This is a genomic window from Pannonibacter sp. Q-1, from assembly GCF_054073275.1.
Window position 1 is genome coordinate 569,784 of record NZ_JBSXNB010000003.1, and the last position, 226,148, is coordinate 795,931.

Consider the following 226,148-nt stretch of genomic DNA (forward strand, 5'->3'; position numbering starts at 1 on the left):
CATGTTCTACCGGCGGCTGGAGCGCATGGGCCAGCATGACCGCCCCTGCCTGCGCCACTACCGCTATCAGGGTGCTGCACTTCTGACCGGCGACCGGGTGTTCATGTCCGACTATGAATACAGCGCCGGCATCGAGCTGACCCAGACCATCCTCTACCCGGATTACTCCCTGCGCTGGACGCGCCTGCACGGGGTGAAGCTCGGCGTCTCCGCCGACCAGATCCACATGCCCTGCTGCGTCCGCGTTTATCTGGAGCGCACGCCCGCACGGCTCAATGTCACCGGCGCCCTGCGCAACTGCGGCCTGTTCCAGCCCGAGGACCCTGAGATCCCCCGCCATGTGCTGGAGATGGTCGACAACACCCAGTCCGGCCCCTTCACCTTCGACGCCTACAGCAGGCGGTGAGCCTTGCCAGACCTCGGTTTGCCTCACAGTTCCCGCCAGCCAAGCCCCTCTTCCACGGAACGACCGCGCGGGCGGTATTCGGCGCCGATGGGGGTGGACCAGCCGAGGGCATCGATGCGCGGAAGGAGCCAGCGGTAGTCGAGTTCGCCCCGGTCGGGCTCGCCCCGGTCGGGCACGGCGGCAATCTGGATGTGGCCGACGTGAGGCAGCACTGCCTCAAGCCGGCGCAGCACATCGCCCTGCTGGATCTGGATGTGGTAGCAGTCGAACATCAACTTGAGGTTCGGCGCGCCCACGGCAGCGATGATGACCAGAGCCTGATCGGCATTGCTGAGGAAGTAGCCCGGCGCATCGTGACGGTTCAGCGGCTCGATCAGGATGGTGATACCATGCGGGGCGGCCAGTTCTGCGGCATAGGCGAGATTGGCGCGAAAGGTGGCTTCGGCGGCATCCCTCACCGGGGCCTTGCCCGCCATCACATGCACGGCGCCGCAGCCGATCGCGGCGGCATAGGTGATGGCCTCACTGATGGCGGCGCGGGCCTCCGCCTCACGGTCCGGAAGGGCAGCAAGGCCGTTGTCACCGGCGGCAACATCGCCCCGGCGGGTGTTGAGGCCCAGCATCTTCAGGCCGGTCTCGTGCAGCGCCGCCTTCACCTCGTCAGCGGGCGTATCATAGGGCCAGTGGCACTCCACCGCATCAAAACCGGCGGCCTTTGCGGCCCGGATCGCCTGCGGCAGCGGCAGGGCGGACCATAGAAAGCCGAGATTGGCGGAATAACGCGGCATCAGTCCCACTCCACATTGAATCTCGTCACCAGACCGCGGATCTGCGCGTCCGTGAGCAGCTTCGGATTGAGCCCGCGCGTCAGCAGCGCAAGCTTTGCCGTCTCTTCCAGCTCCTCGATGGCATAGACGGCGGATTCCAGATCCTTGCCCGCGACCACGGGGCCGTGATGGGCCAGCATGACGGCGGAGCGCTTGCCTGCAAGGCCACGGATGGCATCGCCCATGGCCGGGTCACCGGGCATGAAATACGGCAGCATCACCACCTTGCCCAGCTTCATCACGCCATAGGCCGTCAGCGGCGGCAGCATGTTGTCCGGGTCCGTGTCCGGCAGCAGCGAAAGGGCCACCGAATGGCAGGAGTGGAGATGAACCACCGCCCCAGCCGTGCTGCGGGTTTCATAAAAGGCGGCATGCAGCGGCATTTCCTTGGTGGGCTCATCCCCGCCAATGAGGCGCCCGGTTGCGTCAAACCGGCTGAGGCGGGCGGGATCAAGACTGCCCATGGAGCTGCCGGTAGGTGTCACCAGCAAGCCGCCATCTTCCGTGCGCACCGATATGTTGCCCGAGGACCCGCCGGTGAGGCCGCGCTCAAAGATGGAGCGGGCCATGGCGCAGATCTGTTCCCTCAGGCGCGCCTCACTGCTCATGCCTGCCCCTCCAGCCGGCTTGCGGCCTTGGCGAAAAAGTCTTCCGCACCGAAGTTGCCGGATTTGAGCGCAATGACAAGCCCGGGGCCCGCCCGCATGGCCGGAACACCCGGATCAATTTCCGGCCCGATCTCCAGCGTGCCGAGCTTCAGCCCCTCCACCACGGCGCCGGAGGTTTCTCCGCCTGCGCTGATCAGCCGGGTCACGCCGCCTGCCACGAGGCACCGCGCCAGCTCTGCGAAGAAGCCTTCGAGCGCGGCGGCGGCCTTGTCCTTGCCGTGCCGCTCCTGCACGGCGCCCACACGGGCGGGATCTGCAGAGGAATAGGCAAGCGGCAGCCCCTCCTGCGCAAGGCACCAGTCCGCCACCGCCTGCGCGGTCAGCGCCCCGGCGATCACCTTGTCCGCATCAATCTCGAAGGCCGGGCTCGTCTGCCTGTGGGCAGCAACCTGCTTCTGCGTCATCACCGAGCAGGAGCCACAGACGGCTGCCGTCCGGCCCTCACCCTGCCCCTGCCAGCCGGAAGAAGCCCCGCTGATGAGGCCCGCCTTGCGGAAGTTGGCCGGAAGCCCCATGGCGATGCCGGAGCCGCCGGTCACCAGCTTGCGGCTGGCTGCGGCCTCGCCGATGGTCATCAGATCTCCATCGGACAGCGCATCCACCACGATCAGCCCCCGCCCTGCTCCGCTCTCGCGCTGGAGTGCAGCCGCGACAGCAGCCGCACCTTTGGCCACCTCCGCGTAGGACACGTGACCGACATTGCCTTTCACCTGACGGGCGAGCACGCGGCGGATGTCCGGATCGGTCATGGGGGTGAGCGGATGGTGCTGCATGCCGCTTTCGCTGAGCAGCCGGTCACCGACGAAGAGATGACCATGCACCAGCGTGCGGCCCGTGGCCGGGAACACCGGGCAGAAGATCACCGCATCCTCCCCCAGCGCCGCAGCCAGCGCCTCGGCCACCGGGCCGATGTTGCCCTCATCCGTGCTGTCGAAGGTGGAGCAATATTTGAACAGGAACTGGCGGCAGCCCTGCGCCTTCAGCCAGTCCAACGCCTTCAGTGACAGAGCCACAGCCTCGGCGGCAGGGATGGAGCGGGACTTGAGTGCCACAACACCGGCTTCCACATCCAGCGCGGCAGGGGCATCCGGCACGCCGGTATACTGCACTGTGCGCATGCCTTGCTTCGCCAGCGTGTTGGCCAGATCGCTGGAGCCGGTAAAATCGTCGCCAATACAGCCCAGCAGCATCATGCGCCTCCCGGCAGGGTGAGCCCGGCGTTACGGGCATAGACCTTGGCCACCGCCGCATCATCCTCGCCGCCAAGGCCGGAACCTGCGGCGGCCATGAACTGTTGCAGGGCAGCAGCCGTCAGCGGCGCGCCAAACCGCGCTTCCGCTGCAATGCCCAGCACGATGCCCAGATCCTTCGGCCAGATATTGATGGCCGAGCGGGGCGTATAGTCGCCATCAACCACATGCGGCGCGCGGTTCTCGAACATCCAGGAGGTGCCTGCGCATCTGGAGATGACCTCGACGATCCGGCCCGGTTCCAGCCCCTGCGTCATGCCGAAGGTCAGCGCCTCGCCCATGGCAGCGATATGCACCCCGGCGAGAAGCTGGTTCACCGCCTTCATGGCCGAGCCTGCCCCCGGCTCGCTGCCGAGCTCAAAGACGGTTTCGGCCATGGCATCGAGCGCAGGCCTTGCGCCTTCGAAAGCTGCAGGCGAGCCCGAGGCCATGATCGACAGCTTGCCCGCCGCCGCCTTGGCCGCACCGCCGGAAATCGGCGCATCGAGATAATGCAGCCCGAAGCCTGCGCAACGCGCTGCCATGTCCCTGGCAAAGGACGGGGCCACGGTGGCGCAGGAGATGATGGTGGCGCCCTGGCGCATGCGGGGCGCCCAGCCCTCGGCACCGAAGAGCACCGTCTCCGTCTGCGCGGCATTCAGCACCACGACGACCAGCACATCGGCCAGCGGAGCCGTGTCAGCGGCGCTGGCCGCCTGCCCGCCTTCTGCCACCAGACGGGAGACGGCGGCGGCATTCACATCCGCCCCGTGCACCTTGTGCCCGGCCCGCAGCAGCGACTGCGCCATGCCATAGCCCATCGAGCCAAGCCCCACGACCGCAACATTCAGAACCATGATCAGGACCCCATGAAGATTTCGACCGGCCACAGCGTGATCGCCGGAATGTAGGTGATCAGCATCAGGCAGCAGAACACCACCAGCACGAACCAGATGAGCTGCGGAATGATCTTTTCCAGCGGGATCTTCGCCACGGCACAGGCCGCGAAGAGATTGACCCCGAGTGGCGGCGTGATCATGCCGAGCGCCAGATTGACGACGACAACCAGGCCGAAATGCACCGGATTGATGCCGAAGCTGACCGCCACCGGCGTCAGGATCGGCGCCAGCACCAGAATGGCGGCGGACGTCTCGATAAACATGCCGACAATCAGCAGCAGCACATTGACCGCCAGCAGGAAGGACCAGGGCTCGGAGAACACGGTCTTGATCCAGTTCGCCACCTCGCCCGGCAGGCCGGAGCGGGCGATGAGGAAGGAGAACAGCGCCGCCGCCGAGATGATCAGCATGATGGTGGTGGTGGAGATCACTGTCTGGCGCAGGATGCCCGGCAGCGCCTTCAGCGGCAGTTCCCGGTAACAGATCATGCCGACAACAACAGCACAGGCCACGGCGGCAACGGAGGCTTCCGTCGGCGTGAACACGCCCGCATAGATACCGCCGATGATGACGAAGGGCACCAGCAGCGCCGGCACCGCATTGACAAAGGCGGGCCACAGCGCCTGCCGGTCATCGCCATCATGGGTGCCGATGCCGCGCAGGCGGCAGATCACCAGCACCGTCACCATCAGCGCGCTGGCCACCAGCAGGCCGGGGCCGAAACCGGCGATGAAGAGCTGGCCCACCGAGGTTTCCGTGGACACGCCATAGAGGATGAGAGGGATCGACGGCGGGATCAGAACGCCGAGTTCGGCAGAGCTGGCCTGAATGGAAGCGGCCAGCGGCTTGCCATAGCCGTGCTTCACCATCGCCGGGATGAGGATGGAGCCGATGGCAAAGGTGGTGGCGACGGAAGAGCCGGAGACGGAGGCGAACATCATGCAGGTGAGCACGCAGGAGCAGGCCAGCCCGCCCTGAATGCCGCCGACCAGCGCCTTGGCCAGTTCCACCAGCCGCCGCGAAATGCCGCCCGCGGACATGAGATTGCCCGCGAGGATGAAGAGCGGGATGGCCATCAGCGGGAAACTGTCCAGCCCGACAAACATGCGCTGCGCCACCAGCAGCAGCGGCAGATTGCTGCCAAACTGAATGCCGGCAATGGAGGCAAGGCCGATGGCAATGGCGATCGGCACGCCCATGAAGAAGAAGATCAGCAGCGAGACGGCAATGACGGCGTTCATCCCTGCGCTCCTTCCACCGGCGCTTCACCCGGCAAACCATCGCGTGCGGCGCGCAACATGGCGCCCAGGATGGCAATGCAGGCAAACACGGCCCCCACCGGCAGCGCCGCATAAACCCAGGCGATGGAAATCTCGAGGGCCGCAAGCGTCTGGCGCATCACGCGCCCGGTCATGTTCCAGCCCTGCCAGAACAGGATGACGAAGAAGACGAAGGAGAGCAGCATCGCCAGTTGATAGAGCGCAAAGCCAAGGCGGCGCGGCAGCGACCGCTGGACAATCTCCATCGAGATCATCGAGCCGCTGCGGATGGCCCCGGCGGCGCCCAGGAAGACGCACCAGATGATCGCGGAACGGGCGGCAACTTCCGACCAGGTTGAGGGCGTGCCGAAGACGAAGCGGGTCGTCACCTGATACAGCGCCATGACCGTGGCGATGACCAAAAACGCCATCGCCAGCCGCAAGGCCGTTTCCGACAGGATTTCATCGATTTTGAGAAGGAAGGACATGATGACGCCTCACCCGGACGGAAGGGAACGGGCTGCCGGCGCATAACGGCCGGCAGCCCGCCGGGGTGTCTTGAGAGCGGCCCGGGCACACCCGGACCGCTGGGAAAGCCTTACTGCACGGCGCGGATGCGCTCGATCATCTCCGGGCCATACTGGCTGGTGTAGATCTCGTAGGAGGGCTCGGCGATCTTGGCGAAGGCTTCCTTGTCGACGGTCATGGTCACTTCCATGCCGTTGTCCTTCATCAGCTGCACGCCCTCCCGCTCCTGCTTGTCCACTTCGGCGCGGGTGGCCGCGACGGAGGCCTTCGCCGCTTCCATGAACCAGCCGCGCTCTTCCTCGCTCAGGCCATCCATGCGGATGGGCGAAGCCAGCACGATGGCCGGGGAGTAGACGTGGCCGGTGAGCGAGATGTGTTTCTGCACTTCCCAGAACTTGGAGGCGGTGATCACCGGGATCGGGTTTTCCTGCCCGTCCACCACGCCCTGCTGCAGGGCGGCGAAGACTTCCGGGAAGGCCATCGGCGTCGGCGCGGCACCCATGTCGGTGAAGGCCTTCATGTGCACCTTGTTTTCCATGGTGCGCACCTTCAGGCCCTTCAGGTCATCGGGACCGGCGATGGCGTTCTTGGAATTGGTGATGTGGCGGAAGCCGTTTTCCGACCAGGCGAGGCCAACGAGATTGTTCTCGCCGATCTTGGCCAGCAGCTCCTGCCCGACTTCGCCGTCCAGCGTCTTGCGGGCATGATCATAGTCGCGGAAGAGGAACGGCAGGTCGAGGGCATAGACCTGCGGCACGAAGTTGCCGAGCGGGCCGCTGGAGGTGATCACCACGTCGATGGAGCCGATCTGCAGGCCCTCAATCATGTCACGCTCGCCGCCGAGCGTGCCGGCCGGCGCTTCCTTGCCGGTGTATTTGCCGCCGGACAGCTCTTCGAGCTTCGCGATGAAGGCGCGCGCGCCCGCGCCGTAATGCGACTGGGCGGAAATGGCATGGGCGACGGTGATGACTTCCTGAGCCTGGGCAGCACCTGCGGTGAGCGCCAGCGCGCTGGCAGCGATCATCAGATTTCTGAAATGAAACACGGCGGTTTTCCTCCCTGATTGCCTGCCCGGACCACCGGACAGACGCGCCCCGCCTTTCCGGCCGGGCAGACCTGATCTGGCAAGCCCGGATGACATCACGGGCCTGCGCGCCGGACCTCCCAGACCGGCATGAATAAAACGGTAGTTCAGGACTGACAGCGCTGTCAATCCATCAAAGCCGATCAAATGCACACTATGCTTTCAGCGGATAACCGCCAGTTTCCGCAAACTCTCCGCATGACAGCGCTGATCATTTCTGCCACTCTCCGCCCATCAGCCAATCCAGCGCGGATGATGCAGCATGAAGCGTGTGAAGCTCAGTGAGGTGGCAGAACTGGCCGGCGTCAGCGAGATCACCGCCTCGCGGGCGCTGCGCAATGGCGCCAATGTCGCCCCGCAGACGCAGAAGAAGGTAGCGGAAGCGGCCCAGCAGCTCGGCTATCTGCCCAACCGGATCGCCGGATCGCTGGCGGGAGCTGCCTCCAACCAGATCGGCGTCATCGTCCCGTCCCTCACCAACAACGTGTTTCCGCAGGTTCTGCAGGGCCTCGAAAGCCGTCTGACCGCCGCCGGATACCACACGATTCTCGGCGTCTCCGACTATCTGCCGGAGCGCGAGGAGGTGATGATCCGCACCATTCTCGCCTGGCGCCCGGCCGCCCTTGTCATCGGCACGGCGGGCCTGACGGACACCAGCCGCAAGATGCTGGAGCAGGCGGACGTGCCCATTGTCGAGATCATGGATTGCGACATCGAGCCCATCGACATGGCCGCCGGCATCTCGCAGGTGCAGGCTGGCAAGGCGCTTGGCTATTATCTGACGGGCCGGGGCTATGAGCGCCTCGCCTATATCGGCCACGACCTTGAGGCCGACCAGCGCGCCGGAAAGCGGCGGGAAGGCTTCCTTGCCGCAGCAAGAGAAACAGGCGCCAGCATCACCGCCGAACTCACCGCCCACGCCCCCTCTTCCGTGGCGCTTGGCCGGGAACTCACCGCCCGGCTTCTGGCTGAGGCTCCGGAGCGGCCGCAAGCCATATGCTATTCCAACGACGACATGGCCGTCGGCGGCATCTTCCACTGCATGGCGGCGGGGCTCGACGTTCCGGGCGATCTTGCCATCTGCGGCTTCAACGGCCTCGACATCGGCCAGCAGCTGCCCTGCCCGCTCACCACCATCGAATCCGGCCGCACCGGCATCGGCGAACAAGCCGCCGCCATGATCCTCTCCCGCTTCCAAGGCACCCCCACCCCCACCCGCCTCGACACAGGCTTCCGGTTGTTGAGAGGGGCTTCAGCGTGAGGGGGCTATGAGTATACATGCGACAACCAAGGGAGCGGAGGCGATGAGCCGCAGGCATTTCGAAGATTTGAGATTGGGCGCCTACTGCTGCGGACATGTGTTCCGGAGAGAGCGGCCTGTGCTATTGGTATCCAGAGAAGGCGGAGACTGGCAATTTTTATGTGGAGGTGTCGACCACAACGATGTTTATGAGCCATATCATGTAAGTGTCGCAGTTTTGCTCGACGCAGATCCGTCACTCAATCAGATTGCAGACCTTTCAGTTGACTGGGAAGCTGAGCGAACTGAGGTAGGAGCCGATTGGATCAGAGCCTTTGGAGCTCAATAACTTCATCGTCCTGAGCCTTGCAGCAGACGCCTACCGTCCCCATGCAAGACAGTCTCACCGCTCTGGAAACGAGTGGTTCCCGGATCTCCGCTGCGCTTCGTCCGGGACGACTCCGTACCTTGAACTGGAGCGGTGGCAGCATGACGCGGGCCGGGAGCAGGAGGGCAGCATCGTACGGCTTCCCCTCTCCGCCCCGCCCCGGCCTTGTGCCCATGAGCGCTAACTTATGAATTTTATTGATTGGTATTTTCGCTTTTTTCTTGTCGGCTCGCGCAGGTGGCGATCGATCTTTTGGATGTTTGCACGGATCTGAGCGGGGGTTGGCTGCACGATGATGGTGTTTCGCAGCCACGCGGTCAGTTTCTTGAGGCGCCGCCACACTGTGGGGCTTGTCAGGCGCCCCTGGCTGAGTGTGGAGAGACCTCGAACTCGCTGGTGAGCGGTTCGAGCAGCAAAGCCATGATCAGGTGGGCCAGAACCCAGGGTCTGGCGGACGTTTCACTTGTTCCGGGCGGGGTTTTGAGGCCGATCAGGCTTTTCAGGCGCTTGAAGGCCAGTTCGATGCGCCAGCGCAGGCGGTAAAGGACCAGCACGTCCTGCGCACTGAACTCGTTCGGATCAAGCGATGTCACGAGGATGACCCATCCGGCGGCAATCAGGTCTGCTCCATGATCTTGTGCCCCCCTTGCGAGCTGCCTTGCAAGCCTGTTCGCGGGCTCTGGCGGCAGCTTCCGGCGGCTTCCTGCAGGCCACCAGACGCAGGCTGAGCGGATCAGCCTTCTTGCGTCCGATCCGGACCGGCTGGTCAAGCGGGCCTTCCTCCGCATGGCCCTGCAGGGCCGCGATCAGATCGAAGGGCTGGCCAGCCTCATCAAGCCACCGCGCTCCCTTCCACACCGCCCGCACGATGAAGTCCGCACCGGCCTCCAGCTTGCCCTCCTGAGGCTGTCATAGCGAAAACTCACAAGACATGCCTGATCAATCAAGGGCGACCAGTGTTTCTGCCCCTGCTGTAGAGGAGTTTGCCTTATGGACCGCAATCAACATTGCGCAGCCTTCATCAACCAAAGCCGATAGAACCGACCAAACGACAGGGTGCAGTGCTTCATCCAGCGCGGAGAAGGGCTCGTCGAGTAATGTTAGTGCCGGCTTGCGAAGGGCTGCGAGCGCTATATTCAGGCGCTGTTTCTCGCCGCCAGACCATGAAGACACCGGCAGGTTCCAGAGTCGTTGCGGCAAGGCCAATCGATCCAACAGCTCGGTGATATCGGCCGAACCTGTTTTTGCGCAAGCAGCTTCATTTGCGAGGTCTGCCGCCAATTTTCCGGGGATCACTGGCAAAAATTGGGTACAGTAACCAATGGCCACGCTTCGAATTGAAACGAGTTCCGCGACCGATATGTCTAAGAGATCTCGCTGCCCGGCACCAACACGCAAGAAGGCACTTCCACCGCTCGCCCTTCTTGTCCCGTACAGCACATCGAGCACCGTCGACTTTCCCGACCCTGAACCACCGACGATTAATCCTATTTCACCGGCCCTCAATCTAAAGCTCACCGGACCGACGGCTCGTGCTTCGTAGTCCTTTTCCAGGTTCTCGACACGCAAGATGTCCATAGCCGTCCTCAAATCATTGCCGAGACGAGGTCGCGGGCCGCAGGATGACAAGGATCAGCGATGAGCCGATCTGGTGGAGCCTCCTCGACGATGCTGCCTTCGTCGAGCACGATCACGCGGTGGGCGATCAGCCGGGCAATCCGGAGATCATGTGTCACAAGTAACATGGCGACGCCCGTCTGGCGCTGAAGCCCCGAAAGCAATGAAAGAAGACGGACCTGCACCGAGGTATCCAAACCAGTCGTCGGTTCGTCCAGACAGAGAACCTTCGGTCCGTGGACCAGCGCTCGCGCAATCTGCAAGCGCTGCTGCATGCCACCGGAAAACAAACTCGGCAGGTCGCCCATTCTTGCGACATCGAGACCGAGTGCAGAGAACCAGTGCTGCGCTGACGCCATCGCTCGGCCAAAATTGCGCTCGCCGTTGTCGAACAGAGGCTGAACGATGTTCGCAGCGGCACTTTGCGCCATATCGAGGGTGTCACGAGCATTCTGAGCAACTATCCCGACGTTCCGACGTCGCCGTGAAACCAAAGCCTGCTCGGCAAGCTCATAGATCGAGATCGGGCCATCGGCGGATTGGTGTAGCACCCTCCCCTCGTGCGGGCGCAAAAGCCCGCCCGCCATACGCAGCAGCGTCGACTTTCCCGCTCCGGATTTCCCGACGAGACAAAGCACCTCTCCAGGATAGAGGACGAGCGACGTGTCTGGCGCAATCCGCCTATCATATGAAACGCGATCAAGCGTCAGGACGGGAGAAGGTAGCCTAAGCACCGGCAACCTCCTTTGATCTTTGTTCGCAACATTCGGTATCGGAGCAAACCCATTCGCTTGACCCGTCATCCTTCTGGAGAAGGTGGTCGAGATGACTGGTTGCGCATCCGCAAATGACACACTGCCGTCCGTCATCAGGATAGCCGGGGTCAAAAGGTATATCGTCGAATGCAAGGCTTTCGACATGGGTATAGGGCGGCAATGCATAGAGCCGCCGCTCTCGCGCCGCGCCGAATATCTGAATAGCCGGCGAACGGTCGAGACTTGCGTTATCTCGCTTCGGTATCGGTGACGGAGACATCAAATATCGCCCTTCGACCATAACCGGGTAGTCATACCCTGGCTGGACCGCTCCACTACTACCGGTTCGTTCCTCGAACAGCCGTGCGTACACACGGCCGTAATCCGCGTGTGCGTGCATGCGAGAGGCCTCCTTGGCCGAGTTGACGAAGGCGCGCAAAGGGTCTGGTCTCGGCACCTGATAAACGACGATCTGCCCCTCCTGGAGCTTTGCCTCGGGGACACGCTGGCGGACCTGTATGAGTGTTGCCTCAGGCGTGCGGGTCGTGGTGGTTACGAAAGCCGTCCTCGTGAAGAAGGACCGAATGTTGACCGCATTCACCGTGTCGTCTGAGCCATGGTCGGTAACCTTCAGCAAGTCCTCCTCATTGATCAGGCTTGCCGTAACCACCATGCCCCCTACCCCCCAACCGTAGGCTATAGGCATTTCCGGTGCGATGAATGGCACCTGATAGCCTGGGATGGCCAAGGCCTTCAGGATCGTTCGTCGCACAGATCTCTTGCTGTCCTCATCGAGGTAACCGAACGTTTCATTCATGTGCGGACCTCGCACGCCGGACCAACTCCAGATCGGATTGAAAATCGGAATAGTGAGGCAATTTGAGGTGCGATACATAGCCGGCTGCTTCGACGCCGTCGCTGTGGGACAGTACAAGCTCAGGATCAAGCCCTGCTTTCAGCGCCTGATCCACGGTGGCCATAGCGACAGCTTTCCTCTCGTTTGTTCCGAACGCAACACCGAAGCCTGGCGAAAGATGGGATTGCTTGCCGTCAAGAACCGGCGCCACCATATGGCAGGTGGTGATGTCGATATCACCTATCGAGACGGTAAGGCCCAGATCCTCAAGCTCAACTACGATCTCAACCTGGCCTGCCGACAGCTCCTCCACATACGGATGGGACGCGCCGGCAGTGCGCAGCCGCGTGTAGGCAAGACCAGTCAGAAACCCCTCTTCTCCGCGAACCAGATGGCCGAGCGTTTCGGATGGTCCGTAAGGCGGGCGAATGGGGACCCGCGTGATGTCGACTGGTTCATGATCCCGGTTCCTGCTCGGCTCGCAGTCTGGGGAAACAAGCAAATCCTGATAGGGTGATGAATGCAGTTCGAGCGCGGCAGAATCTTGGACGAAACCTCTTTCATCCTGCAACTCATCGTCAACCACCGAGCGATCAGCGCAGGAGCGCTCCTCCACCAAGGAAAAATCGAGAAGTCTATGGGTGTAGTCGTAGGTCGCTCCAAGGATCTGGCCGCCGGCGAGTTCTTTCGTGGTCGCGGATATATGCCGATCGAGGCAAATATCCGTGAATTCTATGGGCTCGCAATGGCCCATGCGCCGAAGCGTGGCGCGGTGAGCCCGCAATAGGAAGGTTGCCTCTGCCAGATCGCCTTGCGACTGCTTCAGAGCGAGAGCCGCGAGGTCTCGATCGTAAAGGGCGCCTTCCGTCATCACCCGGTCCACTGCACCCCGCATTTGCTCCCTTATCTGGGCGACGGTCAATTCCGGCACATCGGGATCGCCACGCCGGGCACGCGCCAAGGCTTCGAGGCTCCTGGCAATGGCAACTTCTCCCCCCTTAACCGGCACATACATCGGCGATCTCCAATCTGACGCTTCGGGGGAGACATGCGCACAGTTCACCGGCCGTAAAGATCACATCAATTCCGAGCGGGTAGAGCGCGTTATTCTGCGCCCATGCGGCAGGAAACATTTTCGGCAATCCGATTGGTGCTAGGCTAGCGCCGTTTGGCCCTACTCCCGGGCCGGCGAGCCGCCATGGCTCACCATCGGTGAGTGAAACGACTTCTATGAGCATGGTCGTGGAAAGGTGCGGGTCGACAAGCGTTCCGACGGAAAAGCCACCGAACCCGTTAAAGCGTTCTCCGCGACAGAGTGCGAAAACACAGTTTTCCCGATCCACAATCGGCCACTGTGCCTTTGTCGCACTCGCCTTTATTTCGGCGAAGCCTTCATCAATCCAGACCGGCGTCGTCGTATCCGCGAGTGTCATGAGGATAGCGGCATGGGCGAGGTGTCCTCCGCCCACACTCATCATCTTGCCCGGATAGGCGAATGCCTGAAGGAGGTTTCGATAGGCCTTTCGGTCCTCGTAAGCGTTCTGGGGTCCACGCTGATCGATCGCAATTTTCACGGCGTTTTCCCCCCTCACGCGGCGGTGAAAAAATGTGCCGCTGTCGCTTGAGCCGTATTTGCCCGGCGCTGGCGGCTCACCGAGATGGCGGACTCGGCCGACTGCAGCAATTTCGGCCTGAGTTCGCCATGCATCTGAGGATCCTGGAGCAGCGCATCGAAAACCGCCACAAGCTCCGCCCTTTCAAGATCGCTGCCCAGGACCACGCCATAACCACGCCGACCGGCAAGCTCTACAACGCAGCGCGACACGGTCGCTTCGCCGAGATGAAATGCGGTTTCCGTCACGGGTGCTTTCGCACGCAGCTGGATCAGGCCAGTCTCCGGCCCCACAAGCCGGCATGCATCAGCGCACTGCGGACAGTCTTCAAAAGATGCCCGCAGCAAATCAATTGGCGCGCGAGCGAGCACAGCCATCCAATGGCGACGCTCGCTCTGGACGCAATTGGGATCAGGCGCGGCTGACTTTGGCGTCATAGACATCTTCCGGAGCGAGCGGAACGAGGCGATCGCCCATTTCGCGCTTCAATGCGGCAAGGCGCACTTCATCGTCGGCAGTGCGATTTTCCTTGCGAGCAAGCTCAAGGAATTCGGGCCGCACATGACCTGGGCGGATCGTAACCTCAACGACCGTACCGCGGTATGTAAAACGGAAATAATACCTTCCCTTCGGGCTTTCCTCGATGCCGTCCCAACCCAGCGAACGGTCGACCACGTACCGACCATCGGTCAGTCCTCTGGTAACAAATTCGAAGGCGTCACGTCCGCCAGGACCGGGAAATGCCGTATCGATACGGATTTCACGCCGTTCGACGGGACGTCCTTCATCCAGTAGCGGAAAAGCCCGCTGCATGACCTTGAGGCCGTGCGCAACGCCACCGGGAAAACCGGGACCATGGTATTTGAGGAGTTCGGCAAAGCTCACGGTGAAGGCTTCGCCATTCTCAAGATAGGTGATCGTATCCAATGTAGGCTCCTGTTCTTGGTTTAGGATGAAGAGACGGTTGCCCCAAAGATCGGGGAAACGATATCAGGGCGGCCAACAGCGGCGGTGTGCCGCACGAAAGGCACACCGTAGAGGCGGGCGAGCTCACCATCCGTCATCATGTCGGCCGTGGGGCCATAGAGAACCTCGTCTCCGGCATGCATCATCAAAGCCCGATCAGCGAGGATCAAACCATGCTGTGGATGATGGGTGGTGAAGACGATCGTGTGGCTGCGAGCCTGCCTCAGCCGCATCAGGACACCGAGCAGCAGGTTTTGATTGGCCAGATCGAGGGAAGCTGCAGGTTCATCGAGCACGAGAACTTTGGCCTCTGTCGCCAATGCCCGCGCAAGCAGGACGATCTGCCGCTCGCCGCCGGAAAGTTGACCGAAAGAGCGTTCTGCGAATTGAGAGGCCCCTACGGTGGCCAACGCGGACAAGGCAGCGATCTCGTCAGCCTTTCCCGGCAGCCCGAAGAGCCCCAGGCGCCCGGCTCGCCCCATCATCACGATGTCAAGGCAACGATGCTGATCTCCGCCACCTTGTGACTGCGGTACATAACCGACAACGGCAGGCATCGTTCGAGTGCCTTCACTCAGCTCCAGGGATCCTAGCAAGGTGCGCAGAAGCGTGGTTTTACCGCGGCCATTACAGCCCAGGATCGCCAACACCTCACCATGCGGCAGATCAAAGCTGACATTGCGAAAAATCCAGCGCTGACCCCGCCTCATTCCTGCATTTGAGAGTGCGATCATTGGGTCGCCCCAATCCGCGCCTGTCTTGTGCAGAGGAGGTAGATGAAGACCGGTGCACCAATGACAGCCGTAAGAATGCCAAGCGGCAGCTCGGCGCTGATAATTGCTCGTGCAAGCGTGTCGATCACCACCATAAAACTCGCCCCAAGCAATGCGGCCGTGCCATGAAAGCGCCGATGCCCTTCCCCGACAAGGAGGCGCGCCGCGTGCGGAATGACGAGCCCTACCCAACCGATGACACCGGACACGGCTACAGAACCGCCAATGATCACCGAGATTACGGAAAAGACGAGCCAACGCGAAAAGCCGACATTCACACCGAATGAACGCGCTTCTTCGTCACCCATCGACAGGACCGCAATCCGAAAGCGCAAACGATAAAGAATGATGATGGCAAGCAGGATCACCGGGCCATGTTCGCCGACCTTCCTCCAGCTTGCCGATGAGAAACTGCCCATCAGCCAGAAGACGATCGCAGGAAGCGAAGTTTCCGGATCTGCCACGTATTGCGTCAGCGAGATCATCGCTGAAAACAACGCATCAATGACGATACCTGCCAGCACGATCGAAAGGATCGTGCGCCCTGCTACACGTGAGATGACCGCAACCAGCACAAGCGCGAGAAGAGCCGAGCTGAAGGTAGCGGCAAACAACACGGTAGCGCCACCGCCGACCAGCAGCGTCAGCGCCCCACCGAGCGCCGCCCCTGATGAAACACCTAGCACACGCGGCGACACGAGTGGATTGCGGAACAGAGCCTGAAGTGCTGCACCGCATAGAGCAAGTCCTGCACCAACGATCGCCGCCAGCAAGATGCGTGGCACACGAACGTTGATGAGAATGCGCTCCTCCATAGTTTCTGGCGCAAGCGCGCCAGAAAGCCAACGAGCCGCGATGTTCAGGACATCAGCAAGCGGTATGCTGAACCGGCCAACTGATGCCGAGACAACGATCGCCACTACAAGAAGCAAGAGCAATGCCGACCAATGTATGACTGCGCGTGCGGTCGACTGATCCGGATGATCGGTTCCGGCAGGGGCCAGTGTCATTTGCGAGCGAACTGTTGATAGTTCGAAGCGCTGGCGTTGAGATCGAGCTTCAAGACAGCGTCGATTTCGTCTTCCGTAGGAGAATAGTTGTAGAGCCGTTCAAATCCCTTTTTCACCTCGGCGCGCAGATCGAAATGGAAGAGGTTCGGATGAGCAAGGTTTGCAAGCCACATCCAGGTAAACGGGCTTTCGTGGCTGGCGCTATCCCATACATATCCCCCATTCGGTGTCTTATAGACGCGCCCGGTCTTGGCGGCAGTAGTCTGCGACAAAACTTCGTTCTCGAGTATCGTCTCGCGTCCGGCGTCAGTTTCCGCAGCTGTCAGCATTATAAGGTCGGGATTCCACGCCGCAATTTGCTCTGCGTTGACTTCTGCCTGGACGCCCAGGCCCTTACCAACATTGTCGCCGCCAACCAGCGTGATGAAGAAGTTCTGGTAGCTCTTTTCCCCCGTCGCAGTGAATTTGCCTTTAGAAGAGCGCAGGTGAAGGATCTTCGGCTTGTGTTCCGCCGGGTGTGCCGCAAGCGTAGATTTGACGTCTGCAATGACTTCGTCACGCCACTCAAACAGAGCCTTCGCCTTTTCCGGTTTGCCAAGAATGTTTGCCACGAGGCTGATGTTTTCGCGCGCGAGCTCTTCCGTACCGCCATTGCCGCCTCCGACCATCAGCGCGACCGGAATACCGGCGTTCCGCAGAGGCGCCACGAGTTCGTCGCCTCGACCGCCCCATTGGATGACGAGATCGGGCCTGAGCGCTGCGATTGCTTCGACATTCGGCATCCAGCCATTGCCGCCCTCCGCGACAATATCGCTTTCAATGGACGCGGCATCTGGAAACATCTTCTTGAGTAGGCCGGTTTCGAATGCTTTGCGTGAGCCGGGGTTCATGCCGACGAGATGTTCCGACGTCCCATCAACCGCGATCACTGTCGCAGCACCCGGCTGCGGCAACGTTACGATACGCGTCGCAGGCTTCGGAAGAGTGACTTCAGCGCCAGTCACATCCTTGAATGTGATGGGGTCCGCAAGCAAAGGCGCCGGCGCCAAAGCTAGGATAATTGCTGCTGAGGAGAGAAGAAACTTCGAAAACATCAGGCACCTCAGAATATGAGTGTTTCAGTCATGTTTTTGGTATATAGGGAGAAGCGTCTTATCAAGTCGAACAAATCGGACAATGCGAGAAGAAATATCGAACAGGCTTGCCTCCCTTTCCATTCGTGATCTGATGTTGGTTTTGGCCGTGCATCGGTGCGGAGGTTTTCGCGCGGCTGCCGAGGAGATGGGTATCAGCGCCTCAGGGCTGTCGCATCAAGTTCGCAAAGCCGAAACAGTGTTGGGCACAACTGTATTCGAGCGCGGCGCCCGCAACGTCACTCCGACTGACGCCGGTGGCGACATCCTTAGGCGTATCGGCATGCTCCTCCAGCAAGTTGCAGCGCTGGGCCATGAGACCAGCCGAAGGACGGGGGCATTCGGCGGGCGCCTCCGCGTCGGGATGATCTCTACGGTCGGCCCATTCCTCATTCCTCAAACAGTCGGGTTCGTTCACAAACGCTATCCGCGTCTTGAACTCGCGTTCATGGAAGGGAAGCACGAAGGCCTCAGCCGGCGGCTTAAAGAAGGCGAGATCGATCTCGTGATCACGGCGTGCCCTGTACTCGGTGAGGCGTTCCAACAGGTCGAGCTTCTCAACGAGCCGTTTCACCTCCTCACAAGCGTGGAAAATCCGGTCATCCAACGTGATCAGATCGAACCAGCTGATCTCGCCAAACTCGATCTATTGCCCTTGAGCGAAGACGACTTTCCCATGAGCATGGAGGATTCCACTCTACGGTTTGCCGACCGCTCTAATGGACCGATCTTGCGCTCCTACGGGCTTAGCATCGAAACCCGAGTACGCCTTGTCAGGGAGCAGGGATACTCGTGCCTAGTTCCGTCTATCGCCTGTGGGCAATCCATCAACGGCACGCAATTTGCGTTGGCAGAAATCAAGGGAAATCCCGTTCGTAGGCAAATCTTCGCTCTTTGGCGGCGTAGTTCACCATATCCGGTAGATCTTGAGAACTTTGCTAAGGAGCTTGCCATCCTTCTAAAGGAAGGCCAGCGATCCGTAAGCTCTTGAGGGGAGTTGAACCAACGACCCGTCTTTGCTTTCAGGGCATCGAGCTCATAGACTAAATGCATCAATGCATTAAGCGAGAAGGGATTGATGGTGCTGTCAACGTTTTGGTCCACAAATCGCAGTGCCTTTTCATCGCATCCAATGCCTGCGTTACGATGAATGGAATACAGGAGTCAGAACAAAAGCTGAACCTTCATCGACTTGTTCCGGTCGCCGGCAGTTTCGAAAGCGATGATCGCATCGTCAAACAGGAATGTGCCGGTCATCAACGGCTTCAGGTCTACGCGGCGCTTGTTGATCAGCGTGACGGCCAGGCCGAATTCCTCATGGAAACGAAATGTGCCCTTCATCTCAATCTCCTTGGAAACGACCATGTTCTGAGGAATGGAGACATCGCCGCCAAGGCCGAGTTGCACCAAAGTCGAACGCGGGCGCAGCACTTCGAGACCGGATCGCACGACACGTTCATTGCCCGGAGCCTCGAACTGGACGTCGAAATACCCCTTATTGGCGGAATAGGCTGACAGTTCTTCCGGGCTGTTGACCACATTGATGACCCGATCGGCGCCGACCTCCAGCGCCTTGTTCAAGACCCTGTCCATCTCGTCGGTGGCAACGATCTCGCGGGCGCCATGGGCACGCGCTGCGATGATGGCAAGCGCCCCGATCGGGCCGTAGCCGGTGACCAGCAGAGAGATGCCTGCGTCCTGAGGCGGCACAGCTGGCTCCCGGCGGACGTCTGCCGTCCCCATGCAAGACAGTCTCACCGCTCTGGAAACGAGTGGTTCCCGGATCTCCGCTGCGCTTCGTCCGGGACGACGCCGTGCCTGGGACTGGAGCGGTGGCAGCATGACGCGGGCCGGGAGCAGGAGGGCGGCATCGTACGGCTTCCCCTCTCCGCGCCGCCCCGGCCTCCGAGCCGGGGCCTGTGAGGCTGGCTGTGCCCATCAGGAAACTGACGCTCTGCATCCGAAGCAAGGCTCCATCGCCTCGCGCCCCTGACAGGTCCCGGCTCGGAGGCCGGGACGGCGCGGTGGATGGGACGGCGCGGTGGGTGGGGCAGGAGCGGTGCCGAACTGACTGCGACTGCTATCGCCAGCCTCTCCCTGCACATGTGAGAGGCGCACCATCTGTCAGCCCGCTCACGCAGTCACCCCGGGCGAAGCGAAGCGCAGACCCGGGGACTACTCGCTTGCAGAGAGGCGCCTGTGTCCTGAGCCTTGCGGCGAACGTCCGCCGTCCCACGCAAGACGGTCTCACTGCTCTGGAAACGAGTGGTTCCCGGATCTGCGCTGCGCTTCGTCCGGGACGACTCCGTGCCTTGAACTGGAGCGGTGGCAGCAAGACGCAGGCCGCGAGCAGGAGGGCGGCATCGTACGGCTTCCCCTCTCCGCGCCGCCCCGGCCTTGGCCGGGGCCTGTGAGGCGGGCAGGGTCTTTCTACAACGGATGCTCTGCATCCGAAGCAAAGATCAACCGCATTGCGCCCCTGACAGGTCCCGGCACAAGGCCGGGACGGCGCGGTGCAGTTGGCAGGCCTTGGGGATGCGGCCAGCGCGGCGCTCAGTCGCACTCGCCGTTTACCGCCCTCTCCCCCCACCAAAAACAAAGGGCGGAGAGGTTGCCCGCTCCGCCCTGGGTGTCTGGTTGAGGGATCTTACTTGATCATCGGCAGCAGTTCGCTGACGGATTTCTTGGCGTCGCCGTAGAACATGCGCGTGTTCTCCTTGTAGAACAGCGGGTTCTCGATGCCTGAATAGCCCGTGCCCTGGCCGCGCTTGGAGACGAAGACCTGCTTGGCCTTCCACACTTCCAGAACCGGCATGCCGGCGATGGGCGAGTTCGGGTCTTCCTGGGCGGCCGGGTTGACGATGTCATTGGAGCCAATGACGATCACCACGTCGGTGTTCGGGAAGTCCTCGTTGATCTCGTCCATTTCCAGCACGATGTCGTAGGGCACCTTGGCTTCGGCGAGGAGCACGTTCATGTGGCCCGGCAGACGGCCTGCCACCGGGTGGATGGCGAAGCGCACTTCCTTGCCCGCCGCCCGCAGCTTGCGGGTCAGTTCCGACACCGACTGCTGGGCCTGCGCCACGGCCATGCCGTAGCCCGGGACGATGATGACGCTGTCCGCATCGTTGAGGGCCGAGGCCACGCCTTCCGCATCGATGGCGATCTGCTCGCCCGCGATTTCCATGGCCGGACCCGTGGTGCCGCCGAAGCCGCCCAGAATGACCGACACGAAGGAGCGGTTCATCGCCTTGCACATGATGTAGGACAGGATCGCGCCCGAGGAGCCCACCAGCGCGCCGACGACGATCAGCAGATCGTTCGACAGCGAGAAGCCGATGGCAGCCGCCGCCCAGCCCGAGTAGCTGTTCAGCATCGACACGACCACCGGCATGTCGGCGCCGCCGATGCCCATGATCAGGTGGTAGCCGATGAAGAAGGCCAGCAGCGACATCAGGATCAGCGTCCAGATGCCCGCGCCGTTCACATACATGAACAGCAGGATCAGCGACAGGGCCGCAGCGCTGGCGTTCAGCGCATGGCCGCCCGGCAGCTTCGTTGCCTTGCTGTCCACCTTGCCCGCCAGCTTGCCGAAGGCAATGACGGAGCCGGTGAAGGTGACCGCACCGATGAAGACGCCGAGGAAGACCTCGACCCGCAGGATGACCTGCTCGACACCATTCTTGTGGGCCAGCACGGCGGCAAAGCCTTCAAGCGAGGCGCGGGCGGCCTCGTCCATGGCCAGCACGCGCACCAGCTCGATGTGGGCGTTGTAGCCAATGAAGACCGCCGCAAGGCCGACCAGCGAGTGCATGGCCGCCACGAGCTGCGGCATCTCGGTCATCTGGACGCGCTGCGCGACCACCCAGCCGATGGCACCGCCCGCCGCGATCAGCAGCACGGAGAGGAGCCACAGGCCCGAACCCGGCCCCACAAGCGTTGCGGCAACCGCAAGACCCATGCCGGCGATGCCGTACCAGACGGCGCGCTTGGCGCTTTCCTGCCCCGAGAGGCCGCCGAGCGAGAGAATGAAAAGTACTGCCGCAACAACGTAAGCGGCTGTGGTGAAACCATATTCCATCGTGTCTCTCCCGCCCTCTTACGACTTCTGGAACATGGCAAGCATGCGCCGGGTCACCAGGAACCCGCCGAAGATGTTGATACCGGCCATGAACACCGACAGCGCACCCAGCAGGATCACGAGGAAGCTGCCGGAGCCGACCTGCATCAGGGCGCCCAGAATGATGATCGAGGAGATGGCATTGGTGATGGCCATCAGCGGTGTGTGCAGCGAGTGCGAGACATTCCAGATGACCTGGAAGCCAACGAAACAGGCAAGCACGAAGACGATGAAGTGGCTCATGAAACTTGCCGGAGCGAAAAGGCCGGCCAGCAGGATGAGGGCACCGCTGCCAGCGAGCAGCGCCACCTGATTGCGCGTCTGCGCCTTGAAGGCGGCCGCTTCCTGCGCCCGCTTTTCTTCCGGCGTCAGTTCCCTGGCCTTTTCCTTCGGCTTCTGTGCGGCGATGGCCTGCACTTTCGGCGGCGGAGGCGGGAAGGTGATGTCGCCCTTGAAGGTGACGGTCGCACCGCGGATCACGTCATCTTCCATGTTGTGCACAACCTGCCCGTCCTTGGCGGGGGTCAGGTCGGTCATCATGTGACGGATGTTGGTGGCATAAAGCGTCGAGGACTGAGCGGCCATGCGGCTCGGGAAATCCGTGTAGCCGATGACGATGACGCCATTGTCCGAGACGACGCGCTGGTCGGCGACGGTCAGGTCGCAGTTGCCGCCGCGCTCGGCCGCAAGGTCGACGATGACCGAGCCCGGCTTCATCGCCGCAACCATGTCGGCCAGCCACAGCTTGGGCGCATCGCGGCCCGGGATGAGCGCCGTCGTGATGACGATGTCCATGTCCGGCGCCAGCTCGCGGAATTTCTCCAGCTGCTTCTCGCGGAATTCCGGCGAGGAGGGAGCCGCATAGCCACCGGTGGCCGCGCCATCCTGCACCTGATCGGCAAAGTCGAGATAGACGAACTCGGCGCCCATGGATTCGATCTGCTCGGCCACTTCCGGGCGAACGTCGAAGGCATAGGTGACCGCACCCAGCGAGGTGGCGGTGCCGATGGCGGCAAGGCCGGCAACGCCGGCGCCGATGATCAGCACCTTGGCGGGCGGGATCTTGCCTGCCGCCGTCACCTGGCCGGTGAAGAAGCGGCCGAAGTTGTTGCCAGCCTCGATGACGGCGCGGTAGCCGGCGATGTTGGCCATGGAGGACAGGGCGTCCATCTTCTGGGCGCGCGAGATGCGCGGCACCATGTCCATGGCGATCACGTTGGCGCCGGTAGCCTTCGCCTTTTCCAGCAGCTCCTTGTTCTGCGCCGGATAGAAGAAGGAAATCAGCGTCTTGCCTTCGCCGAGCAGCGCCACTTCGCTGTCCAGCGGCGGGCGCACCTTGGCGATGATATCCGCAGCGGCGAAAAGGTCGGCAGCCGAGGCTGCGACGTCCACACCGGCCTTGCGGTAGGCTTCGTCAGAAAAACCGGCGGCTTTGCCCGCGCCGCTTTCGATGACACAGCTGTAGCCGAGCTTCTGCAGTTGCGCGGCACTGTCCGGGGTCATCGCGACGCGCGCTTCCCCGTCAATGATCTCGCGCGGTGATCCAATCTTCATCCCGTACCTCGATATAGAAAATGGCTTTTCCGTCCCCCAGCCCCGAGGCTTCATCACCCTTCCGCTGAGGACGGATTCCATGAACCACGGGAGCTTGATGAAACACACTAGCGCACTGCGCAAGAAAATACGCGCCCTGTTTATCAAGATTTTTTCTCAACAATGAATTCCGCGCAACAATCTTGCGCAACCTTGTCCGAACAGGCCGGAAAGGCTGGAAAGCTTGGCGATTTTCGCAGCACCCCGCGCAGTATGAGGGCACAATCCGGGCAATACTCAGCAATGAAATTACTTTGGAAGCTAAATTAAATTGCAGGAAACTCAACAATAAGCCCAAAGGGCCCGGCTGCGGAGCGGCGTCAGGCCGCCGGACAGCCGAATCTCATATGCTAGTATGCCGGATTTCTTCCGCAGTGCAGCGTTCCGGTCACGGACAAGGCGGAGACAGCCGCTGCGGCCAGGCCGGTATCGCGTCAAACCCGTGAGGTATTGGACAGCGTCCCACCGGGGATTGATGCTCTGGCCCATGCACAACGACCACAGGCCCATCATGACCGCAGCAGCCCTTTCCCATCCCGCCCGGATAGAGATGATCGAGACCATCATCATCGACGTGCCGACGATCCGCGGGCATGTGCTGTCCATGACGACCATGCAGTCGCAGTCGGTGGTGCTGGTGCGCATCCGCTTTTCCGATGGGTCGGAAGGCCTTGGCGAGGGCGCGTCCATCGGCGGGCTGTCCTACGGGCCGGAGAGCGTGGAAAGCATCAAGCTGGCCATCGACAGCTACATCACCCCTGCCCTGACGGGCGAAGACGGCAACCGCATTGCGGCGTTGCGGGCGCTGATGGACAAGACCGTGCGCGGCAATCCGATCGCCCGTGCGGGCGTCGAGACGGCGCTGTGGGATGGCCTTGCCCGGCGGCTGGGCGTGCCGGTCTCGGCCCTGTTTGGCGGCGCCATTCATGAGCGCCTGCCCGTCGCCTGGACGCTTGCCTCCGGCAACAGCGCCACGGACATTGCCGAGGCGGAGCGGATGCTGGACGAGCGGCGGCACCGGGATTTCAAGCTGAAGATCGGCAAGCGCGCGGTGCGCGACGACATTGCCCATGTGGCCGCCATCGCCAGGGCGGTCGGCGGGCGCGGCACGGTGCGGGTGGATGTCAATCAGGCCTGGAGCCTGCAGGATGCCCGCTGGGGCCTGAAGGGCCTGCAGGACGCCGGCTGCATTCTGGTGGAACAGCCGGTGGGCCGGGATGAGCTTTCCGCCCTGCGCAAGCTGACGGATGGCTACGAGATCGCCGTCATGGCGGATGAGGCGCTGCAAGGGCCGGGCGATGCCATGCGGGTGGCCATGGCCGGTCCGGCGGCGGATGTCTATGCGGTGAAGGTGTGCCAGTCCGGCGGGCTGGCCCCGGCGCGGGATGTCATTTCCATTGCCAGCGCTGCCGGGATCGAACTCTACGGCGGCACCATGCTGGAAAGCGGGCTCGGCACGGCGGCGGCGCTCCAGCTTTTCGCCACCGTTCCCGTGCTGCACTGGGGCACCGAGTTCTTCGGGCCGCTGCTGCTGACCGAAGATATTCTGGCCGAACCGCTGCACTATCAGGATTTCACCGTTGCCATTCCGCAAGGTCCCGGCATCGGCGTCGCGCTGGACGCGGACAAGGTTGCCTTCTACCGCCGCGACCGCACGCGGCATCAGACAGCGGTTGCCGGGCAATGAATCTCATATCAGCTTGCGCGCCACCTTCTGGGCGGTGACAACGAAATTGTGCACGTGGATGCCCTGTTCATCCAGCCGGTGATTGACGGAGATGGGCGTGCGGGCCGCAAAGCCTTCAAGCGCGTGAAAGCGGATGCCGTTGCGCTGCACCGCGCCGACGGATTTCGGCACGATCGTCACCCCCTCCCCCACGGAGACAAGCGCCAGCGCGGTCTGCAGATCCATGGTGAAGACGCGGCGCGTCACCTCCGTCCCCGCATCGCGGCAGGCTTTCAGCACGAAATCGGCGAAGGAAGGCCGCGGGGTTTCCGGATAGAGAATGAAGGTCTCTTCCTGCAATTGCGGCAGGCGGATGGGCCGGGGCGCAAGATCCAGCGCTTCGGGCACGGCCGCCACCAGTTCCTCATCCACCAGCTTGCGGCTGATGACCTCCGCATCCTCGATGGCCGGGCGGGCGATGGCAATGTCGATCTCCCGGCGCACGAGAGCGCGGTGCAGGTCGCCGTTGTTCATCGGGTAGAGGCTGAGGCTGACCTGCGGGCAGGCTGCGCGGAAGCTTTTCAGCACCGCAGGCAACAGGCCGTAAGTGGCTGAGCCGACAAAGCCGATGCGCAGCCGCCCTTCCGCCCCCTGGCCAATGCGGCGGATCTCCAGCTTGATGTCGGCAAACTCGGACAGGAGCGCCGTGCCGCGCGCATAAAGCCGCTCGCCGGCCTGCGTCAGCGTGATGGCGTTGCGCCCGCGGTTGAACAGCAGCGCGCCAAGGTCTTCCTCGATCTGCTTGATCTGGCGGGACAGCGGCGGCTGCGCCATGCCGAGCCGCTCCGCCGCCCGGCCGAAATGCAGCTCCTCCGCCAGCGCGATGAAATACTCCAGCTGCTTGATGTTCATGTCCGGCAGCCTCCCCTCTGCACGTGAAAGAGCATGATGCAGAAAACGTGAATTGTGAAGTAATTTACATGCTGCGATGCACAAGCAGCAGCAAGCGGAACGCTCCCCAAACCGCGTGCCTCAACTCCAATGCGCCCCAGAGGAAGCGGTTTGCCAATTGGCATCCCCTGTTGGGTGCCACACCAGCCTCTCACCCCACGCTGTCCCGGCCTCCGTGCCGGGACCCGTCAGGGGCGCAGGGCGGCAACTTCCAGCATCCGGCAAGGAACGCAAATTCAGCCTGAGTATCGACAGGCCTTGCCTCCCTTACAGGCCCCGGCACGAGGCCGGGGCGGCGCGGAGAGAGACACCTGACGCCACGCCCGGAACCGCGCAAAAGGCCGCCCCGCGAATAACGGGGCGGCCCTTGTTTTCACTCAGTTCCTGCCGGTTATTCGGCAGCGATCTGCTGTTCGGCGGCGGCGTCCTTCAATACGAAGTCGAAGCGCAGGTAGAGGTCGGTGCCGTGTTCGGCGCGGCCCGGCTCGAAGGTGCCGATCAGGCTGTCCTTGACGGCGAAGACGGAGTCCTCGTCCAGCCAGCGGGACTCGGAATCGTAGATCTGCGTGACAAGCGTGCGGTAGCCATCCTTGGCCAGCAGCATGTGCAGGTGGCCTGGGCGGTTGGGGTGGTGCCCCATCATGCGCAGCAGTTCGCCGGCCGTCTCGTTGTCAGGGATCGGATAGGGCACCGGACGCAGAGCGCGCATGGCGTAGTGGCCGTTCTCGTCGGTCTCGAAGCGGCCGCGCAGGTTGAAGTCCGGTTGGGCCGGGTCGTGGTTTTCATAAAGGCCGTTGGGCGCGTCTTCCCAGATGTCGATGGTGACACCTGCCACCGGCTTGCCTTCCGCATCGCGCACGTAACCTTCCACATAGACGGTCTCCTCACCGTCGAAGTGGGTCTGTGCGGTGGTTGCGCCCTTGGGCAGGACCGGCGGATGCTCGCGGTAGAAGGGCCCGAGCACGGTGGACTCGCTTTCCGCACCCTCGACCGAATTGGTCAGCATGTCGCAGAGCACTTCCACACCGAGAATATCGCCCAGCAGGATGAACTCCTGGCGCTTGTCGTCGCAGACCTGACCGGCACGGGCCAGATACTGGCAGGCGGCGATGAATTCGTGATGCTGCAACTTCACGTCCCGGCAAAAGTCATGCAGGTGACGGACGAGGGAGGTCATGATCTCCCTGTTGCGGTCTGTAATCGGGCCATGCTTGCCCAGGGACTCGATCACCACACCGGTGACATTCTCAATCGTGACACTGCTCATGCGAACCTCCCTCGCGGCGGCGGGTGCAGAAGGTGTTGCGCCGCGCCTCCCGTGGCAGAACTATCCGCCCCGGTCCGGGCTGCGCCAATGACGGCGCGGGTATGGGCCGATACTCAAGACTGAGACGCCGCCCGGCAAGCCTTAAGCTTGGGCAGCTGCTGCCCGGTATCAGCACATACCGGCAGGATCATTGCCGCACGGCCCGGCAGCGGCGAGCCTCTGCCTCCAGCAGCGCAGGAGGGCGGAACGCGGACATGAGCATGATCACGGTATTTGAAGGACTGGCGCAGGCGATCGCCGCAAGGCCGGATCTGTTGCGGCTGGGACGGCTGTTCTGCGAAACGGTTCTCATCGAGATTGACGGCGAGGAGATCTACCTCACCTTCCGCGACGGGCAGCTGGTGAAGGTGGAGCCCGGCCCCAGCCGCAAGACGCCCTGGCGCTTTGCCTTCCGCACGGACCGGGAGGCGCTGGACGAGTTCTGGCAGGCGCATCCCAAGCCCGGCTTTCACGACATTTTCGCGCTGGTGAAGACAGGCCGTGGCCGCATCGACGGCGACATGCTGAGCCTCGTCAAGAACCTCCGCTTCATCAAGGAAGTCCTCGCCCTGCCGCGCAAGGGGATTGCAGCATGAGCTTTGAACCCATCACGGGCCGCTATCTCAACCTCACCATCGAAGGCCGGGCCCAGCGCATCTATGTGGAAACGGCCGGCGAAGGCCGACCGGTCCTGTGCCTGCACACGGCCGGCGCCGACACCCGCCAGTGGCGCCATGTGCTCAATGACGCCGGGCTGACGGCGGAGAACTGCTTCCACGCCTTCGACATGCCCTGGCACGGCAAGTCCCTGCCGCCGGAAGGCTTCGAACGGGAAGAATACCTGCTGACGACGGAAGCCTATATCGAGACGGTTCTGGCTGTCTGCGCCGCGCTGAAGCTGGAGCGGCCCATTCTCGTCGGCTGCTCCATGGGCGGACGCATCGCCTTGCAGATCGCGGCGAGGCATCCGGGTGTTTTTGCAGGCTTCATCGCCATCGAAGCCTCGGACTTCCAGCCCGCATGGTATGACATCGACTGGTTCGACCGGCCCGACGCCCATGGCGGCGAGATGGGGGCGGCGCTCGTCTCCACCAACATTTCCCCTTACGCGCCTGCAAAGGAGCGCAACTGGACGCTCTGGATGTTCCGCCAGTCGGGGCCGGGCGTGTTCCGGGGGGATCTGTCCTTCTACACCCGCGACGACAGCCTGATCCCGCTTCTGGGCAGGATCGACACGGCCAGGGCCCCCGTGCATGTGATGGCCGGTGCCTATGACATGACCTGCACGCCGGAAGATGCCAAGCGGACCGCCGATGCCATTCCCGGCGCGACGCTGACCATCATGCCGGAGCTGGGACACTTCCCCATGTCCGAGCATCCGGAGGCCTTCCGGCCCTATTTCGCCGAGGCGTTGGCTCGGATGCCCAAATAATACCAAGGCTTTCGATGCTGACGCATCACGCCTTGAAAATGCTCAAGCGCCGCACGGGCTTAACCAATGCTCGATGAGCCAAGCTCATCGAGCATTGGTGTGAACGTCAGCGAATGACGCGGCGCAGCCCCTCCTGAACCTTCAGCAGGGGCTGCAGATAAAGGCCCGGAAGTTCCTCCGCGCTGGCCTGCACGGCCGCAAGCCCCACGTTGAGCGCCGCCACCACCAGCCCGCGCGAGGAATAGACCGGCACGGCGATGGAACGCAGACCCAGTTCCACCTCCTGATCAATGATGGCATAGCCCAGCCGCCGCGCCTCGGCGACACGGGCCATGATCTCCTGCGGTGCCGTCAGGCTGCGCGGGGTGCGCGGGGTCAGGTCGCAGCGCTCGATCAGGGCAGCGGCCTCCGCTTCCGGCATCGCCGCCAGCAGCACACGGCCCATGGAGGTGCAATGCACCGGCAGGCGGGAGCCCGGCATCAGGCCGATGGACATCACCCGGCGCTGCGCGGCCCGGGCGAGATAGACGATTTCCAATTCATCCCGGATGGCGACGGAGGCAGACTGGCCGATCTGTTCGGAGAGCTGATCCAGCCAGGGCTGCACCACCTGCGCCAGAGGCAGGGCGGCCAGCGCCCCCATGCCAAGGCGCAGCACCTTGGGCGTCAGGGTGAAAAACTTGCCGTCATAATCGGCGTAGCCCGTCTCGTGCAGGGTCAGAAGGCAGCGGCGGGCCGTGGCCCGGTCCAGCCCCGTGGCTTCGGCCACATCGGAGATGGAGAGCCGCGAGCGATCGGCCCGGAAGGCTTCCAGAACGCTGAGCCCCTTGGCGAGGGAGGCGATGAAGTCGGTCTTGTTCAACATGCGCACATGAAATTACGCAAATTGAACAAGAGTCAACATCCGCACAAATCCGTTTCCTCAGCATGCAAGGCGGCGTAGCTTCCTGCCCGGAAGTCTCCCTGGGAGGAAATTCATGGACAAGAGAATTGCCACGCTTGCGGAAGCCGTCGCCGGCATTCCAGACGGCGCGTCGGTGATGATCGGCGGCTTCGGCGGCGCTGGTGCGCCGATTGAGCTCATTCACGCCCTCATCGACCGCTACCTCGCCACCGGCAGCCCGAAGAACCTGACGGTCATCAACAACAACGCCGGAAACGGCCATGTGGGCATAGCCGCGCTCATCGAGCAGGGCATGGTGGCCAAGATGGTCTGTTCCTTCCCGCGCTCCTCCGATCCGCGGGTTTTCACCGAGCTGTATCAGGCCGGCAAGATCGAGCTGGAGCTGGTGCCGCAGGGCACGCTGGCCGAGCGCATCCGTGCAGGCGGCGCAGGCATCCCCGCCTTCTACACCCCGACCGCCTATGGCACGGATCTGGCCAACGGCAAGCCGGTCGCCGAGTTTGACGGCCGCCACTATGTGCAGGAGCGCTGGCTGAAGGCAGACTTCGCACTGATCAAGGCCGAGGCCGGGGATCCTTACGGCAATCTCACCTACCGGATGGCCGCGCGCAACTTCGGCCCGGTCATGGCCATGGCCGCCACCTGCACGATTGCGCAGGTGAGCCAGGCCGTCGAGGCGGGCAGCATCGATCCGGAGGCGGTCATCACCCCCGGCATTTTCGTCGACATGATCGTGGAGGTGCCCTCCCCGCAGCAGGAGGAAGTCCTCAACCGCGCAGGAGCCCATCACCCATGACCAGCAAGCTCTCCAACGCCCAGATTGCCTGGCGCGCGGCGCAGGACATCAACGATGGCGCCTATGTGAACCTCGGCATCGGCTTTCCCGAAATGGTGGCCAAGTTCCAGCCGCCGGGCCGCGAGGCCATCTTCCACACCGAAAACGGCATCCTCGGCTTCGGCGAGGCTCCGGCGGAAGGCGAAGAGGACTGGGACCTGATCAACGCGGGCAAGAAGGCGGTGACGCTGAAGCCCGGCGCAGCCTTCTTCCACCACGCCGACAGCTTCGCCATGGTGCGCGGCGGCCATCTGGATGTGGCCATCCTCGGCGCCTATGAAGTGGCGGAAAACGGCGACCTTGCCAACTGGTCCACGGGCCCGAAGGGCGTGCCGGCCGTTGGCGGGGCGATGGATCTGGTGCATGGCGCCAAGCGCGTTGCCGTCATCACCGATCACGTCACCAAGGACGGCAAGCCGAAGCTGGTGGAGCGCTGCTCACTGCCGCTCACCGGCGTTGGCTGCGTCACCCGTGTCTATACATCGCTCGCCGTCATAGATATCGAAAAGGGGCATTTCGTCCTGCGCGAAAAACTGCCAGCCTTGACGCTCGAAGCGCTGCAGGCCCAGACCGGTGCAAAGCTGCATCTGGATGGCCCCGTGGCAGACCTGATCGTTCCGGAGCTTTGATGATGACCGACGCATATATCTGTGACTACATCCGCACGCCCATCGGCCGTTATGCCGGTGCTCTGGCAAGCGTCCGGGCCGATGATCTGGGTGCCATTCCCCTCAAGGCGCTGATGGACCGCAACCGCAGCGTCGACTGGGGCGCGGTGGACGAGGTGATCTACGGCTGCGCCAACCAGGCGGGCGAGGACAACCGCAACGTCGCGCGCATGAGCCTGCTGCTGGCGGGCCTGCCGGTCGAAGTGCCGGGCACCACCATGAACCGGCTTTGCGGCTCGGGCATGGATGCGGTGATCGCCGCCGCCCGCGCCATCAAGGCCGGGGAAGCGGAACTGATCATCGCAGGCGGCGTGGAAAGCATGTCGCGCGCCCCCTTCGTCATGCCAAAGGCCGATGCGGCCTTTACGCGTGAGAATGCCGTCTATGACACCACCATCGGCTGGCGCTTCGTCAACCCTCTGATGAAGGCGCAGTATGGCATCGACTCCATGCCGGAAACGGCGGAGAACGTCGCCGAAGACTATGGCATCTCCCGTGCCGATCAGGACGCTTTCGCCCTGCGCAGCCAGCAGAAGGCCGCCGCAGCCCAGGCCAACGGCCGCCTTGCGGAGGAAATCACGCCCGTCATGATCCCGCAGCGCAAGGGCGAGCCGAAGGTGGTGGACAAGGACGAGCATCCCCGCGAAACGACGATCGAGGCGCTGTCTGCCCTCAAGGCACCGTTCCGCGCTGGTGGTTCGGTAACGGCGGGCAACGCGTCAGGCGTGAATGATGGTGCCGCCGCGCTCATCATCGCCTCGGCGGAAGCGGCCAGGCGCTATGGCCTGACCCCGATCGCCCGCATTCTGGGCGGTGCCTCCGCCGGTGTGCCGCCGCGCATCATGGGCATCGGACCGGCCCCGGCTTCCAAGAAGTTGCTCGCCCGCCTCGGCCTCACCCAGGACAAGCTGTCGGTGATCGAACTGAACGAGGCCTTCGCCTCGCAGGGCCTTGCCACGCTGCGCGACCTCGGCATTGCCGATGATGATGCCCGCGTCAACCCGAACGGCGGCGCCATCGCCCTCGGCCACCCGCTCGGCATGTCCGGCGCCCGGATCACCGGCACCGCCGCCCTGCAGCTCGCCAAGACCGGCGGCTCGCTGGCACTGGCCACCATGTGCATCGGCGTCGGCCAGGGCATCGCCGTGGCCATCGAACGCGTCTGATCTGATAACGCGGGCACAGCGTTTCAGGCCCCCTCCCCCTCGTGGGCTACCGGATTCACACATCAGGTACAGATACCGCCCGCAGTGAAGCATCTTTTCTGTGGTAGGGCCTGTCCGCCCCCCTCCCCCTCGTGGGGAGGGGTAAGGGGTGGGGGGTATGAGCCTGCAAGAATTTGAAAAATAGATCTTTTTCTGATGAGTCATCAGGAAGCGAAACCGCCCATGATCAATGGACACTCTGCCAGACGGAGAGGCTTTCCCCCCCCACCCCTCACCCCTCCCCACGAGGGGGAGGGGGGCTGAAACGCCGTGCCAGAATGATCAAACTTCAGGCTTTCCCTGATCTGTATTCTGTTTCGGGCATGATGTGTGCATGCAGTAGCCCTCGTGGGGAGGGGAGCGGAGAGGCCCTGCCACAAATCAGGCGCATCGCCGCGGGCGGTGTCCGAACCTGATGTGAGTCCGATAGCCCATTGAGGGGGCAGACGGGGTAACTGACTATCCGTTTATGAGAGAGATGGTACTGTGCTGAGGTGCTGCTCCCCCCCTCTGTCTGCTGACGCAGACATCTCCCCCTCAAGTGGGGAGAGGGACGCTGCGGCAAAACGAAGGCCCGATCTTCTTCCTTTCGACTGATGTAAACACTCTCCCCGGTGAAAGGACCGCCGCATGGAACTTGCCCTCTTCATCGCGCTGTTCGTCACCTGTTTCGCTCTGTTCTTCGGCGTCTTCTATCTGATGATCAAAAGCCGTCTCGACCGGGCCAAGGCTGCAAGGATCACGCAGGAGAACGGCAGCACCATCATTCCGCTGGTGGCCGGGTTCTCGGGGCGCAAATATGTGCCGTGGCTGGCGCATTCGACCAATTCGATCAATCCCAGGCTGGTGTTTCACCCCAGTCACGTGGAATGCAAGGTCATCCGTACCCGCACCGAGCCCTACGGCAATATCTCCCGGGTGGACTACCGGCACAGCATCGGCACGCAGAACATCTGCATCGAGTTTGCCAACTCCTCCACCACGTTCGCCGGCAACACCGCCAACAAGGCGCTGACGCGGGAGGCCATTGCCCTGCTGAAAGATCGCGGCTGCCCGCTTTCCCCGCGCGCCGAAGCGTTGTTAAGTGAGCCGCTCGACCGGGCACGTGGCGAGAACTGAAGTTTTCTCACTTGGCCGCCCCCGCCAAAGCTGCAATATGACGGCCTGCCCTTCCGGCATGCGGAGACATTCATGGACCCGGTTTCAGCCATCATCGCCTTTTCGATTGCAGCCGCCCTCGTCACCCTGACACCGGGACTGGACACGGCGCTGGTGCTGCGCACGGCGACCGTAGAAGGCCCGAAACAGGCCTTTGCTGCGGGGCTTGGCATTTCCGCCGGCGTCATCACCTGGGGCTTTGCCGCCTCCGTGGGACTGGGGGCGCTGCTGGCTGTTTCCGAGGCGGCCTACCGGGTGATGCAGTTTGCCGGCGCGGCCTATCTGATCTGGCTGGGGTTCAGAATGGTCCGCGCCGCTCTGCGCCCTGCCGATCCGGCGCAGCTGGAACAGGCCGCCGCTGAAGTTGCCGCAGATCAGAGCGCCAGCCGGAGCTGGTTCTGGCGCGGGCTGATGACCAATCTGCTCAATCCCAAGGTCGGCGTCTTCTATGTCAGCTTCCTGCCGCAGTTCATTCCGGCAGATGTGCCCGTCACGGCCTTCAGCACCGGACTTGCCGCCATCCATGGGCTGATGGGCACGCTCTGGTTTGCCGTGATCATTCTGGCGACCCGGCCCATTGCCGGACTGCTGCGCCGCCCGTCCTTCACGCGCGGCATCGACGGGCTCACCGGCTCCGTCCTGGTCGCCTTCGGCCTCAAGCTGGCTCTTGAACGGCGCAGTTGAACGCCAAAGACGAGGAACGGGATCAGGAACAGGCGGGATAGGCCGCTGGAGTTGATGCGCATCAACTACAGCGCCGGTTGCGCTGCCTATGGTGCCGGGCAACGCGACAGACGGAGCCCCTGCATGATGTCCTCAGGCCCCAATACCAGCCCAGGTACCAGCCCTGACACCCCCTCTGGCGCCGGCCAGCCCCCGTCCATTCCTGAAATGCCGCCGTTTCTGGCTCTCGGCCTGCGCCTTGCACCTGCCGCGCCTGCAGCCTTTGTGCTGACGGGCGCGGCGCGGCAGATCGTGGCGCGCCATCCCGGCCTGATGACCCGGCTCGGCGCCTACCGCCACAGCCGCTTTGCGCTGACGGCCAGCGACGTGCCGCTGACCTTCCTGATGGACCTGTCTCAGGAGCCGCTGACCATCACCCTGCATGCCACCCCGCCCGCCGCCGATGCGCGCATCACCGGAAAGCTGGCGGCGCTTGTCGGACTGGTGCATGGGGTCTGGGACGGGGATGCGCTGTTCTTCTCCCGCGATCTCACCATCGAGGGCGACACCTCGGCGGCCCTTGCCCTGCGCAATGCCATTGACGATGCGGAGCTGGATCTGGGCGCGGAAATCGCCCGCCTCACCGGTCCGCTCGCAGGAGCCGCCAACCGGGTGATTGCCCTGCTGCAGTCCATGACCGGCGTGCCGCTGAGCCGCCCGGCACCCATGGAGGCTTTCCGGTGATGGAACTCGTCTGCCCTGCCGGAACGCCTGCGGCCCTGAGAGCTGCCACCGACGCCGGTGCCCATGCCATCTATTGCGGCTTTGCCGATGACACCAACGCCCGCAACTTCCCCGGTCTCAATTTCTCCCGCGAGGAGCTGGCGGCGGGCGTCGCCTATGCTCATGCGCGCGGGGCAAAGGTGCTGGTGGCCATCAACACCTTTCCCCGCGCCGGAAACGAGGATCTGTGGCACCGCGCCGTCGCCGATGCGGAACAGGCGGGCGCCGATGCGGTGATCCTGGCCGATCTCGGCCTCATCGCCTATGCGGCGGAGCGGCATCCGGGCCTGCGGCGGCATCTGTCGGTGCAGGCGGCTGCGGCAAACCCCGATGTCATCAACTTCTATGCAGAAACCTTCGATGTGAAGCGCGTGGTGCTGCCGCGTGTGCTGAGCGTCGAGGAGATCGCTGCCATCAACCGGGAGATCAGCGTCGAGACGGAGGTGTTCATCTTCGGCGGGCTCTGCGTCATGGCGGAGGGGCGCTGCTCCCTGTCGTCCTACATCACAGGCCGCTCGCCCAACATGAACGGCGTGTGCTCGCCCGCAAGCCACGTGGAATATGCCGAAGAGGGCAAGGATCTGGCGGCACGGCTGGGCGGTTACACCATCCACCGCTCGGCCAAGGGGGAAGCTGCCCCCTACCCCACCCTGTGCAAGGGCTGCTTCAAGGTGGGCGAGCGCACGGGTTACGTCTTCGAGGACCCGGCAAGCCTTGATGCCTCCGAACTGCTGCCCGCGCTGGCGCGGGCCGGGGTTTCAGCGCTGAAGATCGAGGGCCGCCAGCGGTCGCGGGCCTATGTGTCGCAGGTGGTGCGCAACTTCCGCGCCGCCGTGGAGGCGCTGGAAGCAGGCCGCCCGGTGCCGGCCGGCATGCTGGCGCAGCTGACCGAGGGCCAGAGCTCCACCGCCGGGGCCTATAACAAGATCTGGAGATGACAGGATGGAGCTGACGGTTGGCCCGGTGATGGGCTTCTGGGACGCTGCGGCGTGGAGCGATTTCTATGCAAGACTGGCCGAAACACCGGGCGTGAAGCGCGCCGTCATCGGTGAGCTGGTCTGTTCCAAGCGCCTGCCCTTCTATCAGACGCGCCTGCCGGAAGCCATCGAACGGCTGCAGGCGGGCGGCAAGGAGGTGTCGGTGACAAGCCTTGCGCTGGTCACCCTGAAGCGCGAGCGCAAGCAGACGGCAGAACTGGCGGACATGGGCCTTGAGGTGGAGGTGAATGACATCACCGCCCTCGCCCACCTGCCGCAAGGCGCCGCCTTTTCGGCAGGACCGCTGATCAACGTCTATAACGAGGGGACGGTGGCCTTCCTGAAGGCGCGCGGCGCGGTGCGTTTCTGCCTGCCGCCGGAACTGCCCATGGCATCGGTGGAGCGGCTGGCGGCGGCAGCGGGCCCCGTGCCGGTGGAGGTCTGGGGCTGGGGCCGCCTGCCGCTGGCGATTTCCGGCCGCTGCTATCATGCGCGCTATCACGACCGGGCCAAGGACCAGTGCCAATTCGTCTGCGCCGATGATCCGGACGGGCTGGCGGTGGATACGCTGGACGGGCAGGAATTTCTGGCCATCAACGGCGTGCAGACGCTCTCGGCCCAATGCGCCAACATGGCCCACACCCTGCCGCGCCTGAAGAGCGCCGGCGTCAGCGGCCTCAGGCTCTCGCCGCAGACGCAAGGCTTCTTCGAGGTGATCAGCCTGTTCGATGATCTGGTGCAAGGCCGCATCGGCGCAGAGGAGATGAGCGCCAAAGCCCTCCCCCATGCGCCGGGCGGCGCCTTCTGCGACGGCTTTCTGGAAGGGGCCGCCGGTGTTTCATGGTCCGGCAATCCCCTTCACGCACGGGTTTGAGTCAAAAATCTCAGGCCCGGCGGAGCAATTGCAGCAGACAGAACATGACGGCGGCACAGACCGTCAGCATGTAGCCTTCGACCATCACCGGCAGCTCGGCAAACACATTGAGGAGCTTGGAACCGGCGAAAATGAAGACCTGCACCGCGAACACCGGAACGGCAAGCATGGCAGGGTGGAGCGCAGGCTTGCCCTCTGCACCCGTGCCCTTGCCGTAAATGCGGCAATAGCCAAAGACGAAGGCTGCCATGAGCGGCACCAGTAGGGCCACCTCAATAAGCGTCCACGCCGCAGGGTCGTACTGGTGCGTCTCAGGCAGGAACACCATCACCAACGGCCCCAGATATACCAGAAGACCATTGGCGAGAACCGGCGGCCAGAGCAGCATCCTGAGGGCATCGGGCCGCCTCGAACCGGCGGACAGCAGCAAGCAGGCACCGGCCGCGAGGACAATCACGGCCACCACATAGGCTGCGACCACAGTATATGTGCCGAGGGGCAGCCCGTGCCGCGAGAAGGCGAGGGCCTGAGGCAGCCAGCTGAACAGGCTTGCAAAGGCGGGAATGGCCAGCAGAACCCAGATGCCGCTGTCCAGCCCCGGCAGCCGGATCCTCCCTTCAAACCAGAACAGGAGCATCGAAACGCCGGCAAAACTGGCGAGGCCCACCATGATCATCACCTGCCTGCCGTCCTGGTACCCCATGGCCATGAACGCCTGAAGAATGCCGTCCCCCTGCAGCAGCGTCATCCCGATCACCAGAATGCCGATGACCGGGCCGTAGAACCGAGACTTTTCGCCAGCGGCCATGAAGGAGGGAAAGAGGACTTTCAGAATCTCTGCATAGATGAGAACCGTCATAATCGAGATGACACCGAGAACGATCAGCGACATGCGCTGCACATCGTTATCCCCCATCAGCACCCGGTCCCGCACAAAAGGCGGCAGGCCGGGCAATGGGATACGGGAAAACAGGACGTAAACAGCATAGGCAAGGAGGATGTAAACGATCATCCTGACCTGCGTGCCAGGACGATCATCTGAAACAAAGCGGCTCACGTCGGGAACTCCAGAATCTGCCCACTCAAAACCCGTCAGGCGAACACGGCGCCTGATGACGGACACTGGTCCCTGCAGTGACACAAACAATCCGGATCAGATCTGCAGAGTGCCAGAGGCCCGTCATTTATACGAAGGGATCAACCGCCACAATGCAGAATGGCAAAACCACAGCGCAGCAGCACATGCAGTTGTGCACGCTCTTTCATGCGCGAACCTTGCGGGCCTGAACCTGAGCCGCAACCACCGGCAACCCGGCCTCCTCCTCCCCCACCTTCGCGGCCGCAAAGACTTGTCCTATGCCGATCAGCACCGGAGCCTCGCCGAAGGCGGCCATGGCGGTGCTGGTGAGGTCTGCGAGGCGGCCGGTCCAGATCTTTTCCTCCGGGCGGCTGGCGGAGCCGTGGGCCACAACGGGCAGATCCGGGGAGACGCCTTCCGACAGGAGCCGCTGGCGCAGGCTGCCGGCCATACGGCGGCCCATGTAGAACACGGTGGTGGAGGCAGAGGTGGCGCGGCCTGACAGGTCCAGCGTGTCCGGCAGGCCGCCATGGCGGGAGTGGGCGGTCATCAGGCGCAGGCTCTGGGCATGATCGCGGTGGGTGAGTGACACCTTGAGACGCGCTGCCATGGCTGAGGCCGCCGTGATGCCCGGCACCACGGAAACGGGGATGCCTTCGGCTTCCAGGCGGGCAATTTCCTCCCCCGCCCGGCCAAACACCATCGGATCACCGGACTTCAGCCGCACCACCTTGCGCCCCTGCCGGGCGAGCGAAACCATCATGTCATTGATGTCTTCCTGCGCGCAGCTTTCCCGCCCGCCGCGCTTGCCGACGAGCATGCGTTTCGCCTCGCGGCGGGCAAGCTCCAGCACTTCGGCGCTGACGAGATCGTCAAACAGGATCACATCCGCCGACTGCAGCGCCCGCATGGCGCCAAGCGTCAGATGCGCGGCATCGCCCGGACCCGCCCCCACCAGCACCACCTCGCCGGTGGCGGGAGCCTCCTCCGCCAAGTGATCGATGAGGGCGCCGAAATCCTCCTCAAGTTCCGGCGCCCCGCGCGCAAAGGCGGCTTCGCTGAACTGCCGCCAGAAGCGCCGCCGCAAGGCCACGCTTTCCAGCCGTTCACTCACCGCCGCGCGAATACGGGCAGCAAGCTGCGCCCAGCGGGAGAGGCCGGGCGGCAGCAGGGTTTCGATCTTCTGGCGCACCGTCTGGCCCAGCACGGGGGCCGCGCCATCGGTGGAGATGCCGACGACCAGCGGCGAGCGGTTGACGATGCCGCCGAACTGGAACTGGCAGAAGGCCGGCCGGTCGATGACATTCACCGGCACACCCGCCGCACGGGCCGCCGCGAAGAAGGCTGCAGCATCCTCGTCATCTTCGGCATCAGCAATGGCAAGGGCAGCGCCGGTGAGATCTTCAGGCTGCCACCGCCGGAAGGCATGATGGATGCGCGGGCTCAGCGCCGGATCCGCCAGCAGCGCCGCCAGATCCTCGCAAGGGTTGTCCGTGAAGAGGTACAATTCCACCCCTGCGGCCAGCAGCAGCTCGGCTTTCCAGGCGGCAGGCGCCCCGCCTCCGGCCAGCACCGCCTTGCGGCCTGTGAGCGGCAGGAACACCGGCAGCACGGCCAGAGGCTCCATCCGGGCAGGACGCTGCGGGCGGGCGGAACGAGGCGAAAGGCCAGAGGTTTCAGGCTGAACGTGCAGCATGGTCATGCGCCTCCTCATGGGGTTTGCACTCCGCCAGCAGGCGGGCGATTTCCGGGCGGCAGGAGCCGCAGTTGCTGCCAGCGCCCAGGCAGGCGCCAATGGCAGCCACCGTGTCAGAGCCTTCAGCGGCGGCGCGGCGGATTTCGTTGGCCCCAATCTGGAAGCAGGTGCAGACCACCGGCCCCTTGTCCGGCACATCCGCCGCCGGGCGCCCGGCGAGCAGCCGCCAGCGGCTGGCGGGGCCATCGTCCCGCGTGCCGGGCAGGCTGCTGGCCCAGCTGCGGGAAACGGCAACCGGCGTGCGGGCGAGGAATACGGCCCCAGCCAGCACCCCGTCCTGCCAGACCATGCAGCGGTAAAGCCCGTCAGACGCCGCATGGAAGGACATCTGCTCCGGCTTGCCAGCCCCGCCAAGGGTGCAGCGGCGCAGGAGGCTTGCCGCGATCTCTTCCGGCGTGTCGTCCTCCAGCGTGGCAAACTCGATCTTCACCGCCTCGCTGGTTCCCACATCGGTCAACGGCGCAAGCGCCCAATAGGCGAAGGGCAAATGCTCCGGTGCGCGGGAGAGCACGGCAAAGCCGTGCCAGCGGGCAGCAACCGGAGCAAGGCGCACAGCATTGCGCTTCAGACCCGGCTGGCCGGAGAACGGATCGCGCTGGCGCCCAGCCAGAACATCGATGCGGGCGCGGGCGGAAAATTGCCCGGTCCAGTGCATCGGCACGAAAACCTCGCCCCGGCGCACCCGGTCCGTCACCACGGCCCGCACGAGAACGCTGCCGCGAACATTGGAGATCTCCACCAGATCCGCCGCCGCAATACCGTGCAGCGCGGCGTCTTCGGGGTGAATTTCGGCGAAGGGCTCGGCGATATGGGTCAACAGCCGCGCTGCCCGGCCGGTGCGCGTCATGGTGTGCCACTGGTCGCGGATGCGGCCGGTGTTGAGCGTCAGCAGACCATCCTCTTCCGGTCCCGTCACGGCGGGCGATACCGGCACCATCCGCGCCTTGCGGTCGGGCGTGAAGAAACCGCCTTGCGCAAAGAAACGGCCATCTTCCGGGCCTTTTCCTTCTGCGGGCGCGGGCCAGAGGAAAGGCTCCAGCGCGTCATAATCCAGCTGGCCGATGCCGGCATGGACACTGATGTCGAAATCGCGGCTGCCGTTGTTGGCAATGCCGGACAGGGCGGCATGTTCGGCGAAGATGTCAGCCGGGCTGGTGTAGCCGAAAGCCTGCCCATGCCCCATGCGCCGCGCCACGGCGGAGATGATGGCCCAGTCGGGCAGAACTTCGCCCGGCAGCGGCAGGAAGGCGCGCTGGCGGGAAATGCGCCGCTCCGAATTGGTCACCGTGCCGTCCTTCTCGCCCCAGGCGGCGGCGGGCAGCAGCACATGGGCGTGGCGGGTGGTGTCCGTATCACGCAGCACATCAGATACCACGACGAAGGGGCTGCGGCCCAAGGCTTCGCGCACCCTGTCCGCATCCGGCAAGCTGTCCACCGGGTTGGTGGCCATGATCCAGACCGCCTTGATGCGGCCCTCGTGCATGGCATCGAACAGTTCCACCGCCTTCAGGCCGGGCCTCGCCGCCAGCTTCGGTGCGTTCCAGAAGCCCTGCACGATGTCCCGGTGCGCCGGATTGTCGAGGTCCATATGGGCGGCAAGCATGTTGGCAAGGCCGCCCACCTCGCGCCCGCCCATGGCATTGGGCTGGCCGGTGACGGAAAACGGCCCCATGCCGGGCTTGCCGATGCGGCCCGTGGCAAGATGCACATTGACGATGGCATTGACCTTGTCCGTACCGGAGACGGACTGGTTGACGCCCTGGCTATAGACCGTCACCACCTTCTGCGTGCGGGCGAAAAGCTCGAAGAAGGCGCCGGTTTCGGCCGGAGAAAGCCCCGTTGCCGCAGCCACGGCGCTCACCGGCCACTGGCGGGCGATGGCCAGCGCTTCATCCAGTCCATTCACATGCTGGCGCACATAAGCCCGGTCGATGCGCCCGCCCTCATCGAGATAGGCGAGCAGCCCGGCAAAGAGCGCCGTGTCGCCATCCGGGCGGATGGAGAGATGCAGATCCGCCAGTTCGCTGGTGGCCGTGCGGCGCGGGTCGATGGTGACAACCCGCATGGAAGGCCGCGCCGCCTTGGCAGCCTCCAGCCGCTGGAACAGCACCGGATGGCACCAGGCGAGATTGGAGCCCACCAGCACCACGAGATCCGCCTCTTCCAGATCCTCATAGCTGCCCGGCACGGTATCCGAGCCGAAGGCCCGCCGGTGACCGGCGACGGAAGAGGCCATGCACAGGCGCGAGTTGGTGTCGATGTTGGCCGAACCGATGAAGCCCTTCATCAGCTTGTTGGCGGCGTAATAATCTTCCGTCAACAGCTGGCCGGAGCCGTAGATGGCCACGCTGTCCGGCCCATGCTCGCGGATGGCCTCGCTGAACCGGCGGGCGACGAGATCAAGCGCCATATCCCAGGAGGCGCGGCGTCCGCCGATTTCCGGATGGAGCAGCCGGCCCTCCAGCGCCAGCGTGTCCGCCAGCGCCGAGCCCTTGGAGCAGAGCCGCCCGAAGTTGGAAGGGTGCTCCGGATCGCCCTTCACGGTGACGGAGCCATCGTCATGCCGGGTGGCCAGCACGCCGCAGCCGACACCGCAATAGGGGCAGGCGGTGCGGGTGGTCTCAGCCATCCAGCTTCTCCCCTTGCGCGGTCCGGCCATGCAGGGTCAGTGCGGCGCGGGTGAGGAACACTCGCCCGTCCTCGACACGGGCAGGCGTGGTGGCAACCGCCCCCTCATCCGCCCCCTGCGCCAGACCCGTTGCAAGGTCAAACACCCAGTTGTGCAGCGGACAGGTGACATGCCGCCCATGCACGATGCCCTCGCTCAACGGCCCGCCCTTGTGAGGGCAGCGGTCATCCAGCGCATAGACCTCGTCAGCCTCGGTGCGGAACAGGGCGATGCAGCCGGCCGGTGTCTTGACGACACGGGCGCCCGAGCGGGGAATGTCGGAGAGGCTGCCGATCTCGATCCAGTCTGGTGTCATCGCGTTCATTCCGCCGCCTCCAGTCCCAGCACGGCCATGGGCCGGAATTCATGCTTGTCCTTGCCCGAGACACGCTCGGACCAGGGGTCGGTCTGCGCGAATTTCTGCGAATAGACGAAACGCTCGAAATAGGCGCGGCGGCGGTCGCCATCTTCCATGATCTGGCGGCGCACCTCGTCGTGGCCAATGCGCTTGGCCCACTTGTAGATGCGCTCCAGATAATGACCCTGCTCGCGGTACATCTGGATCAAGGCCGTGATGTGCTCCAGCGCCTCATCCTCGGTATGGACAAGGCCCAGTACGTCGGTGCCCTTGATGTCGAGCCCGGCCGCGCCCGCGAAATGGATCTCGTAGCCGCTGTCCACACAGATGACGCCCACGTCCTTGCAGGTGGCCTCGGCGCAGTTGCGCGGACAGCCGGAGACGGCGAGCTTCACCTTGGCCGGCGTCCAGGAGCCCCAGAGGAATTTCTCCAGCCGCACACCAAGGCCGGTGGAATCCTGCGTGCCGAAGCGGCACCAGTCCGAGCCGACACAGGTCTTCACCGTGCGCAGGCCCTTGGCATAGGCGTGGCCGGAGACGAAGCCGGCCTTGCCGAGATCTTCCCAGACGGCGGGCAAGTCTTCCTTCTTCACCCCCAGCATGTCGATGCGCTGGCCGCCGGTGACCTTGACGGCGGGAATGGCGAATTTGTCCACCACATCGGCGATGGCTCTCAGTTCCGAGGCCGAAGTCATGCCACCCCACATGCGCGGCACGACGGAATAGGTACCGTCCTTCTGGATGTTGGCGTGGACGCGCTCGTTGATGAAGCGCGACTGGCTGTCATCCTCGTATTCGCCCGGCCAGTCAGCCATCAGGTAGTAGTTGAGCGCCGGCCGGCACTTGGCGCAGCCGCCGGAGGTGGACCAGTTCAGCTCCTGCATCACCGCCGGAATGGACTTCAGCTTCTTCGCCTTGATCAGGCGGCGCACCTCGTCGTGGCTGTGGGTGGTGCAGCCGCACATGGGCTTCACCGCCTGCGCCTCAAACCTGTCGCCCAGCGTCAGCTGCATCACCTTTTCCACCAGCCCCGTGCAATTGCCGCAGGAGGCGGAGGCCTTGGTGTGGGCGCGGACCTCCTCAAGGCTGGTCAGGCCCTTGGCCGTGATGGCCGAGACGATGGTTCCCTTGCACACGCCGTTGCAGCCGCAGATTTCCGCATCATCCGCCAACGCCGCAACGGCCGCCGTAGGGTCCAGTGCGCCCCCTCCCTGGAAGGCCTGCCCGAAGATCAGCGTTTCGCGCAGATCCGAGATATCCGTGCCCTTCTTCTTCAGATCCGCAAACCATGCGGCATCGCCGGTCTCGCCGAAGAGGACCGAGCCGATGATGCGGTTGTCCTTGAGGATCAGCCGCTTATAGACGCCGGCGCTGGCATCGCGCAGGACGATTTCCTCCCGGTCCTCGCTTTCGGCAAAATCGCCCAGCGAGAACAGGTCAATGCCGGTCACCTTGAGCTTGGTGGGCGTGTCCTGATGGACGAAGCCCTTCACGTCGGCGCCCGTCACCGGCTTTGCCAGCCCGCCCGCCAGCACCCGTGCCATCTCATAAAGCGGCGCGACAAGACCATAGACCTGCCCGCCCACTTCCGCGCATTCGCCGAGGGAGAAGATATCCGGATCGCTGGTGCGCATGTGGTCATCGACGAGGATGCCCCGGTTCACCTCAAGCCCTGCCTCGCGGGCAAGGCCTGCGTTGGGGCGGATGCCCGCCGCCATGACGACGAGCGTCGCGGGCACTTCCGTGCCATCCTGCAGCGCGACCGCACGGACCTTGCCGGTGTCATCGGCCAGCAGCGCCTGCGTGTTGGCGCGGGTCATCACCTTGATGCCGCGCTCTTCCAGCGAGCGCTGCAGCAGATAGCCTGCCGCCGGATCAAGCTGGCGCTCCATCAGCGTCGGCATCACATGCAGCACGGTGACATCCATGCCGCGCGCCTTCAACCCGGCAGCCGCTTCCAGCCCCAGCAGACCGCCGCCGATGACCACCGCCGTCTCGCGGGCCTGCGCGGCCAGCAGCATGGCGTCCACGTCATCCAGATCGCGGTAGGTGATGACGCCTCTCAGGTCCTTGCCCGGCACGGGCAGGATGAAGGGCACCGAGCCGGTGGCGATCACCAGCTTGTCGTAGGCTGCAATCTCACCCTGATCGGAGGTGACTGTCTTTGCCTCACGGTCGATGGTGGTGATGCGGTGGCCCTTGTAGAGGGTGATGCCGTTGCGGATGTACCAGCCATCGCCATGGATGATGATGTCCTCAAAGGCTTTTTCGCCCGAGAGAACCGGCGACAGCATGATGCGGTCGTAGTTCACGCGCGGTTCGGCATTGAAGATGGTGATGTCGTAAAGGTCCGGTGCCTGCTCCAGCAGATGCTCCAGCATCCGCCCCGGGGCCATGCCATTGCCGGCGATAACGAGTTTCTGGCGCATGGGTCTCACTCCGCCGCTTCCACGAAGCGGTGACGCTCGTAGAGGAATTTCAGGACAGCCTCGCGGCACTTCAGATAGGTGCGGTCGGAGGCCAGCTCGATGCGGTTGCGCGGACGCTCGATCGGCACCTCCAGCACCTCGCCGATGCAGGCCGCCGGGCCGTTGGTCATCATCACGATGCGGTCCGACAGGAGCACGGCCTCGTCCACATCATGGGTGATCATGATCATGGTGTTGCCGAGCCTTGCGTGGATCTCCATCACCGCATCCTGCAGATGGGCGCGGGTCAGCGCGTCCAGCGCGCCGAAGGGTTCGTCCAGCAGCAGCACCTTGGGTTCCATGGACAGCGCCCGGGCGATGCCGACGCGCTGCTTCATGCCGCCGGAAATTTCCGCCGGGCGCTTGCTGCCGGCATGGGCCATCTGCACCAGATCGAGATTGTGCATCACCCAGTCGTGCCGCTCGGCCTTGCTCTTGCGGCCGCGGAACACCTTGGAGACAGCCAGATCGACATTCTCGTAGACGGTCAGCCAGGGCAGAAGGCTGTGGTTCTGGAAGACGACCGCCCGCTCCGGGCCGGGGGCATCCACCACCTGCCCTTCCAGAAACACCACACCCGTCGTCGCCGGGGTCAGCCCGGCGATGATGTTGAGCACCGTGGACTTGCCGCAGCCGGAGTGGCCGATGATGGAGATGAACTCGCCCTTGTCCGCATTGAGGGAAACCTCACGCAGCACCTCGGACTTGAGGCCCGCACGCTCGTAGGTCTTGGAGACGAGCTGCAGGGAAAGATAGGACTGTGCCATGCCGGTTCTCCTGTTCAGGCGTTCGCGGTGCCGCGGGTGACAAGGCGGCCAGCAAAGGCGATGAGACGGTCAAGGAAGAAGCCGACGACCCCGACATAGACGAGGGCGACGATGATGTCGCTGATCAGCGACGAGTTCCATGCGTCCCAGATGAAGAAGCCGATGCCGACGCCGCCAATGAGCATTTCCGCCGCCACAATGGCGAGCCAGGACAGGCCGATGCCGATGCGCAGGCCCGTGAAGATGTAGGGCGCGGCAGCCGGCAGCATGATCTTGGCGAAATACTCGAAGCCGTTCAGCCGCAGCACCCTGGCAACGTTCTGATAGTCCTGCGGAATGTTGCGGATGCCGACCGCCGTGTTGATGATGATCGGCCAGACGGCGGTGATGAAGATGACGAAGATGGCCGAGGGGCTGCCATCCTGAAAGGCGGCCAGCGACAGGGGCAGCCAGGCCAGCGGCGGCACGGTGCGCAGCACCTGGAAGATCGGATCGAGACCCCGCATCGCCCACTGGCTGGAGCCGACGAGCACGCCAAGGCCGATGCCGACCACCACGGAGAAGGCATAGCCGACAGCCACACGCTGCAGGCTGGCAAGGATCTGCCAGAACATGCCCTGATCGATGCCCTGCCCTTCATAGAACGGATGGGCAATGATCTCCCAGCTTTCCGACAGCACCTTGGAAGGGGCCGACAGGCTGGAGGTTGGCGAGGAGCACAGCACCTGCCAGATGGCCAGAAGCACGGCGAGGGTGATCACGGGCGGCAGCAGCGTTTCAGACGCACTGCGGGCAAGCGCCTGGGCGCGGGTGAAATGGCTGCTTGTCTTCATGGGGCGGGTAAAGGCGATGACGCTGGCCGTTGCCTTGCGTATCGCGGCGTCCTTCATCTTCAGCTGGGTCTGGGGCATCTGGGTCTCCCTCGGGTCTTCTTCAGTCCCGGAGCGGTGCATCCCCGCTCCGGAACATCTCATGCTGCCTTCAGGCGATCCGCGTAATCGCAAGGCTCTTCAGGTAGGCTTCGGGGTTTTCCGGATCGAAGACCTTGCCGTCGAAGAAGGTTTCCACCCCGCGTGAGGTGGAAGCCGGGATATCGGTGACGCCCAGCGTCTTGGCCGCCTCGCGCCACAGGTCCTCGCGGTTCACCTGCGCAATCAGCGCCTTGATGTCCGTCTCCGGCTCGAACTTGCCCCAGCGGATGTCTTCGGTGAGGAACCAGGCATCGTGGCTCTGGAACGGATAGGAGGCGTGGTCGCGCCAGAACTTCATGAAATGCGGGCTGTCCTCGACGACCTTGCCGTTACCGTAGTCATATTCGCCCTTCAGGCGGTCAACGATGTCCTTGGCCGGAACATTGAACCAGGCACGCTTGCCGACGATCTCGGCCAGTTCTTCCTTGTTGGCCATGTCATCGCACCACTGGGCCGCTTCCATGGTGGCCATCAGCAGAGCCTGCGCGGCGCGCGGGTTCTTCTCCACCCAGTCCGCACGCATGCCCAGCGACTTCTCGGGGTGCTTGTTCCACAGCTCCGCCGTGTTGACGGCGGTAAAGCCGATGCCCTGATTGACCAGCTGCTCGTTCCAGGGCTCGCCCACGCAGAAGCAGTCCATGGTGCCGACCTTCATGTTGGCCACCATCTGCGGCGGCGGCACGACGATAGTCTCCACGTCCGTGTCCGGATCGATGCCACCGGCCGCCAGCCAGTAGCGGATCCAAAGATCATGGGTGCCACCGGGGAAGGTCATCGCCGCCTTCGCCGGGTTGCCGGCCGCCTTGCGGGCGGCGAAGGCCTCGCGCAGCACGCCGGAATCAAGCCCGACCTGCAGGTCCTTGTAGGCGGAGCCAACCGAAATGCCCTGCGCATCCAGATTGAGGCGGGCGAGAATGACCATGGGCAGCGGCACGTTGTTCTGCGTCACCTTGCCGGCGGAGATGAGGTAAGGCATCGGCGTCAGGATATGCGCGCCATCGATGCCGTTGCCTTGCGAGCCCAGCACCAGATTGTCACGCGTGGTGCCCCAGGAGGCTTGCTTCACCACTTCCACATCCGGCATGCCGTATTTGGCGAAGAGCCCCTTCTCCTTGGCCACGATCAGCGGCGCGGAATCGGTGAGCGCGATGAAGCCGAGAACGGCGCGGGTTGTCTCTGGCCCTGCCCCTTGTGCAAAGGCGCCGGAGGGAAAGGCCGACTTCACAGCCCCGGCAAGGGCGGCGGCGGCGGTGGACTTCAACAAGGTGCGGCGGCTGAGGCCGGCTGTGGTGATGCTCATCGTGTCTGTCCCCTTCTTTGCCCGGGCCCTTCTGTTTTTCCTGGAGCCCAAAACAAAAAACGCCGCCCGGTGACTGCACGCGGGAAGGGAGGTTCCCGGCTGCAAACCAAGCGACGTCGATGTCTCTCGTGAACGCTGATATGTGCGTTCGATGGTTCCGGTCGCCGTTGACCGGACTGCAATCTTAAAAGCAAGCGCCGTGCCAGATGCTTGCCGCTGCGGTAGAATATTGATTTACAAGGGCTTTTGGAGAAGCCAGGCTTTGAACCTCCGGCAGGCGCTTATCAGAACCGCCACCTTTTTATGCACCATCATGCAGTGCAGCAACTTATCTGCACAAATTGAATCCACTCACACTTCAGACAGCGGCACCGGCTCACCGGGTCTGCGGCGCACCGGAAATCCTTCCACATGGGCCATGATGTCCTGGGGATCGAAGTGTGCGCCATCCATGAAGGCGGCTGCGGCCAGAGCGGCATCCTCCAGATCCGCATCCGCCTCTGCTCCCAGCGCCATGCGGTAGAGATCCGGACGGCAGGAGCCTGCGGCCTTCTCTGCCAGCGTCTGTGAAAACTCAGCCTGTCCCCAGCGGATCATCTGGCTGTAGATCCACAGGGCCAGCGTGCGGCTCGGCACATTCGAGCTCTGCCCGTGAAAGCGGAAATAGCTGTCGATCCGGCGGGTGCGGCCATGGGCATCAAGGCTGAATTCGCCCGCCAGAACGCGGCGCAGAATGTCCTTTGGCGCGCCCAGATAGCGCGGATCGGCAAGGATCGCGGCCAGGTCATCATGGTTTTCCGGCGCCTGACACCAGCGCGCCGCCCGGTCGAGCGCCACGATCAGCCGCATGACCGTGTCCTGATTGGCATCGGCCCATTCCGGCCGCATGGCCAGCACCTTTTCCGGCGCCAGCGGCCAGATGTCCTGCTTGACCGCAACGATGCGCCCGACACCGCGTTCGCAGGCAATCATGTTCCACGGCGCACCGACGCAGAAACCGTCAATGGCGCCTGCTTCCAGCGCATCGGAGGTCATGGGCGGCGGCACGACCACCAGCCGCACATCCGCATCCGGATCAATGCCGCCAGCCGCCAGCCAGTAGCGGAACTCATAGTTATGCGAGGAAAACGGATAGGTGACGCCCAGCGTCAGCGGCGCCATGCCGCCTTCCCGCCGGGCCCGCACCACCAGCGCCAAAGCCCTGGCGCAGCCCAGCGCATCAGCCCGCTCCACCCCTTCGGCAAGTTCCGCCATTTCCTCGAACAGCCGCAGCGCCAGCGTGATGGCATTGCCGCCCTGCCCCAGAAAGAAGGGCGTGACCGCAGGCGACGGGTTGGAGCCAAGCCCGAGCTGCGCTGCCACCGGCATGGGCGAGAGCATGTGGGCGATATCAAACTGACGGAAGGCGAGCCGGTCGCGCACATTGGCCCAGGAGACATCGCGCACCAGTTCCAGCCGCAGGCCCTCGCGTTCGGCAAAGCCCGCCTCGGCGGCGGCCAGCAGGATCGAGGCATCAACGAGCGGAATGAAGCCGGCCCTGAGCACGCGCGGCTCCCGGCCCGGCCCCTTGCCGGGCAGGGGAAGATCGGGGGCATGTGCCGGGTGTGCGTTCATCCTGTCCTGCTCCTTCTGCGCGTCCCCCGCGCGGGCCAGCCGCTCACAGCAGCAGCCCGGCTGCGGTCACCACGCTCTGGGCGATGTCCGCAATCTTCTTCTTCTCGTTCATCGCCGTCTGCCGCAGCAGCGTGAAGGCTTCTTCCTCGCTAAGCCCGCGGGATTTCATCAAAATGCCCTTGGCCCGCTCCACCACCTTGCGCTCTTCCAGCGCGTTGCGTGCCTCGGCCAGTTCCTGCTGCAGCCGGGTGAAGGCGTTGAACCGGGCAATGGCCATGTCGAGGATCGGCTTCACCCGCTCCTGCCGCAGCCCATCGACCACATAGGCCGACACGCCAGCCTCCACCGCCGCCGCGACCATGCCGCTTTCCGAGCGGTCCACGAACATGGCAATCGGCCGCTGGGCCGCGCGCGACACCTGAAACAGATGCTCCAGTTGGTCACGGTTGGGGTTTTCCAGGTCGATGACGATCACATCCGGGTCGATCTCGACGATGCGGCGCACCAGCCCGTCCATGCTGGACAGGAGGATCACCCGCTCATGCCCAGCCTCCCGCAATCCGCGCTCGATGATCGAGGCGCGAATGTCGTTCTCATCGATCACGAGTACGGTCAGGGCTGCGTCCATGGCGCGATTATGCCGGGGCTTTTCCGCAGCGCAATATCACCCCCTGCCCGTTTTATAGGCATGCCGCGCAAGAGGACCCGAAAGGCCCGTTGCCCCGCCCTCCCCCTTGTCCGGATTTCCGGACGGGAGCACTGCTCTCTTGTTCGGAAATCCGGACAGGGCACTTACCTGCGACGCTACATGCATTGATATAAAAAGGTAAATTGGCCTGGCACGCCTCTTGCCAATACAGGGCAAACAGCAAGAGGGATGCAAGCCGTGAGCTTTGAGTGGAGCATAGTTGCCGCACTGGCGGGCGCGTTGATTGCGCGGCCAGCCGCATCATTTCTGGGGCGCAATACCGGTTGGGTGATGTGCCTCATCCCCCTGGCCATCTTTGCCTCACTGCTGATGCAGGCCGGACAGGTGGCATCCGGCGGGGCGCTGACGGCGCAACTGGCCTGGGTGCCGTCGCTGGGCGTGGAGCTGTCGTTCCGCCTGGACGGCTTCTCGCTGCTCTTCGGCCTGCTGATCAGCGGCATCGGCACGCTGGTGGTGATCTATGCCGGCGCCTATTTCGCCGAAAAGCCCAGTTCCGAGATTGGCCGCTTCCTCGGCCTCATCCTGCTGTTCATGGCCGCGATGCTCGGCACGGTGCTCTCCGACAACCTGATCGTCATGTTCGTCTTCTGGGAGCTGACGAGCCTTGCCTCGTTCCTGCTCATCGGCTTTGACGGCCACAAGGAAGCGGCGCGCAAGTCTGCCCTGCAGTCGCTGGTCGTCACCGGCGGCGGCGGCCTGGTGCTGTTTGCGGGTATTCTGGTCATCGGCATGACCATGGGCACCTTCTCCTTCACCGAGGTTCTGGCCCGCTCCGGCGAACTTGTTGCCAGCCCCTGGGCCGGAACGATCGCAGTGCTGATCATGATCGGCGCCTTCACCAAGAGCGCGCAGTTCCCCTTCCACTTCTGGCTGCCGAATGCGATGGCCGCGCCGACGCCGGCCTCCGCCTATCTGCATTCGGCCACCATGGTGAAGCTGGGCGTGTTCCTGCTGGCGCGATTTGACGGCGTCTTTGCCGGGATGCCCGCCTTCGGCCACACGCTTGTCATCGTCGGCTCGCTGACCATGATCGTTGCAGCCCTGCAGGCCCTGCGCGCCGAAGGCTTCAAGGCCGTGCTGGCCCAGTCCACCGTCGCCTCGCTCGGCATCCTGGTGATGCTGATCGGCCTGACCGGTGAAGTGGCGGCCGTCGCAACAGCCGGGTTCATCCTCGCCCACGCCCTTTACAAGGCGGCGCTGTTCTTCTGTGCAGGCACCGCCATTCATGCCACGGGCGAAGCGAACCTGAACAGGCTCGGCGGCCTTGCCCGCTTCCTGCCGGTCACTGCGGTTGCGGCCGTGCTGGCCAGCCTGTCGATGGCCGGCCTGCCGCCCTTCGTCGGCTTCATCTCCAAGGAGTACCTGTTCGAGGCACAGCTTGCCAGCGACTGGAACTTCCTGCCCGTCGCCGCTGCCGTTCTCGTCAATGCGGTCATGGTGGGCGTGGCCGGTGTGGTGTCGATCCGCCCGTTCTACTTCAAGGCCGAGCGTGTCAGCGAAGTGCATCATGGCGAGACGCCCGGCCTGCTCGTGGGTCCGCTGCTGCTGGCCGCCGGCGGCATCCTGATCGGCCTCGTGCCGGGTCCGGTGGCCCAGTGGCTCATCGCCCCTGCCGCTTCGGCCCTCTACGGCCAGCCGGTGGATGTGTCCTTCAAGCTCTGGCACGGCCTGACGCCGATGCTGATGCTGTCGGCGCTGGTCATCACCATCGGTGCCGTGATCGTGCTGCAGTGGACCCGCATCCACAACACGCTGCGCCACTATGACCGGTTCTATGCCTGGCTGGGTGACCGCTTCTATCACAAGGCGCTCAACGGCCTTCTGGACACGGCGCGCCTGTCGACCCGCGTGCTGCAGAACGGCGACCAGCACCGCTACACCACCATCGTGCTACTGACGGTGATTGCAGGCCTTGCCTTCGCCTTCTTCGCCGCGCCGTCCTGGGACTTCCTGGCCGGTGAAGGCCGCATCCGCATCTCCGTGGTGCTGGTGCTGCTGCTCACGGCTGCAGGCGCCATTGCAACGGTCTTCGTGCGCTCGCTGATCGCCGGGCTCGTGGCAGCGGGCGTCACCGGCTTCGGTTCTGCCGTGGTGTTCATGCTCAACGGTGCCCCGGACCTCGCCCTGACGCAGACGGCTGTTGAAACGCTGATCGTCATCCTGATGACGGCGGTGCTGCTGCGCCTGCCCTCGCGGCGCCGTCATTCGCGCAGCGTCAACGAGCGCCGCCGCGACGGCCTGATCGCCACCGGCTTTGCCGTGATCATGTTCGTCGCGCTTGCCTCCATCGGCGTCACCCCGGTTGATCTGCGCCTGTCCGAATATTTCGGCGAGACCAGCTACCTGGAGGCCTATGGCCGCAACGTCGTCAACGTGATCCTCGTGGATTACCGCGCCATCGACACGCTGGGTGAGATCGCCGTGGTCGCCCTCGCAACCATTGCCGCCTGGGGCCTGCTGCGCGGTGCCCGCAAACCTGCAGGCAAGCCCGCAAGCACGCCCATAAGCGCACCAGCCACCACGAAGGAGTGACAGCCATGTCCATTATCTTCTCAACCATGTCCCGCCTCGTCTTCGTGCTGCTGCTCGTGGTGTCCGTCTACATGCTGTTCCGCGGCCACAACGAACCGGGCGGCGGCTTCATCGGCGGACTGTTCGCAGCCCTCGGCTTCGCGCTGCTGGCACTGGCCGGCAGCGTGGAGACGGCCCGCCGGGCACTGATGGTTCACCCCATCGTGCTGATGGGCTGCGGCTTGTTCCTGTCCTTCATCAGCGGCCTGCCGGGGCTCTTCTCGGATGGCTCGTTCCTGACCCACTGGTGGGCGGAACTCGGCTCTGCCCATGTGGGCACCGCCACGATCTTCGATATCGGCGTCTTCATGGTCGTCATTGGCGGCGTGCTGTCGCTGGTCTTCCGGTTCTATGAGGGAGTGGAACAGTGAGCCTCATCTACGCCTTTGCCATTTCCGCCCAGATGGGCGCAGGCATCTATCTGCTGCTGTCGCGGCACGTGGTGCGCATCCTCTTCGGCGTCGTGCTGCTGTCGGCGGCTGTGAACCTCCTGATCTTCGTCGCGGGCGGGCTGCAATTCACCGCCCCGCCGATCATCGAAAAGGGTGCGCAGGTGCTTGGCGCAGAATCGGCAAATCCCCTGCCCCAGGCGCTGATCCTGACCGCCATCGTCATCGGCTTTGCGCTGGTGGCCTTTGCTGCCGCCCTCGTGCTCAAGGCCTACTCGGCCCTCGGCTCCGTCTTCACCGACGAGCAGAATGCGGCCGAAGAACTCGGCTCGCCCTTTGACAAGGAGGCCACCCGCAATGGCTGACACGCTTCTCCTCTGGCCCGTCATCCTGCCGCTGGCAGCCGCCGCGCTGGCCGCCGCCTTCCATGTCTGGCCGGCCGTGCAGCGCGCCGTGGCCCTTACCGGCATGACCCTCACGCTGGCCGCCTCAGTGCTGGTGCTGCGGGAGGTCATGACCGGCACGATCCTGACCAAGGCCTTCGGAGGCTGGGCGCCGCCCTTCGGCATCGTCTTTGCCGCGGACCGCTTCAGCGCGGCCATGGTGGTGATTTCCAGCCTGCTGGCCCTGTGTGCGCTGGTCTTTGCCCTCGCGGACCTGCGCCAGCGCCAGATCCGTTCGGGCTTCTACCCGCTGTTCCTCGGCCTGATGACCGGCGTCAACGGCGCCTTCCTGACCGGCGACATCTTCAACCTCTATGTCTGGTTTGAAGTGATGCTGATCGCAACGCTCGGCCTCATCACGCTGGACCGCACCCGTGCGCAGATCGACGGGGCGATCAAATATGCGGTGCTGAACCTGTTCTCGACCATCCTGTTCCTGATGGCGATCGGGCTGCTCTATGGCGCCACCGGCACGCTGAACATGGCGGATCTCGCCACGGTTCTGCCGCGCACGGAGTCCTCGGCGGCACTCAGCCTGGCGGCGATGATGTTCCTGCTGGCCTTTGGCATCAAGGCGGGCTTCTTCCCGATGTTCTTCTGGCTGCCGGCCTCCTATCACACGGCCTCGATCATCGTTTCGGCGGTGTTTGCGGGCCTGCTGACGAAGGTGGGCGTCTATGCGCTGTTTCGCGTCTTCACCCTGCTCTTCGAGGTGGACAACGGCGGGCTGAAGCCGCTGATGGCCCTGTTCGCGGCCGGAACCATGCTGTTCGGCGTCTTTGGCGCGGCGGTGCAGTGGGACGTGCGGCGCATCCTGTCGTTCCACATCATCAGTCAGATCGGCTACATCATGCTGGGCCTTGCCATCGCAACGCCGCTGGCTCTGGCAGGCGCGGTCTTCTACATCATCCACCACATCGTGGTGAAAGCGAACCTGTTCTTCATCGCAGGCGCCATCCACCGGGCGACCGGGTCTTTCGACCTGCGCAAGTCCGGCGGGCTGATGAAGTCCTCGCCGCTGCTCGCGGTGCTTTTCGCGATTCCCGCCCTGTCGCTGGCCGGTATCCCGCCGATGTCGGGCTTCTGGGCCAAGTTCATGGTGGTGGATGCCTCCTTCCAGAATGATGCCGCCTGGCTTGCCGCCGTCGCGCTTTTCGTCGGCCTCCTGACGATCTTCTCCATGAGCAAGATCTGGATCGAGGCCTTCTGGAAGGAGCCGGTGCGCAAGCTCAAGGCCCGTCCCGTGCCGCTGGCCATGGTGGCCCCCATCGTGGTGCTGGGCGTCATCACCGTCGCCATCGGGTTCAATCCGGAGCCGCTGATCGCCTTCTCCAACCTCGCCGGCGAGAGCCTCGGCAATCCGTCGGAGTTCATCAGCGCCTTCGATACCGAACTCAAGACCGCAGGAGTGACGCCATGACCCTCGCCATTCGCATCGGCCAGTCCGCAATTCTCGGGCTCGTGTTCCTGAGAGAACTGGTGGCCTCGTCCATCACGGTGGCCCGGCAGGTTCTGGGCAACCGCACGGCACTGCGCCCGGCCATTGTTGCCGTGCCGGTCAACCTGCGCAGCCGCGCCGGGGTCACAGCCCTTGCCAACTGCGTCAGCCTGACACCGGGCACCACTTCGCTGCATGTGAGCGAGGACCTCAGCACCCTCTATGTGCATGTCCTCAATGCCCCGGACCCGGATGTGGTCGCAGCCAACATCAAGGGCACGTTCGAAAAGCGCATCAAGGAGATTGAAGGATGATCGAGTTTCTGGACAGCTACCTGACCCTCTTCGCCGCCATCCTGATCGCAATCCTGATGGTGCCCCTGACGCTTGCCGCCATCCGCATGGTCACCGGCCCCGGCTATGCCGACCGTTTCGTCGCGCTGGACATGCTGACCGGCATCGCCGTCGCCATCGCCGCGCTGACCATGATCGGCACCGGGCGCCGCGAGTTTCTGGACATCGCCTTCGGCATCGCGCTGATCGGCTTCCTGGCCACCTGCTCGCTGTCGGCGCTGCTTGAGAAGAAGAAGGAGGACAAGTGATGCTTCTGCTGCTTTCCGTCCTGTTGAAACTGGCCGGTACCGGCTTCCTGTGCATCGCGGCCCTCGGGGTCATGAAGCTGCCCGACCCGTTCCAGCGCATGCATGCCGCCACCAAGGCGGGCACCCTTGGCGCAGGCCTCGTGCTCCTCGGCAGCATCATCGCCCATGGTGACATGGAAGCGGTGGTGCTGGGCCTGCTGACCCTGCTGTTCCTGCTGCTGACCGTGCCTGTCGCCGGTCATCTTCTGGGCCGGGCCGCCTATGTTTCCGGTGCCCGTCTGGCGCTCGCCGGAGGGGACGCGCTGGAGGGCGTGCTGCGCCGGGCACCGCAGCCGCTGGACGAGCGCACCCAATGGCCGACCGGCTGGCCGGCCGGGGAGGCTGCGCTTGAGCCGGACGAGCGCCCTGCCGAAGCCCCGTTCCGCCATCTCGTGGAGCCGCGCGGTGCCCTGAAGCCGTTTCCGGCGCTGGAAGCTGTCCGCTTCGCGGTGATCGACGGCGAAGTGCAGCCGCCGGCAGACCGGGCCTGTGCCATCGCCAAAGGCAATGGTGCCAGTCTGACGGCCTATGTGCTGATCGACACCCACGCCATTGCCGCATCCAGTGATCACGCACAGATGCGCCGGCGGATCCGCGACAAGGCCAGCGCCGCGCTGCGGGCCCTGAAGACCTGCACATCCCGGGCCTCGTCCGAGCCGGTCCTCGTTTATGACGAAGGCGATCCGGAGCAGCTTCTCCTGTGTGCGGACGCGCCGGGCCGGACCCTGCTGGTGCTGCCCTGCAAGGGCTGGTTCCACCATCAGGCCGAAGGCCGGCGGGACCTGACCACCTGGGATCCGGACGGGTTGCTGCGGCTGCCGTCGAGCCACCGCGGCCCGGTCCTGTTCACCTCCGGCAAAACACTGCCGGAAAGCGCCCGCACGCTCGTGGTGCGCGATTGCGGCGAAGAGCACCTGCCCGCCCTGACCGAATGGGCCCTGCTCAGCGGCTTGTGGGACGTGACGAAGCTTGTCCATGTCACCAACCAGCCGGACAGCCCCTCGCATCTTGCTGGCGTTGCCCGCCGCTTCGGCTGTGACTATGTGCAGCTGGCCGCAGAAGGTGACGACAGTTCCATCCCGGCAGGGGCGGAAGGCGTGCGCGCCGTCATACTCGGCCACACACCCCGGCCGCTGCGCACCAGCTGGTACGGCACGCCCTGGCGGGAGCGCATCGCACCGGGACTGGAAAGCGACGTGCTGATCATGGAGCCGCAGACCGGCAATCCGGCATAAAGCTCTGGCACGCCGGCTTGTGGTTGGGCTATTGCAATTGGACATGACGACACCTTTGCGATCAAAGCTGCCTCTGTCCGTAACCCTGCCCCTGTTTGTGGCCATCGCCATGTTCGTCGTGGCGGTGGGCACGACCCAGATTGGCGTCATGGTGCTGCGCTCCAGCAATGAAACCGGCCTCAGGGATCAGGCCCTGGTGTTTCTGGATGCGGTGGCCGGACATATCGCCGCTGAAATCAAGGAAAAGGATGCGGAGGAAACTGTCGGCGCCCAGCTAGCGGCGTCCCTCACCTTTCGCACCGCACTGCTTGAACAGGGCATGGCAGCCCGGTGGACCGACAGGACCGGCACCATCCGCACGGCGGTGTTGACGGAAACAGACGCTGAGCTCCTGAACCAGGCGCTCAGCGAGGCGCAAACGCTCGGGCCGGAAGGTGTCAGCCTCACCAGCGTGCCGGACCGGCCGGTGCTGCTGATTGCCCGCAGCTACCCCCTCGAGGACCGGCGCCTTTATCTTGCCGCCACCTTTGACACCACGCCCCTTGAAGACGCAGCCAGCATGGTCACAAGCGTGGCGCTGGGGATAGACATCCTTGTCGCCATCATCGCAGCGCTTGCCACCTATGCGGTGACGCACCGGGCCCTCATGCCGCTCGACCGGTTCATCGAACGCCTTGCCGATCAGGAAACCGACGCTGCCGGGGCTGCCAGATGGCGGCGCGGCGATGAACTGCGCCAGCTGGAAGCCGCCCTCGCCCTGCGGGAACAGTCCGAGGCCCAGCGGGTGAGCATGCTGGAGCAGATGGCCCAGCAGGAGCGGGACGGGCTGCTGGCGCGCATGGCCGCCAGCATCGCCCATGAGGTGCGCAATCCCCTCGCCGGGCTGAAGAACGGCATTTCCACCCTGCGCCGGTTTGGCGAGCGCGAAGAGGTGCGCAAGGAAACCCTCGACTTTCTGGAGAACGGGCTCGACAGCATCGGCCGCGTCGTCGATGTCACCCTGTCCACTTACCGGCGGCGTTCAGGCGCCAAGCTCCTCAGTGCCCGGGACATTCAGGATCTTGAACTGCTGATTGCACCGGAGGCCCGGCGCGCCGGAGCCATCCTCGCCTGGGAGCTGGATGAAACGGCTGAGGTGATGACCGATGCGGACGCCCTGCGCCAGATCCTCATCAACCTGATGCTCAACGCCGTGCGCGCCTCCCCGCCCGGCGGCACCGTTACCGTCGGCCTGTCGCAGGATGAAGCCGCGCATACGGTTGTACTAAGGGTCAGCGACGAAGGCCCCGGCATGCCGCCGGAACTGGTGGCAGCCATCATCTCCGGCCAGGTCGATGATGTGCCGGTGGAACGCAGCATCGGCATCTGGGTGGTGTCCAATCTGGTGGCGCGGATCGGCGCGGACCTGTCGATCCGCAGCAAGGAAGGCGCAGGCACCACCGTGCAGCTGACCCTCACCAGTGAACCTGAAAACGGGAGCGCAGCCAAATGACGGCAAGCCGCATCCTCGTGGTCGAGGACGACGCGACCCTCGGCGCCTCCCTGCGCCAGCGGCTGGAGCTGGAAGGCTTCAAGGTCCGCTGGGCCCGCTCGGCCAGCGAGGCCCGCGCCGCGCTGGACGGGGATGCGCCGGACATCATCCTCTCCGACATCCGACTGCCGGACGGGGATGGCGAAAGCGTCATGCGGCAGCATTTCGCGCGGTCCGGCATGGTGCCCGTGATCTTCATGACCGCCTATGGCGACATCGACCAGGCCGTGCGGCTGGTGCGCGACGGGGCGCTTGACTACGTCAGCAAGCCCTTCGATCTCGATGCCCTTGTCGACACGCTGCAGGTGATCGCCAGCCGCCGCCGCAGTCCGGCAGGCAGCACCGCAGATCCCTTCTCAGACAGCCCTGCCATGGAAAAGACCGGCAGCACCTTGCGCCGCGCGGCGGCCATCGATCTGCCCGTCCTGCTGCTTGGGGAAACCGGCACGGGCAAGGAAGTGGCCGCCCGCTATGTGCATGAGGCAGGACCGCGCAAGGGCAGACCCTTCGTGCCGGTCAACTGCGGCGCGCTGCCGGCGGACCTTGCCGATTCCCTGCTCTTCGGCCACGAGCGCGGGGCTTTCACCGGCGCAGGCGCCGCCCATCGCGGCTTCTTCGAGGAAGCAGAAGACGGCACGCTGTTTCTCGACGAAATCGGCGATCTGCCCCCTGCCTTGCAGGTGAAGCTGCTGCGCGTGCTGGAAACGCGCGAATTCCGGCGCCTCGGCGCCAGCCAGAGCCGGCGTTTCGAAGCACGGGTCGTCTGCGCCACCAACAAGGATCTGGAAGCGATGGCCACGAGCGGCGCCTTCCGCGAAGACCTGTGGTTCCGCATCAATGTCATCACCTGCAAGCTGCCGCCCCTGCGCGACCGACAGGACGAAATCCCGGCCCTGCTGGAACGGCTTGCCGCGGAAGCGGCCGCCCGCATGGGCCTTGGCGCGCCGCCGCTGAGCGAGACCGCGAAAGAGGCGGCAAAGCAGCACCCATGGCCGGGCAACTTCCGTGAACTGATCAACCGCGTGGAACGGGCCGTCGCGCTTGGCAGCGGCAGCGCATTGACGGAGGCCGATCTCTTTCCCGAAGGCGCCGGCAAGACGGAAGAGACAGCGGCACCTCAAGTCTCAGCGGCCGAACCGGGGACGCCGCTGGCCGATGTGCGTGATGCGGCTGAAAAGGCCCATATCACCGCCGCGCTCACCCGGTTTCAGGGCTCCACCAGCGCCGCCGCCGCCAGCCTCGGCATCTCCCGCAGCACCTTGTGGGAAAAAATGCGCCGCCTCGGCATCAGCCGGGGAGAGGACGAACATTGAACCTTCCGGCGGACGGCTCATCAGCTCAGCGGAACCAGCCCCGCAGCATGCAAGGCTCAGTCTTCGTCATAAATCTCGTCTTCTTCCTCAAGATGGTCCCTCTCCTCAGCCTTGCCTGTAATCTGGGTCCGTATCCAGGAGAGAAAGTTGAGAAGCGGCTTGGACGGGGTGCGGCCCTTCGGCCAGGTCAGATAATAGCTTTCGCCGGTACGGCACCCATGCTCAAACGGCGCCACCAATGTGCCCGCGTTCAACTGGCGCTGGACAAAATGCCGGTTCGCGATGGCAATGCCGAGATCCATCAGCGCCCCCTCGCAAGCCAGGGAGCTATTTTCAAAAACCATCTTGTTTTTGGGCTCAAAAGAGGCATTCGCGGACTTGAGCCAGCTTGGCCAGTCATGGGGCCGGGCTGCCGAACACAGCAGCTTCATTTTCTCAAGCTGATCAACTTGCGTCAGCGGATGATCCTGGAAGAAGGCCGGCGAACACACTGGGATGAGTTCCATGTCGGCCAGCTTCTCGGCATGCAGGTCAGGCCAGGAGCCATCCCCGCCGCGAATGGCTGCGTCCAGATTGCCGGTCTCGAAATCGGCCGGTTCCGGTGACGACGACAAGCGGACCTCGATCCGGGGATATCTGTGATGGAAATCATGCAGGCGCGGCATCAGCCAGCGGTGTGAAAAAGTCACATAGGACTGGATCGCCAGAATATTCCTCTGCCCCCTGCGGGACACGCGCCGGGTGGCTGCTTCGATATCCTGAAAGCCCCTCTCGATGCCTTCGAACAGCAAGGCGCCTTCACGCGTCAGCTCGATCCCCCGGTTCTGACGGCGGAACAGGATCACGCCCAGATAGTCCTCCAGAACCCGGACCTGCCGGCTGACGGCGACCTGACTGACATTCAGTTCATCAGCTGCAACCGTCAAGCTTTTGTGCCGCGCCGCAGCCTCGAATGCCTTCAGCGGGTTCAACGGAGGAAGCGTGCGGGTGGGCGTGGCAATCATTCATCATTCCTGAGTGCAGGCCCAGGTGCAGGGCTGAGTGCAGGTGCCGGACCGGCATGAAACAGGACATGTCAGCGTCAGCCGGGCAGCGCAATCATGATACACAGACCGGTGCTGGCAGCACATCATTTGTATATGCCGGCACTGGCATGCCCCTGTAGCGCATGTGCCAGGCCTTTCCCCATGGCATCAGGCAGACCGCACGCCGGATCCACGGGACTTTGTCCAAGGAACGGAATGCCGCCGCACAAAGCCTCGACGAGCGCCACCTGCATCGGCAGAACCGGGCTGTAGGCATTGATGTAGGTGGGGCAATCCGGCATGTGATACAGCAGGAATGGAGAGCCCAGCGAGACATAAAGCGACGGCAGTTCCTGCCACATGCGCTGCATGGTCAGCGGAAACGGGCCATGCAGCCGCTCCCAGTTCGGACCCAGAAACTCTTTTCCGGACAGCCCCTCCTCCGCCGAAAGATAGAGGCCGATATCCTGTCCCCGTGTGTTGAGAGGCTCTCCTGGAACCACTCTTGTGATTTCAAAACCCCTCGCCTCGAGCAACTGCGCAATCTGCAGATCCGGCAGGGCCGACGACGGGCTGCGCCGCTCGCGCACCTCGGCCAGAAGAATGTGGCGATGCCTGTCGGGAGACAAGGGAAGCAGGGACTGGCTGTCCTTGACCAGCGTGACCGCCTGCCGGCAGGTTGCCTCCGCCCAAAGCCTGTGCTCATCCGTTGCCAGCATCTGGCTGCGGCAGCTTTCCGGCACCAGCACGGGGGCAACGTGCAGACCCATCGAAGCCTTGAGGGCCAGAATGCGGAGCACCGCCTCATCCAGCCGCCGGCGGCTGAGAGCGCCACGGGCCAGCCCCCTGCGCAGATGCTCCAGATCCGCCTCAATCCCTTGAGGGAACAGGAGAATGTCGCAGCCGCTTTCGATGCATTGGGGCACGATATCGGCCCGGCTTCCGCAGGATGTGAAACCGGCCATGCCGGTTGCGTCCGAAACAATCACTCCGTTGTAGCCGAGCTCTGTGCGCAGCAATCCCTGCAACAGATCCCGGCTCAGCGAGGCAGGAGCATAGGGAGTGCTCAAGGCCTCCCCGCCCCGCTCCCCGGCATAATGCGGCAAGGAAATGTGACCGGCCATAATCAGGCGCACGCCCTTGCCGATGGCTGTCTGATAGATCCGGCCGAAGCTTTCTCGCCACACCTCCATGGGCATGGAATTGCAGCTCGTCACAAAATGCTGGTCGCGCTCATCCACCCCATCACCGGGGAAGTGCTTGACGCAACTGACGAGGCCATTGTCATGCATCCCGTCCATGTAGGATGACATGAGGCTGACCGTTTGCTCCAGCCCGGCAGAAAACGCCCGGGTGTTGACCGCATTGGCCCGGAAATTCAACGCAAGATCAGCCACCGGCGTCCAGCTGACGCCAAAGCCCAGATACCGGGCCTCCCGCGCGGCAATTACACCCATCCGGTAGGCATTGCGGCTCGATCCGGTCGCCGCGACGGCCATCTGATTGGGATGGCTGGTACCGGACTTCACGCTCGCCTTCTCCGACATTTCAATATCGGCGGTCAGCAGCGGGGGAATGGGGGATGCCGACAGGACACGCTCCGCAGAGCTGCGCAGTTCGGCCTCCGGATAGCTGGGGAAACGGTGAATGCCGCCCACGCCTTGCTCCGCAAGGGCGTCCATCGCCTGATCCGAAAGGTCCCGGCTCATGGGAAGAAGCAATTGCGTAAGCTTCTCCTCGTCCCCCATTTTGCGGAACGTTGCCTTCACCCATTCAAGCCCTGCGGCATCAACATTGAACGGGGCCCCACAGATCTGCTCGTCGGTCATTGCCATGCTGGCCGTCATTGGCGGCGCTCCTCACCATCTCAGAAGGCAAATGTGACAGACAGGCTACATAAGCATGGCGGGATGGTCTGCACATAATCACTCAGTTCAGCCCTAACTTCTTGGGGCCGCCCGCCGCGTTGATTGTTTGGATGACCTGACCTGAAATGGAGCGAACCAGGTTGCCCGCAGCTTGCAAGACCCGTCCGGGCCAGGCCAACACTCCACTCGATCAGCGGAACAGGAAATGAAAAAGGCGTTTGAAGGCTACAGGATAATCGACACGACACATGTCCTGGCCGGACCGTTTGCAGCGTTTCAGCTCGCGACCCTCGGCGCAGAAGTCATCAAGGTTGAGGACCCCAACGAGCCCGATCAAGCCCGCGCCCAAGGCCCGGACAGGCAGATGAACAGCCGGGGCATGGGAACCGCCTATCTGGCCCAAGGCTCCAACAAATCCTGCATTGCTCTCGACCTGAAAACACCCGAAGGCCGTGAGGCCATGATGCGCCTTCTGGCCACCGCCGACGTGTTCATCGAAAATTACAGGCCCGGAGCATTTGAGGCACTGGGCCTGGGATATGACGATCTGAAAAAGCACAATCCCGGCCTGATCTACTGCTCCCTCTCCGCCTTTGGCGCAACCGGCCCGCGCCGCGAGCTGCGCGGCTATGACAACATCATTCAGGCGTTTTCGGGCTTCATGGCGATGACGGGTGACGACCCTGCCAAACCCTTCAAGTGCGGCGCGCCCATCATGGACTATGCCGCCGGGACGACGACCGCATATGCAATCGCCGCGGCCCTTCTGGCGCGCGAACGCAACGCAGGAGCCGGTGTCGCCATCGACGTCTCGATGCTCGACGTCGCCATGATGTTCGCGACCTCCCATGCGGCAGCCTATTTCTGGAGCGGCAAAGCGCCGGGGATGAAGGGCAACACCTATCCGTTTGCAACGATCGGAATGTATCACGCCAGCGATGCTCCCATGATGGTCTCAGCCTCCAATCTGCGGCAGCAGAAGCGCCTCTGGGCCTTTCTGGGACGGCCGGACATGATCAAGCCCGGCAACAACGAACGGCTTGACGGCTATGAGGAGGAGGCGGCGGTGCTGCGCACGGCATTCCTTGGCAAACCGGCCGATTACTGGGAAAAAGCCTTGCAGGATCAAGGCATTCCCTGCGCCCGGATCCGCAGGTTCGATGAGGCGGTCAATGACCCGCATCTGGCGAGCCGGGGCGTCTTTCACCGCTTTGACGGAGAGCCGGGAACCGTCGCCGGCATGGCTACGACACTGGCAGGTTTCACGATGTCACAAGCCGGGCCTTCGCTGCACACGCCGCCGCAGCCGGTTGGTGCCCAGACGGACCAGATCCTGACAAGCCTCGGCTATCAGGCGAGCGAAATCACCGGCCTGCGCGCCAGAGGCATCATCGCCTGAAAGCCGGAAGCGGCAGCCACCCGGTACAAAATGTTAGACGGGACCCAATTTGGGCGCCGTTGACGCAGCGGCGGCCATTCCTGAGGATCAATACGTAAATTCGGTTCTGGCGCTGGGAGGCAAAAGGACTGTGAACAGCGCCGCTCCGGCGCGCAGTCATCCAGAGACGGGGGATCTCCGACATGAAAATGAAGCTTACGGTACTCGGCGCCACACTGGCCGGTCTTTGTCAGCCGGCATATTCCGCAAGCCTGGAAGTAACGCATTGGTGGACCTCCGGTGCCGAAGCCGCAGCCATCAAGGTCATCGCGGATGCGTTCTCGAAGAGCGGCCACACCTGGGTGGACGGCGCCATTGCCGGCGCCGGCGGTGTTGCGCGCCCGCTGATCACCAGCCGTATCACCGGCGGTGATCCCATGGGCGCAACCCAGTTCACGCACAGCGCCGCCATGGGCGAATTGATCGAAGCCGGCTTCATGCGCGACGTGACGGAGCTTGCGGAGACCAGCGGCTGGAAAGACAAGATCTTTCCCCCGTCCATGCTCAAGAGCTGCACGTTTGACGGCCGCCTCTATTGCGTGCCCTCCAACATCCACTCTCAGCAGTGGCTGTGGCTGAACAATTCGGTCTTCACCAAGAATGGTCTCGCCGTTCCGCAGAACTGGGAGGAATTCGTCGCCGCCGCTCCGGAACTGCGCAAGCACGGCATTACTCCTCTCGTTCAGGGGCGGCAGGCCTGGCAGCTGCAGCTGACCTTCAATGTTCTCATGGTGTCCATCGGCGGCCCGGACCTGTTCCTGCGCGTCTATCAGGACCGGGATGAAGACTTCGCCGCCGGACCGGAAGTCGCCAGGGTTTTCGCAGCCGCTGCCGAAGCACGTGCAATGATGGAAGGCATCAACGTCCAGGAATGGAACATGGCGGCACGGACGGTCATCGACGGCAGCGCCGCAGGCCAGATCATGGGCGATTGGGTACAGGGTGAGTTTACCCAGGCCGGCATGACCGAGCAGGACTACACGTGTCTGCCCGGGCTTGGCGAGCATCAGTACATCACTGCCGCCGGTGATGCATTCTACTTCCCCAAGGTCACGAACCCGGAGATCATCGCCGCCCAGGACGTTCTGGCCAACGTGATTGTGTCACCTGAAGTCCAGGTGGCCTTTACAGCCGCCAAGGGAGCCCTGCCTGTGCGCGGCGACATCGAACTGACCGATGCGACCGCATGCATGAAGAAGGGCATGGAGATCCTGCAAAAGGGACATGTCATCGAAAGCGTCAACACGCTGGTTTCCCCGGACACTGTGGCGCGCGTCACCGATCTGGTGGTGGAGTTCTTTGCAGATCCCAACTTTGACCCGGCCCGTGCCCAGGCTGAGTTTGCCGCGATCATCGCGACCGCCGATTGATGGCCGCATCGGGCGCAGCGCCCGGGCATTTCAAAGACCTGGAACATGCGATCCGGTTGATGCGCGGAGCCTGGAGTTCCGCGCAGACCAGACCTATCAACAACAGAGGGGCCGCAAACATGTCACCGCATGGCAAGCCGGCAGGATTGCTCAAAAACCTCAGCGCCAAGATAGCTGCGATCCCGATGGTCGTGACTGCTCTGGTCGTGTTCATCGGCTTCTCGGCCTGGACCATCACCTATTCGTTCACGAACTCACGGTTGCTGCCAAGGGCCGACTGGGTGGGCCTTGCACAATATGAAAGACTGTGGAGCACCCGCAGGTGGGTCATCTCCATCGAGAACCTGGCCGTCTATGGCAGCCTGATGCTCATTATGTCCCTGGTGCTCGGCTTTCTCCTCGCCGTCCTCATCGATCAGAAGATCCGCTTTGAAGACAGCTTCCGGACCATTTTCCTCTATCCCTACGCGCTCAGCTTCATCGTCACCGGCCTTGTCTGGCAATGGCTGCTGGATGCCGAGTTCGGCATCCAGGCCGCCGTGCGCAGCATGGGCTTCGAGAGCTTCACCTTTGATCCGCTCTACAACGCTGACCTTGTGCTTTACGGCGTACTGATTGCTGGGCTCTGGCATGGCAGCGGGCTTGTCATGTGCCTGATGCTCGCAGGTCTGCGCGGCATCGACGAGGACATCTGGAAAGCCACGAAGATCGACGGCATCCCCACGTGGAAGACCTATCTGTTCGTGGTGATCCCGATGATGCGTCCCGTCTTCATCACCACGCTGGTCCTCGTCACCTCCGGCATCATCAAGCTCTATGACCTGATCATTGCCCAGACGGGCGGCGGCCCCGGCCTGGCATCCGAAGTGCCGGCCAAGTTCGTCTTTGACGCCATGTTCGTCTCACAGAACCTCGCACAAGGGTTTGCGGCATCCACCATGATGCTGGTCGCGGTGATTTTCGTGATCATTCCCTGGGCCTATCTCGAATTCGGAGGCAAGAAGCATGGCTGACGCAAAGCTGGCCCATCTGCCCGCAGGTATTGCCGGCGCCCGTGGCCCGAGGCCCCGCCCGGCGCTCACCCGCCGCAACATCGTCCTGTACGGAACGCTCCTGTTGCTGGCGTTCTACTACCTGCTGCCCATCTACGTCATGGTCATGACCTCGCTGAAGGGCATGCCGGAGGTGCGGCTGGGCAGCATTTTTGCCCCGCCGCTGGAGATCACCTTCGAGCCCTGGGTCAAGGCATGGGCGAGCGTTTGCACCGGCCTGAACTGTGACGGCCTGTCGCGTGGCTTCTTCAATTCGGTGAAGATCACCGTTCCCTCGGTCATCCTGTCCATCGCGGTGGCCTCGGTGAACGGCTATGCCCTGGTGATGTGGCGTTTCAAGGGAGCGAACGTCTTCTTCACGATCCTGATCATCGGCGCCTTCATTCCCTATCAGGTGATGATCTATCCGATGGTGATCCTGCTGCGCGAGATCGGCCTTTATGGCAGCATCTGGGGCCTGGTTCTGGTTCACACCATCTTCGGCATGCCGATCCTGACCCTCCTCTTCCGCAACTATTTCTCATCCGTGCCGGAAGAACTTTTCAAGGCCGCCCGAGTGGACGGGGCCGGCTTCTGGAAGATCTATCTCAAGATCATGATGCCAATGGCACTGCCAATGTTCGTCGTTGCGGTCATCCTGCAAACAACCGCCATCTGGAACGACTTTCTTTTCGGCGTCATCTTCACGCGGCCGGAGAGCTACCCCATGACGGTCCAGCTGAACAACATCGTCAACTCGGTAACCGGCGTCAAAGAGTACAACGTCAACATGGCGGCCACGCTTCTATCCGGCATTGTACCCCTCACCATCTACCTCATTTCGGGCAAACTCTTTGTGCGCGGCATTGCGGCCGGCGCGGTGAAAGGATGACCATGCAACCGAGTGTTTCCATCAAGGATCTCAAGCTCGACTTTGGCTCAGTCTCAGTCTTGCGCAACCTTAACCTCGACATCGGCAATGGCGAGTTCCTCGTGCTGCTTGGCTCCTCCGGCTGCGGCAAGTCCACATTGCTCAACTGCATCGCCGGACTGCTCGAACCAACGGACGGCAGCATCTTCATCAACGGGCAGAACGTCACCTGGACCGAGCCGTCCAAGCGCGGCATCGGCATGGTGTTTCAGTCCTATGCGCTCTATCCGCAGATGACCGTGGAAGGAAACCTGAGCTTCGGACTGACGAATGCCAAGATTCCCAAAGACGAGATCAAGCGCCGCATCGCCCGCGCAGCAGGCATCCTGCAGATCGAACCGCTGCTGAAGCGCAAGCCATCCGCCCTGTCGGGTGGCCAGCGCCAGCGCGTCGCCATCGGCCGGGCCCTGGTGCGCGATGTCGATGTTTTTCTGTTCGACGAGCCGCTTTCCAACCTCGACGCCAAGCTGCGCGCAGACCTGAGAGTGGAGATCAAGCGGCTGCACCAGTCGCTGAAGAACACCATGATCTATGTGACGCATGATCAGGTCGAGGCGATGACACTTGCCGACCGGATCGCCATCATGAAGGGCGGCGTCATCATGCAGCTTTCGAGCCCCGATGAAATCTACAACCGTCCAATCAACAAGTACGTGGCGGACTTCATCGGCTCTCCGTCCATGAACTTCCTGCAAGGGGTGCTGAAGCGGGATCCGGCTCCACGCCTCCGCCTGGGTGCAATGAACATTCCGCTGGACGGCTACGGCTTCACACGTCCCGAGGCAGAGGGCGAGGTCTGGTTCGGCATCCGCCCCGAACATGTGCTGTTTGCCGAAGCGGCCCGCAACGCGCCGGTTTCGGCTGAGGTCAAGGCGGAACTGGTGGAGCCGATGGGCGGGTTGACGCTGGTCTGGACCTCGCTGGAGGGCATGCCCTTCCGCCTGCTGATCGATGGGCAGGCCAAGGTCGCCGTCGGGGACAGCATGCTCATTGGCTTTGACCCTGCCCGCGCGTCGATCTTCGACACCCAGGAAGAACTGCGCATCTGACGCAGTCAGGGGAAACGGAAAAGGGGGCTCAGGGCCCCCTTTAAAACGTCTGCAGTCCCTTGAATTCAGGAAAGAAGCCTGCGGCGGTCCAGCCATCCGGAAATGGCATCCGTCACTTTCTGCGGCTGCTCAAAAGGCAGCAGGTGGCCGGCGCCCTCAATGACAATGGACTCGGCATCCTGAAGCAGCGCAGCGATCTGCCCATGCGTCTCTTCCGTCGACAGATGATCCTCGCTGCCGGTCATGAGCAGAACCGGAAAGTCAAAATCAGCCAGATACAGAGAAGCGTCAGGCCGGGCGAGCAAGGCGCGGTTCTGGCGCTCGTGAACTTCGGCCGGGCATTCCTCAACCATCTGGACAATCTGCTGCAGCAGGGCCGGGTTCTGGGCGTTCCCGGTGGAGAGGACTTTCGGTGCCCAGTTCCGGGCATAGGCGCCCATGCCCGCATTGCCTTCCGCGATACGGGCCAGCCGCTTGGGCTCCTCATCTTCCGAAGGGCCGTCATGGCCGGTGCTGGACAGCACCATGGCGATGATCCGTTCGGGCGCGAGCCGGCCCATTTCCATGGCAACGCGGCCGCCCATGGAATGGGCGAAAATCACCAGTCCGCCGGTCGTGGCCTCAAGCGCCCTGCTGGCCATGCCGGTCAGCATGTTGTCCTGCGTGGTATCAGCCACGTGGACAGCGTTGAAGCGGTGGCTGACGGCCTTGGCAATGGGCGCCCAGGTGCGGTCGTCCGACATGATGCCAGGAATTGTCACGAGTGTCGTCATACGGCGGTCTCCTTAATCGCGGCGGCGCGTCCGCAAAACATACCGCAAACACCGGGTCAAAAATGGACCGAAAAGTTTCGTCCAGCCTAACAGCCAGGCAGGGTCACAAGCCGATTTTCACGCATCACCCGGCACATTCTAAGACGAAGCCGCAGCGGGATTGAGCGTCCGCGTGGCATAATCTGCTGCCCGCAAGGACAACGGCCAGAATGCGGGAAGCATCCTGGCCGTCAGGGCCGTCAGACCGGTCTGGGTCCGGTCACTTGAGCCAGCTCTTCACCAGCTCGTCGTAGTTGACGGTGATGGGCTGCTCCTTCTCGTTTTCGATGGGCAGCTGTGGAGCGAGATTGCCGTTCTTCACCGCATCCTCATGCCAGTACTGAAGGTCATGCTCGTCGGCCAGTTTCGGGCCGAGATCGCCCTGCACCCCGGCGCGCTCCAGACGGGAGAGCACCTTTTCCTGTTCGGCGCAAAGCGCGTCCATTGCTTCCTGCGGGGTCTTGGTTCCCGCTGCCGCATCACCGACGGCCTGCCACCAGAGCTGGGCAAGCTTGGGATAGTCCGGCACGTTGGTGCCCGTTGGCGACCACTGCAGGCGGGCCGGGGAACGGTAGAACTCGACAAGGCCGCCCAGTTCCGGCGCACGCTCGGTGAAGCTCGGATGGTCGAGGGTGGACTGGCGCACGAAGCTGATCGCCGTGTGGCTCTTCTTCAGATCCACCGTCTTGGACGTGACGAACTGGGCATAGAGCCAGGCCGCCTTGGCACGGTCATCCGGGGTGGATTTCAGGATCGTCCAGGCCCCCACATCCTGATAGCCGAGCTTCATGCCCTCCTTCCAGTAGACGCCATGCGGGGACGGTGCCATGCGCCACTTCGGCGTGCCGTCCTCGTTCACCACCGCAAGGCCCGGCTTGACCATGTCGGCCGTAAACACGGTGTACCAGAAGATCTGCTGGGCCACGTCACCCTGCGCCGGGATGGGACCGGCTTCCGAGAAGGTCATGGACTGCGCCTGCGGTGGAGCGTATTTCTTCAGCCAATCCAGATATTTGGCAACAGAATAGACAGCTGCCGGGCCGTTGGTATCGCCGCCACGGGCAACGCAGGAGCCGACCGGGCGGGAGTTCTCGTCAACCTTGATGCCCCACTCATCCACCGGCTTGCCATTGGGAATGCCCCTGTCACCGTTTCCGGCCATGGAGAGCCAGGCATCGGTGAAACGCCAGCCGAGTGACGGGTCCTTCTTGCCATAATCCATATGGCCGAAGACCTTCTTGCCGTTGATCTCGCGCCCGGTGAAGAACTCGGCGATATCCTCATAGGCCGACCAGTTCACCGGCACGCCGAGGTCATAGCCATACTTGTCCCTGAAATCGGCCTTGTTCTTCTCGTCGCTGAACCAGTCGTACCGGAACCAGTAGAGGTTCGCGAACTGCTGGTCCGGCAGCTGGTAGAGATCGCCATCCGGAGCGGTGGTGAAGGAGGTGCCGATGAAGTCCGCGAGGTCGAGCCCGGGGTTCGTCACGTCCTTGGCATCGCCCGCCATCCACTTGGTCAGGTTGCGGGCCTGCTGGTAGCGCCAATGGGTGCCGATCAGGTCGGAGTCATTGACATAGGCGTCGTAGATGTTGTCACCCGACTGCATCTGCGTCTGCAGCTTCTCGATCACGTCCCCCTCGCCGATCAGATCATGGCTGACCTTGATGCCCGTGATCCGCTCGAACGCCGGTGCCAACACCTTGGATTCATAGTCATGGGCGGTGATCGTTTCGGAGACGACGCGCAGCGACAGGCCCTGGAACGGCTTGGCGGCATCCACGAACCATTGCATTTCCGCTTCCTGCGCTGCCCGGTCGAGAACGGACATGTCCTTGATTTCGCTGTCAAGGAATGCCTTCGCCTCGTCCATGCCCGCCTGGGCCTGACTGACCCCCAGCACGAGCGCAAGCAGGCTTGCCGATGTCATCATGTGCTTCCGCATGTTTTCCTCCCATAGCGTATGCACCATCACTCCCCCCGGCAGAGAGCTCCGCCGGGTCCCTACTCGCTAAACGAAGCGGAATACGCCGATGGCGTAGACGGCCGAGAGTGCGAGAGCCCACCACAGATCCGGGCCGCCGAAGCCAAGCCAGGCTATGTTGATGAAAGCGCTGCCAAGCAGCGAAATGAACAGCCGGTCTCCGCGCGTCGTTGTCATGCGCAGGATGCCGTAGCGCGGGTTGCCGCCGGGCGAGACATATTCCCAGATGCCCATGCCGGCGAGCAGCAGCCCGATCAGGACGAAGAACGCGGCCGTCTGCCAGGTCCAGGCCATCCAGCTGAGATCGATCATGATTACACCCTCCCCAGTGCAAAGCCCTTGGCGATATGTTTGCGGACGAACCAGATCACCAGCGCGCCCGGAATGATTGTCAGCACCCCGGCCGCCGCCAGCACTCCGTAGTCGAAGCCCGTGGCTGAGCTGGTGCGGGTCATTGCTGCGGCAATCGGCTTGGCATCGGTTGTCGTGAGGGTCCGGGCAATCAGCAGCTCGACCCAGGAGAACATGAAGCAGAAGAAGGCCGTGACACCGATGCCGGACGCGATCAGCGGCATGAAGATCTTCCCGAAGAAGCGCGGGAAGGAGTAGCCGTCGACATAGGCCGTCTCATCAATCTCCTTCGGCACGCCGGACATGAAGCCTTCCAGGATCCAGACGGCCAGCGGCACGTTGAACAGGCAGTGCGCCAGCGCCACGGCAATGTGCGTGTCGATGAGACCGAAGGCCGAATAGAGCTGGAAGAAGGGCAGGATGAACACCGCAGGCGGCGCCATGCGGTTGGTCAGCAGCCAGAAGAACAGATGCTTGTCGCCCAGGAACCGGTAGCGCGAGAAGGCATAGGCGGCAGGCAGGGCAACGGCGATGCAGATCACCGTGTTCATGACCACATAGGTCATGGAGTTGAAGTAGGTTTCGTACCAGGCCGGGTCCGTGAAGATGACCGTGTAGTTGCGCAAGGTCGGCTGCTGCGGCCACAGCGAGAGCCCGCTCAGGATCTCGTTGGTCGTCTTGAAGGACAGGTTGACCAGCCAGTAGATCGGGATGATCAGAAACAATATGTAGAAGGCCGGGATCAGCCAGCGCAGCGAGCGCGGGCGGCGGCTTGCACCGATGCTGTGTGCCTTGATCATGGCATCGACCGGATAGTCCGGAGCCGTCCGGGTTTCCCGTGTCGTCTGGGTGTCCTGTGTCATGGGGGGCTCCTCAGGTCCGGTCTTCATCGGGCTGGGTGGTGACGGTGTAGAACACCCAGGACACCAGCAGCACGATCAGGAAGTAGATGATCGACATGGCCGAGGCCGGACCGAGATCGAACTGGCCGACAGCAATCTTCACGAGGTCGATGGACAGGAATGTCGTGACGCTGCCCGGTCCGCCGCCGGTGACGACGAAGGGCTCGGTGTAGATCATGAAGCTGTCCATGAAGCGCAGCAGGATGGCGATCTGGAGCACCCGGTTGAGCTTCGGCAGCTGGATGAAACGGAACACGCTCCAGCGCGAGGCTCCGTCGATTTTCGCGGCCTGATAATAGGCATCGGGGATCGACATGAGCCCGGCGTAGCACAGCAGCACCACGAGGCTGGTCCAGTGCCACACATCCATGATGACGATGGTGAACCAGGCATCCAGCGTGTCGCGGCCATAGTTGTAGTCGAAGCCGAGCGAGGTCATCACGGAGCCGAACAGGCCGATATCCGTGCGGGCAAACAGCTGCCAGATCGTCCCCACCACATTCCACGGGATGAGCAGCGGCAGGGACATGAACACCAGGCAGATGGGCACACCTGTGCCCCGCTTGGGCATGTTGAGGGCGATGAGGATGCCGAGCGGGATCTCGACCAGGAGAACAATGGCCGAGAACAGCAGGTTGCGGGCCATGGATTGCCAGAAGCGGTTCGAGGCCAGCACCTCCTTGAACCATTCCGTTCCGGCCCAGAAGAACTCGTTGTTGCCGAACGTGTCCTGAACCGAATAATTGACCACAGTCATCAGCGGGATGACCGCCGAGAAGGCGACGAGAAGAAGCACAGGCAGCACGAGGAACCAGGCCTTGTTGTTCCAGTTTTTTTCCATGGGTCAGGCTCCCAGCTCGACACGCCAGGAATTGGCGTAGAGATTGATGCCGCCCGGGGCGAATTGCACATGGGGCGAGGCAGGCAGGGGTTCATGCTCATGCGCAACGGCTGCAATCTCGCGGCCATCCAGCACCGCGCGCACGATGCGGCGGCGGCCCACGTCCTCCACCTTGCGGATTTGCACCGGAATGCCCTGATCCGAAATGCGGGTGCATTCCGGCCGCACGCCGAGGTCGGTCCTGCCCGGCGGCAGTCCTTGCGCGCCGTGGGGAAGCTCGATCTGATGCGCGCCGATGCGGGCGGTGCGCCCTTCCACGGCCACAGGCAGGAGGTTCATGCCCGGCGAGCCGATGAAATAACCGACGAAGGTGTGCATGGGCCGCTCGAACAGCTCCGCCGGCGTGCCGATCTGCACCACCTGCCCTTCGTACATGACCACCACTTCATCCGCGAAGGTCAGCGCCTCGGTCTGGTCATGGGTGACATAGACCATGGTGTAGCCGAAGCGGCGGTGGAGCTTCTTGAGCTGCGAGCGCAGCTCCCATTTCATGTGCGGGTCGATGACCGTCAGCGGCTCGTCGAAGAGGATCGCATTCACGTCCGCCCGCACGAGCCCGCGCCCGAGCGAGATCTTCTGCTTTTCGTCCGCCGTCAGCCGCCGCGCCTTGCGGTGCGCCCGGCCGGACAGGCCGACCATTTCCAGCGTCTCGCGCACCTTGGCATCGATCAGCCCCGGTTCGACCCTGCGGTTGCGCAGGGGGAAAGCGAGGTTGTCGTAAACGCTCATGGTGTCGTAGACGACGGGAAACTGGAACACCTGCGCAATGTTGCGGTCCTGGGTGGACAGGTCCGTCACGTCACGCCCGCCGAACCTGAGCCGCCCATGCGAGGGATGCAGCAGGCCGGAGATGATGTTGAGCAATGTCGTCTTGCCACAGCCGGACGGCCCCAGCAGGGCATAGGCCCCGCCATCGCGGAAGGCATGATTGATTTCGCGCAAGGCGAAGTCTTCAGGCTTTTCCGGGTTCGGGCGGTAGGCGTGGCGGATGCGGTCGAAGCTGATTTCTGCCATGTCCCGTCCTCCATTATGCGGCCCTTGCGGCCCTGTGCTCGACGGCAAGGCCATCGGTATCGAAGATCATCAGGTCGGAAGCCTTGAACCCGACCTGGATGATTTCCTCCGGATCGTGCTCCTGGACGCCCTCCGTCAGGATCACCCAGTCCTGACCGGCAAAGGTCACGTGGATGAAGCTTTCCGAGCCGGTGATTTCCGTCACCAGAACCTGCGCCTCGATGAGATGGCAGGCGGGCGTCTTGCGCCCCAGGCTGAGATGATGCGGCTGCAGGCCGGCGGTGTAGGCGCCATCGGGAATGTGCGAAAGCGAGCCCGGCACAGGCACCGACAGCCCGCAGGGATGGGTCAGATGCCCCCCATGCTTTTCCATCACCAGCGTGTTGAGTGGCGGGTCCGCGAAGGTGCGTGCCGAGCGCAGGTTGACGGGAGAGCGGAAGACATCGATCGTCCGTCCGAACTGGGCGACACGGCCTTCATGCAGCACCGCCGTGTTGCCTCCCAGCAGCAGCGCCTCCTGCGGTTCGGTCGTCGCATAGACGAAGATCGTGCCCGTTTCAGCGAAGATGCGGGGCAGTTCCTCGCGCAGCTCCTCGCGCAGCTTGTAGTCGAGGTTGGCCAGCGGCTCGTCCAGCAGCACCAGGCTCGCGTTCTTGACGATGGCGCGGGCGAGCGCCGTGCGCTGCTGCTGTCCGCCGGACAGGTTCAGCGGCGTGCGGTCCAGATAGGGCGTCAGCCGCATCAGCTCCGCCGCCCAGCGCACGGAGCGGTCAATCTCCGCCTTGACCCTCTTCTGCACCCGGAGGGGCGAGGCAATGTTCTCGTAAACCGTCAGGGACGGGTAGTTGATGAATTGCTGATAGACCATCGCCACATTGCGGCGCTGCACCGGCACACCGGTCACATCCTTCCCGCCCATGTGGATGGAGCCGGATGTGGGCACATCAAGCCCGGCCATCAGCCGCATCAGGGATGTCTTCCCCGCCAGCGTCGGCCCCAGCAGCACATTCAGCGAGCCGCTTTCGAGTGTCAGCGATACATCGGTGATATATTCGGTCGCACCGGCGCTCCTGCAGACATTGCGCAGTTCAAGCATGCCGTCCTCCTCCCAAAGGTGCTGGTGATGCCAGCGGCAGGCATGGGGTCCCTCTCCCTCCAGAAAGGGACCCGCATCCATCAAAGCTCCGGTGAAATCTTCCAGTCTCTCAGCTTGTAGACGGTGCCCGGACGCGGGCGGACCTGGCCGCCTTCCTTCAGCCGCCGCTTGAAGCTGTGTATCGGCGTGGCCAGATCGTTGATGCGGAACTCCACGACCGAGGGGCCGTCATAGGCAAAGGCCTGATCCAGGGCGGCCTCGATCTGATCGGGTGTCTCGACATAGATCCCAAGCAGCCCCAGACCCGCGCTGGCCGCCGCAAAGCCCGGCCGGGCACTCTGCGTTTCCAGCATGGCCGACTGGACATTGCCGAAGTAGAGCTGCTGCCAGAGCTGGATCCAGCCAAGGCGGCCGTTGTTGAGCACGATGTTGACCACGCGCTGGTTCTGCTGCAGCTGCGTTGCAAGCTCGCCGATGGTGTAGGAGAAGGCGCCGTCGCCGGACACCGTGACCACCCGGGCCTCAGGCCGTGTCGCGGCAGCGCCAATGGCCCCCGGCACGGAATAGCCAAGCCCGCCCTGACCACGGGCATAGAGGAAGTTGCGCCCCGGCTTGCGCGCCGGAATGTATCCGCCGATCCAGCCGGCGGAGAAGCTGGCGTCGGAGACGACGATATCATCCTCGCCGAGACGCCGGCCGACAGCCTCCATGATGCGCGGCGGCGACAGCGGGATCTCCTCGGAGGCGATTTCCAGCTGCTTGGCGGCCTCGCCTTCGGCCTTCACAGCGGCAATCCGCGCCTTCCACTCCGCGTTCTCACCCGGACGAAGGCCGGCTGCGAGAAGCTTGATGGTTTCGCGCACGTCGCCGAAGAGGGAGACGGTCGGGCGGAAGGTGCGGCCATGCTCCAGAGGATCGGAATCGATGACGATCGTGGCCTGTTCCGGCAGCGGCAGCGTCCAGTTCATCGCCGTGTTCTGGCTGGCCTTGGAGCCGCACCAGATGACGAGATCGGCTTCCTTGATCAGCTCGATGGCCGCCCAGGACCCGAGCGGATTGAGGATGCCGGCCGCATAGTCCTTCGTCTCCGGCACCGAGCCCTTGCCGGACAGGGAGGTCACGACAAGACCGTTGAACCGGTCGGCGAAGGCCGTCACGTCTTCTGCGGCATCAGACCCATGCACGCCGCCGCCGCAGACCAGCGCCGGGCGTTTGGCCCTGGCGATCAGATCCAGCGCCCGGTCGATCTCGGAGGCCACCGGCACGGAGCGCAGGTAGGGAATGTGGATGGAGCGCTCGTCCACCACAGGCTTCAGCACGTCCTCGTCCCATTCGGCATCGAAAATGTCATGCGGGATGATGATGGCGACCGGCCCCGGCCGGGGCGCGACGGCGGTGCGGAATGCCGTGCGGATGATCTCCGGGAGGGCCGTGATTGAGGGCACCAGCCAGGCATTCTTGGAGATGGACTGGAAGAACTTGAGCTGGTCAAAGCCCTGACTGGCAATGCCTTTTTCCTTCAGCGTCAGCCAGTCGAGCGGCAGCTCGCCGATGATGCCAACCATGGGGATTGACGCATTCAGCGCCTCCAGAAACCCCGCCGAGAGCAGGTTGGCGCCGGGGCCGACAGTTACGTCACAGACGCCGGGCTTGCCGGTCAGCCGGGCATAGGCATCCGCCGCATAGGCGGCATTACGCTCATCACGCATCAGCACGTGGCGGATGCGGTCCGTCCGGCGGGAGATGCCGTCATGCAGTGCCGTTGTCTGGCCGCCGGGCATGCCGAACACCAGTTCAACCCCGTATTGTGCCAGCATTTCAGATATCAAGTCGCCAATATGCGCCATTGTCCGGTCCATTCATCAGAGAAGACGGGTGGGATGAGGCGGCGTCAGTGAAGCGCCGCAAGATTTTCGACGACGGACCTGTAGACCGTCAGTTTCCGGGCCAGCGCCAGGCAGCGCTCCGGCTGCGGATCGTAGCTGCGCGAGACGCGCACCATCCTTTGCGCTGCCGTGCCAAGATCCGCATGGTGCCCAAGGGCCACAGCGGCACAGATGGCGCCTGCCTTGGCCCCGAACTCGGAGCCATCGGCCACCTCGACGCGCATGTTCAGCGCGTCGGCAAACATCTGGCACCACTGCGCCGACTTCGACGCGCCCCCTGCCATGCGGGCAACCTTCGGCCGCAGCGCTGCGTCCTGCGGCAGCAGGCGGTCGATGTCCGTCTTGTGGGCAAAAACCACGCCCTCGAAGGCCGCGCGCAGCACGTCGCCCAGAGTGTGGCGGGCGCAAAGCCCGATGATGCCGCCCGGCACATGCGAGGGGCCGCCATAAAGGAAGGGCAGAAACAGAATGTCATTGTCCCGCTCCATCGCCTCGGCGACGAGCTTGTTGCCGACCTCATAGATGGACGAGCCCATGGCCTTGGCTCGCGCGCCTTCCGCTTCCAGCAGAGTGGAGAAGATCCACTCCACATTGCTGGCGGAGGTCGCTGCCCCTTCCGTGGCAATGAAGCGGCTGCCGACGGGGAAGGACGACTGAATGAACGGTGGCGGCGTCAGCAGCGGCTGATCCAGAATGATGGAATTGATGCTGAAGGTGCCCGCCACAACGGAGATGAGATCCGGGCTGGTGACACCGGAGGCAAGCGCCGAGCCTGTCACATCGACCACACCCCGGATCACCGGCGTGCCTTCCCTGAGACCTGTCTGGCGCGCGGCTTCCGCCGTCACATGGCCCGCCACATCAATGGACGGGCCGACATCGGGCAGCTTGTCCAGCCAGCGCGGCACGCCACCGGCGGCAAAGGCATCCGTGGCATAGCGGTTGGCGGCGAGATCGAAGATCCCGGCAATGCCGCCATCGGTCGGATCCGTCGAGACCTGCCCGGTCAGGCGGGCACGGATGAAGTCCTTGCAGAAGACCAGCTTCCAGGTCCGGTCATAGAGGTCCGGCTCATGCCGGTCGAACCAGCGCAGCAGCGGGATGGCATGGGTGGCAAACATCCTTGCGCCCACCAGCCGGTCAACCTCGGCCATCTCGCCCGTGCCGCGCATTTCCTCAATCATGGGAAGCGTGCGCGTGTCGGTGGAGACCAGTCCTGGACGAACCGGCTTCAGGTCCCGGTCAATGAAATAGGCTCCCGCGCCATAGCCCGAGGGCGTCACGCCAACCACATCCTCAGGGGGTGTGCCGGTGATGTCCAGCAAGTCACGAATGGCGGTGCAGGCGGCCTGCCACATGGCATCGGGGTCCCGTTCTGTCCAGCCCGGCTTGGGGAACTGCATCCTGTTGGGGCTGCTGCGGCAGGCAATCTCGTTTCCGTCCAGGTCGAACATGGCCGCTTTGGTCATAGTTCCACCGGCGTCGATGCCGATCAGGCGCTCGCGCATGGTAGTCTCCTCCCGTGCGCCGGGGAGGCTCCTCTTCCGCCCCCGGCAATCCCTCCGAACGGCCATTTGAGGCCGTTTGCGCCCTTGCTCGAAGCAAGGTTGTTATAATAAGTTGAGGCTAGGCGAGTTGATCAGACCTGTCAATACGCCTTTGCGTCACTTGTTCCGGGAGGACGGGCAAGGGACAGCGCAGCGGCAAACCGGGAGGACAGAGCATGAGGCAAAGGGAAGAGGCGCTGCAGGCGCTGGAGCGTGGGGAGAGCGGCGATATCCTCATTATCGGCGGAGGCATCAACGGCGTTGGCGTGTTCCGCGATCTCGCCGCACAGGGCATTGGCGCAACGCTTGTCGAGATGGGCGATTTCTGCAGCGGCACATCCGCCGCGCCCTCGCGGCTGATCCACGGCGGGCTGCGCTATCTGGAACAGGGCGAATTCAAGCTGGTGCGCGAGTCCGTGGAAGAGCGCGACAGCCTGCTGCTGAATGCCCCGCATCAGGTCAGCCCGATCCGCGTCTGGGTGCCTGCCCTGTCCTGGGCGGGGGGAACCGTGCAGGCGGGCCTGCGCTTCCTGCGCCTCATGAAGGACCCCGGGCCCAAGGGCGCGCTGATCCTGAAGCTCGGCCTCACCATCTTTGACAGTTTCAGCAACCGCAACCGCTCCATGCCAAAGCACAGGCTGGTCAAGCGGAAGAACGCGCTGGAAACCGTTCCGGACCTTGCCGGCAACATCAAGATCGTCGCCGAATATTTCGACGCGCGGATCACCAGCCCCGAGCGGCTGACGCTGGAGCTGGCGGCAGATGCGGAGAAAGACTGCGCGGGCAGCCTCGCGCTTCCCTATGTCCGGCTGGCGGGGATCGAGGGGGAAACGGCCCTGCTGGAGGACGTGCTCACGGGCCGGATCTACCGCAAGACCTGCCGCTTCATCATCAACTGCGCCGGGGCCTGGATCGATAAGGTGGATGCAAACCTTGGCGTTGCCGAACGGCTGACCGGCGGGACGCGCGGCTCGCATCTGGTGCTGAAGCGTCCGGATCTGGCGGTGGGTCTTGGCGACGTGATGCTCTATTTCGAGACGCCGGATCACCGGGCCTGCCTGATCTACCGGCTGGACAGCGAGCATGTGCTTCTGGGCACCACCGACATCCGCACCGAAGACCCCGGCGACAAGGACACCTCGGAGGCGGAGATCGACTACCTGTTCGAGGTTCTGGCCACCGTGCTGCCCAAGGCGCGCGCCCGGCGGCAGGACATCGCCTTCGCCTATTCCGGGGTGCGCCCCCTGCCCCGGCAGACTGGCGGTGCGGCAGGCTCGATCAGCCGCGACCACACCTTCCGCATCTTCGAGCCTGCGGGCGGGCGCAAGGTGCCGCTGCTGACCCTGATCGGCGGCAAATGGACAACCTACCGGGCCTGCGCCGAACAGATCGCCGATCTGGTTCTGCCCCGCATTGGCGGGACGCGCCGCGTCTCCACAGCAGACCTGCCGATTGGCGGCGGCAAGGAGTTTCCGAAGACCGCGCAGGGCCTGAAGGCACTGGCGGCCGGGATATCAGCATCCGCCGGTCTCAGCCAGGCACGGGCAATGCTGCTGATCAAGCGTTACGGCACGGCGGCAAAGCAGATTGCGCAGGAACTACAGCCGGATACGCCGCTTGAGAGTGCACCTTGCTATTCAAGGGAAGAAATTCTATGGATCACTCGTAATGAGCGCGTCACACGTCTGGAAGACATGATCCTCCGGCGCACGCTGATGGCATTCGAGGGAGTGGCCAGCGACGCCTGTATTGGCGAAGTTGCCGGCATCATGGCCTCCGCCCTGTCCTGGACAGGCGAACGGATGAACCAGGAAGCTGAGGCCACACTCCGGCTGCTGAAAACAAGGCACCGGGTGCAGCTGCAGCAGGGAAAAGCGGCGGGCCCGGCAGGATGAAGGAAATGCACCCGTGTCCGATCAGCCCCTGGATATGCCGGCCCTGCAAGGCCGCTCTTCCAGAATTCCGCTCTGGCTGCAGCTGAAGACTGCCATTGCGGACATGATCGTGCAGCGGGGCCTTCAGCCCGACGACAAGCTGCCCAGCGAGACCGACCTGTGCAACCAGTTTGGCGTGTCGCGCATCGTCGTGCGCCAGGCCATGAGCCAGCTGGTGACAGAAGGGCTCGTCTACCGTCAGCAGGGCCGCGGCGCCTTCGTGGCCCAGCAGACGGAAGACAGCGATTTCGTCGGCCGGATCATCGGCTTCTCGGGCGATATCCGCAGCCGCAATCATCAGGTTTCACGCACCATTCTTGCCGCCGACATCCGCGAGCCGGACGCCAAGGCCGCCAAGGCATTGGGTCTGGGGCCGGACGACAAGGTGGTGTACCTGCGGCGCATCATGAGCGTCGACGGTGTGCCGCGCATTCTGGTGCACAGCGTCCTGCCCGAGGCGCTGGTGCCGGGCCTGCTGGATCATCCGCTGGAAGACCGTTCGCTCTATGCCCTGCTGCTGGAGCTTTACGGCATCGCGTTCGAAGGTGCGGAACGCTGGGTCGAGGCGGTGAATGCCAGTGCCGAGGAAGCCGCGCATCTGCAGATCAAAAAGGGCACGGCGCTGGTCAAGATCGAATCCCGCTCGACGATCCGGCACGGCCGGTATGCCGAGTATTTCTCCGCCCTCTACCGCACGGATGCAGCCCGCCTGCACTTCACCATCCGGCCAGACCACACCGCCTGAGCAGGCGCCGCTTACTCGTCACCCGGCACACCGTAGGACGGGGCCGCGGCGGGATTGAGCGCCCGCGTGACGTAGTCGGCCGCCTGCGGCTTGTAGATGTCCCAGGCCTTCGCAACGGCGGCCACCGGGCAGCCGTCGTCCAGCCAGTCGATCCGCAGTTCCGCAAAGGGCCAGGACTGTTTGTCCACAATCAGCAGCCCCGCCGAATGCACAGGACCTGCCTCGCCGCCTGCCGCAACAGCAGCGCTCAAAGCCGCGATCAGTCTGTCACCGAGTTCCCCTGATGCGGCCTCGAAAGCCGCCACCATTGCTGCCGGCACCCCGTCATGGGCCAGAAGATTGCCCGCCGCCACACATTGGCGTCCCTCGGCTGAAGTCCAGATGCCCAACGCCTTGGGACCGGAATGGATGGCTGTCCGCCCCTCCCCATCCACCGCCAGAAGCTGGCGGTAGTCCGGAAAGCCGTCGCTGTCCCGTGCCGCCGCAACCGCTTCCGATGCGCTGGCGCCTTTCGCCAGTTCCTCCAGCATCCTCGGGCCCAGCGCGGGGTTGGTGACATTCTGCGTCGCCACCGCGCCGGTTCCTGCCTGCGCCCAGGCACAGCGGGCGGCGACGGCAGGCGAGGAGGACGAGATGGCAACACCGAACTGGCCGGTCTTTTCGCAGCGGGCGACGATGGAGAAGGTCATGGATGTTCCTTTCCGGAGGTTTCAGGCGTTCTGGCTCAATCTGGAATGACGGCGGTGGCGTCGATCTCGACCAGCCACTCGGGCCGGGCCAGCGCCACGACGACAAGGCCGGTGCAGACAGGGAACACGCCCTTGATATATTCCCCCATCGTCCGGTAGACCGCCTCGCGGTGGCGCACGTCGGTGAGATAAACCACCAGCTTGGTGACATGCTCCATGCGCCCGCCCGCTTCCTCCACCAGCTGGCGGATGTTCTGCATCACCTTGTGGGTCTGCTCCACCGGGTCGTGGCTCTCGATATTCTTCGCCGTGTCGAGATCCTGCGGGCACTGGCCGCGCAGGAAGATCATCGTGCCCCGTGCCACCACCGCCTGACAGAGATCATTGTCGAGCTTCTGCTCCGGATAGGTGTCCCGCGTGTTGAACTTGCGGATGCGCGTATGTGCCATTGCCGTTTCCCCTCGTGTGTCAGATGCCGCAAATCCGCTCAGGGCTGCGGCCTGTAGGCAAGGTAGTTGTCCTGAATGCGGATGTGGTCCGCCACATAGCCCGCGTCATGCCAGACGCCCCAGATGAAGCTGGAGCCGCGCCCCGACAGCCAGGGTAGCCCGAGAAAATAGATGCCCTTTTCCGCCGAGACGCCGCGCTGATGCTTCGGCCGGCCGGCCTCGTCAAAGGCGTTGACCTCAAGCCAGCTGTAGTCTGACACGAAGCCCGTGGCCCAGATGATGGAGGACACGCCCGCCGCCTCCAGATCCAGCTCCCGCAGGGGAGTGCTGACGCAGTCCACCTGCGGCCCGAGGATGCGCGCCTCCGGCTCTTCCGGCAGGTCAAGGCCGTTGCGGGCGACGAAGGCATCTGCCTCGTCCAGCACGGCCAGATAGTTCCGGTCGCCCCGCTCGATGTTGCGGGCAAGGTCATCGGCGAAGGTCAGGGTGCCATCGCGGTAAGTGCCGGTCATGCCGGTCAGCACCATGCCCTGAGCGGCAAGACGGCGGAAATCGATGGTCTTGCCGCCATGGGCGCCACTGACGGCAATGGTCACATGCTCCGCGCCGGGGGCCTGCGCCTGCGCATCCCATTTGCCCAGCACGCCCAGCCACCAGACGAAATCCCGGCCCCGGTAGGAGCGCGGCGGACGGTCATGCGGGCCGACGGAAAGATAGACCTTGCGGCCCGACAGCATCAGCTCCTCGGCGATCTGCACGCCGGAAGAGCCGGAGCCGACCACAAGCACGGCGCCCTCCGCCAGTTGGCCGGGATTGCGGTATTCGCTGGAATGGATCTGCGCCACAGCTGCATCTGCGGGCACGATCGGCGGAATGCTGGGCTTCTGGAACGGCCCGGTGGCGGCCACCACATTCAGCGCCTCGATGACGCCCTCGGATGTTTCAACCCGGAAGCCGGGGCGGCCCTCCAGCCGTGCAACCCGGTTGACCTCGACGCCGCAGCGGATGGGAGCCTTCACCATATCCGCATAGGCCACAAAGTAATCCGCCACACCTTCCTTGCCCACGAAGGCATCCGGGCTGCCGGAAAACTCCAGCCCCGGAAAGCGGTCATGCCAGGCAGGGCCATTGGCAACAAGGGAATCCCAGCGCACCGACCGCCACCGTTCGGCAATGCGGCCACGCTCCAGCACGATGTGGGCAATGCCGTTGCGGCTGAGGTGCTCGCTCATGGCCACACCTGCCTGCCCTGCCCCAACCACCAGCGTGTGGATCGTCTCGACTGCCATGCGCCCGCCCCTCTGCAGCTTGTCCCGGCTGCCCCTCTGCGCCGGTCACCTCAGGTCTAGCGGGTCGATTGCATCTGGAAAAATACGAAATCTTGCAGCATTGATTAGGAAAAGCCGAAGCAAGCAGTCAGAGCGCGGACGGGGAGACAGGAATGCGGATCACGCTGCGCCAGCTTGAGTATTTCATCGCAGCAGCGGAGGCTGGCAGCATCGCGCTGGCGTCTGCCCGTATCCGCGTCTCGCCACCTTCGATCTCCACCGCCATCTCGCAGCTGGAAACCGAACTTGGCGCCCAGCTTTTCCTGCGCCGCCATGCGCAGGGGCTGTCGCTGACACCGGCGGGGCAGAAGCTGCTGGTCGAGGCCAAGGCCGTGATCGGGCAGGCCCAGACCCTCTACACCGCCGCCTCGGAAGCCACAGGCCAGGTCAGCGGCGCGCTGTCGCTCGGCTGCCTGCTCACCTTCGCGCCCATGGTGCTGCCGGAAGTCAGCCAGAGCTTTCAGGCCGCCTATCCGGGTGTCACCATCCGCCCCACGGTCAGCGATCATCAGACGCTGCTGGCACGGCTGGAGCGGGCGGAGCTGGACATCGCCCTGTCCTATGACCTGCTGGTGCCGGAGGGGTTTGAGTTCACCCCGCTCGCCGAACTGCCGCCGCATGTGCAGGTGGCCGAAACCGATCCGCTGGCGCAGCTCACGGCCATCTCGCTAGCGGAACTGACAGATCAGCCGTTCATCCTGCTCGATCTGCCACTGTCACGGGACTATTTCCTCGCCCTTTTTGCAGCCGCCGGTGTCACCCCGAACATCATTGCGCAGATCCAGCATCTCGACGTCATCCGCACCATGGTCGCCAGCCGCTATGGCTATACGCTGGCCAACGTGCGCCCGCGCAACAAGGCCGCACTCGACGGGCGCCGCCTTGTCAGCCTGCGCCTTGCCGGAGACCACAGACCGATGCGGCTCGGCCTTCTGAGCGCCGGACAGCGTGTGCCCACCCGGCTGGTGCAGGCCTTCGAGGCCCATTGCCGCCAGCTGATTTCCAGCAGCTACGTACCCGGCATGGATGCCCCGGTGCTCATGCCGAGGCGGAGGGACGTGACAAACTGAGCACGGCCGCGCTCACAGCCTTGCAGCACTGGGCACGCCGGCCACCAGATCCTCGATGAACTGGAGGGTCTGCGGGTTGAGATCGGCCGATTTGCGCGTAATCACCTCGTACGGCTCGCTCTTGGAGCGCAGATGCATGGGCAGGACGCTGGCCATGCCAAAGTTCACGAAAAACGCTGCAACATCGCTGGAGAGCAGCGCCACCGTGTTCGGCTCCGCCTGCATCAGCGACATAGTGGTCAGCGCCGAGCGGGTTTCCAGCAAGGCACGCGGCATCTCAAGCCCCGCCTGCCGGAACTCCTGCTCCAGCGACAGCCGCATGGGCATGGAGGCGGTGTAGACGATCCAGCGCGCATCCACGAGGTCCTTGAGCCCCACCTTCTTGCGGCCGATCAGCGGATGGGCCGGGTTGGCCACCACGGCCAAGAGCTCATCATGGAAGGCCGTGACATTGTACAGCTGCGGCGTGGTGCTCATGGAACTGCGGCCGATGACGAGGTCCAGCAGCCCTCGGTCCAGCTGGCGCAGCAGTTCCACGCTGGTGTCTTCCAGAATTTCCACCGAGGTGCGGGGAAAGCGCCGCAGGAAGGCGCTGATGGTTTCCGTCACATAGGGCACGGCACCCATGATGGTGCCGATGCGCAAGCGGCCCCACTCCCCGTCAGACGCACTGTGGATTTCCTGTGCCATGGCCGACAGCTGCGACAGCATGGTCTTGGCATGGCGGATCATGCATTCCCCGGCGGGCGTTGCGATGAGCCCCCGGTTGGTGCGGTTGAACAGCTTCGTCCCCGTCAGATCCTCCGCCTCCTGCAGCGCCTTGGTGGCGCGCGGCTGGCTCATGCCGATCAGTTCGGACGCCCGTTTCAGGGAGCCGTTGTCATCGATGGCGGAAATCAGCAGCATCTGCCGCATGGAAAGGCGGATCAGCGGCATGGAATGGGTGCGCGGCATCGGCTTTTGAGTTTCCATTTCGTTATATCAGTATCCGAGAATAGCGTATTTACAGCTCCGGCGCTGCCTTTATCCTGCCAACCCAACAGGAATGCCCGGGGGAGGGACGATGTTCCACACCCTTGGGTTACCAAATGGGAATAGCCAAGCAGGGGGACGTATGAGCCTGATCAATTACGTAACGCGGGTCCAGTTCGGATACGGCGAAATCGCAACGCTGAAGGCGGAGCTGGCGCTGGCCGGGATCACCCGTCCGGTCATCGTCACCGACAAGGGCGTGCGCGCACTGGGCATGCTGGAGCGCATCGAAGCGGCAACCGGCGTCACCCCCGCCGCCGTTTTCGACGAAACCCCCGGCAACCCCACGGAAGCTGCCGCCGTCAAGGCCACTGCCCTTTTCCGTGAAGCTGGCGGCGACGGCATCATCGCCATCGGCGGCGGCTCGGCGCTGGATCTGGCCAAGGCCGTTGCCATCATGGCCGCGCATGAAGGCCCGCTGAAGACCTATGCCGTCGTTGAAGGCGGGCTGGAAAAGATCACCTCCCGCACCTTCCCGACCATCGCCGTGCCCACCACCGCCGGAACGGGCAGTGAAGTCGGCCGCGCCGCCATCATCATTCTGGAAGATGGCCGCAAGGCCGGGCTGCTGTCGCCCTATCTCATCCCGAAAGCCGCCATCGTCGATCCGGAGCTGACGCTCAGCCTGCCGCCCATGCTCACCGCCGCCACAGGCATGGACGCCATCTCCCACTGCATCGAAACCTATCTCGCCCCGTCCTTCAACCCGCCGGCCGATGGCATCGCGCTGGAAGGCCTGCGCCGGGGCTGGGCCAACATCCGCCTTGCCGTGGAAGAGCCGAACAACCGCGACGCCCGCACCAACATGGCCATCGTGGCGACCATGGGCGCCATGGCGTTCCAGAAGGGCCTCGGCTGCGTGCACAGCCTCAGCCACTCGCTGGGCGGCATCAATCCGAAGCTGCATCACGGCACGCTGAATGCCATCTTCATGCCGCCGGTGCTGGCCTTCAACCGCGACGCCAAGACCTCGGTGGAGGAGAACAAATACGCCCGCCTTGCCGGTGCCATGGGCCTTGCCGCTGACGCGGACATTGGCGCTGCCATCGAAGACATGACCCGCGCCATCGGCCTGCCCACCCGCCTTTCGGAACTGGGCGTAACCGCAGACCTGTTCGACAAGGTGGTGAAGGGCGCGCTGGCCGACCACAGCCACCGCACCAACCCGCGTGACGCCACCGCCGAAGACTACCACGCCATGCTGCAGGCTGCGCTCTGAGCGCAAGCCTCCCCGGGGAGTGACAAGATGACTTACACGCCGCACGGCAATCACCTGATTGCCGGCGAATGGGTGGCGACGCCCGATCGCTTTTACAACGAGCCCGTTTCCGGTGAGCCCGCCGCCTTCTCGGTGGGCACCGTAGATCTGGTGAACCGCGCTGCGGAAGCCGCCGAAAACGCCTTCTGGTCCTACGGCTATTCCTCTGCCGCAGAGCGCGCCGCCCTGCTGCGCGCCATCGCCGATGAGATCGAGGCACGCGGGGCAGCCATCACCGAGGTTGGCTGCCAGGAAACCGGCCTGCCCGCGGCCCGTCTTGAGGGCGAGCGGGGCCGCACCACCGGCCAGCTCAGGCTTTTCGCCGCTCACATCGAGAAGGGCGATTATCTTGACCGCCGCTTCGATCCGGCCCTGCCGGACCGCCAGCCCGCACCGCGCCCGGAAATCCGCCTGATGCAACGCCCGGTGGGACCGGTCGCCGTGTTCGGCGCCTCCAACTTCCCCCTCGCCTTCTCCACGGCGGGCGGTGATACGGCTGCAGCCCTTGCCGCCGGATGCCCGGTGGTGGTGAAGGGCCATTCCGCCCATCCCGGCACGAGTGAGATTGTTGCAGAAGCCATCCATGCCGCCATCAGCAAGCTCGGGATTGATCCGGGCGTCTTCAGCCTGGTGCAGGGCGGCAACCGGGACGTGGGCAGTGCCCTCGTCACCCACCCGCTGATCAAGGCCGTCGGCTTCACCGGTTCGCTGGCGGGCGGGCGTGCGCTGTTTGACCTGTGCGCCAGCCGCCCGGAACCCATCCCCTTCTTCGGGGAACTGGGCAGCGTCAACCCGATGTTCGTCCTGCCGGAAGCCGTGAAGACCCGCGCCGCCGCGCTTGGCGCAGGCTGGGCCGCCTCGCTGACGATGGGCGCAGGCCAGTTCTGCACCAATCCGGGCATTGCCGTTGTGGTGGCAGGTAGCGATGCGGACAGCTTCGTGGCCGCCGCCAAGGAAGCCCTCGCCAAGACCGGTCCGCAGATGATGCTGACCGCGGGTATCGCCCTAGCCTATCAGTCCGGGCAGGCCCGCCTGCAGAACCGCGAGACGGTGCAGCCGGTGCATGAAACCGCGTCGGAGGGGCGCAGCGCCAACCCGAACCTCTATGAAACCACGGCAAGCCAGTTCCTTGCCGATCACGCGCTGTCGGAAGAAGTGTTCGGCCCGCTTGGCCTCGTCGTCCGGGTGGAAACGGCGGAAGAGATGCACCGCATTGCCCTGAGCTTCCAGGGCCAGCTGACGGCCACCCTGCACATGGATGACGGTGACCTGCCGCTGGCAAAGACGCTGCTGCCCGTGCTGGAGCGCAAGGCCGGACGCGTGCTCGTCAATGGCTTCCCGACCGGTGTGGAGGTGGTCGATGCCATGGTGCATGGCGGCCCCTACCCGGCCTCAACCAACTTCGGCGCCACCAGCGTCGGCACCATGGCGATCCGGCGCTTCCTGCGCCCGGTCAGCTACCAGAATTTCCCGGCAGGCCTGCTGCCGGAAGGCGTGCTCTAGCACCCGAACACGGCGTGCCCCGCCGGGGCATGCCTTCTACCTGGAGGAGGAAACACATGAAACTCGCACATACCACGAAAACAGCCGTTCTCGCCGGCATGGTTCTGGCCGGAGGCATCCTGACCGCTTCGGCCCAGACAACCCTGACCGTTACCCATTCTTCGCCCGCAGACAGCCATTTCGGCCTCGCCGCTGCCGCCTTCAAGAAGGTGGCGGAAGAGAAGTCCGGCGGCACGCTGAATGTCGTGATCCAGCGCATGGACAACGAGCGCGAGGCGCTGGAAAGCGTGCAGTTCGGCTCGCAGGAATGCGCCATGGGCTCGGCCGGTCCGCTTGGCAACTTCGTGGCCGAGACACGCGTCCTGGACGTGCCGTTCCTGTTCGACAGCTATGACCATGCCCGCGGCGTGCTGGACTCGGATGTCGGCAGCGAGCTTCTGGCCCTGTTCCCGGCACGCGGCCTTTATGGCGTTGCCTGGATGGAAAACGGCTTCCGCAACCTGACCACAGGCAGCAAGGCCGTCAACTCGCCGGAAGATCTGCGCGGCCTGAAGATCCGCACCATGGAAAACCAGGTGCACATGCAGGCCTGGCAGGCAGCCGGTGTTCTGCCGACGCCGATGGCCTTCTCCGAACTGCCTTCGGCCCTGCAGCAGGGCACGGTTGATGGCCAGGAGAACCCGATCCCGGTGATCCTGTCGAACAACCTCGACATGATGCAGAAGCACCTCTACCTGACCCGCCACGTCTATTCGCCGGGCATCTTCGTCTGCAATCCGGACTTCATCGCCGGCCTGACGGACGAACAGAAGGCCGCGGTGGAAGAAGGCGGCAAGGCTGCATCGGCTGCCAACCGCGCAAGGGTGGAGCAGGATGAAAGCGCCGGTATCGAGACCCTGCGCACGCGCGGTATCGAAGTGGTCGAAATCACAGATCGCGACGCTTACCGCGAGGCTATGGCTTCTGCCAATGCCGGGTTTGAGACCCAGTTTGGCGCAGAGCTTCTCCAGCGTATCCGGGACTGGAAAGCTCAATGAGCTCAGTGGCCACACTGATCCGTCGCATTGACGGAATTGTTGCTGGGGGGGTGGCAGCTGCCGCCTCCCTTGCACTGGCCATCGCCGTGGCCTCCAGCTTCTGGCAGGTTCTGGGCCGGTTTCTGTTCCACACACCGGCCAGCTGGTCGGAAGCGCTCACACGGCTTGCTCTCGTGTGGATGGTGCTGCTCGGCATCTCCGTTGCCCTGCGCAAGGGCGCATTGGTTGCCATCGATCTGGCGCGGGAGGCCACAACGGGCGGGCTGCGGCGCAGCATCGAGGCCATCACCCTCGTCTCCTGCCTGATCATGTTCGCCACCCTCTTCTGGTTCGGCATCGCCACCGCCCAGCGCGTGCAGATGCAGGAAATGGCCGGTCTGGAAATTTCCATGGCCTGGGGCTATGCCGCCATTCCGGTTGGATCGCTCTTCGCCGCCCTTGGCGCCATCGTGCATTTCATCCAGTCCGGCAAGGAGACAGCGCAATGACCGGTGCAATCGTCTCCGCGATGCTGGTGCTCTTCGCCATTTCGGTGCCCATCGCCATCTCCATCGGCCTCGCCTCCATGATCGGGCTCTTCGGCTTCACCACGCTGCCTGCCATCGTCGTGCCGCAACAGATCTACATCGCCCTCGACAAGTTTCCGCTGGCCGCAATCCCCTTCTTCATCCTCGCCGGCAACCTGATGGAAGTCGGCGGCCTGTCGCGCCGTCTTGTGGAATTTGCCCGCGCCTTCGTCGGCCAGATCCAGGGCGGCCTTGCTGCCACCTGCGTGCTGACCTGCATGCTGTTCTCCGCCATTTCCGGCTCCAGCGTCGCCACCACATTTGCCGTCGGTGTCGTGCTCATTCCGGCCATGCGCCAGTATGGCTATCCGGTCGGCTTCGTCGCCGCCCTCATGGCCACCTCCGCCGAACTGGGCGTCATCATCCCGCCGTCGATCCCGATGATCCTTTACGGCGTTGCCACCCAGACCTCGATCCCGCAGCTGTTCCTCGCAGGCATCCTGCCCGGCCTGATGATCGCGGGCGCCCTGCTGCTGACGGCTCTCGTCTGGTGCCGGATCAGGGGCTGGGGCGAGCGCGACGGCGAAGGCAGCTTGCCGCGCCTCACCGCAGTCCGCCGCGCCATCTGGGCCCTGCTGATGCCCGTGCTGATCATGGGCGGCATCTATGGCGGCGTCACCACGCCGACCGAGGCCAGTGTCATCGCCGTCATCTACGCCATGGTGGTGGGCCTGTTCCTTCACCGGGAGATGACGTGGACGGACCTGATCAACGCCTTCCGCAAGTCGGTCGTCACCTCTGCGGTCATCATGTTCATCATCGGCACCGCCAGCCTGATGGGCTACCTGCTCAACCGGCAGGGCGTGCCCGATGCTGCCGCGCTGTGGCTGACGAACACCTTTGACGGCCCGGTGTCGCTGATGCTGGCCATCAACGCGATGCTCTTCGTCATCGGCATGTTCATCGAGACGGGTGCAAGCATCATCGTTCTCGCTCCGATCCTGCAGGATGCCGCCGCCCGCGTCGGCATTGCGCCAGTGCATTTCGGGACCGTGATGGTGGTGAACCTTGCCCTCGGCATGATCACGCCGCCGCTCGGGGTCAATCTCTTCGCCGCCGCGCAGATCGCCGGGTGTTCGGTGACGCAGATGCTGAAGCCGCTGATGGTGTTCGTCGGTGTCGTCGTGCTGTGCCTGCTGGTGATCTCCTTCGTCCCTGCGGTCAGCATGACGCTGCCGTCCCTGATCGGGCGCTGAACACCCCCAAACACGCCTGCCCCGCTCACGGGGCAGGCAGGATTGCTCACATCTGGAAGAGTTTGCCCACATGACCGGCTCCCTGATCCAACAGCTGCAGGATATCGTTGGCCGCCGCTATGTTCACACCGGTGCACCGGGCACCCGGCGCTTCCGCCGGGGCTACCGCTATGGCGACGGCGAGGTTCTGGCCGCTGTCGAGCCCGGCACGCTGGTGGAACAGTGGCGCGTGCTGGAAGCCTGTGTCGCGGCAGACGTTGCCATCATCTTCCAGGCGGCAAACACGGGGCTGACCGGCGGCTCCACGCCTTTCGGGGATGGCTATGACCGCCCCATCGTCATCGTCTCCACCCTGCGCAACAGGCGTATTGACCTTCTCGACCACGGGCGGCAGGTGCTGTGCATGCCCGGCGCCACCCTCGACCAGCTGGAACGGCAGCTGAAGCCGCTGGGCCGCGAGCCCCATTCCGTCATCGGTTCCAGCTGCATCGGCGCATCGGTGACAGGCGGCATCTGCAACAATTCCGGCGGCTCTCTGGTGCAGCGCGGCCCGGCCTACACCCAGCTGTCGCTGTTTGCGCAGGTGGATGCGGAAGGCCGCCTGCATCTCGTCAATCACCTCGGCATCCGCCTTGGCGGCCAGCCGCTGGACATCCTCTCCCGGCTGGATGCTGGCAATTACACCGAGGCGGACGTGGACTTCCCGCAAGGGGCGCAGGCGTCCGACATCGAGTACAAGGACCATGTGCGCGACATTGCCGCCCGCACCCCGGCCCGCTTCAACGCCGACCCGCGCCGGCACTATGAGGCATCAGGCTCGGCCGGCAAGATCGGCGTCTTTGCCGTGCGGCTTGATACCTTCGCGGTGGCTGAAGAGGAAAAGGTCTTCTACATCGGCACCCGCGACCCGGCCGAGCTTCAGGCCATCCGGCGGCATATTCTGGCAAACTTCAAGAACCTGCCCATTGCCGGGGAATACATGCATGCTGACGCCTTTCGCGCAGCGCAGGTCTGGGGCAAGGATCTCTACCTCTTCATCCGCACCTTCGGCACCGTCAATGTTCCCCGCGCCTTTGCGGCCAAGAGCTGGTTCGACGGCCTGACGGAGCGCTTCGGCCTCGGCAAGGCCGTGTCCGATCACCTGCTGCAATTCGCCAGCCGCTTCCTGCCCGAGCAGATGCCAAAGCGGCTGATCGAATACCGCGACACCTATCCGCATCATCTGATGATCCGGGCAGGCGATGCCTGCATCGCCGAGACGCGGGACTATCTCACCTCCATCTTCCCGAGCACGGCCGGCAACTTCATCGAATGCACGGAAGCCGAAGGCAAGACCGCCTTCCTCAACCGCTTCACCGTGGGCAGCGCCGTGGTGCGCTACCGGGCGGTGCATGGCCGCACAGTGGAGGATATCGTCGCCCTCGACGTTGCCTTGCCGCGCGACACCATCGACTGGTTCGAGACCTTGCCGGATGATATTTCGGACAAGATGGCGCTGAAGATTTATGTCGGCCACTTCCTCTGCCACGTCATGCATCAGGAGTATCTGGTGAAGAAGGGCGTGGACTGCGAGGCGCTGGAGCACGAGATCTGCGCCCTGCTGGACGCACGCGGCGCGGAATATCCGGCCGAGCACAATGTCGGCCATCTCTATGAGGCAAAGCCCGCGCTGCGGGACTTCTACCGCAGCCTCGACCCAACCAACACCTTCAACCCCGGCATCGGCAAAACCTCAAAATGCCGCCACTGGCACTAGGGTCCGGATGAGTGCGGCTGGGCGGCCACCCGCCCGCCGGATATTCGGCTGAACGGCCTCAATCAGCATTTTCTGCCTCCTCTGCGATGCAACACTGCGCCCCAACAGGCCAGACCGCCTTCTGCTGCAGGGGCGCGGTCTTCGGCAAGGCTGATTGCTCCGGGCAGGACCGCGTGATGAAGACACTGCTGCTTACGAAGGAAGACGTCAAAAGCCTGATCTCCATGGCTGAGGTCATCGGCACGGTGGAGGATGCCTACAAGGCCTTCAACAGCGGCCTGGTACAGCAGCCTGGCTACATGGGTCTGCACCTGCCTGCCCCGCGCGGAGAGATCGACTTCAAGGCAGGATACAATCAGGCCAATGAAACCATCACGCTGAAAGCCTCCTCTGGCGGCTTCCCGCACAACCCGGCGGAGCACGGCGTGCCCAGCGGCATGGGAACCGTTCTCCTGTTTGATGCCAGAAGCTGCGCGCTGGCCTGCGTCATGGATGGAAGCCTTCTCACAGGCCTCAGGACGGGCGCATCGGGCGCCGTCTCCGTGAAGGCACTGGCGCGCAAAGATGCCCGGACGGTGGCGGTGATCGGCACCGGCAATCAGGCCCGGATGCAGATCCGCGCCATCCGCGAAGTGATGACGATTGGCGAAATCCACGCCTGGTGCCGGACACCGGAGAAGCTCGCCGCCTTCAAGGACGAGATCGAGCAGGCGTTCGGCATCCCCGTCACCGCGGCCTCCTGCGCCAGGGACGCCGTGGCAGCGGCCGACATCCTGATCACGGCGACCCGGGGCACGGGGCCGGTGGTGGAAGCGGGCTGGGTGAAGCCCGGAACCCACATCATCGCCATCGGCACGGATCAGCACGGCAAGCAGGAATTCGAGCCTGAGATTTTCCGCGGCGCCCGCATCGTCGTGGACTCCCTCTCCCAGTGCATCAGCAAGGGCGAAACCTGGCATCCGCTGAATGCGGGCATCATCACGCAGGAGCAGATCCACGGCGAGATCGGCGAAATCCTGCTGGGGCACAAGCCGGGCCGCGAGAGCGACGACGAAATCACCATTTTCGATTCCACCGGCATGGCCATTCAGGACAATACCGCCGCCCGGAAGATCTATGACAATGCCGTCGCGCACAACGCCGGCACCTGGTTCAGCTTCTTCAAGTAATCCATATTCCCCGCCATCCGGACTGTCAGAAGGCCCACACCAGCATGCGCAAATACCCGAAGCTCCAGGATATTCACGACGCAAGAGAGCGGGTGAAGCCGCATATCCGCCACACCCCGCTGCTGCGGGCGGACAAGATCGAGAAGAAGCTGGGCTGCGAGCTTTACCTCAAGCCGGAAACCCTGCAGGTCACAGGCGCCTTCAAGATCCGCGGCGCCCTGAACAAGGTGCTGTCGCTGCCACGGGAGGAAACCGCGAAGGGCCTCATCTCCAGTTCGTCGGGCAACCATGCCCAGGCGCTGGCCTATGTGGCAAAGATGCTGGGCGTGAAGGTGGTGCTGGTCCTGCCGGTGACCACTCCCAAGCTGAAGATCACCAACACTGAGGCTCTGGGCGCTGAAGTCATCCTGTTTGACGGGGACAACGCCTCCCGCTGGAAGCAGGTCTACGACATCGCGGAGCGCAACAATTACACTGTCGTGCACGGCTTCGAGGATCCGCTGGTGATGGCCGGCCAGGGGACGATGGCCTGCGAGATCCTTGAGGATCTGCCTGATGTCAGCACGGTCATCGTGCCGGTGGGCGGCGGCGGTCTCATCTCGGGCGTGGCGACCGCATTGAAGGAACTCAAGCCTTCGGTGCGCGTCATCGGCGCCGAGCCCGCCCTGACCCCGAAATATTACCACAGCCGTCTGAACGGTGAGCCCACCTCCCTGCCGCTTCTGGACACCATCGCAGACGGCCTGCGGCTCAGTGTTCCCGGCCGCAACCCCTATCCCATCATCGAGAAATACGTCGACGAGATCGTCCTCGTCGACGACGCGCACATCGTCGAGGGCATGCAGGTGCTGGCAAGGGATGCAAAACTGATTGCCGAACCCGCCGCCTCCATCGGCATCGGCGCCCTGCTCGCCGGATCTATCAGCCTGGCGCCGGGTGAAAAGGTCTGCGCCATTCTCACCGGCGGCAACTGGGATCTGAGCAGCCTCGCGGAGGTCTACAACAGGCTCTGAACCCAGAGCATGATGCGCCAGACCTGCTGAAATCAGATCCCGCTGAGACCATCTCAGCGGGATCTGCCTATGGCCTCACATCCCGCAGGTCGCCCCTTCACGCCGGCAGCGCAACGGGCCCCATGGCGGCCCATCGGAGTGCAGTCCATCCGGCCACGGAGACAACTGCCCGCTCTTTTCCACTGATAGACCCATGTTCAAACCAGGCCTATGATCTGCCACAGGTCCAGACAGACTCGGCAAGACCCGCGTGGCGCGAGAGCAAATTCAAGGCATGCTGCGTCAGCGCCGAAAGGCCCGGTATTGTAAAGTCCTTCCAGAGGAAGCTCTGAATGACGAAAACAACAAGCGCCAGAATTATCGAAGCCGCCGAAGTGCTGTTCTATGAGCACGGCCTGCGCAGCGTGAGCGTTGACGCGATCGCAGAAGCCGCCGGCGTCACGAAGCGTACACTATACTACCACTTTGAAAGCAAGGACGCGCTGATCGCCGCCTATCTGGAAGCACGTGATACCCCGACGGTGGAACGGTACCGCGGCTGGATGGGAAACCCTGCTCTGCCGGTGGCCGAACGGGTGTCCCGGATCTTTACCTGTCTGGCCGAACACGCCCGGAAGCCCAAATGGCGCGGCTGCGGATTTACCCGCGCGGCCGTGGAACTGGCCGGGCTGCCGGGGCATCCCGCCGTGCTGATGGCCGCAAAACACAAACGGCGTTTCGAGGCCTGGCTGGAACAGGAATTGCGGGACGGGGGCGTAAACTCCCCGCAAAAACTGGCCCGGCAGATCGTGCTGCTGATCGAAGGGACGATTTCTCAGATCCTCATTCATGGCGATGTTTCCTGCGCCCTGACCGCCGGGGAGGCGGCGGCAGCCCTTGTCTTGCTGGACCTCAAGGACCAGCCGGGACAGGAGCGGAAACAGCCGGCACTGGCAGAAACCGGCATGTATACCGGCTAGTGAGTTTCCTATTTCCGGCCCGGCCTTACCGTCAGCGTTCTCTCAAAGGGGAGCGCCAGAATGCAGAAGACCGCCAGCGGGCCATGGACACCGGCCCTTGTGATTTCACTCGTTGCCGCAGGGCTGATCCTGTCATTGTCCATGGGGCTGCGCCAAAGCCTGGGCCTGTTCATGGAGCCCATGGTACGCACCACCGGCATCACGGCCGCCGCCTTCGGCTTCGCGATGGCCGCCCAAAACCTTGCCTGGGGCATCGGCCAGCCATTCATGGGCGCAATCTGCGACCGGTTCGGCGGGCGTCTGGTCGTGGCGCTTGCCGCCGTTCTCTATTGTGCCGGCCTTTACATGACCGCCACCGGAGGTCCGGCCGGCCTTTATCTTGGCGGCGGCCTGCTGGTCGGACTGGCGGTTGCGGCAACTTCGCATGGTGTCCTCGTCGGCATCATCTCGCGCCTCGCCACGCCTGCCATCCGGGCAACGGCCGTTTCCATCCTTGCAGCGGCCGGTTCACTCGGCACCTTTATTGTTGCCCCGGCGGCTCAGGCGATGATCAGCCAGTGGAACTGGCAGGCCGCGCTCGGCGGCCTTGCCCTGCTGGCCGCCACCATGGCGGGCCTTGCCCTGCTGTTCCGGCGCGGCGCGGCGCAAACACAGAGGCATCAGACACAGGGGCATCAGGATCCGCAAAAGCCCAATGCGCGCCGGGCCATTGCCGATGCTCTGGCCAACCGCAGCTTCGTCATCACCACGGCCGCCTTCTTTGCCTGCGGTTTCCAGCTGATCTTCATTGCGACCCATCTGCCGAATTTCATCGCGATCTGCGGGCTGCCGCCGTCCGTGAGTGCCACGGCGATCGCCCTGATCGGGATCTGCAATGCCATAGGCACACTTGCCGCCGGCTATCTTTGCCAGCGCTGGGGAAATGTTCTTGTGCTGGCGCTGATATACCTGCTGCGCACCCTGGCCATTGCGGCGTTCTTCGCCTTCCCGGTCAGTGTGGAAACCGCGTTGATCTTTGCTGCGGCGATGGGGTTCCTCTGGCTGAGCGTCGTTCCGCCCGTCAGCGGGCTCATCAACGGCCTGTTCGGCCCGGCGAATTTCGGCACTCTTTTTGGCGTGATGTTCCTCAGCCACCAGGTGGGTGCATTTCTCGGCGCCTGGCTCGGAGGACTAAGCTACCAACTCAGCGGCAGCTACTCGATCAGCTGGCTGTCCCTGATCATTGTCGGCCTGCTGGCCGCCCTCCTGCAGTTCACCGCCCGCGGAGAAAGAGCCACTCCTCTGCAGGCACAGTAAGCTTCGTGGCCGGGGCACGAACGCCCTCCCCGGCCGCCCCCACTCATGACAGAACAAGACCTGCGCCGCCTGCCGCCCTCTCCCCGGCCGGGCGGATATGCCGTAGTTACAAATGGATATGCGAATGGTGTTGAAGTAATCTTGGTATCCCTGCGATGTTATTCTCCATCGCGGCGCCTGCAGCCCAAGGGGGCCCGGACAACACCTGCGATTGGCAACATGACGCAACAACTTCCACCTCTGAACCCACTCAAGGCTTTTGAGGCTGCAGCGCGCCTCAGCAGCCTCACACTTGCGGCAGAAGAACTGAACGTCAGCCAGGTGGCGGTGAGCCGCCAGGTACGCGTGCTGGAAGAATATCTGGACGTGGCGCTGTTCCGCCGCCTGCACCGCGGCATCGAAATCACCCGCGAGGGCCAGCAATTGTATGAAGGGGTGACCCAGGCCTTTCAGGATATCGCGGGGGCAGCAAGGCTCGTATCCCGGCGCGGACGGCGCGACCTGCTGTCCATCCAGTCCTACACAACCTTCTCCCAGCGCTGGCTGATCCCCCGCCTTGGCCATTTTCATGACACCCACCCGCGGATTGAGGTGCGCCTGTCCTCTTCCACCGCCCCTGTCGATTTCAACGCCCAGAATCTGGACGCGGCCATTCGCTCCGGACGGGGGGATTGGCCGCACCTGCATTCGGAAAAGCTCGTCGATATCGAGCTCATTCCGGTCTGCTCGCCGGTGCTTTATGCCAACGTGAAACTGGCAGCTCCCAAGGATCTGTCAAAGGTGCGGCTGCTGCATTCAATGGCCCGCCCGAATGACTGGGCCTCATGGCTCGCCGCAGCCTCTGCAACAGGCGTCGCCTCCTCCTCCGGTCTGCGGTTCGAAAACTCGGCCCTGGCCTATGAGGCCGCCCTTCTCGACATTGGTGCAGCCATTGCCATCAAGCCGTTTGTGCAGAGACAGTTGCAGAGCGGGGCCCTGATTGCGCCCTTTGACGTAACCTGCAAGACAGGAGAAGCCTATTACTTCACCTGGCCCAAGAACGTGTCCCCCTCAGCTCCCCTGATCAAGTTCCTGGACTGGATCAAGGAGCAGATGGCCTCGGCGGGGCAGACATGACCGCCGTCCCGGCACGCTGATACATCTCGCGTTGCCTACCGGACAGCCATCCGGCGGACGGGCAAAACAGAAGACCCCGGTGTGCCAGGCACACCGGGGTCTGGTTTGAGCCCATAAGGGCTTGTGCATTTCAAGGCTCGAGGAGTCCGCACCTCAAAGCCTTGCGGCGGAGCCATCCGGCCTGAAGGTCACGACAGGACCACCAGACCATCCGCGGCGCGAACCCCCTGACCGGCCGGCAGCACGAAGACGGGATTGATCTCGGCTTCCGCCAGCCGGCCATCCAGCGCTCCAGCCATGCTGGCAAAGGCGAGGACGGTATCGGTCAGGGCTTCGATATCACCGGCAGGCTTGCCGCGGAATCCGGTCAGCAGCGCCGAGCACTTCAGGCTGTCGATCATCTCGCGGGCCGTGGTCCGGTCCAGCGGCAGCAGCCTGAGAGCAACATCCTGATAAAGTTCGGTGGTCACGCCCCCGGCTCCCAGAAGCACGTAAGCACCAAGCTGCGGATCCCGGTTGTAGCCCAGGATCATCTCGACACCGCCGGAGATCAGCTCCTGGATCAGGAAGCCATCGATCCTGGCCCCGGTCCTGGAACGCACCCGCTCCAGCATCTGCGAGCAGGCCGTTTCCACATCCTCCGGCATCACGCCCACGGCGACGCCGCCAACCTCGGTCTTGTGCAGGATCTCGTTCGACAGGATCTTGATCACGACCGGTCCGTCGAAGTCCGCCGCAACTTTGGCAGCGTCAGCGGGCGAGGCCGCTGTGGCCTCCCGCGTCACCGGCACGCCGAAACGCTGGAAGAGCATCTTCGCATCCGCTTCGTTGAGCGCTCCGGTGGGCAGATCCTGTGCGTCCTGTACCGGCGGCTGAACCGCTACCGGAACCTTGGCCTTCACGGGCAGCAGCGCCAGCAGGGCCGAGGCACAGCTCTCCGGCGCCTGATAAGCTGCAATGCCGTTGCGGTTCAGGTGGCGCACGATCCCCGGCGCTTCGGGCGAAACATAGGAAATCAGCGGCTTGCCGGTCAGCGCCATCGCCTCCAGCACAGGTCCGGCGACCAGTTCAGGCTGTCCGATCGAAGACGAGCCCACCACCACCACGATGGCATCATAGCTGGGGCTTTCGGCAAGGATCTTCAGGATCGACCGGAACAGATCCGGGCGCAGGCCCGCCAGCGTCACATCAATCGGGTTCCGGTCAAGCACCGCCTCCTGAAGATCCAGCGCCAGCAGTTTGGCCGCCGTCTCCGCGTCGGGAGCCGGCATCTCCAGCCCCGAAAGACCGAGATTGTCCGCCACAACAGTTGCCGCGCCGCCTGTCGACGTGACGATGGCGACCCGCCTGCCTGTCATACTCCGTCCAGCGGCCAGCGCGGCAGGGATGTCCAGAAGATCGGCGAAGGTCTGGGCCCGGATGATCCCGAGCTGCGCAAAGAGGGCGTCATAGACCTCATCGGCACCGGCAAGGGCCCCCGTGTGGGAAACCGCCGACTGGGCACCGGATTCCGACCGGCCAACCTTATAGGCAACGATGCGCTTGCCAGCTGCCCGCACCTTCTCGGCCGCCTTGCGGAAGGCGCTGACATTGCGGATCGTCTCCAGATACATCGCGATGACCGTTGTTGCCGGATCATCAGCCAAGGCCTCGAGAAAGTCGGAGACCTCCAGATCGCACTCGTTGCCCGTGGCCACCAGCTTCGAGAAGCCGATCCCGCGCCCGGCGGCCCGGGACAGAAGCGAGCCCATGATGCCGCCGCTCTGCGACAGAAGCGCAATCGGGCCGTCCGTGAACTCTTCGCTTTCCATTGCGCCGGATGCGGTGAGCATGATCCGGTCCGTCAGGTTGACCAGGCCGATGGTGTTCGGCCCGAGGATCCGCATGCTGCCGGCGGCAGCTCTCAGTTCTGCCTGACGGGCACGGCCTTCTTCACCCGCCTCACCGAAGCCCGAGGCCAGAATGACCGCTGCCTTGGTGCCTGCTTCGGCCAACTGGCGGACCGCTTCGATCACCCGGTTGGCTCCCAGCAGGATCAGCGCCAGATCCGGAGCTTCCGGCAGGTCGCGCGGGTGAGCATAGGCCTTCAGTCCGGCGACCATGTCCGACTTCGGATTGATCGGATAGATCCTGCCGGAAAAGCCATGGCGCTGCAGATAAGCAATCGGACGGCCTGTCAGCTTGGCCGGATCGTTCGAAGCGCCGACGACAGCAACGCTCTTCGGGTTCAGAATGTCATTGATGACGGACATGACGGGCCTCACTTGCCGGACTTGTTGAGGAAGTCTTCAACCGACTTGCGGTGCTCGGCGGTGGTGTAGCAGATCGCCTGCGCCTCACGGCCCAGGGCGAAGACCTGCTCATCCGTGCTTTCAAATGTCTTGTCGATAATCGCCTTGGTCAGCGCGACGGCAGCCGGCGAACCGATGGTCAGCTCTTCGGCCCAGGCCTGCGCCTCATCCAGCAGCGCATCGGGAGCGGCCACACGGTCGATCATGCCGATGCGCAGCGCCTCATCGGTTTCAAGCACCCGCGCAGTCAGGATCAGTTCCTTGGCCTTGGACAGGCCGACACGGCGCGGCAGGAAATACATGCCGCCGCCATCGGAGACGAGCCCGCGCTTGACGAAGCTCATCGACAACTTCGCCCCTTCCGCCGCGATGATGAAGTCGCAAGCCAGCGCCATGTCGAGCCCGAGGCCGAATGCCGCCCCATTCAATGCCGCAATGACCGGTTTGGACAGGCCATGGATTGCCGCCACACCCCGGTGAGTGCTCTGCTGGCGCTTCCAGCCGTTAAACGCGACTTCGCCGGCCGGCGCATCCAGACGCGCCCGCATGCCGCCAATGTCTCCGCCCGAGCAGAAGCCTTTGCCTGCTCCCGTGAGAATGACCCCGCGCACGGACTTGTCCGCGCCGGCCGCGTCAAAGGCAGCGATCAGTTCGGCGCGCATCTGGTCATTGATGGCATTGCGCACGTCGGGCCGGTTCAGAGTGATCCGGGCGATACCATTCTGATGGGAAACAGTGATGAATTCTGCTGCGCTCATGGCGGCTCCTCTCCTGAAATATTTAGCTGGCCGCAGATGCGCTTCGGCGGCGGTCCCGGCTGTGACACTCAGATGAAGAATGCCGTTCCTCGCCGCAACCGATCATCAGGCGACCTATGACTAACAAAATGTCAGCCTCGCTTTAGCCTCGCCTGACCCGGCAGGACGTCCCCCTGCAGGATCGCAGTGCGAAGGGCTGCGGCCTCCTCCGGCAGCATCACAGCCGCCGTCAGTTCATCGAACTTGGCAACGAGCTCTGCCTGGGTAAGCGGATCTTCCGGGTCGCCTTTCCGGGTCTGCTGGAAATGCTCCAGCACCCGCCCGTCCGTCAGCGTCACGCGCAACCGCGCCATGCGCTGGCGGGGATAGGCCGCGGCCAGTTCCGCGTCGATTTCGACCGAGATCTTCGGCATCAGGCGGTGCAGGCGCGTATCGGCAAGCGCCTCTGGCGAGAAGGCCGCCAGCCGCACGCCGCCCAGGACCATGTCGGCGGCAAGGCAGTGCTGCAGACTGAAGCGCGCCTGCTGCGCCGTCGTCGGATCAGGGTTGTCGCACAGGGTTTTGGTGCCGCCGTAGCCGCGCACGTCAATCGCTGCAATATCGTCCGGACCAAAGCCATACTGAGCGCGCATTGCACGCATGCCGTCGAGCGAAGGAAAGATATGCCCGCAGCATCCGTGGTTCTTCACGGTCATCCGGGTGATGGGCGTCCAGTCTCCGACGCCCTCGAGTGCGGCATCCCAGTTGCCTGTGCCATCACTTGTGGCCGCCGCGTAGCCCACGGCTCCGGACAGCGCCTCCGGTGAGGCAGTGGCCCCGCCCGCCGCCGCATAGGCCGCCAGCATGCCCGCCTCGGCGGCATGGCCCGGATGCATGGCCTTGACCATGCCTTCCCCCTGCATGTTCTGCTGATGCCCGCCAGCAAAACTGGACGCAATGGCAACGGCCGCCGCGATCTTCGCCTCGTCACATCCCAGCAGCATCGCAGCCGCGGCAGCCGATCCCATCGTGCCTATGGTCGCGGTCGTGTGCCAATAACGGTAATGGCTGGGCTGAACGGCCAGCGACAGGCGGCAGCCAAGCTCATACCCTCCGATGACTGCGCGCAGGAACGGCTCCATCCCAACGTTGCGATGCTGGGCGAGTGCCAGCGCCGCAGCAATCGTCGGACTGCCGGGGTGGTACCCGCCATCGCGGAAGATATCGTCAAACTCGACGATATGACTGGCCGTGCCATTGATCAGCGCAGCCGTCCTCGGGGCCATTGTCCCGCCCGTCACATAGCAAAGCGCCCGGCCATGCCCCCCTTCGGCTTCAAACGCTTTGGCGAGGATCGTTGCAGGTGGATGGACGCAGCCGGCCAGCATCGTCGCAAACCAGTCCAGCACCGCATTGCGCGCTGCCTGCTGCAGGTCAGGCGTCAGCGGGCGCTCATGCCATTGAGCTGCGGAATAGGCGAGATGTTTCAGCGGAGAAACAGCAGTCATAAGCGGTTCCTTTCAGTGCCCGGCCCGGCCGGACCTGACATCGTCATGCTTGGGGCAAACCGTCAGCCGGCCGGAGGCTGCATCACAAGGGGTGAACGGCAGGCCAGACACAGATCAGACACAGATCAGACACTGGCCGTTCACGAGCTTTGAAGCGCTTGCAGGCGATCACATTGCTTCCCGTCTCCAGCGGCGGCGCAGAGCTCCAAATGCCGGCAGAACAAAGGTCAGAACGGCAATGGACAGCAGGATCACGGTCAGCGGATGGGTGTAGAAGATGTCGTAGCTGCCACGGGAGATCACCAGGGCACGGCGGAAGTTGGTCTCGATCATCTCACCGAGGACCAGGCCGAGGATGATGGGCGCCAATGGAATGCCAACCTTGCGCAGCCCGTACCCCACGATGCCGAATGCCGTCATCACATAGACCGGGTACATGGAGTTCTGGGACGCATAAGCGCCGATCAACGAAATCGAAGCAACGATGGCGGCGATGGCCGGACGGGGAATATTGGCAACCTGTGCCCAGAGCTTGGCCCCGGCAAGACCGATCAGAACCATCAGCGGCACGCCGATGAACAGGGAGGCAAAGATCGAATAAGGGATCTCCGGGTTCTTGGTGAAAAGCAGCGGCCCGGGCTGGATGCCCTGGATCATGAGCGCGCCGATGAGAACTGCGGTGGTCGCCGAACCAGGGATGCCCAGAGCCAGCAGCGGGGCCATCGCACCCGATACAGCGGCATTGTTTGCCGTCTCGGAGGCCGCCACGCCTTCGATGCTGCCCTTGCCGAATTTCTCCGGCGTCTTTGAGGTCTTCTTTGCGACGGCATAGGAGACAAAGGAGGCGATCGAAGCCCCGGCTCCCGGGATGACACCGATGATGTAGCCGAGAACCGAGCTGCGCAGGATGTGCCACTTCAATGTGTAATAGGTGCTCAGCGGAACGGCCATGATGCCATTGATCTTGCTGTTCTTCACCTTTTGCGCCGCTCCCTGCTCTATCATGAACAGAACTTCGGAGAGGGCATAGAGTCCGAGCAGCACCGGCACGAGCGGCAGGCCTTCAAAAAACTCCGGGCTGTAGGTGAAGCGCGGCACCCCGGTCTGCGTGTCCAGCCCCACCGTTGCAAAGGCAAGCCCCAGGCCCATGGCGATGAGCCCCTTCAACGGAGAGCCGTCAGACAGGCCGGAAACGAGGCTGAGACCAACCAGAGCCAGCGCGAAATACTCGCCCGGCCCGAAACGCAGGGCCAGTTCCGACAAGGGGATTGCGGTCAGCACCAGCAAGGTGGCCGACACCAGGATGCCGATACCCGACCCGATGATCGAAACATTCAAGGCAACGCCCGCCTTGCCCTGCTGCGTCAGCGGATAGCCGTCCCAGGCAGTCGCTACGGCAGCAGCCGTGCCCGGGGTGTTGATCAGAACCGCCGTGATCGCTCCGCCGTACTCGGCAGCAACATACAGGCCGACCAGCATGACGATCGCCACAACCGGGTCCATGCCATAGGTGAACGGGATCATCAGGGCCACACCCAGGCTGGGCCCAAGGCCGGGAATGGCGCCGATGAGATATCCAGCAAGGGCCCCGAAGATCAGCCCCAGCCAGACATATGGATCCGAGAAGGTGCTAAAACCGAACAAAAGTGCATCAATCATGTCTGGCCTCAGGGAAGCTGGATGCCAAGGGCATAGGTGAAGAGGCTGTAGATCACGGCCGTCAGAGCCACCGGCGTGAGGATCAGGTGAAGGGGCCGGCGCTCACCGCATGTCAGCATGATGAGGCACGAGAAGATCAGGATGACCGGGATCGAACCCGCGGCTTCAAACAGCTTGGCCTGCGCGATCAACAGGATAAGGCAGACGAGAACCCAGAGAGGCCTGCCGATGACGACCGGCGCACGCACCTCGCCGCGAATGTGCCGGATCACTCCGGCCAGCAGCATCACCGCCGTGGCTACGAAAACAAGCCCTCCGGCGATCGACGGAAAACGCCCCGCTCCGACGTCAGCGCGGTTGAGCGATGCCGGCAGTGACAGAGCTTCAGACCAGTAGAAGCCTGCAGCAGCCAGCAGGATCAAACCGGCAGCGATTTCCGCCCACAGAATGGGAAACTGAGTATTGTTTGCAAGCGCCGGACCGGCCTTCGCCGCGTTTCCTGCGTGGCTCATGATCATCCTCCTCGAGGGCAACACCGTGTGGAGGGTACCGCCAGCCCGATGAGCTTGCGGTACCCTTGCGCCTTACTGCACCAGTCCGGCGTCCTTCAGCGTTTCAGCGGCAACCTCGTTCATCTGCTTGATGTATTCGCGGTACTCGGCAGGCCCTGCAGTCGAAGAGACGACGCCGCTTTGCGTTTCAAAGTTGCGGAACTCCTCCGTCGCCTGCGCCTTGTGGAACGCAGCCGCAATCTTCTCCTGCAGGTCCTCCGGGATACCCGGAGGGCCGAAAAGACCGCGCAGCTGCTGCCAGTCGGGGCTCACGGCAAAGCCCTGTTCGGCAAAGGTCTGCACCTCGGGCAGCGATTCCAGACGGCCGTGCCCCAGAATGCCGAGACCAACCACCCGGTCTGCCTCGAAGAACGGCAGCGCAGGCCCGGGATTTGCGATAGCTGCATCCACATAGCCACCCAGCAAACCGGTGATGACCTCAGGCGTGCTGTTGAAGCCAACCCAGTTCACGCTGAACCCGGCCTCCTTCGCCAGCATCGACACGGCGAGGTGCTGCACTGAGCCAGCCGAACCGAAACCGCCAATTGTCACCTGCCCGTCCGGCGAAGCCTTTGCTTTTTCCACCAGGTCCGAAAGCGAGGTCATGCCCGACTGCGGATTGGCCATCAGCACGTGCGGATCAAACTGAAAGATCGCAATCCAGCTGAAATCCTCCGGCGAAAAGGTGCCTTTCAGATTGGTCTGCATCGCCGTGAAGTGGCTCATCGTGTTGACGCCGAGGGTCAGGCCATCGGCTGCCGCCGCACGGATGACAGCCATTTGCTTGGCGCCTGCCGCGCCTTGTGCATTGTGAATGACGAGCGGCTGGCCGATGACAGGCTCCAGAGACCGCGCCAGCGTGCGGGCGAAGATATCGGAAGCTCCCCCTGGGCCGGTGTGAAGAACCAGTGTGACCGGACCCGCAGGCTTCCACTCTCCCCCGTCCTGCGCCAGGGCAGGCGTTGACAGGGCCAGTGCGGCCAGCCCGCATGCGAACGCAGAATATCTTATCCATGCCGAAGACATGTGCTTTCCTCCCGAAACAAGTCTGTTTGGATATGCGCCCCTCAGGCGGGGCCACCGGCAGGCCGGGCCGTCAAAACGGCCGCTGGCCTTACTGGGACAGCGCGCCGGTTGCTTCCAGTCCCTTGCGGGCCAGCTCAATCATGGAGTTGACGCGTTCGGCGTATTCCTGCGGGCCAAAGCGCGTGCCCGTAATGGCCGACTGTTCCTGATACCGCTGGAACTCTTCGCTCTGCATCGCCTCGATCAGCCCGTCGGCAAGCTTCTGCTTGATCCCGTCCGGAATGCCGGCCGGGCCATAGATGCCGCGGATCTGCTGCCATTCAGGATCTGCGTCATAGCCCTGTTCGGCGAAGGTCTGCACTTCGGGGAAGGTCGGCGACCGCTCTTCTGCCAGCACCCCAAGGATACGCACGCGCCCGGCCTCCGCGAATTCAGCCACCACACCCGGATTGGCAACGGCCAGCTCGATATGCCCGCCGAGAAGACCGGTGATTGCTTCGGTGGAAGCGTCGTAGCTGACCCAGTCCATTTCCACACCGGCTGAATCGATGACCAGCTTCGTGGCGATATTGGCAATGGACCCGACGGCACCATAGCCGCCAGCCGTCACGGGCTTGCCGCCGGTCTTGGTGGCCTCGATGAACTGGGCGAATGTCTCATGAGGGCTATCGGCACGCACGAACAGCACATGCGCATCCTGCTGAACCATCGCAATCCAGCTGAAATCCTCCGGCGAGAACACGCCCTTCAGATTGGTCTGCATCGCCGTGAAGTGGCTTAAGGTATTGACCCCGATCGTGTAACCGTCCGGCGCCGAGGCCTTGACGGCGGCCATTTGCGCGGCTCCCCCGCCGCCTGCCCGGTTGACCACAACGAGTGGCTGTCCGAAGACCTTTTCGGCAGAGCGGGCCAGCGTGCGGGCGAAAATGTCGGATGCGCCGCCGGGGGCATTCTGCACCACGATTTCGATCGGCTTCGCCGGAAAATTAGCCGCGTCCTGCGCCGATGCCGGCAAAGCCAGCAGCATGGCAGACACAAGTGCCCCGGTAACTCTCTTCATTGAAAATCCTCCCAGTCCTGCGCCAGTTCCCCTCCCGGGACCGGCGTCTGAACAAAGTAAGGATTATGCGGCGGCGTTGACCTGACGAAATGTTGGGCAAGCTAAAACATTGCAGGCGGGCAGGCTTGTAATTCAACCTGTTTTCACGATCCGCCCGGATTTGTGGGGCGTGCCCCAACAAATCATCAGGCAGCACGGAACCACTCCCGGCGTCAGGTAAACCGCCGCATTCTTCATGGAAGGCTCAAGCCGGCTTGCGCAGAGTTGAAAACTCCGGCGGCTCATTCACCTGTTCGAGCAGCCAGTCGATGAAGGCCCGCGTCTTGGGCGCAACGGAAAGGGTGGTCGGCCAGACGATGTGAAAGGCCGCGCCCGTAGGGACCGGACTGCGAAGCGGCTGGATCAGCCTTCCTGCAGCGAGTTCCTTCTCCAGCAGTCCCATCTGGCCGATGGCAAACCCCAGCCCCCTTTGAGCCGCGCTGTAGGTCAGCAATGAGCTGTCGAACTCCACACCTTCCCGGAACGGCAGATCGACCCCTGTTGCTTCCGCCCAGTCCTGCCAGGCGCGGCGGCGGTAACGCGAGTGCAGGAGTTCGGCTCCGATCAGATCCGCCGGCCTGGAGACCGGATGCTGCACCAAGTGCTCAGGGCTGCAGACCACGTCGATTTCCTCATCGAACAGGCGGCGGCTGCGCGCTTCACGCCAGGTTCCGGTGCCGAGCTGGATGGCGGCATCAAGATAGGTGCCACGGAAGTCCAGCGGCTCGACAACCGTATCCATGCGCACCCGCAGGCCGGGATGGCGGGCCTGAAAATCGGGAAGGCGCGGCATCAGCCAGAAATGCGCAATGCTGGGATAGAGCCGCAAATGGATCGTGCGCTCCGTCTCATGGCTCAGCATCCGCTGGGTGCAGCGCTCAAGCTCATCGAAAATCGTTGCGATCTCCGCCCCGAAAGCCCGGCCGACTTCGGTCAGCCGGGCCGAGCGTGAGCCCCGTTCAAACAGCCGGACATTGAGATAGTCCTCAAGGATCGCAATCTGGCGGCTGATCGCGACCTGACTGACGCCCATTTCCTGAGCCGCGGCGGTGAAGGTCTTGTGGCGCGCTGCGACAGAGAAGGCCCGCAATGGATTGAGCGGAAGATTCAGACGGCGATTATCCATAACTTCTAGTTTTCCTTATGTGAGAAAACCTCAGTTTTTCAGAGTCAAGAGCAGCATAAACTAAGTCAACCGCGAACCCAAGAATTGAAAAATGGACTTCACCCTTAGCAGCGAACAGCATCTGTTCCAGGAAACCGTGAGGCGCTTTGCGGCGAACGAACTGGCCGCAGGCGCGGCGGCGCGGGCCCGCAGCCCGGCCTATCCCTGGGATGTGGCCCGCAGGATGGCTGAGATGGGACTGATGGGCATTGCCCTGCCGGAGGAAGATGGCGGCATGGGCGGCACGCTGCTGGACTCCATCCTGGCCATCCAGGCGGTTGCGGAAATATGCCCCCGCAGTGCCGATACGATCCAGGCCGGGAACTTCGGCCCCGTCCGCACCTTCGCTGAATTCGCCACACGGGAACAGAAGGCAAGGTATCTCGGCCCGATCCTGCGCGGCGAGGCGGTGATTTCCCTTGGTATGACCGAGCCCGAAGCCGGCTCGGCTGTGACGGACTTGCAGACCTCCGCGACACCCGACGGCGAAGGCTTTCGCGTCAATGGCACCAAAGTCTTCGGAACCCACAGTACCGAGGCTCAGGTGTTTCTGGTCTACGTGCGGTTTGGCCCGGGTCTGGATGGCATCGGTTCGGTGCTGATCGAAAAAGGCGCACCCGGTTTCACCATCGGCCAGCCCTCCGCCTTCATGAACGGCGAGACATGGGCACAGCTCTATTTCGACGATGTCCATGTTGCCCCGCAGGACGTGCTGATCGGGCCCGGAGGTTTCCGCAAGCAGATCTCAGGCTTCAATGTGGAACGGCTCGGAAATGCGGCACGCGCCGTGGCTGCGGGGCGCCATGCGTTCAACATTGCCCGTGACCACGCCCTGCACCGCAGGCAATTCGGCCGGCCGCTCTGCGAGTTTCAAGGCATTCAGTGGAAATTCGCCGAGATGGCCATGAAGCTGGAAGCGGCACAGCTTCTGCTGATGCGGGCAGCGGTCAACGCGGGGCCGGGGCTGCCAAACGCCAATGAAACGGCACTTGCCAAACTCGCCTGCAACGAGGCTGGCTTTTTCGCCGCAAACGAGGCCTTGCAGGTGATGGGCGCAATGGGCTTCAGCGAAGACAGCACCGTGCAATATTGTCTGCGCCGCACCCGCGGCTGGATGATCGCCGGCGGATCGGTCGAGATCCTGAAGAACCGTGTGGCCGAAGACGTCTTCGGGCGCAGCTTCCCGCAGCGCCCGCCCCGTTCCTGAAAAGGCTCCGCGACCGGCGGCGCAGCCACGGCCATCATGCGAAAGACGGGCAAGACCACACCGGTCAGGCGCGGGCGAGGAACATCGGCCCGCCCTTGTGCCTTGGAAAGCCGTAGCCGGCGGTCATCACCACGTCGATGTCCGCCTCGCTTTCGGCAATCCCCTCATCCAGGATTGCCTGACCTTCGGCCTGCATGACGCGCAAAATACGGCCCATGATTTCGGCTTCACTGAAAGTCCGGCGCTCAAACCCTGCCCTGGCGCTTTCTTCTTCAATGATTTTCGTCACTTCGGCATCGGTCTGCGGCGTGTCACCGGTGTAGTCATACCAGCCCTTGCCAGTCTTGCGCCCCAGACGGCCTGCCTCGCACAATCTATCTGCAATGCGTGAATAACGCTCGCCAACAGGACGGTGCCCGGCTCTGGCCTTCCGCTGGGCCCAGGCGATGTCCAGCCCGCTCATGTCCTGCACCTTGTAAAGGCCCATGGCAAAACCGAAGGCCTCCATGGCGGCATCGATCTGATGGGGCAGCGCCCCCTCTTCCAGCATGAACTCACAATCCCGCCGGTAGGCACTCATGATGCGGTTTCCGATGAAGCCGTCACAGACGCCCGAAACGACGGCAATCTTCTTGAGATGCCGGGCCAATGCTCCGGCCGTTGCCAGGGCCGTCGAACCGGTGTTCCGGCCGCGCACCACTTCCAGAAGTTTCATCACATGGGCCGGAGAGAAGAAATGCAGGCCCAGCACACGGGCAGGATGGGCGGTCGCATCTGCCAGGACATTCACGTCCAGGTATGAGGTGTTGGTGGCCAGAACAGCCCCGGCGGGCATCACCCTGTCCAGTTCCGCAAACACTTCGCGCTTCACGGCCATGTCCTCAAACACCGCTTCAATCACGAGGGGGCAGTCCGCCAGAACAGCATAGTCAGATGCCGTGGCCAGCCGTGCCAGCGCTACGGTCTGCTCCCCGGCCGGAATTGCCCCCCGGGCGGCAGTGGCCGCCAGCGTGCTGGCAATGCGTTCCCGCGCCTTTTCCGCCGCCTCTGCGTCCCGCTCGATCAGCCGGACGCTTGAGCCCGCCAGCAGCAGCGCCGTGGCAATGCCGGCCCCCATTGTGCCGCCACCAATCACACCGGCCTGGTCAAGGCTGACGGGAGTGGCCTCCGTATCGCGCAGACTGCGGCCTGCATTCCGTTCGGCGAAGAAGACATGGCGCAGTGCTCTGGACTGATCGCTGAGGGACAGGCGCAGGAAACGCTCGCGCTCAGCCGCCAGAGCCTCAGCCGCCGGCAGCTGCGCGGCAGCACGCAGCGCCGCCAGCGCCTCCAGCGGCGCTTCGGCTCCCCGGCTCTTGCGGGCCAGAGCCCGTTCTTCTGCGTCCCAGTCAATCGCTTCTGCGCCGCGCACCGGCCTCTCCAGCAAGGGCAGGCCCGGGACGAAGGTCCGTGCCATGGCTTCGGCCGCTTCGATCAGATCGCCCTCCGCCAGTTGGTCCACAAGCCCGGCCTGCAGCGCCTCAGCCACATCGACAGGCTTGCCGCCGGTGATCATCCGGATCGCAAGATCCATCGGGACAAGACGGGGCAAGCGCACCGTGCCGCCGGACCCAGGCAGGATGCCCAGGTTTACTTCGGGCAGGCCCAGGCGGGTTTGCGGTTGGGCAATCCGGCCGTGACAGGCCATGGCCAGTTCCAGGCCGCCGCCCAGCACGGTTCCCTTCAACGCAGCGATCCAGGGCACGCGCGAGGTTGCAATGGCCCTCAGCACCTCCGGCAGAAAAGGCTCAAGCGGATTGCCAAGCTCGTTGATATCGGCGCCGGACACGAAGGTCTGGCCCACGCAGGAAAGCACCACGCCGGTGATGACAGCATCGCGCTCGACCTGCTCTGCCGCAGCCGCCAGCTCTTGGCGCACAGCCTGATTGAGTGCATTCACCGGCGGATTGCCGATGACGATGTGGGCAATGCTGCCGTGAACGGTCAAGGTGACGGGGTGCATGTATCCTCCGGTGACAGGTCTGGACGGGCGCAGGGACAGGCCGGCGTGAAGGCCGGGCAAATGGCACATGCTGAAAGACCGCAAGCATGCTTTCTTGCTCTGCTGCACGGCAGCACGCCCCGGCTGAACGCCCCCGTCCACAAAAGAAAGAATGCTGCGCGGGACCCTGCCCCACGCTGCCGGACTGTATATAAAAGGCGGGCTCGAAAGCTGTAACATAACCATTCGTCAGGCTAAGCCATACCTAAAGACAGTTGATCATGCCGGGGGAACGGCCGAACCTCGGCAGCAGGGAGAGGCTCAATGACTGACCTTCATTTCGAAGCGGACCCTGCAGGGCATCCGCCTTTGCTGCTGGTGCATGGCTTCCTGTCCAGCAGAAACCACTGGCTTGCGAATGCAAATCTCTCCAGACACTTCCGTCTGATCCGGGTTGATCTGCCCGCCCATGGCAAGAGCCCGGCACCGTCCGATGACCTGGCCTATACACCTGAGGCAATGACCTTCGCACTGGACCGGCTGCGCCAGCACCTCGGCATTGAGCGATGGTTCATGTGCGGCCAGAGTTTCGGTGCTGGACTGACGCTGCGCTACGCCCTGGACTATCCTGAAAGAGTGATCGCCCAGGCCTTTACCAATGCAAATGCGGCCCTGCGCGGCGCGTGGGATGACGCGCGTCTGGCCGCACATCAGGCGAGAATTGACGATCTGCGCGAAAACGGACGGCCCGCACTGCGCCGTTTCGCCTTCCATCCCTGTCATGCCCGCCGGTTTCCGGAGGAGATCCGCAAACAGCTCGCCTCGGATGCGGACAACTGCGATGTTGAAGGGATCATCCGGATCATGCGCATGGGCACGCCCCGTCTGTCCGTCATCGGCCGTCTTTCGGAGACGCAGGTTCCCTCGCTTCTGATCAACGGCCTGCGCGAGCGGGCCTTTCAGCCGGCCCGGGATCTGGCGCTGGCCACCTTGCCCGGCCTTCAGATCGCCGATCTGGACGGCGGACACTCCATCAACATCGAACAGTCCGAAGGCTTTGACAGCGCGGTAACCCGCTTTTTCACCGCCTGTCTGGCTGGAGTTGACCCATTCCATGCCCGTTAGATCGCTTGCAACCTTGCCGCTCATATATATTGCAGCGGCCTGTGGCGGCTGGGTGATGACACGCATCGGCGCGCCGCTGCCCTGGATGATCGGGCCGCTGATTGTCACCGCTCTCCTTTATGTCAGCGGCCTTGCCACACTGGTCATCCCGGTGAAGACGCGCCCGGCCGGACAGATCATTGTCGCGGCACAAGTGGGCCTCTTCTTCTCACCAGCCGCCTTCGGCAAGCTGATCGAGTTGTCGCCCCTTCTGGTCGGCATGGCCCTGGCCACCGCGGTTTGCGCCTGCCTGACGGCCTATGTTCTGGCCCGGCTGTCGGGCATGGGCATGGTTCCGGCCTTCCTCTCCACCATTCCCACCAGTCCGGTCGAAGCTGCCGTCATTGCCGAGAAGCTCGGCCTGCCGCATGGACCGGTGATCTTTGCCCAGACCCTGCGCATCGCCTCTATTGTCGTGCTGGTGCCGGTAGCACTCTACGCCGTGGACGGCTGGCCCGACCGGAGCAGCGCAGGCGCAGCCGCACCTGTCAGGCCGTTTGAGACGCTTGCTCTTTTTGCCGCGGCGGCTGCAACCGCTCTGGTTTTCCGCACGCTGCGGATCTCCAATCCCTTTTTCCTCGGGGCGCTTGCCGCATCTGCGGCAATCACCGCAGCTGGCGTGACGCTGGCCCCTTTTCCGCCCGTGGTCCTGTCCATGGCCCAGATCCTGCTCGGCACCTGGCTGGGTTCGACATTCCGCCGGTCGCTCTTCACTTCGGCGGGACGCCTGGTCGGATCGATTGCGCTGTCAACGCTGCTGTTTGTCCTGCTCAGCACCGCATGCGGCCTGATTTCTGCCAGCCTGCTGGGAATGGGATGGGAGAACCTGGTCCTTGGTGCGGCTCCCGGCGGCGTAACGGAGATGGCTTTGACGGCCAAATTCCTCGAACTGGACGTCGCCCTGATAACCGCATTTCACCTTGTCCGCATATTCCTGATCGTGCCCTTCATCCCTGCGCTCAGCAGGCTGATGCACCGTCTGGAGCAGCGGGCTCCGGACCGCTGACCGCCAACGAGGGCACAGATATGACAGACTGGCCACCGCAGCGCCTGAACGCCCCGGATCCATCAACCTACACAGCGCGGCAGCAGGAGATTCACCACGCGATCGCCTCCGGCCCGCGCGGCGGGGTTCGCGGACCGCTTGCCGTGTGGCTGCACCGCCCCGAACTTGCCGCTCTCGCCCAGGATCTCGGGCGCTACTGCCGCTACGACAGCACGCTGGACCCGTGCCTGTCGGAACTGGCGATCCTGGTCACAGGCCGCATCTTCGGATCGGAGTATGAATGGCAGGTCCACAAGGAACACGCTCTCAAGGCCGGTCTTTCCCCGGACCTCATTGAGGCGGTCCGGCTGAACCAGCGCCCTGCCTTCGCCAATGAAGAGCAGGAGGTGGTTCACGACGTGGCCCGTGCGGCACATGAGACACGGACCGTGGATGATGCGCTTTATGCAAGAGCTGTCGCTGTTCTGGGCGCGCAGCGCATGGTCGATCTGACCGGGCTGCTTGGCTACTACACCCTGATTTCCCTGACGATCAACATTTTCCGGATCCCGCCTTTGGGCAACACGCCCCCGGATCTGCCGGGCACCTGACCACAAGGAAACAAGGGAGGAGACTGACATGGCAAGACGTCTGGAGAACAAGGTCGCGATCATCACGGGCGCAGGCTGCGTTGGCCCAGGCTGGGGCAATGGGCGAGCGGCATGTGTGCGCTTTGCCGAAGAAGGTGCGAAGATCTTCGCCGTCGATCTGAAGCCGGAAACGATGGAGGAAACGCTCGCCCGCACCCGTGAGGCTGGCGGCGAGATCGAGCCCTATCTTTGCGATGTTACCAGCCAGAGCGCAGTGCTCGACATGGTCGAAGCCTGCATCGCCCGTTTCGGCCGGGTGGACATTCTGGTGAACAATGTCGGCGGCTCCGCCAAGGGAGGAGCGGTAGAACTGGACGAAGCCACCTGGCACCGTCAGCTGGATGTGAACCTGAAATCGGTCTTCCTCACCTGCAAGGCCGTTCTGCCGCATATGGTGGCGCAAGGGTCCGGCTCGATCATCAACACATCCTCCACCTCAGGGATACGTTACACGGGCTCCCCGCAGGCCGCTTACGCCGCTGCCAAGGCTGCGATCATCCAGTTTTCACGCGTCACCGCCGTCGAATTCGCGCCAAAGGGTATCCGTGTCAACACGGTCGTGCCCGGACAGTTGCACACGCCGATGGTCGAGACACGGCTGGCAGGACAGCGCATGGGGGGCGATGTCGATGCGCTGCTGCAATCGCGCCTCAAAAGGATCCCCATGGGCTGGATGGGCGATGGGCGCGACACCGCAAATGCGGCGCTCTTCCTCGCCTCGGACGAAGCGCGCTTTATCACCGGCACAGAGATCATCGTCGACGGCGGCATGAGTGTCCGCTGCGACTGAATACCAAGACGTGATGCAACGGCCCCGAAAACCCTGATAGAATTGTGGCTGGCCCGGGCTTCGAGCGCCGCATTTTTTGAAGGATCTTCATGGCATTGGCTGGCAAGGAGACAGAGGCAGCCAGGAGCGGCTGGACGAAGCCGAAGCGGTTCGACCGCAACCTGATCGTGATTGGCGCAGGGGCCGCCGGGCTGGTGTCTTCCTATATTGCGGCAGCGGCAAAGGCGAAGGTCACGCTTGTCGAGGCGCACAAGATGGGGGGCGATTGCCTCAATTTCGGCTGCGTGCCCTCGAAGGCGCTGATCCGGAGCGCAAAAGCCGCGCATCAGATGCGCCACGCAGACCGTTACGGCCTTGAAGCGGTGGAGCCCAAGGTCCCCTTTGCCCGTGTGATGGAACGCGTGCATCAGGTGATTGCCGCGATTGAGCCCCATGACAGCATCGAGCGCTACACCAGCCTTGGCGTCGAGGTGCTGCAAGGCTATGCAAGGCTTGTGGACCCTTGGACGGTAGAGATCGCCCTGAACGGCGGCGGAACACAGCGCCTGACGGCGCGCGCCATCATCCTTGCCACCGGCGCACAGCCCTTCGTGCCGCCCATCCCCGGGCTCGACACAACCGGCTATCTCACCTCCGACACCCTGTGGGAGAAGCTGCGTGGCAGGGCTGAGGCACCAAAGCGCCTTGCCGTGCTTGGCGGCGGGCCCATCGGCTGCGAGCTGGCCCAAAGCTTTGCCCGGCTCGGCTCTGCCGTAACGCAGATCGAAATGGCGCCCCGCCTGATGATGCGCGAGGACGAGGATGCAAGCGCCCTCGTCACGGCATCGCTGCAAGCCGATGGCGTAACGGTTCTGACCGGCCACAGGGCAGCAGCCTGCGGCGTGGCGGACAACGGGGAAAAATGGATCGAGGTGGAGAACGCAGGCGGCACAAGGCGCGTCATCTTTGACGAGCTGATCGTCGCCGTGGGCCGCGCCCCGCGTCTCAAGGGTTTCGGGCTGGAGGAGCTCGGCATCCGGGCGGACCGGGTGGTGGAGACCAATGACTATCTCCAGACGCTCCACCCCAGCATTCTGGCGGCGGGAGACGTGGCAGGCCCTTATCAATTCACCCATGTGGCCGGACATCAGGCCTGGTTTGCGGCCATCAATGCCCTGTTCGGGGACTTCAAGCGCCTCAAGGCCGATTACGGCATCATTCCCCGGGCAACCTTCACCGACCCGGAAGTGGCCCGCGTGGGTCTGTCCGAGGCCGAGGCAAAGGCGCAGAACATTCCCTATGAGGTGACGCGCTACGGGCTGGATGATCTCGACCGCGCCATTGCCGACGGTTCGGCCCATGGCTTCGTCAAGGTGCTGACGGCGCCCGGCAAGGACAGGATCCTCGGCGTCACCATTGCCGGGGAACATGCCGGTGATCTGCTGGCGGAATTCGTCTTTGCGATGAAGCACGGGCATGGCCTCGGCAAGATCCTCGGCACGATCCATATCTATCCAACGCTGGCAGAGGCCGGAAAGATGGCGGCGGGCCAGTGGCGGCGCAACCATATCAACGGCTTCCTGCTGTCCGTTCTGGAACGCTTCCACCGCTGGAGACGCGGATGATCGACGCCCGGCTTCTGCCCCTGCAACGCGCTGCCCTGCAGCCTCTGGCCGGATTTCTCGCCCGCCGGGGCGTCAGTGCAGACAGGCTCAGCATCACCGGCTTCCTCGCCGGGCTAGGCGCCTTTGCCGCACTTTGCTTCGGACAATGGCTGCCGGCTCTGCTGTTCATCCTGCTGAACCGCCTGCTCGACGGGCTGGACGGGGCCGTGGCGCGCATTCACGGCCCCACGGACCGGGGCGCCTATCTCGATATTGCGCTGGATATGGTCTTCTATGCGCTGATCCCGCTCGGCTTTGCCATTCAGGCACCGCAGGACCATGCCCTGCCCGCTGCCGTGCTGATTGTGTCCTTCGTCGGCACCGGCTCGTCCTTTCTGGCCTTCTCGGCTGTTGCGGCAAAGCGCGGGCGCAAGGCGCCGGAATTCCCCACCAAAGGCATCTACTATGCCGGGGGCCTTGCCGAGGGCTTCGAGACAATCGCCGTCTTTGCCGCCATGTGCCTGTTTCCCGGCCATTTTGCCGTGATCGCCTATGGCTTTGCCGCCCTCTGCGGCCTCACCACGCTCATCCGCTGGCGGCAGGGCTGGGTTGCCTTCTCTCAACCCGGACAGTGATGCAAAGAGCTTCCGCCGGGGGCTCGTGGGTGGCATTGATCAAGCCATAGTGACCACACGGACGGATGGCTTTGCGCAATATGGCAGGGCAAAGATATACCCGCACAGACAGGGAACCATGAGCGAACCCCGCACAGACACGCAGCAGCCGCCCGCGCAGCGCAGCCCATGGCGCTTCGGACCTGCCGTGCTGGTTGTGGCGGGCCTCGTGACCGGCTATGCGCTCGGACTGCAGGACTATCTGAGCCTTGACTATCTTGCCGGGCAGCGGGCGGCGCTCAGAGCCTATGTGGAGGCCCATATGCTGTGGTCTGCCGCCCTGTTCCTGACGGTCTATATTCTCGCCGTCGCCTTTTCCTTTCCAGCAGCATCGATCCTGACCGTGTTCGGCGGTTTTCTTTTTGGCTGGCTGGCGGGGGGCGCGCTGGTCGCCGCCGGTGCAACGATTGGCGCCTCGCTTCTCTTCCTCGCAACACGGTCGGCCTTCGGCGGCTTCCTGCGCCACAGGGTCAAAGGCGTCATGAAGACGCTGGCGGACGGCTTTCGGGAAAATGCCTTCGGCTATCTCTTCGCCATCCGCCTTGCCCCGGTCTTCCCGTTCTTCATGGTCAACATAGCCGCCGCCCTTTTTGACATCAGCCTTGGCCGGTTCGTAGCGGCGACGTTCTTCGGGATTTTGCCCGGCACCTTCGCCTATGCCTATTTGGGTCAGGGCGTGGACAGCGTGCTTGTGGCCGCAAAGGCATCCGGCCGTGAGGCGCAACTCTCCGATCTGGTGACGCGCGAGATCACCCTCGCCTTTTTCCTGCTGGCCGCATTTGCCCTTCTTCCCACACTGGTGAAGCTGATCCGCAAGCACAGCGCAGGCCGAGGCTGAGGCGGAAATGAATGGTCTGACCGCCTTGGCCAAACGGGAGCCCTGGATGCCTGACGCAGCACCCGAACCCGCCCCGATTGTGCTTCTCGGCGGCGGCCACGCCCATGTGGAGGTCATCCGCCATCTGGGCGGCATGCGCCTGCCCCGCAAGGTCACGCTCGTGTCTCCGGCCCGCCACACGCCCTATTCCGGCATGCTGCCCGGCTATGCCGCCGGAGAGTACCGCTTCGAGGATTTCCATATCGATCTGGCGGACCTGTGCGGGCGCTGCGGTGTGACGTTCCTTGAAACCGCCGCCACCGGCATCGATCCCGCAGCAAGGACGGTGACGCTTGCGGACGGAGGCACCCTTGAGTACAGCCTCCTGTCCATCGACACAGGCTCAACGCCCCAGCTCCCGCAAGGCCTGTCCGGCGGCATACCGGTGAAGCCGATTTCCCGCTTCACGCAGGCACTGGCGCAGCTGGACGCACTGGCCGCGAGCGCTGAAGCGCCGCTGCGGATCGCGGTGGTTGGCCAAGGGGTGGCAGGTGTTGAACTGGCCTTTTCCCTGCAGCAGCGCTTCGCCCATCGCGGGGTGCAGATCGCACTGGCCGGACGCTCGCACCGCCCTTTGCCGGAGCGCAGCAAACTTGCACAGCGGATGGTGGAACGAGAGCTGCACAGGGCCGGGATCAGCCATCATCCGGATTTTGATGCCATTGCCTTTTCAGATGGCCGGCTGACGGCGGGCGACGGCAGGCAGCTTGCGGCCGATGAGGTGGTCTGGGCCACCTCCAGCGGAGCACCTGGCTGGCTGCAAGGCAGCGGACTTGCCCTCGATGCGGCCGGCTTCATCCGGGTGGACGCCACGCTGCGGTCTGTCTCGCATCCCGATGTCTTCGCCGCCGGAGATGCCGCCTCCCTGCCCGAACCGAGGCCAAAGGCCGGGGTCTTTGCCGTCCGGCAGGGCCCTGTACTGGCGCAGAACATCCACCGCAGCCTCACGGGCACACCGCTGAAGCCCTACCGCCCTCAGCGCGCCTGGCTCGCACTCATCTCCCTTCCGGACGGGCGGGCGATTGCCGACAAATGGGGCCTTGCCGTATCCGGCCGCTGGGTGCGGCTCTGGAAGCATCACACCGACACGCGCTTCCTCCGGCGCTATCAAACGCCCCGGACTGAATAGACGCTTGCAAGCCAGCGGACCGGCGCAAGCGTCAGAAACACGAACATTCAGAAACATGAAAGAATCAACTCGATTGATTTTTTCAAATCTGATTGACGAGAATCAAAGAACTCTCGAGCCCGGTTGACCTAACTCGGGCTATGAACACCCGTGTCCCCCGGCCCGTCTTTTCCGTCCTGCTCGCCTGCCTGCTGGTGGCCGTGGCAGTGCTGACGGGCTTTGGCATGGGCGCAAAGGCCGGGGTGCCCCATACGGGCCAAAGTGCCGAGGTCATCGAATTCGTCATCTGCACCGACGATGGCATGCGCATCGTCAGGATGGATGAGCACGGGCAGGTGCTGGACGAAGACGCGAAAACCAGCCACCCGGCACCCTGCTGCGACGGCCAATGCCTCGGCTGCACCCAGTGTTCTTCTTCGGCAGGAAACCCGCCTGCGGTCTTTTCCCTTCCCGCCCCCGCCTCCAGCCAGCCCGCGCCCGCATGGGCCGCCGCGTTTGCACCCGGTTCGGTGCTGACGCGCGCCTCCCAGCGCGCACCGCCAAGGACAGGCCGATGACAGACTTGCGCTTCCGCACCTCCCCTGCGGCCCCTCCCTCATTCGTCCGCACCCTGCTCGCCGGACTGCTGACCGCCTTCCTGCTCCTGATCACACCGGCCGGGCCGGTGACGGCCCAACAGATCAAGGACAGCTCACAGCTTTCCCATTTCCTGCCGCAGGTCACCCCGGCCTCGCTGGTGGAAGGGGCAGATGCCTTTGGCCCTGTCCGGCCGGATCTTGCCGCCGCGCCCGTGCTGCGCAGTGGACAGACGATCGCCTATGCTTTCGTCACCTCCGACTTTGCCGGCACCACAGGCTATTCCGGCAAGCCCATCCACGTGATGGTGGCTATCGGCACCGATGGGCTGCTGAAGGGCGTGAAGCTTCTCAAGCATTCCGAGCCCATCGTCCTGGTCGGCATTCCCGAAGCGCGGATGGTGGAGCTGATCGAGGGCTACAAGGGCCTCGATATCGCAAAGGAAGCTGCATCCGGCGGCTCCAGCCACGACCTCAAGATCATTTCCGGCGCCACAGTCACGGTGATGGTGATCGACGATTCCGTCGTGCGCGCCAGCATCAAGGTGGCCCGCAGCCTCGGCCTCGGCGGGCTTTCCACCGAAGCCCCCGCCGCAGGCCCGCTGCGTGTCATCGATCCGGAAGTGAAAGCGGCTGACGACTGGCTGACGCAAACAGGAGACGGCACCCTCCGCCGCCTGTCGCTGGACGTGGGACAGGTCAATGCCGCCTTTGCCGCCCTGCCGGATCAGCGCGCCGCGGAGCGCCCGGAGGAGGGCCCGGCGGATGCCACCTTTATCGACCTCTATGCCACGCTCGTCAGCATTCCCGGCATTGGCGAAAGCCTGCTGGAGCCCGGCGAGAAGGCCGCCATCGATGCCTGGCTGAAGCCGGGGGACAGCGCGCTGCTGCTGACCGCCAGAGGCCGCTATTCCTTCAAGGGCTCGGGCTATGTGCGCGGCGGCATCTTCGACCGGGTGCATCTGATCCAGGGCGACATGTCCGTCCGCTTCCGCGACAGGGACCACAAGCGTGCAGGCCCGCTGGCTCTTGCCGGGGCGCCGGAGCTGAGCGAGCGCGACATCTTCCGCATTCCGGCGGACTCCGGCTTCAATCCGGCCGAGCCCTTCCGCATCCAGCTTCTGGTCCAGCGCAATGTGGGGCCGATCGAAAAGCTGTTCACCACCTTTGATCTCGGCTGGCAGCCCCCGGCGGCCTTCATCAAGACGCTGAGCCCCGCACCTGCGGAAGCCCCGGAAGCGTCAACGCCCGTAGCCGCAGATACGCCGCTGGCAGGCCTTGATGACGAAGCCAGCGCCAAGGCGCAGCTGTGGCAGCGCATCTGGCGCGGCAAGACGCTGGAAATCGCCGGTGTCACCATCATGCTGGCGGTACTGACCTTTGCCTTCTTCTTCCAGACCTTCCTCACCCGGTCGGCGCGGGTGACGCACTGGTTCCGGATGAGCTTCCTCACCGTGACGCTGGTGTTCCTCGGCTGGTACGCCAATGCGCAGCTGTCGGTGGTCAACATCTTCGCGCTGGCCGCCTCGGTGAAGTCCGGTTTCACCTGGGAAGCGTTCCTGCTCGATCCGCTGACCTTCATCCTGTGGTTCTCGGTGGCCGCCGCGCTGATCTTCTGGGGCCGGGGCGCCTATTGCGGCTGGCTGTGCCCCTTCGGCGCGCTGCAGGAGCTGACCAACCGCATTGCCCGTGCCTTCCGCGTGCCGCAGATCACCCTGCCCTGTGGCCTGCACGAGCGGCTGTGGGCGGTGAAATACATCGTCTTCCTCGGCCTGTTCGGCGTCTCCCTCGCCTCGCTGGAACAGGCCGAGCATCTGGCGGAGATCGAGCCGTTCAAGACCGCCATCGTGCTGAAATTCGCGCGCGGCTGGCCCTTTGTCCTTTATGCCGGCACGCTGCTGGTGGCCGGGCTGTTCGTCGAGCGTTTCTACTGCCGCTACCTGTGCCCGCTGGGCGCCGCCCTCGCCATTCCGGCCCGTGTCCGGATGTTCGACTGGCTGAAGCGCTACCACGAGTGCGGCAACCCCTGCCAAACCTGCGCCAACACCTGCCCGGTGCAGGCCATTCATCCGACCGGTGAGATCAACCCCAATGAATGCGTCAACTGCATGAATTGCCAGGTGCTCTACCAGTCCGAAACGAGATGCCCCGTCGTCATGCGCAAGCTGAAGCGGCGGGCAGCGGCCGGCACGGGCGAACGCCCGGCCCCGTCCGAGGGCCACAAGCCCGTGATCAACACGCCAAGCCAGCAAAAAGGACAAGCACATGTCTGATACGAATGAAACCGGCGGCCTCACACGCCGCCAGCTGATGGGCGCCACCGCCGCGGGCGGCGCGGCCCTGGGATCCGTGGCGGTAGGGGGCATTGCCCTGACGGCCGGCGGCACCGGCGCGCTGCTGACCAGCACCGGCGAAGCGGCAGCCGCCTCCGGAAGCAGCAGCGGCGCTGCCTCCGGCCATGTCGCGCCGGGTGAACTCGACGAATATTACGGCTTCTGGTCCTCCGGCCAGACGGGCGAGCTGCGCATCCTGGGCATTCCGTCCATGCGCGAGCTGATCCGCGTGCCGGTGTTCAACCGCTGCTCGGCCACCGGCTGGGGCCAGACGAACGAGTCGCTCAAGGTCCTGACCGAGAACATGACCGAGAAGACGAAGAAGTTCCTCGCCGCCAACGGCAAGAAGATCCACGACAACGGCGACCTGCACCACGTCCACATGTCCTTCACCGAGGGCAAGTATGACGGCCGCTTCCTGTTCATGAACGACAAGGCCAACACCCGCGTTGCCCGCGTGCGCTGCGACGTGATGCGGGCCGACAAGATCATCGAGATCCCCAATGCCAAGGCCATCCACGGCCTGCGCCCGCAGAAGTGGCCGCGCACCAACTATGTCTTCTGCAATGGCGAAGACGAGGGCCCGATGGTCAACGATGGCAAGATCCTCGATGATCCGTCCCAGTACGTGAACTTCTATACCGCCATCAATGCGGACGACATGACCATCGCCTGGCAGGTGATGGTGACCGGCAACCTCGACAACACCGATGCCGATTATGACGGCAAATACGCCTTCTCGACCTCCTACAACTCCGAAATGGGCACCACTCTGGCGGAAATGACCGCCTCCGACCGCGACCATGTGGTGGTGTTCAATCTGGCCGAGATCGAAAAGGGCATCGCTGCCGGCGACTATACCGAGCTGAACGGCGTCAAGGTCATCGACGGCCGCAAGGGCAAGAACAAGAAGTACACCCGCTACATCCCGATCCCGAACAATCCGCATGGCTGCAACATGGCCCCGGACAAGATCCACCTGTGCATCGGCGGCAAGCTGTCTCCGACCGTCTCGGTGATCGATGTGCGCAAGCTGGACGCCCTGTTCGAGACGGACGCCGATCCGCGCTCGGCGGTGGTGGCCGAACCGGAACTGGGCCTCGGGCCGCTCCACACCGCCTTCGACGGCAAGGGCAACGCCTATACGACGCTCTTCCTCGACAGCCAGGTGGTCTACTGGAACATCGAAAAGGCCGTGCGTGCCTTTGCCGGCGAGAAGGTTGACCCGATCATCTCCAAGACGGATGTGCACTACCAGCCGGGCCACAACTCCACCACCATGGGCGAGACCCTTGAGGCGGACGGCAAGTACTTCATGTCGATGAACAAGTTCTCCAAGGACCGCTACATCAATGTGGGGCCGCTGAAGCCGGAGAACGAGCAGCTCTTTGCCATCGATGGCGACAAGCTGACGCTGCTTCATGACGGGCCGACCTTCGCCGAGCCGCATGACTCCATCGTCGTGCACCGCTCCGTGGTGAACCCGGTGCATGTGTGGGACCGCAACGACCCCTTCTGGGAAGATGCCCGCAAGCAGGCCGAGGCCGATGGCGTGGACATCGACTACGCCGCCGACGTGATCCGCGACGGCAACAAGGTGCGCGTCTACATGCACTCGGTCGCCCCGGCCTTCAGCCTGGAAAGCTTCACCGTGAAGGAAGGTGACGAGGTGACCGTCTATGTGACCAACATGGACGACATCGAGGATCTGACCCACGGCTTCTGCCTGGGGGACCACGGTATCGCCATGGAAGTGGCGCCGCAGGCGACCGCATCGGTGACCTTCACCGCCGCCAAGCCGGGTGTCTACTGGTACTACTGCCAGTGGTTCTGTCATGCGCTGCACATGGAAATGCGCGGCCGCATGTTCGTCGAACCGAAGGAAGCCTGAGATGCAGCGCGTCCCGGCACTCCTCCTGCTGGCGTTCTGTCTCGCTGCCGCCCTTCCGGCGGCAGCGGAAACGCGGCAGGTTGCGCCCGTGCCGGGCGCGCTGGCGCAGGCAATCGCCGGGGCCAGCCCCGGCGATATCCTCGTGCTGGAGCCGGGAGACCATCCCGGCCCAGTCACGCTGGACTTCCCCCTGACGCTGCAAGGCAAGCCAGGCGCCCGCCTCACCGGCGACGGCACCGGCAACACGGTCACCATCACAGGCCCGGATGTGACGGTCACAGGCCTTGCCATCAGCGGCTCGGGCGATGATGCCACGGCAATCAGCAGCGGCATTTTCGTGGCCAGAACCGCCAGCAACGCCCGGATCGCGAACAATCATCTGATGGGCAATCTGCACGGCATCACCCTGCATGGCGCGGCGGACAGCCTTGTCACCGGCAACCGGATCGACGGACGGCAGAGCGGGCGCGTCAATGACCGGGGTAACGGCATCTATGTCTGGAATGCACCGGGCACCGTCGTGGAAGGCAATGACATCCGCTGGGGGCGGGACGGCATCTTCGCCAATGCCTCGAAGCAGAACATCTTCCGCAACAACCGCATGCGGGACCTGCGCTTTGCGGTCCATTACATGTACACCAACAACAGCGAGATCTCGGGCAATGTCTCCATCGGCAACACGCTCGGCTTTGCGCTGATGTTCTCCAACAGGATCACCGTGACGGACAACCAGTCGCTGGCCGACCGGCGCCACGGGCTGATGCTGAACTATGCCAACAATGCGGTTGTCTCCGGCAATCTGGTGCGCGGCGGACGGGCCGAGAAATGCACCTTCATCTACAACGCCCACAAGAACCGCATTTCCGGCAACCGCTTTGAAGGCTGCGAGACAGGCATCCACTTCACCGCCGGATCGGAGCGCAACGTCATCACCGGCAATGCCTTCATCGGCAACCGCAATCAGGTGAAATATGTCGGCACGCGGTATGTGGAATGGAGCGAAGCGGGACGGGGCAACTACTGGTCCGACCACACTGCCTTTGACCTCAACGGCGACGGCATCGCCGACAGCGTGTTCCGCCCCAATGACCTGATGGATCACATCCTCTGGTCCCAGCCGGCCGCCAAGCTGCTGCTCGGCTCCCCGGCTGTGCAGCTGGTGCGCTGGAGCCAGGAATCCTTCCCCGCCATTCTGCCCGGCGGTGTCACCGACAGTGCGCCGCTGACCCGGCCCTTTTCCATTCCCGTGAGCGCAGAAAACGCCGCGCTCGAACAGCGCGCGCTTGAAGCCGCAAGCCAGAGACAGCAAGCCGATGACGATCCTGAAGATCTCGCAGCTCACTAAGACCTTCGGGTCCTTGACCGCCCTTGCCGCCGCCGGTCTCGGCGTGGCGCGGGGCGAGCGGGTGGCCCTGATCGGCCACAATGGCGCGGGCAAATCGACCCTGATGAAGATCGTGCTCGGGCTGCTGCCTGCAGACAGCGGCACGGTGACGGTCAATGGCCACCGCCCCGGCAGCCAGGAGGCGCGGGAGGTGACGGCCTATCTGCCGGAGAACGCCGCCTTTCATCCGGCACTGACCGGGCGCGAGCAGATCAGCCTCTATCTGCGCCTGCGCGGCGAGCCGGCCGCCAAGGCCCCTGCCCTGCTGGAGCGGGTGGGGCTGGCGCATGCAATGAACCGGCGCATCGGCACCTATTCCAAGGGTATGCGCCAGCGTGTCGGCCTGGCGCAGGCGCTGATCGGGTGGCCGCAGCTGATGGTGCTGGACGAACCGACCAGCGGACTTGACCCGCTGTCACGGCAGGAGTTCTACGCCATCCTGGACGAGCTGGCACGGGAAGGCACGGCCATCCTCCATTCCTCCCACGCCCTGACCGAAGTCGAAGCGCGGACGGACCGGATCGCCATCCTGTCGCAAGGGCGGCTGATGGCCCATGACACGCTGGCGGCCCTGCGGCTCTCCGCCCGCCTGCCGGTGCGCTTCCACCTCACCCTTGCGCCCGGCCAGCGGGACGCGGTCACGGCTGCGCTGGCTGAAAGGCTGGCGGATGGGGAGATGAGCGCCGCAGCAGCGACCGGCGGCGCACGGCTCGATCTGGCCTGCGCGCCGGAGCGCAAGCTCGCGGTGCTGCGGGCGGTGTCGGAACTGGGCGCGCTTGTCGAGGATGTCGAGATCATCCCGCCCAGCCTTGAGGACATCTACACCCATTTCAGCAAGAGGGGCGAAGGATGAGCCGCCTTCTCGCCGCCGCTTCGGCGGAATTCCGCATAGCCCTGCGCAACCGCTGGGTCGCGGTCGCCATGGCCATCATGGTGCTCTTTGCCGCCGTTCTCTCGGCGGCAGGCTCCGCCCCGATGGGGGAGCTGGGCGCGGACAGGCTCAGCGTCACCGTCGCCAGCCTCACCTCGCTCGGCGTCTATCTGGTGCCGCTGATCGCCCTGCTCATGTCCTTTGACGCGATTGCCGGAGAGGTGGAGCGCGGCACGCTAGCCCTGGTGCTCGCCTATCCGGTCAAGCGCTGGCAGCTGGTGGCAGGCAAGTTCGCCGCCCATCTCGTCATCCTAGCGCTTGCCGTTGTTGCGGGCTACGGCATCGCCGCCGCCATGGCCTTTTCCGGCGGAGCGGACGCCGTGCGAGGCCTTCCCGCCCTGTGGCGGCTGACATGGACATCGCTGCTGCTGGGCGCAGTGTTCCTCGGCGCCGGTTACACGGTGTCCGCACTGGCCCGGCGGCCCGGCACGGCGGCCTCGCTGGTCATCGCCCTGTGGCTCGTCATGATCGTGCTCTACGATCTGGCACTGCTGGCCGGTGTTGCCGCAGACGGCGGCGGCTATTTCACCACCCGCATCTTCCCGCTGGCGCTGCTGGCAAACCCCGCCGACGCCTTCCGGCTGTTCAATCTCGCAGCATCCGAGGCCACCGCCGCCGCCTCCGGCATCAGCGGGGCTGCGGACGCCATTCCCCCGGCCCAGCCGCTTCTCTCCCTCGTGCTCTGGGCCTTGGCCGCCTTTGCCGCGGCCATCGCCGCCTTCCGGAGGATCACCCCATGACCCGCCAGACATGTTCCCGCCAGACATGTTCCCGCCCGCGCCTGCAATTTGCCCTTCTGCCGCTCGCCCTGCTTCTGGCGGCCTGCCAGCCGGAAGCCGCCACCCAGCGGCCGGAGCCGGTGGCGATGACGGCTGCCTCGCTCGGCCATTATTGCCAGATGAACCTGCTGGAGCACCCGGGCCCCAAGGCGCAGGTGCATCTGGCGGGCATGGACGGCAAGCCGCTGTTCTTCAGTCAGGTGCGCGATGCCATCGCCTATCAGCGCATGCCAGAGCAGAGCGGCGTCATCACCGCCATCTATGTGAGCGACATGGGCAAGGCCGAAAGCTGGGACGAGCCGGGCGCGGACAACTGGATCGCCGCTGATGCCGCCATCTATGTCACCGGCGCCACGGTGCAGGGCGGCATGGGCGCGCCGGAACTGGTGCCCTTTGCCAGCCGCGAGAAGGCGCAAGCCTTTGCGGCCGGGCATGGCGGTCAGCTGGTGACGCTCAAGGATATCCCGGACGAAGAAATTCTGGCGCCGGTGGAATTTGCGACGGACGCGGACGGCAATTTCCTGCCGCCGGAAAATGCAACGCTGAACTGAAGGAAACGGGATCATGACCGCCCTGTCACGCCGCCGCTTTCTCACCATCTCCGCCAGCGCTGTGTCCGCTGCCACCCTTGCGGCACATCCGGCGCTGGCTGCAGCCTCGCCCATGCCGGTCAGCACCTGGCGCGGCACGGCGCTTGGCAGCGCCGCCCGCATCACGCTGGCCCATCCGCAGGCAGACAGCCTGTTCGCGGGCATCGAGGCGGAACTGAACCGGCTGGAGAACATCTTCAGCCTCTACCGGTCCGGCAGCGCCCTTTCCCGCCTCAACCGTGACAGCATCCTGAGGGACCCGGCGCCGGAGCTGCTGGAATGCCTGAGCATCACAGGTGCGGTTTGGCGGGCGACGGAGGGCGCCTTCGACCCCACGGTGCAGCCGCTCTGGGCCGCCTATGCGCAGGCCTCGGTTGAAGGCAAGACACCAGATGCAGACGAACTGGCAGAGCGCCTTGCCCTCACCGGCTGGCCGCTGGTGGAGCTGGAGGCAGATGCCATACGCCTGACCCGCAAGGGCGCCGGCCTCACCCTCAACGGCATCGCCCAGGGCTATATCGCCGACCGGATCGCGGCATGGCTGAGCGCTGCAGGCCTCACGGGCATTCTGATCGACACCGGCGAAATCCGCGCACTCGGCGGACAACCCGGCGGCGGGGACTGGGACGTGACGCTGGCAGGCGGGCGGGGATCGCACAGGCTGCGGGACCGGGCGCTCGCCACATCCGCACCGCTGGGCACCACCTTTGATCAGGCAGGCACCACGGGACATATTCTTGACCCGCGCAGCGGCCTGCCCGCCCGGCAGGGCTGGACGCAGGTCAGCGTCACCGCCCCGGCAGCGGCCCTTGCCGATGCGCTCTCCACCGCCTTCTGCCTGATGACACGGCAGGAGATTGATACCGCGCTGGCGGCCATGCCGCAGGCGAGCCTCGTCAATCTGAGCTGACGCAGCTCAGCCCGGCGACGCCACCCGGTCTTCACACGCGCATCGGCGGGCTAACCGGATCAGTCCTGATTGCCTCCGGCCTCAGGCCGGCTCCAGGGCGGCGCCGCTAAGCTGCGCCTCGCCAGAGACGGAGAGAACCCAGCTCACCACCGCCTCAACCTCGCAGGGCAGCCGCGTGGCAAGGCCTTCGGCGAAGGCCTCAAAGGCTGGCAGGTTGAGCCCATTGATGCCGGTGACGACCGGCCGGCCTGCCGCCAGGTGCTCGGCGATAAGATCGCGGAAGCCCCTGCCCTCCCCTTCCTGCCTGCCGAACTTGTTGAGCAGGAAGACCCCGGCTGGCCCTTCGGCACAGGAGAGCTGCACCTGCATCACCGCCTCTTCCAGCGCCGCCGGGTCCAGCCGGCAGCCACGCGAATGGCGGCCCAATTGCTGCGAGATGCAGATCTGCGGCCCATCGGGCAGCACCAGCAGGTCCGTTTCGCACGGATGGCCAGCCTCCGCAGCGGACGGCAGGGCCACCGTTCCGGCAAGCCTCACCCCTGCCGCTTTGAGGCGGACAGAGGCTTCCAGCAGAACCGGGTCAACGGACCCGGCTTCTTCTGCGAGGATATAGGCGAGCGGAAAATCCATTACGGCCTCCTTCATGGCGATATCTCATGTGCGGCGGCCTGCAAGGCAACCTGCTGCGGGCGGGCCATGGAGCAGTGAAGATCGCGCAAGAGCCCGTCCGACAGATCATAGATCAGGCCATGGATGGCGATATCCTCGCCCCGGGCCCAGGCCCGCTGCAGGATCGGAGTTTCGGCAACGCGGCGCACGCCCTCGATGACGTTATATTCCGCCAGCCGGTCGCGCCGGGCGGCCAAGTCAGGCTCGCAGGCAAGATCCAGCGCATGCAGCCGCTCCAGCCGCCGGACTGGCTCCAGCCAGTGATCGGCAAGTCCATGCGGCAAGTCCTCCGTCGCCGCCCGCACGCCGCCGCAGCCATAGTGGCCGCAGATGATGATCTGGCGGATCGACAGGGCTTCCACGGCAAATTCCAGCGTGCTCAGGAGGTTCATGTCGGAGGAATGAACCACATTGGCAACGTTGCGGTGGACGAAAACCTCGCCCGGATCAAGTCCCGCCACCACATTGGCCGGAACGCGGCTGTCGGAACAGCCGATCCAGAAGAACTCGGGCGCCTGATGGCTGGCGAGGCGGGCAAAGTAGCCCGGCTCCGCCGCCTGCCGCTGGGCCGACCAGACCCGGTTGCGCGCCATCAGCGCCTCCAGCGCCACGGCCGGAGGGTGAGCTGACCCGCCGCAGCAACCGCAGCCATTCCCGTGACTGCCGGCAGGCGGGAGAGGTTCGGACTGGCCCATCAGCTTTCCTCCATGGCAATGCCTTCGATCCGCGCCGCGCCGACAAGCTGCGCAACGAGATCGCGCGAGGCCCGTGCCCAGGCCGCCCGCTCCAGCGCTTCTGCGATGACAGGCCGGACCGTGGCAAAGGGCAGAGGCTGGCCCGGTGCATGGGCATGGACCTTGATGATGTGAAAGCCGAAACGGCTCGCCACCGGCTCCCGCGACAGACCGCCCTCGGGCACAGCAGCAAGCGCTGCCTCGAACTCCGGCACCATCTGGCCGGTGAAGATCTGACCCAGGGCGCCGCCCGCCTCACGCGAACCGCAGTCGCTTTCGCTCCGCGCCAGCACAGCGAAGGCCTCCGGTTCGCGCTCCAGCCGGGCGAGGATCTGCCCGGCCCGGTCTTCCGCCGCCGCCCGCGCCTTGGCATCGGAGGGAGCAGCAGCACACAGGATATGGGAGGCATCCCAGAGATCCGGCGAGCGGTAACGCTCCGGATGCGCCTGCCATTCGGCCATCACTTCGGCTTCGGATGGCGGGGTTACCTCCAGCGCCACGTCGAGAAGGGCACGGATGCGGGCCTCTTCCTCCGTTTCGCGGCGGGCACCGCCAAGATCTTCCGGCTCGGCGGCGACACCGCGCCGCAGGGCTTCGTCCAGCAGCAGCTGGCGGATGGCGAGCGCCCTTGCGGCGGCGCGCCAGGCATCTCCCGGACGCCCTGAGGCGGCCGGATGGTTCTGCGCTTCAGCCGCAATGCGGCTGGCGGGAATGACGGTTCCGTTGACCGTGATGACGGGGGTGGCAACGCTGGCCATGGTCACTCTCCCGGCACATGGGCGGACTGGCGGCGCGAGCGCACCACCTGATAGCCCGGCCGCCACAGATAGCGCACCGGCGCGGACAGCATGTGCACCAGGCGGGTGAAGGGGAAGAGCAGGAAGATGGTCAGCCCCAGCGCCAGATGCAGCTTGAAGATCCAGTTCACATCCGAAATGTGAGCCGCAGCATTCGCCTCGAAGGTGAAGATGCCCTGCGCCCAGGCCATGAACTTCGTCATTTCGTGCCCGTCCAGATGCTGCAGCGAGACGAAGATGGTGCCAAGCCCCAGCAGCAGCTGGGCCATGAGCAGGATCAGGATGCCCGTGTCGGCAAAGCTGGAATTGGCGGCGATGCGCGGGTCCATCAGCCGCCGGTGCAGCAGCATCAGGCCGCCTGCAAGCGCCATGACACCAGCCACACCACCGGCCACCACGGCCAGGATCTGCTTGGCGCCGTGGCTGATGCCGAGCGCATCAAAGATCCAGATCGGCGTCAGCAGGCCGAAGAGATGGCCGAAGAAGATGACCAGCACGCCCACATGGAACAGCACCGAACCGATGACCAGCTGCCTGCGGCGCAGAAGCTGGCTGGACGAGCTTTTCCAGGTGAAGGGATCGCGCTCATAGCGGGCGATAGAGCCAATGACGAGCACCGACAGGGCGATATAGGGAAAGATGCCGAAGACAAAATTGTGCATGTGAGCCTCCATCATCCGGCAGCACCAGCCGCTGCGGGCCGGGCCGGTTGATCCATACGGGAGAGCATGTCGCGGACCTGCGGACAGCCTGCATTGGGGTCCGGGCCGAAGGTGACCTGCGTTTCCTCCCAGACCGCATCAAGGGCTGCGAGATCCTGCGGGTCATCCTCGGGCGCCGCCATCAGCGCCTCGACGGCGCCTTCCGCTGCGGCCGTGCCGGAGAGGGCCTCAAGCGCGGCAAAGACGGCTGCATAGGGGCTTTCGCGGCCCGACAGGCGGCGCTGCAGCACCGCCAGGATCGGAGCGGCATCAGCTAGGATAGCGCGTGCTTCCGCAGCAGGCTGGGCCGCCAGGAACTCCAGCAGAACCGGCAGGTGATCGGGCAGTTCGCCCGTCACCGGCTCGAAGCCGCCAGCCCGGTAGGTCTCCAGCAGATCCACCATGGCGCTGCCCCGGTCCCGGCTTTCGCCGTGCACATGCTCGAACAGGTTCAGCGACAGGCTGCGGCTGCGGTCGAAGAGCCCGACATAGGTCTCCTGCAGATCGTAGATGTCACCCTCTGCCAGTCCGCCGCACAGGGCGGCGAGCTGGCGCCGGGCAAGGGCGGTGAGGCGGCTGTCTGCCACCAGAACCGCTGTGATCTCGGGCATTGCTGCCTGAAGCTCCGTGGAGGGATAGGTCAGGAGCAGCGAGAGGGCTTTCAGGGAACGGTCCATCATTGCACCTCCTCCGGCATGCGCAAGGGGCGCTTGGACGCGCCGAAGAGCGAGGTCTTCGAGATGCCCGTGGAGCAGCCGTTGCCATCGGTGAAGCCGCAGCCGCCCTTGAGGTCATAGGCCTCTTCCACCTGTTCGCGGTGGGTGGTGGGGATGACGAAACGGTCCTCGTAATCGGCGATGGCCATGATCTTGTACATGTCCTCGATCATGGCGGCGGAGAGGCCCACCTTTTCCGCGATGCCCTCATCGATGATGCCGTCGATGGTCTTGGCCCGCATGTAGGCGCGCATGGCCAGCATCCGCTCCAGTGCCTGCACCACCGGCGCCTCGTCACCTGCCGTCAGCATGTTGGCGAGGTAGCGCACGGGGATACGCAGGGAGCGCACGTCCGGCATTTCGCCATCCGTGCCGATCTTGCCGGCCTGAGCGGCGTTCTGGATCGGCGAGAGCGGCGGGATGTACCAGACCATCGGCAGGGTGCGGTATTCTGGGTGGAGCGGGAAGGCCACCTTCCAGTCCATCGCCATCTTCCAAACCGGACTTTCCTGCGCAGCCTTGATCCAGTCCTCCGGAATGCCCGCCTTGCGCGCTTCGGCGATCACCGCCGGGTCATTGGGATCAAGGAAGACGCCCAGCTGGGCGTCGTAGAGATCCTGCTCGTTCTCCACGGAAGCTGCTTCAAGGATGCGGTCCGCGTCATAGAGCATCACACCGATGTAGCGGATGCGGCCGACGCAGGTTTCCGAGCAGATGGTCGGATTGCCGCTTTCGATGCGCGGATAGCACAGGGTGCACTTCTCCGACTTGCCGGTGGACCAGTTGTAATAGACCTTCTTGTAGGGGCAGCCGGAGACGCACATGCGCCAGCCCCGGCACTTTTCCTGATCGATCAGGACGATGCCGTCTTCCTCGCGCTTGTAGATCGCGCCCGAGGGGCACGAAGCTGCACAGGCCGGATTGAGGCAATGCTCGCACAGGCGCGGCAGATACATCATGAAGGTGTTCTCGTACTCGCCGTAGATCTCCTTCTGCACGCCCTCGAAATTGTAGTCCTTGCTGCGCTTGGAGAATTCGCCGCCGAGGATTTCCTCCCAGTTCGGCCCCTTCTCGATCTTCTCCATCCGCTCGCCGGTGATCTTCGAACGCGGGCGGGCGGTGGGGAAGGCCTTCATTTCCGGCGCGGACTTCAGGTGGTCGTAGTCGAAGTCGAAGGGCTCGTAATAGTCATCGATCTCCGGCAGGTCCGGATTGGCGAAGATATTGGCGAGGATGCGCCACTTCGCCCCCTGCTTCGGCTGCAGCTTGCCGGAGCGGCTGCGGGTCCAGCCGCCGTTCCAGCGCTTCTGGTTTTCCCAGTCGGTCGGATAACCGGTGCCGGGCTTGGTTTCCACGTTGTTGAACCAGGCGTATTCGACGCCATCGCGGGTGGTCCAGACGTTCTTGCAGGTGACGGAACAGGTGTGGCACCCGATGCACTTGTCGAGGTTCAGCACCATGCCGATTTGAGCGCGAATTTTCATTCCGCAGCCTCCTTGTGGATGGCGGTTGCGCTGGCGGGTTCGTCAAGCCAGTCGACCTTGTTCATCTTGCGGACGATGACGAACTCGTCCCGGTTCGAGCCGACGGTGCCGTAGTAGTTGAAGCCGTAGCTCTGCTGGGCGTAGCCGCCGATCATGTGGGTGGGCTTGAGCGTGGCGCGGGTGACCGAGTTATGGATGCCGCCGCGCAGGCCGGTCTTCTCCGAGCCCGGCGTGTTCACGATCTTCTCCTGGGCGTGATACATGAAGAGCGTGCCGTCCTTCATGCGCTGGGAGACGACCGCACGGGCCGTCAGCGCCCCGTTCGAGTTGTAGACCTCGACCCAGTCATTGTCGGCGATGCCCGCCTTCTTCGCATCGCGCTCCGACAGCCAGACCACCGGGCCGCCGCGGTTCAGCGTCAGCATCAGCAGGTTGTCGGAATAGGTGGAGTGGATGCCCCACTTCTGATGCGGCGTGATGAAGTTCAGCACGATATGCGGCCGGCCATCGCGGGCGCTGTCATTCACCTCCGGGGTGATGGTCTTCAGGTCCACCGGCGGCCGGTACTGGCAGAAGCCCTCACCGAAGGCGCGCATCCACAGGTGATCCTGATAGAGCTGCTGACGGCCGGTCAGCGTGCGCCAGGGGATCAGCTCATGCACGTTGGTATAGCCGGCGTTGTAGCAGACCTCCTCGCTCTCGATGCCCGACCAGGTGGGCGAGGAGATGATCTTGCGCGGCTGGGCGGCGATGTCGCGGAAGCGGATCTTCTCGTCTTCCTTCTTCGCCGCCAGATGCGCATGCTCGCGGCCAGTGGCCTTGGACAGGGCGTCCCAGGCCTTCACGGCCACTTCGCCATTGGTCTCCGGCGCCAGCATCAGGATCACCTCGCAGGCGTCGATGGCGGTGTCGATGCGGGCAAGGCCCTTGGCCGTGCCGTCCCGGTGCTCGCCGTTCAGCGCCTTGAGGTGATGCACCTCGTGCTTGGTATCCCAGGCAATGCCCTTGCCGCCGTTGCCCACCTTTTCCATGAGGGGGCCAAGGGCGGTGAAGCGGTCGTGGATGGCGGTATAGTCACGTTCCACAGCGATATAGGCCGGAGCCGTCCTGCCGGGGATGAGATCACATTCGCCTTTCTTCCAGTCCCGCACATCGGTCTGGGCAAGTTCCGCCGCCGTGTCATGCAGCAGCGGCAGGGCCACCACATCGGTTTCCTTGCCGAGAACCTCCGGCGCGACCTCCTGGAATTGCTTCGCGATGGACTTGAAGATTTCCCAGTCGGAGCGGCTTTCATAGGCCGGGTCCACCGCTGCCTGCAGCGGATGGATGAAGGGGTGCATGTCCGAGGTGTTCAGATCGTCCTTCTCGTACCAGGAGGCCGTCGGCAGCACGATGTCGGAATAGACCGCCGTCGTCGACATGCGGAAGTCGATGCAGACGAGGAGGTCGAGTTTGCCCTTTGGCGCCTCGCCGTGCCAGACGGCTTCCACCGGCTTGACGCCGCCTTCCTCGCCCAGATCCTTGCCGAGCACGCCGTGATCGGTGCCCAGAAGGTGCTTGAGGAAATACTCGTGCCCCTTGCCGCTGGAACCCAGCAGGTTGGAGCGCCAGACGAAGAGGTTGCGCGGCCAGTTCTCCGGGGCATCCGGGTCCTCGCAGGACATCTGCAGCGAGCCATCCTTGAGGCCGCGCGCCACATAGTCCTTTGCCTCCATGCCTTCCGCCCTGGCAGCACGGCCCACCTCCAGCGGGTTCTGCTTCAGCTGCGGGGCGGATGGCAGCCAGCCCATCCGCTCGGCGCGGATGTTGTAGTCGATGAGGCTGACATTCCAGTCACCCTCAGGTGCCGTGGGCGAGAGGATTTCGGAGGCCGTCACCGTCTCGTAGCGCCACTGGTCCGTATGGGCATACCAGGCGGAGGTGGAGTTCATGTGGCGCGGCGGGCGGGCCCAGTCGAGCGCGAAGGCAAGCGGTGCCCAGCCGGTCTGCGGACGCAGCTTCTCCTGCCCCACATAATGCGACCAGCCGCCGCCGGACTGGCCGACGCAACCGCACATCACCAGCATGTTGATGATGCCGCGGTAGTTCATGTCCATGTGGTACCAGTGATTGAGACCGGCCCCGAGAATGACCATGGACTTGCCACGGGTCTTCTCCGCATTGCGGGCAAACTCCCGCGCCACATGGATGATCTTGTCGCGCGGCACACCGGTGATGCGCTCGGCCCAGGCCGGGGTGCAGGGCATGTCCTCGTCATAGGAGGAGGTTGCCCAGCTGCCGCCAAGGCCACGGTCAAGGCTGTAATTGGCGCAGAACAGGTCGAACACCGTCGCCACCAGCGCCTCGCCATCCGCCAGCTTCAGCCGCTTCACCGGAATCGCGCGGGTCAGCACATCCGGATGCTGGCAGACCTCGAAAGGCCCGCTGGCCTTGCCGCCGAAATAGGGGAAGTCGACGCTGACCACATCATCCTGGTCCTCTTCCAGCACGAAGGACAGGCGCAGGTCCGTGTCTTCGCCCTGGGCCCGTTCCTCGAGGTTCCAGACGCCCGTTTCGCCCCAGCGGAAGCCGATGGAGCCATTCGGCACGACCATCCGGCCGGACTTGCGGTCATAGGCGACCGTCTTCCAGTCCGGATTGTTGGTCTCGCCCAGCTTGCCGTCGAAGTCATCGGCGCGCAGGAACCGGCCGGGGATCAGCCGCCCGTCCTTTTCCTCCAGCCGCACCAGCATCGGCATGTCGGTGTATTTGCGGGCATAATCCTCGAAATACTCCGCCTGCCGGTCCAGATGGAACTCGCGCAGGATGACGTGGCCCATGGCCATGGCGAGCGCAGAATCCGTGCCCTGCTTGGGCGCAAGCCACACGTCACCGAACTTGGCCGCTTCCGAGTAATCCGGGCAGATAACCGCAGACTTCGCACCGCGGTAGCGGGCCTCCGTGTAGAAGTGCGCATCCGGCGTGCGGGTCTGCGGCACGTTGGAGCCCCACAGCAGCAGGAAGCCGGCATTGTACCAGTCGGCCGATTCCGGCACGTCCGTCTGCTCGCCCCAGGTCATGGGGCTGGCGGGCGGCAGGTCGCAGTACCAGTCGTAGAAGGACATGCAGGTGCCACCCAAAAGGCTCAGATAGCGCGAGCCGGCGGCATAGCTGACCATGGACATGGCCGGGATCGGCGAGAAGCCGAAGATCCGGTCCGGGCCCCAGGTCTTTGCGGTATAGGCATTGGCGGCGGCGATGATCTCCGTCGCCTCGTCCCAGGAGGCCCGCACGAAGCCGCCCTTGCCGCGCGTGGTGACATAGCTTACCCGCAGCACCGGGTCCTGCTGCAGCTTCGTCCAGGCTGCAACGGGGCTCATGGTCTTGCGCAGATCCCGCCAGGCGCGCATCAGGCGGCCCCGGATCAGCGGGTTCTTCACCCGGTTGGCCGAGTAGAGATACCAGCTGTAGGAAGCACCGCGCGCACAGCCGCGCGGCTCATGGTTCGGCAGATCCGGCCGGGTGCGGGGATAGTCGGTCTGCTGGGTTTCCCAGGTGACGATCCCGGACTTGACGTAGATCTTCCACGAGCAGGAGCCCGTGCAGTTGACCCCGTGGGTGGAGCGCACGACCTTGTCGTGGCGCCAGCGGTTCCGGTAGGTCTCTTCCCAGCCGCGGTCTTCGCGCGTCGTCTGGCCGTGGCCTTCCGAGAAGGTGTCCAGCTGTCTGGACTGGAAGAAGTTCAATCGGTCGAGCAGATGGCTCATCTGGCTTTCCTTTCAGGACCGGTCATGCAGGGTGGGCGGCACGGGGCGCCGCACGGCGGGTTTCGATGGCGTGCAGCAGCCCGCCGGGCCGGGTGTAGGCGGCCCAGGTGATGACGAGGCAGATCACGTAGAAGGCGAGGAAGCCCCAGAGCGCGGCCACCGGGCCGCCGGTCATCTCGATGGAGGTGCCGTAGGCCTTGGGGATGAAGAAGGCGCCATAGGCCGCAACCGCACTGGTGAAGGCGATGATGGCAGCGCTTTCCCGCTCCACCTGACGGCGGCGGCTCGCCTCATCCAGTTCCGGCATCAGCCGGGGGATTTCCGAGGCCATGATGGCCGGGATCATCTGGAAGGTGGAGGCATTGCCGACACCGGTGAGGAAGAACAGCGCCATGAAGCAGGCGAAGAAGCCTGTGAAGCTGCCGCCTTCACCACCCTGCGGCAGGAAGCTGATCACCCCGAAGACGGCAATGATCATGCCCGCGAAGGTCCACAGCGTCACCCGCCCGCCGCCGAAGCGGTCGCTGATCCAGCCCGTACCGGCGCGGCTGAGCGCACCGACGAGCGGCCCCAGGAAGACGAACTGCAGCGCATTCACATCCGGGAACTGCAGCTTGGTCAGCAGCGGGAAGCCCGCCGAATAGCCGATGAAGCTGCCGAAGGTGCCGGTATAGAGGATGCACATCAGCCAGTTGTGCTTGCGCGAGAAGATGATGGCCTGTTCGCGGAAGCTCGCCTTGGCATCGGCGATGTCGTTCATGCCAAGCCAGGCCAGGGCGGTGGCTGCCAGAATGAACGGCACCCAGATGAAACCGGCGTTCTGCATGAACAGCTGCGTGCCGTCGCTCAGGGTCTGCGGCGCCCCGCCAAGGACACCGAAGACACCTGTGGTGATGACGGCCGGCACCAGGAACTGCATGACCGAGACACCGAGGTTACCGAGCCCGGCATTCAGGGCCAGCGCGTTGCCCTTCTCCGCCTTGGGGAAGAAGAAGGCGATGTTGGCCATGGAGGAGGCGAAGTTGCCGCCGCCGAAGCCGCACAGCAGCGCCAGCACCAGGAAGATCAGGTAAGGCGTCGAGGGGTCCTGCACCGCATAACCGATGCCCATGGCCGGAAGCAGCAGCGAGGCCGTCGACAGCGCCGTCCAAAGCCGCCCGCCGAAGATCGGCACCATGAAGCTGTAGAAGATGCGCAGCGTTGCCCCCGAGAGGCCCGGCAGGGCTGCCAGCCAGAACAGCTGCGAGGGCGTGAAGTTGAAGCCGATGGCCGGAAGCCGGGCGACCACGACGGACCACACCATCCAGACCGAGAAGGCCAGCAGCAGCGCGGGGATCGAGATCCACAGGTTGCGGCGGGCAACCGCCCTGCCCTTTTCCTGCCAGAACTGCGGATCTTCCGGCCGCCAGTCGTCCAGCACCTTCTTCATGACGGTGCGGTCCGGCTGGTGGATTTCCTGCATTTCCGGCAGGGCGGGCAGCTTGTCGAGTTCCGCGCCATGAGCGGCACGCTCCATCCGGCGGATCGACATGTGCATCCAGCCGAGCGACACGGCCACAAGCAGGAAGAGGAGCGCGAAGCAGCTGGTGTAGATGCCCGTGACATCCAGCAGCGCGCCGAAGGTGATCGGCAGGATGAAGCCGCCGAGACCACCGATCATGCCGACCAGACCGCCGACCGCGCCCACATGCTGCGGGTAATAGACCGGGATGTGCTTGAACACCGCCGCCTTGCCGAGGCTCATGAAGAAGCCGAGGACGAACATGGTGATGACGAAGGGCCACAGGTCCATCTGGGTGGAGAAGGTGATCAGCCCGTCCTTGCCGCGAATGACGTAGTCCGTTGGCGGATAGGACAGCATGAACAGAAGGACCAGCGAGAAGCCGAAGGTCCAGTACATGACCGACCGTGCGCCGAAGCGGTCCGACAGGTGTCCGCCATAGGCGCGGAACAGGGAGGCGGACAGGGAGAAAGCCGCAGCCGCCATGCCGGCCGTCTTCACATCCACGCCGTAGACGGAGATGAGATAATGCGGCATCCACAGGGCCAGCGCGACAAAGGCGCCGAAGACGAAGAAGTAATAGAGCGAGAAGCGCCAGACCTGCAGGTTCTTCAGAGGCGCAAACTGCTCGGCAAGGGACGGTGCCTTCACACCGGACTTGCGGCGCGCCACCAGCTGCGGGTCATCTTCCGCCAGCAGATAGAAGGCGATGCCCATGAGCGCCAGACCTGCCGCCCACACATGGGCAACACCCTGCCAGCCATAGGCCACCATGACGAAGGGCGCGATGAACTTGGTGACCGCCGCCCCGACATTGCCCGCGCCGAAAATGCCGAGCGCCGTGCCCTGATGGCCCGCATCATACCAGCGCGAGACATAGGCAACGCCGATGATGAAGGAGCCGCCGGCAAGGCCGATGCCGAGCGCGGCCAGCAGATACATCGGATAGGTGCTGGCGAAGGTCAGGATCCAGGTGGCCGCTGCCGTCAGCAGCATCTGGGCGGAGAACACCAGCCGCCCGCCGAATCTCTCGGTCCAGACGCCGAGGAACAGGCGCGTCACCGAGCCGGTGAGGATCGGCGTCGCCACGAGCAGGCCGAACTGGAACTCGGAGAGACCCAGCTCGGTCTTGATGGCCACACCAATGATGGAAAAGATCGTCCAGACCGCAAAGCAGGCCGTGAAGGCGATGGTACTGAGTGCAAGCGCACGATTCTGCGCCCCACCCGTTACGGAGGGGGATGTAATCACAGGAAACTCTCCCGGTTCCGGCATCTATTCGCGTCGTGATGCCGAGGGGAGACTGCCAATGACTGCAGATCATAAACTTGACCTGCATCAAAACACTTCACAAGAAGGCCAAAATAAACGAGAAACAAAAACTATTAATACATGTAATTGACGATTTAATACAGACCAATAATTTTAGTTTGACATTGTGATTGACAATTATCAATCAACGAGACACTATTTGCGAAGAAAATTGAGGCGCGACATGAAAACAGCCTATCTGGACGAAATCCGGCAACTCGACCTGTTCCACAGCATGCAGGACGAAAATTTCGAAGCCGTCATGCGTGGCGCCTATGTGCAGTCCTTCCCGCCTCTGGTGGATCTGATCCATGAAGGCGACAGCAGCGATTTTCTGCATGTCATCATTGACGGCAGCGTCGAGCTTTACGCCACATGGTCAGGCAAGGAGACGACAATCAGCATCGTGCGGCCGGTCTCAACCTTCATCATGGCAGCCACCATCCGCAACGCGCCTTATCTGATGTCGGCGAAAACCCTTGAGCGCTCACGCATCGTCATGCTGCCTTCCGAGGACGTGCGCCGCATATTTGATGCCGACAGCGGTTTCGCCCGTGCGGTCGTGCGTGAGCTTGCAACCTGCTACCGGGCCTCGATCAAGCACACCAAGACGCTGAAACTGCGAACCTCGCTGGAGCGGCTTGCCAATTACATTCTGCAGGAAAGTGCCGCCCGCAACGGTGCCGATGCCTATGTGCTTGACCTGGAAAAGCGGAAGCTTGCGTCTCTCCTCGGCATGACGCCGGAGAACATGTCCCGCGCCATCAAGGCCCTGTCACCCTATGGCGTGCATATCGACGGCAGCCGCGTGGTGATCGAAAAGCGCGCAGAGCTGGAGCGCTTTGCAAGGCCCGCGCCCCTTATCGACGATCCATCGTCCTGAGGCAGCCGGGGACTGCAGCCTCTTTCACCCCAGAAAATAGGCATGCAGCGGATCAACGCCGAACAGGACCGGATGCAGCAGCAGCATCAGGTAAAGCAGCGCGACGGCCACACAGCCTCTCAGCACCGTTTCCCGCAGCGGCAGAAGGCAAGCCAGCAAAGGCCTTGCGGCAACGGCTGAATCAAGATCCTGCCAGCGCCCGCCCATCTGCCGCTGTTTGCGCCGGTTCAGCATGCGCATGCCCAGAAACGAGAACGCAAGGAAACTGCCGAACATCAGCACATGCGCGGCATTGCCCTTGACCACGAGATGCGCAAGCGACCAGAGCGCCAGCGCCATCAGCAGCGGATGGCGCGTCAAACGCACAATGCCCGGCCGGGCGGGATCAAACTGCCCGTTGTTCATGCCCCCGAAGGAAAACGGATTTGGGCGCCCGAGCGCAAGCGACGCAATCAGGAACGCGGCCAGCATCAGGGCGAGCGCGAAATAGGCGAGAGCTGGAACCGTGTCCCAGAGATGCACGTAAGGCGCACGCCCGGCCGCACCAATCACCCAGGCCAGCAGCAGCAGGGAGAGTGCCGAATAAGCCAGGGTGAAGCCGCGCGGCCCCAGTGTTGCGACACATGTTGAGCGGACCACCGGAATGGTTGGTATCCGGTGTGCGAGCAGGAACACCATGAAGGCAAGAATGAACTCGCCGGCGCCAAGAACAGCACTCATTCCTCAGTCCTCCGCAGACCGCCAGCGCCAGCGGTCCTGACCTCGTCATGTGCAGGCCGCGTCTCTCCCCCCGTCCACGCCGCCGCACGCGGCGGGCCGAGGCGCAGGAGATCGATGGCGCGGGCGGCAATCTGGGCGGTCACCTCGTCAAGGCTTGCCGGGCGCAGATAGAAGGCCGGAACCGGCGGCAGGATGATGCCGCCCATTTCGGTGACCAGCGTCATGTTGCGCAGATGGGCAAGCGTGAGCGGGGCTTCGCGCGCCAGCAGCACCAGCGGGCGGCGCTCCTTCAGCTGCACCGAGGCCGCCCGCACCAGCAGATTGTCATCCAGCCCATGGGCAATGGCCGCAAGGCTGCGCATGGAACAGGGCGCCACGATCATGCCGTCCACGGGGAAGGAACCGGAGGCAATGCGCACGCCCACGTCATCAGCCGGATGCCGGCGGGCAGCCAGAGCGGAGAGGCTTTCCAATGCGCCTGCCCCGCATTCCAGCGCCAGCGTGCGCTCCGCTGCCGGGCTCGTCACCAGATCGAAGCCGATGGACCGGGCCGCAAGCTCCCGCGCCGCTGCCAGAGCCAATGCCGCGCCCGATGCCCCCGAGACGCCCAGAACCACGTGGCTCATGACAGGCCCTCCGCCGCCAGAATGCGCTGAGCGGCAGCCTCGGCCGCAGCGCTCAGCTTCATCACCGTGCCGAAGAGGCGCTGGGTTTCAGAGCCAATCTTCACCGTAGCATCAAGCCCGATCTTGCCAGCCAGTCCATCGAGGGGCGAGGCAAAGTCGAGGTAATCCATCGGCGTGCGGTCGAAGATCATGCTGTCGCGGGCCGGGTCATAGCGGGTGGCGAGCGCCCAGGCGATGTCATCCCAATTGCGCGGATCGATATCCTCATCCACCACCACGACCATCTTGGTGTAGCTGAACTGCGGCAGCATGCCCCACAGGGCCATCATCACCCGCCGCGCCTGCCCCGGATAGCGCTTGGCGATGCTGACCACGGCCATGCGGTAGGAGCAGGCAGCCGGCGGCAGCCACAGATCGCGCACCTCCGGGATTTGCTGGCGGATGACCGGCAGGGCCAGATCATTGAAGACCTCGCCGATAACCGAGGGCTCATCCGGCGGACGGCCGGTCCAGGTGGAGAGGTACAGCGGATCGCGCCGGTGGGTGATGGCGCTGACGGTCAGGACGGGAAAAGGCTCGACCGAATTATAGTAGCCCGTGTGATCGCCGAAGGGGCCTTCGGGCGCCGTATCGCCCGGCTGCACCCAGCCTTCGATGATGATTTCCGCATCCGCGGGAACCAGCATGGGAATGCTGCGGGCAGGCACGAGACGGGTGCGCGCCCCGCGCAGCACACCGGAAAAGGCAAGTTCCGAAACGGTTTCCGGCAGGGGCAAGGCAGCCCCCAGCAAGAGCGCGGGATCGGCGCCCAGCACGACCGCCACCGGCATCGGCTTGCCGCGCCCGGCATCAGCGTTCATGTAGCTGCGGTGATGGGCGGCCCCGCCGCGATGGGCGAGCCAGCGCAGGATCATCCTGCCGCTGTCCAGCACCTGCGCCCGGTAGACCCCTGCGTTATAGGCGGCCGTATCCGTCAGCGCCGAACCTTCCGGCCGGGTCAGAACCACCGGCCAGGTCACCAGCGGCCCGCCGTCTTCCGGCCAGCAGGTCTGCACGGGAAGAAGCGCAAGATCGGGCTCTTTCATCACCTCGTCCTGCACCGGCGCCCGGCTGGTCAGCCTCGGCCGGTTGCGCAGGGCAGCGGCCAGGTGCGGCCAGCGCGAGAGCGCATCCCGCACCCCGTCCGGCGGCACCGGATTGCGCAGGGCCGCCAGAAACTGGCCCAGCGCCGGAATATCCGTAAGCCCCACGCCCAGCCCCGCCGCCACCCGCTCCCGCGTGCCGAAGAGATTGGCGACGACCGGCACCGGGCTGATCCGCCCGTCTGCATGCACCGGCGCATCGAATTGCAGCACCGGCCCGCCCTTCAGCAGCACCTGCCGGTGCACCGCCGTCATTTCCTCGGCCAGAGCGACAGGCGAGGCAATGCGCCGGAACGTGCCTTCCCCGGCACACCAGCCAAGGAAGGAGCGGAGATCGGGAAAGGCAGGAAGCGTGCGCATGAGGGCCCGGGTAAAAGATTGCAAAAGACTGCAAAAGACTGGCAAGGCTTAGCAGCCCTCCTGCCCCCGAAGGTTGATGCGCATCAATCTGGCGGAAGGGAAGTTCACGCCCCCTTCGGACGGAAGGCCGCGACCACATCCGGGTTGGTTTCGATGCGGGCCGCACCGATGAGGTCGAGGCAATAGGGAACGGCGGCAAAGATGGCATTGAGCGACGTTGCGATGGCCGCAGGCTTGCCCGGCAGCGTGATGATGAGGCTGGCGCCGCGCGTCACGGCCTCCTGACGGGAGAGAATCGCGGTCGGCACTTCGGCAAGATTGGCCCGGCGCATGGTCTCGCCGAAGCCCGGCAGATGCCGCTCGGCAATGAGGCTGACGCCTTCCGGCGTCTGGTCGCGCGGTGCTGGGCCTGTTCCGCCCGTCACGAGAATGAGACTGCAGCGCTCCACATCGCACAGCGCCTGCAGCGTTGCCGCAACGCTGTCCGCACCATCCGGAATGAGCCGGCACACCACTTCAAACGGCGGCAGCACCGCTTCCTTCAGCCAATCGAAGATGGCCGGTCCGCTGAGGTCCTGATAGGTGCCCGCACTCGCCCGGTCGGAGACGGTGACAATGGCAATCTTGGGCAGGGGCATGGGGTCTGTCCCTCTTGAAAATCATCTGCGGGATAAGGCTTAGCATTGCGGGCGAGTGGCCAGTTTGCGTCCGCGCAAAGTGATATGCAACCTGCAAGGACGCTGAAGTTTGTTCCGCAACAACGTCCCCCGCCCCCGAAGACCTTAGCTGTGAGCCCACCGCTGGCAATCGCCAATAACGGGAGACCACAGCATGTCATCACCTCATGAACCGCACCGGCCGCCTGCCGGGCGTTTCACGAAATCGGCCGCACGCAACATCTTCTACGGCGGGTCGATCTTCTTCTTCCTTGTCTTCGTCGGGCTCACCGCCCAGAGCCACTGGCACATCGTCACCAAGTCCACGGACGAGGCAACACTGACCGAGGGCGTCATCCGCGGCAAGCACGTGTGGGAAAAGCACGCCTGCGTCAACTGCCACTCGATCCTCGGTGAGGGCGCCTATTTCGCGCCTGAAGTCGGCAACGTCTGGGTCCGCTATGGCGGCAAGGACGATCCGCAGGCGGCCCGCGAGGGGCTGATTGCCTGGATGCAGGCCCAGCCTTCCGGCATCGAGGGCCGCCGCCAGATGCCGCAGTTTCACCTGACCGATCAGGAACTGAACGACCTCGTCGATTTCCTCGAATGGACCAGCCGCATCGACACCCAGGGCTGGCCGCCCAATGACGCGGGCTGAGGAGGGACAATCATGAAATACGCTTCCCAAAGAGTGGCCTACTGGTACTTCGTCTGTGCCATGATCCTGTTCGGCGTGCAGATCGCCGCGGGCGCTCTCGCCGGCACGGTCTATGTGCTGCCGAACACCCTGTCCGAACTGATGCCCTTCAACATCATCCGCATGATCCACACCAACGCGCTGATCGTGTGGCTGCTGATGGGCTTCTTCGGCTGCGCCTATTATCTGGTGCCGGAAGAGGCGGAACGGGACATCGAAAGCCCGCTGCTGGCCTATGTCCAGCTTGGCCTGCTGATGTTCGGCGCGCTTGCCGCCGTCATCGGCTATACGCAGGGCATCCATGAGGGGCGCGAGTTCCTGGAGCAGCCGCTCTGGATCAAGATCGCCATCGTCGTGGTGGCGCTGATCTTCCTCTACAACGTCTCCATGACCGTACTGAAGGGCCGCCGCACCGCCGTCACCAGCGTGCTGCTGCTGGGCCTTTGGGGCATCGCCGTCTTCTGGCTCTTTGCCTTCTATGCGCCGGACAATCTGTCGCTGGACAAGGTCTACTGGTGGTACATCGTCCATCTGTGGGTGGAAGGCGTGTGGGAACTGGTGATGGCTTCGGTCCTTGCCTTCCTGCTGATCAAGATGACCGGCGTCGACCGGGAAGTGATCGAGAAGTGGCTCTATTCCATCGTCGGCCTTGCCCTCTTCTCGGGGCTTCTGGGCACCGGCCACCACTACTACTGGATCGGCGCGCCGGGCTACTGGCAGTGGGTGGGATCGATCTTCTCCGCCCTTGAGATTGCCCCCTTCTTCGCCATGGTCATCTTCGCCTTCTCCATGGTGTTCAAGGGCCGCAAGGACCATCCGAACCGGGCGGCCATGCTGTGGTCGCTGGGCTGCACGGTGGGGGCCTTCTTCGGGGCGGGCGTCTGGGGCTTCCTGCACACCCTGTCTTTCGTGAACTACTACACCCACGGCACGCAGGTGACGGCCGCACACGGGCACCTCGCCTTCTATGGCGCCTATGTGATGCTGAACCTCGCGCTCATCAGCTATGCCATGCCCTATCTGCGTGGCAAGGCGCCCTATCACCAGACGCTGAACATCATCTCCTTCTGGATCATGAGCGGCGCCATGATGGTGATGACCTTTGCCCTCACCTTCGCCGGTGCGGTGCAGGTGCATCTGCAGCGGGTGATGGGCATGTCCTACATGGACGTGCAGGACGAGATCGCCCCGTTCTACTGGGTGCGCCTCGGCTCCGGCGTGCTGGTGCTGATTGCAGCGCTGATGTTCCTCTGGTCCGTCTTCGGCCCCGTCCGTGACCGGCGGGTGGCCGCCCAGCGAAAGGCTCAGACAGCAGTCCAGCCTGCGGAATGAGCCTTGCTCCGGGCGCGGTGGTGGGCCGCGCCCGGAGCCCCCTTCACGCCAGAGCCGTGATCCCAAAGCCGTGAGCCCAGAGACGCGAGCCCAGAGACGCAAGCAAGGAGATCTTCATGACCGTCCCGCACTCCATGCCAGCAGCATCCGCTGCGCCCTTCTACGCCGCTTCGGGCAACGAATGCCTGCTGTTCGAGCAGGCCTACCGCAACCGCCTGCCGGTGCTGCTGAAAGGGCCGACCGGCTGCGGCAAGACCCGTTTCGTCGCTCATATGGCCGAACGCCTTGGCCGCCCGCTCTATACGGTTGCCTGTCACGACGACCTGACCGCCGCCGACCTGACCGGCCGCTATCTGCTGAAAGGCGGGGAAACCGTCTGGGCCGATGGCCCGCTGACCCGTGCCATCCGCGAGGGCGCGATCCTTTATCTCGACGAGGTGGTGGAGGCGCGCAAGGATGTGACCGTAGTGCTGCATCCCGTCACCGACGACCGCCGCATCCTGCCGCTGGAGCGCACCGGCGAAATGCTGAGCGCCCCTCCGGAGTTCATGCTCGTGATCTCCTACAATCCCGGCTACCAGAATGTGCTGAAGGCCCTGAAACCCTCCACCCGCCAGCGCTTCATCGCGCTGGAGTTCGGCTATCCCGATCCGGACACGGAAGCGGCCATCGTCTCGGCCGAAAGCGGTCTGCCGAAGGACCGCTGCGTACCGCTGGTGCGCGTCGCCAATGCCCTGCGCGACCTCAAGGGCCAGGACGTGGAGGAAGGCGCTTCCACCCGGCTTCTCGTCTATGCCGCGACACTGATCCGCGCCGGAGTAAAACCCGCCGCCGCGCTGGAAGCTGCCCTGCTGCAGCCGCTCAGCGATGATGCCGATGTGCAGGCGGCGCTGGCACGGGTGGCGGAACTCGCACTGGGGTGAGACATGTCGATCTTCGAACCGGAGGAATTCGTCGGCTCCCATTGGCACGCGCTGGTGGGCAGCCTCACCACCCTGCCCCACTATCCTGAGGCAGGCGTGCCGCTCGCAGACATGCGCCTGCGGCTCGGCGTGCTGTTCCGGGCGCTGGGCGGCAGCGGCGCCATCCGCATTGCAGAAGCAGCCCCCGCCGTGTCCGGCCACCGGCTCAGCCTGCTGCGCCGCGTGGGGCTGGGGCAGGAAAAGCTGGAGCGCGCCGTTCTGGACACCGCAGCGCTGCGTCTGCCGCCGGTGATCGACTGTTTTCCGCAGAAGGAAGACAATGCCGCGCTCTACGAGTGGCTCGCCGCCTGGTTTGCCCATGCGGAGCCGGTGGCCGCCCATGAGGATCTCTTCGTCAGCGACCTTCTCTCCCTGCGCGCTGCCGTTGCCGCCACGCGGGAAGCGCTGAACACATGGCCGGGCTTGAGGGCCCTGTTTCACCGGCTGCGCGCCGCTGCACTTTCCGTCCGGCCCGAACGCCGCCTGCCGCCGGTGGAAGCAAGGCTGGAAGAGGCCATCTGCGCCCTTCTCGGCGGCCGCCGCCCGCCGGACACCTGCCTTCTTGCCGCCATCGAGGAGCCGGATGCTGACCTTCGCCAGTTCCATGCCCCGCGCGGCTACCGGCCTTTCCTGCCGGTGCCCCTGTTCGGCGAAATCCGCCTGACCGCAGGCGCGCCCCAGCCGGACGAGCGGGACGAGGCAAACGGGCGATCCGTTTCCGCCGACGCGCGCCGGCGGCAGGCCGAGCGGCGGCAAACGGATCAGAGCGACCGGGGCGATCCGCTTTGCTTCCACCGTTTCGAGACGATTTTCTCGCTGGCCGAGATGGTCAACGTGAACCGCCGCGTCGATGAGGACGACGAGGACGGCGCCAGACAGGCCGCCGAAGACATGAGCGACCTGACCATCGGCAGCAACCGCCAGCGCACGGCCGCAAGGCTGAAGCTGGACCTCGACCTTGCCCCGGCAGAGGCTGAAGAAACCAGCCTCACATCTGGCCTGACCTATCCCGAATGGGACTGGAAGAAGCAGATGCTGCGCCCGGATCACTGCCGGGTCATCGCCGGACGGGCACGGGAAGACAGCGAAGGCTGGCAGCCCACGGCGGAAATGCAGCGCCAGATCCGGGCCGTGCGGCGCCACTTCGAGGCCCTGCGCCCGCGCCGCGTGGTGCTGCATGGCCAGCCGGACGGCGAAGACCTTGATCTCTCGGCTCTGGTGCGCGCCGCAGCCGACCGCAAGGCCGGGGGCGCGGGCTCGGAAAACCTCTTTCTCGCCGGGCGCGCCATCGAGCGGGACCTGTCCATGGCCGTGCTGATGGATGTATCCCTGTCGACGGATGCCTCACTCGGCACCCACCGGGTGATCGACGTGGAGAAGGCCGCGCTTCTGGCGCTGACGCAAGGGCTGGATGCCTGCGGGGACGAGCATGCGATCTTCACCTTCACCTCCCGGCGCCGCAGCGCCGTGCAGGTGGATACGGTGAAGGACTTCGGCGATGCCGTCGACAATCGGGTACTGCGGCGGATCGAGGGGCTGAAGCCGGGACAGTACACCCGCATGGGCGCCGCCATCCGGCACGTGAGCGCACAACTGGCCCAGCGCCCGCAGCGCCACCGGCTGCTCCTGCTGCTGACCGACGGCAAGCCGAATGACATCGACTATTACGAAGGCCGCTATGGCATCGAGGACACGCGCGCGGCCATCCGGGAAGCGCGCAAGCAAGGCCTCAAGGTCTTCGGCGTGACGGTGGACGAGGAGGCACGGGACTATTTCCCCTGGCTGTTCGGACGGGGCGCCTATGCCATCATCACCCATCCGGACCGTCTGCCCTCGGCGCTTCCGGCCATTTACCGGCAGCTGGTGGGATAGCTTGCAACAAGCTGAAACTTTGCGCCCGCGCAACGTTGTCCGCCGCCCGCAGGCGCAGCATGAAGGCTGCAGGCATCCACCCGAAGGAGGCCTCGCATCAGCCAGGGAGGCAGAAACATGGTCACGATCCTGAGCGGCCCGGTCTGCGCGGAAACCATCCTTGACGGGATGATGGAGACCTACAAGGAGACCATTCCCGTCTTCATCCGCCGCAAGATGCGGTGCATCGGCTGCCCCATTGCCCATCTGCATGATGTGCGGGAGGCCTGCGAGGAGCATCATGTGCCGCTTGAGGAGTTTCTGAGCGACGTGAACCGGGCTATCCTCGGCGCCAGAGGAAAGACGCCATGACACGCGAAGCACCGGAAATCGACCTGAAGGATATCGCCGCCGGCTTGCAGATGCCGCCGGAAGAGGCCTTGCGCCTGATGCGGGCGGGGGGCATCACCTGCCGTCTGCATGAGGGGCGCGATGAAGACGAAGGCCGGTTCGCCTGCCTGTTCTTCTACGGCAACAAGCGCCTGACGCTGATCGCCGATGCCGCCGGAACCATTCTGCGCCGCAGCCTCGTCGACTTCGGCCAGCATCCATTGCCCCCGGCCATGCGCCAGGGCCCGCAGCTGCGCTGAACCCGGCCCGCACTAACGGACCGGGCCAATGGTATTCCTGTCTCAGCCGCAGCCGCCCCGGCCAGACGAGCCGCAGCCGCAGCTGTCGGAATGGCTGTGATCCACCTCGGCAACTTCACCCTCATGCGGACGGCCGACGATGACGTGCCAGTCGGCAGGCCCTTCCACCCGGTAGGTCCAGGTGAACTGGCCCGGCAGGTAATGCTCGAACTGATGCAGCAGGCCGAGCGGATTGTGGTCGTTGATCAGCTCGAAGCTTTCACCCGGCATCAGCGCCTCGAACTGGCGGAAGACCAGCATGTGGCGCTGCGGGCGCGGCAGGGGGCGCAGGTCGACGGTAACCGGGGGAATGGATTGGGACTGGACAGCAGAAAGGGTCATCAGAGGCTCCATGACAGAGGTTGAGGCCTCAACAGCTAGAACCTTCGCATACCGCCTTCGTTGCCGGAGAACAAACTCCGGAGCCCTCTGCCCTGCCGGGCTCAGTCGCCGCTGCTTTCCGCCAGAAGATAAAGCCGGTGCGGATCGACCACAACCACACGCTTGCGGCTGGACTGGACAAGCCCCTTGGCTTCCCAGGCGGTCATCACCCGGCTGACCGTGTGCAGCGTCGTGCCGGTCATTTCCGCAATGTCCTGCCGGGTCACCGGGAAGTCGATGAGAATGCCCTCTTCCGTCTTCTTGCCGGCCTGACGCACCAGCCGCAGCACCGCATGGGCAACGCGCCGCTCCACCTCTTCCGTCGAAAGTTCCAGAATGCGCGTATGCGCATCCTGCAGGCGCTGGCCCACGGTCTGCAGCGCATTGAGCGCCAGCGTCGGGCTGCGGGCGATGAAGGCTTCCCACTGGTTCGAGGGCCAGGCCAGCGCCAGACTGTCGACGATGGCGGTGGCCGTTGCCGGATAATCTGGACGCCGCATGGCCCGCGCGATGCCGAAGATATCGCCCGGATTGACGTGCCGCACCACCACCTGCTGGCCATCCGGCGTGGTCTGGATCACCTTCAGCCGGCCGCTGAGCAGGCAGAAGAACTCCGTCGCCTCGATGCCCTGCATGAAAGCCGTGGCTCCATCCGGCAGCTGCCGCACGCTGGCCATGGCAAGGACATTATCAAGATCCGCATCACTCATGTACTGGAAAATACTTAGATTGCGAATGAGCGAGCGATCCAGTCGATGCACGGCCATTGAATTTCTCCAGATCACTTTTCAAAGCCGCAGCAATGACTTGTTTCATCGACTGCGACCAAATGGCATCCCCGGCAACCACCGCTGCACTGTTTGCCTTTTCGCAAACATCTCTACTGCCCTTTGTTCTGTAATCCAGTCAACACCCAAGGCAACCTGAGTGAAAGGAAATGCCATGTTGACCCGCCGTGAAGCCCTGTGTGGTGCAGCCGCCATCGCCCTTCTGATCGCAGCACCGCTCCATGCGGAAGAAGGACCCAACCCCACGCTGAAGGCCGCAACCGGACAAACGGACCTGACCGTAGGCCTCGAGCGCGTGAAGGCCAAACTCGTCGCCCCGCCTTTCGTCATGGAACATGATCAGGTGGCCAAGGGCGGACCGAAGGTCGTCCAGTTCACCATGACCATCGAGGAAAAGAAGATCGTCATCGACGGCGAAGGCACCACCTTCCAGGCCATGACCTTCGACGGCTCGATGCCCGGCCCGACCATGGTGGTGCATGAAGGGGATTATGTCGAGCTGACGCTGATCAACCCCGAAACCAACTCGATGCCGCACAACATCGACTTCCATTCGGCCACCGGTGCCCTCGGCGGCGCGCAGCTGACCTTCGTCAACCCCGGCGAACAGGCCACCTTGCGCTTCAAGGCCACGAAGAACGGCGCCTTCGTCTATCACTGCGCCCCCACGGGCATGGTCGCCTGGCACGTGGTCAGCGGCATGTCGGGCACCATTCTGGTGCTGCCGCGTGACGGGCTGAAGGATGAGGCAGGCAACCCGATCCACTATGACCGGGCCTATACCATCGGCGAGTTCGACCTCTACGTGCCGAAGGACGAGAACGGAAAATACGTGGACTACGACAGCCCCGGCGAGGCCTATGCCGATACGGTCGAGGTGATGAAGGGGCTGGTACCCACCCATGTCGTGTTCAACGGCGCCGTTGGCGCGCTGACGGGCGAGAAGGCCATGAAGGCCAATGTCGGCGAGACCGTGCTGATGATCCACAGCTCGGCCAACCGGGACACCCGCCCGCATCTCATCGGCGGCCACGGCGACCATGTCTGGGAGCGCGGCAAGTTCGACAACCCGCCGGAAAAGGGGCTGGAGACGTGGTTCGTGGCAGGCGGCAGCGCCGCCGTGGCGACCTACAAGTTCCTGCAGCCGGGCATCTACGCCTATGTGAACCACAACCTCATCGAGGCCATGGAACTGGGGGCAGCGGCCCACTTCAAGGTGGAAGGCGACTGGGACAATGACCTGATGATGCAGGTCTCGGCCCCCGGCCCGATCCCCAGCAACTGACAGCCTGCTGCGGCAGCCCGCCTCTCCGGGCTGCCGCAGCTTCCCTCTTCTCTCCCTCTCTGGCGATCAGGAGGTCATCCATGACCTTGATCAGATACACCAGCGCCGCCGTTGCAGGCCTTGCCCTCCTCACTCTGCTGCAGGGCTTTGCCGCCGCACCAAAGGCCCCGCATCCCGCACCGGAGACGGTCAGGCTGGAAGAGGCCGCCCTCGCCTACCGGGAGCCCGGCGAGTTTCTGGACCGGGGCACGCCGGTCAACGGCCCGCGTGTGCCGCTGACGCTGGAAGCCCCGCTCACCATCATGCGGGCGCAGGTGACGCGCGGCGCCTATGATGCCTGCGTGGCCGACGGAGCCTGCCTTGCACTTGGCACAAAGGGCGCGCCGGATCTGCCGGTCACCGGCGTCAATTTCATCGATGCGGAAGCCTATGCCGCCTGGCTGTCGGCCCAGACTGGAGAGACGTGGCGCCTGCCGACCGACCGGGAATGGGCGCTCGCCGCCGGATCGCGCTTCAAAGACGATGCCTATACGGAGATCAGCGACCCGGCCAACCCGTCGAGGCGCTGGATTGCGGTCTACGATATTGAATCGAAACTGCAGGAAGAAATCGACCCCAAACCCATGCCCGCCGGACACTTCGGCACCAATGAGCATGGCCTATTGGATCTTGCCGGCAATGTCTGGGAATGGACCTCCACCTGCTACCGCCGCCACCATGTGCTGCCCGGCGGAGAGGTGCGGGAGACGGAGAACTGCGGCATCCGGGTGGCCGAAGGCCGCCACCGGGCGCTGATGACAACCTTCTTCCGCGACCCCAAGGCCGGGGCCTGCTCGGTGGGCGTGCCGCCCGCCAACCTCGGCATCCGGCTGGTGCGCGAGGAAACGGGAGTGCGGCAATGGCTGGGATTCTAGAGCCGGACCTCAAGCCCCAGGCCGCTGCAGCAGACACCGCCCTGCTGCAGCGGCTTGCGCATGTTCTGCAGGACATGGGCCTGCCCTGCGCCTGTCAGGAGGAGGTGGAGCGGACGGTCGCCGTCTTCACCGAATTCGAAATCCGCCGCACCCGCCGCCGCCTGCTGGAAAGCGCAAGAGAGCGCACGCGTCAGCTGGCCAGTTTCCTGCCCTATCTGCAGGATCTTGAATCCCCCGGTGCCGCCGAACTGGATGCCGCCGACCTTGCCGTTCTCGCCGATGCCTTCCGCCAGATTGCCGCTGCCGCCGCGCAAGGGGTGGCAAGCCTTGAGCTTCTGGCCGCAATGCAGCCGGGCACTCCACGGCAGGACGGCTGACAAGCTGCGTCAAAGCTTGTGCCTGCACAAAGAGGCGGAGCGGCAACTGCCGCACACTTCCTGCAACAGCCATCCGCAGGAGCAATTGTCCCATGACCGGCGAAGCCTCCATCCTCGCAGCCCTCACCACCGTCGATGATCCGGAACTGGGCGTCAGCATTGTGGATCTCGGGCTTGTCCGGGAGATCGCCTGCACGCCCGGACGCATCCGCATCACCCTTGGCATGACGACGCCCACCTGTCCGCTGGGCGGGCTGATCGCCGAAACCGCCTCCATCGCCGTGGAGGAGATTGCCGCGCCGCAGACGGAAGTGGAAGTCACGCTCGACCGCGCCTTCCGCTGGACGCCGGACCTCGCCGCCCCGCATGTGCGCCAGCGCTTCGGCGGCGAAAACCCTGTGCCCGCCTCTGATACCGGGGCCGGCCTGTGGCAGCAGCTGCGGACAAGGCTGTGGAGCTGACCATGCCCCGCTCCATGGTGCAAGCAATCCGTCTTCTCACCGCCGTGCTGGCGCTGGCGAGCCTTGTCACCGGCCTTGGCGCCGGACTGGCGCGGCTGGGGCTTTTCGATCTTGCCCTTTCAGTTTCGGACCGGCATTCGGTCTTCATGCTCTGCGGCTTCTTCGGCACCCTGATTGCGCTGGAGCGGGCGGTGGCGCAGGGCTCGGCTGCAGCCCTCGCCGTTCCCGCTGTGTCTGGGTTCGGGGCCGTCCTGATCTGGTTCGAGCCGCAGTCAGCCGCCCTCGCCTTCGTCGCTGCCGGGGCAGGCCTTGCCGTGCTGAGCGCGCAGGCGGCGCTGGCGCTGCGCACCCTGTTCAGCGCCGTCTTGCTGGTGGCTGCAGTGCTATGGCCCATCGGCACGGGCGTGTGGCTTATCACCGGTGACCCGGCCCTTGCCGCCTATATCTGGCTGGGCTTCCTCATCCTCACCATCACGGCCGAACGGATCGAACTGTCGCGCCTGCGCCAGCGCGGGCCTCTGCAAGCCGGATTGCTGGTCCTGCTGGTCGCCGTCTTCTGCCTCGGGCTGCTGACGGGCGAGCCCTTTGCCGGAACGCCCTGGCTGACAGGCACGGCACTCGCCGGGCTTGCCCTGTGGCTGACGGTCAATGACGTGGCGCTGATCACCATAAGGGGCGAAGGCCTTGCCCGCTATTCCGCCGCCGCCCTTCTGTGCGGCTATGGCTGGCTGCTTGTGGCCGCAGCGGCACTCTTGATGCTGCCGCCGGGAACGTCCGCGGCAGGGCATGACATTGCGCTCCATGCCATAGGCCTCGGCTTCGTACTGTCCATGGTCTTTGCCCATGCCCCCATCATCCTGCCCGCCGTCGCAGGCCTGCGCATCCGCTATTCGGCCGCGCTCTACCTGCCGCTTGCGCTTCTGCAAGGCGCAACGGCGCTGCGGGTGGCGGGCAACCTGCTGGAACAGGACAGCCTGCGCAATGCATCCGGCTGGCTCACCATGGGTGCACTCGGCCTCTACGCAGCGGCACTTATTCTCTCCAGCCGGCACCGCCCGCGCAAAGCCTGTGCAGCGCACAACAACCGTCATCCAGTTTGACCTGGCTCAACGTCGCCCGCCGTGCCGGAGGCTATTTCTTCCACATACCTGAATTTAAAACTCAACTTTGGAGAATATCATGTCCATGAAGTCCCTCATCCTCGCCACGGCCACGGTCCTCAGCCTCACCGGCATGGCCGCAGCGGCCGATCATGAAGTCAAGATGCTGAACAAGGGCGAGGCCGGCGTCATGGTCTTCGAGCCGGAACTGATCACCATCGCTCCCGGCGACACCGTCACTTTCAAGGCGACGGATGCCGGCCACAACGCTGAAACCATCCCCGGCATGCTGCCGGAGGGCGCCGAACCCTTCGTCGGCAAGATGGGCAAGGATATCACCGTCACCTTCACTGAGGAAGGCGTCTACGGCATCAAGTGCAAGCCGCATCTGGGCATGGGCATGGTCGCCGCCGTCGTCGTCGGCGCCCCGGTCAATCTGGAAACCGCCAAGACCGTCAAGACACCCGGCAAGGCCGGCAAGAAGTTCGAAGCCCTGCTCGGCGGGCTTTGATGGCATTGGGACGAGGCGGCAATCTGGCCACCACCGCACGGCTTTTCAGCCCCCTCCCTCCCCCTTGAGGACAATGTTTACTTTGGACGCACGGAGGAAGATTGGGCCTTCGTTTTGCCGCAGCGCCCCTCTCCCCCCTTGAGGGGGAGATGTCAGCGCAAGCTGACAGAGGGGGGTAGCAGCGCCTCAATACGGCAGGCCCTCTCTTACAACCGGACAGGCTGCATACCCCCCTCTGCCCCCTGCCGGGGGCATCTCCCCCTCAAGGGGGGAGAGGAGTTGGAGCCTGACTGGAAGTCCGTTGTAAACATTGCCCCCTTGAGAGGAGGGGAAATCACCAGCCTCGGCCCAAGCAGGCAGAAAAATGAGTGCCTGACCGGCTGTCCCCACAGAACGCAGCTGCTGAGACGCATTCAAAATCCCGCAAGGCACCGCCAGGGAGATCATCACATGACCAGTCCGCACTGGCTTTCCGGCGGCTTCAGGCCGTTCTTCTTTCTTGGTGCCCTTGCCATGGCAGCTTCCGTGCTGATGTGGGTGCCGGTCTATTCGGGCCTCTTCTCCCTGCCCACCTTGTTCGTGCCAAGGGACTGGCATGTGCACACGCTGATCTTCGGCGGCGTGATGGCCATCATTGCAGGCTTCGGCTTGACGGCGGTGGCCAACTGGACCGGCCGTCCGCCTGTCTCGGGCGCGCTGCTGCTGGCGCTGGTGCTGCTGTGGCTGGCCGGGCGGGTGGCAGTAACTTTCGGAGCGCCTCTTGGCTCCGTTCCGGTGGCCGTGCTGGATGTGCTTTTCCCCCTCGCCCTCGCTGCCGTGATGGCGCGGGAGGTGATCGCCGCCCGCAATTTGCGCAATCTGAAGATCGTCGCCGTGATCGGCCTGTTGGCCTTGGCGGACCTCGGCTTTCATCTGGAAGCCGCACAGACCGGCGTGGCAGATGTCTCGCTCAGGGCGAGCCTGTCGCTGGTGATCCTGCTCATCCTCATGATCGGCGGGCGCATCATCCCGGCCTTCACCCGCAACTGGCTCAACGCCCGCAAGGCGGCAAAACTGCCCGTCATCTTCAACAAGGCAGACGCTGCGGTGATGGTGCTGAGTGGCGCCGCACTTGTGCTCTGGACAAACCTGCCGGACGCACTGGCAACGGCCGTCCTCATGCTGCTGGCGGGAGCGGGGCAGATCTGGCGGCTGACACGCTGGTGCGGGTTTGCGGCAAGGCGTGAGCCGCTGCTGCTGATCCTCCATATCGGCCACCTCATTCTTGCCCTCGGCTTTCTGGCTGTGCCTTGCGCCGTGCTGCTGCCGCAGATTGGCGATGCAACGGCATCCGTGCATCTGTGGACGGCGGGCGCCATCGGCATCATGACGCTGGCCGTCATGACCCGCGCCAGCCGAGGCCACTCGGGCCATCCGCTGACGGCAGACAGGCTGGATCTGGCCATCTTTGCGCTGGTCATCCTGGGCACGATCGCCCGCGTCGCCTCACCGCACGCCGGAGACGCGGCACGCGCGCTGCTGGACACGGCGGCTCTCGCCTGGGCCGGGGCCTATCTCGCCTTTGCCGCCGGTTATGCCCGCCGCCTGCTGCTGCCCCCGGCCAAGGCGGGATGAAGGGAGAACTGCCCGATGGACCGGCTGGCGCCGAACACGACCGGGGATGGCCTGCAGGCCGCTCTTGCCTATGGCCTGCCACTGTCCGCCGCTTACATCGCCACCGGCCTCACCCGCGCCCTCTGGCTTGATGCCCATGCGGGTCCGCTGCCCGGCGCCTTGCTGGAGGCGGCGGTCTTTCTCGCTCTCTGCCTTGCAATGCTCGCCAGCGGCTGGCAGGACCGGGCGATCCGGCGGCATCCCATAGCAGCCGGGGCGGGCATGCTGCTTCTGTTTCTGCTTCTGGACGCTGCCATTGCGGCCGGGCTGTGCGGTGTTCCGCTCGCCCGCCATTTCGGCCGGTTTTCACAAACCCACGGACTGGTCCAGCTAACCGCCCTCTCATTCTGCGCCCTGCTGCCCCGGTTCTGGTACAGCGAAACGTGAGAAATGCAGGCCGCCAGCTGAGAACCCGTCACTTTGCCGCGTGAAGCACAAGCTTATGCTCGGTGTTCCGGTCTCATGCGGAGAGCACTGCGCAATGGCAACCCTGAACACTCTTCCCAAACTCATCCTTCCCGGCATCGGCGGCTCCGGCGAAGCCCATTGGCAAAGCCATTGGGAGGCTTCGGACACATCCTTCCGCCGCTTCCGGCCCTCAAGCTGGGACGCGCCAGAGCTGGAGGACTGGACAATGGCTCTGGATGCGGCCGTCTCGCAGGCGCCAGCCCGGCCCGTGCTTGTTGCCCACAGCCTCGCCTGCCTGCTGGTGGCCCATGCCGCTCCCATGCTGGGAAGCAGGGTGCGCGGCGCCTTTCTTGTGGCCGTGCCGGATCCGGACGGGCCTGCTTTCCCGGCAAGGGAAGCGGCAAGCTTTGCCAACCCGCCAGCCCTGCCCCTGCCCTTTCCGGCGCTGATCATCGCAAGCGCCAATGATCCCTATGGCACACCGGACCATGCCTGGCGCCGGGCGAGGGAATGGGGGGCCGTTCTGATCGAAGCAGGTGCTCTTGGCCACATCAATGGTGCCAGCGGCCTTGAAGACTGGCCGCAGGGGCGGATGCTGCTGGAGGCCTTTTGTGCGGGGCTGCCGGACTAGAGCCGGATCTCATGCCTGAAAGGCCAGCGGCCCGGCAATGGCTCCGCGCAGATTGGCGAGAAGCCCGGCAATGGCCTTGAGCGCGCTTTCGAGCTCCGCCTGCGCCGGGGCGCCGATGCACAGCCGCACGCCTGCCGCCCCGTTCTCCGGAGCGGCGGCGGTTGCCAGCGGATCGGTGACGAGAATGCCGAGCGCCCGGGCAGCCGCCGCCAGCGCCTGCGCCTCCTGATCTGCCATCGGCAGCCACACGTGATAGCCAAGGTTCGGATGCGGCGGCAGCGCATCGCCCAGAATGCTGGCCGCCAGCGCCCGGCGGCGCGCCGCCTCTTCGCCGATGGCATCGCAAATGGTCTGAGCCGTGCCATCCATGATCCAGTGCTCCATCACCAGACAGCTCAGCGGCGAGATCATCAGCCCGTGAGCGTAGAGGCAGGCTTCCGCCCGCTCCTGCCAGGCGGCAGGCACCACCAGCCCGCCAATGCGCAGCGAAGGATTGAGCGTCTTCGACAGGCTGTTGATGTAGAACACCCGCTCCGGATCAAGGCTGGTGAGCGACGGCAATGCGGGATCGGCACCCAGCGCATAGACGTCATCCTCAATGATCAGCGCCCCGTGGCGGCGGCAGACTGCCAGGATATCTTCGCGCCGGGCGCGGCTCATGCAGGTGGCCACCGGGTTCTGCATCGTCGGCATCAGATAGACCGAGGCCCGCACATCCGGCCCCGCCGCCTGCAAGGCACGGTCCAGCGCTTCCGGCTCCATGCCCTCATGATCCATGGCAACGGCCGCCAGCCGCACTCCGGAGTACCGGGCGAGTGTCAGCAGACAGGGATAGGTCTGCGCCTCCACCAGCAGCAGGGAGCCCGGACCGGACAGCATCGACAGGCACACGGTGAGCGCATGCTGCGCGCCACCAGTCAGCAGCAGGCGGCCGGGACCGGTCTCCGTGCCCAGCCGCCCGAACCAGCGGGCAAGGCCGGTGCGGAAGCGCACATGCCCCGGCACCGGCGGATAGGAATTGAACAGGGCCGGCTCAGCCTGCCGGGCCAAAGCGGTCAGTGTACGGGCCAGAAGCCGCTCGCTCATGACGGCGGGCGGAGCATTCTGCGACAGGTCGATCACCGCCCCCTTGCGCCCGCCGGTATCCGCCACGAAAGTGCCGCTGCCCTTGAGCGCATGAACAAGGCCGCGCCGCTCCAGAATGCCATAGGCCTTGGTCACGGAGCCAAGCCCGATGCCCAGCTGCCAGGCAAGATCCCGGTGCGGCGGCAAGCGCTCGCCTGCGGCCAGCTTTCCATCGAGAATGTCTTCCGCCAGCGCCGCCGCCAGCCTGTCGCAGGGCAGTTGCGCTTCACCGGACAGGCGCGGCTTCCAGGGCGACTTGAGGCGCATCGGCACCCTCCAATTGCGTCACGTGACGCTTTTGCATTTTACCACGAGTGTCACGAACTCTACGATCCTCCTTCCGGGACAGCAAACAGAACCGGAGACAGGATCAGAGCCATGCAGCAGGATAACAAGGCCTTGCACGGCGGCCCCGTGCGCCTGCCCGTTCCGCTCAATGCCCTGAGGGCTTTCGAGGCAGCGGCGCGGCATCTTTCGGTCAAAGGTGCCGCTGCAGAAATCGGCGTCACGCCCTCCGCCGTCAGCCACCAGATCCGCCTGCTGGAAGACAGCCTGGGCGTGGAGCTGCTGCGCCGGACGGGCGCAAGGCTGGAGCTGACTCAGGCCGGGCGGATGCTGACCCCGGGGCTTTCCGCAGGCTTCCGCCAGATCGCAGAGAGCGTCGGCAGCTTGCAGACCGGGCGCAAACTCGGCCCCTTGCGCCTGTCGCTGCCGCCCGGCTTTGCCGCCCACTGGCTGCTGCCCCGCCTTGCCGCCTATCCGGCGGCCCGGCCGGGGTTTGAACTGGAGCTGCAGACAACGCAGGAGGTGGCCGATCTGGCCGCAGGCAGCGCCGACGCCGCCGTGCGCCATGGCAAGGGGCACTGGACCGGCACGGTGAGCGAGCACCTCTTCGACGAAACCCTGACCCTGCTGGGCCGGGCAACAGCCGGAGAGGATGCCCGCGCGCTTGTCGGCCGCAGCACGCTCTTCATCTCCGGCCACCGGCATGAGGGCTTTGCCCGCTGGAATGCCTCCCTGCCCGGCGGCCCGGTGCAGCCCGCCGCCATCATCACCGTCGATTCCACCAGCCTCAGCCTCAAGGCGGCGCTGGATGGCACGGGCATCACCTTTGCCGGGCCGGAACTGGCGGCTGAGGACATTGCCGCCGGGCGGCTGTCCCTGATTTTCGCCCACCGGGTGGCGGCAGAGGCCGGCTATTACCTGTGCTATCCGCCTGCGCTGGAGCGCGACCGGCGAATCCGCAACCTCAGAACATGGCTGCTGGCGGAAACCGGCGATCTGCGCCGCGCCGGCTGAAGCCCGGTCCCTGCGAGATGGACACGCCGGCAACCAGGCAAGCATGCTCAGTCCTCGCCATCCCAGTATCCGGCTGCGGCAGGGCGCAGGAAGGTGAGCGCAAGGCGGCGCGCCCTGGCATCCCCGCCCGGCGCGGCCCCGGCATAAACCGCCATCTTGCCGCTGTCGGGATATTCGACGATGTCCGGATCATGCATGCTGCTCACGGCCAGATAGCGCAGCGCTTCATCCGGCCCCGCAATCAGCTGATGCGCGGTTTCCGGCCCGCCGGCAGGGCAGACGGCTACATCCCCCGCCGCCAACGGAAATTCCTCTTCGCCGTAGCGCAAGATGCCGCTGCCGGAGAGGATGACGAACATCTCGTCATTGGCCAGATGGCAGTGATAGGGCCAGCCCTTCTTGCCGGGAGGGATCTCGACATAGCGCGCGCCGAGCCGCGTGGCGCCCAGCGGCGCGGCCACCGCCGCCTTGCGCGCCTCAAAGCTCTCCCCATGGGCCTGTGTTTCCATCGGAAGGGTGGCAAGTGTCACAACCGGTTTCATAGTGCATCGTCCTGACAGGTTTCCTCGCCATGCAGAGGAACCCGCAATGCAGCCCAGCGCAAGTGAATGCTCTTCAGTCCTCCCGCAGCTATGGTCAATCGACAGGCAGAAGCTTCAGGCGGAGACTTGCGGTTGACCGCAATTTCAAACCGGAGACCCGGCCTTGCACAATTGCCAAGCGCAGCATCAGGAGATCACACGCCCGGCACCTGCCGCCAAAGAGGGTTCACGTATTCGCCTGCGTGCCCCCGATGGGGTGCCGCTCGGCGGGCTTGTCTGGCGCCATCCGGCCCCGGATCCGCGCCGTCCCGTTGCCGTCATCGCCCCCGCCACCTCCGTACGCTGCAGCTACTATGGGCGCTTTGCCGGCTATCTGCATGAGCATGGCTTCGAGGTGCTGACGCTCGACTATCGCGGCATCGGCTTTTCCCGGCCCGCGAGCTTGCGCGGCTTTCAGGCGGATTGGGCCGACTGGGGCGATCTGGACGTGGAAGCAGGGCTGCAGCTGGTGGAACAGCAATGGCCGGGCCAGCCGCTGCATCTCATCGGCCATTCCATCGGCGGGCTGGCGATCGGCCTTGCCCCCTCCGCCCGCAGGGCCGCACGTTTGCTGACCGTTGGCGCACAGCATGCCTACTGGCGGGATTACGATCCGCAGCAGCGCCGCCGCATGTATCTGAAATGGCACGTGTTCATGCCGCTGGTGACGCGGCTCTTCGGCTATTTTCCAGGCAAGCGCCTTGGCTGGCTGGAGGATACGCCCGCAGGCGTGGTACGCGACTGGAGCCGCATGGGGCCGCAGCTTGCCGAGCACCTGCGGCAGGACATGTTCACCGGCGGCGAGCGGGAGGGCGAGATCCTGACCCGCCGTCTTGCAAGGATCACCGCGCCGCTGCTCGCCATCGGCCTTGATGACGACCCTTTCGGCACGCCACAGGCACTGGAGCGGCTGCTAGCCTGCTACAGCGCCAGCCCCCGGCAGCATCTGCGCCTGGGCCCGGAGCACAGCGGCGGCGAACCCATCGGCCACTTCAACTTTTTCCACACCCGCTTCCGCCCCACCCTCTGGCCCATTGCCCTCAGGTGGCTACAGGAGGGCGATGTGAATACGGCTGGCATCAACCAGTGACGCCAGCCGCCATATCAAAGCTCATCCGCGGCGGCGCTTGCGCCAGGGCGCGTCCTTCTGCCAGTCCCCCGCCATGATGCAGCCGAACGGGATCACCTCGTCCACCACCTCGGCAAGACCGTATTCGGCAATCTGCGCCCGCACGCTGGCCGCAGACTTGTAGGCACCCGGCAGTTCCGACACGTCCGGCTTTCCGCAGAAGAACCGGGCATCAAGCCCCTTCGTCTCGCGGGCCATGATGTCCGCGATGTTGTTAGGGCTGAGCCCCCTTGCATCGGCACCACATTCCTCCGCCAGCTGGCGCATATGCGCCGTGCGTGACAGGTTGCGCCCCGCACCATGCGGCGAGAAGCCGAGGCCATTGGCCGCATTCGAGCCGCGCACGATCAGCACCGGTTCCGACATGTTGAGGGGAATGATCGTCAGACCGCCCGCATCCGCCGCCCAGCCATCAAAGGCGGGCGTAGCGCCCTTGCCGTGATAGAACAGGCCATCGGACTTGCGGAACACGAAGTTATGCTCGTTCCAGAACCGGTCAGACACCTTGGCCGAAAGCTTCTCTGCCGCCATGTCATGCAGCACGAAGTGGTTTTCCTTCGTCCAGGTGCGGATAATCTGGAGCGCTGCCCAATAGGTCTCGCCTTCCTCGCTATCAGCCGGAATCCAGGCATTCTGCTGCAGGGTTTCCGGCGACAGCAGCTGACGGAACCGGTTCGCCACCGACATGCCGCGCTCGTAGAGCCGGGCACCCGGCCCGCGCGAGCCATGATGGGTGACGAGTGCGGTTTCGCCCGTGGACTTCATCGTGCCCACATAGGCGAAGTGGTTGCCATCACCCTGCGTTCCGAAATGACCGACGCCGATGCCCAGCGTCTGCCCTTCGAGATAGGGGTTGTTCTGGAAGGCCGCGAGCGTTGCCTGCGAAGGCTTCAGCCGCTGATCCTCAGGACGTCCGCCGGGACCGAAATGGGTCACCGAATGGATGGCATCCAGCAAGGCCTTCGGGTCCGTTCCCGGGAAGATCGAAATCGCCATGGAGCAGCAGATATCGGCCGAATGCATGCCCGGATGAATGGCCTCGGACGCCACGATCCCGCCAACCGGAATGGTCCCGGAGGGACCGGACGGACAGGCATCGGGCATCACCGCCGCAGCCTTCACCACGGGCGTGCGCGCAAGCACCTGCATGGTCGCCTGCACCTTGGCGATATTGTCCTCTTCAAGATCATTCTCCGCCCGGATGTTCATGTGGAGCGGAACGCTGCCCGCCAGTTGCAACGGCAGAACGGGCCCGGGCTGGAAGGCGCGGGCAGCCTCGAGCGCCGCATCCATCGTTCCACCATTGCGCAGAACCTGATTGGCGGCGTCCAGCGCCGGGCGGAACCATTTGCCCTGCGGCATGCCTGCGTTGATGAGGTCCTGTCCACTCACGATAACGGTCATGATCTTTCCTGCCTTTGCAGTCCTTCTGTTTGTCATGTTCGCGTGTTCTGGGCTGCTGCCCTGCCGCCGGAGAACCGGCAGCAGGGCGTAGCGGCGACAAGGGAGAACGAAACGCGGATGGTCCCGCCCATGCCAGAGAGCGATGCCAGAATGGGAGTCGAACCCATTGAACCATCCTAGGGTGGAGGCTGTAGTTCCGTTCGGCATTCGCCGCTGCAGTCCGCACATGGCGGCAAGATTGGAGAAACTCTGACAGCCAGCCTTGCGGCCGGATGACATGAGGGATTTGAACCCACCGCCCCGAAGGGCTCCCGATGTGTTTCTTCCGGCATCCGCCATGCAGTTCAAATAAAGCCCGTGACGGCTAGGGGTGGAGGAACGCCTGCTCTACCGCTGAGCTACAGGACCACAAGGTTGCGGCCCCGGCGGGATTCGAACCCGCGACCTGGAGATAAGGAGTCTGTAGTTCCATCCGGCATCCGTCACGGCACCCTGCGCCGTTACCAGCGGCGCAGGGCATTCTCAAAGATCGATGGCCTCGATCTGGCGAAGCCATGCCTCCGGACCGGAGTTTCCGGCCGCAAAACGGCTGATGGCTCCATAAACGGCATCCGAGAAGCCGCCGATATTCAGCACATCCGCACCAGACGCAGGCGTCTGGACATAGGGCTGGATATCAAGGCACACGAGCCGCGCAGCCGGGTTATGGCGCTGGATACGGGTCCATTGCGCCATCATGCCCGTTGTCTGGCCGCCGCCGCCCGCATCCATCCAGGACTGGTTGTCCGAGACGAACACGACCAGGTCCACCCGCGCCCTTTCCTTCACCAGCTGCCGCAGCGGTGCGGAACAGTCCGTCCCGCCGCCACCGATGGCCGCCAGCTTCGATGCGTTGGCCATCACGCTGTCCCTGGAGTTCAGGTGAAGCGGAACAACCTCTTCGGCAAAGGGCAGCACGCGGGTCCTCCGGTTCTTCCGCAGGAAGGAGGCAGCCACGAGGGCCGCCACATCGATGCAGCGAACGACGGAGGTGGCGCCCGGACGGTAACCGGTCACGGGCGAACCCATGGACCCGGACACGTCCGGACAGATCACCACATTGCCCGGCACCTCGGGCACGCTGGAGATGGCAACCTCCATCGCATCCTGCAGCGCATCGGCAACAACCTCAGGCACGTCCTTGCTCACCATCTTCCACGCCACCAGCAGCTGGTAGGGGAAGACGCGTGCCCTGCGGACGGCAGCCGGATCAGCGAGCCTTGCAGCAATCCGCTCTGCCACGCCCGGCACCTCGAACACACCCTTGCGGGCAAACATGTTGAGGTTCTGGCGCACCATCTGCCAGGAGCCGTTGAGTGCAACCTCCGCCCACTGCTCCTTCGTCAGAGGGAGAGAGGTGAGCATCTGGAACGGCACCGGCGGCAGCGGCAGGCTGGTATCGCGCTTGAAGGCCTCGAAAGCCGCCACGGGCGCCGGCAGCGCCGACACGTCATAGGGCTTGCCGATGGCCCAGGCATAGAATGCCGCACGCGCTGCATCCTGAGGCTTGGGGTGAACCATGCGGATCACATCGGCCAGCGACGGATCGTTGCCGGTCATCGCCTGCAGCAGCTGCTCATCCGTACGGCTTTCCAGCCATGCACGCACCATCCGCTTCGGGCGGCTTCCGAGCGACTTGCGCCCGGCAGCACCGGACCGCATGACCTGCACGAAACCGCGCAGCATCTTGCCGCTCTTCACCACACGCGGGAATGCCTTCGAAAAGGCATCGCTCTCAAGGCCCGACAGGATCGCCAGCAGCATCACCGGCATATCCTTCATGTGGCCCTGTTCCGCCGCATAGATGGCAAGCCTTGCCAGAAATTCCGGATCAGCTTCGGCAGCGTGCTTGAGCAGATCCTCCAGCTGGTCCTGCGCTTGTGCGTAGAAAGTATCGCTGAAGGTACCGGTCACTGCGTACTGGGCCAGCGCTTCACGTGCACTCAAGGCATGGGCCGGAGCGCCTGCGTGATTGACCGTATCAGTCTTGCGCAGAAGCTGACCGAAATAGGTCTTGAAGATTGCCTTGTTCACCATGGCAGCACCTCATCAATTCGTAACTGCCCTCTCTATTTCAAGCATCGTGCCAATTCGTGTCACCGGATGAAAAGCAGCACAAAAAATCAATTAAATCATTGAAATTATTATCTTTAAAAAATCATCCTTCGATCCCTACCGATTTTGGACTGGAATCAGCCAGCCAAGAAATATTATATAGCTTTATAAGATTTATAATTTTGGATATCTGCATGAAACGCCGCGTTGCCATCAGCATCCTCGGAACCACTCTCGACATGGGCGGCCGCAGTGATCGCTGGAAGCGGTGGCGGCCGAATGTCGCCCTGACGCAGCAGCCGGGCCTCTTCTTCGACAGGGTGGAGCTTGTTCACGACAGCCATTTCGACCGGCTGGCCCAGACGGTGATCCGGGACATCGACACCGTGTCTCCCGCCACCGAAGTGCGGCAGAACATCATCAACCTGTCAGACCCATGGGATTTCTCTGAGGTCTATACAAAGCTGCGCGACTTTGCCCGCGCCTATCCGTTCGATCCGGACGCGGAGGACTATCTCGTCAACATCACCACGGGCACCCATGTGGCGCAGATCTGCTGGTTCCTGCTGACGGAAGCGCGCATCATTCCCGCAAGGCTGCTGCAGCTCTCCCCGCCGCGCGACAGGGAGCCGGATCAGGACTACTCCGGCTCACACACGATCATCGACCTCGACCTTTCGCGCTATGACGAGATCGCCACCCGCTTTGCTTCGGAACAGGCGGAAGCCGCCTCCTTCCTCAAGTCCGGCATCTCGACCCGCAACACCGCTTTCAACCGGATGATCGACGAGATCGAGCGTGTCGCCATGCGCTCCAGCGCGCCGCTGCTTCTCACCGGGCCAACGGGCGCGGGCAAGTCCCAGCTGGCCAGGCGGCTCTATGAACTGAAGAAGGCCCAGCGCAAGGTCAGCGGTCCGTTTGTCGAGGTGAACTGCGCCACGCTGCGGGGTGATCAGGCCATGTCCGCCCTCTTCGGCCACGTGAAAGGCGCTTTCACCGGCGCCTCGTCCGAGCGGGCGGGCCTGCTCATGTCGGCGGACAAGGGTGTGCTGTTTCTGGATGAGATTGGCGAACTGGGACTGGACGAACAGGCCATGTGCCTGCGCGCCATCGAGGAGAAGCGCTTCCTGCCGGTAGGCGCGGACAAGGAAGTGTCGGCCGATTTCCAGCTTCTCGCCGGCACCAACCGGGATCTGCGCGAGGAGGTGCGCAAGGGGCGCTTCCGGGAAGACCTGCTGGCCCGGCTCAACCTGTGGACCTTCCAGCTGCCCGCCCTGCGTGACCGGACAGAGGACATCGAGCCCAACCTCGACTTCGAGCTGCGCCGCTTTCTGGAGCGCGAGGGGCAGAACGTCACCTTCAACAAGGAAGCCCGCGAGCGCTATCTCGCCTTCGCCTCCTCTCCGGCTGCGGCATGGAGCGCCAATTTCCGTGACCTTTCCGCCTCGGTGACACGCATGGCCACCCTCGCCCCGCAAGGACGCATCACCGTGGAGGAGGTTGCCGCGGAAGTGGCACGCCTGAAGGCGGCATGGGCGGGGGCAGCACAGGAAGACGCAGCCGGTGATATTCTCACTGCCGCACTGGGAGCAGAAGCTGCAGCAGAGCTGGATCTCTTCGATCAGGCCCAGCTTGCCGCCGTTCTGAAAGTCTGCCGCGAGCACCCCAGCGCCAGCAGTGCGGGACGGGCACTGTTCGCCCGCTCCCGGCTCGGCAAGAAAAGCAGCAACGACGCGGACCGGCTGACCAAATACCTCGCACGTTTCGGCCTGAAGTTTGACGAAATCCAGCGCCGGACAGGAGACGCCTGAGCTTCCTCCCTCACAAACGCACACCAGTCTGCGCGTCGAAGACGTGCAGGCAGTCGCGGCGGAAGCGCAAGGGCAGGCGGGTGCGGGCGGCGGGGCCCAGACTTGAGCCAAGACTTGAGCCCTGACTTGAGCCAGCACCTGAGCCCAGACCTGAACCGGGACCGGCGGGAAGGCGGACGGTGAGCTCGCGCCCGGCCCAGAGACAGATGGCAAGGGTATCGGAGCCAAGCTCCTCCAGCACATCCACGTCCACCACGAGATCAGCCTCGGCTTCACTGCAGGCGTCGATATGCTCGGGCCGGATGCCCACGTCCACCTTGTGTCCGGGCTCAGCCGCAAGACCGGGCATCCGGACCATTGCCCCGCCGTCCAGTTCCACGGCCGGGCTGCCATCGGAACTGATGACCACACCGGGCAGGATGTTCATCTGCGGTGAGCCGATGAATTCGGCGACGAAGCGGCAGTTGGGGCGCTCGTAAAGCTCCAGCGGGCGGCCATGCTGGATGAGATTGCCGCCGCGCAGCACCACCACACGGTCGGCCAGCGTCATGGCCTCCACCTGATCATGGGTGACGTAGATGGTGGTGGTGCGCAGCATGCGGTGCAGACGCTTGATCTGGGTGCGCATTTCCACCCGGAGCTTGGCATCGAGGTTCGACAGCGGCTCGTCAAACAGGAAGACCTTGGGCTTGCGCACGATAGCCCGGCCCATGGCAACGCGCTGGCGCTGGCCACCGGAGAGCTGGCCGGGCTTGCGCTCCAGATAGTCTTCAAGCTGCAGGATGCGGGCGGCTTCCTCCACTTTCTGGCGGATCACCTCCGGCGCCTCGCCGCGCATCTTCAGGCCGAAGCCGATGTTCTGCGCCACGCTCATATGCGGATAGAGGGCATAGTCCTGAAACACCATGGCCACGTCGCGGCCCTTGGGCTCCACATCATTGACCACGGCCTCGCCAATGCGCAGCGTGCCGCCGCTGATCTCCTCAAGCCCCGCGATCATGCGCAGCATGGTGGACTTGCCGCAGCCGGAAGGGCCGACAAAGGCGACGAATTCCCCGTCCCCGATCTCCAGATCGACGCCATGAATGGCCTCCACCGCGCCATAGCGTTTGACGACCTTCGCCAGCTCAATCCGCGCCATCGTTTCCTCCTCAAGCTCGTTTGCATTCATACCGCATTCCGGCCTCCCAGCCGGAAATTTCAAAACCATATTATCAATAGGGTTGACATTATCAATAAGAATGCGATTATCAATACGACTGAAATACCCGTGGCGAACGGAAGATCCTGCATGAGCGCCGTTGAAAACCTCAGATCCCGAACACAGCCCAGCCGCAGCGAACTGGTTGAAGAGGCTTTGCGCCGCGAGATCGTTCTCGGCAAGCTGGCGGCAGGCGAGGTGCTGCGCGAGCTGGAGCTGGCCCAGCGTTTCGAGGTGGCGCAGGGCACCATCCGCGAGGCCCTGATGCGCCTATCCGAGGAAGGGCTGATCATCCGCCGCGCCCGCCGCGACACCCATGTTTCCCCGGCGAATTCCGAAGACGTGCGCGAGCTGCTGCACATCCGCCACGACATCGAATGCCGGGCCGCCATCCGCGTGGCGGAAGCAACCGATGGCACGCTGATGAAGACGCTGGAAGGCCACTTGCAGATGATGCGCCTTGCCGCTTTGCAGGAGGACGAATATTCCCTGCTGCAGCACGACTGCCACTTCCACCTGAGCCTTTTCGCCGCCGCGCATATGCCTGTGGTCGAGCCGGTGCTGGCCCGCTGCCTCGTGCACAGCCAGCGCTTCAAGATCCTCAACAGCCGCGCCGAAGATCGCGACCTGATGGCAACGGCCAACCGGCATGTGGTCATCATCGAGGCCGTCGAGGCCCGCGATGCCAAGGCGCTGCATCAGGCCCTCTCCCATCACATCTCCACCATCGTCGATCTGGGGCCGGCGGTGATGACGGTGGGGGGCATGCCATCATGAAGGCGGACCGCGACACCCTGCCCCTGCCCCTGCCGCCGCTTGCCCCGGAGATGCAGGCCGTGCTGGACCGGTTGATGGCCGAAGACGGCATGCAGCCGGACCCGACACAGCTGCTGCCCGCCGAAGGACGCGCGAAGGCCGAAGCTGCCAACCGGCGCTGGAACGGCCCCGCCCCGGCCATGGCACGGGAGCTGATCGTGGAAACGCCGGCCGGACGGCGGGCATTCGTCTTCATCCCCCCGTCCGATACGGGCCGCGAGGCCATCCTCTATATCCACGGCGGCGGCTGGGCCTTCTGCTCGGCGGCAACCCATGAAGGCGCGGCCCGGCGGCTGGCTCAGGCAACGGGCGCGCCCGTCATCACCTTCGATTACCGGCTGGCGCCGGAGCATCCCTATCCGGCCGGGCTGGAGGATTGCCTGTCCCTCTGGGCGGAGCGCGAACATGTCCTTACCGGCCGGCGCTGGTCGGTGTCTGGCGACAGCGCCGGGGCAAATCTGGCGCTGGCGCTGATGGTCCGCCTCAAGGGTCGCGATCTGCCGCATTGCGGACTGCTGTTCTATGGCGTGTTCGACGCGGACTTTGAAAGCCCCAGCTACCGGCAGGTGGCCGATGGCCCCGGCCTGACGCGCGGCAAGATGCAGCGTTACTGGGACTTCTATGCGCCGGAGGACCAGCGCCTGTCCGATCCCTGCCTGACCCCGGCGCGCGCATCCGATGAGATCCTCGCCGCCCTGCCGCCGCTTTATCTCAATGCCGCGGAGGTCGATCCGCTGCGCTCCGACAGCGAGGCGCTGGCCGCAAGACTGCATGCGCTTGGCCGCAAGGACCCTTTCGACACCGTGCCCGGTGTGGTGCACGGCTTCATGCAGATGAGCATCTGGCTGCCTCAGGCGGAGGCTGCCTTTGACCGTGCGGGCGAGGCGTTCCGCACGATGACCTGAACCCGCCGTAAATTACCCGCGAGTTCTTTGGGAGGAGAATAGCACATGAAGACCATGATCAGCACGCTGGCCCTCGTGGCCGGCCTCGGCACCGCTTTGCTTGCCGGTCAGGCGGATGCCGCCAGCACCGTGCGCTTCTGGTACCACTTCGACAACCCGGAAAACCCGATGTCGGATCTGGTAAAGAAGTTCGAGGAAGCAAACCCGGATATCAAGATCGATGCCCGCAATATTCCCTGGAACAGCTATTACGACAATCTCTACACCGCGATAGCCGGCGGCAATGCCCCGGACGCGGCGATGCTGAAGATGTTCGCCCTGCCGCGCCTTCTGGAAATGGAAGCGCTGGAGCCGCTGGATGAGCGGATCAACAGCTGGGACGGCAAGGACAACATCCTCGACAACCTGTTCGAGCTGACCAAGGCGCAGGACGGCAAGCATTATTATCTGCCTGTCCAGTATGTGGCGCTCTATCTCTATTACCGCGCCGACATGTTCGCCGAGCTGGGCCTGACCCCGCCCAAAACCTGCGAGGAGCTGCGCGATGCCGCCATCAAGCTGACGCGCGACATCAACGGCGACGGCAGGATCGACACCTACGGCTTCGGCTTCCGGGGCGGCAAGTCCGGTCACGAGCATTGGGGCACCTTCACCCTTGGCCGCACCGGTGTGGCGCTGGATGCAAGCCTCAACTCCGAGGCTGGCGTTGCCGGCACCCAGTTCGTCGTCGACCTGTTCCAGAAGGACAAGGTGTTCCCGCCCTCAGCCCCGAATGACGGCTTCCAGGAAATCATCGGCGCCTTCAAGACCGGCGTGACCGCCATGACGATCCACCACGTGGGCTCTTCCCGCGATCTGGTGGCCGCTCTTGGCGACAAGGTCAGCGCCGTTCCGGTGCCCGAATGCGGCGGCGGCCGCTGGACCACCTTCGGCGATGAATCCAGCGGCGTCCTCTCCTCCGCCTCCGACAAGGAGGCCGCATGGAAGTGGATCTCGTTCCTCTCCACTGAAGGCAACAACGCGCTCTTCAACACTGCGACAGGCCAGCTGCCGGTGACCAAGACCGACACAGCCAGCTGGAACGGCCATGAGGCACGCTTCGTTGAAGCTACGAAGGACTCGCTGCCCTTCGCCCACCTGCTGCCGGCCTCGTCCAACACGCCGGAGTTCGTCAACACGGTGTGGCCGGCCAACATGCAGCGCGCGCTGCTCGGCCAGATCACCGCAGCCGACATGAACGCAGCCATCGCCAAGCTGTTCGAAAAGCAGTGACGAGGCGGGAGGCGGAGGGCTTCTTCGCCTTGGAACCCGGCCTCCCCGGCCCCCTCCCCCTGGTGGGGAGGGGTAAGGGGTGGGGGGCTCTGAGCCTGCAACAAACTGAAAAATCAAAAGTTTCTTGGACGGGTTATCGATAGGGAATGCCATTTACGACCATTTATCTCCCTGCCCACCGGAGAGGCTCTTCCCCCCACCCCTACCCCCTCCCCACGAGGGGGAGGGGTGCGGAGGCGCCCCAAATCCATCTGCTGACACCAACACTGAACACGCGCGCAAGCCCGGCCCGCAAACCCTGAAGAGCCAGACCATGTCCAGCATTACGCGGCCCCACGGCGGGGACATTCAGACATCACGGCGGGCGGCCCTGTCGCGGCAGGTTCTGCCGCTGGCCCTGCTGTCCCCGGCTGTTCTGGTCACCCTCGCCATCGTCTTCTTTCCGATGGTGCAGACCGCCTGGATGAGCCTGCATCACTATGTTCTGTTCCGGCCCCGAAGCTTCGAATGGGCCGGGCTTACACACTATCTGGCGATCCTGCAGGACGAGATATTCTGGATCTCGCTGCGCCACACGGTGCTGTGGATTGCGCTCACCGTTCCGGCACAGGCGCTGCTGGGGCTGGCCACGGCGCTGCTGCTGAACCAGAGCTTTCCCTGGCGGCCGCTCGCCCGCGCCCTCATCATCATTCCCTGGGCGCTGCCCTCGGTGGTCATCGCGCTGATGTGGTCGTGGATCTACGATTCCAACTACGGCATCCTCAATGACCTTCTGCTGCGCATCGGCATTCTGGAAACCTCGATCCCCTGGCTCGCCAATCCGGATACGGCGCTTTACGCGATCATCCTGACGCTCACCTGGCAGGGCTTTCCCTTCTTCGCGGTGATGATCCTCGCCGGTCTCCAGTCGATCCCCAAAAGCTACTATGAAGCGGCCGCCATCGACGGCGCGTCTACCTTGCGCCAGTTCTGGCACATCACCCTGCCGGGCATTTCGGGCGTACTGTTCACCGCCATCCTGCTGCGCACCATCTGGGTGGCCAATTCGATGGACGTGATCTTCGTCATGACCGGCGGCGGGCCGGGCTATTCCACCTACACCCTGCCGCTCTACGCCTTCCTCGAAGCGCGGACCAATCTCAACTTCGGCTATGGCTCGGCCTTGGCCATGACTTTCACCCTGCTGCTTCTGGGCGTGGTGGTGCTTTATCTGAAACGTTCGGCAAAGGCGGTGCAGTGATGGCCCTCGGACGCAAGACAACCCTCACCCGCATCCTGACGGTCGACCTGCCGATGCTGGCGATCCTCGCCTTCACGCTGGGGCCTTACCTCTGGATGGCGCTGACCTCGCTGACGGCGGAAGACAAGCTCTTCACCCGGGGGCCCTCGCTCGCCGATCTGGTGATGAACAACTATGAGCGGCTCTTTGCCAATGTGGGCTTTGCCCGCAACATGCTCGACAGTTTCATCATCGCCTCGGGTACGGTGGTGGTGGGCCTCGCCCTGTCGGTCTCCGCCGCCTACAGCTTTTCGCGCTTCGACTTCCGCTTCAAGCGGGTGCTGCTGCTGCAGTTCCTGCTGATCAACATGTTCCCGCTGGTGCTGCTGATCCTGCCGCTCTTCGTGCTGATGCGCCAGCTCGGACTGCTCGACACCCACTTTGCCCTGATCATCGCCAACTCGACCATCGCCATCCCCTTCTCGGTCTGGATGATGACGAGCTACATCAACGGCATTCCCCGCTCGCTGGATGAAGCCGCGATGACCGACGGCTGCTCGCGCCTGCAGGCCATGACGAGGGTGGTGCTGCCACTGTGCACCCCCGGCATCATTGCCACGGGCATCTACATCTTCATCACCGCATGGAACGAATATCTCTACGCCCTCACCCTCGGCGGCCAGAGCGTGCGCCCCATCACCGTCGCCGTGCAGAGCATGATCGGCGAATACCAGGTGCAATGGGGCCTGCTGACTGCCGGCGGCATCGTCGGCGCCATGCCCGCAACCCTCCTTTTCCTGATCATGCAGCGGCGGCTGGTGGGCGGCCTGACGCAAGGCGCCGTGAAGGGCTGATCCCATCCAAGACGAGGACCTATTCCGTGAAAAACCCCATCGGCATCATCTCGATGCAATACACCCGGCCCTTCACCAATGCCGCACTGCCGTTCCTGAAGAAGACCCGCGCACTCGGCTTCGATTTCATCGAGCTGCTGGTGCCGGAGCCGGAGGATGATCTCGACCCGGACGAAGTGCGCCGCATCTGCGCGGGCGAAGGCCTCGGCATCGTGCTCGCCGCCCGCGTCAACCTGCAGCGCTCCATCGCCAGCGAGGATGCGGGCGCACGCAAGGGCGGACAGGATTACCTCTCCTATTGCATCACGGCGGCAGAACGCATCGGCGCCACCATCATTGGCGGGCCTCTCTATGGCGAGCCGCTGGTCTTTGCCGGACGCCCGCCCTTTCCCTGGAGCGCAGACCAGATCGCCGCACGCGCCGCCCGCACCATCGAGGGCCTGTCCATTGCAGCAAGGCAGGCGGCGGACGCTGGCAAGGTGTTCGGCCTGGAGCCGCTGAACCGCTTCGAGACCGACATCATCTGCACCACCGCGCAGGCCATCGAGGTTTGCGATGCGGTGGCGAGCCCCGGCCTCGGCGTGATGCTGGACACGTTCCACATGAACATGGAAGAGCGCTCCATTCCGGACGCCATCCGCGCCGCCGGACACCGGCTGGTGCATTTCCAGGCCAATGAGAACCACCGCGGTTTCCCCGGCACCGGCAACATGGACTGGACGGCCATCGCCCGCGCCCTCCATGCGGTCAGCTACGAGGGCCCGGTGTCGCTGGAGCCCTTCCGCCGCGAGGATGACCGGGTGGCCCTGCCCATCGCCCACTGGCGCGCACCCCACGAAGACGAAGATGAAAAGCTGCGGGCGGGCCTTGGCCTGATCCGCTCTGCCCTGACATTTGCTGAGGTCAATCACTAATGACGATCAAGATCGGCTGGATCGGCTGCGGCCGCCACGCAACCTGGATGCTGCTGCCGCAACTCGCCCGCAGCGGCTTTGAAATCACCGCCGTCTGCGACCGGGACGCGGCCGCCGCCCGCAATGCCGCCCGGCAATTCGGTGCAACATCCGTCCATACGGACTTTGAAGAGATGATCGCGGCTGGCGGCATTGATGCCATCGGCATGGCGGTGGGGCCGGATATCCACTATCGGGCAACCCTTGCCGCCCTGAAGCGTGGGCTGCCGGTGTTCATGGAAAAGCCGCCCGCAGCCACGGCGGCGCAGGCGCTGGAACTGGTCAGGGCCTCGGAAGCCGCCCGCGTGCCCGTCACCGTCGGCTTCATGAAGCGCTACTCGGCCGGCAACAAGGTTGCGAAGAACATTCTTGATGGCGGCGCCTTCGGGCAGGTGCTCGGCATTCACGGCAGTTACATGACCGCGCCAACCTATTTCGCCGGAGAGGTGGATTATACCGGCTTCTACCTGCATCACTGCGTCCACTACATGGACCTGATCACCTGGTTTGCCGGATCCGAATTTGCCGACGTGCGCCTGCGCAAGAATGTGTCGGACAAGGGCAAGATGCTGCTGCACATGAATTTCGAATGCGAAAACGGCGTCATCGGCAACATCATCATGGGCACGGTCCAGTCGCGCGGCACGCCGATGGAATTCGTCCAGATCATGGGCGACCACAACCGTATCGAGGTGGAGAACGTCATCAACGTCACCTGGCACCGCAACCCGCCCTTCAAGGTGGATGACCCGCAGGCGAGCCTTGATCCGGGCTGCGACAGCCTCACCTGGTCACCCAACTTCACCGCCGCCGCCAACGAGGACTACAAAGGCTACCACGCCCTCCTCCTCGACGTGGCCGCCACCATGCGCGGCGAGAGCAACAATGCTCCGCAGATCCATGACGGCTGGCTGGCGATGAAGCGGCTGGAGACAATGATTGCGCTGATCGAGGGATAATCCCAATTCTCGATGAGCTTGACTCATCAAGAATTGGTCAAGCCCGTGCAGCGCCTGAGCAATTTCAAGGCGTGATCCGTCAGCATCGAAAGCCTTGGTCTAAGGACAGGCGGGGAACTGGCAGCGGCACGATGAACGGCCGTGAAGATGTTGGTGCTTGGGGCCGCCCCATGAAGCCTGCCTGCCCCGCCTGCGATCAGGAACAGAACCATACGACGCAGATCCTGCCCGTGTTGATGCCACGAACACGGGCCACGCTGTCCCTGTGCGCGGCGGCAATCGCCGGCACAATGACGGCGAAAAACTACGGACAGCCCTGCTTGCCTGCAAGAAAAACAGCGACAGAGGCCCTGCACAACAAGACCCCAGAGCAGCCGGCTTGCTGACCAAAAGCTGAAGACAGCAAGACTTGGGCGCAACACTTCAACTTCAACCAAAAGTTGATATAGTTTTATTAAAAACTATTGCGCGATATTTTGATTGCCAGATGTATACCCCTGCGGTAGCTTAACTTGCGGTTGCGCAAATGACAGCCGCTCCGGAAAGTTCAATCTATCCAGGCACAGCTCCAAACAGCTCGGGAGGCAGTCGATGACCCAGTACGACGGCATTCTCTTGCGCCAGAATCTTCAGGACCAGGGCCTCATGCCCCGGACTGGCGGCTGGACGGCAAGCCCAGACATCATCATGGCCGGCACACAGCCGACCCAGGATCCGCAGGCCGTGTTCAGCACCGCTGCGAGTTACGGGACAGACCCCACGCAGCCGGTCGTGCAGAACGCCACCAACTACGTCTATCTGCGCGGCAAGAACCTCAATGCGGCAGCCCAGACCGGCACAGCCCGCGTCTTCTATGCGCCGCAGTCGCTGTTTCTCTACCCCGTGCAGTGGCTCAACAACTCCATCCTGACGTCGCGCGGCTCCGCCACAAGCGATCTTGGTTCCCTCGCGCCGAATGCGATTGGTGTCACGACCGACCCATTCGTCTGGGTGCCCACCAACATCAGCGAGCACACCTGCCTTGTCGGCTTCATCTCGACGCCCGAGTATCCGTTCGAGAGCCAGAAGCCGCCCAACGCGGTCACCTCGATGAATGACCTGGCGGCCTGGATCGGCAAGACAGGCGGCACCGGATGGCACAACGTGCAATTTACATCGGCCGGTGCGCCGACCTTCACCAACTCGACGGTCTATCCGCCATCGACCACGGCCGCGACCGTCCAGTTCGCAGTCACCTGCGTCAGCTGCCCTGTGGGTTCGCAGGTCTCGTTCTCTTGCGGCACCCCGCTGCCGGACGGCACCTACATCAACCTGCCGCCCACCACCATCACCAAGCCGACACAGATCGGTTTCACGGTGACATATCAGGTACCGGCAGGCTGGACGTCACCGATCAGCTATTCCTACTACGCCAATGGCAACCCACCCGTTGACGGAAACTTCTCGGTGTCGATGAGCGCGTCCATCCTGACGAGCACCCCGGGAAGCCAGGTCTTTGCCGCCTATGCCCGCCCGGCAGTCGAGGTGTTCCCCAACCACGTCCATGTCGCAGACAACGGACGGCAGCTGACCGCATTGAACGACATGCCGGTCAACTATCTGATCCCCGTCGGAAGCGACATGACGAAGCTTCCGCAGGGCGGCTGACGCAGGTCTTTCAATCTGCGGCCGGAGGCTTTCCGGCCGCAGGGCTCCGGTGCCGGGTCTTGCCGGCCGGAAAGCCGCCCGGCCAGCCCCGTCCAGCCGGCAGCGGCTGAAGCCGTGCCTGCCATGGCAGGCCCGCAGCCCTTTTGAACCGGAATAAGGAACGGCCCTTCCGGCAGGGCGGCACTGAACAGAGCATCCTCCTTCTGCAATCCCCGGCCCTCCGGGCGCGAACCTCAGGGAGAGAGTCTTGGCAGTTTCAGCGATCCCGGCACCGCTTCTGGCAACGATGGATGACGTGCGCAAGCAGGGCACCGAGTTCAACGGCGACGATTCCCCGAGCGAAACCTATTACGGCTATCTGACAGAGATCGAACAGGTCCAATACAAGGAGGGCGGCCCCATCCTCCAGTCGGTTCAGCTTGAACTCGTGCCCTTCGAGTGGATCGAGGCGGCCGTGATGAACCTCGGGGACAGCGTTCGTGACCTGCCGCCGCCCGCACCCGTCACACTGCTCGTCTTCGATGACGCTCCCCTTGAGGAGGTGGCCGAAGCGCTCGGCACGACAGCGGGTGATATCGCCGAAGGTGACTGGTACATCCTGACGGTTCCCAGCCATAGCGGCAGACCGGCAAAGCGGGCCCGCCCGGCATTTGATACGACCGTGATCCCGCTGAAAGCAGCGGGGCGCAAACTGACTGGTCCGAAGCTCACCCGGCTGCGGCGGCGCTACAAACCCATCGCCCGGATCGACCTTGCAAAAATCATCAAGATGCTGCTGGCCATGCAGCCGCGTGAAGTTGGCGTGATGGACACCGGGCAGGCGTCCTGCAACCTGATCTACGATGCCAACGGCACACCGCAGATCTATGTGGATGCGGGCCTGCCGATGTTCCCGAACTTTGCCAGCATGCCGCCGGTCAATGCACTCGGCAATGTGGAGATCATCAATCCCGGCCCGTGCCTCGCCAACAATCCTCCCGGTGTCCTGACGCATTTCCATTGGGACCACTATTCGATGCTCGGCATGTCGGCCAATGCAGCCGCCTTGCGCAACCGGGACTGGATCTTCCCGCCGCAAGTGGCCGGACCGTTTCTGGCGGGCGTGATCCTGGGGATCAACGGCTCGCCGAATGGTCAGGTGCACATATTCCCTGCCGGTCTCGGCGTGCTGCCCGGCGGCTATGTCAACATCATCCAGTGTGTGCCGGGTGCGGGCGTTGCCCCTGGCGACCTGAACAACACCGGGCTTGCCGTGATCGTGCATCTCGACATTCCCAACAATCGCGACATGCTGCTGCCGGGTGATGCCGCCTTCCAGTCGATACCGGGCCTCGGCGGCTTTGGCGGATTGCGCTGGATGACGGCAACCCACCATGGTTCCGCGACAAACCTGGTCCCGCCGCCGGCTCCGCTGGCCGCCCCGCCGATTCCGGCCCCCTACGCCGCAAACCAGGGCCGCCTTGCCTATTCATACGGGGTCAATGGCGGTGTTCCGGGCGGCGTGCATTGCTATGGCCATCCAAACCCTGCTGCCGTCGCAGCCTATCCGGTCGCAGGCTGGGGCAATTTCCTCAATGTCGCCTCGACGGCCGAAACGGGACCGAACTCGGGCGTGGCTGGGCGCGGCAACATCATGATGGCGAACAACGTAGTGCCTCCGGCCTGCGGCGTCGCAAACTGTCCCTTCCACGTCTTTCCAAAGACACTCCAGTAGACAGAGGTGCGCAAGGACATGGCAGCGATCACCACCTATGACGCTCTTGCCACCCTGGCACAGGGTCTCAAGCCCGGCGACAGCCTGACCATCGGCCCCTCCGATGTATCGCCGGCCATGATCGCAAGCTATGAAGCGCTGGCCCTTGCCACCACTGTCACGGTGGAGACAAGCACGTCCGGCCCCCAGTCCATCACAGTGACCGGCACAGCGTCCCTTTTCGGCCTGACCGGTCTGGCCACGCAACTGGTGTTCCAGCCCGTGGACGCGGCCACCCCGAACGGCCCCTTCTCGCTCGCCATCACAACCACAACGGCTGCCGGGACACAGTGGGAACTGCTGACAGGCTTCGTTCTCTCCACCCCCTCCATGTCCTTCCAGCCGGCGGAGGACGTGGCAGTCCTGACTGCGGGAATGGCCTGCGACATCGTGATCGGCACAGGCAACACGCTGACGCTGCCGATTGCCGTTGCGGTGCCGCCTTATCCAGATCTCGACTGGGTCGTGAGCGGAACCTTCACGGCGCAGCCTCTTTCAGTTGACGCCTTCTCCGCTCTGGCCGGCGGCCTCGTCCTGTCCGACTACCTGCCCAGCCCGCTCGACACGCTTGCCGAATTCGGGATGACCGAGCTGGAGATATCCTTCAACCCGGCGGGCGCGAAACTGTCCTATGTCTACATGGACATCGCCTATACGGATGCCTGGTCGGCGCTCGGCATCATCGATGTTCCCGCAGGCGGGGTCACGCTCAAGTTCATGGTCGATTTTCTCGACAGCGCCCGCAGCTATGTCGAGCTTCAGGCCAAATTTGACCTTGCGGGTGTGCCCTTCGACATCGGCGCGCATTTTGCGCCAAGCAATTTCTTTGTCTGGGGACGCCTGCAACAGGACAAGACCGTCTCGATTGCGGATGTTTTCGCCCATTTCAACGTCACGCTTCCGGCGGGGTTTCCAGAAGTCGAAATCGACACGCTGTCGCTGCTCGCCAATCTGTCGCAGAGCCAGTACTCGTTCGATCTTGTCGCCCAGATCGACGCAGGCAGCGATCTCAAGCTGCAGGATCTCACCGCGAGTGTCGGCGTATCGACCACGCCTGCAACAACCGTATCAGGTGATTTCCATGGCACCATCGTCATCGACGAAGCCACCGCTCTGTTCCTGGGGGCCGTTTATGACGGCAAGGGCGGAGGACTGACGCTCTCCGGCAGCGCCACCGAAGTCCCGATCGGCAAGATCATCACCTACTGGGGCCGCGAGTTCGGCCTGTCGCCCGACCAGATCCCGGAGCCGATCCGCACCCTGGTGCTTAAGACACTTTCCACCAGCTACAACACGCAGACCGGCGACTTCCATTTTCTCTGCATTGGCGATTTCACGGTTTACGACACGCCCGTCGAGGTCACCTTCAGTGTCGATATCGTGCATCCCAACTCGCCCGAGGCGCTTCGCATGGGCCCCGAAGCCGTGGCGACAGCACGCGGGTACAGCGCCACCTTCGGCGGCTCCGTCGTCTTTGCCGGCAACACATTCGAGATCCGCTTCAACACCACCGACACCGGCCAAAGCATCTTCATCGCCGATTACCAGCGCAGCAACGGCTCCGTGCGCCTGCATGACCTCGTGGCTGACGTATCGCAGCAGCTTGCCGGACTTGTCCCGGAAGACATCGAGATCACCCTGGATGCGGTCAAATTCGCCTATCTCAAGGCGAAGGACGCAGGCCAGTCCCAGCCCACCAACCACTTCCTCTTCGGTCTGGAGCTTGGCGCGAGCATCAGTCTCACCGACATCCCGCTCATCGGCGGCAAGCTTCCGGCCGATCTGACGGTCGAGTTTGACCAACTCCAGTTCGCCTATGCCAAGCCCGGCTTCGACAAGACCCAAGCGGCTGTCGTCAATGCGCTGCTGCCGAAAGGCATCATACCGCTTCCCGGAGACGGTCTTTCCGAGGGCATTCTTGTGTCCTCGAACCTGCAGCTCGGCGACACGGTGAAAAGCCTTGAGCTGCAGATCCCGACCGGAGGCTCCAGCAAGGAGAGCCTGGCGGATGATCAGGCGGACCGGGCCTTGGGAACGGCTGCAGATGCCGCGACCCCACCAGCCAGCCTGTCGGTCAACATCCAGAAGCAGTTCGGCCCGCTCGGCATCCGCAAGCTCGGGCTGAGCTATCAGAACCAGCGCCTGTTCGTGACGGGTGACATCTCGCTCAATGCGGAGGTTCTCAGCATCGGGCTGCTCGGCCTCGGCATCGGCTCCAAGGTGGATTCCTTCGATCCGGCCGTGACGCTCTCCGGCCTCACCATCACCGTGGCGCAAGGCCCGGTCAATGTCAGCGGCGGCCTCTACGGCACGATCGATCCGCTGAATTTCAACGGTGCCCTGCAGGTGTCGGTGCCGTCGCTGACCCTCGGCGCCCTCGGCGGCTATGCGCAGCTTGGTTCTGATCCGTCGTTCTTCATGTATGTTTCGGTCAACCGGCCGCTGTTCGGTTACCCGTTCTTCTTCCTCGACGGGATTGCCGGAGGCCTTGGCTTCAACCGCGACCTGCTGCTGCCGGACATCGACGGCGTTGCAGGATTTCCGCTGGTCGCCTGGGCCACCGGGAAGAACCCGCCGGGCGCCAATCCGGCCGGCGACATCGGATCCCAGGTTCAGCAAGTCATCGGGGCCCTCGCCAGTGACATCCCCCCGAGGGTCGGGCAGTACTGGATTGCCGCCGGCATCAAATTCTCCTCGTTCAAGATTCTGGATTCCTTCGCACTGGTCACGGTCGCATTCGGCACCGACTTCAAGTTCGCCCTGCTCGGCCTGACGACCGCAAGCCTGCCCCCGAAAGCCGGAACGGGAATCCAGCCGATCGGCTATGTGGAGATGGCGCTGCGCGCAAGCTTCTCCCCGGCAACCGGCATTCTGGAGATCGAGGCGAAGCTGACCCCGGCTTCGTTCATCCTCGACAAAAGCTGCGTGCTGACGGGCGGGTTCGCCTATTACATGTGGTTCAAGGACAATCCCGCCGGAGACCCGAACGGATACCACGCCGGCGATTTTGTCGTCACACTGGGCGGATACAATCCCGCCTTCACCAGACCCGCTTATTTTCCGCAAGTCCCCCGCCTCGGCTTCAACTGGAAGGTCGATGGCAACACGACGATCCAGGGCGGCATCTATTTTGCGCTCACGCCCTCGGCGCTCATGGCTGGCGGCGCGCTGGAAGCGGTCTGGCAGAGCGGCGACCTCAAGGCCTGGTTCACAGCCCATGCCGACTTCCTGCTGTCCTGGAAGCCGTTCCACTATGAGGCCAGCATCGGCCTCAGCATCGGCGCCTCCTACAAGCTGGATCTCCTGTTCACCTCGGTCACGATCTCCGTGCATATCGGCGTGGAACTCAACCTTTGGGGGCCTCCCTTTGGCGGCTCGATCTATGTCGACCTGTCGGTGATCACCTTCACCGTCTCGATCGGCAACCGGAACAAGCCGGTGCCGCAGCCGATCAGCTGGACGGATTTCAAGACCTCGTTCCTGCCGCAGGGCGATGCTCCCCATGCCCAAGGTCTGGCGCTGCGCAGCACTGTGACGACAGACGCCTATTGCCTCGCCTCCGTTGCGTCAGGGCTCATCAAGGATCTGACGGACCACAAGTCTGACCCCTCCGCTCCCGACTGGATCGTCTCGGGCGAGGCGCTTGAAATCGTCACCATGACGGCCCTGCCCAGCAAATCGGCCAGCCTGACCACCGCCGCCACCAGGACGGTGCCGCTGCCCGTGGGACAGTCCGGCTTCGGCGTCGGCCCGGTGGGCGTTGCGATTGACAACTTCAGCTCATCCCATGCGATCACGGTCAACCGGATCGTCAACGGCACCGCAGATCCGCACTTCGACATCGAAACGACGGCGGTGGTGACGCTTTCAACGTCCAACCTTCCCTCTGCCACCTGGGGCGGCAAGACCATCGTCAATCCGTCGATCAGCCAGATCAACTCGACACCGGCCAACATCTCCGGCCTCAGCGTCGGTTACAGCATCAAGGCCAATCCGGCTGTCCCGGACCACACGCCGCTGCCGATCGATATCACCATCCTGCAGCAGGACAACGAGGGCACGGTCACTTTTGCCTGGCTGACACCGGACATCCCGCAGACCGATCCGTTCGACCAGAGCCAGGCCATGGAGACCTTCCAGACCACGCTGCTGTCCGCTGCGGCAAAGCGCACCGCGATCCTCTCGGTCCTGAACGGGCCGGGGCTAGATCTGGGTGTCTACGATCAGGTCGATGTCAGCGTGCTGGCGGCCGAGGCAGACATCGTGCTGCTGAGCCCGCCGGTTCTCTCCTACCTCGGCGAGGAGCGTGCGGCATGACAATGGCAGAGCCAGCTTACAGGGACGGGCACCAAACATGAGCACGAAACCGAAGGCAGCCAAGGATCCCGAGCCGGTCACGGGCACAATCACGTTCATCCAGAGCCACCGGCCCGCACTGGAGGATGGACTTTATGAGATCACCGTCGCCCAGCGCGTGCAGAACACGGATGCCAATGCGCGGCCGGATGCGCAGTTCGACGAGACCTATACACATACGCGCCGGTTCCAGGTCGCGGGGCCACGCTTCTCCATAGACAGCACGGCAATTGACAGCTCGTTTCCTCCCGCTGGCAGCCAGGGGGAATATGCGACGGTGCTGCCGCATGCCGTCTTCAACCTGCAAAGCCTGCCCTGGCAGCGCTCCCTCGGAGACGCACAGGACTCAAGCTGGCTTGCCCTGCTTGTCTTTGACGAAAATGATCCCCCGCCAAGGGTGAGCGAGGTCATGACGGGAGACCTCACGCCTGCCTCTTTCCCGCATGCGCAGGGCGCGGCTCCGGCCGCAAGTGCGCTTCCTGCTGACGCGGTATCCTATCCGGGACTGACGCTGGAATACGGCCAGTTTCCCTGGGACCCGTGCCGGGTAATCGACGTGCCGGTAGACCTGTTCAACGCCGTTGCTCCGGGGCTTGTTGACATGCCCTGGCTTGCCCACAGCCGCACGGTGAGCAGCACGGCACCGCTGCGCGCGGCTGGCCTTGCCAGCGGACAAACCAGCATCGAGACCTCCGTTGTCACCGGCAACCGGCTGCCAGATCCAAACAGCCGCGTGACCGTGCATCTGGTTTCGCTCGAAGGCATGGCAAGCCTGCTCCCGCAAGGCGACAGCTACACGCCCGCAAACATCCTGCTGCCGGATGGAACACCAGCCAAAACCATCCGCCTCGTGAGCCTTTTCAGCTGGAGCTACCGCTCGGTCGATCCGCAGCAGACCTTCACAGGCCTGCTGATGAACCTCGATGCCGAGGATGGACTGCGCGTCTTTGCCATCAAGAACGGCGCCGAAGACACCTCGGAAGCCGGCCGCTATGCCGCAAATGCGCTCAATCTCGGCTACACGCCAGCCAACCATCACACCCGTCAGGGCAGCCGCACGGTGTCGTGGTACCGCGGCCCGTTCGTCCCCTTCGAAGTCTCTGGCACGATCACTGTGCCGGTTCCAGGCGGTGCGGACAATGCCGCTCCGATCCGCACGGCGGACGAGGCCGTGCGGTACGATCCGGACACAGGGATGATGGACGTGAGCTACGCGGCCGCCTGGGAAATCGGCCGTCTTCTCGCCCTGCAGGACAAGGGCTTCTCGGATGCTCTCGTGCGGTGGAAGACCGCCAACACCCGGAAGGTGTTCGAGACTTTCGAGCGGCAGGTCCTGGAGGAAGCCTTCGGCGGAACTCTTGCCCTCACGCAGATGCGGGCGACCCGGGCTGACGGCAACGAGCTCCACCATGCCGCCGCCGATTTCATCCGCACCCGGCTCAAGCAGTTTCTCGCCCCGGGCCTTGGCAGCGGTGGCGGCCGTGACGGGCCGGCAGACAGGGAGGATTAAGCCATGGTTCGACTGAGCGCACGTGGCGGCGGACGCCTGCGGATGACATCCTTTCTTGAGGACCCTTCAAGCCTGAAGGCGGCCCTCGACGGCAATGATCCGGCCGCAACCGTGACGGCCTGGCTCGGGCGGTTGAAGCAACTGCAGGGGGTTCCGTTCCGCTATCTCGTGGCGAACGGGCGGATGCTTCCCAACGAGTCCATCCGCTTCTTCAATGTCGATTTCAACTGGCTCTTCGCGCTGGTCGAGGGTGCCTGCAGCATCGGGCAATCAAGCGCGCTGGATGAAACCCTGCACAAGGTTACCATGCCCAGACTTCACGCAGCTGCAGACGAAGCCGCGGCGGCAGGTGAAACGGCGGCTGATACAGCATCGGGCTTCCTCCTGCGCAGTCAGGTTGTCGCCGGGTGGCCGAAGCTCGAGATCGTGGCCTTTGATGCCAGCAATCAGGAACTGACGAACGTGATCCGCATGGAGCGGGTCACGGACTCGATCCTGCTTTATGTGGTTGAAGGCCGGCTGGACAAGGTGATCCTGCGTGAGCCTGCGATTGGCCTGCATTTCGGCATCGGCATTCAGCGCGGCAAGCCCTTGCGCTATGTCACCGTTCCAAAGACTGCGCCTGAGGGCACGCGCCCGGGTGACCAGATTGACGGCGCCAGCGTGACCCCCGTCTACAGGGACGCAACCCATCGCACCATCCGGATTGCCAGGCTCGCGTCGGATCTTTCCGCCGCTCTTTACGCCCGCGATGCCGACAACTCCGCCGACGGCAGCAAACTTCCCTTCACCTCCGCCGAGTTCGCACTGCAACTCGTCGAGGGAACCCAGGAAGTCACGTTCCAGACGGCACCGAAGGAGGACGAGTGAGCCAATGGCAGCCCTTTCCGACACGCTCGTTGTCCCGGTTGATCTTGCCGCGCTGTGCGTCGGCGAGACGGATGTCAACGGATCAGCAACACAGCCCTATGGCACGAAGGACTTCTCGCGGCTGGCCCCGGATTTCTCGCTGCTGCCTTATGCTGCGGACGGCACCGCCCGCAACTCCGGCCCCTATCTCAGCACCCAGGTCCTGCCCGGCGCGTTCCAGAAGGCCTCCGATCCGCTCGACACTGGCATCCACCTGCACTGGGCACTGCCGGAGACCCTCACGCACGGGACGCAGAACACGGCAGGGTCGATCAGTTTCCAGGCAGCACCAAACCGCTGGCTCGTGCTTCGCATCGCGACAAACACGGCCGTGCCGCAGTCTCCCGAAACAAGCCTGAAGGCCTGGATCCTCGAAAGCGACCGGCTGTGGGACGGAGAAACCCCGCTGCAGCCTACCGATCCAGTACAGAATGCGGCAAGCCTGGCCGTTCCGATCGAGCCCAATCCGAATGTGCAGCCCAACAAATCCTGGAAGACACTGGGCCGGGTGTTTGCGCTCGACGGCTGGGCAGAAGACCCGTCCGCCCAGCGCGCGGACCTGACGGCGCTCGGCTATGGCGAGGCGACCTATGCCGCAACCTACCAGCTTTGCCCGAATGTCTTCGGCTTCTGGGACACGCTGGCGGATCTTGACCCCGCCGCCTACCCGCCTGCGAGCACGCGCGTATCCTATCTTCTGGCTGGCTGGCATGCGGATGCCAAGGACGACCCGCTCACCCGCATTGCCTATCCTGCCGGGGCCACGCTGGCCGAAAAGATCGCCGCAATCGCAGCCGCTTATGGCTGGAGTTTTCCGGCAGATGGCCTTGCAGCGGTGCCAGGGCGGACCGTTTATACCTCTCTGCTGACCAACATCGCCTGGGACAAGACCACCCACTACATCACGCCGCGCCAGCCCGGACCGGACGGCATCAAGGTTGCAATCGGCAACACCACCCCCGAAGCCCTGTCGGCACTGATTGCGGCGCAGCCCGACTTCGAAGGGCTGCAGAATGTCGAACTGATCCTCAACGCACTTCAGCTTGGCCTTCTGACACGGATCGAACTGCCGGGAGGGCTACGCGATGTCGAGGATGCCCTGCACAAGAACGGCTTTGCCTCGGCCAGTCAGGGCACGGTCTGGACCATCGAGGCAGCAACGGGCGCAGATCTCGGTTCCGCCGAGGGCGCTCCCAGTCTGGCCGAATTGCCGCCGGAAACGGGCGATGCACTCAACGCTCTCAATCTTGCACAGGCGCAGGCCGATGAGCTTGAGCGCAACTGCGACAGTCTGCGGGCCCGCATCTTCGCCGACTGGGTGCGTTACATGCAGATCCAGTATTCCCCGCCCCCGCCCGGCGGCTATCCGGTCACGGCAGATCAGGCGCGCCAGTTCATCACAGCCGAAACCGGCAGTCTGAACACCCTGCTGTCGGATCTGCAGACCGCCAGACAGTCTGTGGCGACAGCTCAGGCCGCCCTTTTGGACATTCTCGACCCGCGTTACAGCCTGACAACGACGGACGGCGCAAGGTTCTATGCCCCGACGGATCCGGCCCTGCTTTTCTCAGGCGAAGAAGTCCGGCCGGCATACAGGGCAGCGCCCGCCGAAGCCCGCGATCCGGCGGGCAACATGGTCTGCCGTGTGGCCACCACGGTCCTGAGTTCCCTCACCGCCACCAGCGGCCAGTCACAGTTCAAAATCGACGCCGCATCGCTGCCTTCCCTTGCTCTTCCAGCCGGGTTGCCGGTTGCGGAGGCCATGACAGCCCTGACCGCTGAAGCCTTCCTCGCCGATCCCGTGCAGGCCCCTGTTGCCGCAGCTGCATTCGCGAGGCTCGGAGGGGCGGGCAATCCGGCGCTTGCCGATTTCGCCGGTTTCACCGCGCAGATTGAGGCCGCGCAGGCCGCTCTCTACGGAACGGCGCCAGAGCCCTCGCTGCATTTCACCGGCACCCCGCCGAGCCCGCTCGCCTTCAAACCCTGGTCGCGGCCATGGCTGCCAATCATCCTGCAGTGGGAGGTGGAGCATTTTCCAAATGCCCTTCCCCCATACCCGCCCGGCTTTCTGACCGCGAACTACACCTTCGGGCCGGACGAGCTGGATCTGCAGTTCAACGGCAGCATTCCGGCTGACAGGAGCAACAGCCGGACCTATGAGGGCACGATCGTTCTCACCGGCAACACGGAAATCAACATTCGCCAGCAGATCGAGGCCTATCTCACCAATTTCCCCGATTCAGACATCGACGCCGAGTTGCGCGAGATTCTCGACAACCTGCATCCGGCGATGCAGGCGCAGGCGCTCAGCGGTTTCAACCAGTCCCTCCTCATGCTGGCCCGCATCCTGCAGATGGGCGTTTCCGATCCGCTGGGGATTCTCAAGGGCGTGTTCTTTGCCAACTTCACCAATGTCACGGTGAAAGAGGCTGTCGCTGCGTTCAACACCGACAGCCCGCTTGGCAACAACACCTTCTCGCCACTGCGCAATGGCGGCTTCCGTGTGACCCGGGTGCGCATCATCGACACATTCGGGCAGCCGCTGGACCTCCCTGCCCCAGCCATTGTGCGGGCTGAAAACCTGATCCCTCCCGCCGAAAGCGAAGAACTGATCAACCTGCCGCTCCGGATCACGCAGCCCTCGCGGCTCCTCTTCAACTGGCTGTCGGCGGACAATGATGCGGTGGAGATGAACAGCCATCCGGCGACAACTCCGGTCTTTGGCTGGGTGCTGTTCAACCGGCTCGACCAGGCGCTGATGATCTATGACGAAAGCGGCACGGCCCTCGGCTCGTTCAACCTGCTCGGCCCCTTCTGGCAAGGGGCACCGGGCAATCAGGCGACATTCGCAAAGCCCATCGAGGAAGTCTTCGCCGGCGCAAATCCGCATCTGCGCGCCTTTGCCCTGGGCATGTCCTCCGCCGCCGATCCGGTTGCCTATCTGGGAGAAATGCTGAAGGCCATCGACAAGAGCCTGGGCTTCATCGCCCCCGGCCAGAACCAGCCCTTCGACAGCCTTTCGATCCTGATCGGCCGGCCTCTCGCCCTGACGCGCGCCTCGCTGGACCTTCAGCTGCTCGGCCTGCCGGCCATGAACCAGAGCCTTGCAAGCTTCGCCGCCGCAACCGGGGCATCTGATCCGCTGCAGCGGGACGATGGCGGCGCAACGGCCGTCGAGATCCCTGTCGTGCTCGGTGCATTCGACGACATCGACGACGGGCTGACCGGCTACTTCATCGATGACGGCAGCGGGACGGCCTACCAGACCTTCTACACCGAAGCGGCAGATCCTGGGGACAGCCACGGCGTCAAGCCGCCTGCACCGGACCAGATCACACTTGTCACGTCGGCTGCGAGCACACCCGTGACCGTCGCGATGCTGATTGATCCGAATGCACCGGTCCATGCACGCACGGGCCTGCTGCCGCTCACCGAACTGGCCATCCCGTCCTCGATGATCTCCAACGATCTGGCCCGGATCGCAGTCACCTTCCTCACCACACCGGTGCTTCTGGCCGACGAGCCGCAAGTGCCGGTGCCGCCCGAGAGCGGATACGTGTGGAACTGGGTTACGCAGATCGCAGGTGCGGGCCAGTGGAGCGTGACGCCGGTCGCCGGCGGTGACGACGTCTCATTGCTGCCGCAGCAGATCCAGGAAGGCTGGCTCAAACTCGAACACGCGCCGGACACGCGCAGCGGCGCAAGCCCCCGGCGTTTCCGCAAGAAGTGAGGACCGCATGAGCGCACAGGCATCAATCGGACTGGCCATCGCCAATGCCACCACCGGTGAAGCGGTCATCTACGTGACCCAAGACACGGCGATGAACGATCTCGTCTTCACCGTAACCTACTCCGGCAGTTCACCGGTCACCTTCAAGGGGGGAACTCCGGTCCCGGAAGGCCAGATCACGCCGCAAAGCCCGACGTCCTTCTACTTCACCATCACCCCATTCCTGACGCCGGCAGAATTCCAGGCAATCAAGGTAGCCCCACCCGCTGGCTGGCAGGCGGCCCAGCTGACAAGTTTTGCACTCACCCCGGTTTCCGACATCACGGTCCAGCCGGGCGACAGTTTCGTCTTCCGCCTGACCAATCTTGCCGCCGATGGCCAGACGGGCCCCGGTTCATTCAACGTCACGAATTACAATGTGCCGGGCGTTGCCGACAACGGAACGCAGCTCGCCCTCGCCCTCGAACTGCCCCCATCGACCCACAAGCGTCTTGCGGACGTGCTGACAATCTCCTTCGCCGAGGGCAACACGGTCTTCATCGACGTGAACAGCAGCGGCTCGATCCCGCCGAATGCGCTGATCCTGCGGCTCGACAACACCGCATTGCAGCCAATCGTCCCGCCCGAAACGCCATGGCCCGGCACCCCGGTTTTCTATCTCAGCTTCGTCACCGCAACCAGCGGACCCGGCTATGGCGCGCTGACCACCATCGACAGGCTGAAGAACGTCACCGTGTCACTCGCCGGTGACTACGGGACGACCTGGACCATCCAGGACCGCACCCAGGAAACCCCTCCCCACTGGGCCATCTATCCGAAAAGTCAGGAGATCCTTGGGATTGGAGCAAGCGCGATCGTCGAGTTCAGGATTGACGGCATCATCACCAGTTTCGAACCGTCGGGCACCAACCTCTACCTTCAGTCCTCCGGCATTCCCGGTTTCGATGACGGCGTTCAGGCGCTGGTTATCGACAAGCGCCCGCCTCAGCTTGCGATCCAGGATTTCAGTTCCAGCAAGAACAATGTCACCGCCGGAACGCAGGTTCTGCTGAACTGGCGGACCTTCGATGCAAACCGCTGCGAATTGAGCCCGGTGAACGGCCAGAGCGTGCCGGTGCCGGTGCAGTCGCCGGGCACCTATACGGTCACGCCCACGATGACGACAACCTACACGCTGACGGCCTTCAACGACACGCAAGGGACCCGCACAAGCCTTCCCCTGACCATCGATGTCCTGCCGGTCCGCTTCACACAGCAACTGAGTGCTTCCCCCGCCACCGGGATCCACTACGGTGATCCGGTCTCCCTGTCCTGGGCGACCTCCTCCGCCACAGCCTGCACGATCAGCCCGCCGGTCAACGGCTCAAGCACGGTACCGCTTTCGGCCTCAGGCCTCATCATCAACCCTGCGGCCACGGTTCAGTACACCGTCACGGCACAGGGGCAGAACGGGCCGGTGCAAAGCAGCCTGACGATCGTTCCCATTCCCAACGGCTGGCGCAGCGCCGCCAATGCGGGATTGTGGACCACGTTTTCCCGGCCGGTTCTGATCCCTGATTTTGCCGGGCGGCTGTGGTTTCTGGCCGGTGGTTCAGAAGATCTGAAAAGTGCGATTTTTCGCAGCATCGATGGCTTCACCTGGGACTATGCGACCGACAATGCTGCCTATTCCCCGCGCGGGGATGCCGCAGGCTGTGTCTTTAACGGGCGCATGTGGCTGACGGGCGGCAAGACCCGGGCAGGCAGCGTGAATGAGATCTGGAGTTCAGCAGACGGCGTCACCTGGACACAGGTTGCCGCCAGCGGCCACTGGTCCCCGCGCAGCCGCCATGCCTGCCTCGCCTTTGCCGGCAAGCTCTGGATCTTCGGTGGCGCAGATGCAAACGGGCAGCCGCTGGGCGACGTCTGGAACTCTCTGGATGGGGTGAACTGGACACAGGTCACGGCCAAGGTGGTTTGGCCGGCCCGGTCTGCGCTTGGTGCGGTGGTCTTCGCAGGAGCCATGTGCCTCATAGCCGGCAGCGGGGCCAGCGGGCCGCTTGCCGATGCCTGGCAAAGCACGGACGGGCTCTACTGGGACGGCCTTGCGAGCACGCCCAACTGGCTGGCCCGTTCGAGCCCCAACGTCAACGTGGTCAACGGCTCGCTCTACGTGATCGGCGGAACGGGCCGTGACGGAAAGGCCATCTCGGACAACAACATCCTTGTTCCCGGAAAGCCCTGGAGCTTCGGCGCCGGGCCGGGCTGGAGCGGAGACACACTCAATATTGCGTCAGCCGCATTTCTGGGCGCACAGTGGTTCACCGGTGGCATGGCCGGCGCTCAGGCAAACCGCACCGTGTGGGGACTTGGATAATACCAGCCCTCAATGAGCCCGGCATGGTGAGAGCAGATCAAGCCTGTGCAGCGCCCGCGCAATTTCGGGGCGCGATGCCCCCGGCATCTCTGAGCCTTCGCATGACGGGCAAGGCTTGAGCCGTCCCGCAGCCCGGAAGCTGGCAACGGGAACAAAAAGCAGCTGAAACAGTTGGCAATTCAGAAATGAAAGCCCGCAGCGGCGGAACCGGCCAAAGCGATCCAGAGCGATCCGGCAGGTTCCGCCACATGCGCAGCTTTCCTTTGTCCATCTGAAACGGGTCAGAACCCGGCCGGTTCAGTGTCTGCTGCAGCCCTTCCGTTCGACGGCGCGCCTGCGCCGGGCGGGCATGAGCAACGGGCCGGAACACCGGAGAAGGAGAACACCATGCCGGTGGCTACACGTCTTTTTGAAGATCAGGCAGCGGCCGCCAGGGCAGCCTGGCAGCTGGACGCTCTGGGCCTTTCCTCTGTGAAAACATCCATCATCGGCAAGAATGACCTGCCGGACTACCGCGACATGCGGGTAGAACAGGACCCTGTGACCGGGGAACGCACACAGGTTCCCGAACCTGCCCCCGGCGCGGCGAAAGGCACAGCCGCCGGCGCGGTGGTTGGAGGCGGGGCCGGACTGCTTGCAGGCCTTAGTGCAGCAGCCGTCCCGGGAGCCGGGCCCGTTGCGGCTGCCGGGCTTCTGGCTCCGGCACTGGCAGGCGTGGCGGGCGGGGCCCTCGCGGGCTGCGCCATCGGAGCACTCACGGATCTCGGCATTCCGGCCAAGGAGGAAGGGGCTTTCCGCGAAGCCATCCTGCACGGCGGCGCTGCGGTCAGCGTCCGGTTTGCCGAGGAGCACCGAGAACAGGTGGAACGGGTGCTGGCAGGCGCCGGATCCCGCCCGGCAAGCAGCGCCAGCCGCCAGTGACTTCCGACAGAGACATCCGTCAGTAACACCCGCCGCAAATCCCAGCCCAAGAGACACCCCGAACCGCCCGGCACAGCCCCATGAGGAGAGACATGGACACAGCAGCAACCGGCCCCTCAATCCCCTACTGCGGCGAAGCACCGTCTCCGGCAACGTTTCTGAGCAGCTGGAACCTTGATCCGGTGCTGATCGCCGCCCTCCTTGCCGCGCTGGTTGCGGGAGGCAAGGCGGCGGTAAACCGGCCCGCCTTTCTGCTGGCCTGGAGTGTTCTCGTTCTCGCCTTCGTCTCACCGCTCTGCGCCCTGACCAGCGCCCTGTTCAGCGCGCGGGCGCTGCATCACCTGCTTCTGGTCAGCGTCGCGGCACCTCTCCTGGGCCTTGCCTTGCCACTGCGCGGCATAGCCGTGCCCGCAGCCCTCGGGATGACCGGGGCCGCACTGGTGCTGTGGCATGTGCCGGTGGTCTACACGGCGGCATGGGACAGTCCTGCAGTGTACTGGCTGATGCAGGCAGCCCTGGTGATCCCTGCGGCAGCCTTCTGGTCGGGCGTGTTCGACTGGCGGGAACAGGATGCCGGAGCGCTCCTGTCCAATGCCCTGATGACGGGGGCGCTCGCGGGCATCATGGGGCTGACCGGCGCCGTGCTCACCTTCGCGGCAGAGCCGCTCTACCTGGAGCATCTGCCCGTCACCCTGATGTGGGGACTGGAACCGCTGGCGGACCAGCAGGCAGCTGGCCTGATCATGTGGGTGCCGGGGCTGCTGCCGCTGGCCGTGATCGCTGCCTTCATGGCCCGGCGCGCCTGGGCGCGGGGGCTCGCGGCATGATCGCTGCGCTGAAGTTCCTGCATATTGCGGGCCTTGCCTCGTGGAGCGCTGCCCTTATCGCCCTGCCCTTGCTGATGCGGGCGCATGGCGGTGCGGGCAACCAGCGCCAATATGCAAGGTTCCGCCTGATCACCCACATTGGCTACATCGGCTTTGCCACGCCTGCGGCTCTTGCCACCATCATCGCCGGCACCGGCCTGATCTTTGCGGCAAGGGTGTTCGAGCCCTGGCTGCTGCTGAAGCTGTCCTTCGTTGCGGCCATGGTGCTGGTGCATGCCTGGATCGGTCATCTGATCCAGCGGTCCGGCGAAGAGCGGCGCAGCCACTGGCGGGCCGCTCCCCTTGCGGCCCTGCTGATGGTTCTGCCGCTGATCGCGGCCATCGTCGCTTTGGCGCTGGTCAAGCCGGATCTGGGCGGGGTCTTCACCGCCCTCATCCCCGATCAGCTGCTGTCACCGCGCAAGGGGGCATCATGATCATTCTGCGTCCCCAACCCGTAATCAAAGACCAGCTTGCCGCCGTGCCAGCCGGTCATTCCGGTCATGCCCGTGGCCAGCAGGGAGGTCAGGAAGCCCCAGGGCAGCACCGCCTGGACCGGATCGCCAAAGCGAATGCCCCAGTTTGCGCCGAGTATCGAAAGCAGCATCACGGCCAGGATGAAATGGGTCCAGCTGGCCGCCCGGATGCGGATGCCGGGCACCAGCAGCAGCTCGGCGGTGCCTGCAATCCCGGCCAGTATCCCCATGAGGAAGCCGGTGCCGGACGCCCAGAAGGCAACGCGCGGCCAGAACAGGTCTCCGGTCCACCAGTAGAGCGCGTCGGCTCCAAGCGTGCTGACGCACATGGCAATGGGAAAGGTCACCAGCATGGCGTGGATCGGGTGGCCGGCGATGGCAATCTTCGAGTCCGTGCGGTGAAAACTGCGGTGCTCGTGGATCGGGTCATGGAGACGGCGGCGGAACGCTCTGGTCCGGGGCATGTCTTTTCCTCCTTAAGGCTGTCTCTCAGGCAACTGGCAGCGGCGCTTATGGTTCCCGCCCTTGCCGCCTGCGAGGGGCCGCTGTCCACGCTCTCCCCGCAAGGACCGGCCGCCGCAGACATCGCCACCCTGTGGTGGGCAATGCTGGCCGGGGCGGCGCTGATCACCTGTCTTGTGCTGGCGCTCGTCTGGCGCGCCTTCGTCCGCACGCCCGGCAAAGCCCCAAGAGAAGCCCTCGGAGAAGCCTTCTGGATCAAGGGCATGGGCCTTGGTTTCAGCTTCACCGTGCTGTTTGCTGTGGTTGGTGCCGGAATCTGGACCGGCGAGCGGCACCTGCCCCGTCCCGGCACGGAGGCAATGCGCGTCGAGGCCACGGCCCGGCAATGGGCATGGCGCTTCCGCCAGCCCGGCCCGGACGGCACCATGGTCGAGACGGAGGGCCGCCTGCACATTCCAGCCGGGCAGCCGGTGGATGTGGTCATCCGCTCGCAGGACGTGATCCATTCCTTCTGGGTTCCACAGCTTGCAGGCAAGATGGACGCCCTGCCGGGACGCGACACCCTGTTGCGCATCGAAGCCTTCAGACCGGGCCTTTACCAAGGCCGCTCGGCGGAGTTCTCGGGCACCGGCTATGCCGGAATGCTGTTCGAGGTGCTCGCCTATGACCCGGCCTCGCCACCAGATTTCACCAGCACAGACGGGAGAGGCGCAGAATGAGCGGGCCAAACCCCAACCCGCCGCAGAATGCCTTGCGGCTGCACCGTGACCTTGACCGGATCTGGGGCCGTCCCGAAGGGCTCCGGGGATGGATCATGACGGTGAACCACAGCGATCTCGGGCTGCGGTTCATGATCACGGCATTCGTGTTCTTTGCCATAGCAGGATGCCTGGCCATGCTGATCCGGGCGCAGCTGGCCACGCCGGACGGCGCCTTTCTCGATACCGCGCATTACAATCAGATTTTCACGATGCACGGCAGCCTGATGATGTTCCTCTTTGCCATTCCGATGCTGGAGGGGCTGGGGATGTATCTGCTGCCGAAGATGCTGGGATCGCGGGATCTGGCCTTCCCCCGCCTCTCCGCCCTTGGCTGGTGGTGCTATCTCTTCGGCGGCCTGATCATTCTTGCCGCGCTCGTGGCCGGTGTGGCGCCGGATGGCGGCTGGTTCATGTACACGCCGCTGTCGTCCAAGACCTACAGCCCCGGCATCAATGCCGATGTCTGGCTGCTGGGGGTCACCTTCGTGGAAATCTCGGCGCTTGCGGCCGCCATCGAGATCACCGTCACCATTCTGCGGATGCGTGCCCCGGGCATGAAACTGACGCAGATGCCCCTCTTCGCCTGGTACATGCTCGGCACCACCGCCATGATGCTTGTCGGCTTCCCGCCCCTGATCCTTGCCTCGGTGCTTCTGGAAATCGAAAGAGCCTTCGGCTGGCCCTTCTTCGACGTCACCCGCGGCGGTGATCCCCTGCTGTGGCAGCATCTGTTCTGGCTGTTCGGCCATCCGGAGGTCTACATCATCTTCCTGCCGGCGGCCGGCGCCATCTCCACCATCCTGCCGGTGATGTGCCGCACGCAGATCATGGGCTACAGCGCCATCGTTGCGGCGGTGCTCGGGCTGGTGTTCCTGTCCTTCGGCCTGTGGGTGCACCACATGTTCACCACCGGCATCCCGCATATGGCGCTGGCCTTCTTCTCGGCCGCCTCGGCGCTGGTCGCCGTGCCCACGGCCGTGCAGATCTTTGCCTGGATCGGCACCATGTGGAAGGGCCGCCCGCAGATGCACCTGCCGATGCTGCATCTGATGGGTTTCTTCTCGACCTTCGTCATGGGCGGGCTGACCGGGGTGATGCTCGCCATCGTGCCCTTCAACTGGCAGGCCCATGACACGGCCTTCGTCACGGCGCATCTGCACTATGTGCTGATCGGTGGCTTCGTCTTCCCGATGATGGCGGCCGCGGTCTACTGGATGCCGCTGTTCAGCGGCAGGCAGGCCATTCGCGGCCTTGGCACAATGGCCTTCTGGCTGATCCTCACCGGCTTCCACGGCACCTTCTTCATCATGCATCTGACCGGCCTGCTGGGCATGCCGCGCCGGATCGATGTCTATCCGGACAATCCGGAATGGCTGTGGCCCAATCTCGTCAGCTCGTTCTTCTCCTTCGTCATGGCGGCAGGCTTTGCGCTGTTCGTGCTCGATCTTCTGCTGCAGATGCTGTTCGGCCCCAAGGCAAGGCGCGATCCCTGGCAGGCGGGAACGCTGGAATGGGGCATGGCAACCCCGGCCCCGACCTACAACATCGCCTCCCTGCCTCTGCCAGACCAGAGCGCCGTGGAGATTGCACGCGGTGAAGGCCTGCTGCCCGGAGCGCCCCGCCACCGGCGGGAAACCCTGGTGGTGGACGTGATCAGCGGCACGCCACGGCATGTGGCGGTCCTTCCGGGCAATTCGGTCCTGCCGATTGTGACGGCCGCCGCCATCGGCGTCTTCGTGCTGCTGATGCTTGCCGGGCTTTACTGGCTGGCGGCAGCAGCGCTGATGGCCGTCGCTGCCACCGCCTGGAGCTGGCAGCGCTTCATGGGGAGCACACATGACGAGGGACCGCTGAACGTGGCACCCGGGCTCAGCCTGCCGGTCAATCATGCGGTGCCGGACGGGCTTGCCCGCACCGGATTGACCTGTCTTCTGATCGCCAACGGCACGCTTTACGCCTGTTTCCTCTTCGCCATCGGCTTTCTCTCGGTGATTGCCCCGAACTGGCCTGCCCCGGACAGCGGCATTGCCACCCTGCCTGCGGGCGTGCTGACGGCCATTCTGTGCCTGGCGCTGGCAGGAGCCTGCGGCCTTGCGCGCATTCCACAGGCGCAAGGGGCAAAACTCTCTCTCTTTCCGATGCTGGCAGCTCTCGGTGTCATCGCAGCGCTTGTGCCCCTGCTGGATGACCCCACCCGGCATGCGCGCGATGCGCTGCGGGCGGCAGGTCTCGGCTATGTGGCGCTGCATTGCGTGATCGGGCTGCTCCTTTCGCTCGTCTGCGTGGTGCAGCGGAAGGACGGGCGGATCGGAGAGGGGCGGGAATCGGCCTGGCCGGTCTGGCGCATCTGGCAGGACTACACGCTCGCCACCACCCTCATTCTGGTTCTGCTTGTCACACTACAGGAGGCACTCCAGTGAAATGGCCTTTACGTACCCTGCTTGGCCCTCTGTTCTGGGCCGCCGCCTTTTCGCTCATCTATGCGGCGCACGGCCTTGGCTGCGCCTGGGGATGGCCCGCCCAGCCGGCTCCCATTGCCGACCTGCAGCGTTTCACGCTGTTTGCCCTGTGGCTCGTGGCTCTGGCCGGGGCCGGGACCATCCTCCTGCTGTCCCCCGACGGGGACAGCAGGGAAGAAACGCTGGTCAGGGCCGGCGCCTGGATCGGTTTTGTCTCCGTCACCCTGACGCTGTTCCCGGTCGTGGGGCTGACCACCTGCGATGCGGGCAGCTAGTCCCGTTTGTGTTCGTCTTCCAGCTTCTCCGGAAGATCCTTGCGCGGCGTGGAGGCAAGCTCCTCCAGCTCCGCTTCCGTCATGCTGTCGAACATCTCCCGCGAGGCGCCGAACAAGTCCTTGCGGTCCGTTTCGCCGCGCTTGGCGGACAGGGCGGCACCTGCCGCCTTCTGCTGTGCTTGTGATCTTGCAGGCATGGGTCTCTCCTTTCAGTGGTTGGGGTTTCATGTGTCCTCATCCGGCCCGCCCTTGTGGCCGATACGCCGCGACATGCGCCTGAGCAGCCAGAGCACGGCGATGGCCAGCACCGCCGCCAGAATGGCAAGCGGCAGAAGGCCGCTGCCGCAGGCAAGGCCGATGGCGCCTGCCATCCACATCCCCGCTCCGGTGGTCAGACCGGTAATCCGGCCGCCGGAGGTGATGATCGAGCCCGCCGCGAGGAAGGCGACACCAGCCGTCACCGCCTCGATCAGACGCAAGGGATCAGTCTGCAGATGCGTTGCACCCTTGAACTCGTTGGCCATGATCTCGGCGGCGATGATCGTGAAGAGGCAGGCCGCCATGGACACAATCATATGGGTGCGCAGCCCCGCAGCACTGGAGTGGATCTCCCGCTCAAAACCGATCGCCGCGCCCAGCACCGCCGCAAAGACCAGCCGCAGCAGGGCCACCTCGAAGCGGACGGCAACGAAGGGATCGCGGAATTCCCCGGCAATCAGCGCCACTGTGCTGTCGATCATGAGCTTTCTCCCGGCCAGACGCAGGATCAACCCTGCAGCCGGCCTCTGTGTTCCAGAACATGCCCCCTTGGTCAGCCTTGCATGCCTGCCGGCAGGCCCTTCCGGAAACTCAGGAACAAACGGCAGCGGCAGAGGTTGACGGCACGAAAATGCCGCTGCGCCTGACAGCCTGCCCTGGTGAAGCGAAGAATCTGGTGGTCTTCCGAGCTTCCCCTTTTGGCCGCTGACACAGGCAGCCCCGCTTCTGCCCCTCCCAGCGCAGCGGCATTTTCGCCCCCTTCCCCTTTGCGGGAAAAACACGAGCAACACCAAAGGAGAAACTCATGGATCACAGCAAGCACACCCCGCTGCCCCGGCAGGACCTGAATGAAGCTGTTCTGGCCGACGCCCCGATTTACGACACAGCTGACCGCAAGGTCGGCACCATTTCCCATGTGCACCGGACCGGTGACTTGACCGAGGTCGTCGTCGATGTCGGCGGTTTCCTCGGCATCGGCGCCAAGCCGGTGCTGGTGCGTGCAGATCAGCTCAACCTGATGCGGGATGAGAAAGGCAACGTGCACGGCGTTACCAGCTGGACCAAGGATCAGCTGAAAGACCTGCCCGAGCACAAGCACTGACACCAGCCGGTGCGGCGCTTGAGCCGTTTCAAGTCAGAATGGCACGTGAAATTTGCAGGCGGCGCGGACCTTCCGGGCCGCCTTTTCCGCATTCTCCGGACCCCGCACAAAAAAAGCGGCGCCCACCGGAGCGGGCGCCTGGAGTTCCAGTGAGAGACTGGGTAGGCGTGAGATCCGGCCCTGAGGCAGGGACCTCGGATGTGGCAACCTGTCCGGCCGCCTGATGTTCCCGCCCTTTTTTTCAATTGCTGCATGACGATGATGCGGCCGGACCTGTCAGAGCATGGTTTCGCCGACCCAGTGGACCATCAAGCCCAGTCCGGCAAGGCACAGGCCAGCCAGCAGCAGCAAGAGCCCGTCGCGGGTGAGGATGGCGGCCGCGACCAGGGCAATGAAGCCGGAGGCGACCGTGCCGCTGCCGGGCACCAGCTCCATGAAGGGCATGAAGAGGGTCAGCGCCATGATCATCATCAGCCAGACATAGAGGCAGGGCTTTTCCGTCAATGTGCTGAAACGCGGCTGCAGGATGTGATCAACGAAGGCAACCGGCTTTCGCAGCCAGGAGACCGCCACACGCAGCCGCGCCCCTGCGATCTCCCGCCGTTCCAGAATGCCGGGAAGCCAGATGTGCCGGCGCCCGAGGATCATCTGCGCGGCCAGAATGAACTCAAGCAGGGCAACAAGGGTCGTCACCCCCGGCAGGATGCTGGCCGGGGACACGGAGATCAGGGCAAAGACCAGCATCAGCGTTGCGAAGGAACGGGCGCCGATGGCTTCCACCATCGTGCCGATACTGACCGCTTCCGCCTTGCCTGCCTCCTCCAGGTGGTCCAGCACCGCCCCCAGCACAAGGTTGTTGTCCTGCATCTCCAGCGCCGTCCTCTTCATCTGTTGCAGACAGGAAACCCGGCTGGGGCCGGACTGTTCCACGCGGGACTGGAACATTTCGGCGGCCCGCCGGTTCCTCGCCCCCAGAACATGCAGCAAGAGCATCCCCGATGCCGCTTCCAGCCAGTTCCAAGCCAGGGAGACGACATGACCACCCCGCCGCATCACCCCGCTTCCTTCCGCACCGGCCGCAGGCAGTTCCTGCAATTGTCCGCAGGCAGCCTTGCCGCAGCCGGATTTTGGCCCGCCACCGCCCTGGCGCAGGAGCCGCTTCCGCCGCTGGAAGACTATCCAAGGGCGTTTTTCACCGATGCGGAATGGGCCTTCGTGCTGGCCGCCGTGGCACGGCTGATCCCCTCCGAAGGCGATGGTCCGGGAGCGCTGGAGGCGCGGGTGCCGGTCTTCATCGACCGGGAACTGTCCGGTGATTTCGGATCGGCGGCCGACTGGTACATGGCAGGACCGCACCAGCCCGATGCCGAACCGGAATTCGGCTGGCAGTCTCCGCTGGCTCCCGCCGATGTCTACCGGCAGGCCATCCCCCTGTTTGACGCATGGTGCGAGACCAGCTTCGGCGCGGCCTTCACTGCCCTGCCCGCCTCAGCCCAGGATGAGGCCCTGACCGCACTGGAAGAGGGCACCGTGCCCTTGCCGCCGGAGTTGCGGGACTTCTTTGACCTGCTGCTCGCCAACACCAAGGAAGGATATCTGTCCGACCCGATCCACGGCGGCAATCACCAGATGGCGGCATGGGTGCATATCGGTTTTCCCGGTGCCCGCGCCCATTACCGCGAATGGGTGGAGCAGCACAACGTCCCCTATCCGCTGGGTCCGGTTTCCATCTCCGGCGAGAGGGCCTGAGCGATGGCCCGGCAGGAGACGAAAAAGGACGCCGTGATCGTTGGCCTCGGCTGGACCGGAGCCATCCTCGGAATGGAGCTTGCCAGTGAGGGTCTTGAGGTCCTGGCGCTGGAACGCGGCCCGGACCGCCGGACAGTGCCGGAAATGCGCTATCCGCAGATGATCGACGAGTTGAGCCAGGGCGAGCGTCACAAGATGATGCTGCGGCCGGCACAATCCACCGTGACCTTCCGCCGGGACCTGTCAGAAACGGCCTTGCCGGTCCGAAAATGGGGCTCCTTCCTGCTCGGCAACGGCGTGGGCGGATCCGGCGTGCACTGGAACGGCCAGAACTGGCGCCCGCAGCCGGAGGAACTGCGGCTGCGGAGCTACATCACCGAGCGCTGGGATGCGGGCATCATCCCCGAAGACATGACGATTGCCGACTATCCCGTCACCTATGACGAGCTGGAGCCCTTCTTCGACCGGTTTGAGCGGGTGGCGGGGATCAGCGGCATCGCCGGCAACATCCGCGGGGAAATCCGGGACGGCGGCAACCCGTATGAGGGCTGGCGCTCACGCGACTATCCGATGCCGCCTCTGCCGATGACATGGAACGGTGTCAAATTCGCCGAAGCCGCAAAGGCCATGGGCTATCACCCCTTCCCCCGTCCCGGCGGCAATGCCTCCACATCCTATGTCAACGAGTACGGCATGCAGATGGGCGCCTGCAATTTCTGCGGCTTCTGCGAACGCTACGGCTGCTACCAGTATTCCAAATCCTCACCGCAGACGACCATCCTCGCCGCCCTGTTCCGCAAGCCCAACTTCAGCTACCGGACCGGAGCGGAGGTGCTGCGCGTGGAGATGGCAGCGGATGGGCGCACGGCCACCGGCGTGACCTATTACGACGAAGCGGCGGGCGAGGAGGTGTTCCAGCCCGCAGATCTGGTGATCCTGGCGGCCTATCAGATCGAGAATGTGCGCCTGATGCTGTTGTCCGGCATCGGTCAGCCCTATGACCCGGCGACGGGCGAAGGAGTGACGGGCAAGAACTACGGCTATCAGATCACCGGCTCCACCTCGCTGTTCTTCCGCAACGAGCATTTCAATCCCTTTGTCGGCTCCGGCATCAACGGCATGTGCATCGACGATTTCGGCATGAACGCCATCGACTTCGGTGCGGAGGGCTTCATTGGCGGGGCCTATATTTCCTCGGCGCAGACCAATGGCCAGCCGATCCGCAACATGCCCCTGCCGGAAGGCACGCCCGAATGGGGTGCGCGCTGGAAGGCCGCCATTGCGGAATGGTATGGCCACGAGATGAACATCTCGCATCATGGCTCGGTCATGTCCTACCGGGACCACTATTGCGATCTCGACCCCACTTACCGCGACCGGCACGGCAGGCCGCTGATGCGGATCACCTTCAACTGGCACGCCAACGAGCTGCGGCTGAACGCCTTTCTGCAGGAGAAGATCGAGGCGCTTGCCCGGTCCATGCAGCCGGACCTGATGCATGGCGACTACAAGGACGAGGAGTCCCTTTACGACATACGGCCCTATCAGACCACGCATAACACCGGCGGTTCGATCATGAGCGCAACTCCGGACGGCGGGCCGCTGAACCGGTATCTGCAGGCCTGGGACAAGCACAATGTCTTCGTCATGGGCGCCTGCGCTTTCGTCCAGAACACCCAGTACAATCCCACAGGGCTGGTTGGCGGGCTCGCCTACTGGGCCGCAGATGCGATCCGGAAGCAGTACCTGCCCAATCCGGGCCCGCTGGTCTGAGGGGGCAAGAGATGAGGATCTTTCTTCAAATTCTGCTGGCTCTCGCTGTCACCGGCGGGCTTGTCATGGCCGCCATCATCCTGATCCCGGTGAGCCGCACCCCCATGTCGCAGCTGCCGCCGGAAGGCTGGGAGCCGGAAGCCGGCGCGGGCGAATATGTGATGCGTGCCGGTGACTGCATCGCCTGCCATACGGCCGATGGCGGCGCGGACCTCGCGGGCGGACGGCCGATCGAAAGCCCGCTTGGCACAATCTATACGGCCAATATCACGCCGGACCCGGAAACAGGCATCGGCGGCTGGACGCTGGACCAGTTCCGGGCAGCACTGGTGGATGGACTGCGCGCCGATGGCAGCCATCTCTACCCGGCCATGCCCTATGAGAACTTCCGCTTTATGACCGAAACGGACATCCGCGCGCTGTACCGCTTCTTCATGGAAGAGGTGCCGCCCGTGCGCAACGCGGTGAAAGAGCCGGAATTGCCCTTCCCCTTCAATCAGCGCTGGGGCCTCAGGGCCCTGAACTGGCTGACCCTGCGCCATGACAGCGGCTTCACCGGAACCATGGGTGATCCCGTTCTGGATCGCGGGCAATATCTGGTGGAAGGCCCCGGCCACTGCGCTGCCTGTCACAGCCCCCGGACGGTCTACATGGGGCAGGACGGCCTCAAGGCGGATGAGCCTGCCTTCCTGACCGGGGGATATATCGAGGGACAGGAAGCACCGCCTCTGCGCGGGCCGCAAAGCGTCATCCGCAAATGGCCCATCGGTGAACTGACAGCCTTTCTCGCCACGGGCCGCAACTTTGCCTCCACCGCCAATGGCGAGATGGGCCTCGTGGTGGAGCATTCTCTGCAATACCTCAGTGATGAGGACATCATTGCCATGGCACGGTTTCTCAAGGCGCAGGATGGCCAGCCGCATGATCCGCCGGAAATGGCTGTGCCCGAAGGCCCGCTCGCCCTGCCGCCTGCCGGCATGGATCAGGCAGGGGAGGCAACAACGCGCATGCTGAGCATGGCCCCACCCTATATGCCGCTGGGTGCAAGGCTTTATCTGGACAATTGCGCCCAGTGCCATTTCGTCACCGGACGGGGATCTCCGGATATCTTCCCCGCGCTTCAGGGCAACAGCCTCGTCGTGTCGGAGGAAGTCACGCCGCTGATCTCCATCATCCTGCATGGCGCGAAGGTGGAGGGGACGGAAAAGCGGCCGATGCCGCTGGTGATGCAGGGCTATGCGGACCGGCTGACCGACAGCGAAATTGCTGAACTTGCCAGTTTCGTGCGTCAGGCCTGGGGCAATGACGGCACACCGGTCTCGGCGGAGGACGTGAAGGAGATCCGCGCACAGGAACCAGCGCTTGCGCAGCAGAAAGACGGCAGCGGCAGGCCTTAGGAAAGCGGGAACAACGCAGGCAGGAGACGGTTCCCCAGTCCTCAACAGGAGGACAGACCGATGAGACACCTGACCCGCATCCTGCTTGGCACGCTTCTGGTGCTGCCCCTTCCTGCCGCTGCGCAGGAAGCAAGAACCACTTTCGTCAATGGGGAGGGCACCGAAACCGGTACCGCCACCCTGACTGAAACTCCAAGCGGCGTGCTGATCAAGCTCGACCTCGGCGCCCTGCCGCCCAACCAATGGCTCGGCTTCCACATTCACGAGACGGGCAGCTGCGATCCCCATGGCGGCCATGAATCCGCCGGGGACCACTTCAATCCGGAAGGTGTGGAGCATGGATACCTGTCAGAGACAGGGCCGCATGCCGGAGACATGCCCAATATCCGGACCGACGCGGAGGGCATGGCGCGTGTCGAGGTGCACAATCCGCTTGTGACCCTCAACGAAGGCGGAAACTCGATCCGCGGCCGGGCACTGATGGTCCATGCGCAGGCCGATGACTATCGCAGTCAGCCCTCTGGAAATGCCGGAGACCGCCTCGCCTGCGCAGTCATCGAGTAAGGCCGTAATCCAGGAACATTCCCCATCCCGCATGGTTGACGCACAACGCAGAGGCCCTCTGCGGCAACACCCCGCCAGCCAGTCCGGAGGGCGGGCAGCACAGGAGGAAAAGCAATGGCAGACCGCCGTTATGAAGAGCGTTACTACGACGAGCGCAATGATCAGAGCCGTGGCAGACCCCGCTATGGCCGCGAAGGCCGCTCCATGGAAGACGAGCGCTCGCTTTACTGGCCCACGCGGGAATATGATCGTCCGCAGGCCCGTGACGATGATGACGACCGGTACGGCAGCAGCTACCGCCGCGACCAGGATCCTTACGAGAACGGCAGCATGTACGGGCGGATGTATGGACGTGAGCCGGGCCGCGCGCCGGGGCGTCTGCCGCAGTCCTATGGCCGTCAGGATTACGGCCGTCCGGACTATGGCGTGCAGGACGACGGCAACGCCTTCGGATTTGCCCGTCACGACCAGCGCCACGATGAACAGAGGCGCGGCTGGGACGACGAGCGCCGCTGGGGCCGCAACAGCGAGAGCGGCATGTATGGTGGCCCCGGCTACGAAAACGGCCCGGGTTTCCCCCCGCGCGTCTATGACCCCGGCATGCTCTCGGCCCTGCAGGGGCAGGGCCGCCGGGAAACGGGGGCACGCGGCTTTCGCGGCCATGGGCCGAAGGATTACAAGCGCAGCGACGACCGCATCCGGGAAGATGTATGTGACCGGCTCGTGGACGCCGATACGGTGGATGCCAGCGGCATTACCGTGGAGGTTTCCAACGGGGAAGTGACACTCAACGGCCACGTCTCGTCCCGCCAGGCCAAGCGAGCCGCAGAAGACTGCATCGAGGACTGTTCAGGCGTGCAGCACGTCCAGAACAATCTGCGGGTCCAGGAGGCGTCCGGGGACAGCGATGAATCGTCCGGCACCGGCACAGCGGGCACCAGAACCGCCGCACGGACGCGGCCCAAGGAAAGCTGAGTGACTGAGTGAAAGCATGAAACGATCAACCGGCGGCGTGCACTTCTGCACGCCGCCGGTTGCTTAATGTAAACCATTTATTTCAGAAACGCTCAACAATGTGACCGTGCCGGGCTCGCCGACCTGCGGGAAAAGGGTATATAATACTTCAAGATACCCGAGAGAGCCGGAACCCCGCGATGTTCAGCGAAGACAAGACCCAGCAGCCGGACGGACCGGCCGGTTCCCCTCACGAGGGACATGAAGAGCGCGAGGCCTTTCAGGAGGAAGCGCGCGAAATCGTTGATGCCGCAGAGGCAGAACCGGTGCCGGAAAGGCTCCAGGATCTGGCCCTTGCACTGGGCGAGGCGCTTGAAAGTGCCCATGACGGTGCAGCGCTCCTGCCGAGAAGCTTGCGCGACACGCACTGAAGTCCCGCGCACACGTGCAAAAGCGCCAGTACGCAGCCCCTGGAAGACCGCGTCTGCAAAAATGGCTGAAACCGTCTGGGCTGAAAGGCCTATGGCCGGTTAGATTTCATCAAGCTTGTCCCGCAAGGCAGCTCGCGCCCTGTTTACCCGGCTTTTGATCGTGCCGATGTCGCAGCCGAGGATCTGCGAGGCGTGAATGTAGCTTTCGCCGAGCACCGCCACGAGAATGATGGTCTCCCGGTAATGGATCGGCAGCTGATGAAGGGCTTCCTCCATCTCCTGCATGCGCAGATGCCAGATCTGGGTGTCGGCCACCGCCACCGGCTCTCCGGAGACGCAATCCTGATCACCGGTGCGCTCGCGCGACCGCTTGGCCCAGTTGGAATAGAACCGGTTGCGCATGATGGTGAAAAGCCACGCCCTCAGATTGGTGCCGGGCTCGAACTGATTTACCCTTTCGATGGCCCGTAACAAGGTTTCCTGCACCAGATCATCAGCCTCAACCGGATTGCGGCATAAAGACCGCGCGAAAATACGCAGTGCCGGAATGTAGCTGACGATCTCCTCCCCGCAGCGCTTTCCTGCCGCTGTCGATCTGGGTCTGCGCCCGTCCGGCTTCAGCCGGATGATCTCCTGCTTGCACGTTTGCCCCGATGCCCTGCCTCCCCAGGAAGGCGCACGTGTGCTTTCAGCCCCCGCGATTGTCATCCAGTCGGTCATGAATTTCTCCCTGGTCGTGTTCTTGCCAGCGGCTGCGGGTGTGAGGAATAGGTGTGCGGCCTGCGGCTTGTGGTCACGTCGATTGCAATCCACGGACGGGCAGATTGTTCCCAGCAATCTGAATGTAGGTGTCATACAAGTTGATTTTGTGGCCGGGTCCGCCTGCATCCGAAAAAGCAATCCGGGCAGACCGGGAACAATCCTTGAGGGCAGAGGTTCATGGGCCGGAAAGCAGCCGGCGGGACTGTCTGGACCAGCGGACACCGCGGGCAGGAGCCGCGGCCGCACGTCCTGACAGACCGAAAGGAGACTTTCCTCATGGCCCGGTTCCTGACCGCCATTCTCTTCGTTCTTGTTGGCCTTGCCCTCGCCCTTCCGGGCGTGCAACTCGTCTGGCTGGGTGGAAGTCCCGCCTATCTGCTCATCGGGCTGGGCCTTGCCCTTACGGCTCATTGCCTGCTCCACCGGCCGCAACATGCGCTGACCGTCTACGCCGCCATCCTCGCAGGCACGATGATATGGGCACTGTGGGAAGTAGGGCCCGACTGGTATCAGCTCGCGCCGCGCGGCTGGCTGCTGGTGCTGATGGGCCTGTGGCTGATCGGCCTGGACAGGTTCCGTCCGGTCGCCGGCGGTGAAGCAGAGGCAGCCGGACGGTCTCCGGGTGCGGCTTGTCTTGCGGTTGTCCTGCTGGCCTGCGGTGCCGTGGCGCTCGGCTCCGTCCTGCGTGACCCCAAGAATATTTCGGGCACTCTGAGAGCGGACACGGTCAATCCCTCCCCTGCCGGAGGCGCGGATTTTGCCGATGAGGACTGGCGGCTTTATGGGCGCGGCAGCTACGGCCAGCGCTACTCACCGCTCGATCAGATCACGCCGGAGACTATTGGCTCCCTGACCGAAGTCTGGCGCTACCAGACCGGAGATGTGCGCCTGCCCGAGGATGTGACCGAAACCACCTATCAGGTGACGCCGCTGAAGGTCGGGAACAACCTGTATCTGTGCACGCCGCATAACATTGCCATCGCCATCAGCGCGGCCACGGGACGGGAAATCTGGCGTCATGACGCAAAGTCCGGGATGGAGCCGGACCGTCAGCATCAGACCTGCCGGGGTGTGACCTACTGGGAAAATCCGGCAGCAGCACCCGGTGAAGCCTGTGCAGCAAGGGTCTACATGCCCACCGCCGATGCCCGTGTGGTCGCGCTCGATGCCGCCAGCGGAGAGCCCTGCGCCAGCTTTGGCGAGGGCGGAGAAATCTCGCTGCTCCCGGGCATGCCTTACCAGCCGCCGGGCTATTACTACTCCACCTCGCCCCCGGTCGCAGTGGACGGCAAGCTGATCATCGGTGGCGCAGTGAATGACAATTTCTCCGTAAACTCGCCTTCCGGCGTGATCCGCGCCTATGACCTGCTGACAGGCCAGCTGATCTGGAACTGGGACAGCGGCAACCCGGACAATACCGCCCCGATCGACATTGCCGGCGGCGAGACCTATACCGCCAACTCTCCCAACAGTTGGTCCATCTTCTCCTATGACGAGGCGCTGGGGCTGGTCTATATCCCGCTCGGCAACGAGGTTCCCGACCAGCTGGGCACCGGGCGCAGCGCCGCCACCGAAGCGCATTCCTCTTCCGTGGTGGCCCTCGACATCCGCACCGGACGCAGGGTCTGGGTGTTCCAGACCGTCCGTCACGACCTGTGGGACATGGATGTGCCCGCCCAGCCCGTTCTGATCGATCTCGACATGCCGCAGGGCCGCGTGCCTGCTCTTGTCCAGCCCACGAAACAGGGCGACATCTACGTCCTCGACCGGCGGACGGGCGCGCCGCTTCTGCCCGTGGGCGAGCGCGCAGCCCCTGCCGGAGCGATTCCAGGCGAATGGACCGCGCCCACACAGCCGGTCTCCGCGCTGTCCTTCGAGCCCCCGAAGCTGCGCGAGGCGGATATGTGGGGCATCTCCCTGTTCGACCAGCTCGCCTGCCGGATCCAGTTCCACACCCTGAACTATGAAGGCCGCTACACGCCGCCCTCCATCGAAGGCAGCATTGTCCACCCCGGAAACTTCGGGGTCTTCAACTGGGGCTCCATCGCGGTCGATCCGGTGCGGCAGGTGATGTTCGGCATGCCGACCTACCTGCCCTTCACCGTCAGGCTGGTTCCGGCTTCGGAAATTCCGCCGAAAGGAGAGGACGAGAAAGCCTCCGAGCAAGGCCTCAACCGCAATGAAGGAGCTGACTTCGGCGTCTTCATGGGGCCGTTCCTCGGCCCCCTCGGCGTGCCCTGCTCTGCCCCGCCCTGGGGCTATGTGGCCGGAGCAGACCTGCGCAGCGGCGAGATCGTCTGGATGCGCCGCAACGGCACCGTGCGCGACATGACGCCCCTGCCCCTGCCGTTCAAGACCGGCGTTCCCGGCATCGGCGGCCCCATCATCACCGCCGGCGGCGTCGCCTTCCTCGGCGCAACGGTGGACGATTACCTGCGCGGCTATGACCTGACCACGGGCGCGGAAATCTGGCGGGCGCGGCTGCCCGCAGGCGGTCAGGCCACACCGCTGACCTACGCCCTCGACGGGCGCCAGTATGTGGTGATGGTCGCAGGCGGCCACGGCTCGGTCGGCACGAAGGCCGGGGACTATGTCATCGCCTATGCACTGCAGGACGAAAATTCCCCGCCGCCCCCCGCCAACTGATGCGGGCTGGAACAAACCGCCGAGGCTCCGGTTACTGCACCTGAGCCCGGCCGGCCAACTCACCAGCAAAGGAGAAAGCCATGAAGACCAAGACCCTCGAAGACCTGTTTATGGACCTCTTGAAGGACGTCTATTACGCCGAACGCAAGATCCTGAAGGCCCTGCCGAAAATGGCAAGAGGCGCCAATTCGCCGGAATTGAGCACTGCTTTCGAGAAGCACCACGACGAGACCCAGACCCATGTGGAACGCCTGCAGGAGGTGTTCGACATTCTGGGCAAGCCCGCCCGCGGCAAGACCTGTCAGGCCATCGAAGGCATTCTGGAGGAAGGCGAGGACGTGCTTGAGAGCTTCAAGGGTTCGCCCGCCCTTGATGCCGGGCTCATTGCCTCGGCCCAGGCGGTCGAGCATTACGAGATCTCACGCTATGGCACGCTGCGCAACTGGGCAGAACTGCTTGGCCAGCGAGAGATCGCAAAGATCCTTCAGGACACGCTGAACGAGGAAGAGGCCACCGACGGCAAGCTGACAAAGCTGGCGGAGGGCTCGCTCAACAAGGCCGCGCTCAAGGCTGCCTGACGCCAGAAGAAAACGACAGGGCTGGCTGCGTCCCATGCGCAGCCAGCCTCTTTTATCAGAGGAACACATGACCTGCGTATTAGTGACATCGGCCTGCAGCTACCACGGACGCCATCTGGTGGCCGGGCTTCGCGCGCAGGGGCATGACGTGATCGCCTGGGATGACGGCCTGCCCGGCACCTGGGACGGAGACCTCTGGCCACCGCCGCTGGATGCGGAACTGATCACCAGCGAGTTGGATGATCTTGACCGTCTCGATCAGGCCCTCAAGCGGGCCAAGCACGTGATCCATCTGATTGATCCGGTGCACCCGCTCGACCGGGAGCGGCTGCGCCCGCCCCCTCCCCTGGCCCAGACGGTGACGCTGTTGCGGGCCGCAGCGGCAGCCGGGGTCGAGCGGCTGGTGCTGCAGTCCAGCCTGACGGTTTACGGCGAAGGGCGCTACATCGATGAAGACGGGGTGCCGCAACCGGCACGGCGCACGATCTACGACCTTGAAGCGGGAAGATGGCAGGCGCGCTGCCTGAGGGACCAGCCCATCGCCGCCATGCCCACCCCGGAAGACACGCCCCCTGCCCCTTTGACCCATGCGGCCAAGCTCTGCGTGATGCGCGAAAGAATGGTGCGCAAATGGAGCGCGGTTACGGGTGCGAAAGCGGCTGTGCTGCGCATGGGGCGCCTCTTTGGCCCGCCGCTCCCGGGCGGCGGCACCTTCTGCGGCGAAACCGGGCTGATGGCCAGCCATCTCCTCGCAGGGCGGCGTCCGCCCGTGCTCGAGGATGGCGGGCAGACGGACGACTGGCTGCATGTGCATGACGCCGTCCGCGCCTTCCGTCTGGCGCTGCTCAATTGCACCCGGGACATGCTGCCGCTCAACATCAGTTCAGGCATCGGCCACAGTGCGGCTGACATTGCCGGAATGCTGGCAATGGCTGCCTATGCCGGAGAAAGGGCAGCGGCCCCGCTGCAGATGGCCTGCAAGGGCACGGCACGGCACCTCGTTGGCGAACCGGGCACAGCCGAAGACCGGATCGGCTTCGTGCCCGGCCTTTCCCTGCCGCGCAGCCTTGCAGACCTGATCCTGTGGACTGCGGAAGCCGGGACGGAAGACCGCGCAAGCCATATCCTCGAGAACCTGCACCGGCATGCCGGCCTGGTCGGCCCGGGCCGGAGACGGGCCCGTCCTTCCTTGTCGTGACTCCACGGCACATGTAAAGGGGACGAAGCAAAGGGCTATGACACTGAAGCTTCAGTCCCATAGCCCTTTTTCCATTCGATCAGATCAGAGGCTTGCCGCCAGTCACGGCAATGGTCGCCCCCGAGGTGTAGCTCGACACCGGTTCGGCCAGCATCACATAGGCAGATGCCAGCTCTGCCGGCTGTGCCGGGCGTTTCATCGGAGTGTCGCCGCCGAATTTCGCCACCCTGCTGCCGGACATGCTGGCAGGAATGAGCGGGGTCCAGACCGGCCCGGGCGCGACACAATTGACCCGGATCCCCTTCTCCGCCAGCAACTGAGCCAGCCCGCCCGTGAAGTTCTGGATCGCTCCCTTCGTGGTGGCATAGGCCAAGAGAGTCGGGTTGGGCATATCGGAGTTGATCGAGGCCGTGTTGATGATGGAGCTTCCCGGCGCCATATGCGGCACCGCCGCGCGGGTAAGCCAGAACATGGCATGAATGTTCACCGCGAAGGTGCGCTCCCACTCCTCGTCGGAGATTTCGCTCAACTCGTCGAACGTGTCCTGATGCGCGGCGTTGTTCACCAGAATGTCGATCCGTCCGAAGGTATCGACCGCCTTGCGGACAATGGCCCGGCAGAATTCCGCCTCCGCAATGTCACCCGCAATCGACAGGCAGCGGCGGCCGCTTTCCTCGATAAGCCGGACAGTATCGGCAGCGTCATCACTTTCGTTGAGATAAGCAAGGATCACGTCGGCACCTTCGCGGGCATAGGCAATGGCCACGGCCCGGCCGATACCGCTGTCCCCGCCGGTGATGAGCGCCACCAGCCCCTTCAGCCGGTCAGCGCCGCGCCATGTCTCCTCGCCGTGGTCCGGCCGCGGATCCATCTTCTGGAAACTGCCCGGCAGGTCCTGGGTCTGTTCGGGAAACGGCGGGCGGGGGAAGGACCGGTGCCCCTTGGCCGGGGCACCGTTGCCCTGCTGCATGGAGCGGCCTTCCTCCGGGTTGCCGGAAGACCGGGCGGCGCGGCCTGCGCCGCCGTGTGTGGAATGGGTCATCTCAATGCCTCCGCTGTTATGGACCGGTCAGCAACCGGCAAACAGCGGGCATGTTCCCGGCGGGTGGCAGCTTATGAGCTGCCCCCCCGTCTCGTGCGGTCAAATCCCTGAAGGGCGCCGCCACTGCCCATCTCCGAGAATACGGCTTCGCGGCGGCCAGGAGGCTTTGTCCGTTGCAGATGCGCCCCATCTCCGCCGTGGCGGATATCAAGGGCCTGTCCCAAAGCCATTGCAGCTGCCTGGAGATGCTCCGGCACAGAGCGATCGGCCTCTGCAGTCCCAAAGACCCTCTCCGCTTCGTAGAAAATATCCTCCCCGTCGGAGAACAAATCCACGCGCTGTCCGATAAAGAAGTTGAAGGAGCTTCCCATTTTCCCGTTCCAGTTTGCAGTTCATCATGATGCGTGTCGACATTTCTACTCCCCACTAAGTTCGGCACATCTACATCAGGAATCCGTTTCATTGAGCGCGTGATCAGGATCAACGCACCAGGCAAGAGGCTACGCACCACCGGCAGCTATGGATGACAGGGTTTTGAATCGTCCCCCCTGGAGACGTTGAGCCCGCCACAGCAGCACGGGACATCCGCAACCTTTTGCGCTGGCGGGAAAGTGCCTGACATCGTCAGGATCGCTCCCGCCAGGGCGGAGGCAGCCTGCAATTCCCCTATTCAGCAAGATCTTGCGTCACCTGGCCGCCAGAGATGCTGCGCCGCATTCTCCGGGCTGCCCTTACGAAATCTCTCTTCAGTAGATCCCCACCGGACAGCCGGACTGCTGCAGCCCGTCAGCACTCGGGAAGGCCAACTGCCAGGACTCTGCATTGTTCCCCAAGATTGTTGCCGGAGAGGCAGAAAAGCGGCCTCAGCGTGGCGCTGGAACATTTCGCCCGGGGTCAGGTTCACCAGCGCACCGGCGGACCAAACCGCCGCATATCCAGGAGGACCAAAATGACACGCCACGGTTTTGCATTCACGGTGATCGCAGCGCTCGCCCTTCCGTCTCTGGCATCGGCGCAGGATACGGTGCCGCCTTCGCAAGGGGCCAACCCGCTCACCGGCCGGGACGCTGTGCAGGTGGACTGCCAGGCGCAGTTCGATGCGCTCGATCTGGATGGAGACGGCTTTCTGAGCCAGAGCGAGGCTGCTCGCGAAGAGGCACGGACAATGATCGATGGCATTGTCATCGGCGAACAGGGCCTGACCCGGGACCAGTTTCTCGAGGTCTGCGACTCCCACACCTGGTCTCAGTCGGCACCGGAATCGGGCGCTCCGTTTGAAGGTGCAAACAGCTTCACCGAAGAGCAGGCCCGCGACCGCGCCATGGCGTGGAATGTCTCGAATGTCTCCCAGCTCACTCTGGATGATCAGGGCATCTGGCGCGGGACCGGCACAGTGGACGGACAGCCGGTGTCGGTTGCCGTCGACTACCGGGGCAACGTCGTCACCACTCCGGCAGCCCAGTGACCAGGCCAACCCGTAATGAAACGCACTTAACAACCAAGGAGAATTGCAATGCCTGTCGTAACACGAGTTTATCCGGATCTCGCCACCGCCGAACGCGCTCATGCCAAGCTGACGGCGCTCGGCCGCAACCATATTGATGTATCGCTGGTCGGCGGCAGCAGCCTGCAGGAGCGCTACGAGCCAGCCGGAGTGCCGAATGATGAGGCTTCGGGGACGGCAACTGGCGCGGGGATCGGATCGGTCGCCGGCGCCGGAGCCGGGCTTCTGGCCGGACTTGGCGCCATTTCCATCCCGGGCATCGGCCCGCTTGTCGCCGCTGGCTGGCTCGCAACGGCAGCTGCCGGCGCAGTCGGCGGGGCAGTCGCCGGAAGTGCCATTGGCGCTTTGACGGATATGGGCGTAAGTGACAGCGATGCTCCGGTTTTTGACGAGGCCATGCGGCGCGGCAACGTGGCGCTGACCGTCCGGTTCCCGGAGGAGCGGCGTGCCGAGGTCATTGCCGCTCTCGATCAGGTGCCGACGGTCGGCTTTGGTGATCTGAGAACCCGGTTCGAGGCCGAAGGCTGGGACTATGACACTGCCGAAGCAACACGGCGGGAACGGCTGCGCACCCGCTCTCCCCTGCCGCCGATCTGACCTGACCTATAAGCGGGCTCTGCGGTTCGCGAAAATTCTCAACCGGCACAGACGGCGGAGCAACAGCTCTGCCGTTTCCGTATGTAAACGGGGCAGAGCTTCCAGGCGTCCTCCAGCCGAAAACCTTTTTCTTCAGATGAATAAGCAAGGTCCGGCATGCCGCCGCAGGGTGGACAGGCCGATTTTTCCGGCTTTCTCAAATGATCTGCCCGAACTCAGGAACATCCCGCCCAGCTGCCTGTTGAACCAGTCGCATGCCGGACACGGCAGGCACAGACGGAAGCAGACAGACAGGGCAGGCAAGGGCAATTAGGCCCTGCACACCTGCCATCCAAGGTCTCCGGCTTCCGTCCCATTCCGGCATGGTGCCGGACCCGGACCTTCCCTCCCGCGCTTTTTTCCAGGGCGGATCAGGGGCAAGGCCCGGAAACTCCGAAGGAGGACAAAATGCCGAGATACAACGACATGCCCGAACGCGATTCCCGTGGCCGCTTTGTGAGCGACGACGATCACCGTGGCTATGGCCGTCATAGCGGCAGCTCTCACCGTGAGCGTGACAGGTATGGCCGCTTCGTGAGTGAAGACGACCACAACGGACGCTACAGCAGCCGTCACGATGAGGATGATCGCCGCTACTCCAGCCATCGCGATGACGACTATGGCCGGGAGCACAGCCATGGTGGCTGGTTCGGTGATCCGCGCGGTCATTCCGAGGCGTCCCGCCGCGGGTGGGAACACCGCCGCGAGGATAACGGCCGTGGCTCCTACTCCCGTTCATCGAGCCGGTACGAGGACGACGATGACGATCGCCGTTCGTCCCGCGGCCACTATGACGACCACTCCCATGACCGTGGTCAGGGTGGCTGGTTCGGTGACTATGAGGGCCATTCCGAGGCCTCGCGCCGCGGCTGGGAGCACCGTCGTGGACAGGATGAGCGCGGCTCCTATGGCCGGTCCTCCAGCCGCTATGGCGACGACGACCGCCGCTATTCGCGCCATCGCGATGATGACCATGGCCACGGTGGCTGGTTTGGCGACTACGAGGGCCATTCCGAAGCCTCCCGCCGTGGCTGGGAGAACCGCCGCCGCTGACCCGGAACGCAGGGGGGTTCTCCCCCCCTGCGGCCTGCCCCACAGAAATGGCAGCCAATAAAGGAACACCTTATGGAAGAGATCCGCAAAAACTATCTCTCCTGGCTGCGCGATGCGCACGCCATGGAGGAACAGGCCCTGACCATGATGCGGGGCATGATGTCGAGGCTGGAGAACTATCCTGAGCTCAGTGCCAGGATCCGGCAACACATCACAGAAACCGAACGGCAGGAGGACGCCTTGCGCAAGCTTTTGGAAGACCGGGCTACGGACACCTCCACCGTCAAAGACGTGATGGGCAAAGTAACGGCCAGCGGCCAGGCTCTGAGCGGCATCTTTGCCAGTGATGAAGTCGTAAAAGGCGGCATGGCGAGCTACACGTTCGAGCACATGGAGATCGCTGCCTACAAAGTGCTGATCGCCGCCGCCCGTGAATTGGGTGACGAACCTGCCATCGCTGTTTTCCAGCAGATCCTGACAGAAGAGCAGGATATGGCTGACTGGCTTTTCGAGCACCTCGACGGAACCACACGGCGTTTCCTTGAGCGCAGTGCCGCTGATCTGACGGCCGGCCGCTAGGCCCTGACACACATTCCGGTGCTGGACCATCCCCGCGCAAAACACGGGGAGAGAGGCGGCTTGCGCCCGCCGTCATGTCCCTGCGCCGCAACCCTGCGCTGCCGCCGCGCTGCGGCAGTCTCACCAAGGAGATACCAATGAAAAAGCTGCTTATGACAACCATGCTGGTTTCGGCCTTTGCCGCAACCTCCGCCCTTGCCCAGACCGGTACGCAGCCGGGCACCCAGCCCGGAATGCAGCAGACGGCGCCGGGCACCGGCGCAGATACGGGCGCAATGCCGGGCTTCACCGCGCCTGAAGGCTATGCCCGTCAGGATATCGTGCTGACGGCCGATGATCTGATTGGCGCCACCATCTATGACGCCACGGGTGACTCCATCGGCTCGGTGCAGGACCTGGTGATTGACTCCAGTGCTGCCGGTGCCGCTCAGCCCCCCGCCAGCACCAGCCCGGGCGGCACGGCCGGCACGCCGCCGGCGGCAGGCACAGATACCACCACCGGAACCGGCATGTCGCCGGACAGCCAAACGGGTGGCACCGGCAGCATGCCGGGCCAGCAGGCACAGCCGGGTACTGATGGCACAACGGGCGGCGGTTCCGTGACGGGACCTTCCGGCACGGTACAGCCGACGCCCTCCCCCTCGGCCACGCCTGAGACCATCACCCACGTTCTTCTGGATGTGGGCGGCTTCCTGGGCATCGGCCAGCGCCGCGTTGCCGTGCCGGTGTCCGATCTGACGGTCTATGCCAACAACAGCGAGACCCGGGTCTATCTGCCCTGGACCCGCGACCAGATCGAAGCTCTGCCGGAATACGACCAGACCAATCCGGAGACGCTTGGCCGTCCGGCCGCCCCGCAGGCGAACTGACCCTGCGGTGCCCGCCCCCGCCCCCATCAGGGGGCGGGCATCCCGCCCTCAACTGACGCCGCCTTTCCGCAGCAATGGGAACGGCCGACCTCTTTCAAGCCAGCGAGCGGAGAAAACCGATGAGCCAGCAGCATCCACCCGCACAGTCCGCGAGGATCCATGACCAGACCCTCACCCGGGGTCAGGGCGGGGAACTTCACCAGACCCCCGAAGAGGGCATGGACATCCTGACCACGGCACAGGGCACGCCGGTTGGAGACGACCAGAACACGCTGCGGGCCGGTGCACGCGGGCCGGCGCTGATGGAAGACCAGCATTTCCGCGAAAAGATCTTTCACTTTGACCATGAACGCATCCCCGAGCGCGTTGTCCATGCGCGGGGCTATGGCGCCCATGGCTATTTCGAGACCTACAAGTCGCTTGCCGAATACACCAGCGCGGACATTTTCCAGCGCGCGGGCGAAATCACGCCCGTCTTTGTGCGGTTTTCCACGGTGGCTGGCTCGAAGGGCAGCTTCGATCTTGCCCGCGACGTGCGGGGCTTCGCCGTCAAATTCTATACGAAGGAGGGCAACTGGGACCTGGTGGGCAACAACATCCCGGTCTTCTTCATTCAGGACGCCATCAAATTCCCCGATGTGATCCACTCCGTGAAGCCGGAACCCGACAGGGCCTTTCCGCAGGCGCAATCGGCGCATGACAATTTCTGGGATTTCATCTCGCTGACGCCGGAATCGATGCACATGATCATGTGGGTCATGTCCGACCGGGCCATACCGCGCTCTTTCCGCTTCATGGAAGGCTTCGGCGTCCACACCTTCCGTCTGGTGACAGAGGAAGGCAAATCAACCTTCGTCAAGTTCATCTGGAAGCCGAAGTCCGGCATGCAGTCGGTGCTTTGGAACGAGGCGCTGAAGATCAACGGCGCCGATCCGGATTTCCATCGCCGCGACCTCTGGGAGGCCGTCACTTCCGGACAGTTCCCGGAATGGGAGCTCTGCCTGCAGCTGTTCGACCAGGATTTTGCAGATAGTTTCGATTTCGACGTGCTGGATCCGACCAAGATCATTCCGGAGGAAATCCTCGCGCCTGTCCCGGTGGGACGGCTGATCCTCGACAGGATGCCGGACAACTTCTTCGCCGAAACCGAACAGGTCGCCTTCATGACGCAGAATGTCCCGCCGAGGATCGGCTTTTCCGATGATCCGCTGCTGCAGGGGCGCAACTTCTCCTATCTCGACACCCAGCTGAAACGGCTTGGCAGCCCGAACTTCACCCACATCCCGGTCAATGCCCCCAAATGCCCCTTCGCGCATTTCCAGCAGGACGGGCACATGGCCATGCACAATCCGAGGGGACGGGCCAATTATCAGCCGAACTCCTGGGGTGAAGGGCCGCGCGAAGATCCGGTAACCGGCATCCGCACCTATCCTGCGCAGGTGGAGGGCCCCAAGCAGCGCCTGCGCCCGGAGAGCTTTGCCGATCATTACAGCCAGGCGCGGCAATTCTACCTGAGTCAGACGGCCGTGGAGCAGAAGCACATTGCAGACGCGCTGATCTTCGAGTTGTCGAAATGCGAGATGCCGGTGATCCGCGAACGCATGGTGGCGCATCTGCTCAACATCGACGGCCCGCTGGCCGAAAGGGTGGCCGGCAAGCTCGGCATCGACCCTCTGCCGGACCCGGCGGACGCTGCCGTGCCGCCGCGGGATCTGCCGCCCTCGCCCGCCCTCAGCATCTTGAAGAATGCCCCGGCGAGTTTCGCCGGACGCAAGGTGGGGGTGCTGACCTGCGACGGTGCAGACGGCACGCTGCTGCAGGAACTGAAGGCCGCGCTTGAAGCCGAAGGTGCAAAGCTTGAAATCATCGCCCGCAAGGCCGGCGGGATCACCGCAGGTGATGGCAGTTTCGTTCCCGTCACACATCTCATCGACGGCGGCCCTTCGGTGCTCTTCGATGCGGTGGCTCTGATCCTGACGCCGGAGGGGGCAGACCTCTTGGCACAGGAAGCGCCGGGCCGGGATTTCGTCACCGATGCCTTCGCCCATTGCAAGTTCATCGGCCACACATCAGGCGCAGCGCCCCTGCTTCAAACCGCCGGGATCGCCCCGGATGCTGACGAAGGCATGATGCCGCTGGAGACAGGCACAGGTGCCAGCTTTGTCGTCCGCTGCCGCGAGTTGCGGCTGTGGTCACGCGAGCGCGTGCTCCTGCCCTGAGGGGCAAGAAAGGCCCGGACGATGCCTGAGCCACGCCCACGGAAAGACCCGAGGACGCGATGAGCGGCAAGCAGGGACTGCTCCATGGCCCGCTTGGAAGCGGCTGCATCCACATCTGCGTGGACATGCAGCGCCTGTTTGCGGCCGGTTCGCCCTGGGCGGTGCCCTGGCTGGAGCGGATCGAGCCCACTGTCGTACGGCTTTGCGAGCATGCTCCGGCGCATACCGTATTTACCCGGTTCCTGCCTCCTGCATCTCCTGAAGATGCAGGAGGTGCCTGGCGGCGCTATTACCGCAAATGGCAGGACGTGACGCTGGACCGGATCGGGCGGCAGGCGGCGGATCTGGTCCCTGCCCTTGCCCGCTTCGTGCCCCCGGCCCATGTGGTCGGCAAGCAAGTCTACTCCCCCTGGCTGACCCCGGCCCTGGATGGGCTGCTGCGCAAGATCAAGGCTCACACTCTTCTTCTGACCGGTGGAGAAACCGACATCTGCGTGCTTTCCACTGCCCTCGGCGCCATTGACCGGGGGTACCGCGTGGTGCTGATCCGCGACGCGCTGTGCAGTTCCTCCGACCGCAGCCACGACGCCCTGATGGATCTGTGCCTGCGGCGGTTCGGCACCCAGGTTGAAGTCGCCCTTGCGCAGGAAGTGCTGGAAAGCTGGCGCCCCGGATAAGCCGCCCTGGACGGCACTGTCATCCATTCCACCGCCAGACAGGCGTTTATCCCGCCGGAAGTCACAGAGACCTCATTCACCGGAACATTCCCTGCCCCTTTCTGTTGAACCTCAGAGGAAGCCGCATGTGCACCGCTTCACTGTTCCAGAAAAGGAGAGGACTTCACCATGAACAACATCATCTATCTGGTCGGACTGATCGTGGTCATCGTCGCCATCCTGTCGTTCTTTGGCCTGCGGTGACAGGACAGAATTGAACGTCACATTGCCAGCTGGCCAATGCAGGCCAGGCGTAACCTTCCAACAGGGAGATCTCTTCATGCACAGCATGTCCAATCTCTGCAGGCTTGGCTTTGCGGCCCTTGCCGGGTTTGCATTCTACCGGGCAGCGACAGCGCCCGCCTACACGGGCGACTATCCGGATATCCGCAACGCCGGTCCGCAGGAGATGAAAAATCCGCCGGAAGACTGGGACAAGGTTGATGAGGAAAGCGACGAGTCCTTTCCGGCGAGCGATCCGCCCGCGAATTATTGACTGACAGGCTGACGGGCCGGGAGACGGCAGGTAGACGAAGCAGCCGGTCTGCCTTTAAACCTCATGCGTTCAAAACCTGACAGGTATACGCATGAGGATACTCCATACGGCCGATCTGCATCTCGGGCGGCAGTTCAACGGCCTGCCGCTGGAGGCAGATCATGATGCCATCCTTGGCCAGATCCTTGATGCGCTTGTGTCCAGGGATGCGGATGTCCTCGTCATCGCCGGGGATATTTTCGACCGGGCCGCGCCGCCTGCCCCCGCCGTCCGCCAGTTCAACGCCTTCCTCTCGCAGGTGGCCTCACAGAGCCGCGCGGCGGTGGTGATGATCGCCGGAAACCATGATTCCGGTGACCGCATTGCCGCGATGTCCGTCATGACCGACACACGACGCGCCCTGATCCGGGGTGTCATCAGCGCCAGCGAGATGCCGCTCGTTCTGCAGGATGCAGCAGGACCTGTGGCCTTCACCGGCCTGCCTTTCGCCTATGAGCACGCTGCCCGCGAATGTTTCAGCGACGAGACTTTGCAGAGCCCTGAAGATGTGCTGCGCGCCCAGATCGCCAGCGCCCGCAGCCATCTGCCCGAAGGGGTGCGCTGGATTGCCGTTGCCCATGCCTTTGTGGCCGGAGCGTCCAACAGCGAAAGCGAACGGCCCCTGACCCGGGTCGGAGGCATCGAGACGGTCAGCACGGAGGTGTTCACTGGCGCCCACTATGTCGCGCTCGGGCATCTGCACAGGCCGCAGGAGGTGGGAGCACCCCATATCCGCTACTCCGGATCGCCTCTGGCTTTCGGTTTCGATGAGGCAGATTGTGCGAAATCCATGAGCCTTGTCGAGCTGGATGCCGCAGGGCGGACCATGATCGAGGAAATTCCCTTCACCCCGCTGCGCCGCGTGCGCGTGCTGAAGGGAACCCATGCGGAGCTGCTTCAGGCGCCCCCCTCGGGTGATTTCATCAAGGCCGTTCTCACCGATGAGGCACCGGTCATCGATGGCATGAAGCGGCTGCGGGAGGTGTTTCCCAATGCCTGCGAACTCGTCTACGAGCGCCACCAGCGCGCACCGGAGATGAAATCCGCGAGCTACACGGTGGCAGCGGCCGACCCGGTGACGGTGATGGGCGATTTCCTGGAGCAGGTGCGGGGCAACCGCCTGTCTGAGGCGGAACTGAAGGTTCTCGGCGCCGCGCTGGAGCGCCTGCGCATGAAGGAGGACGGGCAATGAGACCGGTCAGGCTCACCCTTCAGGCCTTCGGCCCCTACCCCGGCCGGGTCACCATTGATTTCCGCAAGGCTGTCGATGCTGGTCTTTTCGGCATCTATGGCCAGACGGGCTCGGGCAAATCGACGATCTTCAGCGCCATGACCTTCGCCCTTTTCGGTGAGGCCGCCAAGGCGGAGCAGGACGCCTCCTCGCTGCGCTCGGACCACGCCGATGCGGACATGCTGACCGAAGTCGAATTTGTCTTCGACATCGCAGAGCGCCGCTACACCGCCCTGCGCCGCCCGGAACAGATGCGCCTCAAGACCCGGGGCGGCGGCGAAACCCGCAGCGCGCATGAAGCCTATCTTTTCGATGCCACCGGTCTGGAGCCGGAGGAGATTTCACAGGCGCAGCGCGGCCGCATCATCGCTGAAAAGAAGGTGCGGGATGTGGATGCGGCCATCGAGGATCTGCTCGGCTATGGTGCGCGGCAGTTCCGCCAGATCGTGCTGCTGCCGCAGGGCCGGTTTGAGGAGTTTCTGGCCGCCAAGACAAAGGAGCGGCTGGAGATCCTGCGCGAGCTCTTCGACGTCTCCCGCTATGAAGCGCTCATGGCGGATCTGAAATCGGAAGCCGAGGCTGCCGAACGGCATGTGCGCGAGGAACTGGCCCTGTCCGCCCGGCAATTGAATGCGGAGGGCTTCGAGAGCTTCGATGCACTGGACGAGGGCATCGAAGCTGCACAGACCCGCCTTGCCGGGCTCGAGCTTGCCCAGACAGAGGCGAGAGCGGAAACGGAAGCCGCCGAAAAGCGCCTGCGGCTTGCCGAAGCCCTTGAGGAGAAATTCGCCGCCGCAGATCGGGCGCAGGCACGGCTGGCGGAACTGGAAGCAGCACGCCAGCAGATTGAGACGCTGGCCGGACAGGTGCGGCAGGCTGATCTTGCGCGCGGCCTGCTCGACCCCGAAGAGCGGGTGAAAGATGCACAGGCGGAGACCGCGAAGGCCGCCGAAGCTCTGCGGCTTGCAACCGAGAGCGCCGGGAAAACCGCAAAAGCGGCGGCGGAGGCAGAGGCGGCGCTGCAGCGCGAGGAAGCGCGGTCTGATGAAGTGGAGACACTGCGACGCCAGAAGGATGACCTTGGCCGCTATGGCCGTGTTCTGGAAGCAGCTGCCGGAAGCGAAGAGACAGCCTCCGCCGCGCTGAAGGCCCAGGAAGAGGCCGCAGCCAGGCTGGAGACGGCACAAGGCAGGCTTGCCGGCCTGCGGCAGGAGCGGGACCGGGCGCAGGAATCCTTGAAAGTGCAGCGCGAGACGGAAAAGCAGCGCGCCCTTCTCGCCGGACAGCACCGGGAGCTTGACGCAAGACATGCGGCTGCATCCGCCTATGCCAGAGCGCTTGAGGAGGTGTCCGAAGCCCGTAGCGCGGAAGAGCGGCAGCGGCTTGCTCATGCAGCAGCGCTGGACAAGGCCGGACAGGCGCAGCGGGATCTTGATGCCGCTGAACAGAGCCTTTCGGGCGCTCAGGCGCTGCATCTGGCCACACGGCTGGAGCCGGGCGCGCCCTGCCCCGTCTGTGGCGCGACCGAACATCCGGCACCCGCCACGGGCGAAGCCGCAAACGCAGGGCTGGACGCGGCCTTCCGGACGGCAAAGGCCGCATGGGAGGCAGCCAGCCGCGAGATGAGCCAGGCGGCTGAAAAGCTGGCAGGCCTCAAGGCAACACGGGCGGAGCGGGAGGCGCGCCTTGCCACGCTCTCACACCCCGAAGAACCTGCGGCGCTTCTGGCCGGACGCTTGAAACAGCTGACAGACGCGCTCGCTGCGCTCGGGCCGGAAGCAGATGCCGCTTCCGCCGAAGACGGTCTTGCCGCGCTGGACCGGCAGCTTGCCGCCCTTGAACTGGAACGCGACGGGCTGCGGGATCAGTTCGAGGAAAGCCGCAACAGGGCAACGTCTGCCATCAGCGCTAGAGACAGCCAGCTTGCAGACGTGCCCGCAACCCTCAGGAGCCCGCAGGCCCTTGCTGCGGCCCTTCACAAGGTTTCGCAGGCGCTGGACAAGCTTGTGGCCGGGCGGACGGCAGCCGCTACAGCTGACCGGGCAGCACGGGAAAAGGCCCTTGCCGCCGCACGCGACCTCGAAAACGCCAAGGCGCAGCATCTGAGCTGCCAGGAGCGGCAGCAGAAGGCCGAGGAGGCATTTGGTGCAAGGCTTGCCGGAGCGGACTTGAGCCTTGAGGCTTTACAGTCTCTCAAACCGGCGATCGCAACGCTTGATGCCGACAGGCAAGCCGTCGAGGCCTTCTGGCGCGAGCACCGGAGCGCGGAAGACGCCGCCAGCGCTGCGGCGCTGGCAACCGGCGATGCCAGCCGCCCGGATACCGCCTCCTTGCGTGAGGCCCATGCTGCCTTTGCTGAAAAACTGACGCTGGCATCAGAAGAGCGCGCCGCAGCCGCCAGCCGGGTGGCCCACCTTGAGCGCGTCAAGACCTCCCTGTTTGGGATGGTCGAGAAGGCGAAAACTGCGGAGGCTGAAACAGCCCCCTTGCGGGCGCTTGCAGCTCTGGTGAATGGCGCCAACCCGCAGAAGCTGACGCTGGAGACCTTTGCCATCGGTGCCATGTTCGATCAGGTGTTGGAGGCGGCCAACCTGCGGCTGGCGCCGATGACGGCGAGCCGCTACCGGCTGGAGCGTGACATGGACGGCACGGGCGCCGGCAAGCGCGGCCTTGGCATTCAGGTCTTCGACATGCACACGGGCAAGGCACGGGGCACAGGCACGCTCTCGGGCGGGGAA

General features: G+C 64.1%; 201 protein-coding genes and 1 pseudogene (2 of these 202 cut by a window edge). 119 read left to right on the forward strand and 83 right to left on the reverse strand.

Annotated features, from left to right (window positions below; translation table 11 throughout):
• On the forward strand, positions 1-406 hold the 3' portion of the coding sequence (locus ACVNHC_RS10490; RefSeq protein ID WP_050474768.1) for a helix-turn-helix domain-containing protein. It extends 401 nt beyond the left edge of the window; the window shows 406 of its 807 coding nt (coding positions 402-807); its start codon lies off the left edge, out of view; its stop codon occupies positions 404-406.
• 23 nt (positions 407-429) lie between these two features.
• Here the strand turns inward: ACVNHC_RS10490 and ACVNHC_RS10495 are convergent, their stop codons facing one another.
• The 7 genes from ACVNHC_RS10495 to ACVNHC_RS10525 all read right to left on the reverse strand — a co-directional run bounded on the left by ACVNHC_RS10495 (position 430) and on the right by ACVNHC_RS10525 (position 6,861).
• The gene (locus ACVNHC_RS10495) at positions 430-1,194 is read right to left on the reverse strand and encodes a hydroxypyruvate isomerase family protein (RefSeq protein WP_457167208.1); all 765 of its coding nucleotides are present in this window, start codon (positions 1,192-1,194) and stop codon (positions 430-432) included.
• Entirely contained in the window at positions 1,194-1,841 is a 648-nt protein-coding gene (gene otnC / locus ACVNHC_RS10500; RefSeq protein ID WP_457167209.1) for a 3-oxo-tetronate 4-phosphate decarboxylase, read from the reverse strand. The genes ACVNHC_RS10495 and otnC overlap by 1 nt, the downstream gene beginning before the upstream one ends.
• On the reverse strand, positions 1,838-3,091 hold the full coding sequence (gene otnK / locus ACVNHC_RS10505; protein ID WP_457167210.1) for a 3-oxo-tetronate kinase: 1,254 nt from the start codon (positions 3,089-3,091) through the stop codon (positions 1,838-1,840). Before otnK ends, otnC begins: the two co-directional genes overlap by 4 nt.
• The gene (gene ltnD, locus ACVNHC_RS10510) at positions 3,091-3,987 is read right to left on the reverse strand and encodes an L-threonate dehydrogenase (protein WP_457167211.1); all 897 of its coding nucleotides are present in this window, start codon (positions 3,985-3,987) and stop codon (positions 3,091-3,093) included. Before ltnD ends, otnK begins: the two co-directional genes overlap by 1 nt.
• A 2-nt stretch (positions 3,988-3,989) precedes the next feature.
• Positions 3,990-5,270 carry a TRAP transporter large permease gene (locus tag ACVNHC_RS10515; RefSeq protein ID WP_122520747.1) on the reverse strand — a complete coding sequence of 427 codons (1,281 nt, stop codon included), beginning with the start codon at positions 5,268-5,270 and terminating at the stop codon, positions 3,990-3,992.
• Complete coding sequence (locus ACVNHC_RS10520; protein WP_457167212.1) at positions 5,267-5,776, reverse strand: TRAP transporter small permease; 510 nt, start codon at positions 5,774-5,776, stop codon at positions 5,267-5,269. Before ACVNHC_RS10520 ends, ACVNHC_RS10515 begins: the two co-directional genes overlap by 4 nt.
• 110 nt (positions 5,777-5,886) lie before the next feature.
• Entirely contained in the window at positions 5,887-6,861 is a 975-nt protein-coding gene (locus tag ACVNHC_RS10525; RefSeq protein ID WP_457167213.1) for a TRAP transporter substrate-binding protein, read from the reverse strand.
• 301 nt (positions 6,862-7,162) lie between these two features.
• Between ACVNHC_RS10525 and ACVNHC_RS10530 the strand changes: the two genes are divergently transcribed.
• Positions 7,163-8,161: a LacI family DNA-binding transcriptional regulator gene (locus ACVNHC_RS10530; RefSeq protein WP_457167214.1), complete on the forward strand. Its 999-nt coding sequence runs from the start codon at positions 7,163-7,165 to the stop codon at positions 8,159-8,161.
• A gap of 720 nt (positions 8,162-8,881) precedes the next feature.
• Here ACVNHC_RS10530 and ACVNHC_RS10535 read toward each other — a convergent pair.
• From ACVNHC_RS10535 to ACVNHC_RS10585, 11 genes are all read right to left on the reverse strand, one after another.
• On the reverse strand, positions 8,882-9,316 hold the full coding sequence (locus ACVNHC_RS10535) for a transposase (RefSeq protein WP_457167215.1): 435 nt from the start codon (positions 9,314-9,316) through the stop codon (positions 8,882-8,884).
• Positions 9,317-9,467: 151 nt separating this feature from the next.
• Positions 9,468-10,106, reverse strand: coding sequence for an ATP-binding cassette domain-containing protein (locus tag ACVNHC_RS10540; RefSeq protein ID WP_457167216.1), 639 nt, complete (start codon positions 10,104-10,106; stop codon positions 9,468-9,470).
• Positions 10,107-10,114: 8 nt separating this feature from the next.
• The gene (locus ACVNHC_RS10545) at positions 10,115-10,948 is read right to left on the reverse strand and encodes an ATP-binding cassette domain-containing protein (RefSeq protein WP_457167217.1); all 834 of its coding nucleotides are present in this window, start codon (positions 10,946-10,948) and stop codon (positions 10,115-10,117) included.
• Complete coding sequence (locus tag ACVNHC_RS10550; RefSeq protein ID WP_457167218.1) at positions 10,872-11,717, reverse strand: alpha-D-ribose 1-methylphosphonate 5-phosphate C-P-lyase PhnJ; 846 nt, start codon at positions 11,715-11,717, stop codon at positions 10,872-10,874. The genes ACVNHC_RS10545 and ACVNHC_RS10550 overlap by 77 nt, the downstream gene beginning before the upstream one ends.
• The gene (locus tag ACVNHC_RS10555; protein WP_457167219.1) at positions 11,710-12,771 is read right to left on the reverse strand and encodes a carbon-phosphorus lyase complex subunit PhnI; all 1,062 of its coding nucleotides are present in this window, start codon (positions 12,769-12,771) and stop codon (positions 11,710-11,712) included. The genes ACVNHC_RS10550 and ACVNHC_RS10555 overlap by 8 nt, the downstream gene beginning before the upstream one ends.
• Positions 12,755-13,330, reverse strand: a complete 576-nt coding sequence (phnH, locus tag ACVNHC_RS10560; RefSeq protein WP_457167220.1) for a phosphonate C-P lyase system protein PhnH — start codon at positions 13,328-13,330, stop codon at positions 12,755-12,757. The genes ACVNHC_RS10555 and phnH overlap by 17 nt, the downstream gene beginning before the upstream one ends.
• Before the next feature lie 14 nt (positions 13,331-13,344).
• Positions 13,345-13,806 (reverse strand): phosphonate C-P lyase system protein PhnG, encoded by a 462-nt coding sequence (gene phnG, locus ACVNHC_RS10565; protein ID WP_457167221.1) that lies wholly within the window; start codon positions 13,804-13,806, stop codon positions 13,345-13,347.
• Positions 13,781-14,296, reverse strand: a complete 516-nt coding sequence (locus ACVNHC_RS10570; protein ID WP_062553577.1) for a hypothetical protein — start codon at positions 14,294-14,296, stop codon at positions 13,781-13,783. The genes phnG and ACVNHC_RS10570 overlap by 26 nt, the downstream gene beginning before the upstream one ends.
• Before the next feature lie 20 nt (positions 14,297-14,316).
• Entirely contained in the window at positions 14,317-15,069 is a 753-nt protein-coding gene (locus tag ACVNHC_RS10575) for an ABC transporter ATP-binding protein (RefSeq protein WP_457167222.1), read from the reverse strand.
• Positions 15,066-16,118, reverse strand: coding sequence for a FecCD family ABC transporter permease (locus tag ACVNHC_RS10580; RefSeq protein WP_457167223.1), 1,053 nt, complete (start codon positions 16,116-16,118; stop codon positions 15,066-15,068). Before ACVNHC_RS10580 ends, ACVNHC_RS10575 begins: the two co-directional genes overlap by 4 nt.
• The gene (locus ACVNHC_RS10585; protein WP_457167224.1) at positions 16,115-17,212 is read right to left on the reverse strand and encodes an ABC transporter substrate-binding protein; all 1,098 of its coding nucleotides are present in this window, start codon (positions 17,210-17,212) and stop codon (positions 16,115-16,117) included. Before ACVNHC_RS10585 ends, ACVNHC_RS10580 begins: the two co-directional genes overlap by 4 nt.
• Before the next feature lie 82 nt (positions 17,213-17,294).
• Here ACVNHC_RS10585 and ACVNHC_RS10590 point away from each other — a divergent pair, with 82 nt between their 5' ends.
• The gene (locus ACVNHC_RS10590; RefSeq protein ID WP_457167225.1) at positions 17,295-18,242 is read left to right on the forward strand and encodes a LysR family transcriptional regulator; all 948 of its coding nucleotides are present in this window, start codon (positions 17,295-17,297) and stop codon (positions 18,240-18,242) included.
• 173 nt (positions 18,243-18,415) lie between these two features.
• Here the strand turns inward: ACVNHC_RS10590 and ACVNHC_RS10595 are convergent.
• From ACVNHC_RS10595 to ACVNHC_RS10605, 3 genes and pseudogenes are all read right to left on the reverse strand, one after another.
• Positions 18,416-18,943: pseudogene (locus tag ACVNHC_RS10595) on the reverse strand (zinc-binding dehydrogenase); the annotation flags it as partial.
• 955 nt (positions 18,944-19,898) lie between these two features.
• Entirely contained in the window at positions 19,899-21,332 is a 1,434-nt protein-coding gene (locus ACVNHC_RS10600) for an NAD(P)(+) transhydrogenase (Re/Si-specific) subunit beta (RefSeq protein WP_457167226.1), read from the reverse strand.
• Positions 21,333-21,350: 18 nt separating this feature from the next.
• Complete coding sequence (locus ACVNHC_RS10605; protein ID WP_457167227.1) at positions 21,351-22,925, reverse strand: Re/Si-specific NAD(P)(+) transhydrogenase subunit alpha; 1,575 nt, start codon at positions 22,923-22,925, stop codon at positions 21,351-21,353.
• A 550-nt stretch (positions 22,926-23,475) separates the two neighbouring features.
• On the opposite strand from ACVNHC_RS10605, the gene ACVNHC_RS10610 reads away from it, so the two are divergent.
• Entirely contained in the window at positions 23,476-24,651 is a 1,176-nt protein-coding gene (locus tag ACVNHC_RS10610; protein WP_457167228.1) for a muconate/chloromuconate family cycloisomerase, read from the forward strand.
• Between the two features lie 3 nt (positions 24,652-24,654).
• On the opposite strand, the gene ACVNHC_RS10615 is transcribed toward ACVNHC_RS10610, so the two are convergent.
• Positions 24,655-25,542: a LysR substrate-binding domain-containing protein gene (locus ACVNHC_RS10615; RefSeq protein ID WP_050475415.1), complete on the reverse strand. Its 888-nt coding sequence runs from the start codon at positions 25,540-25,542 to the stop codon at positions 24,655-24,657.
• A 430-nt stretch (positions 25,543-25,972) separates the two neighbouring features.
• A complete protein-coding gene (locus ACVNHC_RS10620; RefSeq protein WP_122520756.1) occupies positions 25,973-26,848 on the reverse strand; it encodes a dioxygenase family protein in 876 nt (291 codons plus the stop codon).
• Positions 26,849-27,102: 254 nt separating this feature from the next.
• Here ACVNHC_RS10620 and ACVNHC_RS10625 point away from each other — a divergent pair, with 254 nt between their 5' ends.
• Entirely contained in the window at positions 27,103-27,483 is a 381-nt protein-coding gene (locus ACVNHC_RS10625) for a hypothetical protein (protein WP_208991486.1), read from the forward strand.
• Positions 27,480-28,319, forward strand: a complete 840-nt coding sequence (locus ACVNHC_RS10630; protein ID WP_457167229.1) for an alpha/beta fold hydrolase — start codon at positions 27,480-27,482, stop codon at positions 28,317-28,319. The genes ACVNHC_RS10625 and ACVNHC_RS10630 overlap by 4 nt, the downstream gene beginning before the upstream one ends.
• Before the next feature lie 106 nt (positions 28,320-28,425).
• Here the strand turns inward: ACVNHC_RS10630 and ACVNHC_RS10635 are convergent, their stop codons facing one another.
• Positions 28,426-29,184, reverse strand: a complete 759-nt coding sequence (locus ACVNHC_RS10635; RefSeq protein WP_058900685.1) for an IclR family transcriptional regulator domain-containing protein — start codon at positions 29,182-29,184, stop codon at positions 28,426-28,428.
• A gap of 112 nt (positions 29,185-29,296) precedes the next feature.
• On the opposite strand from ACVNHC_RS10635, the gene ACVNHC_RS10640 reads away from it, so the two are divergent.
• The 8 genes from ACVNHC_RS10640 (at position 29,297) to ubiV (ending at position 36,386) form a co-directional block, all read left to right on the forward strand.
• Positions 29,297-30,019, forward strand: coding sequence for a 3-oxoacid CoA-transferase subunit A (locus tag ACVNHC_RS10640; RefSeq protein ID WP_457167230.1), 723 nt, complete (start codon positions 29,297-29,299; stop codon positions 30,017-30,019).
• The gene (locus tag ACVNHC_RS10645) at positions 30,016-30,687 is read left to right on the forward strand and encodes a 3-oxoacid CoA-transferase subunit B (protein WP_058899066.1); all 672 of its coding nucleotides are present in this window, start codon (positions 30,016-30,018) and stop codon (positions 30,685-30,687) included. Before ACVNHC_RS10640 ends, ACVNHC_RS10645 begins: the two co-directional genes overlap by 4 nt.
• Before the next feature lie 2 nt (positions 30,688-30,689).
• Positions 30,690-31,892, forward strand: coding sequence for a 3-oxoadipyl-CoA thiolase (pcaF, locus tag ACVNHC_RS10650; RefSeq protein WP_457167373.1), 1,203 nt, complete (start codon positions 30,690-30,692; stop codon positions 31,890-31,892).
• A 669-nt stretch (positions 31,893-32,561) separates the two neighbouring features.
• The gene (locus tag ACVNHC_RS10655) at positions 32,562-33,050 is read left to right on the forward strand and encodes a hypothetical protein (RefSeq protein ID WP_457167231.1); all 489 of its coding nucleotides are present in this window, start codon (positions 32,562-32,564) and stop codon (positions 33,048-33,050) included.
• Positions 33,051-33,122: 72 nt separating this feature from the next.
• Positions 33,123-33,773: a LysE family translocator gene (locus ACVNHC_RS10660; RefSeq protein WP_457167232.1), complete on the forward strand. Its 651-nt coding sequence runs from the start codon at positions 33,123-33,125 to the stop codon at positions 33,771-33,773.
• Positions 33,774-33,896: 123 nt separating this feature from the next.
• A complete protein-coding gene (ubiT, locus tag ACVNHC_RS10665; RefSeq protein ID WP_457167233.1) occupies positions 33,897-34,496 on the forward strand; it encodes a ubiquinone anaerobic biosynthesis accessory factor UbiT in 600 nt (199 codons plus the stop codon).
• Entirely contained in the window at positions 34,496-35,473 is a 978-nt protein-coding gene (gene ubiU / locus ACVNHC_RS10670) for a ubiquinone anaerobic biosynthesis protein UbiU (RefSeq protein WP_457167234.1), read from the forward strand. The genes ubiT and ubiU overlap by 1 nt, the downstream gene beginning before the upstream one ends.
• Before the next feature lie 4 nt (positions 35,474-35,477).
• A complete protein-coding gene (gene ubiV / locus ACVNHC_RS10675; RefSeq protein WP_374631164.1) occupies positions 35,478-36,386 on the forward strand; it encodes a ubiquinone anaerobic biosynthesis protein UbiV in 909 nt (302 codons plus the stop codon).
• A gap of 10 nt (positions 36,387-36,396) precedes the next feature.
• On the opposite strand, the gene ACVNHC_RS10680 is transcribed toward ubiV, so the two are convergent.
• The 10 genes from ACVNHC_RS10680 to ACVNHC_RS10725 form a co-directional block, all read right to left on the reverse strand.
• Positions 36,397-37,398 carry a hypothetical protein gene (locus ACVNHC_RS10680; RefSeq protein ID WP_457167235.1) on the reverse strand — a complete coding sequence of 334 codons (1,002 nt, stop codon included), beginning with the start codon at positions 37,396-37,398 and terminating at the stop codon, positions 36,397-36,399.
• A 250-nt stretch (positions 37,399-37,648) separates the two neighbouring features.
• A complete protein-coding gene (gene cysG, locus ACVNHC_RS10685) occupies positions 37,649-39,166 on the reverse strand; it encodes a siroheme synthase CysG (protein ID WP_457167236.1) in 1,518 nt (505 codons plus the stop codon).
• Positions 39,141-41,849, reverse strand: coding sequence for a nitrate reductase (locus ACVNHC_RS10690; protein WP_457167237.1), 2,709 nt, complete (start codon positions 41,847-41,849; stop codon positions 39,141-39,143). The genes cysG and ACVNHC_RS10690 overlap by 26 nt, the downstream gene beginning before the upstream one ends.
• Positions 41,842-42,204 carry a nitrite reductase small subunit NirD gene (gene nirD / locus ACVNHC_RS10695; RefSeq protein ID WP_457167374.1) on the reverse strand — a complete coding sequence of 121 codons (363 nt, stop codon included), beginning with the start codon at positions 42,202-42,204 and terminating at the stop codon, positions 41,842-41,844. Before nirD ends, ACVNHC_RS10690 begins: the two co-directional genes overlap by 8 nt.
• Positions 42,205-42,209: 5 nt before the next feature.
• Positions 42,210-44,675, reverse strand: coding sequence for a nitrite reductase large subunit NirB (gene nirB / locus ACVNHC_RS10700; protein WP_457167238.1), 2,466 nt, complete (start codon positions 44,673-44,675; stop codon positions 42,210-42,212).
• Between the two features lie 5 nt (positions 44,676-44,680).
• Positions 44,681-45,481, reverse strand: a complete 801-nt coding sequence (locus ACVNHC_RS10705; RefSeq protein WP_019966568.1) for an ABC transporter ATP-binding protein — start codon at positions 45,479-45,481, stop codon at positions 44,681-44,683.
• 14 nt (positions 45,482-45,495) lie between these two features.
• On the reverse strand, positions 45,496-46,392 hold the full coding sequence (gene ntrB, locus ACVNHC_RS10710) for a nitrate ABC transporter permease (RefSeq protein ID WP_457167239.1): 897 nt from the start codon (positions 46,390-46,392) through the stop codon (positions 45,496-45,498).
• Between the two features lie 70 nt (positions 46,393-46,462).
• Positions 46,463-47,752 (reverse strand): CmpA/NrtA family ABC transporter substrate-binding protein, encoded by a 1,290-nt coding sequence (locus ACVNHC_RS10715; protein ID WP_058899055.1) that lies wholly within the window; start codon positions 47,750-47,752, stop codon positions 46,463-46,465.
• Between the two features lie 351 nt (positions 47,753-48,103).
• On the reverse strand, positions 48,104-49,366 hold the full coding sequence (locus ACVNHC_RS10720) for a CmpA/NrtA family ABC transporter substrate-binding protein (protein ID WP_457167240.1): 1,263 nt from the start codon (positions 49,364-49,366) through the stop codon (positions 48,104-48,106).
• Between the two features lie 43 nt (positions 49,367-49,409).
• Complete coding sequence (locus ACVNHC_RS10725; protein ID WP_050473100.1) at positions 49,410-49,994, reverse strand: ANTAR domain-containing response regulator; 585 nt, start codon at positions 49,992-49,994, stop codon at positions 49,410-49,412.
• Positions 49,995-50,243: 249 nt separating this feature from the next.
• Between ACVNHC_RS10725 and mbhE the strand changes: the two genes are divergently transcribed.
• From mbhE to ACVNHC_RS10770, 9 genes are read left to right on the forward strand one after another with little or no spacing between them, the layout of a single operon-like run.
• A complete protein-coding gene (gene mbhE, locus ACVNHC_RS10730; protein ID WP_050473099.1) occupies positions 50,244-52,607 on the forward strand; it encodes a hydrogen gas-evolving membrane-bound hydrogenase subunit E in 2,364 nt (787 codons plus the stop codon).
• Positions 52,608-52,612: 5 nt separating this feature from the next.
• On the forward strand, positions 52,613-53,017 hold the full coding sequence (locus ACVNHC_RS10735; protein ID WP_058899052.1) for an MnhB domain-containing protein: 405 nt from the start codon (positions 52,613-52,615) through the stop codon (positions 53,015-53,017).
• Complete coding sequence (locus ACVNHC_RS10740; RefSeq protein WP_050473097.1) at positions 53,014-53,400, forward strand: NADH-quinone oxidoreductase subunit K; 387 nt, start codon at positions 53,014-53,016, stop codon at positions 53,398-53,400. Before ACVNHC_RS10735 ends, ACVNHC_RS10740 begins: the two co-directional genes overlap by 4 nt.
• Complete coding sequence (locus tag ACVNHC_RS10745) at positions 53,393-54,898, forward strand: Na+/H+ antiporter subunit D (RefSeq protein WP_058899051.1); 1,506 nt, start codon at positions 53,393-53,395, stop codon at positions 54,896-54,898. Before ACVNHC_RS10740 ends, ACVNHC_RS10745 begins: the two co-directional genes overlap by 8 nt.
• Positions 54,895-55,230, forward strand: coding sequence for a Na+/H+ antiporter subunit E (locus ACVNHC_RS10750; RefSeq protein WP_058899050.1), 336 nt, complete (start codon positions 54,895-54,897; stop codon positions 55,228-55,230). The genes ACVNHC_RS10745 and ACVNHC_RS10750 overlap by 4 nt, the downstream gene beginning before the upstream one ends.
• Positions 55,227-55,517 (forward strand): monovalent cation/H+ antiporter complex subunit F, encoded by a 291-nt coding sequence (locus ACVNHC_RS10755; RefSeq protein WP_050473094.1) that lies wholly within the window; start codon positions 55,227-55,229, stop codon positions 55,515-55,517. Before ACVNHC_RS10750 ends, ACVNHC_RS10755 begins: the two co-directional genes overlap by 4 nt.
• Positions 55,517-56,791, forward strand: a complete 1,275-nt coding sequence (mnhG, locus tag ACVNHC_RS10760) for a monovalent cation/H(+) antiporter subunit G (protein WP_457167241.1) — start codon at positions 55,517-55,519, stop codon at positions 56,789-56,791. The genes ACVNHC_RS10755 and mnhG overlap by 1 nt, the downstream gene beginning before the upstream one ends.
• A 43-nt stretch (positions 56,792-56,834) precedes the next feature.
• Positions 56,835-58,283: a sensor histidine kinase gene (locus tag ACVNHC_RS10765; protein WP_374630350.1), complete on the forward strand. Its 1,449-nt coding sequence runs from the start codon at positions 56,835-56,837 to the stop codon at positions 58,281-58,283.
• Positions 58,280-59,635, forward strand: a complete 1,356-nt coding sequence (locus ACVNHC_RS10770; protein WP_457167242.1) for a sigma-54-dependent transcriptional regulator — start codon at positions 58,280-58,282, stop codon at positions 59,633-59,635. The genes ACVNHC_RS10765 and ACVNHC_RS10770 overlap by 4 nt, the downstream gene beginning before the upstream one ends.
• 56 nt (positions 59,636-59,691) lie before the next feature.
• On the opposite strand, the gene gcvA (ACVNHC_RS10775) is transcribed toward ACVNHC_RS10770, so the two are convergent.
• Positions 59,692-60,639 carry a transcriptional regulator GcvA gene (gene gcvA / locus ACVNHC_RS10775; RefSeq protein WP_457167243.1) on the reverse strand — a complete coding sequence of 316 codons (948 nt, stop codon included), beginning with the start codon at positions 60,637-60,639 and terminating at the stop codon, positions 59,692-59,694.
• A 125-nt stretch (positions 60,640-60,764) separates the two neighbouring features.
• The gene (locus tag ACVNHC_RS10780; protein ID WP_457167244.1) at positions 60,765-62,507 is read right to left on the reverse strand and encodes a glycoside hydrolase family 3 protein; all 1,743 of its coding nucleotides are present in this window, start codon (positions 62,505-62,507) and stop codon (positions 60,765-60,767) included.
• 226 nt (positions 62,508-62,733) lie between these two features.
• Here ACVNHC_RS10780 and ACVNHC_RS10785 point away from each other — a divergent pair, with 226 nt between their 5' ends.
• The 5 genes from ACVNHC_RS10785 to ACVNHC_RS10805 all read left to right on the forward strand — a co-directional run bounded on the left by ACVNHC_RS10785 (position 62,734) and on the right by ACVNHC_RS10805 (position 68,347).
• Positions 62,734-63,927 (forward strand): CaiB/BaiF CoA transferase family protein, encoded by a 1,194-nt coding sequence (locus ACVNHC_RS10785; protein ID WP_123194969.1) that lies wholly within the window; start codon positions 62,734-62,736, stop codon positions 63,925-63,927.
• 188 nt (positions 63,928-64,115) lie between these two features.
• Positions 64,116-65,336, forward strand: coding sequence for an ABC transporter substrate-binding protein (locus ACVNHC_RS10790; RefSeq protein WP_457167375.1), 1,221 nt, complete (start codon positions 64,116-64,118; stop codon positions 65,334-65,336).
• Positions 65,337-65,455: 119 nt separating this feature from the next.
• Positions 65,456-66,349: a carbohydrate ABC transporter permease gene (locus ACVNHC_RS10795; RefSeq protein WP_050473088.1), complete on the forward strand. Its 894-nt coding sequence runs from the start codon at positions 65,456-65,458 to the stop codon at positions 66,347-66,349.
• Complete coding sequence (locus tag ACVNHC_RS10800) at positions 66,342-67,259, forward strand: carbohydrate ABC transporter permease (RefSeq protein WP_457167245.1); 918 nt, start codon at positions 66,342-66,344, stop codon at positions 67,257-67,259. Before ACVNHC_RS10795 ends, ACVNHC_RS10800 begins: the two co-directional genes overlap by 8 nt.
• Positions 67,260-67,261: 2 nt before the next feature.
• On the forward strand, positions 67,262-68,347 hold the full coding sequence (locus tag ACVNHC_RS10805; protein ID WP_050473086.1) for an ABC transporter ATP-binding protein: 1,086 nt from the start codon (positions 67,262-67,264) through the stop codon (positions 68,345-68,347).
• 65 nt (positions 68,348-68,412) lie between these two features.
• Here ACVNHC_RS10805 and ACVNHC_RS10810 read toward each other — a convergent pair whose 3' ends face one another.
• The 9 genes from ACVNHC_RS10810 to ACVNHC_RS10850 all read right to left on the reverse strand — a co-directional run bounded on the left by ACVNHC_RS10810 (position 68,413) and on the right by ACVNHC_RS10850 (position 78,801).
• Positions 68,413-69,120 (reverse strand): alpha/beta fold hydrolase, encoded by a 708-nt coding sequence (locus ACVNHC_RS10810; protein WP_457167246.1) that lies wholly within the window; start codon positions 69,118-69,120, stop codon positions 68,413-68,415.
• Between the two features lie 259 nt (positions 69,121-69,379).
• Positions 69,380-71,104 (reverse strand): ABC transporter substrate-binding protein, encoded by a 1,725-nt coding sequence (locus ACVNHC_RS10815; protein ID WP_457167247.1) that lies wholly within the window; start codon positions 71,102-71,104, stop codon positions 69,380-69,382.
• Positions 71,105-71,170: 66 nt separating this feature from the next.
• Entirely contained in the window at positions 71,171-71,455 is a 285-nt protein-coding gene (locus ACVNHC_RS10820) for a DUF2160 domain-containing protein (protein WP_050473085.1), read from the reverse strand.
• 2 nt (positions 71,456-71,457) lie between these two features.
• Entirely contained in the window at positions 71,458-72,294 is an 837-nt protein-coding gene (locus tag ACVNHC_RS10825; protein WP_208977629.1) for a carbohydrate ABC transporter permease, read from the reverse strand.
• A gap of 73 nt (positions 72,295-72,367) precedes the next feature.
• On the reverse strand, positions 72,368-73,237 hold the full coding sequence (locus tag ACVNHC_RS10830) for a carbohydrate ABC transporter permease (protein WP_457167248.1): 870 nt from the start codon (positions 73,235-73,237) through the stop codon (positions 72,368-72,370).
• A gap of 3 nt (positions 73,238-73,240) precedes the next feature.
• Complete coding sequence (locus tag ACVNHC_RS10835) at positions 73,241-74,311, reverse strand: ABC transporter ATP-binding protein (RefSeq protein WP_457167249.1); 1,071 nt, start codon at positions 74,309-74,311, stop codon at positions 73,241-73,243.
• A gap of 13 nt (positions 74,312-74,324) precedes the next feature.
• Complete coding sequence (locus ACVNHC_RS10840) at positions 74,325-75,407, reverse strand: ABC transporter ATP-binding protein (RefSeq protein ID WP_457167250.1); 1,083 nt, start codon at positions 75,405-75,407, stop codon at positions 74,325-74,327.
• A gap of 80 nt (positions 75,408-75,487) precedes the next feature.
• Positions 75,488-77,254, reverse strand: coding sequence for a thiamine pyrophosphate-binding protein (locus ACVNHC_RS10845; RefSeq protein ID WP_457167251.1), 1,767 nt, complete (start codon positions 77,252-77,254; stop codon positions 75,488-75,490).
• A gap of 44 nt (positions 77,255-77,298) precedes the next feature.
• On the reverse strand, positions 77,299-78,801 hold the full coding sequence (locus tag ACVNHC_RS10850) for an FGGY-family carbohydrate kinase (protein ID WP_457167252.1): 1,503 nt from the start codon (positions 78,799-78,801) through the stop codon (positions 77,299-77,301).
• Between the two features lie 215 nt (positions 78,802-79,016).
• Between ACVNHC_RS10850 and ACVNHC_RS10855 the strand changes: the two genes are divergently transcribed.
• The gene (locus ACVNHC_RS10855; RefSeq protein ID WP_457167253.1) at positions 79,017-80,735 is read left to right on the forward strand and encodes a glycerol-3-phosphate dehydrogenase/oxidase; all 1,719 of its coding nucleotides are present in this window, start codon (positions 79,017-79,019) and stop codon (positions 80,733-80,735) included.
• A gap of 13 nt (positions 80,736-80,748) precedes the next feature.
• Positions 80,749-81,519: a GntR family transcriptional regulator gene (locus tag ACVNHC_RS10860; protein WP_457167254.1), complete on the forward strand. Its 771-nt coding sequence runs from the start codon at positions 80,749-80,751 to the stop codon at positions 81,517-81,519.
• 11 nt (positions 81,520-81,530) lie between these two features.
• Here ACVNHC_RS10860 and ACVNHC_RS10865 read toward each other — a convergent pair whose 3' ends face one another.
• The 3 genes from ACVNHC_RS10865 to ACVNHC_RS10875 are packed head-to-tail and all read right to left on the reverse strand — an operon-like array spanning position 81,531 to position 83,946.
• Complete coding sequence (locus tag ACVNHC_RS10865; RefSeq protein WP_457167255.1) at positions 81,531-82,208, reverse strand: DUF1028 domain-containing protein; 678 nt, start codon at positions 82,206-82,208, stop codon at positions 81,531-81,533.
• 35 nt (positions 82,209-82,243) lie between these two features.
• A complete protein-coding gene (locus ACVNHC_RS10870) occupies positions 82,244-82,657 on the reverse strand; it encodes a RidA family protein (RefSeq protein ID WP_019965882.1) in 414 nt (137 codons plus the stop codon).
• A gap of 38 nt (positions 82,658-82,695) precedes the next feature.
• Complete coding sequence (locus ACVNHC_RS10875; RefSeq protein WP_457167256.1) at positions 82,696-83,946, reverse strand: flavin-containing monooxygenase; 1,251 nt, start codon at positions 83,944-83,946, stop codon at positions 82,696-82,698.
• A gap of 152 nt (positions 83,947-84,098) precedes the next feature.
• Between ACVNHC_RS10875 and ACVNHC_RS10880 the strand changes: the two genes are divergently transcribed.
• Positions 84,099-85,055: a LysR family transcriptional regulator gene (locus ACVNHC_RS10880; RefSeq protein ID WP_457167257.1), complete on the forward strand. Its 957-nt coding sequence runs from the start codon at positions 84,099-84,101 to the stop codon at positions 85,053-85,055.
• Positions 85,056-85,067: 12 nt separating this feature from the next.
• Here ACVNHC_RS10880 and ACVNHC_RS10885 read toward each other — a convergent pair whose 3' ends face one another.
• On the reverse strand, positions 85,068-86,027 hold the full coding sequence (locus ACVNHC_RS10885) for a LysR family transcriptional regulator (protein ID WP_244284689.1): 960 nt from the start codon (positions 86,025-86,027) through the stop codon (positions 85,068-85,070).
• A gap of 142 nt (positions 86,028-86,169) precedes the next feature.
• On the opposite strand from ACVNHC_RS10885, the gene ACVNHC_RS10890 reads away from it, so the two are divergent.
• From ACVNHC_RS10890 to gcvA (ACVNHC_RS10940), 11 genes are all read left to right on the forward strand, one after another.
• Positions 86,170-87,306 (forward strand): iron-containing alcohol dehydrogenase, encoded by a 1,137-nt coding sequence (locus ACVNHC_RS10890; RefSeq protein WP_457167258.1) that lies wholly within the window; start codon positions 86,170-86,172, stop codon positions 87,304-87,306.
• 27 nt (positions 87,307-87,333) lie between these two features.
• Entirely contained in the window at positions 87,334-88,848 is a 1,515-nt protein-coding gene (locus tag ACVNHC_RS10895) for an aldehyde dehydrogenase (NADP(+)) (protein WP_457167259.1), read from the forward strand.
• A gap of 56 nt (positions 88,849-88,904) precedes the next feature.
• A complete protein-coding gene (gene dctP, locus ACVNHC_RS10900; RefSeq protein WP_123194982.1) occupies positions 88,905-89,885 on the forward strand; it encodes a TRAP transporter substrate-binding protein DctP in 981 nt (326 codons plus the stop codon).
• Complete coding sequence (locus ACVNHC_RS10905) at positions 89,882-90,373, forward strand: TRAP transporter small permease (RefSeq protein ID WP_457167260.1); 492 nt, start codon at positions 89,882-89,884, stop codon at positions 90,371-90,373. Before dctP ends, ACVNHC_RS10905 begins: the two co-directional genes overlap by 4 nt.
• Positions 90,370-91,647, forward strand: a complete 1,278-nt coding sequence (locus ACVNHC_RS10910) for a TRAP transporter large permease (protein WP_457167261.1) — start codon at positions 90,370-90,372, stop codon at positions 91,645-91,647. The genes ACVNHC_RS10905 and ACVNHC_RS10910 overlap by 4 nt, the downstream gene beginning before the upstream one ends.
• 70 nt (positions 91,648-91,717) lie before the next feature.
• Positions 91,718-93,403, forward strand: coding sequence for a D-lactate dehydrogenase (gene dld / locus ACVNHC_RS10915; RefSeq protein ID WP_457167262.1), 1,686 nt, complete (start codon positions 91,718-91,720; stop codon positions 93,401-93,403).
• 176 nt (positions 93,404-93,579) lie between these two features.
• Positions 93,580-94,572 (forward strand): ornithine cyclodeaminase family protein, encoded by a 993-nt coding sequence (locus tag ACVNHC_RS10920; protein WP_457167263.1) that lies wholly within the window; start codon positions 93,580-93,582, stop codon positions 94,570-94,572.
• 44 nt (positions 94,573-94,616) lie between these two features.
• Positions 94,617-95,585 carry a threonine ammonia-lyase gene (locus ACVNHC_RS10925; RefSeq protein WP_457167264.1) on the forward strand — a complete coding sequence of 323 codons (969 nt, stop codon included), beginning with the start codon at positions 94,617-94,619 and terminating at the stop codon, positions 95,583-95,585.
• 332 nt (positions 95,586-95,917) lie between these two features.
• Positions 95,918-96,544: a TetR/AcrR family transcriptional regulator gene (locus ACVNHC_RS10930; protein WP_457167265.1), complete on the forward strand. Its 627-nt coding sequence runs from the start codon at positions 95,918-95,920 to the stop codon at positions 96,542-96,544.
• A 60-nt stretch (positions 96,545-96,604) separates the two neighbouring features.
• Entirely contained in the window at positions 96,605-97,840 is a 1,236-nt protein-coding gene (locus ACVNHC_RS10935; protein WP_457167266.1) for an MFS transporter, read from the forward strand.
• Between the two features lie 219 nt (positions 97,841-98,059).
• Positions 98,060-98,956, forward strand: a complete 897-nt coding sequence (gcvA, locus tag ACVNHC_RS10940) for a transcriptional regulator GcvA (RefSeq protein ID WP_457167267.1) — start codon at positions 98,060-98,062, stop codon at positions 98,954-98,956.
• Positions 98,957-99,144: 188 nt separating this feature from the next.
• Here the strand turns inward: gcvA (ACVNHC_RS10940) and ACVNHC_RS10945 are convergent, their stop codons facing one another.
• The 8 genes from ACVNHC_RS10945 to ACVNHC_RS10980 all read right to left on the reverse strand — a co-directional run bounded on the left by ACVNHC_RS10945 (position 99,145) and on the right by ACVNHC_RS10980 (position 108,953).
• Positions 99,145-101,208, reverse strand: a complete 2,064-nt coding sequence (locus ACVNHC_RS10945; protein ID WP_457167268.1) for an acetate--CoA ligase family protein — start codon at positions 101,206-101,208, stop codon at positions 99,145-99,147.
• A gap of 8 nt (positions 101,209-101,216) precedes the next feature.
• Positions 101,217-102,005, reverse strand: coding sequence for an enoyl-CoA hydratase/isomerase family protein (locus ACVNHC_RS10950; RefSeq protein ID WP_457167269.1), 789 nt, complete (start codon positions 102,003-102,005; stop codon positions 101,217-101,219).
• A 131-nt stretch (positions 102,006-102,136) separates the two neighbouring features.
• Positions 102,137-103,492: an MmgE/PrpD family protein gene (locus ACVNHC_RS10955; RefSeq protein WP_457167270.1), complete on the reverse strand. Its 1,356-nt coding sequence runs from the start codon at positions 103,490-103,492 to the stop codon at positions 102,137-102,139.
• A gap of 168 nt (positions 103,493-103,660) precedes the next feature.
• Positions 103,661-105,151 carry a tripartite tricarboxylate transporter permease gene (locus tag ACVNHC_RS10960; protein WP_050473060.1) on the reverse strand — a complete coding sequence of 497 codons (1,491 nt, stop codon included), beginning with the start codon at positions 105,149-105,151 and terminating at the stop codon, positions 103,661-103,663.
• An 8-nt stretch (positions 105,152-105,159) separates the two neighbouring features.
• Positions 105,160-105,663 (reverse strand): tripartite tricarboxylate transporter TctB family protein, encoded by a 504-nt coding sequence (locus ACVNHC_RS10965; RefSeq protein ID WP_457167271.1) that lies wholly within the window; start codon positions 105,661-105,663, stop codon positions 105,160-105,162.
• A 72-nt stretch (positions 105,664-105,735) separates the two neighbouring features.
• The gene (locus ACVNHC_RS10970) at positions 105,736-106,728 is read right to left on the reverse strand and encodes a tripartite tricarboxylate transporter substrate binding protein (RefSeq protein WP_457167272.1); all 993 of its coding nucleotides are present in this window, start codon (positions 106,726-106,728) and stop codon (positions 105,736-105,738) included.
• An 88-nt stretch (positions 106,729-106,816) separates the two neighbouring features.
• Positions 106,817-107,788, reverse strand: a complete 972-nt coding sequence (locus tag ACVNHC_RS10975) for a Bug family tripartite tricarboxylate transporter substrate binding protein (RefSeq protein WP_082205950.1) — start codon at positions 107,786-107,788, stop codon at positions 106,817-106,819.
• A 244-nt stretch (positions 107,789-108,032) separates the two neighbouring features.
• Positions 108,033-108,953, reverse strand: coding sequence for a LysR substrate-binding domain-containing protein (locus ACVNHC_RS10980; protein ID WP_050473056.1), 921 nt, complete (start codon positions 108,951-108,953; stop codon positions 108,033-108,035).
• Between the two features lie 91 nt (positions 108,954-109,044).
• Between ACVNHC_RS10980 and ACVNHC_RS10985 the strand changes: the two genes are divergently transcribed.
• Positions 109,045-110,199, forward strand: a complete 1,155-nt coding sequence (locus tag ACVNHC_RS10985; protein WP_457167273.1) for an acyl-CoA dehydrogenase family protein — start codon at positions 109,045-109,047, stop codon at positions 110,197-110,199.
• A 64-nt stretch (positions 110,200-110,263) separates the two neighbouring features.
• On the opposite strand, the gene ACVNHC_RS10990 is transcribed toward ACVNHC_RS10985, so the two are convergent.
• Positions 110,264-112,201, reverse strand: a complete 1,938-nt coding sequence (locus ACVNHC_RS10990) for a 3-hydroxyacyl-CoA dehydrogenase NAD-binding domain-containing protein (RefSeq protein ID WP_457167274.1) — start codon at positions 112,199-112,201, stop codon at positions 110,264-110,266.
• A gap of 303 nt (positions 112,202-112,504) precedes the next feature.
• Here ACVNHC_RS10990 and ACVNHC_RS10995 point away from each other — a divergent pair, with 303 nt between their 5' ends.
• From ACVNHC_RS10995 to ACVNHC_RS11070, 16 genes are all read left to right on the forward strand, one after another.
• Positions 112,505-113,305 (forward strand): alpha/beta fold hydrolase, encoded by an 801-nt coding sequence (locus ACVNHC_RS10995; RefSeq protein WP_457167275.1) that lies wholly within the window; start codon positions 112,505-112,507, stop codon positions 113,303-113,305.
• Positions 113,295-114,350: an AbrB family transcriptional regulator gene (locus ACVNHC_RS11000; RefSeq protein ID WP_457167276.1), complete on the forward strand. Its 1,056-nt coding sequence runs from the start codon at positions 113,295-113,297 to the stop codon at positions 114,348-114,350. The genes ACVNHC_RS10995 and ACVNHC_RS11000 overlap by 11 nt, the downstream gene beginning before the upstream one ends.
• Positions 114,351-114,370: 20 nt before the next feature.
• The gene (locus ACVNHC_RS11005) at positions 114,371-114,940 is read left to right on the forward strand and encodes a carboxymuconolactone decarboxylase family protein (protein WP_457167277.1); all 570 of its coding nucleotides are present in this window, start codon (positions 114,371-114,373) and stop codon (positions 114,938-114,940) included.
• A gap of 28 nt (positions 114,941-114,968) precedes the next feature.
• Positions 114,969-115,769 (forward strand): SDR family NAD(P)-dependent oxidoreductase, encoded by an 801-nt coding sequence (locus tag ACVNHC_RS11010; protein ID WP_457167278.1) that lies wholly within the window; start codon positions 114,969-114,971, stop codon positions 115,767-115,769.
• 89 nt (positions 115,770-115,858) lie between these two features.
• Positions 115,859-117,373, forward strand: coding sequence for a dihydrolipoyl dehydrogenase family protein (locus ACVNHC_RS11015; protein WP_457167279.1), 1,515 nt, complete (start codon positions 115,859-115,861; stop codon positions 117,371-117,373).
• Positions 117,370-117,987 carry a CDP-alcohol phosphatidyltransferase family protein gene (locus ACVNHC_RS11020; protein WP_457167280.1) on the forward strand — a complete coding sequence of 206 codons (618 nt, stop codon included), beginning with the start codon at positions 117,370-117,372 and terminating at the stop codon, positions 117,985-117,987. Before ACVNHC_RS11015 ends, ACVNHC_RS11020 begins: the two co-directional genes overlap by 4 nt.
• 118 nt (positions 117,988-118,105) lie before the next feature.
• Complete coding sequence (locus tag ACVNHC_RS11025) at positions 118,106-118,864, forward strand: TVP38/TMEM64 family protein (protein ID WP_457167281.1); 759 nt, start codon at positions 118,106-118,108, stop codon at positions 118,862-118,864.
• A gap of 46 nt (positions 118,865-118,910) precedes the next feature.
• Positions 118,911-120,032 carry an FAD-dependent oxidoreductase gene (locus ACVNHC_RS11030; protein ID WP_457167282.1) on the forward strand — a complete coding sequence of 374 codons (1,122 nt, stop codon included), beginning with the start codon at positions 118,911-118,913 and terminating at the stop codon, positions 120,030-120,032.
• A gap of 140 nt (positions 120,033-120,172) precedes the next feature.
• Positions 120,173-120,589: a hypothetical protein gene (locus ACVNHC_RS11035; protein ID WP_457167283.1), complete on the forward strand. Its 417-nt coding sequence runs from the start codon at positions 120,173-120,175 to the stop codon at positions 120,587-120,589.
• Positions 120,586-122,880 carry a 4Fe-4S binding protein gene (locus ACVNHC_RS11040; RefSeq protein ID WP_457167284.1) on the forward strand — a complete coding sequence of 765 codons (2,295 nt, stop codon included), beginning with the start codon at positions 120,586-120,588 and terminating at the stop codon, positions 122,878-122,880. Before ACVNHC_RS11035 ends, ACVNHC_RS11040 begins: the two co-directional genes overlap by 4 nt.
• On the forward strand, positions 122,873-124,831 hold the full coding sequence (gene nosZ / locus ACVNHC_RS11045; RefSeq protein ID WP_058899009.1) for a TAT-dependent nitrous-oxide reductase: 1,959 nt from the start codon (positions 122,873-122,875) through the stop codon (positions 124,829-124,831). Before ACVNHC_RS11040 ends, nosZ begins: the two co-directional genes overlap by 8 nt.
• Position 124,832: 1 nt before the next feature.
• Positions 124,833-126,176, forward strand: coding sequence for a nitrous oxide reductase family maturation protein NosD (locus ACVNHC_RS11050; RefSeq protein WP_457167285.1), 1,344 nt, complete (start codon positions 124,833-124,835; stop codon positions 126,174-126,176).
• Positions 126,145-127,068: an ABC transporter ATP-binding protein gene (locus ACVNHC_RS11055; RefSeq protein WP_457167286.1), complete on the forward strand. Its 924-nt coding sequence runs from the start codon at positions 126,145-126,147 to the stop codon at positions 127,066-127,068. Before ACVNHC_RS11050 ends, ACVNHC_RS11055 begins: the two co-directional genes overlap by 32 nt.
• On the forward strand, positions 127,065-127,886 hold the full coding sequence (locus ACVNHC_RS11060) for an ABC transporter permease (RefSeq protein ID WP_123195004.1): 822 nt from the start codon (positions 127,065-127,067) through the stop codon (positions 127,884-127,886). Before ACVNHC_RS11055 ends, ACVNHC_RS11060 begins: the two co-directional genes overlap by 4 nt.
• Positions 127,883-128,476: a nitrous oxide reductase accessory protein NosL gene (locus tag ACVNHC_RS11065; protein ID WP_457167287.1), complete on the forward strand. Its 594-nt coding sequence runs from the start codon at positions 127,883-127,885 to the stop codon at positions 128,474-128,476. The genes ACVNHC_RS11060 and ACVNHC_RS11065 overlap by 4 nt, the downstream gene beginning before the upstream one ends.
• 13 nt (positions 128,477-128,489) lie before the next feature.
• Positions 128,490-129,425 carry an FAD:protein FMN transferase gene (locus ACVNHC_RS11070; protein ID WP_457167288.1) on the forward strand — a complete coding sequence of 312 codons (936 nt, stop codon included), beginning with the start codon at positions 128,490-128,492 and terminating at the stop codon, positions 129,423-129,425.
• Between the two features lie 81 nt (positions 129,426-129,506).
• Here the strand turns inward: ACVNHC_RS11070 and ACVNHC_RS11075 are convergent, their stop codons facing one another.
• From ACVNHC_RS11075 to ACVNHC_RS11110, 8 genes are all read right to left on the reverse strand, one after another.
• Complete coding sequence (locus ACVNHC_RS11075) at positions 129,507-130,055, reverse strand: DUF2478 domain-containing protein (RefSeq protein WP_457167289.1); 549 nt, start codon at positions 130,053-130,055, stop codon at positions 129,507-129,509.
• A gap of 11 nt (positions 130,056-130,066) precedes the next feature.
• The gene (locus ACVNHC_RS11080; protein WP_457167290.1) at positions 130,067-130,687 is read right to left on the reverse strand and encodes a carbonic anhydrase; all 621 of its coding nucleotides are present in this window, start codon (positions 130,685-130,687) and stop codon (positions 130,067-130,069) included.
• A 101-nt stretch (positions 130,688-130,788) separates the two neighbouring features.
• Positions 130,789-131,586 (reverse strand): peptidylprolyl isomerase, encoded by a 798-nt coding sequence (locus ACVNHC_RS11085; protein WP_457167291.1) that lies wholly within the window; start codon positions 131,584-131,586, stop codon positions 130,789-130,791.
• A gap of 2 nt (positions 131,587-131,588) precedes the next feature.
• Positions 131,589-132,299 (reverse strand): respiratory nitrate reductase subunit gamma, encoded by a 711-nt coding sequence (gene narI, locus ACVNHC_RS11090; RefSeq protein WP_209004970.1) that lies wholly within the window; start codon positions 132,297-132,299, stop codon positions 131,589-131,591.
• A complete protein-coding gene (narJ, locus tag ACVNHC_RS11095) occupies positions 132,299-133,006 on the reverse strand; it encodes a nitrate reductase molybdenum cofactor assembly chaperone (RefSeq protein WP_457167292.1) in 708 nt (235 codons plus the stop codon). Before narJ ends, narI begins: the two co-directional genes overlap by 1 nt.
• Complete coding sequence (gene narH, locus ACVNHC_RS11100; protein ID WP_026355996.1) at positions 133,003-134,526, reverse strand: nitrate reductase subunit beta; 1,524 nt, start codon at positions 134,524-134,526, stop codon at positions 133,003-133,005. Before narH ends, narJ begins: the two co-directional genes overlap by 4 nt.
• Complete coding sequence (locus ACVNHC_RS11105) at positions 134,523-138,272, reverse strand: nitrate reductase subunit alpha (protein ID WP_457167293.1); 3,750 nt, start codon at positions 138,270-138,272, stop codon at positions 134,523-134,525. Before ACVNHC_RS11105 ends, narH begins: the two co-directional genes overlap by 4 nt.
• 22 nt (positions 138,273-138,294) lie before the next feature.
• Positions 138,295-141,048 (reverse strand): nitrate/nitrite transporter, encoded by a 2,754-nt coding sequence (locus ACVNHC_RS11110; RefSeq protein ID WP_457167294.1) that lies wholly within the window; start codon positions 141,046-141,048, stop codon positions 138,295-138,297.
• Between the two features lie 220 nt (positions 141,049-141,268).
• Between ACVNHC_RS11110 and ACVNHC_RS11115 the strand changes: the two genes are divergently transcribed.
• Positions 141,269-141,967 carry a cyclic nucleotide-binding domain-containing protein gene (locus ACVNHC_RS11115; protein WP_457167295.1) on the forward strand — a complete coding sequence of 233 codons (699 nt, stop codon included), beginning with the start codon at positions 141,269-141,271 and terminating at the stop codon, positions 141,965-141,967.
• 24 nt (positions 141,968-141,991) lie between these two features.
• Here the strand turns inward: ACVNHC_RS11115 and ACVNHC_RS11120 are convergent, their stop codons facing one another.
• From ACVNHC_RS11120 to mog, 4 genes are all read right to left on the reverse strand, one after another.
• On the reverse strand, positions 141,992-142,687 hold the full coding sequence (locus ACVNHC_RS11120) for an NnrU family protein (protein WP_457167296.1): 696 nt from the start codon (positions 142,685-142,687) through the stop codon (positions 141,992-141,994).
• Complete coding sequence (locus ACVNHC_RS11125; protein WP_457167297.1) at positions 142,684-143,313, reverse strand: UbiX family flavin prenyltransferase; 630 nt, start codon at positions 143,311-143,313, stop codon at positions 142,684-142,686. The genes ACVNHC_RS11120 and ACVNHC_RS11125 overlap by 4 nt, the downstream gene beginning before the upstream one ends.
• The gene (locus ACVNHC_RS11130) at positions 143,310-144,815 is read right to left on the reverse strand and encodes a UbiD family decarboxylase (RefSeq protein ID WP_457167298.1); all 1,506 of its coding nucleotides are present in this window, start codon (positions 144,813-144,815) and stop codon (positions 143,310-143,312) included. The genes ACVNHC_RS11125 and ACVNHC_RS11130 overlap by 4 nt, the downstream gene beginning before the upstream one ends.
• 104 nt (positions 144,816-144,919) lie before the next feature.
• Positions 144,920-145,453 (reverse strand): molybdopterin adenylyltransferase, encoded by a 534-nt coding sequence (gene mog, locus ACVNHC_RS11135; protein ID WP_122520804.1) that lies wholly within the window; start codon positions 145,451-145,453, stop codon positions 144,920-144,922.
• A gap of 193 nt (positions 145,454-145,646) precedes the next feature.
• On the opposite strand from mog, the gene ACVNHC_RS11140 reads away from it, so the two are divergent.
• The 6 genes from ACVNHC_RS11140 (at position 145,647) to ACVNHC_RS11165 (ending at position 150,963) form a co-directional block, all read left to right on the forward strand.
• Positions 145,647-146,129, forward strand: coding sequence for a c-type cytochrome (locus ACVNHC_RS11140; RefSeq protein WP_050473032.1), 483 nt, complete (start codon positions 145,647-145,649; stop codon positions 146,127-146,129).
• Between the two features lie 12 nt (positions 146,130-146,141).
• Complete coding sequence (locus ACVNHC_RS11145; protein ID WP_457167299.1) at positions 146,142-147,500, forward strand: cbb3-type cytochrome c oxidase subunit I; 1,359 nt, start codon at positions 146,142-146,144, stop codon at positions 147,498-147,500.
• A 116-nt stretch (positions 147,501-147,616) separates the two neighbouring features.
• Positions 147,617-148,423, forward strand: coding sequence for a CbbQ/NirQ/NorQ/GpvN family protein (locus ACVNHC_RS11150; protein WP_122521507.1), 807 nt, complete (start codon positions 147,617-147,619; stop codon positions 148,421-148,423).
• Between the two features lie 3 nt (positions 148,424-148,426).
• Positions 148,427-150,334, forward strand: coding sequence for a VWA domain-containing protein (locus ACVNHC_RS11155; protein WP_457167300.1), 1,908 nt, complete (start codon positions 148,427-148,429; stop codon positions 150,332-150,334).
• A gap of 117 nt (positions 150,335-150,451) precedes the next feature.
• The gene (locus tag ACVNHC_RS11160; protein ID WP_457167301.1) at positions 150,452-150,685 is read left to right on the forward strand and encodes a DUF1858 domain-containing protein; all 234 of its coding nucleotides are present in this window, start codon (positions 150,452-150,454) and stop codon (positions 150,683-150,685) included.
• A complete protein-coding gene (locus tag ACVNHC_RS11165) occupies positions 150,682-150,963 on the forward strand; it encodes a DUF6522 family protein (protein ID WP_457167302.1) in 282 nt (93 codons plus the stop codon). Before ACVNHC_RS11160 ends, ACVNHC_RS11165 begins: the two co-directional genes overlap by 4 nt.
• 42 nt (positions 150,964-151,005) lie before the next feature.
• On the opposite strand, the gene ACVNHC_RS11170 is transcribed toward ACVNHC_RS11165, so the two are convergent.
• Positions 151,006-151,344, reverse strand: a complete 339-nt coding sequence (locus tag ACVNHC_RS11170) for a DUF2249 domain-containing protein (RefSeq protein WP_457167303.1) — start codon at positions 151,342-151,344, stop codon at positions 151,006-151,008.
• Between the two features lie 101 nt (positions 151,345-151,445).
• Positions 151,446-152,150 (reverse strand): Crp/Fnr family transcriptional regulator, encoded by a 705-nt coding sequence (locus ACVNHC_RS11175; RefSeq protein ID WP_058898994.1) that lies wholly within the window; start codon positions 152,148-152,150, stop codon positions 151,446-151,448.
• 175 nt (positions 152,151-152,325) lie between these two features.
• On the opposite strand from ACVNHC_RS11175, the gene nirK reads away from it, so the two are divergent.
• From nirK to ACVNHC_RS11220, 9 genes are all read left to right on the forward strand, one after another.
• A complete protein-coding gene (gene nirK / locus ACVNHC_RS11180) occupies positions 152,326-153,456 on the forward strand; it encodes a copper-containing nitrite reductase (protein ID WP_094463060.1) in 1,131 nt (376 codons plus the stop codon).
• Between the two features lie 80 nt (positions 153,457-153,536).
• Complete coding sequence (locus ACVNHC_RS11185; RefSeq protein WP_457167304.1) at positions 153,537-154,370, forward strand: SUMF1/EgtB/PvdO family nonheme iron enzyme; 834 nt, start codon at positions 153,537-153,539, stop codon at positions 154,368-154,370.
• Complete coding sequence (locus tag ACVNHC_RS11190; RefSeq protein ID WP_050473024.1) at positions 154,355-154,747, forward strand: hypothetical protein; 393 nt, start codon at positions 154,355-154,357, stop codon at positions 154,745-154,747. The genes ACVNHC_RS11185 and ACVNHC_RS11190 overlap by 16 nt, the downstream gene beginning before the upstream one ends.
• 92 nt (positions 154,748-154,839) lie before the next feature.
• Positions 154,840-155,208, forward strand: a complete 369-nt coding sequence (locus tag ACVNHC_RS11195; RefSeq protein ID WP_050473023.1) for a metal-sulfur cluster assembly factor — start codon at positions 154,840-154,842, stop codon at positions 155,206-155,208.
• Complete coding sequence (locus ACVNHC_RS11200; RefSeq protein ID WP_457167305.1) at positions 155,175-156,308, forward strand: hypothetical protein; 1,134 nt, start codon at positions 155,175-155,177, stop codon at positions 156,306-156,308. The genes ACVNHC_RS11195 and ACVNHC_RS11200 overlap by 34 nt, the downstream gene beginning before the upstream one ends.
• A gap of 79 nt (positions 156,309-156,387) precedes the next feature.
• On the forward strand, positions 156,388-156,819 hold the full coding sequence (locus ACVNHC_RS11205; RefSeq protein ID WP_457167306.1) for a pseudoazurin: 432 nt from the start codon (positions 156,388-156,390) through the stop codon (positions 156,817-156,819).
• Positions 156,820-157,269: 450 nt separating this feature from the next.
• Positions 157,270-158,433: an NnrS family protein gene (locus ACVNHC_RS11210; protein ID WP_457167307.1), complete on the forward strand. Its 1,164-nt coding sequence runs from the start codon at positions 157,270-157,272 to the stop codon at positions 158,431-158,433.
• A 15-nt stretch (positions 158,434-158,448) separates the two neighbouring features.
• On the forward strand, positions 158,449-158,859 hold the full coding sequence (locus tag ACVNHC_RS11215) for a hypothetical protein (RefSeq protein WP_457167308.1): 411 nt from the start codon (positions 158,449-158,451) through the stop codon (positions 158,857-158,859).
• Positions 158,860-158,953: 94 nt separating this feature from the next.
• Positions 158,954-159,511 carry an RBBP9/YdeN family alpha/beta hydrolase gene (locus tag ACVNHC_RS11220; RefSeq protein ID WP_457167309.1) on the forward strand — a complete coding sequence of 186 codons (558 nt, stop codon included), beginning with the start codon at positions 158,954-158,956 and terminating at the stop codon, positions 159,509-159,511.
• A 9-nt stretch (positions 159,512-159,520) separates the two neighbouring features.
• Here the strand turns inward: ACVNHC_RS11220 and ACVNHC_RS11225 are convergent, their stop codons facing one another.
• Positions 159,521-160,903, reverse strand: coding sequence for an aminotransferase-like domain-containing protein (locus ACVNHC_RS11225; RefSeq protein ID WP_123195024.1), 1,383 nt, complete (start codon positions 160,901-160,903; stop codon positions 159,521-159,523).
• Positions 160,904-161,014: 111 nt separating this feature from the next.
• Between ACVNHC_RS11225 and ACVNHC_RS11230 the strand changes: the two genes are divergently transcribed.
• Positions 161,015-161,935: a LysR substrate-binding domain-containing protein gene (locus ACVNHC_RS11230; protein ID WP_457167310.1), complete on the forward strand. Its 921-nt coding sequence runs from the start codon at positions 161,015-161,017 to the stop codon at positions 161,933-161,935.
• A 47-nt stretch (positions 161,936-161,982) separates the two neighbouring features.
• Here the strand turns inward: ACVNHC_RS11230 and ACVNHC_RS11235 are convergent, their stop codons facing one another.
• Positions 161,983-162,477 (reverse strand): cupin domain-containing protein, encoded by a 495-nt coding sequence (locus ACVNHC_RS11235; protein ID WP_457167311.1) that lies wholly within the window; start codon positions 162,475-162,477, stop codon positions 161,983-161,985.
• A gap of 163 nt (positions 162,478-162,640) precedes the next feature.
• Between ACVNHC_RS11235 and ACVNHC_RS11240 the strand changes: the two genes are divergently transcribed.
• On the forward strand, positions 162,641-163,606 hold the full coding sequence (locus ACVNHC_RS11240) for an alpha/beta hydrolase family protein (RefSeq protein ID WP_457167312.1): 966 nt from the start codon (positions 162,641-162,643) through the stop codon (positions 163,604-163,606).
• A gap of 21 nt (positions 163,607-163,627) precedes the next feature.
• On the opposite strand, the gene ACVNHC_RS11245 is transcribed toward ACVNHC_RS11240, so the two are convergent.
• Positions 163,628-165,049 carry an RtcB family protein gene (locus ACVNHC_RS11245; RefSeq protein ID WP_457167313.1) on the reverse strand — a complete coding sequence of 474 codons (1,422 nt, stop codon included), beginning with the start codon at positions 165,047-165,049 and terminating at the stop codon, positions 163,628-163,630.
• Between the two features lie 522 nt (positions 165,050-165,571).
• Positions 165,572-167,125, reverse strand: a complete 1,554-nt coding sequence (locus ACVNHC_RS11250; RefSeq protein ID WP_050473014.1) for a TROVE domain-containing protein — start codon at positions 167,123-167,125, stop codon at positions 165,572-165,574.
• 212 nt (positions 167,126-167,337) lie between these two features.
• Here ACVNHC_RS11250 and rtcR point away from each other — a divergent pair, with 212 nt between their 5' ends.
• Positions 167,338-168,954, forward strand: coding sequence for an RNA repair transcriptional activator RtcR (gene rtcR, locus ACVNHC_RS11255; RefSeq protein WP_123195028.1), 1,617 nt, complete (start codon positions 167,338-167,340; stop codon positions 168,952-168,954).
• Between the two features lie 10 nt (positions 168,955-168,964).
• Here the strand turns inward: rtcR and ACVNHC_RS11260 are convergent, their stop codons facing one another.
• Positions 168,965-170,095 (reverse strand): ABC transporter ATP-binding protein, encoded by a 1,131-nt coding sequence (locus tag ACVNHC_RS11260; RefSeq protein WP_050473012.1) that lies wholly within the window; start codon positions 170,093-170,095, stop codon positions 168,965-168,967.
• 150 nt (positions 170,096-170,245) lie between these two features.
• On the opposite strand from ACVNHC_RS11260, the gene ACVNHC_RS11265 reads away from it, so the two are divergent.
• The 18 genes from ACVNHC_RS11265 (at position 170,246) to ACVNHC_RS11350 (ending at position 195,618) form a co-directional block, all read left to right on the forward strand.
• Positions 170,246-170,932 carry a GntR family transcriptional regulator gene (locus ACVNHC_RS11265; RefSeq protein ID WP_457167314.1) on the forward strand — a complete coding sequence of 229 codons (687 nt, stop codon included), beginning with the start codon at positions 170,246-170,248 and terminating at the stop codon, positions 170,930-170,932.
• Positions 170,929-171,876, forward strand: coding sequence for an alpha/beta hydrolase (locus ACVNHC_RS11270; protein ID WP_457167315.1), 948 nt, complete (start codon positions 170,929-170,931; stop codon positions 171,874-171,876). Before ACVNHC_RS11265 ends, ACVNHC_RS11270 begins: the two co-directional genes overlap by 4 nt.
• Before the next feature lie 45 nt (positions 171,877-171,921).
• Positions 171,922-173,148, forward strand: a complete 1,227-nt coding sequence (locus ACVNHC_RS11275) for an ABC transporter substrate-binding protein (RefSeq protein WP_457167316.1) — start codon at positions 171,922-171,924, stop codon at positions 173,146-173,148.
• 313 nt (positions 173,149-173,461) lie between these two features.
• Positions 173,462-174,388, forward strand: coding sequence for a carbohydrate ABC transporter permease (locus tag ACVNHC_RS11280; RefSeq protein ID WP_050473009.1), 927 nt, complete (start codon positions 173,462-173,464; stop codon positions 174,386-174,388).
• A complete protein-coding gene (locus tag ACVNHC_RS11285) occupies positions 174,388-175,221 on the forward strand; it encodes a carbohydrate ABC transporter permease (protein ID WP_457167317.1) in 834 nt (277 codons plus the stop codon). Before ACVNHC_RS11280 ends, ACVNHC_RS11285 begins: the two co-directional genes overlap by 1 nt.
• A 26-nt stretch (positions 175,222-175,247) precedes the next feature.
• Positions 175,248-176,135 (forward strand): sugar phosphate isomerase/epimerase family protein, encoded by an 888-nt coding sequence (locus ACVNHC_RS11290; protein WP_457167318.1) that lies wholly within the window; start codon positions 175,248-175,250, stop codon positions 176,133-176,135.
• The gene (locus ACVNHC_RS11295) at positions 176,135-177,133 is read left to right on the forward strand and encodes a Gfo/Idh/MocA family protein (RefSeq protein ID WP_457167319.1); all 999 of its coding nucleotides are present in this window, start codon (positions 176,135-176,137) and stop codon (positions 177,131-177,133) included. The genes ACVNHC_RS11290 and ACVNHC_RS11295 overlap by 1 nt, the downstream gene beginning before the upstream one ends.
• A 131-nt stretch (positions 177,134-177,264) precedes the next feature.
• Positions 177,265-177,519, forward strand: coding sequence for a hypothetical protein (locus tag ACVNHC_RS11300; RefSeq protein WP_157757124.1), 255 nt, complete (start codon positions 177,265-177,267; stop codon positions 177,517-177,519).
• Between the two features lie 205 nt (positions 177,520-177,724).
• Positions 177,725-178,780, forward strand: a complete 1,056-nt coding sequence (locus ACVNHC_RS11305; protein WP_457167320.1) for a hypothetical protein — start codon at positions 177,725-177,727, stop codon at positions 178,778-178,780.
• A 247-nt stretch (positions 178,781-179,027) separates the two neighbouring features.
• Entirely contained in the window at positions 179,028-180,494 is a 1,467-nt protein-coding gene (locus ACVNHC_RS11310; RefSeq protein WP_457167321.1) for a hypothetical protein, read from the forward strand.
• Positions 180,495-180,512: 18 nt separating this feature from the next.
• Positions 180,513-184,850, forward strand: a complete 4,338-nt coding sequence (locus ACVNHC_RS11315; protein ID WP_457167322.1) for a DUF6603 domain-containing protein — start codon at positions 180,513-180,515, stop codon at positions 184,848-184,850.
• A gap of 37 nt (positions 184,851-184,887) precedes the next feature.
• The gene (locus tag ACVNHC_RS11320; RefSeq protein WP_457167323.1) at positions 184,888-186,399 is read left to right on the forward strand and encodes a hypothetical protein; all 1,512 of its coding nucleotides are present in this window, start codon (positions 184,888-184,890) and stop codon (positions 186,397-186,399) included.
• Between the two features lie 42 nt (positions 186,400-186,441).
• Positions 186,442-187,269 carry a hypothetical protein gene (locus ACVNHC_RS11325; protein ID WP_457167324.1) on the forward strand — a complete coding sequence of 276 codons (828 nt, stop codon included), beginning with the start codon at positions 186,442-186,444 and terminating at the stop codon, positions 187,267-187,269.
• 4 nt (positions 187,270-187,273) lie between these two features.
• On the forward strand, positions 187,274-191,038 hold the full coding sequence (locus ACVNHC_RS11330) for a hypothetical protein (protein WP_457167325.1): 3,765 nt from the start codon (positions 187,274-187,276) through the stop codon (positions 191,036-191,038).
• 7 nt (positions 191,039-191,045) lie between these two features.
• Positions 191,046-193,394 (forward strand): kelch repeat-containing protein, encoded by a 2,349-nt coding sequence (locus ACVNHC_RS11335; RefSeq protein WP_457167326.1) that lies wholly within the window; start codon positions 191,046-191,048, stop codon positions 193,392-193,394.
• 387 nt (positions 193,395-193,781) lie between these two features.
• Positions 193,782-194,315 (forward strand): hypothetical protein, encoded by a 534-nt coding sequence (locus tag ACVNHC_RS11340; protein WP_457167327.1) that lies wholly within the window; start codon positions 193,782-193,784, stop codon positions 194,313-194,315.
• Between the two features lie 92 nt (positions 194,316-194,407).
• Positions 194,408-195,142 (forward strand): cytochrome c oxidase assembly protein, encoded by a 735-nt coding sequence (locus tag ACVNHC_RS11345; protein ID WP_457167328.1) that lies wholly within the window; start codon positions 194,408-194,410, stop codon positions 195,140-195,142.
• Positions 195,139-195,618 carry a CopD family protein gene (locus ACVNHC_RS11350; protein ID WP_457167329.1) on the forward strand — a complete coding sequence of 160 codons (480 nt, stop codon included), beginning with the start codon at positions 195,139-195,141 and terminating at the stop codon, positions 195,616-195,618. Before ACVNHC_RS11345 ends, ACVNHC_RS11350 begins: the two co-directional genes overlap by 4 nt.
• Here ACVNHC_RS11350 and ACVNHC_RS11355 read toward each other — a convergent pair.
• A complete protein-coding gene (locus ACVNHC_RS11355; RefSeq protein WP_374628807.1) occupies positions 195,585-196,121 on the reverse strand; it encodes a DUF2231 domain-containing protein in 537 nt (178 codons plus the stop codon). The two genes, ACVNHC_RS11350 and ACVNHC_RS11355, sit on opposite strands and share 34 nt — an antisense overlap.
• A 48-nt stretch (positions 196,122-196,169) precedes the next feature.
• Between ACVNHC_RS11355 and ACVNHC_RS11360 the strand changes: the two genes are divergently transcribed.
• The 3 genes from ACVNHC_RS11360 to ACVNHC_RS11370 are packed head-to-tail and all read left to right on the forward strand — an operon-like array spanning position 196,170 to position 199,614.
• Positions 196,170-196,838 (forward strand): cytochrome c oxidase subunit II, encoded by a 669-nt coding sequence (locus ACVNHC_RS11360; protein WP_457167330.1) that lies wholly within the window; start codon positions 196,170-196,172, stop codon positions 196,836-196,838.
• Positions 196,835-199,300 carry a cytochrome c oxidase subunit I gene (gene ctaD, locus ACVNHC_RS11365; protein WP_457167331.1) on the forward strand — a complete coding sequence of 822 codons (2,466 nt, stop codon included), beginning with the start codon at positions 196,835-196,837 and terminating at the stop codon, positions 199,298-199,300. Before ACVNHC_RS11360 ends, ctaD begins: the two co-directional genes overlap by 4 nt.
• Positions 199,297-199,614 carry a hypothetical protein gene (locus ACVNHC_RS11370; protein ID WP_050472993.1) on the forward strand — a complete coding sequence of 106 codons (318 nt, stop codon included), beginning with the start codon at positions 199,297-199,299 and terminating at the stop codon, positions 199,612-199,614. Before ctaD ends, ACVNHC_RS11370 begins: the two co-directional genes overlap by 4 nt.
• Here the strand turns inward: ACVNHC_RS11370 and ACVNHC_RS11375 are convergent.
• Both ACVNHC_RS11375 and ACVNHC_RS11380 read right to left on the reverse strand, forming a co-directional pair.
• Positions 199,611-199,811 carry a DUF3008 family protein gene (locus ACVNHC_RS11375; protein WP_457167332.1) on the reverse strand — a complete coding sequence of 67 codons (201 nt, stop codon included), beginning with the start codon at positions 199,809-199,811 and terminating at the stop codon, positions 199,611-199,613. The genes ACVNHC_RS11370 and ACVNHC_RS11375 overlap by 4 nt on opposite strands.
• Positions 199,812-199,838: 27 nt before the next feature.
• Complete coding sequence (locus tag ACVNHC_RS11380) at positions 199,839-200,354, reverse strand: MgtC/SapB family protein (RefSeq protein WP_050472991.1); 516 nt, start codon at positions 200,352-200,354, stop codon at positions 199,839-199,841.
• 323 nt (positions 200,355-200,677) lie between these two features.
• On the opposite strand from ACVNHC_RS11380, the gene ACVNHC_RS11385 reads away from it, so the two are divergent.
• A complete protein-coding gene (locus ACVNHC_RS11385) occupies positions 200,678-200,974 on the forward strand; it encodes a PRC-barrel domain-containing protein (protein ID WP_050472990.1) in 297 nt (98 codons plus the stop codon).
• 276 nt (positions 200,975-201,250) lie between these two features.
• Here ACVNHC_RS11385 and ACVNHC_RS11390 read toward each other — a convergent pair whose 3' ends face one another.
• Positions 201,251-202,027, reverse strand: coding sequence for an exopolysaccharide biosynthesis protein (locus tag ACVNHC_RS11390; protein ID WP_457167333.1), 777 nt, complete (start codon positions 202,025-202,027; stop codon positions 201,251-201,253).
• On the opposite strand from ACVNHC_RS11390, the gene ACVNHC_RS11395 reads away from it, so the two are divergent.
• The 6 genes from ACVNHC_RS11395 to ACVNHC_RS11420 all read left to right on the forward strand — a co-directional run bounded on the left by ACVNHC_RS11395 (position 202,010) and on the right by ACVNHC_RS11420 (position 207,842).
• Complete coding sequence (locus ACVNHC_RS11395) at positions 202,010-202,723, forward strand: gluconate 2-dehydrogenase subunit 3 family protein (RefSeq protein ID WP_050472989.1); 714 nt, start codon at positions 202,010-202,012, stop codon at positions 202,721-202,723. The two genes, ACVNHC_RS11390 and ACVNHC_RS11395, sit on opposite strands and share 18 nt — an antisense overlap.
• 3 nt (positions 202,724-202,726) lie before the next feature.
• Positions 202,727-204,496 carry a GMC family oxidoreductase gene (locus ACVNHC_RS11400; RefSeq protein ID WP_457167334.1) on the forward strand — a complete coding sequence of 590 codons (1,770 nt, stop codon included), beginning with the start codon at positions 202,727-202,729 and terminating at the stop codon, positions 204,494-204,496.
• An 11-nt stretch (positions 204,497-204,507) separates the two neighbouring features.
• On the forward strand, positions 204,508-205,893 hold the full coding sequence (locus tag ACVNHC_RS11405; protein WP_457167335.1) for a c-type cytochrome: 1,386 nt from the start codon (positions 204,508-204,510) through the stop codon (positions 205,891-205,893).
• Between the two features lie 60 nt (positions 205,894-205,953).
• Positions 205,954-206,457: a superoxide dismutase family protein gene (locus tag ACVNHC_RS11410; RefSeq protein ID WP_058898961.1), complete on the forward strand. Its 504-nt coding sequence runs from the start codon at positions 205,954-205,956 to the stop codon at positions 206,455-206,457.
• Between the two features lie 114 nt (positions 206,458-206,571).
• Complete coding sequence (locus ACVNHC_RS11415; RefSeq protein WP_457167336.1) at positions 206,572-207,432, forward strand: BON domain-containing protein; 861 nt, start codon at positions 206,572-206,574, stop codon at positions 207,430-207,432.
• A gap of 179 nt (positions 207,433-207,611) precedes the next feature.
• A complete protein-coding gene (locus ACVNHC_RS11420; RefSeq protein WP_050472984.1) occupies positions 207,612-207,842 on the forward strand; it encodes a hypothetical protein in 231 nt (76 codons plus the stop codon).
• A 99-nt stretch (positions 207,843-207,941) separates the two neighbouring features.
• Here the strand turns inward: ACVNHC_RS11420 and ACVNHC_RS11425 are convergent, their stop codons facing one another.
• Entirely contained in the window at positions 207,942-208,562 is a 621-nt protein-coding gene (locus tag ACVNHC_RS11425; RefSeq protein WP_244274493.1) for a sigma-70 family RNA polymerase sigma factor, read from the reverse strand.
• A gap of 318 nt (positions 208,563-208,880) precedes the next feature.
• Between ACVNHC_RS11425 and ACVNHC_RS11430 the strand changes: the two genes are divergently transcribed.
• The 3 genes from ACVNHC_RS11430 (at position 208,881) to ACVNHC_RS11440 (ending at position 213,026) form a co-directional block, all read left to right on the forward strand.
• Positions 208,881-211,250 carry a membrane-bound PQQ-dependent dehydrogenase, glucose/quinate/shikimate family gene (locus ACVNHC_RS11430; protein ID WP_457167337.1) on the forward strand — a complete coding sequence of 790 codons (2,370 nt, stop codon included), beginning with the start codon at positions 208,881-208,883 and terminating at the stop codon, positions 211,248-211,250.
• A gap of 80 nt (positions 211,251-211,330) precedes the next feature.
• A complete protein-coding gene (locus ACVNHC_RS11435) occupies positions 211,331-211,828 on the forward strand; it encodes a YciE/YciF ferroxidase family protein (protein WP_050472983.1) in 498 nt (165 codons plus the stop codon).
• Between the two features lie 67 nt (positions 211,829-211,895).
• Positions 211,896-213,026: an NAD-dependent epimerase/dehydratase family protein gene (locus ACVNHC_RS11440; protein ID WP_457167338.1), complete on the forward strand. Its 1,131-nt coding sequence runs from the start codon at positions 211,896-211,898 to the stop codon at positions 213,024-213,026.
• A gap of 79 nt (positions 213,027-213,105) precedes the next feature.
• Here ACVNHC_RS11440 and ACVNHC_RS11445 read toward each other — a convergent pair whose 3' ends face one another.
• Positions 213,106-213,996, reverse strand: a complete 891-nt coding sequence (locus ACVNHC_RS11445; protein WP_457167376.1) for an SDR family oxidoreductase — start codon at positions 213,994-213,996, stop codon at positions 213,106-213,108.
• Positions 213,997-215,017: 1,021 nt separating this feature from the next.
• Between ACVNHC_RS11445 and ACVNHC_RS11450 the strand changes: the two genes are divergently transcribed.
• From ACVNHC_RS11450 to ACVNHC_RS11495, 10 genes are all read left to right on the forward strand, one after another.
• The gene (locus tag ACVNHC_RS11450; protein WP_457167339.1) at positions 215,018-215,533 is read left to right on the forward strand and encodes a hypothetical protein; all 516 of its coding nucleotides are present in this window, start codon (positions 215,018-215,020) and stop codon (positions 215,531-215,533) included.
• Between the two features lie 48 nt (positions 215,534-215,581).
• The gene (locus tag ACVNHC_RS11455) at positions 215,582-216,169 is read left to right on the forward strand and encodes a hypothetical protein (protein WP_122520843.1); all 588 of its coding nucleotides are present in this window, start codon (positions 215,582-215,584) and stop codon (positions 216,167-216,169) included.
• 447 nt (positions 216,170-216,616) lie between these two features.
• Entirely contained in the window at positions 216,617-217,261 is a 645-nt protein-coding gene (locus ACVNHC_RS11460) for a hypothetical protein (RefSeq protein WP_457167340.1), read from the forward strand.
• A 72-nt stretch (positions 217,262-217,333) separates the two neighbouring features.
• Positions 217,334-217,840, forward strand: coding sequence for a ferritin-like domain-containing protein (locus tag ACVNHC_RS11465; RefSeq protein WP_457167341.1), 507 nt, complete (start codon positions 217,334-217,336; stop codon positions 217,838-217,840).
• Between the two features lie 137 nt (positions 217,841-217,977).
• Complete coding sequence (locus ACVNHC_RS11470; RefSeq protein ID WP_457167342.1) at positions 217,978-218,709, forward strand: PRC-barrel domain-containing protein; 732 nt, start codon at positions 217,978-217,980, stop codon at positions 218,707-218,709.
• 119 nt (positions 218,710-218,828) lie between these two features.
• Entirely contained in the window at positions 218,829-220,928 is a 2,100-nt protein-coding gene (katE, locus tag ACVNHC_RS11475; RefSeq protein WP_457167343.1) for a catalase, read from the forward strand.
• A 59-nt stretch (positions 220,929-220,987) separates the two neighbouring features.
• Entirely contained in the window at positions 220,988-221,605 is a 618-nt protein-coding gene (locus ACVNHC_RS11480; RefSeq protein ID WP_186392701.1) for a cysteine hydrolase family protein, read from the forward strand.
• A 319-nt stretch (positions 221,606-221,924) separates the two neighbouring features.
• A complete protein-coding gene (locus tag ACVNHC_RS11485) occupies positions 221,925-222,140 on the forward strand; it encodes a hypothetical protein (protein WP_119396674.1) in 216 nt (71 codons plus the stop codon).
• 91 nt (positions 222,141-222,231) lie between these two features.
• Positions 222,232-223,371 (forward strand): exonuclease SbcCD subunit D, encoded by a 1,140-nt coding sequence (locus ACVNHC_RS11490; protein ID WP_457167344.1) that lies wholly within the window; start codon positions 222,232-222,234, stop codon positions 223,369-223,371.
• A protein-coding gene (locus ACVNHC_RS11495; protein WP_457167345.1) for an AAA family ATPase crosses the window boundary here: on the forward strand, positions 223,368-226,148 show its 5' portion. 294 nt of this gene lie beyond the right edge of the window; 2,781 of the gene's 3,075 nt are visible here — the first part of the coding sequence; the start codon lies at positions 223,368-223,370; the stop codon falls past the right edge of the window. Before ACVNHC_RS11490 ends, ACVNHC_RS11495 begins: the two co-directional genes overlap by 4 nt.

Excerpts from the sequence above, each read along its gene's own strand:
- ACVNHC_RS11170 (WP_457167303.1), bottom strand. The coding sequence starts at position 151,344 with ATGACCCTTTCTGCTGTCCAGTCCCAATCCATTCCCCCGGTTACCGTC.
- ACVNHC_RS10780 (WP_457167244.1), bottom strand. The coding sequence starts at position 62,507 with ATGACGGCCAGCATGGCAATGACCGACGAGCAGATCTGTGGGGCCCCG.
- ltnD (WP_457167211.1), bottom strand. The coding sequence starts at position 3,987 with ATGGTTCTGAATGTTGCGGTCGTGGGGCTTGGCTCGATGGGCTATGGC.
- rtcR (WP_123195028.1), top strand. The coding sequence starts at position 167,338 with ATGAAACGCCGCGTTGCCATCAGCATCCTCGGAACCACTCTCGACATG.
- pcaF (WP_457167373.1), top strand. The coding sequence starts at position 30,690 with ATGACCGACGCATATATCTGTGACTACATCCGCACGCCCATCGGCCGT.
- ACVNHC_RS10625 (WP_208991486.1), top strand. The coding sequence starts at position 27,103 with ATGAGCATGATCACGGTATTTGAAGGACTGGCGCAGGCGATCGCCGCA.
- gcvA (WP_457167267.1), top strand. The coding sequence starts at position 98,060 with ATGACGCAACAACTTCCACCTCTGAACCCACTCAAGGCTTTTGAGGCT.
- ACVNHC_RS11105 (WP_457167293.1), bottom strand. The coding sequence starts at position 138,272 with ATGAGCCATCTGCTCGACCGATTGAACTTCTTCCAGTCCAGACAGCTG.
- ACVNHC_RS10515 (WP_122520747.1), bottom strand. The coding sequence starts at position 5,270 with ATGAACGCCGTCATTGCCGTCTCGCTGCTGATCTTCTTCTTCATGGGC.
- ACVNHC_RS11065 (WP_457167287.1), top strand. The coding sequence starts at position 127,883 with ATGACCCGCCAGACATGTTCCCGCCAGACATGTTCCCGCCCGCGCCTG.
- dctP (WP_123194982.1), top strand. The coding sequence starts at position 88,905 with ATGAAACTCGCACATACCACGAAAACAGCCGTTCTCGCCGGCATGGTT.
- ACVNHC_RS11185 (WP_457167304.1), top strand. The coding sequence starts at position 153,537 with ATGACCTTGATCAGATACACCAGCGCCGCCGTTGCAGGCCTTGCCCTC.
- ACVNHC_RS10920 (WP_457167263.1), top strand. The coding sequence starts at position 93,580 with ATGAAGACACTGCTGCTTACGAAGGAAGACGTCAAAAGCCTGATCTCC.
- ACVNHC_RS10875 (WP_457167256.1), bottom strand. The coding sequence starts at position 83,946 with ATGGCAGTCGAGACGATCCACACGCTGGTGGTTGGGGCAGGGCAGGCA.
- nirD (WP_457167374.1), bottom strand. The coding sequence starts at position 42,204 with ATGACACCAGACTGGATCGAGATCGGCAGCCTCTCCGACATTCCCCGC.
- ACVNHC_RS10535 (WP_457167215.1), bottom strand. The coding sequence starts at position 9,316 with ATGCGGAGGAAGGCCCGCTTGACCAGCCGGTCCGGATCGGACGCAAGA.
- ACVNHC_RS10520 (WP_457167212.1), bottom strand. The coding sequence starts at position 5,776 with ATGTCCTTCCTTCTCAAAATCGATGAAATCCTGTCGGAAACGGCCTTG.
- ACVNHC_RS10785 (WP_123194969.1), top strand. The coding sequence starts at position 62,734 with ATGAAAAAGGCGTTTGAAGGCTACAGGATAATCGACACGACACATGTC.
- ACVNHC_RS10945 (WP_457167268.1), bottom strand. The coding sequence starts at position 101,208 with ATGTCCGTCATCAATGACATTCTGAACCCGAAGAGCGTTGCTGTCGTC.
- ACVNHC_RS11000 (WP_457167276.1), top strand. The coding sequence starts at position 113,295 with ATGCCCGTTAGATCGCTTGCAACCTTGCCGCTCATATATATTGCAGCG.
- mnhG (WP_457167241.1), top strand. The coding sequence starts at position 55,517 with ATGCTTCTGCTGCTTTCCGTCCTGTTGAAACTGGCCGGTACCGGCTTC.
- ACVNHC_RS11115 (WP_457167295.1), top strand. The coding sequence starts at position 141,269 with ATGAAAACAGCCTATCTGGACGAAATCCGGCAACTCGACCTGTTCCAC.
- ACVNHC_RS10765 (WP_374630350.1), top strand. The coding sequence starts at position 56,835 with ATGACGACACCTTTGCGATCAAAGCTGCCTCTGTCCGTAACCCTGCCC.
- ACVNHC_RS11335 (WP_457167326.1), top strand. The coding sequence starts at position 191,046 with ATGAGCGCACAGGCATCAATCGGACTGGCCATCGCCAATGCCACCACC.
- ACVNHC_RS11265 (WP_457167314.1), top strand. The coding sequence starts at position 170,246 with ATGAGCGCCGTTGAAAACCTCAGATCCCGAACACAGCCCAGCCGCAGC.
- ACVNHC_RS11030 (WP_457167282.1), top strand. The coding sequence starts at position 118,911 with ATGCCTGACGCAGCACCCGAACCCGCCCCGATTGTGCTTCTCGGCGGC.
- cysG (WP_457167236.1), bottom strand. The coding sequence starts at position 39,166 with ATGACCATGCTGCACGTTCAGCCTGAAACCTCTGGCCTTTCGCCTCGT.
- ACVNHC_RS11480 (WP_186392701.1), top strand. The coding sequence starts at position 220,988 with ATGAGCGGCAAGCAGGGACTGCTCCATGGCCCGCTTGGAAGCGGCTGC.
- ACVNHC_RS11490 (WP_457167344.1), top strand. The coding sequence starts at position 222,232 with ATGAGGATACTCCATACGGCCGATCTGCATCTCGGGCGGCAGTTCAAC.
- otnK (WP_457167210.1), bottom strand. The coding sequence starts at position 3,091 with ATGCTGCTGGGCTGTATTGGCGACGATTTTACCGGCTCCAGCGATCTG.
- katE (WP_457167343.1), top strand. The coding sequence starts at position 218,829 with ATGAGCCAGCAGCATCCACCCGCACAGTCCGCGAGGATCCATGACCAG.
- ACVNHC_RS10800 (WP_457167245.1), top strand. The coding sequence starts at position 66,342 with ATGGCTGACGCAAAGCTGGCCCATCTGCCCGCAGGTATTGCCGGCGCC.
- otnC (WP_457167209.1), bottom strand. The coding sequence starts at position 1,841 with ATGAGCAGTGAGGCGCGCCTGAGGGAACAGATCTGCGCCATGGCCCGC.
- ACVNHC_RS11060 (WP_123195004.1), top strand. The coding sequence starts at position 127,065 with ATGAGCCGCCTTCTCGCCGCCGCTTCGGCGGAATTCCGCATAGCCCTG.
- ACVNHC_RS11005 (WP_457167277.1), top strand. The coding sequence starts at position 114,371 with ATGACAGACTGGCCACCGCAGCGCCTGAACGCCCCGGATCCATCAACC.
- ACVNHC_RS11215 (WP_457167308.1), top strand. The coding sequence starts at position 158,449 with ATGGACCGGCTGGCGCCGAACACGACCGGGGATGGCCTGCAGGCCGCT.
- ACVNHC_RS11085 (WP_457167291.1), bottom strand. The coding sequence starts at position 131,586 with ATGGCCAGCGTTGCCACCCCCGTCATCACGGTCAACGGAACCGTCATT.
- ACVNHC_RS10605 (WP_457167227.1), bottom strand. The coding sequence starts at position 22,925 with ATGAAGATTGGATCACCGCGCGAGATCATTGACGGGGAAGCGCGCGTC.
- ACVNHC_RS11020 (WP_457167280.1), top strand. The coding sequence starts at position 117,370 with ATGATCGACGCCCGGCTTCTGCCCCTGCAACGCGCTGCCCTGCAGCCT.
- ACVNHC_RS10600 (WP_457167226.1), bottom strand. The coding sequence starts at position 21,332 with ATGGAATATGGTTTCACCACAGCCGCTTACGTTGTTGCGGCAGTACTT.
- ACVNHC_RS11300 (WP_157757124.1), top strand. The coding sequence starts at position 177,265 with ATGAACGGCCGTGAAGATGTTGGTGCTTGGGGCCGCCCCATGAAGCCT.
- ACVNHC_RS10770 (WP_457167242.1), top strand. The coding sequence starts at position 58,280 with ATGACGGCAAGCCGCATCCTCGTGGTCGAGGACGACGCGACCCTCGGC.
- ACVNHC_RS10590 (WP_457167225.1), top strand. The coding sequence starts at position 17,295 with ATGCGAGAAGAAATATCGAACAGGCTTGCCTCCCTTTCCATTCGTGAT.
- ACVNHC_RS11210 (WP_457167307.1), top strand. The coding sequence starts at position 157,270 with ATGACCAGTCCGCACTGGCTTTCCGGCGGCTTCAGGCCGTTCTTCTTT.
- ACVNHC_RS11465 (WP_457167341.1), top strand. The coding sequence starts at position 217,334 with ATGGAAGAGATCCGCAAAAACTATCTCTCCTGGCTGCGCGATGCGCAC.
- ACVNHC_RS11420 (WP_050472984.1), top strand. The coding sequence starts at position 207,612 with ATGTTCAGCGAAGACAAGACCCAGCAGCCGGACGGACCGGCCGGTTCC.
- ACVNHC_RS10820 (WP_050473085.1), bottom strand. The coding sequence starts at position 71,455 with ATGATCGATCTCAGCTGGATGGCCTGGACCTGGCAGACGGCCGCGTTC.
- ACVNHC_RS11395 (WP_050472989.1), top strand. The coding sequence starts at position 202,010 with ATGACCACCCCGCCGCATCACCCCGCTTCCTTCCGCACCGGCCGCAGG.
- ACVNHC_RS11175 (WP_058898994.1), bottom strand. The coding sequence starts at position 152,150 with ATGGCCGTGCATCGACTGGATCGCTCGCTCATTCGCAATCTAAGTATT.
- ACVNHC_RS10550 (WP_457167218.1), bottom strand. The coding sequence starts at position 11,717 with ATGAATGAAACGTTCGGTTACCTCGATGAGGACAGCAAGAGATCTGTG.
- narJ (WP_457167292.1), bottom strand. The coding sequence starts at position 133,006 with ATGATGGACCGTTCCCTGAAAGCCCTCTCGCTGCTCCTGACCTATCCC.
- ACVNHC_RS10555 (WP_457167219.1), bottom strand. The coding sequence starts at position 12,771 with ATGTATGTGCCGGTTAAGGGGGGAGAAGTTGCCATTGCCAGGAGCCTC.
- ACVNHC_RS11155 (WP_457167300.1), top strand. The coding sequence starts at position 148,427 with ATGTCGATCTTCGAACCGGAGGAATTCGTCGGCTCCCATTGGCACGCG.
- ACVNHC_RS11315 (WP_457167322.1), top strand. The coding sequence starts at position 180,513 with ATGGCAGCGATCACCACCTATGACGCTCTTGCCACCCTGGCACAGGGT.
- ACVNHC_RS11190 (WP_050473024.1), top strand. The coding sequence starts at position 154,355 with ATGGCTGGGATTCTAGAGCCGGACCTCAAGCCCCAGGCCGCTGCAGCA.
- ACVNHC_RS10825 (WP_208977629.1), bottom strand. The coding sequence starts at position 72,294 with ATGATCAAGGCACACAGCATCGGTGCAAGCCGCCGCCCGCGCTCGCTG.
- ACVNHC_RS11015 (WP_457167279.1), top strand. The coding sequence starts at position 115,859 with ATGGCATTGGCTGGCAAGGAGACAGAGGCAGCCAGGAGCGGCTGGACG.
- ACVNHC_RS11340 (WP_457167327.1), top strand. The coding sequence starts at position 193,782 with ATGCCGGTGGCTACACGTCTTTTTGAAGATCAGGCAGCGGCCGCCAGG.
- ACVNHC_RS11455 (WP_122520843.1), top strand. The coding sequence starts at position 215,582 with ATGCCTGTCGTAACACGAGTTTATCCGGATCTCGCCACCGCCGAACGC.
- ACVNHC_RS11325 (WP_457167324.1), top strand. The coding sequence starts at position 186,442 with ATGACATCCTTTCTTGAGGACCCTTCAAGCCTGAAGGCGGCCCTCGAC.
- mbhE (WP_050473099.1), top strand. The coding sequence starts at position 50,244 with ATGCAAGCCGTGAGCTTTGAGTGGAGCATAGTTGCCGCACTGGCGGGC.
- ACVNHC_RS11075 (WP_457167289.1), bottom strand. The coding sequence starts at position 130,055 with ATGGATTTTCCGCTCGCCTATATCCTCGCAGAAGAAGCCGGGTCCGTT.
- ACVNHC_RS11035 (WP_457167283.1), top strand. The coding sequence starts at position 120,173 with ATGAACACCCGTGTCCCCCGGCCCGTCTTTTCCGTCCTGCTCGCCTGC.
- ACVNHC_RS10950 (WP_457167269.1), bottom strand. The coding sequence starts at position 102,005 with ATGAGCGCAGCAGAATTCATCACTGTTTCCCATCAGAATGGTATCGCC.
- ACVNHC_RS10680 (WP_457167235.1), bottom strand. The coding sequence starts at position 37,398 with ATGATCGTTTACATCCTCCTTGCCTATGCTGTTTACGTCCTGTTTTCC.
- ACVNHC_RS11080 (WP_457167290.1), bottom strand. The coding sequence starts at position 130,687 with ATGGCGCGCAACCGGGTCTGGTCGGCCCAGCGGCAGGCGGCGGAGCCG.
- ACVNHC_RS10720 (WP_457167240.1), bottom strand. The coding sequence starts at position 49,366 with ATGAACGCACACCCGGCACATGCCCCCGATCTTCCCCTGCCCGGCAAG.
- ACVNHC_RS10865 (WP_457167255.1), bottom strand. The coding sequence starts at position 82,208 with ATGACCTTCTCCATCGTCGCCCGCTGCGAAAAGACCGGCCAGTTCGGT.
- ACVNHC_RS11280 (WP_050473009.1), top strand. The coding sequence starts at position 173,462 with ATGTCCAGCATTACGCGGCCCCACGGCGGGGACATTCAGACATCACGG.
- ACVNHC_RS10655 (WP_457167231.1), top strand. The coding sequence starts at position 32,562 with ATGGAACTTGCCCTCTTCATCGCGCTGTTCGTCACCTGTTTCGCTCTG.
- ACVNHC_RS10735 (WP_058899052.1), top strand. The coding sequence starts at position 52,613 with ATGTCCATTATCTTCTCAACCATGTCCCGCCTCGTCTTCGTGCTGCTG.
- gcvA (WP_457167243.1), bottom strand. The coding sequence starts at position 60,639 with ATGATTGCCACGCCCACCCGCACGCTTCCTCCGTTGAACCCGCTGAAG.
- ACVNHC_RS10795 (WP_050473088.1), top strand. The coding sequence starts at position 65,456 with ATGTCACCGCATGGCAAGCCGGCAGGATTGCTCAAAAACCTCAGCGCC.
- ctaD (WP_457167331.1), top strand. The coding sequence starts at position 196,835 with ATGAGCGGGCCAAACCCCAACCCGCCGCAGAATGCCTTGCGGCTGCAC.
- ACVNHC_RS11285 (WP_457167317.1), top strand. The coding sequence starts at position 174,388 with ATGGCCCTCGGACGCAAGACAACCCTCACCCGCATCCTGACGGTCGAC.
- ACVNHC_RS11160 (WP_457167301.1), top strand. The coding sequence starts at position 150,452 with ATGGTCACGATCCTGAGCGGCCCGGTCTGCGCGGAAACCATCCTTGAC.
- ACVNHC_RS10755 (WP_050473094.1), top strand. The coding sequence starts at position 55,227 with ATGATCGAGTTTCTGGACAGCTACCTGACCCTCTTCGCCGCCATCCTG.
- ACVNHC_RS10975 (WP_082205950.1), bottom strand. The coding sequence starts at position 107,788 with ATGAAGAGAGTTACCGGGGCACTTGTGTCTGCCATGCTGCTGGCTTTG.
- ACVNHC_RS10805 (WP_050473086.1), top strand. The coding sequence starts at position 67,262 with ATGCAACCGAGTGTTTCCATCAAGGATCTCAAGCTCGACTTTGGCTCA.
- ACVNHC_RS10935 (WP_457167266.1), top strand. The coding sequence starts at position 96,605 with ATGCAGAAGACCGCCAGCGGGCCATGGACACCGGCCCTTGTGATTTCA.
- ACVNHC_RS11305 (WP_457167320.1), top strand. The coding sequence starts at position 177,725 with ATGACCCAGTACGACGGCATTCTCTTGCGCCAGAATCTTCAGGACCAG.
- ACVNHC_RS11470 (WP_457167342.1), top strand. The coding sequence starts at position 217,978 with ATGAAAAAGCTGCTTATGACAACCATGCTGGTTTCGGCCTTTGCCGCA.
- ACVNHC_RS11440 (WP_457167338.1), top strand. The coding sequence starts at position 211,896 with ATGACCTGCGTATTAGTGACATCGGCCTGCAGCTACCACGGACGCCAT.
- ACVNHC_RS11120 (WP_457167296.1), bottom strand. The coding sequence starts at position 142,687 with ATGAGTGCTGTTCTTGGCGCCGGCGAGTTCATTCTTGCCTTCATGGTG.
- ubiU (WP_457167234.1), top strand. The coding sequence starts at position 34,496 with ATGGAACTCGTCTGCCCTGCCGGAACGCCTGCGGCCCTGAGAGCTGCC.
- mog (WP_122520804.1), bottom strand. The coding sequence starts at position 145,453 with ATGCCCCTGCCCAAGATTGCCATTGTCACCGTCTCCGACCGGGCGAGT.
- ACVNHC_RS11010 (WP_457167278.1), top strand. The coding sequence starts at position 114,969 with ATGGCAAGACGTCTGGAGAACAAGGTCGCGATCATCACGGGCGCAGGC.
- ACVNHC_RS11345 (WP_457167328.1), top strand. The coding sequence starts at position 194,408 with ATGGACACAGCAGCAACCGGCCCCTCAATCCCCTACTGCGGCGAAGCA.
- ACVNHC_RS10580 (WP_457167223.1), bottom strand. The coding sequence starts at position 16,118 with ATGACACTGGCCCCTGCCGGAACCGATCATCCGGATCAGTCGACCGCA.
- ACVNHC_RS10905 (WP_457167260.1), top strand. The coding sequence starts at position 89,882 with ATGAGCTCAGTGGCCACACTGATCCGTCGCATTGACGGAATTGTTGCT.
- ACVNHC_RS10960 (WP_050473060.1), bottom strand. The coding sequence starts at position 105,151 with ATGATTGATGCACTTTTGTTCGGTTTTAGCACCTTCTCGGATCCATAT.
- ACVNHC_RS10980 (WP_050473056.1), bottom strand. The coding sequence starts at position 108,953 with ATGGATAATCGCCGTCTGAATCTTCCGCTCAATCCATTGCGGGCCTTC.
- ACVNHC_RS11330 (WP_457167325.1), top strand. The coding sequence starts at position 187,274 with ATGGCAGCCCTTTCCGACACGCTCGTTGTCCCGGTTGATCTTGCCGCG.
- ACVNHC_RS11485 (WP_119396674.1), top strand. The coding sequence starts at position 221,925 with ATGCACAGCATGTCCAATCTCTGCAGGCTTGGCTTTGCGGCCCTTGCC.
- ACVNHC_RS10620 (WP_122520756.1), bottom strand. The coding sequence starts at position 26,848 with ATGAGCAGTGTCACGATTGAGAATGTCACCGGTGTGGTGATCGAGTCC.
- narI (WP_209004970.1), bottom strand. The coding sequence starts at position 132,299 with ATGGAGGCTCACATGCACAATTTTGTCTTCGGCATCTTTCCCTATATC.
- ACVNHC_RS10965 (WP_457167271.1), bottom strand. The coding sequence starts at position 105,663 with ATGAGCCACGCAGGAAACGCGGCGAAGGCCGGTCCGGCGCTTGCAAAC.
- ACVNHC_RS10630 (WP_457167229.1), top strand. The coding sequence starts at position 27,480 with ATGAGCTTTGAACCCATCACGGGCCGCTATCTCAACCTCACCATCGAA.
- ACVNHC_RS10855 (WP_457167253.1), top strand. The coding sequence starts at position 79,017 with ATGAGGCAAAGGGAAGAGGCGCTGCAGGCGCTGGAGCGTGGGGAGAGC.
- narH (WP_026355996.1), bottom strand. The coding sequence starts at position 134,526 with ATGAAAATTCGCGCTCAAATCGGCATGGTGCTGAACCTCGACAAGTGC.
- ACVNHC_RS11140 (WP_050473032.1), top strand. The coding sequence starts at position 145,647 with ATGTCATCACCTCATGAACCGCACCGGCCGCCTGCCGGGCGTTTCACG.
- ACVNHC_RS10810 (WP_457167246.1), bottom strand. The coding sequence starts at position 69,120 with ATGACGACACTCGTGACAATTCCTGGCATCATGTCGGACGACCGCACC.
- ACVNHC_RS11375 (WP_457167332.1), bottom strand. The coding sequence starts at position 199,811 with ATGCCTGCAAGATCACAAGCACAGCAGAAGGCGGCAGGTGCCGCCCTG.
- ACVNHC_RS10895 (WP_457167259.1), top strand. The coding sequence starts at position 87,334 with ATGACTTACACGCCGCACGGCAATCACCTGATTGCCGGCGAATGGGTG.
- ACVNHC_RS11405 (WP_457167335.1), top strand. The coding sequence starts at position 204,508 with ATGAGGATCTTTCTTCAAATTCTGCTGGCTCTCGCTGTCACCGGCGGG.
- phnG (WP_457167221.1), bottom strand. The coding sequence starts at position 13,806 with ATGACGCCAAAGTCAGCCGCGCCTGATCCCAATTGCGTCCAGAGCGAG.
- ACVNHC_RS10840 (WP_457167250.1), bottom strand. The coding sequence starts at position 75,407 with ATGCTTGAACTGCGCAATGTCTGCAGGAGCGCCGGTGCGACCGAATAT.
- ACVNHC_RS10870 (WP_019965882.1), bottom strand. The coding sequence starts at position 82,657 with ATGGCACATACGCGCATCCGCAAGTTCAACACGCGGGACACCTATCCG.
- ACVNHC_RS11275 (WP_457167316.1), top strand. The coding sequence starts at position 171,922 with ATGAAGACCATGATCAGCACGCTGGCCCTCGTGGCCGGCCTCGGCACC.
- ACVNHC_RS11220 (WP_457167309.1), top strand. The coding sequence starts at position 158,954 with ATGGCAACCCTGAACACTCTTCCCAAACTCATCCTTCCCGGCATCGGC.
- ACVNHC_RS11435 (WP_050472983.1), top strand. The coding sequence starts at position 211,331 with ATGAAGACCAAGACCCTCGAAGACCTGTTTATGGACCTCTTGAAGGAC.
- ACVNHC_RS11205 (WP_457167306.1), top strand. The coding sequence starts at position 156,388 with ATGTCCATGAAGTCCCTCATCCTCGCCACGGCCACGGTCCTCAGCCTC.
- ACVNHC_RS11425 (WP_244274493.1), bottom strand. The coding sequence starts at position 208,562 with ATGACCGACTGGATGACAATCGCGGGGGCTGAAAGCACACGTGCGCCT.
- ACVNHC_RS11415 (WP_457167336.1), top strand. The coding sequence starts at position 206,572 with ATGGCAGACCGCCGTTATGAAGAGCGTTACTACGACGAGCGCAATGAT.
- ACVNHC_RS11360 (WP_457167330.1), top strand. The coding sequence starts at position 196,170 with ATGGTTCCCGCCCTTGCCGCCTGCGAGGGGCCGCTGTCCACGCTCTCC.
- ACVNHC_RS10745 (WP_058899051.1), top strand. The coding sequence starts at position 53,393 with ATGGCTGACACGCTTCTCCTCTGGCCCGTCATCCTGCCGCTGGCAGCC.
- ACVNHC_RS10955 (WP_457167270.1), bottom strand. The coding sequence starts at position 103,492 with ATGACTGCTGTTTCTCCGCTGAAACATCTCGCCTATTCCGCAGCTCAA.
- ACVNHC_RS10890 (WP_457167258.1), top strand. The coding sequence starts at position 86,170 with ATGAGCCTGATCAATTACGTAACGCGGGTCCAGTTCGGATACGGCGAA.
- ACVNHC_RS10645 (WP_058899066.1), top strand. The coding sequence starts at position 30,016 with ATGACCAGCAAGCTCTCCAACGCCCAGATTGCCTGGCGCGCGGCGCAG.
- ACVNHC_RS10835 (WP_457167249.1), bottom strand. The coding sequence starts at position 74,311 with ATGGCAGAAATCAGCTTCGACCGCATCCGCCACGCCTACCGCCCGAAC.
- ACVNHC_RS11040 (WP_457167284.1), top strand. The coding sequence starts at position 120,586 with ATGACAGACTTGCGCTTCCGCACCTCCCCTGCGGCCCCTCCCTCATTC.
- ACVNHC_RS11385 (WP_050472990.1), top strand. The coding sequence starts at position 200,678 with ATGGATCACAGCAAGCACACCCCGCTGCCCCGGCAGGACCTGAATGAA.
- ACVNHC_RS10540 (WP_457167216.1), bottom strand. The coding sequence starts at position 10,106 with ATGGACATCTTGCGTGTCGAGAACCTGGAAAAGGACTACGAAGCACGA.
- ACVNHC_RS10725 (WP_050473100.1), bottom strand. The coding sequence starts at position 49,994 with ATGGACGCAGCCCTGACCGTACTCGTGATCGATGAGAACGACATTCGC.
- ACVNHC_RS11230 (WP_457167310.1), top strand. The coding sequence starts at position 161,015 with ATGCAGCAGGATAACAAGGCCTTGCACGGCGGCCCCGTGCGCCTGCCC.
- ACVNHC_RS10845 (WP_457167251.1), bottom strand. The coding sequence starts at position 77,254 with ATGGCGCATATTGGCGACTTGATATCTGAAATGCTGGCACAATACGGG.
- ACVNHC_RS11320 (WP_457167323.1), top strand. The coding sequence starts at position 184,888 with ATGAGCACGAAACCGAAGGCAGCCAAGGATCCCGAGCCGGTCACGGGC.
- ACVNHC_RS11410 (WP_058898961.1), top strand. The coding sequence starts at position 205,954 with ATGAGACACCTGACCCGCATCCTGCTTGGCACGCTTCTGGTGCTGCCC.
- ACVNHC_RS10705 (WP_019966568.1), bottom strand. The coding sequence starts at position 45,481 with ATGGCACAGTCCTATCTTTCCCTGCAGCTCGTCTCCAAGACCTACGAG.
- ACVNHC_RS11195 (WP_050473023.1), top strand. The coding sequence starts at position 154,840 with ATGACCGGCGAAGCCTCCATCCTCGCAGCCCTCACCACCGTCGATGAT.
- ACVNHC_RS10530 (WP_457167214.1), top strand. The coding sequence starts at position 7,163 with ATGAAGCGTGTGAAGCTCAGTGAGGTGGCAGAACTGGCCGGCGTCAGC.
- ACVNHC_RS10575 (WP_457167222.1), bottom strand. The coding sequence starts at position 15,069 with ATGATCGCACTCTCAAATGCAGGAATGAGGCGGGGTCAGCGCTGGATT.
- ACVNHC_RS10495 (WP_457167208.1), bottom strand. The coding sequence starts at position 1,194 with ATGCCGCGTTATTCCGCCAATCTCGGCTTTCTATGGTCCGCCCTGCCG.
- ACVNHC_RS10850 (WP_457167252.1), bottom strand. The coding sequence starts at position 78,801 with ATGCGCGAGCGCCTGATCGGCATCGACGCCGGTGGAACTATGACCAAA.
- ACVNHC_RS11050 (WP_457167285.1), top strand. The coding sequence starts at position 124,833 with ATGCAGCGCGTCCCGGCACTCCTCCTGCTGGCGTTCTGTCTCGCTGCC.
- dld (WP_457167262.1), top strand. The coding sequence starts at position 91,718 with ATGACCGGCTCCCTGATCCAACAGCTGCAGGATATCGTTGGCCGCCGC.
- ACVNHC_RS10660 (WP_457167232.1), top strand. The coding sequence starts at position 33,123 with ATGGACCCGGTTTCAGCCATCATCGCCTTTTCGATTGCAGCCGCCCTC.
- ACVNHC_RS10930 (WP_457167265.1), top strand. The coding sequence starts at position 95,918 with ATGACGAAAACAACAAGCGCCAGAATTATCGAAGCCGCCGAAGTGCTG.
- ACVNHC_RS10925 (WP_457167264.1), top strand. The coding sequence starts at position 94,617 with ATGCGCAAATACCCGAAGCTCCAGGATATTCACGACGCAAGAGAGCGG.
- ACVNHC_RS11430 (WP_457167337.1), top strand. The coding sequence starts at position 208,881 with ATGGCCCGGTTCCTGACCGCCATTCTCTTCGTTCTTGTTGGCCTTGCC.
- ACVNHC_RS11260 (WP_050473012.1), bottom strand. The coding sequence starts at position 170,095 with ATGGCGCGGATTGAGCTGGCGAAGGTCGTCAAACGCTATGGCGCGGTG.
- ACVNHC_RS11250 (WP_050473014.1), bottom strand. The coding sequence starts at position 167,125 with ATGGTGAACAAGGCAATCTTCAAGACCTATTTCGGTCAGCTTCTGCGC.
- ACVNHC_RS11390 (WP_457167333.1), bottom strand. The coding sequence starts at position 202,027 with ATGCGGCGGGGTGGTCATGTCGTCTCCCTGGCTTGGAACTGGCTGGAA.
- ACVNHC_RS11110 (WP_457167294.1), bottom strand. The coding sequence starts at position 141,048 with ATGCCGGAACCGGGAGAGTTTCCTGTGATTACATCCCCCTCCGTAACG.
- ACVNHC_RS11070 (WP_457167288.1), top strand. The coding sequence starts at position 128,490 with ATGACCGCCCTGTCACGCCGCCGCTTTCTCACCATCTCCGCCAGCGCT.
- ACVNHC_RS11350 (WP_457167329.1), top strand. The coding sequence starts at position 195,139 with ATGATCGCTGCGCTGAAGTTCCTGCATATTGCGGGCCTTGCCTCGTGG.
- ntrB (WP_457167239.1), bottom strand. The coding sequence starts at position 46,392 with ATGCCCCAGACCCAGCTGAAGATGAAGGACGCCGCGATACGCAAGGCA.
- ACVNHC_RS10985 (WP_457167273.1), top strand. The coding sequence starts at position 109,045 with ATGGACTTCACCCTTAGCAGCGAACAGCATCTGTTCCAGGAAACCGTG.
- ACVNHC_RS11245 (WP_457167313.1), bottom strand. The coding sequence starts at position 165,049 with ATGACCGTTATCGTGAGTGGACAGGACCTCATCAACGCAGGCATGCCG.
- ubiT (WP_457167233.1), top strand. The coding sequence starts at position 33,897 with ATGATGTCCTCAGGCCCCAATACCAGCCCAGGTACCAGCCCTGACACC.
- ACVNHC_RS10995 (WP_457167275.1), top strand. The coding sequence starts at position 112,505 with ATGACTGACCTTCATTTCGAAGCGGACCCTGCAGGGCATCCGCCTTTG.
- ACVNHC_RS10885 (WP_244284689.1), bottom strand. The coding sequence starts at position 86,027 with ATGGAAACTCAAAAGCCGATGCCGCGCACCCATTCCATGCCGCTGATC.
- ACVNHC_RS10790 (WP_457167375.1), top strand. The coding sequence starts at position 64,116 with ATGAAGCTTACGGTACTCGGCGCCACACTGGCCGGTCTTTGTCAGCCG.
- nosZ (WP_058899009.1), top strand. The coding sequence starts at position 122,873 with ATGTCTGATACGAATGAAACCGGCGGCCTCACACGCCGCCAGCTGATG.
- ubiV (WP_374631164.1), top strand. The coding sequence starts at position 35,478 with ATGGAGCTGACGGTTGGCCCGGTGATGGGCTTCTGGGACGCTGCGGCG.
- ACVNHC_RS10615 (WP_050475415.1), bottom strand. The coding sequence starts at position 25,542 with ATGAACATCAAGCAGCTGGAGTATTTCATCGCGCTGGCGGAGGAGCTG.
- ACVNHC_RS10815 (WP_457167247.1), bottom strand. The coding sequence starts at position 71,104 with ATGCGGAAGCACATGATGACATCGGCAAGCCTGCTTGCGCTCGTGCTG.
- ACVNHC_RS10690 (WP_457167237.1), bottom strand. The coding sequence starts at position 41,849 with ATGGCTGAGACCACCCGCACCGCCTGCCCCTATTGCGGTGTCGGCTGC.
- ACVNHC_RS11380 (WP_050472991.1), bottom strand. The coding sequence starts at position 200,354 with ATGATCGACAGCACAGTGGCGCTGATTGCCGGGGAATTCCGCGATCCC.
- ACVNHC_RS11025 (WP_457167281.1), top strand. The coding sequence starts at position 118,106 with ATGAGCGAACCCCGCACAGACACGCAGCAGCCGCCCGCGCAGCGCAGC.
- ACVNHC_RS11400 (WP_457167334.1), top strand. The coding sequence starts at position 202,727 with ATGGCCCGGCAGGAGACGAAAAAGGACGCCGTGATCGTTGGCCTCGGC.
- ACVNHC_RS11295 (WP_457167319.1), top strand. The coding sequence starts at position 176,135 with ATGACGATCAAGATCGGCTGGATCGGCTGCGGCCGCCACGCAACCTGG.
- ACVNHC_RS10715 (WP_058899055.1), bottom strand. The coding sequence starts at position 47,752 with ATGAGCATCACCACAGCCGGCCTCAGCCGCCGCACCTTGTTGAAGTCC.
- ACVNHC_RS11270 (WP_457167315.1), top strand. The coding sequence starts at position 170,929 with ATGAAGGCGGACCGCGACACCCTGCCCCTGCCCCTGCCGCCGCTTGCC.
- ACVNHC_RS10640 (WP_457167230.1), top strand. The coding sequence starts at position 29,297 with ATGGACAAGAGAATTGCCACGCTTGCGGAAGCCGTCGCCGGCATTCCA.
- ACVNHC_RS11355 (WP_374628807.1), bottom strand. The coding sequence starts at position 196,121 with ATGCCCCGGACCAGAGCGTTCCGCCGCCGTCTCCATGACCCGATCCAC.
- ACVNHC_RS11145 (WP_457167299.1), top strand. The coding sequence starts at position 146,142 with ATGAAATACGCTTCCCAAAGAGTGGCCTACTGGTACTTCGTCTGTGCC.
- ACVNHC_RS10750 (WP_058899050.1), top strand. The coding sequence starts at position 54,895 with ATGACCCTCGCCATTCGCATCGGCCAGTCCGCAATTCTCGGGCTCGTG.
- ACVNHC_RS10545 (WP_457167217.1), bottom strand. The coding sequence starts at position 10,948 with ATGACGGGTCAAGCGAATGGGTTTGCTCCGATACCGAATGTTGCGAAC.
- ACVNHC_RS10830 (WP_457167248.1), bottom strand. The coding sequence starts at position 73,237 with ATGGAAAAAAACTGGAACAACAAGGCCTGGTTCCTCGTGCTGCCTGTG.
- ACVNHC_RS11460 (WP_457167340.1), top strand. The coding sequence starts at position 216,617 with ATGCCGAGATACAACGACATGCCCGAACGCGATTCCCGTGGCCGCTTT.
- ACVNHC_RS10880 (WP_457167257.1), top strand. The coding sequence starts at position 84,099 with ATGCGGATCACGCTGCGCCAGCTTGAGTATTTCATCGCAGCAGCGGAG.
- ACVNHC_RS10970 (WP_457167272.1), bottom strand. The coding sequence starts at position 106,728 with ATGTCTTCGGCATGGATAAGATATTCTGCGTTCGCATGCGGGCTGGCC.
- ACVNHC_RS11450 (WP_457167339.1), top strand. The coding sequence starts at position 215,018 with ATGACACGCCACGGTTTTGCATTCACGGTGATCGCAGCGCTCGCCCTT.
- ACVNHC_RS11165 (WP_457167302.1), top strand. The coding sequence starts at position 150,682 with ATGACACGCGAAGCACCGGAAATCGACCTGAAGGATATCGCCGCCGGC.
- ACVNHC_RS11225 (WP_123195024.1), bottom strand. The coding sequence starts at position 160,903 with ATGCGCCTCAAGTCGCCCTGGAAGCCGCGCCTGTCCGGTGAAGCGCAA.
- ACVNHC_RS11130 (WP_457167298.1), bottom strand. The coding sequence starts at position 144,815 with ATGCGCACGCTTCCTGCCTTTCCCGATCTCCGCTCCTTCCTTGGCTGG.
- ACVNHC_RS11150 (WP_122521507.1), top strand. The coding sequence starts at position 147,617 with ATGACCGTCCCGCACTCCATGCCAGCAGCATCCGCTGCGCCCTTCTAC.
- ACVNHC_RS11235 (WP_457167311.1), bottom strand. The coding sequence starts at position 162,477 with ATGAAACCGGTTGTGACACTTGCCACCCTTCCGATGGAAACACAGGCC.
- nirK (WP_094463060.1), top strand. The coding sequence starts at position 152,326 with ATGTTGACCCGCCGTGAAGCCCTGTGTGGTGCAGCCGCCATCGCCCTT.
- ACVNHC_RS10610 (WP_457167228.1), top strand. The coding sequence starts at position 23,476 with ATGACCGCAGCAGCCCTTTCCCATCCCGCCCGGATAGAGATGATCGAG.
- ACVNHC_RS11445 (WP_457167376.1), bottom strand. The coding sequence starts at position 213,996 with ATGCAGCAGGGCAACGGTGCCCCGGCCAAGGGGCACCGGTCCTTCCCC.
- ACVNHC_RS10635 (WP_058900685.1), bottom strand. The coding sequence starts at position 29,184 with ATGTTGAACAAGACCGACTTCATCGCCTCCCTCGCCAAGGGGCTCAGC.
- ACVNHC_RS11125 (WP_457167297.1), bottom strand. The coding sequence starts at position 143,313 with ATGAGCCACGTGGTTCTGGGCGTCTCGGGGGCATCGGGCGCGGCATTG.
- ACVNHC_RS10910 (WP_457167261.1), top strand. The coding sequence starts at position 90,370 with ATGACCGGTGCAATCGTCTCCGCGATGCTGGTGCTCTTCGCCATTTCG.
- ACVNHC_RS11055 (WP_457167286.1), top strand. The coding sequence starts at position 126,145 with ATGACGATCCTGAAGATCTCGCAGCTCACTAAGACCTTCGGGTCCTTG.
- ACVNHC_RS10990 (WP_457167274.1), bottom strand. The coding sequence starts at position 112,201 with ATGCACCCCGTCACCTTGACCGTTCACGGCAGCATTGCCCACATCGTC.
- ACVNHC_RS10585 (WP_457167224.1), bottom strand. The coding sequence starts at position 17,212 with ATGTTTTCGAAGTTTCTTCTCTCCTCAGCAGCAATTATCCTAGCTTTG.
- nirB (WP_457167238.1), bottom strand. The coding sequence starts at position 44,675 with ATGCGCCAGAAACTCGTTATCGCCGGCAATGGCATGGCCCCGGGGCGG.